Origin of the sequence: Ramlibacter alkalitolerans (assembly GCF_016722765.1) — a bacterium.
Taxonomy (GTDB): domain Bacteria; phylum Pseudomonadota; class Gammaproteobacteria; order Burkholderiales; family Burkholderiaceae_C; genus Ramlibacter; species Ramlibacter alkalitolerans.
Genome location: NZ_JAEQND010000008.1, coordinates 55844 through 271735 on the forward strand (window position 1 = coordinate 55844; position 215892 = coordinate 271735).

Consider the following 215892-nt stretch of genomic DNA (forward strand, 5'->3'; position numbering starts at 1 on the left):
CTTCAGCGCCTGCTTGATGCCGTCGCTCACGCTGGCGTCCTTGGGCAGCGACTTCAGGGCCGCCCGCGCCTCCTTGTCGCTGTAGCCCAGGGCCACCAGCGCCTGCAGGATGTCGGCCTGGTTGTCGTCGACCACCGCGTGGCCGATGGTCCCGAGGTCGGCGCCGATCTTGCCCTTGAGTTCCAGCAGCAGGCGCTCCGCCGTCTTCTTGCCGATGCCGGGGATCTTCACCAGCCGGCTCGCATCCTGCTGGGTGACGGCCTGGCCGATGTCGCCCACGCTCATGCCGCTCAGGACGGCCAGCGCGGTGCGCGGGCCCACGCCCGAAATCCGGATGAGCTGGCGGAAAGCCTCGCGCTCGCCGGCGGAACCGAAGCCGAACAGGATCTGCGCGTCCTCGCGCACGACGAAGTGCGTCAGCAGCGAGACCTTCTCGCCCACGCCGGGCAGGTTGTAAAACGTACTCATGGGGACATCGACTTCGTAGCCGACGCCGTGGCAGTCCACCAGTACCTGCGGCGGGTTCTTCTCGCTCAGCGTCCCCGTCAGTTTGCCTATCATTGCGATCCTTCTGACGGGATTATCACGTTGATTCTCCGACACGCCTTCAGCCCCCTGAACAACAGCCGGCTCGCGCACCTGTGCGGCCCCATGGACGAACACCTCAGGACCATCGAGGAGGCGCTCACCGTCAGCATCACGCACCGCGGCGAGCATTTCCGCGTCGAAGGACCCAAGGCCAAGGCCGACCGCGCACTGAACGTGCTGCAGGCCATGTACGAGATGTCCGGGCGCAGCATCTCCAAGGAAAAGGTGCAGCTGATGCTGGCCGGCGACGTCGCCATGGAGGAGGACGCCGAAGGCGCGCAGGTGCTGCACACGCGCCGCTCCGACCTGAAGGCGCGCACGCCCAACCAGAGCGTGTACCTGGACAACATCGCCAGCCACGACATCACCTTCGGCATCGGCCCCGCCGGCACGGGCAAGACTTACCTGGCCGTGGCCTGCGCGGTCGACGCGCTGGAGCGCGCCGCGGTGCAGCGCATCGTGCTCACGCGGCCGGCGGTGGAGGCGGGCGAGAAGCTCGGCTTCCTGCCCGGGGACCTGACGCAGAAGGTCGATCCCTACCTGCGGCCGCTGTACGACGGCCTGTACGACCTCATGGGCTTCGACCGCGTGACCAAGGCCTTCGAGCGCAACGCGCTGGAGATCGCGCCGCTGGCCTTCATGCGCGGGCGCACCCTGAACAACGCCTTCGTGATCCTCGACGAGGCGCAGAACACGACGCCGGAGCAGATGAAGATGTTCCTCACCCGCATCGGCTTCGGCAGCAAGGCGGTGGTCACGGGCGACATCAGCCAGATCGACCTGCCCAAGGGCTCGCTGTCCGGGCTGGTCGATGCGGAACGCGTGCTCAAGCGCGTCAACGGCATCGCGCACACGCGCTTCACCAGCGCCGACGTGGTGCGGCACCCGCTGGTGGCGCGCATCGTGGACGCCTACGACGCGGCGCGCAAGGGCGACAAGTGACGCTGCAGCTGTCGCTGCAGTTCGGCCGCTTCCCGAACGCGGCCGAACATCGCCGGATCGTCACGCCAGCGCGCGCCCGGCGCTGGGTCGGCATGGCCTTGCAGGGGCCGGCGGAGATCGCCGTGCGCATCGTCGGCGCGGAGGAAGGGCAGGCCCTCAACCGCGAATACCGCGGCAAGGACTATGCGACCAACGTGCTGACCTTCGACTACACGCGCGAGCCGGTGGTGGCGGCGGACCTGGTGCTGTGCGCGCCGGTGGTGGAGCGCGAGGCGAAGGAACAGGGCAAGGCGCTGGAGGCGCACTACGCGCACCTGCTGGTGCATGGCGCCTTGCATGCGCAGGGCTACGACCATGAACGCGGCGAGCGCGAGGCGCTGGAGATGGAGGCGCTGGAGGTGCTGCTGATGGGGGCGCTGGGGTATCCGGATCCGTATTGACGGTTTCGCTCCTGAGGCAAGCTCTTTCGTCATTCCCGCGAAGGCGGGAATCCCGGGCTTCCGGGCCGCGCGCACGCGGTTCTGGATCCCCGCCTGCGCGGGGATGACGGGTTTCCCTTGCGTCATTCCCGCGAAGGCGGGAATCCAGGGCTTCCGGTCCGGCGTGCGGTCCCCGACAGCCGCCCGAACGCTGGGGTTCGCGCTTCGCGGCTCACCGCCAGCCTACGAAAGCGGAAAGCACACCCCGACCCCGTAGGCTGGGGTGAGCCGCGCCAGCGCGCGAACCCCAGCTAACGCACCGCCAACGGAATCGTCACCGGCCCGTCGTTCACCAGGTGCACCTGCATGTCCGCCGCGAACTCCCCCGTCTGCACCACGGGATGCGCGGCCCGCGCCTGCTGCACGAAATGCTCGTAAAGCCGCCGCCCCTCCTCCGGCGCCGCCGCGTTGGTGAAACTGGGCCGGTTCCCTCCGCTCGTGTCGGCGGCCAGCGTGAACTGGCTGACCACCAGCAGCCCACCGCCCACATCCTGCACGCTGCGGTTCATCTTGCCGGCATCGTCGCTGAAGATGCGCAGCTTCAGCAGCTTGGCGAGCAGCTTGTCGGCCTGCACCTGCGTGTCGCCGCGCTCGGCGCACACCAGCACCAGCAGGCCCGGCCCGATCTCGCCGATCGTGCGATCCGCCACCACCACCTTCGCTTCGCGCACCCGTTGAATCAGGGCCAGCATCAGATCAGGTCCTCCTCGTCCTGCGAGTGCGCTTCCACGTCCATGGGCAGCAGCTGGATCGTGCAGCGCAGCCCCGGCACGGCGCTCATGAGCGCCTGTTCCACCGCGCCGCGCACGGCCGCGGCGCGGCCCAGGGTCCAATGGGCCGGCATGTGCATGTGCAGGTCCACGAAGCGGCGGCTGCCCGAGCGCCGCGTCGACACGTGGTCGAAGCGGATGGTGCGGTGCTTGAACTGCAGCAGGGTCTTCTGGATGTCCTCGATCACGTCCTGCTCCAGCGACTGGTCCATCAAGCCCTGCGCGGAGCGCCAGACGAGATGCACGCCCTCGCGCAGGATGTTCAGCGCGACGCCGATCGCGAGCACGGGATCGAGCCACAGCCAGTCGGTGAGCGCCACCAGGCTGATGCCGACGACCACGCCGACCGAGGTCCAGACGTCGGTGAACAGGTGGCGCGCGTCGCCTTCCAGCGCCATCGAGCGGTGCTGGCGCGAGGACTGCAGCATGGCCCACGCCAGCGCCCCATTGAGCGCGGAACTCAGCACCGACAGGGCGAGGCCGATCCCGAGCTGCGCCAGCGGCTGCGGATCCAGCAGGCGCAGCACCGCCGCCCAGAGGATGCCGGCGGCCGCCACCATGATCATCAGGCCCTCGAAGCCGGCGGAGAAGTATTCCGCCTTGTGGTGGCCGTAGGGATGGCCGGCGTCGGCCGGGCGCTGGGCGATCTTCACCATCAGCAGGGCGAACACGGCGCTGGCCAGGTTGACGAGCGACTCCATCGCGTCGGACAGCAGGCCGACGGAGTCCGTCAGCCACCAGGCGAGCGTCTTCAGGGAGATGGTGAGCACGGCGACGGCTATCGACCATCGCAGCAGCACCTGCGGCGCCAGGCGGCCGGCGGAACTGGCAAGAGACATGCCGCGATTGTGCCGGCAGCCCGCATGCCAGAATCCGCGCATGCGCCTGCCCGGCCGCCATCGCGCCGCCCTCGCACTGTGGGTCCTGCTCACCGCGCTCGGTGGCGCGGCGCTGGCGCGCCTGCAACTGGCCCACCTGCAGGACCTGTTCGAGACCGACGCGCGCATCGCGCACCGCTTGCTGAGCCAGCGCGTGGTGCAGCACGAGGCGGTGCTCGCCACCGTGGCACTGCTGCAGCCGCCGGCCGGCGCCGAGGCCGCGGAACAGCGCCTGCCCGCCCTCTACCCGCAGATCCTGTCGGTGCAGCGGCGCGAGCGCGATGCGCAATGGAACGACGCGCTGCTGGCCGCGGCCGAAGCGCGCTCGCGCGTGGCGGGCCGGCCCGCGCTGGCCGACGTGGACTTCGCGCGCGGCCGGTACCGCGTGGTGCTGGCCGCGGCGCCGGCCAGCTTCGCCGCCACCTTCGACCTGCAGAAGGTCGTGCCCTGGAACGAGTGGCCCATGGACCCGCCGACCAGCCCGGTGCGCGTGACCCTGGAACACGGCGGCCAGCAGTTCCTGCTGCAGCCCGGGGCCGAACGCGCCGGGCTGTGGAGCCTGTCGTTCCACAAGCACCTGGCCGCCGAGAGCCAGCCCTTCGACCTGGTGGCCCGACGCGCCGTCGGCTGGGCCGACCTGCCGTGGCGCTGGATCGCCCTGTGGGCGCTCGCCATGGCCGCCGGCGTGGCGGCCTGGCACTGGCTGCGGGCGCAGCGCGCGGAGCGTCGCCGGGCAGAGGAGCTGCTGCGCCTCGGGCAGGTCGCACGCCTGAACACGCTGGGCGAACTGGCGGCCGGCATGGCGCATGAACTCAATCAGCCCCTGGCCGCGCTGCTGGCGAACACGCAGGCCGCGCGCCGCCTGCTGCAGGACGAGCCGCCCGAGCTGGAGACGGCGCGCGGCGCCATGCGGCAGGCCGAGGAGCAGGCGCGCCGCGCCGCCGACGTGCTGGGGCGGCTGCGCCGCGGCGTTGAGCGACCCCCCACGGGTGCCGCGCTGCAGCCGGTGGTGCTGTCGCGGGCGGTGCGCAATGCGCTGTACCTGCTGGAGCCCGAGTTCGCGCGCCGGCAGGTCGCGCCGCGGCTGGAGACGGGCGAGCAGGAGATCGCCGTGAAGGCCGAGCCGGTGGCCCTGGAGCAGATCATCCACAACCTGCTGACCAACGCGCTGCAGGCGCTGGAGCAGGTGCCGCCGGCCGAGCGCAGCCTCTCGGTGCGGGTGGAGCAGGAGTCCGGCCAGGGCGCGCTGACCGTGGGCGACAGCGGCCCGGGCATCGCCCCCGAGGTGTTGCCGCGCATCTTCGAACCCTTCTTCACCACCCGCGAGCACGGCCTCGGGCTGGGCCTGAGCCTGTGCGAGAGCCTCGCCGCCGGCATGGGCGGACGCCTGGGCGTGCAGGCGCGCAGCCCGCGCGGCGCCGCCTTCACCTTGCGGCTGCCGCTGGCCTCCGCATGAACGCACCGCTGTCTCCCCTTGTGCACCTGGTCGACGACGACGATGCCGTGCGCGCCAGCCTGGCGCTGCTGATCTCCACCGTGGGCCTGCGCGTGCAGGGCTGGGGCGACCCGCAGGCCTTCCTGCGCGAGTTCCCGCGCCAGGACATCGGCGCCATCGTGCTGGACGTGCGCATGCCGGGCATGAGCGGGCTCACGCTGCTGGAGACGCTGGCCTCGCAGGGCGTGGACCAGCCGGTGATCATGCTCACCGGCCACGGCACGGTGGAGATGTGTCGGCGCGCCTTCAAGGGCGGCGCGGCCGAATTCCTGGAGAAGCCCGTCGACGACGAGGCGCTGCTCGAGGCGCTGCAGCAGGCCGTGCGCCAGCACGTGCGCTCGCGCGAGCGGGTGGCGGCGGACCGTGCGGCGCGCGAGCGCTATGCGCAGCTCTCCGAGCGCGAGCGCGAAGTGGCGGGCCTGATCGTGGAGGGCCTCACGAACAAGGAGATCGGGCGGGCCCTGGCCCTGTCGCCCCGCACCGTGGAGACGCACCGCGCCAACCTGTTCGCCAAGCTGCAGGCCGAATCGCTGGCGCAGCTGGTGCGCCGCTATGCCGCGCTGATCGCCGAGGACGGCGGCGCTTCGTAGCCCGGGGCCGCTCCGTAGATCTACGGAGTCCAGCGCGTAGCCGGCCGAATGGTGCAGCCGCGGGGGCCTGCCTACAGTTCTCCCCACGGCCTGCCCCGGGCCGCCAACACGAACCGGAGAACTCCATGCGCCTCATCGTTTCCACCCTCGCCGCCTCCCTGGCCCTGGCCGCCACCGCCGCTTCCGCCCAGGCGGTGCGCACCGAGCGCAGCATCACGGCCCAGCTCGCCCAGCAGATCGCCACCGAGGCCGTGAATGCCTGCGCCGCGAACGGCTACGCGGTGGCGGCCACGGTGGTCGACCGCGCCGGCATCGTCCGCGCCGTGCTGCGCGCCGACAACGCCGGCCCGCACACGCTGGCCTCCAGCGAGCGCAAGGCCTGGACCTCGGCCTCCGCCCGCAACGCGACGCAGGCCATGATGCTGGGCGCGCAGTCCAACCCCGCCGGCGCCAACCTGGTGTACCTGCCCGGCTTCCTGCTGCTGGGGGGCGGTGTGCCGATCAAGGCCGGCAACGACACGATCGGTGCGGTGGGCGTCGGCGGCGCGCCGGGTGGCCACCTCGACGAGCAGTGCGCCAACGCCGCCATCGACAAGGTCAAGGCGCAACTGCAGTGAAGCTGCATCACCTGCTCATGGCAGCCGCCTTCGCGGCAGGCGCGTGCGCACAGGCGCAGGTCGGCCCCAGCACGGCGGAAGCGGCCCGCTACCAGGGCCTGCATGCAGCGGCGCATGCGGGCGACGCCGCCCGCGTCGCCAGCCTGGCGGCGGCCCGCGGCGAGCTGAATGCGCGCGACGGCCACGGACGCACGCCGCTGCACGTCGCCACCTTCGCGAAGCAGCGCGGCGCGATCCAGGCGCTGGCCAAGGCCGGCGCCGACCTGGACCTGCTGGAACACGACCGCTACGACGCCGTCACGATCGCCTCGGTGGCGAACGACGAGGAAACGCTGCGCCTGCTGCTCTCCCTCGGGGCCAGTGCGAAACAGGTGACCAGCCGCTACGACGGCACGGCGCTGATCGCGGCGGCCCACCTGGGGCATGCGGGCGTGGTGCGGCAGCTCATTGCCGCCGGCGCCCCGCTGGACCACGTCAACAACCTGCACTGGACGGCCGCGATCGAGTCCGTCGTGCTGGGCGACGGCGGCCCGCGCCACCAGGACACGCTGCGGGCGCTGATCGCCGCCGGCGCCAACCTGCAGCTCGCCGACCGCGAAGGCCGCACGCCGCTGCAGCTGGCCAAGGCGCGCGGGTACGCGGAGATGGTGAAGATGCTGGAGGCGGCCGGGGCGCGCTGATTCAGTTCGGCCGGCCCGGATAGATCATCAGGGCCGGCGCGACCTGGGCGAGCGCAACGAAATCGCGGTCGTTGTGCACCAGCAGCGCGCCATGCTCCAGTGCGATGGCGGCGATCAGGCAGTCGTTCCGCTTTCGGATGGTGAGCCCGGTCGCCCGGGCCGACCTGTGCAACTGCGCCGCAATCTCGTACGTCGAGAGTTCGCGCGGCTCCAGGATGAGCGTGGACCACAGCACCTGCCGCATGCGCTCGTATTCGGATTCCAGCCGGATGCCTTGCAGGACCTCCTGGAAGATGATGCCCGTGGTGGCGATCTCCTCGTGATCGTCGCGCATCTGGACGAAGCGCGTTGCCTCGGTGGAACGGCCCCGGTGCGAGTCGATCCAGACGCTGGAATCGAGCAGCAGCATCACTTCTTCTTGCCGCGCGGGGGCCTGGCATCCGGCAGCGGGGGAGCCACCTTGTAGCCGGCCACGCCTTGTTCGACCCGGTACTTGCCTGGTTCTTCCCCGGGATCCGTCTTCGGGTCGTAGTCGGGCCAGTAGGTGTCTTCCGTGGCGAGGCCCCAGATATCCCGCAGCCGAGGGCGCCTGGCCCGCGCCACCATCTCGCGCAAGGCGCGGTCGACGACTTCCCGCTTGGTGCGGGCACCGGAAACCTGCATCGCCTGGGCGATCAGGTTCTCGTCGATGTCGATGTTGGTCAGCACCCCACGCACTATATAAGGCGTGTACAGCTTGTCAACGCTGCCTATCCGAGCACGACCCGCGCGAACTTGCGCTTGCCCACCTGCACCACGTAGGTGCCGGCCTCCAGCTTCAGCCCCTTGTCGCTCACGGGCGACTGGTCGATGCGGACCCCGCCGCCGTCGATCAGCCGGTTGGCCTCCGAAGTGGAGGGGGCCAGCCCCGCCTGCTTCAGGAGTTGCGCGATTCCCAGCGGCGCGCCGGCGAGTCTCAACTCCGGGATTTCGTCGGGCACCCCGCCCTTGCTCCGGTTGACGAAATCCTGCTCCGCGCCCTCGGCGGCCGCGGCGTCGTGGAAGCGGGCGGTGATCTCCTTGGCCAGCATCACCTTGGCGTCGCGCGGATTGCGCCCGGCTTCGACTTCCCGCCGCAGGGCGGCGATCTGCGCCTCGCTGCGAAATGACAAAAGTGTGTACCAGCGCCACATCAGGGTGTCAGAAATGGACATCACCTTGGCGAACATCGTGTTTGCGTCTTCGGCGATTCCGATGTAGTTGCCCTTGCTCTTGGACATCTTCTCGACGCCGTCCAGGCCTTCCAGCAGCGGCATGGTCAGGATGCACTGCGGCTCCTGGCCGTATTCCCCCTGCAGGTGGCGGCCCATGAGCAGGTTGAACTTCTGGTCGGTGCCCCCGAGTTCCAGGTCGCTTTTCAGCGCCACGGAGTCGTAGCCCTGCATCAACGGATAGAGGAACTCGTGGATGGAGATCGGCGTGCCGGCCTTGAAGCGCTCGTGGAAGTCGTTGCGCTCCATCATGCGCGCCACGGTGTACCTGGCCGCCAGCTGGATCATCCCTCGGGCGCCCAGCGGGTCGCTCCATTCGCTGTTGTAGCGAAGTTCGGTGCGGGCCGGATCGAGGATCTTGTCGGCCTGGGCGCGGTAGGTCTCCGCATTGACCTTGATCTGTTCCGCCGTCAGCGGGGGGCGGGTGGTGTTGCGCCCGGACGGGTCGCCGATCATCGACGTGAAGTCGCCGATCAGGAAGATCACGGTGTGGCCCAGATCTTGCAGCTGGCGCAGCTTGTTCAAGACGACCGTGTGCCCGACATGAATGTCGGGGGCGGTCGGGTCCAGACCCAGCTTGATCCGCAGCGGCACCCCGGTCGCCTCGGAGCGGGCCAGTTTCCGGACCCAGTCGTCCTGCGGGATCAGCTCCTCCGCCCCCCGCAAGGTGACCGCCAAGGCCTCCCGGACCTTTTCCGATACCGGGAATTTTTGTGTAACAGCTTCTTGATTCATAAGGGGTTTTACAGGGGGCGGCGCCGCTGAGGTCGGTATACTGCGGCTCGTTTTGTGTCTGCCGATTCTAGTTGCGGCAGGTTTTATCTCTCCCCGCCATCGGCGCGCACCGCGCAATGGTGAAGGGAATCGCCCGGCAAAGGTGTAGGACGCCTCCTGCACACCGGGACAAGAATTGGGACGAAGACGTTGAAGCAAACTTGGTTGACCGCGGGGGAGCGGATCCTTGCGCGTGCAGGCCACGCGCTGGAGCACCACCCCCGCCAGGTCACGGCGCTCGTGGCCGCCCTGCTCCTGACCGCCGGAGGTGGCGCCTTCGCCGTGGCTTCCCTCGGCCCGGATCCCTCCCTGCTGCCGGTGCGCGAAGTGCTCGAGACCGTGCAGCCCCTGTCGCTGCAGGAACAGGCGGAGGCGCTGGACGCCCACCGCTTCAGCCTCTTCACCAACGAAGCGGTGCGCTCCTCGGACACCGCCGAATCGCTGCTGGCGCGCCTGGGCGTGAACGACCCGGCCGCGGCGGATTTCCTGCGCCAGGACCCGATCGCCCGACCGCAGGTGCTGGGCACCCCCGGCCGGCTGGTCGTCGTCGAGGCCGATGACGGCCGCAGCCTGCTGCGCCTGACGGTGCGCTGGGCCGCCGACGAGGCGAGCTTCAAGCGCCTGGTGGTCGAGCGCCAGCCGTCCGGCAGCTTCGCCAGCCGCATCGAGACCGCGCCGCTGGTCGCCTCCCTGCGCGTGGGCAGCGGCAGCATCCGCAACACGCTGTTCCAGGCGGTCGACGAAGCCGGCATCCCGGATGCCGTCACCAACCAGCTGGTGGACATCTTCTCCGGCGACGTCGACTTCCACCGCCTGCGCGGCGGCGATCGCTTCGCCGTGGTGTACGAGACGCTCGAAGCCGACGGCGAGCCGATGCGCACCGGCCGCGTGGTCTCGGCGCAGTTCGTCAACGCCGGCCGGCAGCTCGAAGCCCTATGGTTCCAGCAGCCGGGGCAGCGCGGCGGCTACTTCGATTTCCAGGGCCACAGCCTGGAGCGCACCTTCCTCGCCTCGCCGATGGAAGTCACCCGCATCACCAGCGGCTTCTCGATGCGCTTCCACCCGATCCACCACACCTGGCGCGCCCACACGGGCGTGGACTACGGCGCGCCCAGCGGCGCCCCGGTGCGCACGATCGGCGACGGCCAGGTGCAGTTCACCGGCGTGCAGAACGGCTACGGCAACGTGATCGAGGTCGACCACGGCAAGGGCAACACCACCCTGTACGCCCACCTGAGCCGCATCGACGTGCGCCGCGGCGACGTCGTCCAGCGCGGCCAGCGCATCGGCGCGGTCGGCTCGACCGGCTGGGCCACCGGGCCGCACCTGCACTTCGAATTCAAGGAACAGGGCGTGCAGCGCGATCCGCTGGAAGTGGCGCGCCGCCATGTCGCCCCGGTGGAACTGACGGCGCAGGCCCGCCCGCAGTTCGACCGCGTGGCCAACGCCATGCGCACGCAACTCGCCGTGGCCGCCTCGGCCAACATGCTGGCCTCGGCGCGCTGAAGCCGGGTCGCCGAGCCGTCGTTCCCGCGAAGGGCGCCCCTGCTTCGTCATTCCCGCGAAGGCGGGAATCCAGGGCGTCCCCCTGAAGCGTCGTCATTCCCGCGAAGGCGGGAATCCAGGGCGCCCTGGGTCCCCGCCTTCGCGGGGATGACGTAGCTGCCCCTGCGTCTTCGCCTGCACCGGATGACGTAGCTGCCCCTGGGTCCCCACCTCCCCGCCGACGACGTAGCATGCAGCCCATGGCGGACCTCTTCATCGGTCTGATGTCCGGCACCTCCATGGACGGGGTGGACGGCGTCGTCGCGGATTTCTCCTCCGGGGGCGTGCGGGTGCTGCAGCACGCGACGAGCGGCTTCGATGCCGGCCTGCGGGCCGAGCTGATGGCGCTCAATGCCTCCGGGCCCGACGAACTGCACCGCGCCTGGCTGGCCGGCAATGCGCTGATGCGGGTGTACGCCGAAGTGGTAGCCAAGCTCCTCGCCGGGGCCGCGCTCCAGCCTGAGGCCATCGACGCCATCGGCGCCCACGGCCAGACGGTGCGCCATCGCCCCGGGATGTTCGACGGCACCGGCTACACGATCCAGCTCGCGCAACCCGCGTTGCTGGCGGAACTGGCCGGCATCCGCGTCGTGGCCGACTTCCGCAGCCGCGACGTCGCGGCGGGCGGCCAGGGTGCGCCGCTGGCGCCCTTCTTCCACCAGGCGGTGTTCTCGCGGCCCGGCACGACGGTGGGCGTCCTGAACATCGGTGGCATCTCCAACGTGACGCTGCTGCGCGCCGAGGGCAGCATGCAGGGCTTCGACTGCGGGCCGGGCAACGCCCTGATGGACGCCTGGTGCCTGCAGCACACCGGCCGGCCCTACGACGACGACGGCCGCTGGGCCGCCAGCGGGCGCGTGCTGCCGGACCTGCTCGCCGCCCTGCTGGCCGAGCCCTACTTCGCCCAATCGCCGCCCAAGAGCACCGGCCGCGACCTGTTCAACCGGCCCTGGCTGGATGCGCACCTGAAGAACTTCGCCGCCGCCGCACCGCAGGACGTGCAGGCGACGCTCACGGAGCTGACCGCGCGCGCCTGCGCCGGCGATATCCAACGGCACGCCGCGGGCCTGCAGCGCCTGATCGTCTGCGGCGGCGGCGCCCTCAACGGCGAGCTGATGCGGCGCCTGGCTGGCCTGCTGCCGCTGGCCCAGGTCGTCTCCAGCGCGCAGGAAGGCCTGCCGCCGCTGCAGGTGGAAGCGGCCGCCTTCGCCTGGCTGGCGATGAAGTGCGTGCAGGGGGAAAAACTGGACCTGGAAAGCACCACGGGCGCCAGAGGCGCCCGTGTGCTGGGTGGAATCTATTCCGCGTAGGCTGGCGGTGACGCGCGAAGCGCCGGAACCCCAGCGCTGCTGCGTCTATCGCTCTCCCGCTCCCGCCTCAGTGCTCGCCCGGCGAGAAGCTCGAGCCGCAGCCGCAGGTGCTCTGCGCGTTCGGGTTCTTGATCACGAACTGCGCGCCCTGCAGGTCTTCCTTGTAGTCGATCTCGGCGCCCACGAGGTACTGGTAGCTCATGGCGTCGATCAGCAGCGAGACGCCGTTCTTCTGCATCACGGTATCGTCGTCGTTGGCGATCTCGTCGAACGTGAAGCCGTACTGGAAGCCCGAGCAGCCACCGCCCTGCACGAACACGCGCAGCTTGAGCTCCGGGTTGCCTTCCTCGGCGATCAGTTCGGCAACCTTGTTCGCCGCGCTGTCGGTGAAGATCAGCGGGGCGGGCATTTCGTGCGTGACTTGTTCGGCGACTGCGCTCATGGGCTCTCTTTCGACGGTATCGACCCCAATGGTAAGCCGGCCGCAGCTCGGCCGTCCATCAGGCGTTCTTTGTCGCCAGCTTCAGTAAGGGCTTTTCATCCTCGGTGGAGGCCTCCCCTGCCATCAGCGGCTTCAGGGAACCACAGATGGTGGCACCCTGGTGCATCTCAAGGGCGACATAGGAGACGTCGCCGTCGATCTTCGCCCGCGGCTGCAGTTCCAGCAGTTCGCGCGCATGCACCGGGCCGCGCACGGTGCCGTTGATGATCACGTGGTCGGCGACGATGCCGCCCTGCACGACCGCGGCTTCGGAGATCACCAGCAGGCTGCCGTCTTCGGAGGTGGCGTGGATGTCGCCGAAGACCTCGCCGTCGACGCGCAGGCCTTCGTTGAACTTCATGTTGCCATCGATGTGCGTGCCCTGGGCGATCAGGCTCTTGATGGGCGGCTGGGCTTTCTTACCGAACATATGCTTGCTCCTCAACGACGTACGACTTACAGGGACACATTCTGGACGGCCCGGCTCACGGAGCCTTCCACCACCCGGGCCGAGACATTCTTCACGACGGCATCGGGGGGCAGGTCGACCATGCCCTCCAGCCGCCGGTACTGGCGGAACTGCAGCGGTTGCGGCCCGCTCGGCAAGGCCATCAGCCAGGGCTTGCCGTCCAGCGTGCCGGAGAAGCTCACTTCCAGCTTGCCGCGGAATTCGGGAGCGTTCTTGACGGGCTGGATCACCAGCACCTGCCACTTGAGCTGCGTGCCCGAGAGCACCTCGGCCTGCAGGCCGCGGATGGCAACGGCCCCGGTGCCGCTGGCGGGCATCAGCTTCTCGAAGAAGCCCAGGTCCTCGCGCAGGGTGCGGTTCTGCGCCTCCAGGGTGCGGATCTGCGTCGCCAGCCGTTCCTGCGCCGCGCGTTCGACCACGATCGCGCTGCCCGAGGTGTTGATGATCGACTGCACGCGATCGCGTTCCTGGCGCAGGCCCACGACCTCCTCGCGCAGCCGCACGAGTTCTTCCTTCGCCTGGCGGTCGACGCCGGCGATGTCCTTGCCCAGTTCGAAGGCCCAGAGGCCGATGGCACCGCAGAAACCCAGCACGATGGCGGCACCCGCACAGCGCAGGGGCCAGGGCATCGCGCTGCGCACCTTCATGCGGGGTGCGCTGATGGTCAGCCTACGGCGAAGCAGCTTGAAACGCATATGGATGAGGATGCTGCCCAAACGCGGCAGCCGCAGCAAGTCTCCACTTGTGCAGCTTTGTGTCGGACGAGAGCTTGTTCCTGTGTTCGTTGACCGGTCGCACCGGCGTGTCTCGGCACCACAACGCGAACCGCGCGGGCAAGAAAAAGCCCGGCGAACCGGGCTTTTTCGGGTTGCAGCTGGCCGCGGGCGGATCAGCGCTTGGAGAACTGCTTGCGGCGGCGGGCGGAGTGCAGGCCGACCTTCTTGCGTTCCACTTCGCGGGCGTCGCGCGTGACGAAACCGGCAGCGGAGAGCTGGGGCTTGAGCGCGGCGTCGTAGTCGATCAGGGCGCGGGTGATGCCGTGGCGCACGGCGCCCGCCTGGCCGGATTCACCGCCGCCGTGGACGTTGACCTGGATGTCGAAGGTTTCGACATTGCCGGTCAGCACCAGCGGCTGCTTGGCGATCATGATCGAGGTTTCGCGGCCGAAGAATTCCTGGATGTCGCGGCCATTGACCGTGATCGTGCCGGAGCCCTTCTTCAGGAACACGCGGGCGACGCTGCTCTTGCGCCGGCCGGTGCCGTTGTTCCATTCACCAATCATTCAGTGGCTCCTCAGATTTCCAGCGGCTTGGGCTGCTGGGCGCTGTGCGGGTGCTCGGCGCCGCCGTACACCTTCAGCTTCTTGATCATGGCGTAGCCCAGCGGGCCCTTGGGCAGCATGCCCTTGACGGCCTTCTCGAGCGCGCGGCCGGGGTGCTTGGCCTGCATTTCCTTGAAGGTCTGCTGGCGGATGCCGCCCGGAAAGCCGGTGTGGCGGTAGTAGACCTTGTCGGTCTCCTTGGTGCCGGTGACACGCAGCTTGGATGCGTTGATGACGACGATGAAGTCGCCGGTGTCGACGTGAGGCGTGTAGATGGCCTTGTGCTTGCCGCGCAGTCGGAGGGCAGCTTCGCTGGCTACCCGTCCGAGCACCTTGTCGGTGGCGTCAATCACAAACCACTCGTGCTTCACGTCAGCGGGCTTGGCGCTGACAGTGGTGGACATTGAAGTCTTTCGAGCTGGGTCTGGAAAGGTCCTTTTCCACGGTCGGTGTCCCTCTGGCGGGGACCTCTTAGGTGGGGTGTGCCAGGCGTTGCCTGGCGGCTTCCGCCGCGGGACCTGAAATCGCTGCGGAACCCGGCATTATACGAAGTTTCGCGGCCACGCCCAAGCCGTCATTCCCGCGCAGGCCGGAATCCAGGGCTTTTTTGCGCGCGCAAGGCGCGCTTTCCCCGGACGCCCTGGGTTCCCGCCTGCGCGGGAACGACGGCAAAGGTACCATCCTCCGCATGTTCAGCTACCGCCACGGCTTCCATGCCGGCAACCACGCCGACGTCCTCAAGCACATGGTGCTGATCGCGACCGTGAAGCACCTGACCGCCAAGCCGTCGGCGATCACGGTGGTCGACACCCATGCCGGCGCCGGCCTCTACCGCCTGGACAGCGACTACGCCGACACCTCCGGCGAGGCGCAGGACGGCATCCTCAAGCTGGTGGCGAGCCCGCTGGCCGCCGAGCCGCCGCCGCTGGTGGCGGACTACCTGGCGCTGATCGCCAGCTTCAACGCTGCCGGCAAGACCAAGGTCTACCCCGGCTCGCCCTTCGTGACGCAGGCGTTGCTGCGCCAGGATGCCAAGGACAAGCTCTGGCTGTTCGAGCTGCATCCCACGGACAGCAAGGCGCTGGCGGCCCACATCGAGCAGCTGCACGCCGGCCGCCAGGTGGGGCTCAAGCGCGACGACGGCTTCGAGGCCTTGCGGGCGCTGCTGCCGCCGCCTTCGCGCCGCGGGCTGGTGCTGATCGACCCGAGCTACGAGCTGAAGCACGACTACGTGCGCGTCGCGGCGACCCTGCAGGAAAGCCTGAAGAAATTCGCCACCGGCACCTACATGATCTGGTATCCCGTGATCCCGCGGCCCGAGGCGCACGAACTGCCGCGCCGCCTCAAGACGCTGGCGAACCAGGCGGGCAAGCCCTGGCTCCATGCCGTGCTGAACATCGGCCAGTCGCCCGAGCGCGCGAAGACGCACACGCCCGGCGAGGCGGAGCCCCGGCCCGGCCTCACCGCCAGCGGCGTCTTCCTGGTGAACCCGCCGCACACGCTCAAGGCCGCCCTGCAGCAGGCGCTGCCTGCGCTGGTCGAAGTGCTCGGACGCGGCAAGGGCCAGTCGCAGCTGGTGGAATCAGCCGGCTAGCGGCGCCGGCCGAGCACCATCGTCCAGTACGTGCCCCATTGGCTTTTCGCGCTGCCCACGCAGGCCACGCCGACTTCCTGGTAGCGCGGGTTCATCATGTTCTCGCAGTGCGAGGGGCTCTCGATCCAGCCCTGGACGGCGCTCGCGACCGTCGGGTCGCCGCCGGCGAGGTTCTCGCCCGCCGCCGAGAACTTGTAGCGCGAGGCCCGCACCCGTTCGGTGATCGTGCGGCCTTCGGGGCTGCGGTGGTCGAAGTAGTTGCGCCGCGCCATGTCGCGCGAATGGCCGAAGGCCACGGTCTGCAAGGTCGCGTCCCACCGCAGGGGCGGCGCCGGCGGCATCGAGCGCCAGCCGCAACGCTGGCCATGCGCGCGGGCCGCATTGATGCGCCGCAGCGCCTCCTGCACCTGCACGCTGCAGCTGGTGTGGAAGGCCGCATCGGCGGCCGATGCGCAAGTCAGGGCGAGCAAGCCGCAGGCCACCCAGGGCCGGGGAACAAAGTGAAGCATGGCGCGAGATTGCCACGGATGAGCTAGGCTCCCGCGGCGAAATCGCAACCGCCTATTTCCGCCCCAGCACCATCGTCCAGTAAGTGCCCCACTCGCTTCCGGCTTGCACGGCGCAGGCGACGGCGACGTCCTGGAACTCCGCGGTCATGATGTTTTCGCAATGGCCGGGGCTCTGGAACCAGGCCTGCATCGCCTCGGGCATGCTGTGCACGCCGGCGGCGATGTTCTCGCCCATCATCCTGAACTTGTAGTGCGCGGCGGAGGCGCGGGTCTTCACGTCGGCGCCGTCGGGGCTGCGGTGCTCGAAGTAGTTGCGCCTGGCCATGTCCACCGAATGCCGCTCGGCGGCCGAATACAGCGACGAATCCCACTTCAGGGGCGCGACGGGCCCCATCGCACGGCGTCCGCAGCGGAAGCCGGAAGCGCGGGCGGCGTTGATCCGCTGGAGCACGTCTTCGACGACGACCCGCGAGCAGGCCTGCATGGCGGGGCCGGCACCGAGCACGCCGGTGGCTGCACCGGCGCCGAGCGCCGACGTATCGGGGGCCTGCTGCACGGCCAGCGGCGCCGGCTGGATCACGCGTTCGCCGCAGGCGGCAAGCAGGAAGGGGGCGATGAGGAAGGGGGCGATGGCTTTCACACGGAAGAGCTTAGCGGCGGCCCGGCAGCAGCGAACCGAAGGTGTCACAAACCCGCGCATTCGATACATTCGCGGCCCAGCCGTTCACTCTTGCGCAACCCACAATCGCGCGCATGCAACAGCTGCAGGAACCATTGCCGGAACTCGGCGAGCTGCTGGGAGGGCGATGGCAGCTGCAGGCGCTCGGCGCCAGCGCCTTTTGCGACACCTGGGAAGCGCGCCAGGGCCGCGACCTGCTGTTCCTGAAAAGCGCCGCCGAAGCCGGCGCCGACATGCTGCGTGCCGAGGCCGACGGCCTGCGCGCACTGGCGGCGACCCGCACGGTCCGCGTCCCCACCGTCCACGCCGTGCTGGAACGCCCCGGCGGCGGCGTGATCCTGGCGCTCGAATGGCTGCAGTTCGTGCGGCCCGACGCGGAGTTCGGCTTCCGCTTCGGCCAGGCGCTGGCGGCCCTGCACGCGCAAGCGCCGCCGCTGCGGCCGCCCGGCTTCGGCTGGACGCGCGACAACTACATCGGCGCGACGCCGCAGCGCAACACGCCCAGGCATCCGCCCACGGCAGCCGGGTGGATCGCGTTCTTCGGCCAGGCGCGACTGCGCGCCATGCGCGAGCGGCTGCGCCATGCGGCGAGCGACCTGCGCCTGGCGATCGACGCCGTGATCGATGCCTTGCCGCAACTCCTGGCCGAGGGCCCGCCGCCCCGCGCTGCGCTGGTCCACGGCGACCTGTGGCAAGGCAACTGGGGCATGCTGGCCGACGGCACGCCCGTCATCTTCGATCCGGCCGTGTCGTGCTCGGACGCGCAGGCGGAGCTCGCGATGATGGAGCTGTTCGGCAGCCCGCCGCGCGGCTTCCGCGAAGCATATGCGCGTGCCGGCGGCACCTGGCCGGACCTGCGGCGCACGCAGCTCTATCAGCTCTATCACCTGCTGAACCACGCCGTGCTGTTCGGCGGCAGCTACGTGCAGCAGGCCCTGCGCACCGCACGCGCGCTGGCCTGAAGCTTCAGCGCACCGTTCCGATCTGCCCCGCCACCGCCAGCGTCGCCGCCGCCTGGTTCATCGTGTAGAAGTGCAGGCCCGGCGCGCCGCCGCGGATCAGGCGCTCGCACAGGTCAGCGACCACGTCGACGCCGAAGGCGCGGATCGAGGCGCTGTCGTCGCCGAAGCTTTGCAGCCGCAGGCGGATCCAGCGCGGGACCTCGGCGCCGCAGCTGTCGGAAAAGCGCAGCAGCTGGCTGGAATTGATGATCGGCATGATGCCCGGCACCACCGGCACGCGGACACCGGCCTTGTGCGCTTCCTCGACGAAGCGGAAGTAGGCGTCGCTGTTGTAGAAGTACTGCGTGATCGCGGAATCCGCGCCGGCCTTCACCTTGGTGGCGAAGGCCTGCAGGTCGGCCTGCGGCGACTTCGCCTGCGGGTGTACCTCGGGATAGCAGGCGACCTCGATGCGGAAGTCCTTGCCGCATTCGGTGCGGATGTATTCCACCAGCTCGCTGGCGTAGTGGAACTCGCCGCCGATGCCGTAGCCGCTGGGCAGGTCGCCGCGCAGCGCCACCAGGCGCTTGACGCCCATCGCCTTGAGCTGTGCGAGCTGGTCGCACACCTTGGCGCGCGTCGCGCCTATGCAGGAGAAGTGGCTGGCGGCCTCCACGCCCTCGGCGAGGATCTCGCCGACGGTGGTGAAGGTGCCCGCGTGGGTGGAGCCGCCCGCGCCGTAGGTGACCGAGCAGAACTCGGGCTGCAGCGCGTAGAGCTCCTGGCGCGCGGCGCGCAGCTTCTCGGCGCCTTCCGGCGTCTTGGGGGGAAAGAATTCGAGGCTGATCGGAAGCATCAGGTGCTCCTGGTTCGGGCATGCAGGAAGAATTCGCGATTGCCATCGCCGCCGGCAATGGGGCTGTCGTACCAGCCGGTCACGGCCAGGCCGAGCCTGGCGCAGCATTCGCGCAGGCGCGCTTCGACCACCGGGTACAGCGACGCATCGCGCACCACGCCGCCCTTGCCGATCTGCTGCGGCTGCAGCTCGAACTGCGGCTTGGCGAGCATCAGTAGGTGGCCCCCGGGCCGGGCCAGCGGCGCCAGCGCCGGCAGCACCAGGGTGAGCGAGATGAAGGACAGGTCGCCGGTGACGAGGTCGTAGTGGCCGCCGATCTGCTCGTCGCGCAGGTCGCGGGCGTTGACCTTCTCGATCGCCACCACGCGCGGGTCCTGGCGCAGCTTGGGATGGAGCTGGCCGTGGCCGACGTCGACGCCGGTGACCGCCGCGGCGCCGTGCTGCAGCAGGCAGTCGGTGAAGCCGCCGGTGGACTGGCCGACGTCCAGGCAGGTCCAGCCCGTGACGTCGAGGCCGGCGGCGCGCAGCGCGCCTTCCAGCTTCAGGCCGCCACGCGAGACGTAGCGCGCTTCCGCCGTGTCCAGCAGTTCGACCTGCGCCTGCGCGGGGACCTCGTCGCCGTTCTTGGCCACGGCGATCCAGCGGGCGCCGTCGAACCACCGCACGCCGGCAGCGATGAGTCGCTGCGCCTGCGAGCGGGAAGCGGCCAGGCCGCGATCGACGAGGAGTTGGTCGGCACGCATGATGTTCAACAACCGGTGCGAACGCCGTCATTCCCGCGCGGGCGGGAATCCAGGGCTTTGGAGACTCGCCGCGCGCGGCGAGCATCGGGAGCCCTGGGTCCCCGCCTTCGCGGGGATGACGAAGGTCTCAATAGCGGTACGTATCCGCCTTGTACGGCCCGTTCTTGCTCACGCCGATGTACGCGGCCTGCGCGTCCGTCAGTTCCGTGAGCTGCGCGCCCAGCTTCGACAGCTGCAGCCGCGCCACCTTCTCGTCCAGGTGCTTGGGCAGCACGTAGACCTTGCCCACCTCGTATTCGGAGGACTTGGTGAACAGCTCGATCTGCGCCAGCGTCTGGTTGGCGAAGGAGGAGGACATCACGTAGCTGGGATGGCCGGTGCCGCAGCCCAGGTTCACCAGCCGGCCCTTCGCGAGCAGGATGATGCGCTTGCCGCCTTCGAAGATTACGTGGTCGACCTGCGGCTTGATCTCGTCCCACTGGCACTTCTTCTCCAGCGAAGCGACGTCGATCTCGTTGTCGAAGTGGCCGATGTTGCAGACGATCGCCTGGTCCTTCATCTTCGCCATGTGGGCGTAGGTGATGACGTCGCGATTGCCGGTGCAGGTGACGAAGATGTCCGCCTTGTCCGCAGCGTAGTCCAGCGTCACCACGCGGTAGCCTTCCATGGCGGCCTGCAGCGCGTTGATCGGGTCGATCTCGGTGACCCACACCTGCGCCGACAGCGCGCGCAGTGCCTGGGCCGAACCCTTGCCCACGTCGCCGTAGCCGGCGACCAGGGCGACCTTGCCGGCGATCATCACGTCGGTGGCCCGCTTGATGCCGTCGACGAGCGATTCGCGGCAGCCGTACAGGTTGTCGAACTTGCTCTTGGTGACCGAGTCGTTGACGTTGATGGCGCGGAACTTCAGCTTGCCGTTGGCGGCCATGTCCTGCAGGCGGTGCACGCCGGTCGTGGTCTCCTCGGTCACGCCGATGATCTGGGCCGACTTGCGGCTGTACCAGCTCGGGTCTTCCTTCAGCTTGGCGCGGATGGCGTTGTGCAGGATGCGCTCTTCCTCGGAGGAGTGCGTGTCGATCAGCGACATGTCCTTCTCGCAGCGCTGGCCCAGGTGCATCAGCAGCGTGGCGTCGCCGCCGTCGTCCAGGATCATGTTGGGGCCTTCGCCCTCGCTGCCCTTGGCGCCGAAGTCGAAGATGCGGTGCGTGTAGTCCCAGTACTCTTCCAGCGACTCGCCCTTCTTGGCGAAAACGGGCGTGCCGCTGGCGGCGATGGCTGCGGCGGCGTGGTCCTGGGTGGAGAAGATGTTGCAGGAGGCCCAGCGCACCTGGGCGCCCAGGGCCTGCAGCGTCTCGATCAGGACGGCCGTCTGGATCGTCATGTGCAGCGAGCCGGTGATGCGCGCGCCCTTCAGCGGCTGGGCCTGGGCGAATTCCTGGCGGATGGCCATCAGGCCCGGCATCTCGGTTTCGGCGATGCGGATTTCCTTGCGGCCCCAGTCGGCCAGCGACAGGTCGGTGATCGCGCAGTCGGCAGGCGCGGCGGTCTTGAGAACGGCGTTCATGGTGGCTCCGGAACGAAGTGGTGGGGAGCCCACCTTCCGGAATGGATGCACTCACCGCACGGAAGGTGGGTGAGCGTCGTTGCGATGAATCCGAGCCTCGCGTCCATGGCGGACGCTGCAACGCTCCTCGGGTTGGGTGGATTTTATCGGAAACCGTCCGATTCGCCCACGGCAGCCGAACCAAGGGGTAAAAACCGCACATGGCCACCTCCGGACCGCCCTCCCCGCCCATCGAACCGATGCTGGCCAAGATCGCCGACGCCTTGCCGACGGAGGAGGGCTTCCTGTTCGAGCCCAAATGGGATGGCTTCCGTGCCCTCGTGTTCCGCGGCGCCGAGCAGACCTACCTGCAAAGCCGCGACCTGCGGCCCCTCAACCGCTATTTCCCCGAGCTGGAGAAGGCCCTGCACGAGGCGCTGCCCAAGGGCTGCGTGCTCGATGGCGAGATCGTCGTGGCGAACGCGGGCGGCCTGGACTTCGATGCGCTGCAGATGCGCCTGCATCCGGCCGCCTCGCGCGTGGCGAAGCTGGCCAAGGAGACGCCATCGAGCTTCGTCGCCTTCGACCTGCTGGCGGCCGGTGGCAAATCGACCATGGAGCTGCCGCAGTCGGAACGGCGCGCGCGCCTGGAGCGCCTGCTGGGCAAGACGCGGCCGCCGCTGCACCTGACGCCGGTGACGCGCGACCGCGCGCAGGCCGAGGAATGGCTGGAGAAGTTCGAGGGAGCGGGCCTGGACGGCGTGATCGCCAAGCTCGAATCCGCGCCCTACCGGCCGGGCAAGCGGGCGATGCTGAAGATCAAGCACGTGCGCAGCGCGGACTGCGTGGTGGCCGGCTTCCGCTGGTACAAGGACCGCAACGACGCGGTCGGTTCGCTGCTGCTGGGGCTGTACGACGACGGCGGCACGCTGCAGCATGTGGGCGTGACCTCCTCGTTCACCATGGCGCGGCGCGAGGAGCTGCTCAGGGAGCTGGAGCCGCTGCGCACCGATGCGATCCAGGACCATCCCTGGCGCGAGTGGGCCGGCGCGGTGGTAGGCGATGCGCAGCGCATGCCCGGCGCGCAGAGCCGCTGGAGCGGCGGCAAGGACCTGAGCTGGGAGCCGGTGCGGCCGGAGCGCGTGTGCGAGGTCAAGTACGACCACCTGCAGGGCAACCGCTTCCGCCACGCCGCCGTGTTCCTGCGATGGCGGCCGGACAAGCCGGCCGAGGATTGCCGGTACGACCAGCTGGAGGTGACGACGCCGTTCGAGCTGGCGAAGGTGTTCGGGGCGAAGGAGGCGGTGTAGCGACCGAACCACCGTCAACCCCGCGCAGGCGGGGGCCCAGGGAGCGCGCGCAGCGCGCTGCATCGGGAGCCCTGGATTCCCGCCTTCGCGGGAATGACGGGAGGGCGTACCGTCACTACGCCTTCGGCTTCGCCTCCTTCGGCCGCAGCCGCGCCGGCACATGCTCCAGGTTGATCCGCACCCGGTACCACAGCGACGAACTCCCGCGCATGCGGTCCACCAGCACGTCCGCGGGTTCGAGGTGCGCGGCGGCCTTCGGGTGTTTCGCCTTCCACTCCTCCGCCGCGGCGAAGGCCTCCGCCTCCCGGTCCGCCCGTGCCACTTCGATCAGCGGCTTCTTCGCCCGCGCCGTCGAAGGCGGCGCCCGCCGCGGCTCGCCGGCCGCCTTGGCGTAGTGCGGCGGCCAGGGCGCGTCGCCCTGCCCTTCGGCCTCCTGCCGCCGCGACAACTCCAGCAGCGGCTCCAGCGAGCAGCGCCATTGCTCGATTTCCGCATGCGGATCGCCGATCTCCTGGAAGCGCTTGGGCATGGTCCGCAGCGTGAAATCCGCCGGGTCGCAGTCGTCCAGTTCCTTCCAGCTCACCGGCGCCGACACCCGGCCATCGGGCTTGGGCCGCACCGAGTAGGCCGAGGTCACGGTGCGGTCCTTCGCGTTCTGGTTGTAGTCGACGAACACGCCGCGCCGCTCCTCCTTCCACCACTTGCTGGTGGCGATGGCGGGCGCCCGCCGCTCGACCTCCCGCGCCAGTGCCAGCGCGGCGCGCCGCACCTCGTCGAAGGTCCACTTCGGTTCGATCCGCACCAGCACGTGGATGCCCCGCGATCCGGAGGTCTTGGGCCAGCCCTTGAGGCCCAGGTCCGTGAGCACGGCGTGCACCACCCGCGCCACTTCCCGGATCTGCGGCCACTCCACGCCGGGCACCGGATCGAGGTCGACCCGAAGCTCATCGGGGTGATCCAGGTCCTCGGCCCGCACGGGATGCGGATGCAGTTCCAGGCAGTCCAGGTTGGCCATCCAGGCCAGGTCCGCCGGATGCCGCGGCACGACCTCCTCGGCGCTGCGGCCGGAGGGAAAGCGGATCTCGGCCACCTCCAGCCAGTCGGGGCGCTTGGCCGGCGCCCGCTTCTGGAAGAAGAACTCCTCGCCGATGCCGTTCGGATAGCGCACCAGCACGCAGGGCCGCCCGCCGGCGCCGCGCAGCGCCCCCTCGGCGACCGCCAGGTAATAGTTCACGAGGTCGAGCTTCGTGATCCCGGCTTGCGGGATCAGCAGCTTGCCGCTGTGGGTGATCACCAGCTCGCGGCCGTCAATCTCCAGCAGCGTCTCGTCCTTTGGCTGGGCCATGGGACGCAAGGTACACCGGCATGGGAAAATGGCGGGTCAGACACGGCCGTGTGCCGCGCGCGCCGTTTCCCTTCCCGGAGTTCCTTTCCTTGTCCGCCTCCCCCCTCAGCGCCGAAGTCCGGCGCCGCCGCACCTTCGCCATCATCTCGCACCCCGACGCCGGCAAGACCACGCTGACGGAAAAGCTGCTGCTGTTCTCCGGCGCGATCCAGATCGCCGGCGCCGTGAAGGGCCGCAAGGCCTCGCGCCACGCCACCTCCGACTGGATGGAGATCGAGAAGCAGCGCGGCATCTCGGTGGCCTCGTCGGTGATGCAGATGCTGTACCGCGACCACGTGGTCAACCTGCTCGACACACCCGGCCACAAGGACTTCTCGGAAGACACCTACCGCGTGCTGACCGCCGTCGACGCGGCGCTGATGGTGATCGACGCCGCCAACGGCGTGGAAGCGCAGACCAAGCGGCTGATCGAGGTCTGCCGCCAGCGCGACACGCCGATCATCACCTTCGTCAACAAGATGGACCGCGAGGTGCGCGAGCCGCTCGACATCCTCGACGAGGTGGAGCGCGAGCTGGGCATGCCCTGCGTGCCCATGACCTGGCCCGTCGGCAAGGGCAAGTCCTTCGGCGGCATCATGAACCTGCGCCGCCAGGCGATGACCGTGTTCGAGTCGGGCAGCGAGCGCCGCCCGCAGGACTTCGACACCGTCCCGCTGTCCGACACCGGCGAGCTGCAGCGCCGCTTCGGCGCCGAGTACGACCAGGCCGCCGAGAGCATGGAGCTGGCCGCCGGCGCCTCGCCCGAATGGGACCACGCCGCCTTCCTGGCGGCGAAGCAGACGCCGGTCTTCTTCGGCTCGGCCGTCAACAACTTCGGCGTCATGGAAGTGCTGGACGCGCTGGTGGACCTGGCGCCCGCGCCCCAGCCGCGCACCAGCAATGCGGTCGTCAACCGGCAGCCGCAGGAGCGCGTGGTGCAGCCGGACGACACGGCGTTTTCGGGCGTGGTCTTCAAGGTGCAGGCCAACATGGATCCTTCGCACCGCGACCGCATCGCCTTCGTCCGCATGGCCTCGGGCAAGTACACGCCCGGCATGAAGCTCAAGGTGCAGCGCACCGGCAAGGAACTGCGCCCCACCTCGGTCGTGACCTTCCTGTCGCAGCGGCGCGAGGCGGTCGACGAAGCGTATGCCGGCGACATCATCGGCTTCACCACCCATGGCGGCGTGCAGCTCGGGGACACGATCACCGACGGCTCCGTGAACCTGCAGTACACCGGCCTGCCCTTCTTCGCGCCGGAGCTGTTCCAGGTGGTGATCCTGAAGAACCCGCTGCGCACCAAGCAGCTCCAGCAGGGCCTGGCCCAGCTCGGCGAGGAAGGCGCGATCCAGGTGTTCCGTCCGCATGTCGGCGGGCCGATGCTGCTGGGCGCGGTCGGCCAGCTGCAGTTCGAGGTGGTGCAGCACCGCCTGGGCACCGAATACGACTGCGACGTGCGGCTGGAAGGCTGCCCGTACACGGGCGCGCGCTGGATCACGGCGGACACGCCGGCCGAACTCAAGGCATTCACCGATGCTTACCCGCAGCGGCTGGCGCTCGATGCGGCCGACGCGCTCGCCTTCCTGTGCACCTCGCCGTACGACGTGCGGCTGGCACAGGAGCGCTTCCCCAAGATCCACTTCCACCTGCTGCGCGAGCACGCCGGCCTGGCCTTGCAGAAGGCGGGCTGAGCGCCGATGGCGCCAGGGCGCGCCGCTGCCGTGGCAATAATGCGGGCTCGAAGTCGCTCCGCGTCCACCATGAAGAAGTTGTCCTCGTCCCGTTCGCTCGCCGCGCTCGCCGGCTGCGCGCTGCTGTTGCTGGCCGCCTGCGGCGGCGGCGGCGACGACGCGCCGGCGGCCGCCGCCACCGGCAACGGGATCCGTCCGACCACCGCCCTCGGTTCCTCAGTCCAGTACGAGGGCATCTGCGACCTCGAGACGCAGAAGAAGTTCACGCGCGCCTATCTCGACGAGGTGTACCTCTGGTACGACGAGATCGTCGACGTGGATGCGAGCCGCTTCCGCAACATCCCCGATTACTTCGACGCCCTGCTGGTGCGCACGCCCGATGCGAACGGCGTCGCCAAGGACCGGTTCAGCGCCGTGCTGCCGGTGGCGCGGGTGCCGGCTTCGCCGCCGTCCGTTGCCGCTGCTTCGCTGGCGCTGGACCCGGGCCTGCTCGCCAACCACACCGACGCGGTGCCCGTGACCAAGGTCGTCACCAGCCCGGGCGGGCGGCGGGCCGGCTACATCCAGTTCAACGACCATGAACAAGGTGCGCAGGATGACCTGATCGCCGCCTTCCGCCAGATCCAGGCCGGCAACGTGCAGGACCTGGTGCTGGACCTGCGTTTCAATACCGGCGGCTTCCTCTACGTCGCCCAGGCCGCAGCCTCGATGATCGCGGGCCCCTCCGCCGAGGGCAAGGTGTTCGAGCGACTGCAGTACAACGACAAGCGCGACCAGGAATCCGCCAGCGACACCTTCTTCTTCTCCAGCCGGGTGCAGACCGCCGAGACGCAGAACCCGGTGGGCACGCCGCTGCCGCAACTCGACCTGCCGCGCGTCTTCGTCCTGACCTCGGAGCGCACCTGCTCGGCGAGCGAATCGATCATCAACAGCCTGCGCGGCATCGACGTGCAGGTGATCCGCGTCGGCGCCACCACCTGCGGCAAGCCCTACGGCTTCCGGCAGAAGAACAACTGCGGCCTCGCGTACTTCCCGATCGAGTTCAAGGGCACCAATGCCAAGGGCTTCGGCGACTACACCACGGGCATCGCGCCGACCTGCGCGGTGCAGGATGATGCGACCGTGCTGGCCGAGGACCCGCAGGCCGACCCGCTGTTCCGGGGCGCGCTGCGCTTCATCGACACCGGCGCCTGCCCCGCGGGCACCGCGACCGGCGTGCAGAGCAGCGCCAGCCCCATCGTCACGCCGCCGGCGGAGCCCGCGCGCCCCGCCTGGGCCGGGCGCCTGCTGCTGCCGCGGGCCGCGCGTTGACGGCGCGCGCGTCCATGCTGCCCCTGCGCGCGTGGCCGGCGGCCGCACGCCGGGCCATCGCCGGCGTGCTGACCGACATCGACGACACGCTCACCACCGAAGGCGCGATCACGCCGGATGCCCTGCAGGCCCTGCACGCCCTGGCCGCGCGCGGCCTGCCGACCATCGCCATCACGGGCCGGCCGGTGGGCTGGAGCGAGCCGTTCGCGCTGGCGTGGCCGGTGGCCGGCATCGTCGCCGAGAACGGCGCCGTCACGCTCACGCGCGGCCCCGACGGCACGCTGCGCAAGCTGTACCTGCAGGACGAAGACCTGCGGCGCGCCAACCACGCCCGCATGCAGCAGGTGGCCGGACGCATCCTGCGCGAAGTGCCCGGCGCCACGCTCTCGCGCGACAGCGGCGGGCGCGAGACCGACATCGCGATCGACCACAGCGAATTCGCGCACCTGCCGCCCGAGGCGATCGCGCAGGTGGCGGCGATCATGCGCTCCGAGGGCATGAATGCGACGGTGAGCTCGATCCACGTCAACGGCTGGTATGGCGCGCACCACAAGCTCTCCGGCGCGCGCTGGGCGCTGCGCGAGCTGCTGGCGCGCGAACTCGACGCCGAGCGCGAGCGCTGGGTGTACGTCGGCGACTCGACCAACGACGTCCTGATGTTCGAGCATTTCCCGCACAGCGTGGGGGTGGCCAACATCCGGCGATTCGAACCCGAGCTCGCTTTCAAGCCGGCGTACGTGACCGCCGGCGAGCGCGGCGCGGGCTTCGCGGAGGTGGCGCAGGCGCTGCTCGCGCCCTAGGAGCCTGGGCGCCGGTAATTGTCCCGGCATTGACGCCGCGCAAGGGATTGCGCGGACATTCCGCGTGCAATCCATCGTCGGTGCCGCTGCGCCCAGGGGCGCCACTTCTCCCGCATGACCTTTCCTACCGCTTCCATCGCCAGGCGCCTGGTGATGGGCCTCCTGATCATCAACGCCTTCGTGTACCTGCTGGCGGGTGCCTCCCTGCTCCACAGCCGGCGGCAGCAGGAAGTCAGCGGCCGCACCACCACGCAGAACCTCGCGCGTTCGGTCGCGAGCACGGTCTCGGGCATCCTCGACAAGCTCGATGTCGCGCTCACCGCGACGTCCGAGAAGGTCGCGCCGCAACTGGCCAGCGGCGGCATCGTCGATGCAGAGCTGACGGGCTACCTGCGGCGGCAGAAGGCGCTGCTGCGCGACTTCGAGGAACTGTGGGTGGCGGACGCCGCGGGTGACCTGCGCTGGGGAACCAGGCTGCCGGAAGGCACCACGGTCAACATCGCGGACCGCGAGTACTTCCAGGCGGTGCGGGACGCCCGCGCCGGCGAGCTGGTGATCTCCGAGCCCGTGATGGGCCGCGTGACCCATGCCTGGTCCCTGATGTTCGCCATGCGCATCGACCGGCCGGACGGCTCCTTCGGCGGCGCCGTGGTCGTTTCGATGCGCGCCGTCGATTACTTCCACGCCCTGTTCCGGTCCATGGATCTCGGCGAGCACGGCATCGTCGCCCTGCGCGACGAGCGCATGACCTTGCTGGCCCGCCACTCGCCCAGTGCCCTGCAGGGCCCCCAGCTGGGCGCGCGGGGCATCTCCGCCGAAGGCGACGCGGTGCTCGCCCGCAACCCGGCCTCCGGCACCTTCGAGGCGCGCTCGCCGGTCGACGGCGTCGTGCGGACCATCAGCTACGAGAAGCTCGCCCGGTATCCGGTGTACGTGTTCGTCGGGCTCGAAAGCACGGAGTTGCTGGCACCGTGGCTCAGCGAACTCGGGACGGCCGCGGGGCTGCTGCTCTTCTTCACGCTCACGACCGGGCTCTACACGCGCTCCAACTACGCGCGGGCGCGGGCGCAACTCGCGGCGCGCGAGGCCGAGGATCGCGCCGTGCGCCTGGAACGCGCCCGGCTGCAGCAGATCCTGGACTCCTCGCCGGTCGGCATCTCGTTCTCGGTCGCGGGCCGGCTGCAGTTCGCCAACGCGAAGGCGGTGGAGATGTTCGGCAGCCGCCTGGGGAGCGAGACGTCCGACTTCTACGTCGACCCGGCCGAACGGCAGGCCATCGAGCAGCACCTGCAGGACGGCAAGGCCCTCACGCGCGAACTCCGGATGTTCACCAGCGCCCGCCAGGAGCGTGACGTGCTGGCCACCTACGTCCCCACCGTGATCGACGGCCAGGCCGGCGCCCTGGCGTGGCTGATCGACATCACCGACCGCAAGCAGACCGAGGAACGGATCCGCCGGATCAACTTCCGCAGCGACACCGCCCTGGGCCTCACCCGCAGCGGCTACTGGGAGATCCCGCTGGACGGCTCGGGCTGGTACTTCAGCTCGGCGCGCGCCTGCGAGATCTTCGGCGACCCGCCGAATCCGGAGTACCGCTACCGGCTCGATGACTGGACCGCGCACATCGCGGCGGCGGACCCGCAGGTCGCGCGCGAAACGGCAGCCGCGCTGGACGACGTGCTGGCCGGCCGCAGGGAGGCCGTCGACGCGCTCTACCCGTACCGCCGCCCCATCGACGGCCGCGTGGTCTGGATCCAGTCCCACGGCACCGTGGCGCGCGACGCCAGCGGCAAGCCGGTCACCCTGTACGGCGCGGCGCAGGACATCAGCGAGGCCGTCCGCGTGCGCAACGAACTCGCGCGCGCCAAGGACGTGGCCACCGCGGCGACGCGCGCCAAGAGCGAGTTCCTGGCCAACATGAGCCACGAGATCCGCACGCCGCTGAACGCGATCCTGGGGCTCGCGCGCCTGGTGCGCCGCGACACGCCGGACGGCAGGCAGGCGCAGAGGCTGCAGCAGATCGACGACGCCGGCCGCCACCTGCTGGACTTGGTCAACGACGTCCTCGACCTCTCCAAGATCGAGGCCCGTCGGCTGCAGCTGGAGAAGATCCCCTTCGATGTCGACGCCGTGGTCCGGCAGGCCGTGGCCGTCGTCGCGCCGCAGGCCGAGGCCAAGGGCCTGCGGCTGGAGACGCGCTGCGCGCGCCTGCCCGCGCGGGTGCAGGGCGACGCCACGCGGCTGCGGCAGGCACTCCTGAACTACCTGAGCAACGCGATCAAGTTCACGCGCGAAGGCCTCGTCAGCCTGCGCGGCACCGTCGAAGCGGAAGGCGCCTTGCACGTGCAGCTGCGCTTCGAGGTGGAGGACAGCGGCGTCGGCATCCCGCCGGACCGGATCGCCTCGCTGTTCCGCCCCTTCGAGCAGGTCGACGTCTCCATCGCGCGCCAGGCCGGAGGGACCGGCCTCGGGCTGGCGATCACCCGCTACCTGGCGGCGATGATGGGCGGCGAGGTCGGCGTCCGCAGCACGCCGGGCCAAGGCAGCGTGTTCTGGCTGACCGTCTGCCTGGAGAAGTGCGGGGACGCCGCCGCGGACCAGGGCAGCAGCCACGGCCGCGCGGACGCCGCCGCAGTCCGCGCACGCCACGCCGGCGCGCGCGTGCTGCTCGCCGAGGATCACCCGATCGGCGCCGAAATCGCCACCGACCTGCTGCAGGATGCCGGCCTCGTCGTGGCCCACGCCCGCCACGGCGCCGAAGCGCTGGCCCTGGCCCGCGCCGGGCACTACGACCTGGTGCTGATGGACATGCAGATGCCGGGCATGGACGGCCTGGCGGCGACGCGTGCGATCCGCGCGCTGGACGGGTGGGCCACGCGGCCGATCGTGGCATTCACCGCTAACGCCTTCGCCGAAGACCGGCAGCGCTGCATGGAAGCGGGCATGAACGCCTTCGTCTGCAAGCCCGTCGACCCCGACGAACTCTATGGCGTGCTGATGCAGTGCCTGGAAGCGCGCGAGCCGGCGGCACGCGATCCGGGCCCGGTCGCGCACGCGCAGTTGCCGGTGGAGCCGCAAGCACAGGATGCATTGCACTTCGCGCAGATCGAGGCCGTGGCCGGCATGGACCCGCAACGCCTGCAGGAATTCCGCGCCCGGCCCGCCAGGTACGTGCGTCTGTTCTGCTCGCTGGTGCAGCAGTACGGCGAGCAAGTGCCGCTCCTGCGCGAGCGGATCGCTGCCGGCGAGCGCGAGCAGGCCCAGCCCATGCTCCATGCGCTCAAGGGGGCGGCGGCGCTGCTGGGGGCCGATGCCCTGATGCGCGCGGCCGCGGACCTGGAGCAGTCCCTCAAGAGCCCGCAGCCCGCGGACCAGCTCGCCGCGCGGATGCAGGCCATGGCCGACGCGCTCGCGCCGCTGCAGCGCGCCGCGCACTTCGGCCCCGCGGCCGCCGGCCCGATCCAGGAGACCCACCGATGCCTTTCGTGACCGGCGACCGCGTGCGCCTGATCCTGGCCGACGACCACACCTTGCTGCGTGCCGGCATGTCCGTGCTGCTGGAGCAGATCGACGGCGTCGAGGTCGTCGCCGAGGCCGGGGACGGCGAGGCGCTGATCCGCCTGGCCGAGGAGCTGGAACCGGACCTCGTCTTCACCGACATCGCGATGCCCGGCATCGACGGCGTGGAGGCGATCCGCCATCTCGCGCGCACGCGGCCCCGGGTGCGTTGCGTGGTGGTGTCGATGCACGAGACGGCCGACATGGTGCGGCGCGCCGCGGAGGCGGGCGCCGCCGGCTACCTGCTGAAGAACGCGTCGATGGAGGAACTCGGTCGCGCGATCGGCGAGGTGTTGACGCGCGGCGCCTATTTCAGTCCGCTGGTCGCCCCGCTGCTGCTGGCCAGGACGCCGCCCTCGGCGACCGAACTGCTGACGGAGCGGCAGTTGCAGATCCTCAGGCTGGTCGCACTCGGGCATTCCTCCAAGGAGATCGGGCACGCGCTGAACCTGAGCCCCAAGACAGTGGACGTGCACCGCGGGCGCATCATGCACCGCCTGCAGGTGCACGACGTGGCGGGACTGACCCGCTACGCGCTGGCCAGCGGCGTGATCGCGGAGTAGGCCTCCGCGCAGCCGGTCTTGCTCTCTAAGCCACGATCGGCTGCAGCGGCGCCTGCGTGGCCCCGGCGCGCCGCGCATGGTGCTCCCAGCACGCCCGCACGTACGCATTCATGATGCGGCCATAGGCCGGGTGCCAGCGCCAGCCCCACTCGGGATGGAACTGGAAGCCCCAGGCGAACACGCCGGGGTCGTGCCAGCGGAACGCTTCGACCAGACCGTCGTCCGCGTGCGCCTCCGCCACCAGGCCCTCGCCCAGCAGCTTCACGCCCTGCGAATGCAGCGAGCTGGCGGGGAAGCGGCCCATCTGCGTGATGCGTTCCAGCTCGCCGCCGGGGCGGCAGGTCACGAAGTGGCGCTCGGCGTACTGCGCGTCTATCGCTTCGTCCGGATCTTCCCAGTGCGTGACGGCGCCGGGCAGGTCGCGCAGCCACTGGTGCAGGCTGCCTCCCAGCGCCACGTTCATGTCGTGCGAGCCGCGGCACAGGCCGATCAGCGGCACCTTGCGCGCGATCGCCAGCCGGATCAGCGGATGCGCGAGTTCGTCGCGCTCGGTGTCGATCTCGAACTCGGGGCGCTGCACTGGCTCGCCGAACAGGCGCGGATCCACGTTGGTGTCGGAGCCGCCCAGCAGGATGCCGTCCACGGTGCCGAGCGCAGCCTCCAGGCGCTCGAGCGGCAGGCGCGGATAGCTCACCGGCTGCAGCCCCATGTTCAACAGCGTGCGCTGGCCGACCTCGTCGATGCAGGTATAGAGCTGCTGGTGTGCGGAGGGCCCGGTGAGGATCCGGTGGCTGGCGACGACCCAGACCACCGGAACGCCCAGCGCCCCCATCAGGCTTCCTCCCGCTGCTTCATGTGGGCGCGGCAGGCGTCGGCGAACGCACGCAGCGTTCGCTCGTAGAAGGGGTGCTGTTCGTGCTGCCACTCGGGGTGCCACTGCACGCCGTAGGCAAAGGTGCGCGCGCCCTGCACGCGCACGCCCTCGACCAGTCCGTCGGGCGCATGCGCCTCGGCGCGCAGGCCTTCGCCGAGGCGGTTGATGCCCTGGCCGTGCAGCGAGTTCACGCGCGCGCTCGGCCCTCCTGCCCATTCCGCGAACTGGCTCCCGGGCTCCAGCAGCACCTCGTGGCGCTCGCCGAACTGCACCTCCAGCGGCTCGTTCTCGGGCTCGCGGTGATCGAGCATGCCGGGCCGGTCATGCAGGCTCTGGTGCAGGCTGCCGCCCAGCGCCACGTTCATCTCCTGCAACCCGCGGCAGACGCCGAAGATCGGCACCGCGCGCTCCAGCGATTCGCGCACCAGGCGCATGGTCAGCTTGTCGCGCCGCGGATCGAGCAGGTCGGTGGACAGCGCCGTCGCGCCGAAGTGCGTGGCCTCCACGTTGGAGGGCGAGCCGGTGAGCAGCACGCCGTCGACCAGCGGCAGCAGGCAGGGCACGTCCTCCACCTCCGCCATCGGGAACAGCACCGGCTGCAGGCCCAGCGCAGTCACGGCCAGCGCGTAGCGGTCGGCCAGCACGCTGTAGCCGCCGGGATCGTTCAGGTCCAGGTGGCGATGGCAGGCGGGCAGCCAGATCAGGGGTTTGTGTCGGGTCGCGGCCATGGCAACGCGGGCAGCAGTTGCCCGCTGCCATGGTGCCAAGGCGCGGCCGTGGCGGCGTGGCGCGCCGCCGACAAGATGCGTCGGACGCAGCCGACGCTGAGCCTACTGGCCCTTGGCCAGGCCCAGCTTCTCGATCAGCTGCTTCTCGCGGCCGAAGGTCTCCTGCGCGAAGCGCGTGTACTGCGCCGAGTCCATGTAGATCGGCAGCATGTCGTAGCGGCCCAGCGCCTGCACGTAGCTGGGATCCTCCATCGCCTTGCGGAAGGCGTCGTGCAGCTTCTTCACCACTTCCGGCGGCGTGCCGCGCGGCGCGCCGATGCCGAAGGGCGAGTTCTGCACGATGTCGAGGCCCAGTTCCTTGAGCGTGGGTGCGTCCGGGAACTTCTCGAGGCGCTTCTCGCCCCAGGTGTTCAGCACCCGCAGCTTGCCGGCCTGCACCAGGGGCGCGAAACCGGTCGAATCGGCGGCCGCCATGATGTGGCCGCCGCCGATGGCCTGCATCAGCTCGGAGCTGCCCTTGTAGGGAATGTGATTCAGCTGGATGCCGAGCTTCTGCGCGATCAGCTCCGTGGTCAGGTGCGGGCTGGTGAGCGTGCCCGTGGAGCCGTAGCTCAGCTTGCCCGGATTGGCCTTGGCGTAGGCGACGAAGTCGTTCCAGTTCTTGATCGGGCTGTCGGCGGGCACCACGATGCCGAAGGCATAGCCGGTCAGGTTGATGACGTAGCTGACGTCCTTGACCGGGTCCCACGCGATCTTGGTGGTGTACGGCAGGCGGAACACGCCCAGCGGAATCTGCGCCAGCGTGTAGCCGTCGGGCGCGGAGCTTTGCAATTGCTGCGCCGGCAACGTGCCCCCGGCGCCGGGCTTGTTCTCGATGATGACGGGCTGGCCCAGCACCTTGCTGGCGTTCTCGGCCAGCTGGCGCATCGTGATGTCGGTCGGACCGCCCGCGGGGAAGGCGATCAGCAGCTTGATGGGCTTGGCCGGAAAAGCGGCCTGGGCATGGGCGCCCAGGCTGGCGGCGGCAAGGCCGCAGGCCGCGAGCTGGACGAGTTGGCGACGGCGCATCGTGTCTCCTGAAAAATGGTGTGCTGGGCGCAAAAGGGTATTGGACCAGAATGCACCATGCTCTCACCAGCGGACGCTGCCGCGTTGGCGACGCTCGCGCGCGACCTCAGAGGCGTGGACCGCGACTGCTACGCGCGCCATGGCCGCGATCCGCTGCAGCCGCTGATCGGGCTCGGCCCGGTGGACGCGCCGCTGTGCTTCGTCGGCCGCGATCCGGGCGCAGCGGAAGTTGCGCAGTGGCGGCCTTTCGTCGGCGGCTCGGGCCAGCAGATCCGGCGCGGCCTCGCCGCGCACCTGTTTGCCGGCCGCGACTACAGCGAGGACCTCGGCCTGCGGGCCGGCGCATCGGTGTTCTGGATGAACACGGTGCCGTACAAGCCGATAGACAACAAGCCGTGGCCGCTGGCCGTGCGCCGCCAGTTCCACGCGCTGCTGCTGCCGCTGCTGGCCCGCCACTGGCGCGGGCGCGACGTCGTCACCTTCGGGACCGAGGCCTTCGGCTGGTTCGGCATCGGGCAATCCGCGCCAGTGCGCGAAGCGATGGATGCTTTCTGGCAGAAGCCTGACAGGTTCGAGGCCAGCCTGCCGCTGCAACTCGCGTGCGACGGCGGCACGCGGGCCTTCACGTTGCATCCGCTGCCGCATCCCTCGCCCGCCAATGCGCAATGGAAAAAGCGATTTCCCGGCTTGCTGCAGTTGCGCCTGCAACAGTTGCTGCCGCACCTTCCTTGATCAGGCTCAGAACAGCGCCGCGCCTCGTCGCGCGGAGGCGACATCTTTACCGCTCGCTCGTTGACGCTGCGCACGCGCGGCCTCGACACTCGAAGGCCTCGGGAAAACCCGAGTGAAAAAACGATTCGACATCCAAGGGACTTTCATGAAACGTATCGCCATCGCGGCCGCTGCCGCCCTGGTCCTGGTCGGCGCCGCCCAGGCGCAACAAGCCCGCAATGCCTCGCCGCTGTACGGCGAACTGGGCTACAGCTTCCTGCAGGTCAAGGAAAGCACCACCGGTTTCGACGCCACGCCGCAAGCGCTGCGCGGCATCGTCGGCTACAACTTCCACCCCTACTTCGCCGGTGAGGCGCTGCTTGCCCTGGGCACCAACTCCGACAGCGACCTGGGCGTGGACGCCAAGGCGAAGTACGCCTTCGGCCTGTTCCTGAAGCCGAAGTACAACTTCAACAACTTCGAAGTGTTCGGCCGCCTCGGCTGGGCCCGCACCAAGGTGAAGTTCAGCGTGCCGGGCTTCAGCGCCAGTGGCACCGACGACGACTTCGCCTACGGCGTCGGCGTGAACTACAGCTTCAACCCGAAGCTGTACGTCGGCGCCGACTGGATGCAGCTCCTGAACAAGGACACGGCCAAGGTGCAAGGCTGGACGATCAGCGTCGGCTACCGCTTCTGACCGGGGCTGAGCTCCAGTGTCGAAGGCCCGCCCCGGCGGGCCTTTTTCGTGGGGGGTCGTCAGTCGCGCGGAGGCCGCACCCGTCATTGCGGCGCGGCACCCGGACCCGTCATTCCCGCGGAGGCGGGAATCCACGGCTTCAGGGAAACTCGCCGCGCGCGGCGAGCATCGGGAGCCCTGGGTTCCCGCCTTCGCGGGAATGACGGGGGGCGCGTTCGTGCCCTCAAACGCGCGCCAGCACCGGCGCCAGCACCTTGCCCGTGTGCGTGCCCTTGGCCACCACTTCCTCCGGCGGAGCCGCAGCCACCACCTGGCCGCCCGCGGAGCCGCCGTCGGGGCCCAGGTCGATGATCCAGTCCGCTTCCGCGATCACGTCGAGGTCGTGCTCGATCACGATCACGCTGTGGCCGCCATCCACCAGCCGATGCAGCACGCGGATCAGCTTTTCCACGTCCGCCATGTGCAGCCCCACGGTGGGCTCGTCCAGCACATAGAGCGTGTGCGGCGCCTTCTGCCCGCGCCGCGTGACGTCGTCGCGCACCTTGGACAGTTCGGTCACCAGCTTGATGCGCTGGGCCTCGCCGCCCGACAGCGTGGGTGATGGCTGTCCCAGCGTGAGGTAGCCCAGGCCCACGTCGCGCAGCAACTGCAGCGGATGGCTGATGTTCTGCATGGCGGAGAAGAACTCCACGGCCTCGTCGACCTCCATGCGCAGCACGTCGCCGATGTTCTTGCCGCGCCAGGTGACCGCCAGCGTCTCGGGGTTGAAGCGGGCGCCGTGGCAGGCTTCGCACGGCACCTTCACGTCCGGCAGGAAGCTCATGGCGATCGTGCGCACGCCCTGGCCTTCGCACAGCGGACAGCGGCCCTCGCCGGTGTTGAAGGAGAAGCGGCCGGGCCCGTAGCCGCGGGCGCGCGCCTCCAGCGTGTCCGCGAACAGCTTGCGGATGGTGTCCCAGAAACCGATGTAGGTCGCCGGGCAGGAGCGCGGCGTCTTGCCGATCGGCGTCTGGTCCACCTCGAGGACGCGGTCGATGGTCCGGTAGCCCGCCAGCGATTTGCAGCCGATCCACTTCGGGTGCTTGCCGGCTTCGTCGGCCTCGCGTCCGGCCTTGGTCGACCGCTGCTGCACCACGGCCTGCACGTTGTGCAGCAGCACGTCGCGCGCCAGCGTGGACTTGCCGGAGCCGGAGACGCCGGTCACGACGACCAGGCGCTTGAGCGGGACGTCGACGTCGACGTCGGCGAGGTTGTGGAGGTCGGCGCCGCGCAGCTTGAGGTAGCGCGTGGTGTTCGGATCCTCGGGCGTGGGCAGCGCCGATGCGATCTGCGCCAGCAGCGAGCGCGGCTTCTTGGCCTTGACCTTCGCCGCGGGCGTCTCGGCCACCGGGATCGCCACGCCCGTGTCCTCGCCGTTCACCAGGCGGCGCGGCTTGACCGGGTGCTTCATCGCATGCAGCAGGTAGCGGCCGGTCAGCGAGTCGGGCGACTGCGTCACTTCGTGCGCCGTGCCTTGTGCGATCACGCTGCCCCCGCGCTTGCCGGCGCCGGGACCGATGTCGATGATGTGGTCGGCGCGCCGGATCGTGTCCTCGTCGTGCTCCACGACCACCAGCGTGTTGCCCTTGTCGCCCAGCTTGTGCAGGGCATCGAGCAGGATCTGGTTGTCGCGCGCGTGCAGGCCGATGGTCGGCTCGTCGAGCACGTAGCACACGCCCTGCAGGTTGGAGCCGAGCTGCGCCGCCAGCCGGATGCGCTGCGCCTCGCCGCCCGAGAGCGTCGGCGCGCCGCGGTCCAGCGTGAGGTAGCCGAGGCCCACCTCCTCCAGGAATTCCAGCCGCGAGCGGATCTCCGGGATCAGGTCGCGCGCGATGCCCTGCTCGCGCACGCTCAGCACGTCGCGCGCCTGCAGGCCTTCGACCCACTGGCGCACGTCGCGCACCGACAGCGCGGCGATGTCGGAGATGGCGGTAACGTCGAAGCGCACGGCGCGCGCCTGCGCGTTGAGGCGCGTGCCCTGGCAGGTGGGGCAGGTTTCGTCCGAGACGTCCTCCACCTCGGCTTCGGCAAAGGTCTGCTCGCGGCCCTTGTCGCCTTCGGCGGTGAGCAGCGTGTCGTCCAGCGCCTTGCGCTGCTCGCGCGTGAGCTTCACGCCGGTGCCCACGCAATCGGGGCACCAGCCGTGCTTGCTGTTGTACGAGAACAGGCGCGGATCGAGCTCCGGGTAGCTGGTGTTGCACACCGGGCAGGCGCGCAGCGTGGAGAAGACCTCCACCCGGCCGATGCCCTCGTGCTTCACCACGCCCTGGCTGAACGCCGTGCGCAGCGCATCGAGCGGCGCCAGCAGGTGCACCACGCCCTTGCCGTGCTCCAGCGCGGTGGCGATCTTCTCGCGCAGCAGGCCCTCGTTGGCGGGCGTCACGTCGAAGTCGCACACCGGCAGCTCGATGGTGTGCTCCTTGAAGCGGTCGATGCGCGGGAATCCGGTGGTCGGCAGGAAGTTGCCGTCGACACGCAGGTGCGTGTAGCCGCGCGGGCGGGCCCAGTCGGCGAGTTCCGTGTACACGCCCTTGCGGTTCACCACCAGCGGCGCCAGCAGGCCCACGTGCTGGCCGCGGTAGCGCTTCAGGATCTGCGCCACGATGCTGTCGGGCGTCTGCGGCCGCACCTCGGCGCCTTCGTTCACGCAGTGCTGCACGCCCAGCTTCACGTACAGGAGGCGCAGGAAGTGCCACACCTCCGTCGTCGTGCCCACCGTGGACTTGCGACCGCCGCGCGAGAGGCGCTGCTCGATCGCCACCGTCGGCGGAATGCCGTACACCGCGTCCACCTCGGGCCGGCCGGCCGGCTGCACGATCGAGCGCGCGTAGGCATTGAGCGATTCGAGGTAGCGCCGCTGCCCCTCGTTGAACAGGATGTCGAAGGCGAGCGTCGACTTGCCCGAGCCGGACACGCCGGTGATCACGCTGAACTTGTTGTGCGGGATGTCGACGCTGAGGCTCTTGAGGTTGTGCTCCTTGGCGTTGACGATCTGGATGGCATCCTTGCGGCGCTCCGCGAAATTGGGGTCAGATTCCAATTTCCTCGACGCGTCGTTCCCCTTGCCGGCAGCCTGGCGGGAAATTGGAATCTGACCCCAATTTCGCTGCCCCGGCTCCGAAACAAGGCCCAGCGTGCCGTCGTACTCACGCAGCGCCTTCGCCGTGTGCGAGCTCGCGTGCTGCTTCACTTCCTCCGGCGGACCTTCCGCCACCAGCAGCCCGCCGCCGTCGCCGCCTTCTGGGCCCAGGTCCACCAGCCAGTCGGCCGCGCGGATCACGTCGAGGTTGTGTTCGATCACGATCAGCGAGTTGCCGTTTTCCAGCAGCTTGCGCAGGGCGCGCATCAGCTTGGCGATGTCGTCGAAGTGCAGCCCCGTGGTCGGCTCGTCGAACAGGAACAGCGTGCCCTTCTTTGCCACGCCCTGGCGCGAGTGCGTGGACGAGCGTGCGGCCTCGGACAGGAAGCCCGCCAGCTTGAGCCGCTGCGACTCGCCGCCCGAGAGCGTCGGCACCGGCTGCCCCAGCTTCACGTACTCCAGCCCCACGTCGACGATCGGCTGCAGCGAGCGCAGCACGTCGCGGTCGTTGGCGAACAGCGCGGCGGCCTCGCTCACCGTCAAGTCCAGCACGTCGGCGACGTTCATCGCGCGCGGCGCGAGGGCGCCGACCGGCTGCCGCTCGATCGTCACTTCCAGGATCTCGGGCCGGTAGCGCTTGCCGTCGCAATCGGGGCAGCGCAGGTACACGTCGGACAGGAACTGCATCTCCACGTGCTCGTAGCCGGAGCCGCCGCAGGTCGGGCAGCGCCCGTCGCCCGAGTTGAAGCTGAACTTCGCCGCCGTGTAGCCGCGCTGCTTCGCCAGCGCAGAGGTGGCGAAGATCTCGCGGATGCAGTCCCAGGCGCCGACATAGCTCACCGGATTGGAGCGCGCCGTCTTGCCGATCGGCGACTGGTCGACGAACACGACGTCGCCCAGGTGGTCCGCGCCCAGCACGCGATCGTGCAGGCCCGGCGTCTCGGTCGCACGGCCGAAGTGCCGCAGCAGCGCCGGCGCGAGGATGTCCTGCACCAGCGTGGACTTGCCCGAGCCGGACACGCCCGTCACCACCACCAGGCGCTGCAGCGGGAACTCCACCGACAGGTTCTTCAGGTTGTGCTCGCGCGCGCCTTCCAGCACCAGCCGCGGCGTGGCGTCGGTGACGGCGCGCTTGAAGCCCATGCCGACGTGCTTGCGGGCGCCGAGATAGGCGCCGGTCAGCGTGTCGGCCTTGCGCAGGTCCTGCACCGTGCCGTCGAACACGATCTCGCCGCCGCGCTCGCCGGGCCCCGGCCCCATGTCGATGATGCGGTCGGCGGCGACCATCACGGCCGGGTCGTGCTCCACCACCACCAGCGTGTTGCCGGCATCGCGCAGGCGCTGCATGGCCTGCGTGATGCGGCCCATGTCGCGCGGGTGCAGGCCGATGCTGGGCTCGTCGAGCACGAACAGCGTGTTGACCAGCGAGGTGCCGAGCGCGGTGGTCAGGTTGATCCGCTGCACCTCGCCGCCGGAGAGCGTGCGGCTCTGGCGATCCAGCGTGAGGTAGCCGATGCCGACGTCCACCAAGTAGCGCAGCCGCGTGTTGATCTCGTCGAACAGCAGCTTGAGCGCCTGCAGCTCGCCGCTGCCGGCATGCGCTTCGGCCTCCGGCTCGACACGATCGAAGAAGCGCCGCAGCTTGTCGATCGGCAGCAGCATCAGGTCGTGCACCGACAGGCCGGGCAGCGCCTCGAGTTGCGCACGCGTCCAGTCGACGCCCACCGGCAGGAAGCGCCGCGCCGGCTCCAGCGCCGCGTCCGCATCGTCCTTGCTGCCCAGGCGCCACAGCAGCGACTCGGTCTTCAGGCGGGCGCCGCCGCAGGCCTCGCAGGGCGTGTAGCTGCGGTACTTGGACAAGAGCACCCGGATGTGCATCTTGTAGGCCTTGCTTTCGAGGTACTGGAAGAAGCGCTTGACGCCGTACCACTGCTTGTTCCAGTTGCCCTCGCGGTAGTTGGGCGCGCCCTGGACCACCCACTGCTTCTGTTCGGGCGTGAGCTTGTACCAGGGCGTGTCGCGCGGGATGCCGGCCGCTTCGGCATGCCGCATCATGTCTTCCTGGCATTCGGACCAGGCCGGCGTCTGGAAGGTCTTGACGGCGCCCGACCGCAGCGTGAGCTTGTCGTTCGGGAACACCAGGCCGTAGTCGACGCCGATCACGCGGCCGAAGCCGCGGCAGGTCTCGCACGCGCCGACGGGCGAGTTGAACGAGAACATCGACGGCACCGGGTCGGTGTAGCGGATGTCCGAGTCGGGGCAGTGCAGGCCGGTGGAGAACTTCCACACGTCCTTGGCGTCGTCGTCGCCCGCGTACACCCACACGCGCCCGCTGCCGCGCTTCAGCGCCACCTCGATCGCTTCGATCGCGCGGGCCTTCTCCACGCCCTGGATGCGGAAGCGGTCCGCCACCACGTCGAGGATCTTGCGCGGGCCGGTGGGCGTCGCCACTTCGCGTTCGGCCTGCACGCGGGTGAAGCCGCTGGCGGCGAGCCACTGCTCGACTTCCTCTGGCGTCGTGCCGCCGGGGAGTTCCACCGGGAAGGTGACGACCAGGCGCGGATCGCCGGCCCGCGTGCGCTCCATCAGCTGCTCGTAGATCGTCTCCGGCGAGTCGTGCCGCACCTGCTGCGCCGTCTTGCGGTCGAACAGCTGCGCCGCCCGCGCGAACAGCAGCTTCAGGTGGTCGTTGAGTTCCGTCATCGTGCCCACGGTGGAGCGCGACGAGCGGACGGGGTTGGTCTGGTCGATGGCGATCGCGGGCGGGACGCCCTCGACGCGATCGACCGCGGGTTTGTCCATGCGCTCCAGGAACTGGCGCGCATAGGCGGAGAAGGTTTCGACGTAGCGGCGCTGGCCTTCGGCGTAGAGGGTGTCGAAGACGAGGCTGGATTTGCCGGAGCCGCTGGGGCCGGTGACGACGGTCAGTTCACCGGTGTGCAGGTCGAGGTCGAGATTCTTGAGGTTGTGTTGTCTGGCGCCGCGGATGCGGATCGATCCCTGGGACATGGAGGCCTTCAGCAAGCAAGGCCGAAGATTGTAGGGAGCGGCTCCGCATGAGGAGGCGCAAGGGTTATGCGCAGATCCCCTACGCAAGTCTCATAACAAAGTCTTACAGACCCTTTACCTCGGATTGACTATCTTGCGCCGTCCTCCACTCTCCGGCGGCGCTCATGGACTCGTGGAAGCAGTGGCTACCCGGCTACGGTGTCGACTGGCACTTGCGTCCCCCCGAGGCGGGCGTCGAAGCCGTGCGCCGGCAATTGCTGGCCGTGCTGGAAGACTGCCATGGCACCGAGAGCGATCGCCTGCGCTGGCGGGTCCACACGGCGGAGCGTGCGCAGGAACTGTGGCTTTTGCGCGACCAGATTTTCCAGATCGTGACGACCCAGCATTGCCTGGCGCAGGCGCAGGAGCGCATCGACGGCCTGCTCTCTGCCTTCGGTACGGTCCTGCCCGCCAGCATGATCAGCCGGGTTTAGGCGGGCCGCGCGGCCCAGCAACGGCCCGCTTCCCGGGGCTCGCAGTCTCCTACTGCCGACAGTGGGTGTTGCAACTTAAATACTGCTAGCGTTTACACTTAGACACACCCGGCACAGTCGCGCTGCCGTGGGAGAAGCAAGTGAAACGCTTGATCGTTGCGGCCATCGCCGCGCTCGCGCCCGTCTGGGCTCTTTCGCAAATCCTCGTCGGCCAGACGGCCGGCTTCACCGGGCTGGCCGCCTCCGGCGTCAAGGAGATCACCGACGGCGCGAAGCTCTGGCTCGATGCCGTCAACGCCAAGGGCGGAGTGAACGGGCAGAAGATCGAGCTCGTCTCGCTGGACGACAAGTTCGATCCGGCCCTGGCCGCGGCCAACGCCCGGCAATTGATCGAGGAGAAGCACGTCGTCGCGCTGTTCCTCAATCGCGGCACGCCGCACACCGAGGCGATCCTCCCGCTGCTGGAACAGCACGCCGTGCCGCTGGTGGCGCCCTCCTCCGGCGCGATGGTGCTGCACCAACCGGTGAAGAAGCACGTCTTCAACGTGCGCGCGCCCTACCAGCGCGAAGCGGAAAAGGCAGTGACGCACCTGCGCGCCCTGGGCATCACGCGCATCGCCGTCGTGCACGCGGACGACAGCTTCGGCGAGGACGGCCTGGAGGGCGCGAGCAAGGGCTTCTACCGCGCGGGCTTCGCGCCCGCCATCGCGATCAAGGTCGACCGCACGCGCCCCGACTACAAGGCCGTCGTGCAGACGGTGGAGAAATCGGGCGTGCAGGCCGTGGTGTGGATCGCCTCCGGCACGGCGGTGGTGGACGGCATCAAGTCGCTGCGCAGCGCGCAGTCGGGCCTGCAGGTCGTGACGCTGTCGAACAACGCGTCCTCCGGCTTCATCCGCGGCCTCGGCGAAGCCGGCGCCGGCGTGATGGTCACGCAGGTGTTCCCGTCGGAGCGCGCGGTGGCCTACGCGATGGTGCGCGATGCGGCGGCGCTCGCGAAGGAGAAGAAGCTGGAACTGAGCCCTGCGATGCTGGAGGGCTACGCGGGCGCGAAGGTGCTGGTCGAAGCGCTGCGCCGCGCCGGCCCGAACCCGACGCGCGCCAAGGTGCAGGCGGCGCTCGAAGGTCTGCAGAAGTTCGACCTTGGCGGCATGGAGATCAGCTACGCGCCGGACGACCACACGGGGATGGAGTATTCGGAACTGTCGATCATCGGGGTGGATGGGAAGTTCAAGAGGTAGGGCAACGCGTCATTGCCGCGAAGGCGGGAATCGAGGGCTTCCGGAGCCCTGATCCGTCCGGGCGCGGCGCAGCTCGTCATTCCCGCGAAGGCGGGAATCCAGGGCTCCCACGGGCCCCGTGTGCCGCCCGCGCGCGGGCGAGGATTCTGGAAGCTCTGGGCCCCCGCCTTCGCGGGGGTGACGGAGAGGCTCGCGACGGTGACGGAGAGGCTCGCGACGGTGACGGAGAGGCTCGCGACGGTGACGGGGAGGCTCGCGACGGTGACGGGGAGGCTCGCGGCAGGGACGGGCAAGCGCGGAGCCGCGCTCACACCCCCAGGATCTCCTCCCAGAGATCCCTCCACTCCGGATTCCTTTCTTCGATCAACCGCACCTTCCACGCCCGGTTCCACTTCTTCAGCCGCTTCTCCCGCGTAATCGCATGTTCCATGTCCCCTTGCAGTTCGTAGTGCACGAGATGCTTCACGCCGTAGTGCAGCGAAAAACCCGCCACCGCCCCTGACCTGTGCTGCCAGGCGCGCTGGACCAGGTTCGAAGTCACACCGATGTACAGCGTGCCGTTGCGGCCGCTGGCGAGGATGTAGACGGCAGGCTGCTTTTCCATGGGGGCAGCGCAATGCGGGAGCGCTGGATTCCCGCCTCCGCGCGAATGACGTAGTGGCGAGCGGCGCGGTGAGGAAATTCCCGGGGCCTGGCGAAGCACCAGGCCGGGGTCAATCCATCGCGTAGATATCCACGTCCTTCGTCTCGCGGATGAACAGCGTGCCGATCACGCAGGTGGCGGCGGCGATCGCGACGGGGTACCAGAGGCCCGCGTACATGTTGCCCGTGTGCGCGACGATCGCGAAGGCCGTGGTCGGCAGCAGGCCGCCGAACCAGCCGTTGCCGATGTGGTACGGCAGGCTCATCGAGGTGTAGCGGATGCGCGTGGGGAACAGTTCCACCAGCATCGCCGCGATCGGGCCGTAGACCATCGCCACCAGGATCACCAGGTACACGAGCAGCGCGATCACCATGGGCACGTTCATCTTCGCCGGATCGGCCGCGGCCGGATAGCCCGCGGCCTCGAGCGCTGCTGCCACCTCGCGCTCGAACGCGGCGATCCTGCGCATGCTGGCGTCGTCGAACTTGCCGCGGCCGACCACGGCCGTCGGCGCCACGATGGACTTCGCGCCTATGGTCACGGTGGCGGGTTTCCCTGCCTCGCCCGTGGCGTTCTCGTAGCTCACGGAGTTCTGCGCCAGGAAGCGCTTGGCGATGTCGCAGGAGCTGGCGAAATCGGTCTCGCGCGCGATGGGGCTGCCCTGGAACGAGCATTGGGCGTCGTCGGCATGCACCACCACCCTGGCGTGCGCCTGCGCGGCGGCGAGGTCCGGGTTGGCCGCCTGCGTGAGCGCCCCGAACAGGGGGAAGTAGCTCAGTGCGGCCAGCAGGCAGCCGGCCATGATGATCGGCTTGCGGCCGATGCGGTCCGACAACCGGCCGAACAGCAGGAAGAAGGGCGTGCCGACCACGAGCGCCGCGGCCATCATGAGGTTGGCCGTCGCGTTGTCCACCTTCAGCGCCTGCGTGAGGAAGAACAGCGCATAGAACTGCCCCGAGTACCAGACCACCGCCTGGCCCGCCGTCAGGCCGACCAGCGCCAGGATCACGACCTTCAGGTTGCGCCATTGACCGAACGATTCCTTCAACGGCGTCTTCGAGCTGCGGCCCTTCGCCTTCATGCGGCGGAAGGCGGGGGATTCGTTCATCGACAGGCGGATCCACACCGAGACGACCAGCAGCAGGACCGACACGAGGAAGGGCACGCGCCAGCCCCAGTCGGCGAAGGCGGCTTCCCCGAGCAGCGTGCGGGTGCCGAGCACCACGATCAGCGACAGCAGCAGGCCCAGCGTCGCGGTCGTCTGGATCCACGCCGTGTACGCGCCGCGCCGGCCTGGTGGCGCATGTTCCGCCACGTAGGTCGCCGCACCGCCGTATTCGCCGCCCAGCGCGAGCCCCTGCAGCAGGCGCATCGCGATCAGCATCACGGGCGCCGCGACACCCACCGAGCCATAGGAAGGCAGGAGGCCGACGATGAAGGTCGACAGCCCCATGATCAGGATCGTGACCAGGAAGGTGTACTTGCGCCCGATCATGTCGCCCAGCCGGCCGAACACCAGCGCTCCGAAGGGCCGCACCAGGAAGCCGGCGGCGAAGGCCAGCAGCGCGAAGATGAACGCCGCACCGGGATCGAGCGCCGAGAAGAACTGCTTGGCGACGATCGAAGCCAGCGCGCCGTACAGGTAGAAGTCGTACCACTCGAACACGGTGCCCAGCGAGGAGGCGAAGATCACGCGCCTGTCCTGCGGCGTCATGGACCCGCTGGCCGGGGCCGGCGTCACGAAGGCCAGTGGAGGGTGTGCGGGGTTGCGTTGCGTCACGCGCCGCATTCTTCGCGCGCGCTCTGACCCCGCTCTGACGCGAAACTGATGCGGCTCTGACCGTTTAGGGTCAAACCCGCAGCGGCGCTTTCACGATGCGAACGGGTAGGAGCCTTGGCTAGGCATTCCCTTTACGCGTCTGGCCGGTGGGCAGGTCCGCGGCCTGCTCCCACGCGCCGCCGGCGAACCAGGCGTTGCCTTCCAGGTACTCGCGCAGCATGGGCAGCGCATCGAAACCCCAGAACACGCGGCCATCGACTTCGCACGTGGGCACGCCGAACAGGCCGCGTGCGATGGCCGCTTCGGTGTTGGCCTTCAGTTCCGCCTTCACGGCCTCGTCGGCGGGGTCGCGCGGCGGCTGCAGCAAGGCACGCAGCTCCGCCAGGCGCTGCGCGTCGGCCGCGTCGGCGCCGCCACGCCAGACGTGGCGGAACACCGTCTCGGCCACGTAGCGGTTCACCAGTCCGTCTTGCCCGCACGCGAGCGCGAGCCGCAGCGCCCCCAGCGGATTGAACGGATGCGCGGCTGGCAGCTGCAGCGGGATGCCGTGCGCGTGCGCGAGCCACAGCACCTGCCGGTAGGTCCAGTCGCGCTTGGGCGCGATCTCCGCCGGCCCGAGCTGGCCGTGGTGCTTGAGCATCGCCGCGAACAGCACGGGGCGGTAGTCCACGCGATAGCTCAGGCCCTTGAGCGCCTCGGGCAGTTTCTCGAACGCGAGGTAGGCATAAGGCGAGATGAAGTCGAAGTGGAAGGTGATGTGCTTCATGGGTCTTCGTGGGCGCGCTGCAGCAGGCGGTCCCAGATCGCGCGCTTCTCCTCCTCGGTGGCGCGGCTCCAGGCCGCGATCTCGTCGAGGGTGCGGTAGCAGCCTTCGCAGGTGCCGCTCGCCGCGTCGATCCGGCACACCGAGATGCAGGGCGAAGGCAAGAAATCGGCCAGGTCCAGGCCGCTTGCCTTTTCCAGCAGGAACTGCTTCGTGCCGGAACTCATCCCGCCGGCGCCTGCGCCACGTCCGCCACCGGTGCGCCAGTGAGCCGCTCCAGGTCGTGCGGGCGCAGCTTGAAGACGCCGTGCGGATGCCCCGCGGCGGCCCAGATCTCCTCGAAGCGAAACAGTTCGCGGTCGATCAGCGTCACCGGCGGCTGCACATGGGCGATCGGCGCCACGCCGCCGATGGAAAAGCCGGTCTTCGCCTTGACGAATTCGGCGTCCGCGCGACCGGTCTTGCCGACGATCGCATCGACCTTCTTCTCGTCGACCCGGCGGTCGCCGGAGGCGATCACCAGCACGGCGACGTCGTCGGCCTTGCGGCGGAAGATGATGCTCTTGGCGATCTGCCCGACGTGGATGCCCAGCGCATCGGCCGCCTGCTGCGCCGTGCGCGCGGCGTCGTCCAGCATCACGGGGGCGTGGGGATGCCCGGCATCCTGCAAGGCGCGCGCGACGCGCTGCACGCCTTCGGGGAGGGATTGGAGTTCAGCGCCACACATGCTTGGAAGAGGAGGAGTCGTCATTCCCGTGAAGGCGGGAATCCAGTGGGGAAAGCGTCATTCCGAACAGTGAATTCAGTGGAGAAAGCGTCATTCCCGCGAAGGCGGGAATCCAGTGCTTCCGCATTCTCCCTGGAAGCCCTGGGCCCCCGCCTGCGCGGGGGTGACGGGTGGGGATGTGCGGGGGTGACGGGTAGATGTGCGGGGGTGACGGGTAGATGTGCGGGGGTGACGGGTGGATGTGCGCAGTGGCGACCGCCTACTGCACCCTCTTGTTCAAGATCGCCGTCGCCGCCCGCGAGTTCGGCTTGCGGCCCAGGAAGTCGCTGATGAACTTGCCGGCGTCCACCAGCTTGTCCAGGTCGATGCCGGTCTCGATCCCGAGTCCGTCGAGCATGAACACGACGTCTTCCGTCGCGACGTTGCCCGTGGCGCCCTTGGCATACGGGCAGCCGCCCAGGCCGGCCACCGAGGCATCGAACTGCCAGATGCCCATCTCGAGGCAGGCCAGCGTGTTCGCCAGCGCCTGCCCGTAGGTATCGTGGAAGTGCCCTGAGAGGTCGTCGATCGCGAAATGCTTCAGCGCGGCTTCCATGGCCCGCTGCACCTTGCGCGGCGTGCCGACGCCTATCGTGTCCGCCACTCCGAGGTGCTGCACGCCGATTTCCTTCATCCGCCGCGCGAACATCTCGACCCGCTCCGGCGCGATCTCGCCTTCGTACGGGCAGCCGACCGCCGTGGACATCGCCCCGCGCACGCGAATGCCCTTGGCGCGCGCGGCTTCCACCACCGGCGCGAAGCGGTCGATGCTTTCCGCGATCGAGCAGTTGATGTTGCGCTGGCTGAAGGCCTCGCTGGCGGCGCCGAAGATCACGATCTCGTCGGGCTTGCCCTGCAGCGAGGCCTCGAAGCCCTTCATGTTCGGCGTCAGCACCGAGTAGCGCACGCCCGGCCGCCGCGCGATGCCCGCCATCACCTCGGCGGCATCGGCCATCTGCGGCACCCATTTCGGCGACACGTAGCTGGTCACCTCGATCTCGCGCAGGCCGGCCTCCTGCAGCCGGTGCACCAGCTCGATCTTCACCGCCGCGGGCACCGGCTCCTTCTCGTTCTGCAGGCCGTCGCGCGGCCCCACGTCGACGAGCTTCACTTTGCTTGGAACTTGCATGGCCTCAGTATCCTCTCTGCAGATCGACCACGCCGGCGATGGGTTCTCCCTGCTCGAAGGCGCGGATCTTGCGCGCGATCTGCGCGATGCTCTCGTCGCGCAGCGTGCGGGCCGAGGTATGCGGCGTGACGGTGATCTTCGGATGCGACCAGAACGGATGCTCCGGCGGCAGCGGTTCCGTGCGGAAGACGTCGAGCGCGGCGCCGGCCAGGTGGCCGCTGTCGACCAGCGCCAGCAGGTCCTCGTCCACGAGGTGCGCGCCGCGCGCCACGTTGATCACGTAGCCCCCGGGCAGCAGCCGCCCCAGCGTCTGCCGGTTCATGATGTTCTCGGTGTCAGGGGTCAGCGGCAGCAGGTTCACCAGCACACGCGTGCCGCCCAGGAAGGCATCGAACTGCTCCGCGCCGGCGAAGCACTGCACGCCCGGAACGTCCTTCGCGTTGCGGCTCCAGCCGCGCACCGGGAATTCGAAGCCGGCCACGGCCTGGGCGACGCGTTGCCCGAGCACGCCCAGCCCCATCACGCCGACCGGGAAATCGGCGCGCGAACGCGGCCGGCGGAAGCTCCAGCGGCCCTGCGCCGCATCCTGCTCGTAACCGTCGAGTTCGCGGAAGTGCCGCACCAGCGCGTGGCAGACGAACTCCGCCATCTGCACGGACATGCCGGCGTCATCCAGGCGCACCAGCACGGCCTCGGGCGGCAGGCGCAGCTTGAGCAGGGCATCGACGCCGGCGCCGGTATTGAAGATGCCCTTCAGCCGGGGCTGCTCGTCGAACAGCTGCTGCGGCGGCGCCCACACCACGGCATGGTCGGCCTGCGGCGCGCCGGGGCGCCACTCTTCCACGATCGCGCCGGGCACGGCGGCGCTGAGCCCCGCGATCCACGGGGCGGGCTTCATCTCGGTACAGCAGACGACGATACGCATGGTGCCTATTGTGCGGGACGTCCCCGTTGACGCTGCTGCGCCAGCGGTCCAAGCTCCGGCGGCTGTTCACGCCCAAGGAGAAACCGATGACCCTGCGTTCCTTCCTGCGCGCGGCCTGGCTCGGCGCCGCCGTGCTCGTCGCCGCGTCCCAGGCGCTCGCCGCCGACTTCCCCGCGCCGAAACAAGGCACCTGGGTGGTCCGCGATTTCCGCTTCCACACCGGCGACGTGCTGCCCGAGCTGAAGATCCATTACCAGACCGTCGGCGAGCCCACCGGCGAGCCGGTGCTCATGCTGCACGGCACGACGGGATCGTCGGCGAGCATGCTCACTCCCGGCTTCGGCGGCGAACTGTACGGCCCCGGGCAGCCGCTCGACGCGGCGAAGTACTTCATCATCCTGCCCGACGCCATCGGCACCGGCGGCTCGACCAAGCCGTCCGACGGGCTGCGCATGAAGTTCCCGAAGTACAACTACGACGACATGGTCGAAGCGCAGTACCGGCTGGTGCGCGAGCACCTGAAGATCCCGCACCTGCGGCTGGTGATCGGCAATTCCATGGGCGGCATGCAGACCTGGATGTGGGCGCAGAAGTATCCGGGCATGATGGACGTCGCCGTGCCCATGGCTTCGCTGCCCACGCCCATGTCGGGCCGCAACTGGACGCTGCGCCGCCTGCTGACGGAATCGATCCGCCGCGATCCGGCGTGGAACAACGGCAACTACACCACGCAGCCGCCCGGCTTCCAGCTGGCCTCGATCTTCTTCGCCACGGCCACCAATGGCGGCAACCATTCGTACATGAAGAACGGGCCGGACCGCGAGAAGGCGGACCAGGCGCTGGAGACGCGGCTCAAGAACTTCAAGGGCGACGCCAACGACCACCTGCTGCAGTGGGAGTCGTCGGCCGACTACAACCCCTCGGTGGGGCTGGAGCGGATCACGGCGACGCTGCTGGCGATCAACGCGGCGGACGACGAGCGCAACCCGATCGAACTGGGCATCCTGGAGCGCGAACTCAAGCGCGTGAAGAACGGCCGCGCGTACATCATCCCGGCAAGCGACCAGACGCTGGGGCATGGGACGACGGGGCAGGCGCGGTTCTGGAAGCAGGAGCTGGACAAGGTGCTGAAGACGGCGCCGCGGCTGGCGCCGATGTGAAGGCTGCGGGCATCGCTGGGGTTCGCGCGCTGGCGCGGCTCACCGCCAGCCTACCGGGACCGCCAACCTACCCGCCCGGCCGGGCCGGCGTAGGCTGGCCGTGACGCGCGAAGCGCCGGAACCCCAGCGCTTCAAGCGCTCAACTTGAGCAGCTCCGCCCCCTCCTGCACCTGGTCCCCCGGCGCATACAGCAGCTCGGCCACCACACCATCGTTCGGTGCCGCGATCGTGTGCTCCATCTTCATCGCTTCCATCACCGCCAGGGCCTGGCCCTTGCGCACCTGCTCGCCCGGCTTGACGGCGAACGAGATCACCTTGCCCGGCATCGGCGCCGTCAGGCGCCCGCCTTCGGCCGCGGCGTCGCCGGCGTGCGCCAGCAGGTCCACCGAGACGATCTGCGCGGCGCCGGCCTCCGTGAACACGTGGTCGGTTTCGCCCTGGGTGTAGATCGCCGCGCGCATGCGGCGCGCGCCGTACTGCAGCTCGATCGCCTCCGCACCGGCGGCCCGGAACGACAGCGGCTCCGCCGCGCCGGCGCCGATCGCCAGCAGCAGGGCCCCATCGTGCAGCGTCGTGAGAGTCGCCTTCTTCTCCTCGGCGCCGAAACCGAAGGTGAAGCGCCGCGTGCCCACGCCGTGCGAACGCCAGCCGTCGCGCTTGCTGAACGGGTCGTCGCCGGACAGCGCCTGTTCGTCGAGCAGGGTGCGCGCCACGGCCGCGGCGGCCGCGAGCTCGAGGCCCACCGGCTGCTGGTTGAACAGCACGGCCGCTTCGCGCGGGATCAGTGCCGTGTCCAGGTCGGCCTGCGCGAAGGAGCGGCTGGTGACCACGTGGCGCAGGAACTGCACGTTCGTGCTCAGCCCCACGATGTGCGTCTCGGCCAGCGCCTCGTCCAGCCGCGCGAGCGCCTCCTCCCGCGTCGCGCCATGCACGATCAGCTTGGCGATCATCGAGTCGTAGTAGGGCGAGATCGCGTCGCCTTCGCGCACGCCGTCGTCGATGCGCACCGGCCCCCGCTCGAAGGCGGCGGCCTGCGGCTTGCGGTAGACGTGCAGCGTGCCGGTCGCGGGCAGGAAATTGTTGTCCGGGCTTTCGGCGCAGATGCGCGCCTCGATCGCGTGGCCGTGGATGCGCAGGTCCTCCTGCTTCAGCGGCAACGGCTCGCCGGCGGCGACGCGCAACTGCCACTCGACGAGGTCCAGCCCGGTGATCGCCTCGGTGACCGGATGCTCCACCTGCAGCCGCGTGTTCATCTCCATGAAGAAGAAGTTCATCTCGCCCTGGCGCTGTTCGACGATGAACTCCACCGTCCCCGCGCCCACGTACTTCACCGCCCCGGCGGCGGCGACGGCCGCCTCGCCCATGCGGCGGCGCATCGCCTCGGTCATGCCTGGCGCGGGCGCTTCCTCCAGCACCTTCTGGTGGCGCCGCTGCACCGAGCAGTCGCGCTCGAACAGGTACACGTAGTTGCCCTGCGTGTCGCCGAAGACCTGGATCTCGATGTGCCGCGGCCGCGTGACGTACTTCTCGACCAGCACCGCCTCGTCGCCGAAGCTGTTGCGCGCCTCCCGCTGGCACGACGCCAGCGCCGCGGCGAACTCCTCCGGCTGCTGCACCGCCCGCATGCCCTTGCCCCCGCCACCGGCGCTGGCCTTGATCAGCACCGGATAGCCGATGCGATCGGCTTCGCGTTTCAGCAGTGCCGGGTCCTGCTCCGCGCCGTGGTAGCCAGGCACCAGCGGCACGCCCGCCCTTTCCATCAGCTGCTTGGACTCGGCCTTCAGGCCCATCGCCTGGATCGCCGACGGCGGCGGGCCGATGAACACCAGCCCCGCCTCGGCACAGGCCGCGGCGAAAGCTTCGTTCTCGCTCAGGAAGCCGTAGCCCGGGTGGATCGCCTGGGCCCCGGTCGCCCGAGCGGCCTCGATGATGCGTTCCCAGCGCAGGTAGCTGTCCCTGGGCGCGCTGCCGCCGATGTGCACGGCCTCGTCGCAGGCCTGCACGTGCTTGGCGTTCGCATCGGCGTCGGAGTAGACGGCCACCGTGCGGATCGCCATGCGGCGCGCCGTCGCCGCCACCCGGCAGGCGATCTCCCCTCGATTCGCAATGAGGATCTTCTTGAACATCAACCCAGCTCCCGCGGCAACGGCCGCCCCTTGAAGAACCCGCTCAGCCCGCGCAGCACCTTGCGCAGGAAGGCGACCAGCACCACCAGCACGATGACGGAGACGATGATGCTGGCCACCAGCACGATCGCGAAGGCCACCGGGTGCGTCGCCGACAGCCACAGCATGAACACGACGAGCCCGTCTTCCGCCAGCGAGACGGCCATGTTGGAGAAAGGCTCGGGCGAGGTGTTGACCGCCGCGCGCGTCGTCATCTTCGTCGCATGGCTGGTGGCCGCCAGGCTGCCGCCCAGGATGGCCGCGATCCAGCCCATGGCCTGGTTGTCGGCGCCCAGTGCCCCTGCCGCCAGCGCGGCGCCGGCGGGAATGCGGATCACCGTGTGGATCGCATCCCACATCGAGTCGATGAAGGGGATCTTGTCGGCGAAGAATTCGGCGAACAGCATGAAGCCGCTCGCCACCAGCACGCCCGGGTGCTGCAGCACGTGCAGGCCCTGCGGCAGCTGCACCCATCCCATCCAGCCCGCCAGCCCGGTGAGGAACACCGCCGCGTACAGGCGGAAGCCGCTGGCCCAGCCGAGCGCGGCCGCCAGCGCCATCAGCTGCGGCGTGTCGGGGGCGAGGTGGCCGAGCCAGTCGAGGTTCATGCGCGCCTAAGGCAGCAACCAGTTCGGCTTGCGCTTGGCCAGGAAGGACTGCACGCCTTCGCGGCCCTCGTCGCTGGCGCGGATGTCGGCGATGCCTTCGACGGTGCGCCGCACCAGGCCGGCCGTGATGTCGTGGCCGGCCACGTCGTGCAACAGCTTCTTGCACGCCTTCACGGCCTCGGGGCCGGCCTGCACCAGCGCGGCCGCGATCTCGGCGACCTTGGCATCGAGCGCGTCGGCCTTCACCACCTCGTGCACGAAGCCGATGCGATGGGCCTCGGCCGCACCGAAGCGCTCCGCGCTCAGGAAGTAGCGGTGCGCGGCGCGCGCGCCCATGGCGCGGATCACGTAGGGGCTGATGGTGGCCGGGATCAGCCCGAGCTTCACTTCGCTCAGGCAGAACCAGGCCGTGTCCACCGCCACCGCCATGTCGCACACGGCCACCAGGCCGACGCCGCCGGCGTACGTGTCGCCGTGCACGCGCGCGATGGTCGGCTTGGGGCAGCGCCACAGCACCTCCAGCATGCGCGCCATGCCGGACGCATCCTCGGTGTTCTCCTCGCGCGAATAGCCGGCGATGCGCTTCATCCAGTTCAGGTCGGCGCCGGCACAGAAGGCGGGGCCGTTGCCGGCCAGCACGATGCAGCGCACCTCGTCGCGCTTGCCGATCTCGAGGAAGACCGCCGTCAGTTCGGCGATGACTTCGTCGTTGAACGCATTGCGCACGTCGGGGCGATGGAGCGTGACGGTGGAGATCCCGCGCTCGTAGCTCAGTTGCAGGTGGTTCATGGGTGTCCTTCACATCCGGAACAGGCCGAACTTCGGCTCGCCGATGGGCGCGTTGAGCGCCGCCGACAGGCCCAGCGCCAGCACGCGCCGCGTGTCCGCCGGGTCGATCACGCCGTCGTCCCACAGGCGCGCACTGGCGTAGTAGGGGTGCGACTGGCGGTTGAACTGGTCGAGGACCGGCTGGCGGAAGGCCGCCTCCTCCTCCGCGCTCCAGCTGCCGCCGCGCGACTCGATGCCGTCGCGCCGCACGGTAGCCAGCACGCTGGCGGCCTGCTCCGCGCCCATCACGCAGGTGCGCGCGGTGGGCCAGGTCCAGAGGAAGCGCGGCGAATAGGCGCGGCCGCACATGCCGTAGTTGCCGGCGCCGTAGCTGCCGCCGATGATCACGGTGAACTTGGGGACCGAGGCGGTGGCGACGGCGGTGACCATCTTCGCCCCGTGGCGCGCGATGCCTTCGTTCTCCACCTTGCGGCCCACCATGAAGCCGGTGATGTTCTGCAGGAACAGGATCGGCGTCCGGCGGTGGCAGCACAGTTCGATGAAGTGCGCGCCCTTCTGCGCCGACTCCGAGAACAGGATGCCGTTGTTGGCGACGATGCCGATCGGCATGCCCTCGATGTGGCCGAAGCCGCACACCAGCGTGCTGCCGAAGCGCGCCTTGAACTCGTGGAACTCCGAGTCGTCGACCAGGCGCGCGATGATCTCGCGCACGTCGAAGGGCTTGCGCGTGTCGGTGGGGATGATCCCGTACAGCTCCCTGGCGTCGTAGCGGGGCGGCACCGGCTGGCGCCGCTCCACCGGCCAGTCCTTCGGCCGGTTCAGCGTCGCCACGGCACGGCGGGCCAGCGCCAGCGCGTGCTCGTCGTTCACGGCCAGGTGGTCGGCCACGCCCGAGAGGCGCGTGTGCACGTCGCCGCCCCCGAGGTCCTCGGCGCTCACCACCTCGCCGGTGGCCGCCTTCACCAGCGGCGGGCCGCCCAGGAAGATCGTGCCCTGCTCCTTGACGATGATGGTCTCGTCGCTCATCGCCGGCACGTAGGCGCCACCGGCCGTGCACGAACCCATCACCACGGCGATCTGCGGGATGCCCTGCGCGCTGAGGTTGGCCTGGTTGTAGAAGATGCGGCCGAAGTGGTCGCGGTCGGGGAACACCTCGTCCTGGTTCGGCAGGTTGGCGCCGCCGGAATCCACCAGGTAGATGCACGGCAGCCCGTTCTGGCCCGCGATCTCCTGCGCGCGCAGGTGCTTCTTCACCGTGAGCGGGTAGTAGGTCCCTCCTTTCACGGTCGCGTCGTTGCAGACGACCACGCACTCCACGCCGCTCACCCGGCCGATGCCGGTGATGATGCCGGCGCTGGGCGCGTCCATGGTGCCGTCCTTGGCCAGGTACATGCCGTGGGCGGCGATCGGCGCAACCTCCAGGAACGGCGTGCCGGGATCGAGCAGCATCTGCACGCGCTCGCGCGGCGGCAGCTTGCCGCGCGCCGAATGCTTCTGCCGCGCGATCTCGCCGCCGCCGGCGGCATGCAGCGCGACTTGCGCATTCAGGTCGTCGACCAGCGCCTGCATGGCGGCGGCATTGGCCTGGAAGTCGGCGGACCGGGGATTCAACTGCGATGCGATGACGGGCATTTGGAAGTTCCTCCCTCCCCGTCTGGGGGAGGGCCGGGGTGGGGGCACTCCGGCGCACGATAGCGCCAATGCCGCGAGCTTAGGGAGCCGGGTCCCGGGCGGCTTGCCGCGAAGGTTGCAAATCCCGCCACTCCGCTAGACTTGCGCCATGTCCGCCGCCGCGCCCCGCCGCCTTCCGGCCGCCGCCACCCCGATGGCCTTTGCCCGAGCCATCACGGCCGCGTACCGGCTGCGTGGCGGCAGCCCGGAGGGGGCCCTGAAGCTGGCACAGATCACGCCAGCCCAGCTGCAGAAATCCGAGGCGCGCATCACCGCCCGCCAGATGGAAGCGCTGTCCGCAGCGGCCATGCAGGAACTCGACGACGAGGGCCTGGCCGCCTTCACCCGCCGCCTGCCCTGGGGCAGCTACGGCATGCTGGCGCGGGCCTCGCTCACCGCGCCGACGCTGGGCGTGGCCCTGAAGCGCTGGTGCCGGCACCACGGCCTGCTGACGGAGGACGTGCGGCTGTCGCTCGGCGTGGCCGGCCCGGTCGCGACGATCGCGATCGAGGAAAGCCGGCCCATTCCGCGCGAGGTGCGCGAGCTGAGCCTGGCCTTCCTGCTGCGCAACGTGCACGGCCTCGCCTGCTGGTACGTCGACTCGCGCATCCCTCTGCAGGAAGCCCGCTTCCCGTTCCCGCAGCCGTCGCATGCGGATGCCTACCGGCACATGTTCCCGGGCACGCTGCAGTTCGCCGCCGCGCAGGCCGCGATCCGCTTCGATGCGCAGTACCTGAAGCTGCCCTTGCGCCGCGACGAGAAGGCGATGGCGCAGATGCTGCAGCGCGCGCTCTCGATCACCGTGCTGCAGTACCGCCGCGACCGCCTGCTGGTGCCGCAGGTGCGGCAGGCCCTCACGGCGTACCCGGAGCGCACGCACAGCGCCGAGGCGCTGGCGCAACTGCTGCACGTCTCCGCCCGCACGCTGCACCGGCAGTTGAAGGAGGAAGGCGCGAGCCTGCAGCAGCTGAAGGACGAAGTGCGGCTGGAGCGCGCGAAGGACCTGCTTTACCGCACCGGCAAGCCGCTCAAGCAGGTGGCGGCGGCGGTCGGCTTCCGCAACGAGAAAAGCTTCGCGCGGGCGTTCCGGCAGTGGGCCGGCGTGGCGCCGGGCGAGTTCCGCGACGCTTCGTAGCGAGCCCGTACGGCCGTTCCCTGAGGACGCCGATACATAGGGCAAGTCCCGCGCGGCACGCTGCGGGGCCGCTGATAGTGTCCGCATCGCCGGCAGTCCTGCGGCGCCGGCGTCCCCCCAATCCGACACGAAGAACTGGAGACGAGATGTCCACGACTGTGCTCGACCCTGGGCTACCCGCGCCATCCGGCGTGGGCCTGCTCGACAAGCAACGCATCATTGCCGGCGCCGGCTTCAACCGCTGGCTGGTGCCACCGGCCGCCCTCGCGATCCACCTGTGCATCGGCATGGCCTACGGCTTCTCGGTGTTCTGGCTGCCGCTGTCGAAATCGCTCGCCACTGCCGCCCCGGGAACGAAGTCCTGCGCCAGCATGGGCATCGGCTTCTTCGGCGAACTCTTCGCCACCAACTGCGACTGGAGCATCGCCACCCTGGGTTGGATGTACACCCTGTTCTTCGTGTTCCTCGGCTGCGCCGCGGCGCTCTGGGGCGGCTGGCTCGAACGCGCCGGCCCCCGCAAGGCGGGCGTCGTGGCTGCGTTCTGCTGGTGTGGCGGCATGCTGTTCTCCGCGCTGGGCATCTACCTGCACCAGTTCTGGATGATGGTGCTCGGCTCCGGCGTGATCGGCGGCGTCGGCCTCGGCCTGGGCTACATCTCGCCGGTGTCGACGCTGATCAAGTGGTTCCCCGACCGCCGCGGCATGGCCACCGGCATGGCCATCATGGGCTTCGGCGGCGGCGCCATGATCGGCTCGCCGCTGGCCGTGGACATGATGAAGGCCTTCTCCACGCCCACCAGCAACGGCGTGCTGCAGACCTTCGTGGTGCTCGCGCTGGTCTACTTCGTGTTCATGATCGGCGGCGCCTTCGGCTACCGCGTGCCGGCGACCGGCTGGCATCCCAAGGGCTGGGTCCCGCCGCAGCCCAAGGCCGGCAAGGCCATGATCACGCACCGGCACGTGCACGTGAAGAAGGTGTGGGGCATCCCGCAGTTCTGGCTGATCTGGGCGCTGCTGACGATGAACGTGAGCGCCGGCATCGGCGTGATCGGCATGGCCTCGCCCATGCTGCAGGAGGTCTTCGGCGGCAGCCTGATCGGCATCCCCCAGCACTTCAGCGAACTCGACAAGTCGCAGCTCGCGGCCATCGCGGCGGTGGCCGGCGGCTTCGCCGCGTTGCTGTCGCTGTTCAACATCGCCGGCCGCTTCTTCTGGGCCAGCATGTCGGACCTGTTCGGCCGCAAGACCACCTATTCGATCTTCTTCGTGCTGGGCATGCTCCTGTATGCGAGCCTGCCGCACTCGGCGGCCGCGGGCAACAAGCTGCTGTTCGTCGGTGCCGTGTGCGTGATCCTGTCGATGTACGGCGGCAGCTTCTCCACCGTGCCCGCGTACCTGGCCGACATCTTCGGCACGCAGTTCGTGGGCGCCATCCACGGGCGGCTGCTCACCGCGTGGTCCACGGCCGGCATCCTGGGTCCCGTGGTCGTGAACTACATGCGCGAATACCAGTTGCACCTCGGCCTGCCGCGCGAGCAGGTCTACAACCAGACCATGTACATCCTGGTGGGCCTGCTGGCGATCGGCCTCCTGTGCAACCTGCTGGTCAAGCCGCTGCCGGACAAGTGGTTCATGTCCGAGGAGGAACTGGCCCGCGAGAAGCAGCTCGCGCACGAGAAGGCGATCCTGGCCGAAAGCGGGTTGCGGGCCACGGGCGCGCGCGAGACGACGCCGACCATGCAGATCTACCTGGCCTGGCTGGTGGTGGGCATCCCGCTCGCGTGGGGCGTGTACCGCACGCTGGTGGCCGCGGCGAAGTTCTTCCACTGAGGGCCACGCGACGCGGCGCGGCACGGCGCGCTACATTCGGGGCCTTCCGTTGCGGGAGACCCCGTGAAGCGCATCGTGCCCTGCCTCGCCCTCGCGTTCAGCCTCGGACTGCCCTGCTTCGCGCAGGTGCCCGTGCAGGGCAGCCCCGACCAGGACCGCATGCTCGCCAGCGCCGACGGGCGGGTGGCGGCCAACAAGCGGCTGGTGTACGACTTCTGGCGCGAGGTGTTCGAGGGCGGCCACCTCGAACTCGCGGACAAGTACATGGCGGAAGGCTACATCCAGCACAACCCCAACGTGCCCAGCGGCCGGGCCGCGTTCGTCAGTTTCTTCGGCCGGATCGCCAGGCCGAAGCCGGTGGAGAACCGCATCGTCGCGCCGCTGGTGGCCATCCTGGGCGAAGGCGACATGGTGGTGCTGGCCTTCGCGCGCGAGAACCCGGACCCAAAGAACCCCGGCCAGAAGTACACGACGACCTGGTTCGACATGTTCCGCATCGAGAACGGGCGCATCGCCGAACACTGGGATCCGGCGCAGAAGCAGTAGCTGGCGCGTCACCCCAGCGCATCGTTCATCCAGCAGGCGTTCAGGGATCAGGCGAGACCGAGCTGCCGCGCTTCGTGCTGCAGCGCGTCGCGGGCCTCGGGATGGGCGACCGCGATCATCCGCTGGACGCGTTGTGACAGCGAGAGCGCGCGCAGGTCGGCGATGCCGTGCTCGGTGACGACGATGCCCGCATCGCTGCGGGCGGTACTGACGGGGCCGTTCAAGCGCGCGACGATGGTATCGAGCTTCCGCCCTGCGCTGCGCGAAGGCAGCGCTACGATGGGCAGCCCGCCGCGCGATGCGCAGGCTCCGCGCAGGAAGTCGGCGGCCCCGCCGACCGCGCCGACGTAGACCCCTGCCGCGACCTCCGCATTCACCTGCCCCGTAACATCGACCTCGATGGCCGAGTTGATCGCCACCAGCCGGTCGATCGAGGCCAGCACCGCCGGCGAATGGGTGTACTCCACTCCGCGGATCTCGATCGCCGGATTGCGGTGGGCGAAGCGGTTCAGCGCCCGCGTCCCCATCAGCACACCGGCGACGCTGATGCGGGCATCCACCGTCTTGCGGGCATTGTTGATCACCCCCGCCTGCATCAGCGCGGCGGCCGCGTCGCCCATCGCACCAGAATGGAAGCCGAGATCGCGGCGGTCCGAGAGCTGCGCCACGATCGCCTCCGGCAGGCTCCCGATCCCGCACTGGAGCGTGGCGCCGTCCTCGATGAGGCTGGCAACGTTGCGCGCCACGCCGGCTTCGTCGGGATGCGCCTTCGCCGCCGGCGCTTCCAGCGGCGGCCGGCTGCTGTGCACGACGTAATCGATGTCGTCCGCCGCGAGCGCGTGAGGGCCGCAGCTGGCCGGCGCCTGTTCGTTGACTTCGGCGATCACCACGCGGGCGCGCCGCAGGGCCGGCACCAGGTAATCGCCTGCGAGCGACAGGCTGTGGCGGCCTTGGGCGTCGGCGGGCGCCACCTGCAGCATCAGGACATCGACCCGCAGGCTGCCGTCGCCCAGCATGCGGCCCAGCTCGGAATAGTGGCAGGGCAGGACGTCGAGGCATCCCGCGCGCGCGAGTGCACGGTTGTTGCCGCCGGCCCCGTACGAGACGAAGGAAACGCAGTCGGCGTGCGCCGGCTGGACGGCGTCCGACCAGGAGATGCCGACGAAAGCCGTGAAGCGGCCGATGGCGGCGCGCTGCGCCATCAGCGCCGTGGTCAGCGTGACCGGCTCGGCCGCGGCCTGCCCCCACATCACCACGTCGCCCGGATGGACGAGGCCTTCCAGGCGCGGGTCGGCGGGATCGAGTTCGGTCACCCGCCGAACGTGACTACCGCGCGGCCACGCACGCCGCCGGCGATCAGCTTGTCGCAGTGCGCCTGCAGCTGCAAGAAGGGAATCGTGTAGCAGATATCGCGAATGTGGCGCGGGTGCAGGTCGCCGCCCGGCATCATGCGCTGCCAGACCTCGCCGCGCTCAGGCACCGGGTGGTTGGCGTTGACGCCCACGAGCGAGACGCTGCGCAGGATGAAAGGGTAGATCGAGGTGGTGAAGGTCTCGCCGGCGGCGTTGCCGAAGGCGCAGACCACGCCCCTCTTCTGCATGGAGCGCAGCAGCTTGTCCAGCGGCGCACCGCCCACCACGTCGATGGCGCCGGCCCACAGCTGTTCCTCCAGCGGCTTGTCGCCCGTGGTGAGGCCATCGCGGCCGATGATCTCGGCTGCCCCCAGCTTCTTCAGGTATTCGTGCTCGGACACCTTGCCGGTGCTCGCCACCACGTGGTAGCCCAGGCCCGCGAGCATGTCGATCGCGAACGAGGAACTGCCGCCGGTGCCGCCGGTGACCACGACCTTGCCCTTGTCGGGGGTGACACCGTGCCGCATCAGCTCGTCGACCGCCACCGCGGAGGTATAGGCGGCCAAGCCCATGCCCACCATGTCGAACGCGTCGCTGCCCTCCGGCACGCGTCCGATCCACGCGCCCGGAACGCGCACGTATTCGCTGTAGGCGCCGTCGCGGCGCATGCCGAAGTCGCGGCCGCCCTGCACGGTCACTCGGTCGCCCGGCCGGAACGCACTGTGCTTCGACTCCACCACTGTCCCGGAGACCTCGACGCCAGGCACGCAGGGAAAGCGCGAGATCACGTTGCCCACGCCGGTGACGGCGCGCGCATCCTTGTAGTTGACCGCGGCGTACTCGGACCGGATCACCACGTCGCCGGGATCGAGATCCGCCAGCGTCTGTTCGACCATGCGGCTGATGCGCCGGCCGTCTTCCTGGTAGAGGCGGATGGCCTTGAACTTCATTGCTTGTCCTTTCTCTGTTGCACGACACCGGTCGCCAGCAACGCGTCGATGTCGCCGGCCGCCACGCCGAACTGCCCGAGGATCTCGCGACTGTGCTCGCCGATCGCGGGTGGACCGCGGCGCACGCGCGACTGCGCGTCGCGGTCTCCGAAGGCCGCGCCGGGCATGCGCACCACGCCGGCGTCGACATTGCGCGTCTCGACGAGCACGCCGTTATGGGCGAGCTGGGGCGAATCCATCACCATGTCGTAGCCGGCGATCGGCGCGCAGATGATGTCGGCCGTCTCGAACCGCTCCTGCCATTCCAGCGTGCCATGCGCGGCGAGGCGGGTCGACAGTTCGGCCGTCAAGGCCTTGCGGTTGGCGACGCGCTGCGGGTTCGTCGCGAAACGCGGGTCCGTGGCCAGCGGCGGATCGCCGAGCACCTCGCACAAGGCCTTCCAGCGGTCCTCGTGGTACGCGGCGATCATGATCCAGCCGTCGCGAGTGGGGTACGCCTCGTTAGGTGCCGAATACGGCGCCGCCGACCCGCTACGCACCGGTTTCTCGCCCGACGCCAGGTACGAAGCCAGCGCCGACTGCTGCAGCATCAGCGCGCTGTTGTACAGGCTCACGTCCAGGTGCTGGCCCTGGCCCGTGAGATCGCGCACCCGCAGCGCCGCGAGCACCGCTCCGAACGCCAAGAAGCCAGTGGTCATGTCGGCCGCCGGCACCTGCACCTTCATGGGCGGGGAGTCCTCCTCGCCGATGTTGCTCATGAGCCCGGAGACCGCTTGCACGATACCGTCGACGCCGGGCTTGTCGCGCCATGGGCCGGTCTGCCCATAGGCCGACACCGAGCAGAACACCAGGCGCGGATGGATCTCGCGCAGCGCAGCGTAGCCGATGCCCAGCCGGTCCATGACGCCCGGGCGGAAGCTTTCGAGCACCACGTCCGCGGCGGCGGCGAGGCGCCGCGCGAGCTTCGGCCCCGCGGGATGCTTCAGGTCGATGGCGATCGAGCGCTTGTTGCGATTGAAGCTCATGGAGACCACCGACTCGCCGTTTTGCCACGGCGGCCCGAGCTTGCGGCCGATGTCGCCGCCCGGCGCCTCGACCTTGATCACGTCGGCGCCGAGGTCACCGAGCAGCATCCCACAGGTCGGCCCGGCGCCCACCTGGGAGAAGTCCAGGACGACCAGGCCCGCCAGAGCGTCGTTGATGCTCACGCCGGCGGGCTCAATCGACCTTGACGCCGCCCATGTCCTTGATGATCCTGTTCCAGCGCGCCGTGTCTCGCTTGATCAGTTCGGACATCTGGTCGGCGTTGAGGTAGCTGATCTCGAAGCCCTGCTGCGCGAGTCGCTCGCGCACGTCCGGTGCCTGCAGCGTTTTGGCAATGTCGGAGGACAGGCGGCCGACGACCTCGCGCGGCGTGCCGGCCGGGGCGAGGATGGAGTACCACAGGGGAACGTCGTAACCGGCCAGCCCCGATTCGGCGATGGTCGGAATCTCGGGCATGGCCTGCGAACGCTTCGGCGTGGTGACGCCGAGGGCCTTCAACTTGCCGGCCTTGATGTGGGGCTCCACGGAGGCCATGGTCGCGATGGCCGCCTGCACCTGGCCTCCCAGGAGGTCGGCGATGGCGGGCCCGGTGCCCTTGTACGGCACGTGCGTCACCTTGATGCCGGCGGCGTGGTTGAAGGCCTCGAAGGCGATGTGCTGAGGCGTGCCGCTGCCCGGCGTGGCGTGATTGAGCTTGCCTGGCTGCGCTTTGGCCAGCGCGATGAATTCGCGGACGTTGTTGGCGGGTACCGAGGGATGCACCACCAGCACCATTGGAACGCTGGCGGCAAGCGCCACCGGCGCGAAGTCCTTCTCGATGTCGAAGGGCAGCTTCTGGAACGCCGGGTTCATGGTCACCTGGTTGGAGGCGATCACGATGGTGTAGCCGTCCGGCGCGCTTTTGGCGGCGAGGTCAGTCCCCAGGTTGCCGCCCGCGCCGCCCCGGTTGTCGACGATCACCGGCTGCCCCAGCAGTTCGGCCAGCCTGGGCTGCATGGCGCGCGCCAGGATGTCATTGCCGCCGCCGGGGGGGAACGGGACGATGAAGCGAATGGGCTTTTCGGGGAATTTCGGCTGCGCGTGCACCACGGGGGCGCCGAAAGCCAGGGAAGCGGCAGCGAGCGCGAGCGCCGCGTGCTGGATCAGGGAACGCATGCTTGTCTCTCTCTCTCGTGTTGGCGGGGGCTGTGCCACGCGCTTGTACGTACAAGCAGACAGCATATCACGGATTCCGCTATACTTGTACGGACAAGCAGACAGGAAAGTAAGAGGACACGACGATGCAGCACCGAGGCGCGATCCCGCATGGCTGATCCCGCCGTGACCGCCGGCAGGACCAAGCAGGGGCTCGTCGCCGACGCGCTTTCCAGCGAGATCCAGCGCGGCAAGTACCGCATCGGCGAGCTCCTGCCCTCCGAGCCGCAGTTGAGCCAGCGCTTCGGCGTCAGCCGCCACACCGTGCGTGCTGCGCTGCGCGCGCTGCAGCAGCTAGGGCTCGTGAGCAGCCAGCAGGGCGTGGGCACATTGGTGCAGGACACGCGTGTGCAGTCCCGCTACAGCCACTCTTTCGACACCGCGGAGGACCTGCTGCAGTACGCCGCCAGCACGCCGGTCCGCGTCCTCGGCCGCGACGAAGTGGAAGTCGACGCCGCGCGCGCCGCCCAGTTCGGCTGCAAGGCGGGCGAGCACTGGTGGCGGCTGTGCACGCTGCGCACCAACCCTTCGGGCCGCACGGTGGTCGGCTATTCGGAGATCTATCTTCCGCTGGCGTTCGGCGCCGTCCTGGATGAGGCGGCCACGAGCCGGGAGCCGGTGTTCGCGCTGGTCGAGCGGCGCTTCCATGAAAGCATCGTCGAAATCCAGCAGGACATCGCTTGCGTGCCGCGCCTGTCGCGCGAGGAATGCGCCCACCTCGAGCTGCCCCCCCGCTCGCCCGGGCTGGAAATCAACCGCCGGTATGTGGGCCGCAACGGCCGCGTGCTGGAAGTGACGCGCTCGGTGCATCCGCCCGAGGTCTTCCGGTATTCCATGCGCGTGCAGCTGCGCCACGGAACCTCCACATGACCCTGCCCTCCTACTCCACGCTCGAAGTGCAGCATCACGGCGACGACGTGCTGCTGCTCGCCTTCAACCGACCCGCCGTGCTCAACGCGCTCAGCACGCAGATGGGCGCCGAGGTGTTCGACCTGTTCACGCGCCTGACCGCAGACGCCGGGGGCGTCCGCGCCGCGGTACTCACCGGCGCCGGCAAGGCCTTCTGCGCCGGCGGCGACCTCAAGGAGCGCGACGCCATGACGCAGGCGCAGTGGCAGGTGCAGCACGAGCTGTTCGAACGCGCCTTCGCCTCGATCATGGAGTGCCCGTTGCCGGTGATCGCCGCGGTCAACGGCCCCGCCTTCGGCGGCGGACTGGAATTCGCCCTCTGCTGCGATTTCATCTATGCGGCTTCAAGCGCGCGCATGGCGCTGCCCGAAGTGAAGGTCGGCATCATGCCGGGCGGCTGCGGCACGCAGAACCTGGCCCGCGCCGTCGGCGAACGTCGCGCCAAGGAGCTCGTGCTCAGCGGCCGCCCTTTCGGCGCCGAGGAAGGCTACGCCTGGGGCTTGATCAACAAGGTTTGCGAGCCCGAGGCGCTGGTCACCGAGGCGATTGCCACCGCGCGGGCGATCGCCGACAACGCCCCGCTGTCGGTGCGGCAGGCGAAAAAATCCATCCACTACGGCCTGCAGATGGACCTGCTGACCGGCTACCGCTTCGAGATCGAGGCCTACAACCGGCTCGTGGATACCGAGGACCGCCGCGAAGGCGTGCGCGCCTTCAACGAAAAACGCAAGCCCCAGTGGCAAGGCCGCTGAGAACACCCGACCAACGAGGACACCGTGCAATTTGCCTACTCCGACACCCAGCTGGAGATCCGTGAGGCCGTGCGCGGCCTGTGCGCACGCTTTCCCGCCGATTACTGGCGGCGCTGCGACGCCCAGCAGGCCTACCCCGACGAATTCGTGCAGGCCATGACAGAGGCCGGCTGGCTGGCCGCCCTCATTCCCGAAGCCTACGGCGGGTCCGGCCTTGGCCTGCTAGATGCGTGCGTGATCCTGCAGGAGATCAATGCGCAGGGTGGCAATGCGGCAGCCTGCCACGCGCAGATGTACACCATGGCGTCCGTGCTGCAACATGGCAGCCAGCGCCAGAAGGAGGCCATCCTGCCGCGGATCGCCGACGGGTCGCTGCGACTCCAGGCCTTCGGCGTGACGGAGCCGACCGCCGGCTCCAACACCTTGCGAATCAAGACCTTTGCGAAGAAGGTGAATGGCGGCTACGTGATCAATGGCCAGAAAATCTGGACTTCGCGCTTCCGCCAGTCCGACTACTACCTGCTGCTCGCGCGCACCACGCCCTACGAGGAAGTGCAGAAGAAGACCGAGGGCCTGAGCCTCTTCCTGGTGGACATCGCCAAAGCGGGCAAGGCGCTGCAGGCGCGCACCATCGACACCATGCTGAATCACCACACCAACGAGGTGTTCATCGAGGACCTCGAGGTCGAGGAGGAGTGGCGCGTGGGCGAAGAAGGCAAGGGCTTCCAGTATCTCCTGAGCTCCCTCAATGCGGAGCGGCTGCTGGTCGCGAGCGAATGCGTGGGTGACGGCAAGTGGTTCATCGACAAGTCGCGCCGCTACGCGACCGAGCGCGTGGTGTTCGACAAGCCGATCGGCGCCAACCAGGGCGTGGCCTTCCCGATCGCGAAGGCCCACATGAACCTGGCCGCGGCCGAACTGATGCGCAACAAGGCCGCCAGCTTCTTCGACGCCGTGAAGCCGTGCGGGCCGGAAGCGAACATGGCCAAGTACCTGTGCAGCGAGGCGTCCTGGGAAGCAGCCGAGGCCGCGATGGTCACCTTCGGCGGTTTCGGAGTGGCGACGGAGTACGACATCGAGCGCAAGTGGAAGGAGACGCGCCTATTCCGCACCGCCCCGATCTCGAACAACCTGGTGCTCGCCTATGTGGCGCAGCACGTGCTCGACATGCCTCGTTCGTACTAGACCCTGATCGGCTGCTGGGGCCGCCCTACGCAGCCCGGAACTCGAAATCCTCGAACCGGGCCGCGAACAGCGCCAGTTCCGCCCGCCAGCGCGCCGGATCCGGCAGGCTGCCGCCGCGGCACTGCTGCAGCGCCCAGCGCCGCACGCCGAGCCCCGCCAGTTCCTCCGCCAGGTCATGCAGTTCATGCAGCGGGAACAGCTCCGGCGACCAGGTCGTGCGGCATTCGTGCGCGACCCCGCTCAGGAGCACGCGCAGGAGCGACTCCAGCACGCGTGCGGCGCCACCACGCGAGGCGGTCACCGTGTCCAGCCGCTGCCACGGCGCCTTGATGTCCAGGCCGATCCAGTCCACCAGCGGCAGCACCTGCGCCAGCCGGTCGGGGTACATGCCGCTGGTGTGCAGGCCCACCTCGAAGCCGAGGGCGCGCACCTCCTGCATCGCAGCCGGCAAGGCCGTCTGCAGCAGCGGCTCGCCGCCGGAGAAAACCACGCCATCCAGCAGGCCGCAGCGGCCGCGCAGGAAATCCAGGACCTCCTCCCAGGCGATCTGCGGCTGCGCGCTCGCATCGAGCAGTTCGGGGTTGTGGCAATAGCTGCAGCGCCAGGGACAGCCCTGGCAGAACACCACGGCCGCCAGCCGGCCGGGAAAGTCGATGCTGGTCCAGCGCTGCAGCCCGCCTACGCGCAGGCGGGCAGCGCCCCGCGCATCAGCCGCGTTCGACAAAGAAGCGCCGCTCCTGGTGCTCGCCCTTCTTGCCGGTGTTGAAGCTCGCCACCGGCCGGTGGTAGCCCATCACGCGGGTCCAGACTTCGCAGGGCTGGCGCTCCTCGTCGGCGAGCGCGACGGCTTCGATGCAGGTGCCGGATTCCGGCTGCAGGATGTCGGTTGCAACGTTCATTCTTGCTCCTTGGTGAGGGTCGACGGGATCAGGCGGCCAGCGCGAGGGCGGCGCGCTTGTGCGCCAGGCGCTCCTCGTCGCATTTCGGGCAGAACTTGTGCTCGCCGGCGAGGTAGCCGTGCGTGGGGCAGATCGAGAAGGTCGGCGTGACCGTGATGTAGGGCAGTCGGAAGCGCGTGAGGGCGCGCTGCACCAGCATCCGGCAGGCCTCGGCGCTCGAGAGCCGCTCGCCCATGTACAGGTGCAGCACCGTGCCGCCGGTGTACTTCGACTGCAGCACTTCCTGGCGCTGCATCGCCTCGAAGGGGTCGTCGGTGAAACCCACCGGCAGCTGCGAGGAGTTGGTGTAGTAGGGATGCGTGTCGGTGCCGGCCTGCAGGATGCCGGGCCAGCGCTTGCGGTCCTCGCGGGCGAAGCGGTAGGTGGTGCCCTCGGCCGGCGTGGCCTCCAGGTTGTACAGGTGGCCCGTTTCCTCCTGGAAGGCGACGATGCGCCCGCGCACGTGATCGAGCAGGCGCAGCGCGAAGGCCTCCCCCCATGCGCTCGTGATGTCGTGCGCGCCGTCGCTGAAGTTGCGGATCATCTCGTTGACGCCGTTCACGCCCAGCGTCGAGAAGTGGTTGCGCAGCGTGCCGAGATAGCGTTTGGTGTACGGGAACAGGCCCTGGTCCATCAGGCGCTGGATCAGCTTGCGCTTGGTCTCCAGGCTTTGCTTGCCCAGATCCAGCAGGCGATCGAGCGCGCGCAGCAGGCCGGCCTCGTCGCCGCGGTGCAGGTAGCCCAGGCGCGCGCAGTTGACGGTGACCACGCCGAGGCTGCCGGTCTGCTCCGCGCTGCCGAACAGGCCGTTGCCGCGCTTGAGCAGTTCACGCACGTCGAGCTGCAGCCGGCAGCACATGGAGCGGACCATGTTCGGCTCGAGCTCCGAGTTGATGAAGTTCTGGAAGTACGGCAGGCCGTAGCGCGCCGTCATCTCGAACAGGCGGGTGGCGTTCTCCGACGCCCAGGGGAAGTCGCGCGTGATGTTGTAGGTCGGGATGGGGAAGGTGAAGACGCGGCCCTTGTCGTCGCCCGCCGTCATCACCTCGATGAAGGCGCGGTTGATCATGTCCATCTCGGCGCCCAGCTCGCCGTAGGTGAAGGGCATCTCCTCGCCGCCGATCACGGGCACCTGCTCGCGCAGGTCGTCCGGGCAGGTCCAGTCGAAGGTGAGGTTGGTGAAGGGCGTCTGCGTGCCCCAGCGCGAAGGCACGTTGAGGTTGTGCACCAGCTCCTGGATGCACTGGCGCACCTGGTCGTACGTCATGGCGTCCTTGCGGACGAAGGGCGCCATGTAGATATCGAAGGAGGAGAAGGCCTGCGCGCCGGCCCACTCGTTCTGCAGCGTGCCGAGGAAGTTGACCACCTGCCCCACCGCGGACGACATGTGCCGCGCGGGGCCCGCCTCCACCTTGCCCGGCACGCCGTTCAGGCCCTCGTGCAGCAGGGTGCGCAACGACCAGCCGGCGCAGTAGCCACTGAGCATGTCGAGGTCGTGGATGTGCAGGTCACCGCTGCGGTGCGCCTCGCCGATCTCCGGCGTGTACACGTGCGACAGCCAGTAGTTGGCGGTGACCTTGCCGGCCACGTTGAGGATCAGGCCGCCGAGGGAGTAGCCCTGGTTGGCGTTGGCGTTCACCCGCCAGTCCGACTTCGACAGGTACTCGCTCATGGAGGCATGCACGTCCACCAGCGTCTGCCGGCCCTTGCGCATCGCCGCGTGCTGCTCGCGGTACACGATGTAGGCGCGGGCGGTCTTCAGGTGGTTGGCGGCGATCAGCGTCTGCTCCACCACGTCCTGGATCTGCTCGATCTGCGGCGCCTGGCCGTGGAAGCGGAACATCAGGACTTTGCGCACCTGCGCCGACAGCAGCGCGGCCTCGTCGGCCTCGAATTCGCCGCTGGCGGCGCCGGCGCGCGCCAGGGCGTTCTCGATCTTGCGGGCGTCGAAGGGGGCGCGTTCGCCGCTGCGCTTGACGACTTCGCGGGGCGCGGGGTGCAGGGCTGTGTTCATGGACCTCCTCTTCGCCTGGGCACTAGATGTAGGGGGCGGAGTATGCCGGGGCACTACATCTAGTGTTTGACGTGACGCAAAAACCGGCGTTCACGGCGGCGATTGCGCCCGCCGGGCGCGTGCGGCATAGTCGCTCGCATGGGCGAGCACCACCCTTCCCACGAACACAGCGAACTCGATGCAACCGAGCTGCGGGTGCGCGCGCTGCAGACGATCCTGACCGAGAAGGGCTACATCGAGCCGGCGGCGCTCGACGCGATCGTCGAGACCTACCAGACCCGCATCGGCCCGCGCAACGGCGCCCGCGTCGTCGCCAAGGCCTGGGCCGACCCCGCGTATCTCGACTGGCTGCTGCGCGACGCCTCCGCCGCGATCGCGTCGCTCGGCTACACCGGCCGCCAGGGCGAGCACATGGTGGCGCTGCCCAACACGGAGCAGGTGCACAACCTGGTGGTGTGCACGCTGTGCAGCTGCTATCCGTGGCCGGTGCTGGGGCTGCCCCCCGTCTGGTACAAGAGTGCGCCCTACCGCTCGCGCGTGGTGCGCGATCCGCGCGGCGTGCTCGCCGAGTTCGGCGTGACCTTGCCGCCCGGGCAGGAAATCCGCGTCTGGGATTCGACCGCGGAAGTGCGCTACCTCGTCATCCCGCTGCGTCCGCCGGGAACCGAGGGCCTCACCGAGGAGGAGCTCGCGGAACTGGTGACGCGCGATTCGATGATAGGCACCGGCCTGCCCAGGACGCCGGAGCCCTAGGCACGAGCATGTCCGCCCCCTACACCAGCTACTCCGACCTCGGCGGCCGCACCGGCTTCGGCCCCATCGAGCCCGAAGACGAGGACGTGCGCTTCCACGCGGACTGGGAGCCGGCCGCGCTCGCCCTCGTGCTGGCGATGGGCGCCACCGGAAGCTGGAACATCGACATGAGCCGCGCGGCGCGCGAGACGCTGCCGCACTACCTGCGCCTGTCGTACTACCAGATCTGGCTGGCCGCGCTGGAAAAGCTGATGCTCGAACGCGGGCAAGTGCACCCCGACGAGCTCGCGGCGGGGCACATGCTGCACCCGCCGGTGCCGCTCGCGCGGGTGCTGCGACGCGAGCAGGTGCCGTCCGTCCTCGCGGCCGGCTCGCCGACCTTGCGGGACGCTGGCCCTCCCGCGCGCTTCGCGCCCGGCGACCGCGTGCGGACCCGGGCCCATGCCGTGCCGCATCACACGCGCCTGCCCGGCTACGCGCGCGGCAAGGTGGGCACGATCGCCAAGGTCCACGGCGCGCACGTGTTCGCCGATGTGCATGCGCAAGGCCTGGGCGAAGACCCGCAGACCCTCTACACGGTCGTGTTCGAGGCCAGCGAACTGTGGGGCGCGGATGCGGCGCCCGGCGTGCGGGTCTCGATCGACGCCTGGGAGACCTACCTGGATCTTGCGTGAGGCGGGCATCGCCTACACTGCCGGGCATCAAAACGATGTCCAGCTCTCCAAGATCGATTCCGCAGGCCGTCCACGAGGCGCTGGCCGCCCTGGAGCGCTACCAGTTGCACCTGCGCCAGGTGGCCGCGGCCCGGATCGACCCGGAGCTCTATCACCAGGTCTCGCTCGACATCCACGAAGTGCGCCGCTGCTGCCACGCCTTGCCGGCGCTCTCGGCCGGCTGGGTGGCGCTGCTGATCGCGCATGCCGAGCTCTCGCAGGCGCTCTGGCGCGCGGGCCAGCCGCAAGGCGCCCCCGGCGCGGAGGAACGGCAGCAACTGCTGGGCCACGTGCTCGCGTGCGTGCGTGCGCTGCAGGCGCAGTGCATGGAACTGGCCGCGCCGCACCGCCAGTAGCGGGGCCGACGGCTAGGCGAGTTGCGCGCGCAGGCGGTCGATCTCCTCCGTCAGCAGGGTCGCCGTGCGCACCATGGCCTCGGCGCCCGGAGCGCCATGCAGGCGCCGCGCCTCCGCGACCTGCTGCTGGCACCGGGCCAGGGTGGCTTCGAGCCGGGCCAGCCCTTCGCGCAGGGCGTGCTCGCCGGCTGCGTGACTGTGTGCGCCTTCGTACATAGGAACACTATAAGGGAGCGCTTGGCGCTATAACGTGGACCCGACCCCTCCCCCCGCAAAAACCAGCGCATGGACACTGTGCATTCCGAACTGCGCGGCAACCGCCTGCTCGCGCTCCTCGACGACGAAACGCTGCGGACGATCGCGCCCCGCCTGGTCCCGGTGCCGCTGCCGCTGCGCGAGGACCTGTACCTCGAACAGGCGCCGATGACGCACGCCTGGTTCCCGACCGCAGGCGTGCTGTCGGTCCTCGGCGCCGCGGCCGCCCAGACCGACGTCGAGGTGGCCACGATCGGCAGCGAAGGCGTGCTCGGGGTCGGTGTGCTGCTGGGCGCCGAGCTGAGCTTCGGCCGGGTCTTCGTGCAGGTCGAAGGCACCGGCTGGCGCATGAGCGCTGGCGACCTGCGCGAGTGCGCCGCCACCCAGCCGGCCTTCAACCGCGTGCTGCACCGCTACGCCAATGCATTGATGGTGCAGATCGCGCAGGGCACCGCCTGCAACCGCGCCCACGCGGTGGAGCAGCGCTGCGCGCGCTGGCTGCTGCAGACGCACGACCGCGTGCGCGGCGACGAATTCGACCTCACGCAGGAATTCCTGGCCCAGATGCTGGGCGAGCGGCGCGCCACGGTGAACCAGGTGGCCGGCTCGCTGCAGCAGCGCGGCCTGATCCGCTACAGCCGCGGCCACATCCACGTGACCGACCGCGAGGGCCTGGAAGCCGCGGCCTGCCGCTGCTACGGTTTCGTGCGCGCCGAGTTCGCCCGCATGTTGTCGGCACCCGCATGAGCCTCAGCCGGCTTCCCGGACTGCCGCGCGACGAGGGCGGCCCCGTGTTCCGCGCTCCCTGGCAGGCGCAGGCGTTCGCGATGACGCTGGCGCTGTACGAGCGCGGCCTGTTCTCCTGGACCGAGTGGGCCCAGGCGCTCGCGCTGCGCATCCAGGCCGCGCCGGCGCAAGCGGGGGAGGACGCCACCGATGCCTACTACCGGCAGTGGCTGGAGGCGCTGGAGCGGATCGTGGCGGACAAGGGGGCGTCCTCCTCGCCGGAACTGCACCGCTACCAGCAAGCCTGGGACCACGCCGCCGACCGCACGCCGCACGGCCAGCCGATCGAGCTGCAGGCCTCGGACTTCCCGGAGCCGTAGCCTTACCGGCCTGCCGATCCGCCGAGACGGCTGCCGTCGAACGCCTTCAGAGGCTGACGCGCTCGCCCGTGGCCATGTACTCGCCGCACTGGCGCCGCACCTCGTCGATCAGGAGCTGGTGGCGCGCATGGTAGGCGACCACCCGGCCGTTCACGCGGCAGGGTGCGGTGAGCGTCCACAGCGCATGCGTGAGTTCGACCCGGGTGATCAGCAGTTCAGTCCAGCTTGCCGACAACAGCGGCAGTGCGCTCGCCTTCATCTGCAACTCGTCGAAGCGGTTCGACAGCGCCCGGTACAGCTCCGGGTCCCAGCGGCCCTGCAGGAGCGTGCGCAGTCCGTCCTCGTACTCGGTGAGCTGCCGCGCGAGTTCGGCCGCAACCGCTGCCTGTTCGGGGGAGTGCGAGATCATGGGCGCGGCTTCCCTGGGGATGAGCTGGCCACTTTACAAGTCGGGAACAGCCGCCCGCAAGCCGCTCCGTCGCTCCAGGGATGAGAAATTTCCTTCACCGGATCTTCCCTGGAACCGGGACGCACCGGTGTCCCACCCTGCGCCGCCGACCGGATCGCGGGGAACAGGCCGGCGAGTTCCTGCAGGACCTGGTCTACGTCGCGGAAATGGATGAAGATGCCGCCGGCCTGCTCCCACAGGTGCCGGTACTTGAGGGTGTCGTCCACCAGCACGTCGCCGTCCGCGCAGTGCTTGCGCTTGTCCACCGCCAGGCAGGTGATGATCTTCGTGCCCGGGAAATGCCGTTCGGCCCAGCGGACCTTCTGCCCCGCGGCCCAATTGCCGCGAGGCAGGCCGGTGAGGATGATCGGATGCAGGTGGCGCACCGCGGCGAACAGCTCGGTGGCGCGGGGCATCAGGGGCAGGTGGAAGAAGAACTCCGGCGCCTGCGCCAGCCGCTCCCACAGGTGCGCCCGCCCGTGCCGTGCCTCGTAGACGGGCAGCGGCACGCCGAGCACGCGTTCCGCACCGTGGTCGAAGTCGGCCAGCACGCCATCGCAGTCCAGGTACAGCTGTCGCTCGCGCATGCCGAAGATTCTGCGCAGCGGCCGCGCTGCCCGGCGTCATCCCGGCCCGGCGCCGGGTGCGCAGGATCGCTGACGCGTGTCAGTCGGCGACCGGTGCCGTCGCCCGTCCTGCGCGCCACCAGGAAAGCGTGCGCGCCAGCGCCGTCGCGCTCCAGGCCAGCAGGCCGAGGATGAGGAACACCGTGTCGAGCGGCGCCAGCAGGCCGGCAGTGATGTGGCTGTCCATGTGGTGGGTGGCGGCGGAATACATGCCCAGCGGGAACACCATGCTCCAGTCCAGTCCCTCGGGACGGAGGGGGTCGCGGCGCAGCACGTAGCGCCACAAGGTGAGCGCCACCAGCAGCGGCAGCCACCACGTCCCCGTGGCCCAGTACAGGAGGGTGAAGCCCTTGAGGAAAGGCAGCAGCTCCGCCAGCCAGGGCGCCTGTGCCGCATCGGCGACGAGCTGGGCCCCGGCCAGCGTGGAGATCGCCATCGCGCCCATGTTGATCCACGACGGCGGCGTGAGGTCCGCCGGCGCGAAGGGCAGGAACACGGCGCGATGGAAGATCAGCGCCATCAGCCACGTGTACAGCATGCCGCCGAACAGCCACATGCACAGTGCGAGCAGGTCGAGCTGCAGCCGCAGGGGCGGCGCGACATGCGCGGACAGCAGGGCCGCATCCACCGCGACGGACTGGCATGCGACCACCGCGAGCAGCCACCCGCCCCCGACCACGCGTTCCACGGGCTGCTTGTCCCGGCTGGTGATGACCGCCGCGAAGACGCCGTAGCTCAGGACCCCCCACGTCGCAAGGGCCAGCGTGGCGAAGAGCCAGGCCAGGGTGAAGCTCACTTCCAGCAGCAGGAAGCCGCCGGCCAGCACGCCGGTGCCCGCCACCGCCGTGAAGAACACGGGCGCGCGCAGCGGGCTTGCCATGTCCTGCGCCACGGCGCGAGGCCAGCGCGCGAGCCGCCACAGCGACAGCCCCGCCAGCAGCAGCCACGCGAGCACGTCGCACTCGAACAGCAGCAGCGACAGCCGCGACCATCCCTGCTGGCGCGCGGCCACGGCGAGGATGCCGGTGGCCATCACGAAGGAAAACGAGGGCTGCAGGTGCAGCCGCGGCGGGCGGAGATGGAAAGCCATCGAGGAGGCTGGGTGACGCAGCATGGCAGGCGCGGAGAACGCCGATGTTAGCCAGCGCAGGTCACGCCCATCCGCGAAACGGGTCGAAACACATTTAACGCACCTCGTGGAATAAGCACCAAGGTGCCCGCATTTCGCGCAAGCAGTACGCCCCCCCGGTCACCACCTGACCTCCCCCGCGCCGGGCCGCGTGCCTAGCATGGACCCATGAAGATCCATTTCCTGCTCGACGAGCAGGTGCACTTGCAGCCATGCCCGACCTTCGTGTCGGCCATGGCGCTGCTGGCGGACCGTGGTTTCACGGTCACCCGCGGCATTCCGGAGGCAGCGCTGCTGTGCCCGGACCGGATGTGCGTGCGGCACGACCTGTACGTGCTGGAATCGCGCAGCGAACTGGCGCTGAGCGTGGCTGCCGTCCTGCATGACCGGGGCGGCCAGTTCCTCAATCCCTACCCGGCCTGCGCCCTGGCGCAGAACCGGATCACCGCCGCCAGCCGGCTGGCGGCTGCCGGCGTGGCGGTGCCGCGCTCCTGGGTGACCGCGGATTTCGCCATGCTGTGCGAGCTCGCCGCGGAGCAGACCGTGATCGTGAAGCCGTACCGCACTTCCGCGGCTTGCCGGCACGTGGTGGCCCACGGCCCCGACGACCTGGTCGGCATTCCGCTGCGCGAGCAGCCGGTGCTGGTGCAGGAGTTCATCGAGCGCTGCGGCCCCGACCTGCAGCTGCAGGTGATCGGCGAGCAGGTCGGCGCGGTCGAACGCGAGGCGCCCACGGCGGCCGCCGTCACCGTCACGCCGGAACTGCGCGAGATCGCGCTGCGCTGCGGGCGCGTGTTCGGCCTGAGCGTCTACAGCATCGACATCGTGCAGGGGCCCGAGGGTCCCGTCGTGGTCGATTTCGACCGCGCACCGTGCCTGGCCGGCGTGCCGCAGGCCGCCGCACTGCTGGCGCGCCACATCGAGAACGTGGTCGGCGGCCATACCCCCTTGCAGCGCCATCCGCCGACGCTGCACGTGGCGCCCGGATGGTCCGGGCTGCTGCAGGGAATGGCAGCGTGAGGTGACGATGTTTTTCCGCGCGGGCTGACGGCCGGCGTGGCGTCGGGGCGGGGGACCGGTGACCCCCTCGCAGCGGCGCCGCCGGCAGCTGGCCGGCGCGGACGGGCCCGCCCCCAAGAATCAATACTCCAGGGCGAAGGCTTCGCGCAGCGCGGCGCAGAAGGCGGGCGTGCCGGTGAGGGTCACGCTGAGCGTCACGCGCGGTTCGCCGGCGGCGCCGGCGTGCAGTTCCAGGCCCGTGCCGCTGCGATAGCGCACGGCCAGCGTGGTGGCCACTTCGCGCACCCCTTGCAGTTCGCAGTCCCACGCGGCGCCTTCGTCGAGCGGGCCGGGCGCGCCGAACTGCGCATGCGCCCAATCGAGCACACGCGCCACTTCGTCCTGCAGCGCGCGCAACTGCGCCGGTGCGGCGGCGGCCATGGCATCGAAGCTGCCGTGGCCGTGTTCGTCGTCGCTGTAGTCGAAGTCAAGGTAGTGGAGCGGGCCGGCCGTCATGCGCGCGATGATAGGGCGGCTGGTGCTGAGGCAAGCGGGATGTAGGCCGGCGTCCCATCGCGCTTCTGCCTTGCTCCTACGCCGGGATAACAGTCCCGTTCAGGATGCGTTCATGCCCGCCGGCCTAATCTCGCTTCCATGGAAAACGCAATCGACAGGAGGTCAGATTCCATGAAAGCCCATCTTCGCAAGAACGCCGCCGCGGCCATGCTGCTGCTGGCTCCCCTCGGTGCCGCCCTCGTGGCGCAACCGGCCGCCGCGCAATATGCACCGCAGTACCGCGTGGCACAGGTCGCGCCCGGCCACGTCACGAACGTGGCCGTGCCGGCGGTGGAATCGTTCGTCGCCGACCTGGATCGCGGCCGGCTCGAGCCGGGGCGCGTGCTGCACTTCCGCCTGCTGGGCACGCCGCGCTCGAACGTGGTGGTGAACATCCAGAACATCGTGAGCGACCTGCCACTGGCGGAGACGCAGCCGGGCGTGTACGTCGGCAGCTACACCATCCGCCGTTCGGACGACGTGAAGATGCTCGATCGCGCCGTGGCCGTCCTGCGGACCGGCGGCAAGCACGCGGTGGCGCGCGTCAACATGGGCTGGCGCGAGCAGCAAGCGTCCGCGCAGCACGGTCGCGACACGACGCCGCCGCGGATCCTGGACATGACGCCGCACAACGGTGAGCGCGTGTCGGACCGCGGCCGCAACACCCGCCTGTCCGCCCGCCTCAGCGACGACGGCAGCGGCGTCGACCCCGCTTCGGTGCGCCTGCGCATCAACGGCCGCGACGTGTCGCGCGACGTGCGCGTCCGTGACGACGAGGTCCACTATCGCGAGGACCTGCCGCGCGGCCGCCACACGGTGGAACTGGCCGTGCGTGACCGGGCCGGCAACGCAACGCGCACGACGTGGACCTTCAACGTGGTCTGACGCCGCCGCGGCGATGAACCAAGGGCCTCCTTCGCGGGAGGCCCTTTTTCATTGGGTCGCGCCTCTTCGGCCCGCCGGGCGACTACGCGCGGCCGGCGGCCACCCTGCTCGAGATGAGCTCCATGAGCGCGTCCATGTCGAGGGGCTTGACGAGGTGGCGGTCGAAGCCGGCCTCGTGCGCACTCTGCACGTCATGCGGCTGTCCCCAGCCCGTCACGGCGACCACGGTGCGGCCGGGGCCGGCGGCGTGCGCGCGGATGCGGCGGCAGGCGTCGTAGCCGTTCAGGCCCGGCATGCCGATGTCCAGCAGCACCAGTTCCGGATCGAAAGCGGCCGCCGCGTCCACCGCGGCCTCGCCGTCGTGCACCGTCTTCACCTCGTGCCCCATCACCTCCAGCAGGGTGGACAGCGTCTCGGCGGCATCGCGGTTGTCGTCGGCGACCAGGATGCGCAGGCAGCCTTCCGCGCAGGCGGGAGCTTGCGCGGCATCCGACGCGTCGTCGGCGACCAGGTTCGCGGCCAGCGGCAGGCAGACGCGGAACATGCTGCCCTTGCCGGCCCCCTCGCTGCTGGCCGTGATCTCGCCGCCGTGCAGCTGCACCAGCCGGCGCGTGAGCGCCAGGCCGATGCCCAGGCCGCCGCGCGAGCGCGCCAGCGCCGGCTCCTCCTGCGAGAACATCTCGAACACGCTCTCCAGCCGGTGCGGCGCGATGCCGATGCCGCTGTCGTGGATGGAGACCACGACCGTGCCGCCGTCGACCACCGCACGCACCTCGATCTGGCCGCCCGGGTCCGTGTACTTGGCCGCGTTGCTCAGGAGGTTGGCGAAGGCTTGCGCCAGCCGCGCCCGGTCGGCGTCGACCACCAGCTTCATCGGCGGCTGCAGCAGCGTCAGCTTGTGGCCGGCACCGTCCACCTGCGGCTGCGTCGTTTCCACCGCATCGGCCAGCACGGTATCGAGCGCCACCGGCTCGCGGCGCAGCTCGATGCGGCCCTGGTTGATGCGGCTGATGTCCATCAGGTCGTCGATCAGGCGGCCCATGGCGGTGACCTGGCGGTCGATCACGTCGCTCGCCCAGTGCACGTCCGTGGTGTCGGGGCCGCGCAGCTTCAGGTAGTGGATGGCGTTGCGCACCGGCGCCAGCGGGTTGCGCAGCTCGTGCGCAAGCGTCGCCAGGAATTCGTCCTTGCGCCGGTTCGCTTCCAGCAGGCGTGCCTGGCTTTGCTGCAGTTCCAGCGTGCGCTCGGTGACGCGCTGGTCGAGCGAGGCATTGAGCTCGCTCAGGCTGCGGTTGGCCTGTTCCAGCTCGCGGCCCTTGCGGTGCAGTTCGGCGAACACCGAGACCTTGGACTTGAGCACCGCCGGATTCACCGGCTTGTGCAGGTAGTCCACCGCCCCCGTGCCGTAGCCCTCGAGGATGTGCTGGTCCTCGTTGTAGTAGGCCGTGAGGAAGATGATCGGGATGCGCGCCGTCTTGCGCCGCACCTTGATCATCTGCGCCAGCTCGAAGCCCGTCATGCCCGGCATGCGCACGTCGAGCACCAGCACCGCGAATTCGTCGGCCATCAGCGCCAGCAGCGCCTCGTCGCCGGAGGTGGCACGCACCAGCCGGTAGCTCGGGTCGTCCAGGATGGATTCCAGCACCGACAGGTTGCGGGGCTCATCGTCGACGATCAGGATGTTGACCATGCCGGTCACGGTGGCAGTCGTTTCCATGCCGGCCTCAGCGGAACAGCCACACGCGCATCAGCGAGAGCAGCTGGTCGGTGTTGACGGGCTTGGAGATGTAGTCGCTCGCGCCCGCTTCCAGGCACTTCTCGCGGTCGCCCTTCATCGCCTTGGCGGTCAGCGCCAGGATCGGCAGGGTGCGGAAGGCGGGATCCTTGCGGATCTCGCGCATGGTCTCGTAGCCGTCCATCTCCGGCATCATGATGTCCATCAGCACCATCTCGAGGCCGGGCGTCTTCTGGAGGATGTCGATCGCCTGGCGGCCGTTGGTGGCGCTGATCACGTCGACCTCGTGGTTCTCCAGCACCGAGGTCAGCGCGAAGATGTTGCGCGCATCGTCGTCGACGATCAGCACCTTGCGCCTGTGCAGCACCTCCGCCGAGTTGTGCAGGCGGTCCAGCATGGCCTGCTTGTCGGCGGGCAGCTGCGTGATCACGCGGTGCAGGAACAGCGCCGTTTCGTCCAGCAGCCGCTCGGGCGACTGCACGTCCTTCAGCACGATGCTCTTGGCCATCGTGTGCAGCCGGTCCTGCTCCTGCTCGCTCAGGTCCTTGCCGGTGAAGACCACCACCGGCACGGCGGACATGGCCTGGTCGCCCTTCATGTGTTCCAGCAGGTCGAATCCGGTCATGTCGGGCAAGCGCAGGTCCAGCACCACGCAGTCGAAGGGCTGGCGGCGCATCGCGGTGAGCGCCGCCTCGCCGCTGCCGGCGGTCGCGATGTCGATGTCGTCGTAGCCGAGCAGTTCGACCACGGCGTCGCGTTCGATCTCGTTGTCCTCCACCACCAGCAGGCGCTTGGTGCGCGGCTGCACGAAATCCTTCAGGCGGTCGAAGGCCGCTTCAAGTCCGGCCGTCGTGGGTTCCTTGAGCAGGTAGTTGAAGGCGCCGTGCGACAGGCCATGCTGGCGTTCTTCCTCCAGCGTGACGATCTGCACCGGGATGTGGCGCAGCGCCGGATCGAGCTTGAGCTGGTTCAGCACGGTCCACCCCAGCATGTCGGGCAGGAAGATGTCCAGCGAGATCGCGGTGGGCAGGTACTGGCGCGCCAGCGACAGGCCGATCGCGCCCTTGTTGGCCACCAGGCCCTTGAAGCCCTTGTCGCGCGCCAGCCCCAGCAGGATGCGGGCGTAGTGCGGATCGTCCTCCACCACCAGCAGTACGGGGTCGCCGGGCTGTATGGTTTCGCGGTCGTCGGGAACGTGCTCCTCGCGGGCCACCGGCAGGGTGATCACGGTCGTCTCGGGTGCCTTGGCCTTGCGCCCGCCGGCCGTCGCGGGGTCGGGGCCGGAATAGTGCAGCGGCAGGTACAGCGTGAAGGTGCTGCCCTGGCCCGGCGACGAGGTGAGCTTGATCTCGCCACCGAGCAGGATCGCGAGTTCGCGCGAGATCGCCAGGCCCAGGCCGGTGCCGCCGTACTTGCGCGACGTGCCGGCATCGGCCTGCTGGAAGGCCTCGAAGATCAGGCGCTGCTTTTCCGGCGGCACGCCGATGCCCGTGTCCTCCACCGCGAAGGCGATCACGTGCTGCGCCTGCGACAGCACCGGGTGGTCGGCGCTCCAGCCGGACTTCGCCAGGCTGGCGCGCACTTCGACGTGGCCGTGCGAAGTGAACTTCACCGCGTTCGACAGCAGGTTCTTCAGGATCTGCTGCAGGCGCTTGGGGTCGCTGTCCATGGTGCGCGGCAGGTCGTCCGCGAACTTGATCAGCAGCGGCAGGTTCTTCTGTTCGGCGACGTGGCGGAAGTTGCGGTCCAGGCTCTCGCGCAGGCCCCAGAACGGGATCTCCTCGATGTCCACCGTGACCGTGCCGGATTCGATCTTGGACAGGTCGAGGATGTCGTTGATCAGGTTCAGCAGGTCGGAGCCGCTGGAGTTGATGTTGCGCGAGAACTCCACCTGCTTGGTCGTGAGGTTGCCGGCCGTGTTCTCGGCCAGCTGCTGCGACAGGATCAGGATCGAGTTCAGCGGCGTGCGCAGCTCGTGCGACATGTTGGCCAGGAACTCGGACTTGTACTTCGAGGTGAGCGCCAGTTCCGAGGCCTTTTCTTCCAGCGCGCGCCGGGCCTGCTCCACTTCCGCGTTCTTGCGTTCCACTTCGACGTTCTGCTCGGCCAGCAGGCGGGCCTTGTTCTGCAGTTCCTCGTTGGTCTGCTGCAGCTCGGTCTGGCGCGCCTGCAGTTCCACCGTGAGCTGCTGCGACTGCTTGAGCAGGCCTTCGGTGCGCATCGTCGCTTCGATGGTGTTGAACACGGCGCCCAGGCCCAGCGCGAGCTGGTCGAGGAAGTTCAGGTTGACCGCCGTGAACGGGTGCAGCGAGGCGAGTTCGATGACCGCCTTGGTCTGGTTCTCGTACGGCACCGGCAGCACCACCACGCTGAGCTTGCTGGAGCGGCCCAGGCTGGACTGCACGGCCACGTATTCGGCCGGCACGTCGGCGAGCAGGATGCGGCGGTTCTGCAGCGCGCACTCGCCGACCAGGCCCTCGCCCAGGCGGATGGTCTCGGGCAGCGGCGCGCCGCCGGCCTGCGCGTAACTGGCCAGCACCACCAGCTCGCCCGAGTTCTCGGCCAGGTTGTTGTGGTAGATGCTGCCCTGGTGCGCATTGACCAGCGGGGCCAGTTCCGACAGCAGCATCTTGCCCACGCTGTTGAGGTCGCGCTGTCCCTGCAGCATGCCGGTGAAGCGCGCCAGGTTGGTCTTGAGCCAGTCCTGCTCGCGGTTGCGTTCCGTGGTCTCCCGCAGGTTGGAGATCATGGTGTTGATGTTGTCCTTCAGCTCGGACACCTCCCCCTTGGCATCCACCTGGATCGAGCGCGTCAGGTCGCCCTTGGTCACGGCCGTCGCCACTTCGGCGATGGCGCGCACCTGGGTCGTGAGGTTGGCCGCCAGCAGGTTCACGTTGCCGGTCAGGTCCTTCCAGGTGCCGGCGGCGCCCGGCACGTTGGCCTGGCCGCCCAGGCGCCCTTCCACGCCGACGTCGCGCGCCACGTTGGTCACCTGGTCGGCGAAGGTGGCCAGCGTGTCGGTCATGTTGTTGATCGTGTCGGCCAGCGCCGCCACCTCGCCCTTGGCCTGCACCGTCAGGCGCTGGCTCAGGTTGCCGTTGGCCACTGCCGTCACCACCTTCACGATGCCGCGCACCTGCTCCGTGAGGTTGGACGCCATGAAGTTCACGTTGTCGGTCAGGTCCTTCCAGGTGCCGCCCACGCCGCTCACCTGCGCCTGGCCACCGAGCTTGCCTTCGGTGCCCACTTCGCGGGCCACGCGCGTCACTTCACCGGCGAAGGAGTTGAGCTGGTCGACCATCGTGTTGATGGTGTTCTTCAGCTCCAGGATCTCGCCCTTCACGTCCACCGTGATCTTGCGGTTCAGGTCGCCGCGCGCCACGGCCGTCGTCACTTCGGCGATGTTGCGCACCTGCGAGGTGAGGTTGGCGCCCATCGTGTTGACCGAGTCGGTCAGGTCCTTCCAGGTGCCGGCCACGCCCGGCACCACGGCCTGCACGCCCAGCCGGCCTTCGGTGCCGACCTCGCGCGCCACGCGCGTGACTTCCGAGGCGAAGCTGCGCAGCTGTTCCACCATCGTGTTGATGGTTTCCTTCAGCTGCAGGATCTCGCCGCGCACGTCCACCGTGATCTTCTTGGACAGGTCGCCGTTGGCCACGGCGATGGTCACTTCGGCAATGTTGCGCACCTGGTTGGTCAGGTTGGACGCCATCGAGTTGACCGAGTCGGTCAGGTCCTTCCAGGTGCCGGCCACGCCGGGCACCTGCGCCTGTCCGCCCAGCTTGCCTTCGGAGCCGACCTCGCGCGCGACCCGCGTCACCTCGGAGGCGAAGGCGGAGAGCTGGTCGACCATCGTGTTGATGGTTTCCTTGAGCTGCAGGATCTCGCCCTTCACGTCCACCGTGATCTTGCGGCCGAGGTCACCTCGCGCGATGGCGGTGGCAACGTCGGCGATGTTGCGCACCTGGCCGGTCAGGTTGTTGGCCATCGAGTTGACGTTGTCGGTCAGGTCCTTCCAGGTCCCGGCCACGCCCGGCACCTGGGCCTGGCCGCCCAGCTTGCCCTCGGTGCCCACCTCGCGCGCCACGCGCGACACTTCGGCCGCGAAGGCGTTGAGCTGGTCCACCATGGTGTTGATGGTTTCCTTCAGCTCCAGGATCTCGCCGCGCACGTCGACGGTGATCTTCTTGGACAGGTCGCCGTTGGCCACGGCGATCGTGACCTCGGCGATGTTGCGCACCTGGTTGGTCAGGTTGGACGCCATCGAGTTGACGTTGTCGGTCAGGTCCTTCCAGGTGCCGGCCACGCCTTCCACCGCGGCCTGGCCACCCAGCTTGCCCTCGGTGCCCACTTCGCGCGCCACGCGCGACACTTCGCCGGCGAAGGAGTTGAGCTGGTCGACCATCGTGTTGATGGTTTCCTTGAGCTGCAGGATCTCGCCGCGCACGTCCACCGTGATCTTCTTGGACAGGTCGCCGCGCGCGATGGCCGTCGCCACGTCGGCGATGTTGCGGACCTGGCCCGTGAGGTTCGAGGCCATGAAGTTCACGTTGTCGGTCAGGTCCTTCCAAGTGCCGGCCACCCCGGGCACCTGCGCCTGGCCACCGAGCTTGCCTTCGGTGCCGACCTCGCGCGCCACGCGGGTCACCTCCGAGGCGAAGCCGTTCAACTGGTCGACCATCGTGTTGATGGTGTTCTTCAGCTCCAGGATCTCGCCCTTCACTTCCACGGTGATCTTGCGCGAGAGGTCGCCGCGGGCCACGGCCGTCGTCACTTCCGCGATGTTGCGCACCTGACCGGTCAGGTTGTTGGCCATCGAGTTGACGTTGTCGGTCAGGTCCTTCCAGGTGCCGGCGACGCCGCGCACGATCGCCTGCCCGCCCAGCTTGCCTTCGGTGCCCACCTCGCGCGCCACCCGCGTCACTTCGGAGGCGAAGCCATTGAGCTGGTCCACCATCGTGTTCAGGGTGTTCTTCAGCTCCAGGATCTCGCCCTTCACGTCCACCGTGATCTTCTTGGAGAGGTCGCCGTTGGCCACCGCCGTCGCCACGTCCGCGATGTTGCGGACCTGCGCGGTGAGGTTGTTGGCCATGGAGTTCACGTTGTCCGTGAGGTCCTTCCAGGTGCCGGCCACGCCCGGCACCTGCGCCTGGCCACCGAGCTTGCCTTCGGTGCCCACTTCGCGGGCCACCCGCGACACCTCGCCGGCGAAGCCATTGAGCTGGTCCACCATCGTGTTGATGGTGTTCTTCAGTTCCAGGATCTCGCCGCGCACGTCCACGGTGATCTTCTTGGAGAGGTCACCGCGCGCCACGGCCGTCGTCACTTCCGCGATGTTGCGCACCTGGTTGGTCAGGTTGGACGCCATCGAGTTGACGTTGTCGGTCAGGTCCTTCCAGGTGCCTGCGACGCCCGGCACCTGCGCCTGGCCACCGAGCTTGCCTTCCGTGCCCACTTCGCGCGCCACGCGCGACACTTCGGAGGCGAAGGCGTTGAGCTGGTCCACCATGGTGTTGATGGTGTTCTTCAGCTCCAGCACCTCGCCGCGCACGTCCACCGTGATCTTCTTGGACAGGTCGCCGTTGGCCACCGCGGTGGTCACCTCGGCGATGTTGCGCACCTGGCCCGTCAGGTTCGAGGCCATGAAGTTCACGTTGTCCGTGAGGTCCTTCCAGGTGCCCGCCACGCCCGGCACCTGCGCCTGGCCCCCGAGCTTGCCTTCGGTACCCACCTCGCGCGCCACCCGCGTCACTTCCGAAGCGAAGCCGTTGAGCTGGTCCACCATCGTGTTGATGGTTTCCTTCAGCGCCAGGATCTCGCCCTTGACCTCCACGGTGATCTTGCGGGAGAGGTCGCCACGGGCGATGGCGGTGGCCACGCCGGCGATGTTGCGCACCTGGCCGGTGAGGTTGGAGGCCATGGAGTTGACCGAGTCGGTCAGGTCCTTCCAGGTGCCTGCGATGCCGGGCACCTGCGCCTGGCCGCCCAGCTTGCCCTCGGTGCCCACCTCGCGCGCAACGCGCGTCACTTCGGAGGCGAAGCCGTTGAGCTGGTCCACCATGGTGTTGATGGTTTCCTTCAGCTCCAGGATCTCGCCCTTCACGTCCACCGTGATCTTGCGCGACAGGTCGCCGCGCGCCACGGCCGTCGTCACGGTCGCGATGTTGCGCACTTGCGAGGTCAGGTTGTTGGCCATGGAGTTGACCGAGTCGGTCAAGTCCTTCCACGTGCCCGCCACGCCAGGCACCACGGCCTGGCCGCCCAGCCGGCCGTCGGTGCCGACCTCGCGCGCCACCCGCGTCACTTCGGAGGCGAAGGAACGCAGCTGGTCCACCATGGTGTTGGTGGCTTCCTTGAGCTGCAGGATCTCGCCGCGCACGTCCACCGTGATCTTCTTGGACAGGTCGCCGTTGGCCACCGCGATCGTCACGTCGGCGATGTTGCGCACCTGCGCCGTGAGGTTGCCGGCCATCTGGTTGACGGAGTCGGTCAGGTCCTTCCACACGCCCGACACGCCCTTCACCTTGGCCTGGCCGCCGAGCTTGCCTTCCGTGCCGACCTCGCGCGCCACCCGCGTCACTTCGGAGGTGAAGACCGAGAGCTGCTCGATCATGGTGTTGACCAGCTTGGCGGAGCGCAGGAATTCGCCCTTGAGCGGCCGGCCGTCCACCTGCAGGTCCATCGGCTGGCCCAGGTCGCCCTTGGCCACCGCGCCGATCGTGCGGGCGATGTCGTTGGTGGGCCGCACCAGGTCGTCGATCAGCGTGTTGAAGGAGTCGACCTGCGTGGCCCAGCTGCCGACCGCGCCCGGCGCGGAGATGCGCTGCGTCAGCCGCCCTTCCTTGCCCACCGTGTTGGACAGGCGGGCCGCCTCGCAGGTGATGCGGTCGGCGTTCGAGATGCTCTGGTTGAAGGCCTCGGCGATGCGCGCATCCACCCCGGACCAGTCCGAGGGGAGCCGGACGCTGAAGTCGCCGCCCGCGAAGGCCATCAGGGCGGAGAGCATCTGCCGCGAGCGGGCCTCGGCCGCGTCTTGGGCCAGGGTCTGGATGGGCGGGATCTTGATGCCGCCGCCCTGCTTGGCGGCTGGGCCGCGGGCGGCTGCGGCCGGCTTGCCGGCCTGTGCTCGCGCTGCGGGTTTGCTGGCTTTCTTCTTCTGGGTCGAGCTGACGGCCTGGTCCATGATTCTCCGCTCTGTTGTTCCGCGGCGCCTGAAAATTCGCCTAAGTTGCCGGGACTGAACGGAAATGTTCAGTCTGGCGGCGGCTAGTGTCCGGATGTTGATCCCTTCGTTTCGTAGGACGACGCCGACGCGCGCCGACAGCGGAGCACGCATGGTCGAGCATTCGTGAATGATTTGCGGCAGTGTGGGGAGCCGCTGACAGGGCGTATCTGCGTTACGGGCGGTTGCCGCCCTTCGTTCAGGCTTCATTCATGGTCAGGCAGCCACACTGGCCCCATGACGACGAAGGCCCATCTCGCCACCGTGAAACTCCTGGCCCAGCTGGTCGGTTCCGTGGTGCTCGCCTGCGTGGTCCTCCTCGCGCTGGCCGCCTTGATCGGCTAGAGAGCCTCCCCGGCACATCCGTGCATGGCGCGGTGCAGGCTCTGCCGCTACAGTGCGCGCAGCACGCTTTCCGCCCAGTGCGGCAACCCCCGAGGAGAACCATCATGGTGAAGGTCAGCGTCCTGTATCCCAACACCGAAGGCGCGCGTTTCGACCACGCGTACTACCGCGACAAGCACATGCCCCTGCTGAAGGAACGCATGGGCAGCGCCTGCCTGTACTACACGGTCGACAAGGGCCTGGCCGGCGGCGCCCCCGGTGCGCCGGCGCCCTTCGTGGGCATGTGCCACATCTACTGCGAATCGGCCGAGTCGTTCCAGCAGGCGTTCGCGCCCCACGCGCAGGAGATCCTGGGCGACATCCGCAACTACACCGACTTGCAGCCGATCCTCCAGGTGAGCGAGGTCGTGGTCGACGCGCCTGCGCGCTAAGCCCGTTCGAAGTCGATGAAACCCTGCTGCGGGTCGACGGCGACGAGCCGCACCCGCAGCGCATCGCCCACGTCCGCGCCCTCGAAGCCGCGCACCAGCCGGCCTTCGAGCAGCGGCCGCGCGATGCGCACGAAGGTCCCCTTCGGCGCCGCGCCGGTCACGATCGCGTCGAAAGCCTCGCCGATGCGCTCGCGCAGCAGCCAGGCGGCCGCCGCCTTGAGCACCTGGCGCTCGACGCGGTTCGCGTTGTCTTCCTGCAAGGTGCAGTGGCGCGCGATCGCGCCCAGGGCCTCGAAGGAATACGGCGGCGCCTCGCGCGCCAGTGCGGCCTTCAGCAGCCGCTGCGTCACCAGGTCGGGATAGCGGCGGTTCGGCGCCGTTGAGTGCGCGTAGTCGCTCACCGCCAGCCCGAAGTGCCCCTCGCCCGCCACGCCCGGCGGCGCCGCTGCGTATTCGCCGGGACCGAGCATCTTCACGATCTTCAGCGACAGGTCGCCGAAGCCTTGCGGGTCGGCCTGCCGGCGCTCGCACAGGAAGCGATCGAGCGCCACCGGGTCCGGTGCATCCGGCAGCGTCACGCCATGCTGTGCCGCCAGCGCCTCGATGCGGTCCCAGCGCCGCGGTGACTGCAGGAAGCGGCGCAGCGAAGGAAAGCCCTGTTCGACCAGGAAGCGCGCGGTCGCCGCGTTGGTGGCGATCATCAGGTCGGCGATCAGGTCCTTGGCCCGGTTCTTCTCGTCGGGCCGCAGGTCCACCAGCCGGCCCTCCTCGAACACCGGCCGCGCCGACACCGTCTTCACGTTGAGCGCGCCGCGCCGCTGCCGCCATTGCCGCAGGCGCTCCGCCACCGCGTCGTGCAGGCGCAGCTGCTCCTGCAACGCGGGCCGCTGCGCGACCTGTGCCGGCGGCGACCCTTCGCCGTCCAGCCACAGCGACACTTCGTCGTACGTGAGCTTCGCCCGGTTCAACACGGCGGCCCGGTAGATCTGCGCCTGCGTCACGCCGCCCGCGGCGTCCACCTGCATGTCGACCACCACGGCGAGCCGCTCCTGGCCTTCATGCAGCGAAGTGCGATCGGTCGACAGCACTTCGGGCAGCATCGGAAACACGCCGGCCGCCGTGTAGACCGAGGTCGTGTTGACGCCCGCGTGGGCATCCACCGCGCCACCGGGCGGCACCATCGCATCGACGTCGGCGACGGCGACGAGCAGCCGTGCCGCGCCCTGCGGCAGCGCCTGCGCGACGCTCAGCTGGTCGAGGTCGCGCGTGTCGTCGTTGTCGATCGAGAACCAGTCGAGCTCGCGCAGGTCGCGGATGTCGCCATCGGCTCCGGGGCCGGTCGCGCGCGCGCTTTCAGCCTCCCGCAGCGCCTGCGGCGCGAAGTCGGGCAGCAGTCCGCGGTCCCGCATCGCGTCCTCGGCGAGCTGGCGAAGGTCAGGCAGGTCCATCGTCAAAGACTATCTCCTCTCGCTACGCAAATTTCCTGGGGGCAGGTCAGAGTCTGGTCAGCCTGTCGGCATCAACATGGCATCCCATGATGCTGGCTGCGGTTGGTCCCTGCAGCGCGGCTGATGGAAACAAGCAAAGACAACACCCATCCTGAAGGGGTGGTGCAGCCCTGCTGTACCACCGTAGGCCCGGCAAGCGCCGGGCCTTTTTTTTGTTCACTCACTTCCCGCGCAACCGATCGAGTGCCTCCTGCAACGCGCTGGCCGTGAGCGGCTTGACGAGGTGGAGGTCGAATCCGGCGGCTGCGGTGCGCTCGCGATCCCCCGGCTGCCCCCAGCCCGTCAGCGCGACGAGCCGCACGCGCTCGCCCGCCGGCAGGCCGCGGATCTGGCGCGCCGCTTCCAGCCCGCCCATCACCGGCATGCCGATGTCCAGGAAGGCGATGTCCGGGCGGAAGTCCTTGACCCGGGCGATCGCCTCGATGCCGTCGCACGCCGTCGCGACCTCGTGGCCCTCGATCTCCAGCAGCATCGCCAGCGTCTCGGCGGCGTCGGCATTGTCGTCGGCGATCAGGATGCGGCAGCCCGCGGCCGGGCGCGCTTCCTCCGCCCCCGCGTCCCCCGCTTGCGCAGGCGCGACCACGCGCGGCAGCCGCACGCAGAAGTGCGAGCCCTGGCCGGGGCCGTCGCTTTCCACGGTCACGCTGCCGCCATGCAGCTTCACCAGGCTGTGCACCAGCGACAAGCCGATGCCCAGCCCGCCTTCCGCATGCCGCTCGTGGTCGTGCACCTGCGAGAACAGCTCGAACACGCGCTGCTGCTGCTCCTTCGGAATGCCGATGCCGGTGTCGCTGATGCGCACCAGGGCCTCCCGCTCCCTGATGTTCAGCTCCAGGCGGATGCGGCCCCCCGGCGGCGTGTACTTGGCCGCGTTGGACAGCAGGTTGGAGAAGACCTGCGCCAGCCGGTCGAGGTCACCCTCCACATGGCATTCCTCCTGCGGCAGTTCGAGCTCGAGGCGGTGCCGCTTGGCATCGATGGCGGCCTGCGTCGCCTCGACGCTGCGCGCCAGCACGTCGCGCAGGGACACCACGTCGCGCTCGATGCGTACCTTGCCGGCGCCGATGCGCGCGATGTCCAGCAGGTCGTCGACCAGCCGCACCAGGTGGTCCAGCTGGCGGTCCATGATGCCGATGGTGCGCAGCGGCGCCTCGGCTTCGCGCGGCAGCGTCAGGCGCAGGATCTGCAGGCCGTTGCGGATCGGCGCCAGCGGATTGCGCAGCTCGTGCGCCAGCGTGGCGAGGAATTCGTCCTTGCGGCGGTCGGCCTGGCGCAAGGCTTCTTCGGCGCACTTGCGTGTCGTGACGTCCAGCACGAACTCCACCACCTCGTCGCCGATCCGGCGCGCCGCGAACAGGCCCCACCAGCGCGAGCCGTCCTTGCGGATGTACTGCTTCTCGTAAGGCGCGGTTTCACCCAGCGCCATCACCTCCTGCACGGCGTTGCGCGAGACGGCGTGGAACTCCGCCGGCGTCAGCTGCTGCCAGGTCAGGTCCAGCGCCTCTTCGCGCGCGTAGCCGGACATCTCCAGGAAACCGTCGTTCGCATCGACGAGGCGGAAGTGCTCGCCCCAGAACAGCACGCCCACCGTCTTGATGCGCCGCACGCTGCCCAGGCGCTCCTCGACCCGGCGCCTGTGCGTGATGTCGCTGAAGCGCACGCCCACCAGCGCCTGGCCGGCCTGGCCGATGCGGAAGGCATGCACGTCGAACCAGCGGCCGAGCGGTTCGGAGCGGTCGCTCATGTGGATCGCCTGGCCGCTGCGCGCGACGCTGCCGAAGACCCGCAGCCAGTGCTCTTCGTCACCGGCCAGCGGCAGCGCCCTCATGTGGCGGCCGATCACGTCGCGCAGGCCGCTCTGGCGCTCGAAACTCGGGTTCGCCCGCAGGAACAGGCCGTCGACCGGCTCGCCGGCCGCATCGAACAGCACCCGGATGATGCAGAAGCCCTCGTCGGTGGCGTCGAACAGGGCCTGGTACTCGCCGCCGGGCATGCACGGCGTCCCCGGATGGGGCGCGGGGGCGCAGCGGTGGATCGGGCTCGGCTTCATGCCTCGGGCACTCCAGGAGCCTGGACGGCTTCTCGATGCCCAACTTGGCACGCCCGGCGGCAGGTGCTTGTAGGTCAGGAGTCCTGCTGCGTGTCTGTCCCGTGGAGGCTGCGGCATCCGCCGGGACCACGGCCGGGCTGGTGGGCCGCATGCCGGCTTGGCCCGCGTTCGGCGCTCCGGGAAGGCGGTCTACGCGATCGCGCAGCCGCCAAACGCGCGCATCACGGGGCGGCGGTGGCGCCGCTGCGCAGGGAGACGCCGTACTCCTGCATCTGGCGCAGCACGGCGCCGCTGGTGCTGGTGAAGCGCTCCAGCCACTGGCCGGCGTCGCTGCCGGCCTCTTCGCGCAGGCGCTCGGCCATCCAGCGCAGGTAGCGCAGGGAGGTCTGGCGTCCCTGCCACCACGACTCGATGTAGTGGCCGGCGGCTTCGGCCGGCATCACGTCCAGGGCCCACTGCATCTGGGCGCGGTACGTGTTGCCGAACAGTCCCACGAAGACGCGGGATTCGGCAATGAAGGCTTCTTCGAGTTCGCGACGGTCTGCCATGCTTTTGGGTGCGGTGGGGTATCCAGGGCCGGGAAGGGCGCCCCACCGAAAGTGCCATGCCGGTGAAGGCATGCAGGATTGGCACTCCCGGCGGGGCTAATTCGCTGTCCTTGGTTTCCTTGTTCTCGACGCTGCCGGTGTGGCCGCGTGACTCAACAGCAAATGCAGGATGTGGGCCAGCCATGCCCCTCAGCACGAAGGTGCCACCCTCTCGCGGCGTGGTCTGCGCGCCCCCTGGCGGCTTGCTCCGAGCGGCGAGCGCCGACCCTCGGCGCGCGGCCGCTGCCCGGCGCCGCGTGGACGACGCCCGATGCGCGGAACTTTGGTGCCGGGGCGTGCTGCGTGTCATCCCCCAAAACTGGGGGCGACAGGCGCCAGAATCCCCAACCGGGACGTGGCCTCTGGCCGGAGTTCGCCTTAACCCTCGTGCGTGTCGCGCAGCGCGGCGAGCGCCGCACGGAGATCGCCGACGACGATCCGGCAAGGCACGGCGAGCATCAGGTTGAGCGGCAGCCCGAACTCCTCCAGCTCCCAGCCCTGTGCGTCCTTGCCGGCCGGCCCCAGCACCTGCGGGTGGCGGCGGCGGATGCGGGCGGCGAAGCTCCCCTCCTCCGGCACGTAGCCGATCACCGGCTTGCCGCGCGCGACGGCGTAGCCCACTTCGAAGCAGGTGCCGCTGTCCGGTTCCGGGCCGCGGAAGAATTCGAGGTTGGCGAGGACCGCGTCGCAGCGCTCGATGTGGGCGATGTTGGCGCGGTAGATGTGCGCTGCCAGGGCCTGCGGCGCGAGGCCTTGCGGAAGGGACGCGTTGAGCGGGAACACGCCCTCGAAGCCATGCTCGGCGCACAGCGCCACGAGCCGGCGGCCGTGCGCCGCGGCGTCCGGGCGGAACACGTCGGGGCCGGCGAGGTAGAGGCGGTGGAGGGTCACGCCGCCATTGTCACGCGCGCCGGGGGCCCCACGCGCCTCACGCGCGCCGGCGGCCGCGGGCCGCTACGAGCCGGAAGAGACGTGCTTCGTCTTGCGGTAGTCGCCGATCTTCGCCTTCAGGTCGCGGTACTCCTCGCAGCTGAAGAAGCACAGCTTGTCGAGCACCTTGAGTTCCTGCTCGGCACGCGCCACATCGCCCATCTGCAGGTAGGCCTCGCCGAGGTATTCGTGCGCGCCGCGGTGCTTCGGGTCGATCTTCAGCGCGCTCTCGTACGCGGCGAGCGACAGGTCCAGCTTGCCGGTGAGGCGGTGCGCGTGACCGAGTTCGGTCCAGGCGTTGGCGTCGTCGGGCTTGCGCTTGATGTAGGAATCCATGCGGACCACGACCTCCTGCCAGTCCTTGCGCCGCACGGCCTCCATGCCGGCCTGGAACTCGGGGTCCTGGTTGCGCGCCGGCGACGCCATTTCGTCGCCGCCGCCACCGCCGGCGGCCGGGGCCGTGAGCGGCCAGGCCAGGGCCGCACTGCAGATCAGGGCCAACACCGGAAGCTTCATCGCAGCACCTCGCGTTGCGGGAGATTTCCGCACGCGCTCAGCTTAGTGCGTCGCGCCGCGCCGCGTGCAGCCCCTACCGGCGACGCGGATTCAGCCGGCGCGCAGCGGCAGCTTGTGCAGGGCCGCGGCCACCGCGGGGTCCGCCGCCCCCAGCTTGCCCGTGCGCGCGACGATGCGGCCCTGGGCATCGAGCACGTCGATGGTGCTCGAATGGTTGTATTCGCCGTTGCCCAGGCGCCGGTACTGGATGCCCAGCACGGCCGCGACCTTGCGGGCCGTCGCTTCGTCGCAGCGGGCGAGCCGCCAGCGGCTGTCGCAGTTGTGCTGCTCGGCGGTCTTCTTCAGCACGGCCTGGGTGTCGCGGGCCGGATCGAAACTCACCATGAGCACGCGCACGGCCTCGCGCTCGCGCGCCGGCAGCGAGCGCAGGTTGGCGTGGATGCTCTCGAAAATCATCGGGCACACCATGTCGCACGAGGTGTAGAACATGCTGGCGAGCACGGGCGTGCCTTGCAGCGACGCGAGCGCGAAGCTCCGGCCGTCCTGGTCCTGCAGTTTCGCGTCGAGGCGGTAGACCGAGTCGCCCGGCGCGGTGGGCGCGTCGGGCAGCGGCTCGTGGCCGGTTCCGTGCGCCCACGCAGGCGCCACCGCCAATGTCGCGAGCGAAAGCAGCGCTTCACGGCGCCGCAGCAGGGAGGTGTTCATGGCGTTCTTTCCAGGTCGCGCACGCAGCGGAAGCCGAGGCTGCCGGTCGTGTCGGCGCCGCCGAGCGAGGACAGCAGCGCGATGCGCATCAGCACGGCGTAGCTGTCGCGGTCGATGATGTTGAGGGCACCCGCGCCGCAGAATTTCAGCTTGTCGGGGTCGCCCTGGGTCCGGCTGTCGCCGGCGATGAAGAGGGCATTGAAGTCGTCGACCCATTCCCAGACGGCGCCGTGCAGGTCGCGCACGCCATAGGCGTTGGCGGCGCCGCCGACGGCCGGCAGGATCGCGGGGGTGGGCTGTTCGTACCAGGAGAGGATCTGCCGCTGCCAGGCGGGGTCGCGCCGGGCGTCGGTGCGCGTCGCGTCGGCGGCGGCGGCGTATTCCCATTCGAGCCAGGTCGGCAGGCGGCCGCCTTCGGCTTCGCAGAAGGCGCCGGCCGCGAACCAGCTCACGTCGGTCACGGGCGAGCTCGCGGGCACCGAAGCGCCCGGTTGCAGCGGCGTGGCCCACTTGGCGAGATAGCGCGCATCGGCCATCACCTTGGCGGCCTTGCCGCGCTGCCACTGCGGATGCGTGGCGACGAAGCGGGCGTACTCCGCGGCGGTGACGGGCGTGGTGCGCATCGCGAAGGGCTGGATGTCCACTGGCGTGGAGACGGTGGGCACCGCGCCCTGCGGCAGCACGCTCTCGAAACGCCCGCCGGGCAGTTTGACGTAGTCGGCCGCCTGGCCCGCCGCGCAGGTGGCGGCGAGGGCGATCACGACGACCAGGCGTTTCATGGCGTGCTCCGCTTCCTTGCGCTCAGTGCTCGGCCTGCTTGGCGGGCGCGGTTCCGGCGCGGGCCTTCTTCACGTCCTCGGTGGAGATGCTGCCGCCCGGGTTGCCCCAGCTGTTCAGGACGTAGGTCAGGATGTTCGCGACCTCGTCGTCATTGAGCTGGTTCATCGGAGGCATCACGGAGTTGTAGTCCTTGCCGTTCACCGTGACCTTGCCCGAGAGGCCGCCCAGCACGATGTTGGCCAGGCGCTTGACCTCGCTGGCGATGAAGTCCGACTTGGCCAGGGGCGGAAACACGCCGGCCAGGCCTTCGCCGTTGGACTGGTGGCACACCGAGCAGGTACCCGCGAACAGCTGCTCGCCGGCCTTGATCTGGTCCTTCACCGTCAGCGTGCCTTCCTCGGCATTCTTGGTCGCGGTGGTCACGGCGGCGAGGTTGGGGCCGGCGCGGTCGCCCAGGTACACGGCGTCGAGTTCCTTGCCGGAGTAGATCTTCTTGTCTTCCTTGCCTTCGATCTTCAGGATCGCCAGCGCGCCCTTGTTGAAGGCGCGGAAGATGGAGTGGTCCACCATCACGTAGCTGCCCGGCACCTGCGCCTTGAAGGTCGCGATGGCGGCGCCGCCGGCGGGGATCAGCGTGGTCTGCACGTTCTTCTGCACGTTGGTGCCGCCTTCGAAGCGGACCTGGTCGAAGATCGCGCCGATCACGTGGAAGCTGGAAACCAGGTTCGGGCCGCCGTTGCCGATGTACAGGCGCACGGTCTCGCCGACCTTGGCGGTGATCGCCTTGTCGCCGGTCAGCGCGCCTTCGGCGCCGTTGAACAGCACGTAGGTGGGCTTCTCGTCGATCGCCTTTTCCATGTCGAAGGGCTGGTGGCCCTTCTCGCGGTACTTGCCCAGGGTGTAGAAGTCGCCCTGCATCACGTAGTACTCGCGGTCGACCTTCGGCAGGCCTTGCGGCGGCTCGACCAGGATCAGGCCGTACATGCCGTTGGCGACGTGCATGCCCACCGGCGCGGTGGCGCAGTGGTAGACGTAGATGCCTTCGTTGAGCGCCTTGAAGGTGAACTGCGATTCATGCCCCGGTGCCGTGAAGCTGGAGGCCGCGCCGCCGCCCGGGCCGGTCACGCCGTGCAGGTCGATGTTGTGCGGCATCTTGCTGTTCGGGTGGTTCTTCAGGTGGAATTCCACCGTGTCGCCCTGGCGCACGCGGATGAAGCTGCCGGGGACGGAGCCGCCGAAGGTCCAGAAGGTGTAGTTCACGCCTTCGGAAATCTGCATGGTCTTCTCGACCACTTCGAGGTCGACGATCACCTTGGCCGGGTAGTTGCGGTTGGTCGGCGGCGGCACGAAGGGCGGGCTGGTCAGCACCGCCTTGATGGGCGCGCCCTTGGGCGGGCCGAAGTCGCCGGTCGCCTTGGGGGCGGCCAGCGAGAGCAGCGGCGCGCACAGCGCCGCCACGAGGGCAAGCGCCTGCGAGGCGCGGAGCAAACCAGCGATCTTGGTTCGGGCGTTCATTCCTGTTCTTCCTCGAAGTCCGATGCTCAAAGGTGCATCTGGGCTGCACCTTATTCCTCGGCTCCGGGAATACCCTTGATGAGCGTCAAACAGGATCGCTGTGTGCGGCGGTCTCGCCCACGGCGTGTCGCGGGCGCAACCCGCGCTGCGCGGCCCGGCACACCGGATGCAAGAAGCTGCCACCTCCCGGTGGCGGCGCCTTGCTCACTCCAGCCCCGAGAGGTACTCCGCCAGCACGTCGATGTCCGCCGGATTCAGCCGCTGCGCCGCCGACGTCATGTTGCCGTCCATGTCGAAACGGGTGCCCGCCTTGAAGCCGTGCAACTGCGTGCGCAGGTACTCGGCCTGCTGGCCGGCCAGCCGCGGGATGTGCTGCTGGCCCTTGAGCGCCGGCCCGTGGCAGACCACGCAGTTGTAGTCCTCGGCCAGCTTGCGGCCGGCGGCGAGCACCTGGTCGGCCGGCTTCTTCGCCGGCGCGGCATGCTGCTGGCCCGCGAAGAACTTGCCCAGGGCACTGATCTCCGCATTGGTCAGCGGCGCGGCGATCGGCGACATCAGCGGATCGGTGCGCCGCTTCTCGCGGAACATGATCAGCTGGGTGGTGATGAACTGCCCCGGCTGCCCCGCCAGCGTGGGGACCGCCGGATTGGCCGAATTGCCGTTCGGCCCGTGGCAGGCGAAGCAGGTCTGGGGATCCACCTCGGCGTGCGCGGCGGCCAGCGCCAGCACGCCGAGGACGGCGGCGAGTGCCGCCTTACTTCGCATAGCTGACGCGATAGATCACCCCGTTGTAGTCGTCGGAGACCAGCAGCGAGCCGTCACGCAGCTGCAGCACGTCGACCGGGCGGCCCCACATCGGCGGGTCGGCCTTCGGGTCTTCCAGGAAGCCTTCGAGGAAGGGCACCATCTTCGCGCCGCCCTTGTTGTCCACCACCACGCGGGTGATGTTGTAGCCCTGCTTGTTGCTGCGGTTCCAGGAGCCGTGCAGCGCGACGAAGATGCTGTCGCGGTATTCCGCCGGGAACATCTTGCCGGTGTAGAACTTCATCCCCAGCGGAGCGACGTGGCCACCGAGCTTGGCGTAGGGCTTGTCGAACTCGGCGCAGGAGCGGCTCGCACCGAACTCCGGATCGGCGAAGTCGCCCTGGTGGCAGAACGGATAGCCGAAGTTCATGCCCTTCTTCGAGACGCGGTGCAGCGTGTCGTTGGGCGTGTCGTCATCCACCCAGTCGCGCGCGTGGTTGGTGAACCATAGCTCCTTGGTCTTGGGATGGAAGTCCATGCCGACCGAATTGCGCACGCCGGAGGCCACGGTCTCGAGCTTGCCGGTGTTCGGGTCCACGCGCATCACCGTGGCCTGCATGTAGTTGGGCATGACGATGTTGCCGGGGGCGCCGATGTTGAAGTACAGCTTGTTGTCCGGTCCCATCGCGAGGTACTTCCAGAAGTGGCCGGGCTGGCTGGTGGGGTCGAGGTTGTCGACCACCACCTTGGCCTGCGGCGCGCTGTCGAGGTGGTCCTCGATGCCGTCGTAGCGCGTGATGCGGTGGCGCTCCGCCACGTACAGCGTGCCCTTGCTGAAGCTCAGGCCGTTGGGCGACTTCAGGCCGCTCAGGACCTTCTTCACTTCGCGCTTGCCGTTGCGGTCCGTGACCGCATAGACGTCCGACAGGTTGCGGTTGCTCACGAACACCGTGCCCTTGTCGCCGAGCGCGAGCGAACGCGCCTCGGGAATGCCGTCGGCCCAGACTTCCACCTTGAAGCCGGGCGGCAGCTTCAGCTTGTTCAGCGGCAGTTCGCTGGCGGGTCGGCCGGTGAGGATGGGAGCGATCGGGTGCAGCGGAGACTTCTCGTCGGCGGCCGATCGGCCTTGTTGCCACGAGGGCGCCGGCTTGCCGTCGGCAGGCGTGGGCTGGGCGTGCAGGGTGCCTGCGGCGACAAGGCCGAGCAGGGCAAGGCAGGCGAGGGGCTTGGGTGCGCGCATGGGGGTCTTTCGCTTGGTATGGTGGATCGGAAGACAGACAGCGATCGAAGCCCCGGGGTTGTGCCATCGGGGCGCAGGCGCGTCAAGAGAACTCGCCCTGTACACACCGCGGCTTACGGCTTGTTCCTATAGTGCCCCATGGCTTATCAACTGCACTACTGGCCCGGCATTCCGGGACGCGGCGAATTCGTGCGGCTGGCGCTCGAAGCCGCGGGCGCGGATTACGTCGACGTGTGCCGCGGCGACGCGCAGCAAGGCCTCGGCCTGCCCGCGATGCTGCATGTCCTGCAGGACGCATCGGTGCCGCGGCCGCCCTTCGCCTGCCCCTTCCTCGTCGACGGCAGGACGGTGATCGGCCAGACCGCCGCGATCCTGCTGTATCTCGCGCCGCGGCTCGGGCTGGTGCCGCAGCGCGAGGCGGATCGCCTGTGGGCGCACCAGGTCCAGCTCACGATCGCGGACCTCGTGCAGGAGGTGCACGAGCTGCATCATCCGATCGCCAGCAGCCTCTACTACGAGGACCAGAAGGCGGAGGCGCTGCGGCGTGCCGCGGACTTCCGGCGCGAGCGGCTGCCGAAGTTCGTGAGCTGGCTGGAGGCCGTGCTGCAGCGCAATCCGGGCAACGATGCGCGCGAGGTGCCGCGCATGGTCGGCGCCCGACTGAGCTACGTCGATCTGTCGGTGTTCCAGCTCGTCGACGGCCTGCGCTACGCGCTCCCCAAGGCGAGCCGGCGCGTGCTGAAGAAGGCGCCGCTGCTCACCGCGCTGCATGCCGGCGTGCCGCGCCAGCGCCGCCTCGCGGCCTATCTCGCGAGCGGGCGCCGCCTGCCGTTCAACGAAGAGGGCATCTTCCGCCACTACCCCGAGCTCGACGCATGAAACGCATCACGCTGCCATGCGGCGAATCCGTGCCGGCGCTCGGCCAGGGCACCTGGAACATCGGCGACGACGCGCGCCTGCGGGCGCAGGAAGTCGCCACCATCCGCCGCGGCCTCGACCTCGGCCTGACGCTGATCGACACGGCGGAGATGTATGGCGACGGCCGCTCGGAGCGGCTGGTCGGCGAGGCCATCGCCGGCCGGCGCGACGAGGTCTTCCTGGTGAGCAAGGTCTATCCGCACAACGCCTCCGCCCGCGCCATGCGCAGGTCCTGCGAGGCGAGCCTGCGGCGGCTGCGCGTGGACACCATCGACCTGTACCTGCTGCACTGGCCCGGCGACGTGCCGCTGGCCGAGACCGTGGAGGCGTTCGAGGCGCTGCGGCGCGAAGGCAGGATCCGGCACTGGGGCGTGAGCAACTTCGATCCGCGCTGGATGGACGACCTGTGGGCCACGGCCGGCGGGGCGGCGGCGCAGGTGAACCAGGTGCTCTACAACCTGGGCTGCCGCGGCATCGAATGGGACCTGCGGCCCTGGCAGCGCGAACGGCGCCTGCCCGTGATGGCGTACTCGCCGTTCGACCAGGCGCGGCTGCTGCGCAAGCGCGAGCTCGCCGCCTTCGCCAGCGAACGGGGCATGCGTCCGGCGCAAGTGGCGCTCGCCTGGCTCCTCGCGCAGGACGGCGTGATCGCGATTCCAAAGACCGGGCAGGCCGAGCGGCTGGAGGAGAACGCCGCCGCCTTGCAGCGGCCGCTCTCGCCGGACGATCTGCAGCAGCTCGATCGCCTGTTCCCGCCGCCGACAGGGCCGACGCCGCTGGCGATGCTGTGAGCCGCGGGCGCGCCGCTACGAAGCCGGCAACCTGAAGTTCAGGACCTGCGTCGCGAGCAGCGTCTCGGCCAGGAAGCACAGCAGCGCCAGCAGGAAGAAGCCGATCCCCAGCAGGAAGCCCGCCACCGCCCAGGAGCTGACCCGCAGCGAGGCCGTCTCGCCCAGGAACAGCAGGATGATGGTCAGGCCGATCAGCACGGCGCAGCCCGTGAGCAGCGCGATGCAGCCGTTCGCGAGCCGCCCCCGCAGGCGCAGCCCCCGCAGTTCCTGGCCGGCGCGGTCGACGAAGGCGGCGTCGCTGGAGGCCAGCGCGCGTTCTTCGAGCTTGCGGCCGTAGTCGATGATGCGCCCGAGGCGTCCGGCGACGGCGCCGATCATCCCGGACACGGCGGTCAGCAGGAACACCGGCGCCACGGCGAGCTGGATGCCGTGCGTGATGGTGGTGCTGTCGAAGGGCGAAGCCATCCGTGGATTATGGCTTCGGCCCGTGCACGCTCTCAGAGGTTCAGGTCGCTCAGCCCGGGATGGTCGTTCGGCCGCCGCCCCAGCGGCCAGCGGAACAGCCGCTCCGACTCGCCGATCGGCAGGTCGTTGATGCTGGCGAAGCGCCGGCGCATCAGCCCGTGGTCGTCGAACTCCCAGTTCTCGTTGCCGTAGCTGCGGAACCAGTGGCCCGAGTCGTCGTGCCACTCGTAGGCGAAGCGCACCGCGATGCGTTCGCCGGCGCAGGCCCACAGCTCCTTGATCAGGCGGTAATCGAGCTCGCGCGCCCATTTGCGCTGCAGGAAGGCGCGGACCTGCTCGCGCCCGACCGGGAATTCGGCGCGGTTGCGCCATTGCGTGTCGGCGGTGTAGACCTGCACCACGCGATCGGGGTCGCGCGTGTTCCAGGCGTCCTCCGCCATGCGCACCTTCTGCGTCGCGCTTTCGGGCGTGAAGGGCGGGACGGGCGGGCGGATCGCTTCCGGCACGGATTGCGGTGGGGACATGCTGGCCTCCGGTGGTCGCCGGATCATGCGCATCCCGACTGCCCCTTGCAAGGACGCAGCCATCGCAGAGGAATACTTTGATCCACAGCAGCGGGCGCCCCGTACGGTTGTCGGCGTACGCACGTGCCCTGCGCGAGGATCTTCCTACGGCGCGTTCCGGCGACGCACCGACGCACACATCCCCCCGCGGCTGGTGACATGGCGCCATTGCCACAGGAGCGCACCATGAACACACCGCTTTCCACCAGCCTGTCCCTCCTCTGCCTTGCCACCCTCGCGGCCTGCAGCACGCCCCGCGTCGCCACCCTGCAGACGCCGGCCACCATCGTCGTCGCGCCGACACCGGCGCCGACCACCGTGCTGGGCGCGACGGCGCCGGTCGTGAAGTTCTCCGCCAGCGAAACGCAGTTCATCGCCGTCGCCGCCGGCGCGGGCATGTACGAAGTCGAGGCCGCACGCGTGGCGCTGACGCGCGCCAGCGACCCGCAGGTGCGCAGCTATGCGCAGATGCTGCTGGACCACCACACGGCGAACAACAGGGAACTGATGACGCTGGTGGGCAGCAAGGGACACCGCGTCGCGCCCGGGCTGCCCACGGAGCTGCAGCAGAAGGTGAGCACCTTGTCAGGCCTGAGCGGCCCGGCCTTCGACCGCGAGTTCGTGCGCATGACGGGCGTGCAGGACCACACGGCCGCCATCGCCGCCTTCGAGCAGGGCCGCCGCACCGTGGCCGACCGCGACCTGCAGGCCTACATCGACAAAACGCTGCCGACCCTGCGCTCGCACCTGCAGCAGGCGCAGGATCTCGCCGGCCGGATGGCCGGCTGAGTCCCTGCGACGTTCAGCGGCGATACGGGTTGTTGGGCGCGCGATCGTAGCGGTTCGGCACGCCGTCGCGGTCGGCGTCGCCCCAGGCGCCGTTGTGGTGCTGGCGGTGGTGCCGGTGCCCTTCGAGGAAGACGGGCTGCGGCTGCACGTAGACCGGCCGCGGCTGCACGTACACCGGCTCCGGCTGGACGTACACCGGCTGCGGCTGCACATAGACGGGCTGCGGCTGCACGTACACCGGCGCCGGTTGCACGTAGGCACCCGGAAGGCCGAGCGACAGGAACACGTCGGTCCTGGCGTGGGCGGCGGTGCCGGCCGCCAGGGCGCCGATGGCAAGGGTGGTGGCCAGCAGGGACTTGGCGGAGATGAGGCGTTTCATGAGGGGCTCCTCGTTGGGATGGGAGCATCGTGCGCCGGCCTGCATGAACCGAAGCTGAACGGATCCCTCATGTTGCGCGCAAGCCGCGTTTGCCGGCGCGCGCCAGCAGGTCGGCGAAGGCCGCCGCCGCCGGCGACAGGCTGCGGCCGCGCCGCTGGACGATGCCGATCGTCCGACCGACGGAGGGCTTTTCCAGCCGGATGCCGACCACCGAGGCCGGCGCCGGCGGCAGCGTGAGCTGCGGCACCACCGCCACCGCCAGCCCGATCTCCACCAGCCCGAGCAGCGTCGAGACGTGGCGCACCTCGCACACCGGGCGCGGCAGCGCCGGCAGCTTGGCCAGCGCCTGGTCGATCAGCAGCCGGTTGCGGCTGGCCTGCGACACCCGTGCATGCGGGTACTGCGCCAGCTCCGCCCAGGCGACCGACTTGCGACGCGCCAGGGGATGCGAGGCGGGGCACGCGAGCACGTAGGGTTCCTTGAGCAGCGGCATGAACTCCACGTCGGCATCCTGCATGCCGATGTAGTTCAGCGCGAAGTCGCATTCGCCCTGCTTGAGGCTGGCCAGCACCTCGTCGGCGCCCTCCTCGATGATGCGGACCATCACGCGCGGATGCTGCTCGCGAAAGGCGCGGATCACCGGCGGCAGGAAGTGGTGGACGGCGGAGAACACGCAGCCCACGGTGACGTCGCCTTCCTCGAGCAGCAAGGCGTCCTGGAGGCCCTGCACGGCGCGGTCGACCTGGGTGACGACTTCGCGCACCTGGGCCAGGAAGCGCCGGCCCAGCAGCGTGAGTTCGACGCTGCGCGTGGTGCGGTCGAACAGGCGCACCCCCAGCGTCTCTTCCAGGTGCGAGATGCGCCGCGACAGGGCCGGCTGCGAAAGGTGCAGCGCCTGGGCGGCGGCGGCAAAGCTCTGGAGCTCGCCGACGGTGACGAAGGCGCGCAGGTCGGCCAGCGACGGCTTCATGCCTTGATGCACCGCATGCAATAAACCTTCCGAAAATTGCAATTTACAGCAGGGCTGGCGGCGGGGAAAGATGCACGACCCATGACCAGCACCCTACCCCTGCGCATCGGCATCCTCGAGGGTGACGACATCGGCCACGAGATCGTCCCCGCCGCCGTGGAGATCGCCCGCGCCGCGGCCGCAACGCACGGCGTCGCCATCGAGTGGAAGCCCCTTGCGATCGGCGCCCGCGCGCTCGAAACGCACGGCCATACCCTGCCGCCGCAGACGCTGGAGGCGCTCGGCACGCTGGACGGCTGGATCCTGGGCCCGATCGGCCACCGGGCCTATCCCCGGCTGCCGAACGCGATCAACCCGCATCCGATCCTGCGCAAGTCCTTCAACCTGTTCGCCAACGTGCGGCCGACGCGCTCGTACCCGGGCATCGGCTGCTTGCACGAGGACGTGGACCTGGTGATCGTGCGCGAGAACAACGAGGGCTTCCAGCCGGACCGCAACATGGTGGCCGGCTCCGGCGAGTTCCGCCCCACCGACGAAGTGACGCTCTCGGTGCGGGTCATCACGCGCACCGGCAGCCGCCGCGTGGCGCGCGCGGCCTTCGAGCTGGCGCGCCAGCGCCGCCGGCACCTGACCTACGTCCACAAGGACACGGTGTTCAAGCTCTCCTGCGGCATGTTCGTCGAGGAATGCCGCAAGCTGGCCGCCGACTACCCGGACGTGCGCGTCGACGACGTCATCGTCGACACCTTCGCGATGCGGCTGGTGCGCGATCCCCAGAGCTTCGACGTGGTGGTCACCACCAACATGTTCGGCGACATCCTGTCCGACGAAGCAGCCGGCCTGGTGGGCGGGCTCGGCATGGCGCCGGGCCTGTGCATCGGCGACGGCGACGTGGCGATGGCGCAGGCGACGCACGGCTCGGCGCCCGACATCGCCGGCCGCGGCATCGCCAACCCCTACGCGATGATCGAGTCCACCCGCATGCTGTTCGAGTGGCTGGGCCACAGCCGCGGCAACGCGGGCGCGGTGCGCATGGCACAGGCGATGTCGGCGGCCACGACGGCGGCCCTGGGCGATGCGCAGGCGCGCACCGGCGACATCCGCGGCCAGGGCGACACGGCGAGCTTCACGCAGGCCGTCGTCCGCGGCCTTCGCTAGACAAGGGACAAGGAGACCCCCCATGCAGTCCTGGTGGATGCAAGTGGGCGCGCAAGGCGCGCAGCTCGAACAGCGCGACGTCGCGGTGCCGCAGCCCGGCCCGCGGCAGTTGCTCGTGCGCGTGCGGGCGGCCGCGCTCAATCGCGGCGAGTTCGTCGCCGGCCACGGCCTGCACGGCGCCCCCGGCAGCTGGAAGGCGATCGGCGGCGAGTGCGCCGGCCAGGTGGCCGCCGTCGGCAGCGAGGTCGACGCCTTCCGCGTCGGTGCGCGCGTGATGGGCCGCTGCGCCGGTGCGTTCGCCGAGTACGCCCTGCTCGATGCGGCCGAGGCGATGGCGGTGCCGGCCAATCTCGGCTGGCAGGAGGCCGCCAGCATCCCCCTGACCTGGCTGGTCGCCTTCGACATGCTCGTGCTGCAGGGCGCGCTGAAGGAGGGCGACTGGCTGCTGGTCAACGGTGTGTCTTCCGGCGTGGGGGTGGCGGCGCTGCAGATGGGAGGGGCGCTCGGCGCGCGGGTGATCGGCACCTCGACTTCGCAGGCCAAGCTGGAGCAGCTCAGGTCGCACGGCCTGGTGCACGGCCTGTGCACGCGCGGCGCCGACTTCGCGCCGCGGGTGATGGAACTCACCGGCCGGCACGGCGCCGACCTGGTGGTGAATGCCGTCGGTGGCTCCGTGTTCGCGGAAGACATCCGCTGCATGGCCTTCGAGGGCCGGCTGGCGATGGTCGGCTACGTCGACGGGGTGCTGTACGCCGACCTCGACCTGGAGGCCCTGCACGCGAAGCGGCTGAAGCTGTTCGGCGTCTCCAACAAGCTGCGCAGCAAGGAGCAGAAGGCGGCGGCCGTGCCGCGCTTCGTCGCCGAGATGCTGCCGCGCTTTGCCAGCGGCGCGCTGCGCCCGCTGCTCGACGAGAGCGTGGAGTTCAGGCAGTTGCCGCAGGCGAAGGCGCGGATGGAAGCCGGCGAGCACGTGGGCAAGATCGTCCTCGACGTTTCCGCAGCGGCGTGAACAGCCCCGTGCCGCCCGCCTGCGGCGCAGGCGGGCGGCACGGGATGGGTTGATCAGGCAGGTGGCGCGCTGCTGTCGCGCCCGGCGGCGCTCGCGGGCGCCGTGACCTTCATTCCGAGCCCGGCCGGCTTTCCTTCGGATCCGATTCGAGCTGCTTGCGGCCTTCGCGGGCCAGGCGCGCCGTTTCCTCCAGCACCTTCTCGTCGGAGGCGGCGGGGATGGGATCGTCCTCGTGCAGCGTGGCGCCGTCCTGCGGGTCCTGGTTGCGCTTGGTGTCGTTGGGCATGGTGGCTCCTTGGGTGAGGCACGGGCATTCTTGGGCCGGCGCGGCGAGCGCAAGCGCGGACCCTGCTGATTGGCCGCGTAGGCTGCGGACTACGCAGCAGGTTCATCGCGGTGCTCTTCGTGCGGCGCGCGGTCGCGCCAGGCCGCGCGCCCTTGGTCAGGTTGCGGTCAGGCGCTTGCAGGCATCGTGCAGGATCGAACAAAAGGAGTTGTCCATGGCCTACGCCGCGCTGCCCGTCCTGCCCAAGATCGGCACGATCCGCGTCTGCCGGCCGGAACAGGGACAACCCGGCGTTTCGCTGGATTCCTCGGCGCTGCTGGTGATGACGGACCTCAAGCGTGTTGCCGCGGCGGTGATCTCCCCGCAAGAGACGATGGACCGCGCGCACGCCTTCATGATGCAGCGCGGCGTGCGCATGCTGCTCGCGCTCGACGACCGGCAGACGCTCGCCGGCATCGTGACCACCAACGACATCCTGGGCGAAAAGCCCGTCGCCGTGGTCGAGGAACGCCGCATGCGCCACGACGAGATCCTGGTCGCCGACGTGATGACGCCGGCCGACCGCCTGGAAGCCTTCGACATGCACACGGTGCAGTCGGCCCAGGTCGGCCAGGTGGTCGCGGCGCTGCAGCGGGCGCGGCGCCACCACGCCATCGTCGTGCAGACCGCCGCCGACGGCACCCGCGAGGTGCGCGGCATCTTCTCGCTGTCCCAGATCGCCCGCCAGCTCGGCATCCCGCTGCAGCTGCCGACCGAGGCGAAGTCCTTTGCGGAGCTCGAGGCCGCGCTCTACTAGCGCGCATCCGGCCCCCTCCAGCAAGGTCGTCCCGCCCCCCGCCCGGCATCCAGCGCCGGGCTGGTCGGCACCTTCGTGCCTTTGAATCCGGCACTTGCGCCTGTTTACAACTGTACGGGCGCTGTCACACTTTGAATCGTTCACTCTCTTATCACACCGGTGCTGCGCGAGCAGCACCCCTTTCTGCAGCGGAGGCTCCATGCACACGGCAGTCCCTGATTTCGCGCTACCCGCCCCCCGGCGGGGGGCTCTCACCTTGATGGACTGGATCAACGCGCAGGCGGCCGTTCTGGAGGAGGAGCAGAAGCTCAAGGCGCTGGTCGCCCGCCACTGGCGGCACCAGGACGGCCCGGAAGCCCTGGAGCGCCAGCGCATCCGCGTGCAGGTGGCGCAGGACGCCGCCGACGCGATCTACGACAGCGTGATGAAGGACTTGCGCGGTTCCTGAGCCGGCGGCGAGCGCAGGCAGGACACTCGCCGCATGCGCATGCCCGCCCCCCGCCTTCCGCTCCGAAGTCGACTTGCGTCTGCCCTCGTCCTCGCCTGTGCGGCCAGCCTGCTCCAGGCGGCGAGCTTCCCGCTGGAAATCCCCGGCCAGCGCCTGACGGTGGAAGTCTCGGACGAACTCGAAGCCTCGCCTGTTCCAGGCACCCCCGACCTCACCGCCTACCTCGCCTTCCCTTCCGGCCAGCCGCTGGCCGCCCCCTCCTGGCTCTCGCAGACGGACAGCGTGCGCATCGTGCTGCGGCCGCTGGCGCCCGGCATGCCGACGCGGGTCGAAGCGCTGCTGGATCGCGCCCTGCCGACGGAGTCCGACCATGCTTCCGGGCGGCCCTGGTTCGTGCGCAGGACGGACGACGGCATGGCGGTGTACCGGCAGGCGACGCAGGAAACCTGGATCTTCCGGGGCCGCGACGGCGCGCGCGTAGGCGTCCACGTGCCGACCACGCCGATCCAGCGCACGCATCTGGCTTCGCGCCGCTACGGCGACAGCCTGGAAGTGATCTACCAGTACGGTCGCGAACACGCCGACCTGCGGGCGATGGACGCCTTCGTGCTCGCGCAACTGCGCAAGCACGTGCGTTCGGTGGTGCGCGAAACCCGTTAGGAGCCTGCGGAAGCACCCGCCGCTCAGGCAGCGACGAACACGATCTCCGCGCCGTAGGCCTCGGGCAGGGGAACCGACACGCGCCCTTCCTCCGCCGCGCAAGCCACGCCGGCGGCGACCAGCACCTCCTGCAGGGCTTGCAGGCTGCGCGTGCGCAGCGTGAGCGCAGCGCGTTGTCCGGGCGCTGCGATCGCGATGCGGGTGCCGGCCGCGTCGAAGCCGCCGTCGTCGCCCGCAGCGTCCACGTCGAACACGGTGCGCAGCACGGCGCCGAGCCGGCGCGGATCGCGCGTGGCAAAGCGGACCTCGCTCACCGAGGTCGCGGTGTTGGCATGGCGCTGCCAGGCCGGCTGCCACACCAGCTCCGGCGTATGGTGGCGGCACAGGAACACGCGCACGTCCGGCGCCGGCGCGCGCACTTCCGTGTTGGTGAACGCGGCCACTCCGTGCACGCCGGGCATCTCCACCGGCCGTTCGAGCCGGCGCGAAGGCAGGAAGGCCTCCGGGGGCGCGCGGCGCACGTGCTCCGCGCGGTCCGCCGCGGCGATGCCGGACAGGCCCAGCGGCAGCGACTGGACTTCCGGCCGCACCGTGGCGGGCGTTCCCGGCTCGAAGCCGATCAACTCGAGGTACTGCTGCTCCAGGATCGCCAGCCGGTTCACCGAGCCGCTGCTGTGACGCCCCAGCGGCGTGAGCGTGAAGCCGATGCGCTCGAAGAAGCTCGCGAGTTCGCCGAGCGCCTGCCCGGCATGGAAGATCACGTGGTCGACGGGCACCGCGCCGCGGGCGCCCGGAAAAGCATTCGCCGCCATCGCGCGAATGTACCCGGCTACAGGCGTGGCAGGCTGCTGCGGCAGGAGGCGACGTAGCGGCACAGGCGGCCGTAGCGGCGCAAGGCGATGTTGCGCAGCTGGCAGGAGATCAGTCGCTTCACCCGCGGATCCAGGCACGGGCTTCGGTCGCCCGCATAGTCTTCGAGCGCCTGTTCCGCCGTCCTCCAGGCTGCCAGCAGAAGCTCGAAACGTTGGTCCCGCATGTCTGCATCATGGCGGCAGGCCGGCCTGCGCTTCGCTGACGAGAGTCAAGATTGCTGCATGCGGGCCGCCGCTGCGCGATGCCGCTTCAGCCTTTCGGCCGAGTGGCGCGCTGCCGCCGCAACGCGCGCTGGTGCGCGCGGCGGCGCGACCAGGCATCCAGCGCGCCATGCAGGGGCCGCGGCAGCAGGTGGATCGCCCGCGCGGTCAGGCCGACCAGGAAGGTGTGGATGACGGCCATGCGCGATCGCACCGGAAAAGTCTCAGCGCGGCTTGCTGTCGGTGTGTTGCCGCAGGGCGACCAGGTCGGCCATCAGGCGCGGGTCCTGCAGGGCCATGGCCCACAGCTTGCGGTCTTCCTCGCGGCGGCGGCGGGCTTCCGCCCAGGCGACGAAGGTGAACTCGATCTGCCGTCCGGCCGCGACGACCATCGAGCCGGCGACGGAGAGCACCGAGACCAGCGCGCCCAGGGCCGTGACGCGGCCGATCGGGGCACGTGCGCGCGGATGGCGGGCGACGGCTTGCGGGGTGAGGGAGGGGTGGAAGGGAACGACGCGTGCCATGGTATGGCCTCCTTTTGCCTTGCATCGGCGCTGGCGGGCGGGGTGCTGCCCGCAGCGCGGGGGGGTGTCAGCCAGTGGTTGACGACATGCAAGGATGATCCGTCGGCGCCCCGGGAGCCCGGCTGATGTAGGTCAGTCCGGGAGCCGAAAGCCGCCTTACGGGGCGGAGAGACCGGTACTTTTCAGCACCGCCTGCGTTTCCTCGCTCGCCAGCAGGATCAGCAGCGACAGCGCCGCCGGCGAGTTCGCGGCGGAGGGCGAGACGGCGCCCACGTAGACGGTGCCCTCCTGCCGCCCGGCCCCTGCGCGGGCCAGCGCGATGATGGAGCCGTCGGACACCGCGCCGTCCTTGCCCAGCGCCTCGAGCAGCGACTGGGGCAGCACGGCGAGGTCGAAGTCCTCGCCGGCACGGATGCGATCGGCCAGCGCGCCTTCGGCCTCGTTCAGCACCGCCAGCTTGTGGCCGGTGCGCTTCTCGTACACCGGCGCGATGGCGCTCACCACCGGCTGGAAGGCGCCGGCCACGAGCACCTTGACCTCGTCGGCGGCCGCGGCCAGGGCGAAGGTCCAGCCGGCGGCCAGCACGGCGGCGCAGCGGACGAAGGAGTGGACGGTGTTCACGAGCGCCATTGTGCGGCAGCCGCTCACAGTGCCCTCCACTCCCCGATGCAGTGGCGCGCCAGCGCCGTGACCCAGAAGGGTTCGGACGGGTCGAAGGCCAGGCCGAAGCGCGGGCTCACGAGGAAGCCGGCGCGCTCGAAGGCTTCGGGATCCTGGGCGCGGATGAAGGCGGCCAGGGTGGCGAAGGGCACGGCCACGTTCCCCAGCATCACCACCTCGGCCTGCAGGGTGATTTCCTCCAGCCGCCCGCAATCCTGGAAGCGGTAGACGACGTCGCCGTAGTCCATCTCGTCGAGCCCGACGTCGTTGCGGCCCGCGCGCCAGGGCGGGCCGCGCCGGCGCAGCAGGTCGCCGGCGAGCGCCGTGAACGGCGTCTCGTCGACCTGCACGTAGGGGTCCAGTCTCATGCTGCCCGCGAGCCCCGCACGCGCACGCAAATCGAGACCTGGGTTCCCTTCGAAAGGCACTTTCGTTCCTTCGCAGCCCCGGCGACAAAGCGCACCATTCATTCACCCTCAGCACTCATCGAGTCCCTCCTCTTCCTCCTCCTACTGAGGGTCATCCAGCGGCCGCCTCGCGCGGCCGCTTTTTTTTTCATCGCGCCGGTTCGGGCGCCGCGCCCTCGTGGCCGATGATCGCCCGGGTGGCGTAGTACCGCGCCACCGCGTCGACCTCCTCCGGCCGCATCTGGCGCGCGATGTTGCGCATGGCACCCAGCGTGTCGTTGCGGCGCGCGCCTTCGGCGAACTGCTGCATCTGCGCCGCCAGGTAGGCCTGCGACATGCCGTCCAGCCAGGGGCTGCCCGGCTTCTTGTCGATGCCGCCGTGGCAGGTGGCGCAGGGCGCGATGTTGCGCATCGGGTCGCCCACGCTCACCAGCTTCGGCACCTCCGTCGGCGGCCCGGCCGGCGAGGGCCGCGGCAGTTGCGCATAGAACGCGGCCAGGTCGCGGATGTCCTGCTCCGACAGGCCGGCCGCCAGGCCCTGCATCAGCGCGTGGCGGCGCTGGCCGTTCTTGTAGTCGGTCAGCTGCTTGTACGTGACCTCGGCGTACTGGCCGGCGAGGTTGGGCACGTCGGAGGAGCTCACGCCGCGCGCGCCGTGGCACATGGTGCAGCGCAGCGCCAGCGTGCCGCCATGGCCGACGTCGCCGCCGGCGGCCAGCGTGGAGGTGAAGACCGATGCGACGCGGCTGGCCTGGGCGTCGTCGCGCGGCACCGCGGCCGACCAGTTGCGCGGCACGCCGGCGGCGCGGCAGATCGCGTCCCACAGACCGCCCTGCACGAAGTCGGGCTTGACCCGCGGCAGCCAGAAGAAGGCGACCAGCACCGCCACCACGGCCAGCGCCGCCAGCGCCAGCAGCGAGCGCCGCACGCCGGCCGAAGCGAAGGTGCCGCCGCCGTGCGCGCTCATCGCGGGCCTCCGATCAGCACCACCGGCACCGAGGTCTGCGGCAGCAGCGCGAGCTGCACGATCGGATAGCCGTAGTTGACGACCGTCAGGCCCACCATCAGGGCGATCCACAGCGCAAAGCCGTTGAGCGCCGCCGGCACCGGCCCGGCGTGCACCGGCAGGCTGAAGGTGTAGGGCGCGGGTTGCGCCGCACCGCGCCGGCGCGCTGTCGCGAGGATCCAGATGAACAGCAATCCGCCGGCCACCAGCAGCAGCCCGCCGATCGAGGAGATCGTGACCGTGATCGCCTGCGGGTGCAGCTCGGGATGGCTGTAGTCGAAGTACGCCATGCGCCGCGGCATCCCGAGCAGGCCGGTGAAATGCCAGGGCAGCGTGGTGACCATCATGCCGACGAACCAGAGCGTGAGCTGCCAGTTCATCAGCCGCGTCGACAGCGGCGCGCAGCCCGTGAGGTGCGGCCACAGGTCGTAGGCCACCACGAAGTACATGATCACGATGGCGCCGGCGAAGATCAGGTGGAAGTGGCCCGTGACCCACTGCGTGTTGTGGATGGTTTCGTTGAGCTGGTAACTCATGTTCACGATGCCGCCGGCGCCCCCGAATCCGAGCATGACGAAGGCGTACGCGACGGCCAGCATGTACGGATTGCCCCAGGGCAGCGCCTTCACCCAGCCGAACGCACCGCGCCCGCCGCGCAGCCGGGCGGCGATCTCCACCGAGGCGCAGATGGTGAACACCGTCAGCAGCGTCGGCACCGACACCATCGCCGTGAACACCGCATGCAGGAACTTGAAGCCGGCGCCGACCTGCGGGTCCGCGAACAGGTGGTGGATGCCGATCGGCATCGAGAACACCAGGAACAGTGCGAAGGCCACGCGTCCCATCGTGTCGCTGTACAGGCGGCCGCCGATGGCGCGCGGGATGATCGTGTAGAAGGCGATGTAGGCCGGCATCAGCCAGAAATAGACGATCGCGTGCAGCGTCCACGAGAACAGCACGCGGGCCAGGCCTGCGTCGATGGTGTCCTTCCAGCCGAAGGCCGCGGGCAGGATCAGCAGCAGGATCTCGGAGGCGGCGCCGACCGAAGTCCAGGCCCACAGATAGGCGCCGGTCGCATTGCCGAACATCGCCAGCGGCACCACGGCGCCGGGGTGGTCCTTCTTCCAGCGGTGCAGGTTCCAGGACGTGAGGCCGACCCAGATCCAGGAGCCGACCACCACCAGCACCACGCCGAGGTAGTAGAAGACGTTGCCCACCATGGGCGGATAGAAGGTGTAGAGCACCGACGCCAGGCCCAGCGCCACCGGCGTGGCCGCCATCACGGTGCCGGCGACCACCAGCCAGAAGCCGGCCCAGGCCCAGCGCACGCCCAGCAGCGGGCGCCCCAGCGCCAGCTCGGTGATCGCGTAGCCGAAGCCCATCGCAACCAGCGTGGGCAGCACGTAGGCCATCACGGTGCCGTGCGCCGTGACGGAGCGGTAGTACAGCTCCGGGTTGGAGATCCAGCCGGCCAGCGGGCTGCGCACCGCCATCTGCCATTCCCCGAGCAGCAGCGCCGCGGCGAAGCCGATGAAGGCGACCCAGAAATGGGCCAGCACCAGGCGCCTAGCGAGGAACACAGCTCACCATCCTTCCGGCCTGCGCCTGCTGCAGGAACGCGTTGCGGTCCACCACCTGCACCCGCGCCCACATGCCCTCGTGCCCGGTGCCGCAGTACTCGTGGCAGGGCATCAGCATCTCGCCGGTCTTGCGGAACGCGGTCGTGAAGGTGGAGACGAAGCCCGGGATCAGCATCACGTTGGCATTGGTGCGGCCCACCACGAAGCCATGCACCACGTCGCTGGCGGTGGCGCGGAAGGTGACGGGCGTGTCCGCCGGCACCACGATGCACTGCGGCGTGAACGAGTACTGCTGCGCGACCAGGCGCACCGTGACCTGACCCTGCGCGTCCACCGTGGTGCCGAGGTTCGCCTCGATGAACTCGCCGCGCTGGTGCAGGGTGCGCGGATCGATGGTCTCCACCCGCGACGGCGGCATGGCGGCCCAGTGCAGGCCGGTGAAGACCATCATCGCGATCAGCAGCGCGATGATGCCGCCGACGATCACGGCCCAGCGCCGCTCGTGGCGCTCGGCCGATTCCGCCGCCGGGGAATGCGAGATGGCGCTCATTGGACGGCGCCCCTCGGCAGGTAGGCGAGGAAGTAGAAGAGGAAGTAGATCAGCACGACCAGAAAGGTCGCCACGCCGGCGACGGCCCAGGTGCCGCGCGGCCCGTCGCGCACGATCTCATCGACGGCCCGGTCTTCTTCGCTGCTCTCGTCGGTCTGCATGTTCACTCCAGCGGCACCGAGCGCAGTGCGTTGGCCTGCGCCGCGGTGACCGGCGTTCCGCCGTTGCCCCAGGCGACGCGGATGTAGGTGACCACCGCGGCGACCTCCTCGTCGTTCAGCAAGTGGGCGAAGGGCGGCATGCCATAGGGCCGCGGGTTCTTGCGCGTGGCCGGCGCATAGCCTCCGTTGAGGACCATGCGGATCGGGTTGACCGGCGAGGTCATCTCGATCGACGGATTGTTGGCCAGCGGCGGGAAGCCCGGGGGGAAGCCCTTGCCCTCGTCGCCGTGGCACATCGCGCAGGAGGCCGCGTAGATCCTGCGCCCGGTCTCCATCGTGGCCGGCGCCACCAGTTGCGCCTGCGGCTCGGGCCGCTTCTCGCCCTTGGGCGGCAGCGACTTGAGGTACACGGCCATCGCGCGCACGTCGTCGTCGTCCAGGTACTGCAGGCTGTTGTAGGTCACTTCGGCCATCGGGCCGTAGACGGCGCCGCGGTGCGACACCCCGGCCTGCAGCAGGTCGGAGATCTCGTCGAGCGACCAGTCGCCCAGGCCGGCTTCGCGGTTGGACGTGAGCGAAGGCGCGTACCAGTTCTGGTTGGGGATCATGCCGCCGCTGAAGGCTTCGGCCTCGCGCGAGCCGCCGAGCGCGCTCACCGCCGTGTGGCACATCGAGCAGTGGCCCAGTCCCTGCACCAGGTAGGCGCCGCGGTTCCACTCCTTGCTCTGCTTCGGATCCGGCTGGTATTCGCCTTCCTTGAAGTAGAGCGTGCGCCAGCCGAGCAGCAGTTCGCGCTGGTTGAAGGGAAAGCGCAGTTCGTGCGGCCGGTTCGGCTGCTTCACAGGCGGCACCGACATCAGGTAGGCGTAGATCGCGTCCGAGTCGGCCCGGGTGACGCGGGTGTAGTTCGCGAACGGCATCACGGGGTACAGCAGCGTGCCGTCGCGCGAGCGGCCCTCGTGCATCATCCGGTAGAACTCGTCGGGGGTCCAGCGGCCGATGCCGGTCTCGTCGTCGGGCGTGATGTTGGGGACGAACATGTTCCCGAACGGCGTCGGCATCGGCCGGCCGCCGGCGAAGATGGCGCTGCCCGGTGCCGTGTGGCAGGCCACGCAGTCGCCCGCGCGCGCCAGGTACTCGCCGCGCGAGATCACGTCGTTGGCCGCACCCTTGACCGCGGCACCGTGCGACACGGAGGCCCAGGGCTTGAGCTGCCACAGCACCCAGCCCACCCCGAGCAGCGCCAGCAGCAGCACCACGGCGACGAGCGCTCCGACGCCGCGCTTCATCGCTGGCTCCCGCAGGTCAGCGGCATGCGCTGGGTGTTGCGCGCGTCCGGTGCCGCCTCACGCGGTGCGGCGAGGCTGCCGAGATAGCCCGCCAGCGCCTGGATGTCGGTCTCCTCCAGGCGGGTGGCGATGCGGTGCATGCAGTCGGGCGCCGCGGCACGGCGCTCGCCGGCGCGCCAGCGCGTGAGCTGCGCCGCGATGTAGTTGGTCCGCAAGCCGACCAGCCCCGGGATCCCCGGCTCCATCCCCGTGAGGTTCGGCCCGTGGCAGGCCATGCACGCCGGGATCTGCCGGTTGGTGTCCCCGTTCTGCACCAGCGTGCGCCCGTGGTCCAGGAGCGTCGCGGGCAACGCGGAGGCCTGCGCTGCCGGGAACGGCGGCCGCAGCTTGGCGAAGTACTCCGCGATCTCGCGCAGGTAGTCGTCGGACAGGTAGGCGACCAGGTAATTCATCGGCGCGTAGCGCCGGCTGCCGTCGCGGAAGGCGCGCAGCTGATTGAGCAGGTAGCCGGCCGGCTTGCCCGCGATGCGGGGGAAGTAGTCGCTGCTGGTGCCCTGCCCCTGCTGCCCGTGGCAGGTGACGCAGCCCTGCACGCGCGCTTCCATCGAGTCGAGGTCCTTGAACTTCGGCACCGTCGCAGGATCGGCCTGGGCCAGCACGCTGGCGGTGAGGACGGTGAGGAGGACGGCGGCGGCGGACCCGCGCAACAGGCTTCTTGTTCTTCGAGGCATGGCAGGAGCGCGGATCATCCGCCTGCCGCCGGGCCCCTGCGTGTAGGAATCGTCTGGCGATCCTGTCGGCGCCGGCGCGCGCCGGGCTCGATCGTCGTCACGAGAGCTCGCCGGCGACAGCACCCAGGCCACGACCACCCACCGTGAAGTGGCTTATCGTTCCAGCCTGCCTGCACTGCGAACCATGACCCTCGAAACCATCTTCGGCCCGACCGGCAACGTCACCTGGGCGCAGGAATGCGCCCGCGCCGCCCTCATCTTCTTCTACGGACTGGTGCTGGTGCGCATTGCCGGCCGGCGGGTCTTCGGCCACTGGACGGCGGTCGACATCATCGTCGCGATCGTCACCGGCTCCACCCTGAGCCGCGCGCTGACCGGCAACGCCGACCTGTTCGGCACGCTGGCAGCCACGACGCTGCTGATGGCGCTGCACTGGGCGACCGCGCATGTCTCGGCCCGCTCCGCCTTCTTCTCGCGGCTGGTGGAGGGCCCGCCGGTGCAGTTGTCCGAACACGGCCTCGTCGATCCGGCGACGCTGCGCCGGCACGCGATCAGCCCGGCGACGCTCGAACAGGCGCTGCGCGGCGCCGGCGTGGAGACGGTGACCGGCGCGCGCCTGATCGTGCTGGAACCGAGCGGGAAGATCTCCGTCCTGAAGAAGACCTGATGCCCCTGCGCATGCGCATCACCCGCCGCCAGCTCCTGCTCGCCGGCGCCGCCTTCGCCGGCCCCGCCAGCGCGGGCGCACCGGGGCCGATGCCACGCGACGCGCGGGTTCCGGGCGGCGTCGCCCGTCTCGCGCTCGGGGCCGCGCCCGAGCGGCCGCAGGCGCAGCAGGGAGACCAGCCGCTGCTGGTCGTCGGCACGCCGTCGGCCTGGGAGGCGATCGTCGGCCTCCCGCTGGCCACCTTGCCAGGGCCGGCCCGGATCGAGGTGCAGGCGGGCGGCGCCAGCCGCAGCATCGACTACGTCGTGCGGGCCAAGAGCTATCCGCAGCAGCGGCTGCGGGTGGCGCCGGGGCAGGTGGACCTCTCGCCGGCCGACCAGGCGCGCCACGAGCGCGAGCGCGCGCACCTGCAGGCCGTCATGGCAACGTATTCGGCACCGGCGGCCGGCGCGGCCTCGCTGCCGATGCGCGCTCCGGTGCCGGGGCGCCGATCCTCCTCCTTCGGGCTGCGGCGCGTCTTCAACGGCCAGCCGCGGGCGCCGCATGCCGGCATGGACATCGCGGCCGGCCTGGGCACGCCGGTGGCGGCGCCGCTCGCCGGCCGCGTGATCGACACCGGCGACTACTTCTTCAACGGCGGCACGGTGTGGCTGGACCATGGCGGCGGACTGCTCACCCTCTGCTGCCACCTGAGCGCGATCGACGTGCAGGCGGGCGACGTGCTGGGCGTCGGCAAGCGCCTCGGCGCGGTGGGCGCCACCGGCCGCGCGACCGGTCCGCACCTGCACTGGGGCGTGCTGCTCAATCGTTCCATGGTCGACCCGGCTTTGTTCCTGGCGGCCTGAAGGTGCGTTGCCAAGCGGCGGCTTCCCGGGCACGATAGTCCGCCCGTCCGGACCCGCACGCCATGTCCTTCCTCTGGCCCCAGTACCTGTGGCTGATGCTCGCGCTGCCGCTGCTGGTGGCCGGCTACGTGTGGCTGCTGCGGCGGCGGGTGAAGGCGGCCGTTCGCTACAGCAGCGTGGCCGTGGTCCGCAAGGCGGCGGCGCGCAACTGGCGGCGGCACATCCCGCCGGCCCTGCTCCTGCTGGCGCTCGGCGGGATGGTCTTCGCGTCGGCGCGGCCCACGGCCCGGGTGCCGCTGCCCTGGGCCCGCTCGACGGTCATGCTGGCCATGGACATCTCGCTCAGCATGCGCGTGAGCGACGTCAAGCCCACGCGCATGGCGGCGGCGCAGGACGCCGCCAAGCTGTTCCTGCACGAGCTGCCGAAGAACATCGAGGTCGGCCTCGTCACCTTTGCCGGCAGCAGCCAGGTGGCGCAGGCGTCCACGCTGGACCGCGAGGCGCTGGTCTCGGCCATCGACGCGATCCAGATGCAATACGGCACCGCCGTCGGCAACGCCATCGTGCTGTGCCTGGCGGAGCTGTTTCCCGACCAGGGCATCGACCTGGGCGAGATGACCTTCCCCAGCAAGCAGCGCGGCCGCAGCCTGGACGACAAGCCGAAGCCGCCCCCGGCCAGGCAGGTCGCCCCGGTGGCGCCGGGCTCCTACGATTCGGCGGCGATCATCCTGCTGAGCGACGGCCGCCGCACCACCGGGGTCGAGACGCTCGAAGCCGCGAAGATGGCGGCCGACCGCGGCGTGCGTGTCCACGTCATCGGCCTGGGCACCGTCGACGGCGCGGCGGCCAGCGCCGAGGGCCTGCCCATCTACATGCAGCTGGACGAACCGACGCTGCGCGAGGTGGCGCGCCTCACCGGCGGCGAGTACCACCACGCAGCGACCGCCGAGACGCTGCGCAGCGTGTACGAGAACCTCGGCTCGCACGTGCAGGTGCTCACGCGCGAAACCGAGCTCACGGCGCTGGTCGCCCTGGTGGCGGCGCTGGTCGCGGTGGCGGCCGCGGGGCTGTCCGTGCTGTGGGCGCGGATCGCCTGATCAGCGCTTGAACTTGCCGTCGGCGCCGATGATCGACAGGTCGGCGAAATCGAGGCCGGTGTGGTCGTCCGGCCCGAAGTTCAGTTCGAGGCCGCCGATGTCGTACTTGTGGATGTTCTCCAGCGCAGCGACCACCTTGGCGCGCGTCGGGTTCGGGCCGGCGCGGCGCAGGCCTTCCACCAGCACCTTGGCCGCGACGTAGCCCTCCAGCATCTGCGGGCTCAGCTCCAGGTTCTTTTCCCGCGCCAGTTCGGCCGCTTCCTTGACGAAGACGTACGCGTACGAGCGCACCGAAGGGAAGACCTGCGTGACGATCACGCCATGGGCGTCCTTGCCCAGGCTCTGGATGAAGCCGCCGGAGGCGTTGTTCGACAAGGTCACCACCTGCGCGGCCGACTTGGCCGCGCGCAGCGCCTTCACGCCTTCCGCGACGCCCTTGCCGGAGGCGATCCACAGCACGGCCTGTGCGTCCTTGGACGTGATCGCCGGGATGATCGACGGGGTGTCCGGCTTGCCGCGATCGGCCTTGACCACCGCCACCGGCTCGATCCCGGCCTTGGCGAAGCCCTTGTTGGCGCCCTCGAGCCCGTCGAGGCCGAAGGAATCGTCGGCATGCACGACGGCGATGCGCGTGATGCCCAGGGTGTGCAGGTGCGACACCGCCTTCTCCGCCTCGCGCTGGTAGGTGGAGCGGACGTTGAAGACCGTCTTGCGCACCGGGTGGTGCAGCAGCATCGCGCCCGTCGACGGCGCCACCAGCGCGACGCCGTTGGCCTCCAGCACCGGAAGGAGCGCCTCGGTGTGCGGGGTGCCGCGATTGAGGAACATCGCGAGCACGTTCTTCTCCTCGACCAGCACCTTGGCATTCGCCGCCGCGAGCGGCGGCTCGAACTTGTCGTCCAGGGAGAGCAGCTCGATCCTCTGGCCGTGCACGCCACCGCTGGCGTTGACCTTGTCGATCCACAGCTTGGCGCCGGAAGTGGTCTCCTTCACCCCCGCGGCGACCGGGCCGCTGAAACCGGCCGTCTGGCCGATGAGGAGCTGCGAGCACGCCCACAGCGGCGCCAGCGCGGCGAGCGCCGCGACCACGAACTTCTTCATCCCATTCCCTCCAACGACTCCTGCCGGACCACGCCGCGACTGTAAGCAGAGCTCAGCCTCGGCGACAGCGGGCCAACCCGCCCGGTTGAACCCAATGTCCGTTGTTTTGCCACGCCTGGCGACGTGCGGCCTTGATTGTGCCCCAACGATTCTCTTATTATGGGAATAATTCAAGAGGACGAGGGATATGGTCGACACAGTTGGCGCCGATGCCTGGCAGCGCGCGCACGCCTTGCTCCTGGCCAAGGAGCGGCACCTGGAGCAGGTGAAGGTTCGCCATGCCCAGGGCGTGGCCACCCGGGCCGAACTGGCCGCCCTGCAGGCGGAGACGGAGCAACTGCGCGAAGCAGCCAACGAGCTGTTCAACGCGGTCTTCCGCTTCTACGAAGCGTGAGGATGCCGGGCGCGGCTATCCTCGCAGGCCTGATGCGCTGCGAAGACATTGCCTCCCACCCCGACTTCCGGCCGCTGTCGAGCCTGGCCGGCGTCGCGGTGGAACTGCGCTACGCCGGCGTCAACAACTTCGTCGGCCGCAACCTGTACGGATCGCTCGATTGCGCCTGGCTGCACCACCTGGCGGCGGCGGGCCTGGAGCGTGCCACGGCCATGCTGGCGCGCGAGGCGCCGGGCCATCACCTGCTGATCCTCGACGCGCTGCGGCCGCACCGGGTTCAATTGGAGCTGTGGGATTTCCTGGAAGGGACCGACCTGCGCCAATACGTCGCCGACCCGGCGCGCGGCTCCATCCACTCCTTCGGCCTGGCCATCGACGCGACGCTGGTCGACGCCGCCGGCGAGGAACTCGACATGGGCAGCGGCTACGACGAGATGATCGAGCTGTCGCATCCGGTGCTCGAAGCCAGGCACCTGGCGAGCGGTGCGCTCACGCCGGAGCAGCACCGCAACCGCGAGCTCCTGCGGCGGGTGCTGCTGGCGAGCGGCTTCAACGGCATCAGCAACGAGTGGTGGCACTTCGACATGCTGGACCGCAGCCACGTGCGGCAGCACTTCACGCGCATCGACTGAGGCGCGGCCCAGCCGGCGGGGCTCAGGCGCGCGAGGCCTTCTCGAGATCGTGCAGGCCGGCGAGCAGGCGCTGCAGCTTGCCGTCGAAACCGTCGGACTGCTGCCACTGCCTGACCTTCGCCAGCAGTTCCTCCACGCTGGCCTCCTTCAGCGCGCCGATCTCGTCGGCCATCGCCAGCAGGTCCTCGACGGCCTGCGGGCCGCACTCCGCGCTGAATTCGGCCTGGTGCTGCCGCACGTGCGGCGCGAGGATCTCCAGCATGCGCCCGAGCTGGCTGCCGTAGCTGTAGCGGCCGGTGATGCGCTGCTCCGCCTGGACGTCGCGCGAGCCTGCGTAGTTCACGTTCACCAGGCCCACCTGGCCCACCGCCTCGCCCCAGGCCCGGATCCACTGCGAGACGTCACCGGACAGCGGCGCCTTCATCAGCGCCGTCGCCGAATCGAGCCAGGCGCGCTGGAAGGCGGCGAGACCGAACGGATCGGCCAGCGGAGGCACCGCCGTCTCGCTCTCGCCGTTCTGTCCCCGCGTTGCCGCTATCGCTTTCTGCATGGCACCTCTTTCCAACTTTCAGTACGGCAACGATGGCGCCAAAGTGCCGTGCCGGCGCGTCCCTCGGTGCCTGCGTTGTAAGCGCCTGTGACACCTTCTTCAACAGCTCGGCATCGCCCGCTAGACTGCACGCACATGGACCAACGTTTGCACTGCTCCTGAAGGTGAAGACGCCATGCTTGGGGCCCGCCGCCGTGCGGGCCCGATTTCTTTGGGGCGGGGAGAAGGCAGCCGCTACAAGCGTCAGAGGCAGGCGAGGATGACCGCCGCGACGGTGGAAGTGAGGCACAGCACGCCGATCGCCACCGAGCCGAGCCGGCACAGTGCGATCCATTCCTCGCGCTGCGGCGAGCGAGCCGAGAAATCTCCCCAGAGGTGGATGCCCGCCCGGGCGCCTGCCTCGCCGAGCGTTCGTTCGACCACCTGCATGACTGCGTTCATTGTCTGTGCGGCTCCGGGAGCCTTGGATTCACCGTGCAGCCACTGTCGCTTCGGCCGCAGGATCGCGCAAGTCCCCCCCTGTCAACATTGACAGTCCAGGTTCGCCGTCGGGCAGCGGCCTTGCGCCGCCCCCCAAGCGCCCCACATGCGGGGGATGACGCCCCTTTCCGTGCTCGACCTCTCCCCCATCGCCGAAGGCGGCGACGCCCGCCAGTCCTTCCGCAACACCGTCGACCTGGCCCGGCAGGCGGAGCAGCTCGGCTACCGGCGCTTCTGGCTGGCGGAGCATCACGGCATGCCGGGCATCGCGAGCGCGGCCACGGCGGTCCTGATCGGGCATGTGGCGGGCCACACCAGCACCATCCGCGTCGGCGCGGGCGGCATCATGCTGCCGAACCACTCGCCGCTGGTGATCGCGGAGCAGTTCGGCACGCTCGCCTCGCTCTATCCGGACCGCATCGACCTGGGGCTGGGCCGCGCGCCGGGGTCCGACCAGGCCACGGCGCGCGCCCTGCGCCGCAACCTGAGCGCCTCGGCCGACGAGTTCCCGCGCGACGTCGTGGAACTGATGGATTTCCTCTCCGACACGCCGCGCCAGTCGGTGCAGGCCGTGCCGGGCCGCGGCACGCGCGTGCCGGTCTGGATCCTCGGCTCCAGCCTGTTCGGCGCCCAGCTCGCCGCCATGCTCGGACTGCCCTATGCGTTCGCTTCGCACTTCGCGCCGGCGCAGATGATGGACGCCATCACGCTGTACCGCGCGAACTTCCAGCCCTCGGAGCAACTGGCCAGGCCGTACGTGATGCTCGGATTCAACGTCTTCGCCGCCGACTCGCAGGAAGAAGCGGCGCTGCTCGCCAGCTCGATGCAGCAGGCCTTCGTCAAGCTGCGCAGCGGCCGCCCCGGCAGGCTGCCGCCGCCCGTGCCCGGCTATCCCGGCACGCTGGGCCCGCAGGAACGCGCGATGCTGGACCAGGTCCTGTCCTGCACCGCGATCGGCGACGGCGACAGCGTGCGCGCGCAGATGGAGGCGTTCGCGCAGCGCACCGGCGCCGACGAACTGATGATCACCTCGCAGATCTTCGACCCGCAGGCCAGGCTGCGTTCCTACGCGCTCGCCGGGGCCGCGCTGCGGGCGTGAAGCGCGCGCGGGCGCGGCTCCGTATACTGCCTCGCCTATGAACGAGCCCTCCTCGTACACGCCTCCGGCCGTCTGGGCCTGGAACAAGGAAAGCGGCGGCAAGTTCGCCAGCATCAACCGCCCGGTGTCGGGTGCCACGCACGACAGGGAACTGCCGGTGGGGCGCCATCCGCTGCAGCTGTATTCGCTGGGCACGCCCAACGGCGTGAAGGTCACGGTGATGCTGGAGGAGCTGCTGGCCCTCGGGCACGCGGGCGCCGAATACGACGCCTGGCTGATCCCGATCCAGGAAGGCGCGCAGTTCGGCAGCGGCTTCGTCGCCGTCAACCCCAACTCCAAGATTCCGGCGCTGCTCGATCGCAGCGGGACCACGCCCGTGCGCGTGTTCGAGTCCGGCGCGATCCTGCTGCACCTGGCCGAGAAGTTCGGCGCCTTCCTGCCGCAAGGCGGTGCGCAGCGCGCCGAATGCCTTTCGTGGCTGTTCTGGCAGATGGGCAGCGCGCCCTTCCTCGGCGGCGGCTTCGGGCACTTCTATGCCTACGCGCCGACGAAGATCGAATACGCGATCGACCGCTATGCGATGGAGGTCAAGCGGCAGCTCGATGTGCTCGATCGCCGGCTGGCCGAGCACCGCTACATCGCGGGCGACGAATACACCGTTGCCGACATGGCGATCTGGCCCTGGTATGGCGCGCTGGCGAAGGGCCAGTTGTACAGCGCCGGCGAGTTCCTGCAGGTGCAGGGGTACCGCAACGTGCTGCGCTGGACGGACGAGATCGCCCAGCGTCCCGCCGCCCGGCGCGGCCGCATGGTCAACCGCACCTGGGGCGAGCCGGCGAGCCAGTTGCACGAGCGGCACGAGGCCAGCGACTTCGACACGAAGACCCAGGACAAGCTGGCGCCCGGCGCCTGACGCACAGGCTGTACCCATGCTCACGCTCTACGACTGTTCCACCGCCCCGAGCCCGCGCCGCGCCCGCATCCTGCTGGCCGAAAAAGGCGTGCCCTTCGAGACCGTCGCCATCGACCTGCGCAAGGGCGAGCAATTCGGCGCCGACTTCCGCGCGGTGAATCCGCAATGCACGGTGCCGGCGCTGCGCACCGAGGAAGGCCCGGTGCTCACCGACAACGCCGCGATCGCCGCCTACCTCGAGGCGCGCCAGCCCGAACCGGCGCTGCTCGGTCGCACGCCGATCGAGAAGGCGGAGGTCGCGAGCTGGCACTGGCGCGCCGAGTTCGAGGGCCTCATGGCGGTGGCCGAAGCGCTGCGCAATGCGTCGCCCGCGATGGTGAACCGGGCGCTGCCCGGCCCCAATGACTACCCGCAGATCCCCGAGCTCGCCCAGCGCGGGCTGGCCCGGGCGCAGCAGTTCTTCGCCGCGCTCGACGAGCGCCTGCAGGACCGCGACTTCATTGCGTCCGGCGCCTTCAGCCTCGCGGACATCACGGCGGTGGTGGCCGTGGACTTCGCGCGGGTGGTGAAGCTCAAGCCGGCGGAGCAGTTCGCCAACCTGCGGCGCTGGCGCGAGCGGCTGGCGCAGCGGCCCTCGATCGGAGCCTGAGCTCCATGGCAGCGGGTCGCAAGCGAGCCTACTTGCGGCCCCGGGCGGGACGCTCGTACTTGCGCCAGTACTGGAACTCCTCCTCGTGCACCTCGAGGTCCAGTTCGCTGATGCGCGCCTGCAGCCGCTCCTGCACGTCGAACACGGCGCGGTTGTAGATCGCCGGCCCGATCTCTTCGAGCAGGAAGCCGAGGAGGCCCATGGCGGCGACGTTGCCGATCGGCTCCTCCATGTTCTCGCGGAAATAGCGCTCGATGGAAGCGATGGCCTGCGCCGTCGCCTCCTTGCTCAGTGAGATGGTCATGGGCTGGTCGTGGTGCGGACGGCGTGGCGCTGCGTCGTCCGCTGGCTGGGGAGCATGGGCGGGGTCGATGGCATGGTGCGCCTCCGGGGGTGGTGGGCCGATGGTCTGCCGATCAGGTCGTCGCCACCGGCGTTTCCTGCGGATTGTTCGGCGGCCCCGGGCCCTCCGTCCGGTCCGGGAAGTAACGCTCGGCAAGCATGGCCGCGCAAATGTGCTGCCCGAAGAAGCGCAACTTCTCGCCGCGGGCCAGCGCCTTCAGCGCCAGCTCCGCCCGCAGCGCATCCCGCTTGCTCGGGTACTCGCGGGCGGCCAAAATGCGCAGCGGAGGCCGGGCGCGCGTGAACCGCGCGCCGCGCCCGAACAGGTGCTGCAGGAACCGCCGTTCGACATCACGCGCGATGCCGGCGTAGTACACGCCGCCTTCGCATTCGAGCAGGTAGAGCCAGTACGGTGGCGCGGCGGGCGCCGCAAGGTCCGTGGGTTCGGGCATGCGGCATTGTGCCCAGGGCCGGGGAGTCAGCGTCCGAGCAGCCGCTGCAGCCAGCTGCGCCGCTCGGTCACGAGCAGCCAGTAGCCGTCTCCCAGGCCGTAGCGCCCGGCGCCGGGTTCCTGCGTGATGCGCGCCAGCACCGCATTGATGTCGCGGTACGGGTAGCTGTCCGGCATCTTCCGGCGCAATTCGCGCAGGTTCTTCGCCACCGCATGGCCTTGCGGCACGCCGTCCATGAACTGCACCAGGCACAAGACCATGGCGTGACTCCTCCGCCTCTCGTCGAGCGCGCGAGTCTAGTCCCGCGATACCTTGGACAGGCTTACACGGGGCATCATGCGTTTGCGCGATGCCTGTGCACGGCGCTGCCTATGGACGTCGAACACGTCCAGCCGCTGCCGCGGTGATCCGCGCCTCGGCGTCCTCGCAGACCTCACGCACGATCGCCGCGGCCGGCGCGATGGCGTGGATCAGGCCGGCGGCCTCGCCGAACCAGACGCCGGTGTTGTCGGCGTCGCCCGCTTCCCCGGCCGCGCGGTAAGGCACGGCCTCCGTCGCCGCCACGCGCGCAAGCTCCTCCTCGCGGCCATGCCAGCGCTCCGTGAATGCATTGCGGCGCACGCGCGCCGTGAACGGCTCGGGCCAGGGCAGTTGCCGCACCACGTCCGGCACGCGGGTGCGCAAGGTGCCGTCGCCGCCGGTCTGCAGGATCGCCTGCTGGTGCCCGGCCGGCACCAGCGCTTCCCGCGCCGCCCAGAAGCGCGTGCCCATGAGGACGCCGTCGGCGCCCAGCATCAGCGCCGCCGCGAGGCCGCGGCCATCGGCGATGCCGCCGGCCGCCAGCAGCAGGACATCGGGTGCATGGCGCGCCAGGTGATCGGCGACCTCGGGCACCAGCGTCAGCGTGCCGCGCGAGGCGCCATGGCCGCCCGCTTCGCTGCCCTGGGCGACGACGATGTCGGCGCCGGCTTCCACGGCGTCCTGCACATGGCGCAGCGTCTGGCACTGGCAGATCAGGCGCGCGCCGGCCGCACGGATGGCGGGCGCGAACGGCCGCGGATCGCCGAACGAGAGCATCACCGCAGCGGGCCGGTGCCCCAGCACGCCTTCCAGCAGGGAGGGCGTGCGCGCCAGCGACCAGGTGATGAAGCCCACGCCGACCCGCTCACCGGCCGCCGCGGCGAACTGCGCAGCCAGCCATTCGGCGTCGCCGTAGCCGCCGCCGATCAGGCCCAGCCCACCCGCACGCGTCACCGCGGCGGCGAGTGCGCCGCCGGCCGCGAAGGCCATGGGCGCGGAAACGACGGGACGGGCAATCTGCAGGGTTTCGGTCAGGCGGGTGGTCAGTACGGGCATGGCGCTTCGCTCGTGCAGGGAGGAAGCGCCAGTCTAGGCCGGGGCCTACTCGGCGTCTTCCGCCGGCAGCGCGGACTCGGGGCTGTTCTGGCCGACCCAGCCTTCGCCGGGCCGCCACACCCCCGTCGCCTGCAGGCGCTGCACGCAGCGTCCTCCGGGGCCCACCTGCTGCCGCTGCTGCGCCTGCGAGCACACGCGCAACAGCCATTCGCGTCGCTCCCGTCGCACCTCGCGCTCGTGATGGTTCATCTCCGCCCCTTTCTTGCTGGTCCTGAATTTGATCCCTGCGGCGTCCGGGCGTTGGCGGTCAACGCCCCCGGCGCCCGTAGGTACGAAACCGGACACATGGAAGGAAATGACGGCGGGTGCTGCAAGCGCGGCGTGCTGCATGATGCAGGGATGAGGAACCAGACCGCGCATCGCATCCGCGGCGCCGCCACGCTGGCGCGTCCCGGCTGGGTCTGGGCGGCGGCGGTGGTGATGAACGCGCCGGCGGTGGGCGCCGCGGCGCTGCTGGGATGGTTCGCCTGGACCGCGGATGCGCCCGGCCTCACGGCCGTGGCGGGCATCCTGTTCGGCCTGGTGCTGTTCTGGGCGATCCTGGTGACGCAGGACTCGTGGCGGGTGCTGCGCCGGTTCAACCGGCGCTACGGCAGCCCGGATGCCTCAGGAGCGTGACCCGGCCGGCGCGCCCTGCGCCAGCTGCGACGCCTTCGTGACGTCGTAGGCACCGAACTGCTGCTGCGGCGTGCGCGTTTCCGGCAGCACGTAGACATAGGCGCCGTACTTCACGACCGTGGGGCGCAGCACGCTGTTGTAGAACTGCGGCGGCACGTTGACGCAGCCGTTGGAGATGCGGTTGTCGTCCACCTCCGGCGTGGCCATGCGCTCGGCGCGGCGTTCCTCTTCCTTCACCTTGCGCATCCGGTGCATCGAGACCGCCGCGTTGTAGTCGATCCAGATGATGTCGTCGTTGTGGTTGTTCTTCGCCGGGATGGCGAGGAAGCGGCCGGCCGGCGTGGTCTTCTCTTCTTCCTTGATCTGCGACAGCGGCTTGTTGCCGATGCCCGGCGCGCTGTCGTCGCCCACTGCCTTGCCCAGCAGGACGGGCGCATCGCTCTTGAGCTTGCCCTTGGGGTCGAAGACGTAGAGCCGCGCGTTCTTCTTGTCGATCACGACGAAGGCCTTCTTCTTGTTGTTGTGGGTGTAGGAGACCCAGTTCGCCACGTGCACGACGTCCGGCGCCGCCTCACGCGAGCCGAAGTCGGCCAGCGGGCCCGGCTTGAGGTCCGCCGGGTCCTTCTTCTTCGCGGCGGTCTTGCCGGATTTCTTCGTCTTCGCCGCCGCCTTGCTGCTGCCCTTGCTGGCAGCGGCCTTGGGCTTGGCGGCCTTCTTGCCGGACGCACTGCTGGCCGAAGCGTGCGCCTTGGTCGCGGCCAGGGTCGGCGGGGCGTGCAGGGCCGAGGCGACCAGCAAGGCGGCGCCCAGCACCACGGGCAGGAAGGCCGGTTTTCGATGCGGTTCTGGCAGGCTGTGCATGTCGGTTCGAATACGTTGCTGTGACTGCCTGCAGGGTAGGGCAACGCCGCCGAGCACCGGGTGCGCCGATGGCGGCAGGCCCTGTAGGAAGGGCACGGGCCGGCGGCGCTCGCGCCACAATGCTGCGACCATGCATCGCCGCCTTGCCCTTTGCAGCCTCGCCTGCTGGCCGCTTGCGCCCGTCCTCGCGCAGGACGAAGCCGCACGTCCGCGCCAGAAGATTTCGGCGGCGACGCTGTACGACGCCCTGTCGGCGCGCTTCCCCGTCCGCTTCACCGTGGGCGGCTTGCTGCAGGCGCAGATCAGCGCGCCGCGCCTGCTGCTGCTGCCGGCGCGCAACCAGCTCGGTGCGGCCCTGCGGGCGGAGTTCACCGGCCTGCAGCTCGCGCAGGCGCAGGCCGGCGAGATGGACCTGGTGTTCGCGCTGCGCTACGAAGCATCCGACCGCACGCTGCGCGCGCGCGACCCGCAGATCCTGGAGCTGCGCTGGCCCGGCCTGCCGCCGGAGACGGCGCAGGCGCTGCAAGGCGTGATGCCGGCGATCGGCGGCCAGCTCGGAGACGTGGTGCTGCACCGCTTCACCGCCCGCGAACTCGCGCTGCCCGAAACGATGGGTTTCGCGCCGCAGGAGATCCGGGTCCTCGATGATGGCCTGCTGGTCCTGTTCGGTCCGAAGCCGCCGAGCCGCTGAGGCCACCATGGCGCACCCTTCGACTGCCTTCCTGCGCGCGGCCTGCTGGCTTGCCGCGCTCTGGCTCCTCGCCACCACCGGCGCGGCATGGGCTGCCGCGCCGCACATGGAGCTGGAGGTGGAGCTCGATCCGCCGACGCGGCGGCTGCACGCGATCGCCCGGCTCACCAGCGAGCGCGTGCCCGAGCTCGCGCTGCATCCACGGCTGGCCATCGCGCGGGCCACGGTCGATGGCGTCGCGATCGATCCCGCGCAATTGCGCCGCACCGCGGCCGGCGAGCATCGCTACGCTTTCGAGTACGCCGGCACCTTGCCGCCCCTGCCGGCGCGCCAGGCGCAGTCGGCCAACCCGGCTTCCTTCTATGCGGCGCCGGAAGGCAGCTACCTCGCGCCGGAGGCCCGCTGGTACCCCGACCCGGGCGTGCCCTTCACCTACGCCTTGAAGCTCACGCTGCCGGCCGGCCAGAAGGGCCTGGTGCCGGGTCGCCAGCTGCGCGCCTCGGAGAACGCGGGCCGGTGGAGCGCCGAGTACGGCTTCGAGCATCCGGCCGAAGGCATCTGGCTGATGGCAGGCCCCTACCAGGTGGCGCAGCAGGCCGTGACGCTCGAGGGTGGCGGCGTCGTCACCGTGCGCACCTGGTTCCCGCCGGAGCTGGCCGAACTGGCGCCGGGCTACCTGCAGGACAGCGCCCGCTACCTGCAGCGTTACAGCCGTGCGATCGGCGCCTACCCCTTCGGCGACTTCAGCGTCGTCTCCAGTCCCCTCTCGCACGGCCTGGGCATCCCGAGCCTGACCTACCTCGGGCGCGACGTGCTGCGGCTGCCCTTCATCCGCGCCACCTCGCTCGGACACGAGGTGCTGCACAACTGGTGGGGCAACGGCGTGGTGCCGGACTGGGCCCGCGGCAACTGGTCGGAGGGGCTCACCACCTTCGGCGCCGACTACGCGTTCCGCGAGGACCAGGGTGCGGACGCGGCGCGCGGCATGCGGCTGGAATGGCTGCGCGACCTGCTCGCCGTGGCGCCCGCCAGCGAAACGGCCGTGGCCGGCTTCACCTCGCGCTCGCATGGCATCTCCTCGGTGATCGGCTATGCCAAGCCCGCCATGGTCTTCGTGATGCTGCGCGACGCGATCGGCCCGGCCGCCTTCGAGCAGGGACTGCGCGCCTTCTGGCAGCAGCAGCGCTTTCGCACCGCCGGCTGGAAGGAGCTGGCGCAGGCCTTCTCGCAGGCCAGCGGCCGCGACCTGGCGCCCTTCTTCGCCCAGTGGACGCAACGCGCCGACTCGCCCACGCTGTCGCTCGCCGCGGCCGGCCAAGGCCGCTTCAAGGTGCTGCAGCAGGGCGAGCCCTTCGACCTGCTGGTGCCGCTGCGGGTGCAGCTCGCTTCCGGCGCCACGCGCGACGTGAGCGTGCCGGTGCGCGAACGCGAGACGGTGGTCGACCTGGCGGCCCGCGGCATCGCCGACGCCGTGGCAGTCACGCTCGATCCGGACCTGCGCCTGTGGCGCCGGCTCGATCCCGCCACGGTGCCGCCCATCCTGCGCGAGACCTTCATCGCGCCGCAGGCGCAACTGCACGTGGCGGCCAGCGGCAAGGAGTGGAGTGCCGCGGCAACGCTCCTGGCGGAGCGTGCGCTCGATGCGCAGCCGGTGCTGGTGGGCGCCGAAGCGCTGGCCAGCGGCAGGGAGCCGGCGCTGGTGGCCGGCGACGGTGCCGGGATCGCGCAGGTGCTGGCGCAACTGGGACTGGGCAGCGTGCCCGAGCTTCTTTCCCGACCGGGCAGCGCGCGGGCCTGGGCGGCGCGCGCCGCCAACGGCAAGCCCCTGGTGTTCCTGCAGGCCGAATCGCCCGCGGCCCTGGCCGCGATGCAGCGCTCGCTGCCGCACTACGGGCGCCAGAGCTGGCTGGTGTTCCAGGAAGCACGGGTGACGGCGCAAGGCGCCTGGCCGGCGGCGGTGCCGCCGCTGGCGCTGCGGTGAGCGCGACTCAGCTGGTCGCGCCGGTCAGCACGCCCGCCAGCTCGCGCGCCGATTTCGCCGTCGCCCCCTTGCCGGTGATCGCCACCGCCGGTGCATGCCGCAGCATGCGCTCGAACACGGCGCGCACTTCGTCCTGCGTGACGTCTTCGATCAAGGCGATCGTTTCCTCGGGCGTGCCGATGGCGCCGCGCACGAACAGGTCTTCGACCGCGCGCTCCATCGCGGCATAGGTGCGCTCGGAAGAGCGCACGCGCGAGACGGCGAGCTGGTTCTTCGCCCGCTCCAGGTGCACCGGGTCGATGGCGCCGGCGTGGCCGCGCAGCAGCTCGCCGGTGGCCGCCATGAGCTGCTGCAGCTTGTCGGGCGTGGTGATCGCGTGGACGATGAAGTTGAACCAGGCGTCGCCGCTTTCCGACGTGGAGTGCGCCGTGTACGCCAGCCCCATGCGTTCGCGCACCGTGTCGGTCAGCGGTGCCGACATGCCGCCGCCGAACAGGATGGTGGCCAGCGAGGCGGCGACGCGCCAGCGCTGCTGCGCCATCGCTTCTCCCGCCGGCGGCGCCACCGGATACGCCACGTTGAGGAACACCTGCGACACGCGGCTGAAGCGCTGCCCCACCGCGCTGCCGACGTACTTCGGCGCCACCACCGCAGCGGGCGCGCTCGCCTCGCCGGTGCGGGGCATGCCGGCGAACAGGCGTTCGGCCAGCGCGAAGAAGGCGTCGAGCTCGAAGTTGCCGGCGGCCGCGACGACCGTGTTCCCGGCGTGGTAGTGCGACTGCACGTGCTGCACGAGGTCGTCGCGCGTGAAGCGTTCGATGTTCTCCACCGTGCCGATCACCGGCATGCCCATCGGATGGCTGCCCCAGATCGCCCGGTCCAGCAGTTCGCTGGAGGTTTCCTGCGGGTCCTCGGCGTATTCGATCGCCTCCTGCCGGATCACGTCGAGCTCGCGCCGGAGTTCGACCTCGGGGAAGGTGCTGTTCAGGACGATGTCCGCGATCATTTCGAGGAACTGCGGCACGTGGCGGGCCAGGCCGCTCATGAAGTAGCCGGTCGTGTCCTTGCTCGTGAAGGCGTTGACGTCGGCACCGAGCCGTTCCGCATCGAGGTTGATGGCCTGCACCGAGCGCGTCGCCGTGCCCTTGAAGGCCATGTGCTCCAGCACGTGGCTGATGCCGTTGCAGGACAGCGATTCGTCGCGCGAGCCGACGCGCAGGAACACGCCCACGCTGGCGCTCTGCACGTGCGGGACGGGAACGGCCAGCAGGCGCACGCCGTTGGCGAGCGTGTGCAGCACGGGGGCGCCGGCGGCAGCGTCGCCGGGCTGGGGATGGAGTTGGGGATGCTGGGACAAGACAGGACGATTGTGCTGGAAAGACACGGCTCAGCGGGCCGGTGCGCGCTGGCCTTCGAAGTAGGGCAGCAGCGCTTTCGCCGCCTCGATGCGCAGGGGCAGCTCGATGGCGCGGTCGTTCATCACCGCCAGCAGGAAGCCGCGCGGATCCTGCGCTTGCGCGGCGGCTGCCGTCGCGGCCGCGGCCGCAGGTTCGGCCAGCGCGCGCTCCAGGTCGGCCAGGCTCATGCATTGCAGGCGCGACAGCAGTTCGGCCTGCGCGTCGCTGCCGGGCGGCAGGTCCAGCCAGGGCTCGTCGACGAACAGGGCCGCGAGGTCCGGCGCAACGAAGGCCGACCAGCGATCCTCGCCCTGCTCCGCCGGCGGCATGCCGGTGATCTCCGGCGCCGCCGCCGCAGCGGGACTGGTGCGCAGGCGGTCGTGCGGCACGTCGGCCAGGTAGCGCCTGCGCAAAGTCTCGAGGAAGGCCAGCGCGTGCTGCACGGGCACCGGCTGCGCGACCGAGAACCAGAGCTGGTAGCCGCTGCCGGAGACGGCGATGCCGGGTGCGGGCAGTTGCAGGTCCACCTGCACGCCGTGCCACACGCGCGCGAGCTGCTCCCAGGCGGCGGCACCGGCAAGTTCGAGGACCAGGGCGCGCACGGCACCTTCGGCCGGTGCGGGATAGAGACGTTGAAGCTCGGCTTGGAGTCGGTTCATGGATTTCCACTCTACCCTGCGCCTGCGGGAGCACGAAAGGACTACGACACGACCGGGCACAATCGCTGCTTTTCAAGCAGTAGCCGGAGACAACGATGCGCTTCCCGTCCCGCCGTGCGGTCCTCGCCGCGGCCGCCCTCCTCACCCTTCCCTTCGCCGCCACGCTGGGCCATGCGCAGGCCTGGCCCGACAACAAGCCGATCAGGATCGTGGTGGGCTTCGCCCCCGGCGGCTTCACCGACGTGCTGGCGCGCCTGATCGGGCAGAAGCTCTCCGAGCGCCTGGGCACACCAGTGGTAGTGGAGAACAAGCCCGGCGCCGCCGGCACGCTGGGTGCCGACCTCGTCGCCAAGAGCAAGCCCGATGGCTACACGCTGCTGCTGGCGCACAGCAACTCGAACTCGGTGGCGCCGGCGCTGTATCCCAAGCTGCCGTACAACATCATCTCGGACTTCACGCCGATCATCCCGGTGGCCAACACGCCGCTGCTGCTGACGGTGCATCCCAGCGTGCCGGCGAAGAACGTGCAGGAGTTCATCGCGCTGGCGAAGAGCAAGCCGGGCGGCCTGCGCTTCGCGTCCTCGGGTGGCGGCAGTGCGCAGCACCTGGCGGCCGAGCGCTTCCAGCTCGCCACCGGCACACAGATGACGCACATCCCCTACAAGGGCAGCGGCCAGGCCATCGTGGACCTGCTCTCGGGCCAGGTCGAACTGAACTTCGAGAGCCCGCCCAACGTGATGGCGCACGCCAAGGCCGGCAAGCTGCGCCTGCTGGCCATCACCAGCACCAAGCGCTCGCCCCTGCTGCCCGACGTGCCGACGATGGCCGAAGCCGGCGTGAAGAACGCCGAGATGCTGCAATGGTTCGCGGTGATGGGCCCGGCGAAGATGCCGGCCGACATCACGAAGCGCCTGAACACCGAGATCGCCGCCATCCTCAAGTCGCCCGACGTCGCCGGCAAGATCCACGAACAGGGCGGCGAGATCATGGGCAGCACGCCCGAGGAATTCGCGAAGTTCATCGCCAGCGACAGCGCCGCCTTCGCCAAGCTGGTCAAGGACGCGAACATCAAGCTGGATTGATCCCGCCGATGACGCTGAAGACCTCCGACCTCTGCGACGCCTGCGACGAAGCCCTGCCCTGCGCCCTGCCCTTTCGCGGCTGGGGCCAGCGGCGCGCCTTCGCGGGCGACATCCGCACGCTGCGCGTGCATGAAGACATCGCCCTGATGCGCGACATGGTGAACCAGCCCGGGCACGGGCAGGTGCTCGTGATCGACGGCGGCGGCTCGATGGCGCGCGCGATCTTCGGCGACGTGATGGCCGGCGTCGCCAGCCGCAACGGCTGGGCCGGCGTCGTGATCCACGGCGCCCTGCGCGACGGCCACGAGATCGACGGCATGGACATCGGCGTCAAGGCCCTGGGCACCGTGCCCAAGCGCGGCGAGCGCACCGGCGCCGGCGAGCGCGACGTGGCGGTCAGCTTCGGCGGCGTGACCTTCATCCCGGGCCGACGGCTGGTGGCCGACGACGACGGCGTGATCGTGCTGCCCGAAGGCGTGACCGAAGCCGACATCCGCATCGACGACGTGGTGGCGGCCACCGCCGCCTACGCCGCGGGACCGTCGAAGTGATGGCGCGCACGCTGTACCGGCGCATCGTGGATGCGCACACCGTGCGCGCGCTCGGCGACGGCGGCCAGATCCTGCTGTACGTGGACCGCCAGGTCCTCAACGAGTACACCAGCCCGCAGGCGTTCGCGGCGCTGCATGCGGCGAACCGCACGGTGTGGCGGCCGGCGTCCACCATCGCGGTGGTGGACCACGTCAATCCGACCACCCCCGAGCGCAACGCGAAGACGATGGTGATCGCCGACGCCGAGCGCTCGCTGCAGGTGAAGATGCTGGCCGGGAACTGCGCGCGCCACGGCATCGCCCTGTACGACATGCTCGATGCGCGCCAAGGCATCGAGCACATCGTCGCCAGCGAGCAGGGCCTGGTGCTGCCCGGCATGGTGATGGCCGCCGGCGACAGCCACACGACCACGCATGGAGCGATGGGCGCCCTGGGCTTCGGCATCGGCAGCAGCGAGATCGAGCACCTGCTGGCCACGCAGACGCTGGTCTACACGGTGCAGAAGGCCATGAACGTCGACGTGCGCGGGCGGCTGGGTTTCGGCGTCACGGCCAAGGACCTGGTGCTGGAACTGATTCGCCGCATCGGGGCGGACGGCGCCACCGGCCACGTCATCGAATACACCGGGGAGGCGATCCGCGCGCTCGGCGTCGGGGGCCGGCTGACCTTGTGCAACATGAGCGTGGAGGCAGCGGCGCGCGGCGCCATCGTCGCGCCCGACGACACGCTGTTCCAGTACCTGCACGGCCGCGCGCGCGTGCCGCAGGGCGCGCTGTGGGAGCAGGCGCTCGCGGCCTGGCGCGAACTGCGCAGCGACGAGGGCGCCGTGTTCGATCGCAGCGTCAGCCTGGATGCGTCCGCCATCGAGCCCATGGTGACCTGGGGGACCAGCCCGGACCAGGGCGCGACCATCGCCTCCGCCGTGCCGGACCCGGCCCAGGAAAGCGATGCGGTGAAGAAGCGCAGCGCGCTGCGCGCGCTGGAGTACATGGGCCTGCAGCCGGGTCAGCCGCTGGCCGGGTTGCCGATCAGCCACGCCTTCATCGGCTCGTGCACCAACAGCCGCATCGACGACCTGCGCGACGCCGCGCGCGTGCTGCGCGGCCGGCGCGTGGCGCCGGGCGTGCGCGCCCTGGCGGTGCCGGGCTCGACGCAGGTGCGTGCGCAGGCGGAGGCCGAGGGCATCGCGCAGGTGTTCCGCGAGGCCGGGTTCGAATGGCGCCAGGCCGGCTGCTCGATGTGCGTGGCCATGAACGACGACCACCTCGATGCAGGCGACCGCTGCGCCTCCAGCACCAACCGCAACTTCGAAGGACGGCAGGGCCCCGGCGCGCGCACCCACCTCATGAGCCCGGCCATGGTGGCCGCAGCGGCCGTGACGGGCGCGCTGACCGACGTGCGCAAGCTGCTGCCCTCCGACACCGTCATCGCCGCCCCTCCCGCCGTCATCCCCGCGAAGGCGGGGATCCAGGAGCATTGACATGGAGCCATTCCTGTCCCTCACCGGCGTCGCCGCCGCGCTGCCGATGGCGAACCTGGACACCGACCAGATCATGCCCAAGCAGTACCTGCGCGGCGTCGACCGCCATACGGGGCTGGCCGAGGGCTTCCTGCACGACCTGCGCTTCGCGGCGCCAGGGGTTCCACGTCCGGAGTTCGTCTTGAATCGCTCGCCATGGACGCAGGCGAAGATCCTGGTGACCGGCCCCAACTACGGCTGCGGCTCGAGCCGCGAGCACGCGGTGTGGGGCATGCGCCAGCTCGGGCTGGCGTGCGTGATCGGCAGCAGCTTCGGCGGGATCTTCGCCGACAACTGCACCCGCAACGGCGTCCCCGCGATCAGCTTGCCGCTGGCGGAAGTCGAGCGCCTGATGGCGCTGGCGAACGATCCGGCGCGCTGCGAGATGACGGTCGACCTGGAGCAGCAGCGGATCGTGACGCCCGGCGACGGCGGCAGCCTGCCCTTCGCCTTCGATCCGCTGAAGAAGCACATGCTGCTCAAGGGCCTCGATGCGGTCGGGCTGACGATGGAGCACGCGCAGGACATCCGCGCCTTCGAGCAGGACTACCTGCGCACCCGGCCCTGGCTCGCCTGATCGGCCGATCAGGGCAGCAGCAGGAACGCGGCGGCGCCGTGGCCGGGCTGATCGAACCCGAGGCCGAAGTCGACCACCGTCACGATGGCGGCGGCCAAGGCAAGGAGGGTGGCGGCGATGTAGCGGCTCATGGGATGTCCCCTGTACTGGCGGCGGGAGGCGAGGTCCATGGCAGCACTGTAGGAATGAGGTCGCCGGCCAGATGTGCGTTTACGCACCGGCGTGGCCACCAGCCGGCGCGCAATGAGAACAGCGTCACGCTTGCGGGATGAAAAAAGGCCGGCGCATCCGCGCCGGCCCCGTCGATCCCCGCCGCACGCCGTCAGTTGTGGTCCTTCTTGGCCTTCCTGACGTGCTTCTTCTTGTCGTTCTTCGCCACCTTGGTGGCCTTGCCATGGTCCTGCGAGCCGGTCATGCCGGCGTGCGTATCGGCCCCGCCCCCCGCGTTCGCGGAGGTTCCGACGCCCGTGCCCGTGCCGGTCGCGCCCATAGTGGTGCTGCCCGTCATGGGCGCGTTGCCCGGCGTCGTGGCCGTGCCACTGGTGGTCACGCCGGCACCGGTGCTGGTGGAAGCGCCACCCGCGGTATTGCCGGGGCCTGCACCCATGCTGCTGGTCGCGCTGCTGTCCGCCGCGCTGCCGCTGCCGGCGCCCGCGCCCTGCGCCAGGGCCACGCCACCGAATGCCAGCGCGGCCGCGGCCGCCAGCGCGGAAAGGGTTCGAGAGCTCGCTTTCATTGGAAGATCCTTCCTGTGTCTCTTGCTGTGTGGGTCTTTGCGCCGGCGCATGCCAGCACGGATGAACAGTGGGGTCGGCCGCGGAGCCTTTCAGGTCGTCGCAGCCCCGATGCGCATGTAGGAAGATCCGAAGCTGCGCTACGCAAAGGCCGGGCGCTCCATACTTGCGCCATGCTCACCGCCACCGAGGCATACCAGCAGGCCGCGCCGGGCGACAGCGTGATCGGCTGGAAGCTGGACCGCGCAGAGCGCGATCGACTGCTCGCGCAGTTTCCGCCGCGCTATGCCCGGCCGATCGCGGACCACGTCACCTTGCGCTCGCGCGTGAGCGAGCAGGCGGGACTTCCACCCACCACGGTCGGCGTGATCGTCGGCCGCAGCGACGACGGCACCGGCGTCGAGGCCATGGTGGTCCAGGTCGACGGCAGCGTGCAGCGCCCCGACGGCGGCACGTACCACATCACCTGGTCGCTGCAGGAAGGTCGCGAGGCGAAGGAGAGCAACGACGCCATCGCCGGGCACGGTTGGCGCGTGGTGGAGCCGCCCGTGCCGGTCCGGCTGCGGGCAGCGAGCTTTCCGCGCTCGTGAGCGCGACTCAGGTGTCGTGCTTGCCGCTGCGGTGGATGGCGGCGTCGGCGCGGTGCAGCACGCGCCGCGTGGCGGCGCCGAGCTTGTGCATGGCCTGCTTGAAGTCGCCGGCCAGCTGGTGCGCGGTCTGCCGGGCGGAAGAACCTGCCGCGCCGTTGTCGTGCGTGTCGGCCGCGAAGGCGGCGCCGCCGCAAGCCAGTGCCGCGGCAAGGAGGATGGCGGGAGCTTTCATGGGCATTCCTTCATTCAGTGCCTACCCCTTTCGAACGCCGCAGGCCCGGGTGACGCTGTCGGACGTCCTCCCGAAATGAAGCGGCTGGAAAAAAGCCAGAGGCGCCGGCCGCTGGCTGGAAAGGAGCTTGCAGCAAGAGGAGGTCAGTTGCGGTCCGCGCGCGCAGGGCGCGTGGGCGGGCTGCCCGAGTCCGAGGGAGTCATGCCTGCGCTGCTGCCGCTGTCCGCACCGCCGGCCGGCGGCATCGCGCCCGCGCCCGTGGTGGATCCCATCGTCGAAGAGCCGCTCGAGGCGTCCGCCCCGGCGCCGAGCGTGGTTCCTGCCGCATTCGATCCCGTGCCGGCCGTGCTGGAGCCCGCGCCGGCCGCGCCTGTATTCGCACTCGCGCCCGCACCCAGCGTGCCCGTACCCGCACGCATTCCGGCGCTACCCGCGCCGGTGGAGCCCGCAGCCGCACCGGTACCCGCACCCGGACCGCCGCCCGCCGACGCCGCGCCCGAAGTGGCGGCGCCGCCCGCGCCTGCCGCACCGCCGGACTGTGCAATGGCCATGCTGCCGAGGCCGAGGACCGCCGCAGCGGCCAGGGTGGTCACCGTGTACTTCATTGCTTTCATCGCATTTCCTTCCGATCGGTTGTCGCCCGCCGCGATCGCTCGCGACGGCACTGCCATCTTGGGAAGGCCTTCGCCATGCCACGTGCGCGTCCTTCGTGGCGCGCCGTCGGCCGGCACCCGCCAGGCGCGTAGGAAAATCCGAAGCCGAGCCAGGCAGACGGCGCTCGCGCGGGCCTCCTGGCTTATGCTGCACGCCCATGAGCCTCAGGTTCGACGTCGAGCATCGGGACGGCTATTCCGTTGTCCGTGTCGAGGGCGCGCCGTCGCTCGGCCAGTTCCTGTCCTTCCTCCACCTCATCGCCGTGGAGACCACGAGCTGGAACTCGCGGCGCGCGCTGTTCGACTTGCGCGGCGTCCAGACCCTGACCAGCTTCACCGAGCACTACGCCATCGGCGAAGAAGCTGCGCGGCAGCTTTCGCACCTGCACCGCGTCGCCTCGCTGGTGGAGCCGGGCCGCATCACGCGTGCGAGCGAGAAGACGGCGCAGCGCTCGGGCATGAACCTCGTCGTGTTCACCGACGAGGCCGCTGCCATCGCCTGGCTGACCGCCTGAGCAGCGGCTTCAGGCGGCCAGCGCGGCGCGCTGCACGCGGTCCCACGTCAGCGGCATCTCGCGCACGCGCACGCCCACCGCATCGAACACGGCGTTGCCGATCGCTGCGGCCAGCGGCCCATGCGTCGGTTCGCCGGCGCCCAGGGATTTCTCCTGCGGCCGGTCCAGCAGTGCGATCTCGACGGCGGGCACTTCGGAGAAGCGCAGGATGGGATAGGCGCCCCAGCGGTCGCTGGTCACGCGCGTGCGGTCGAACTGCACCGCTTCCTTGAGCACCCAGCTCACGGTCTGGATCGCGCCGCCTTCGAGCTGGTTCTTCACGCCGTCGGCATGGACCACGCGGCCGACGTCGACCGCCAGCCAGACCCGGCGCACGCGGATGTCCTGCTGCACCTCGACCTGCGCGACGGCCGCGCACCAGGCGCCGTTGTTCTTGTAGCGCGCGAAGCCCAGGCCCCAGCCCTCGCCTTCGGTCTTGGCGCGCTGGCGCCAGTGGGCCATCGCCGCGACCTGCTCCAGCACGGCGCGGCTGCGCGGATCCTGCAGGTGGCGCAGGCGGAAATCGAGCGGGTCGGCGCCCAGTTCCGCCGCGATCTCGTCGAGGAAGCATTCGGCCGCGAACACGTTGCAGTGGGCGCCCAGCGAGCGCAGCGAGGACGTGCGCAGCGGCATGGTCAGCAGCCGGTGGTTGACGATGCGGTGCGTCGCGAAGCCGTACTCCGGAATGGAATTGCGCTCGGCGCCGGCGCCGGTGGCGACCGGCACGTTGATCGAGACCTGGGGCGGGAAGGCTTGCTGCAGCAGCGGCGCCGCATGGAACACCGGCACCGGCATCCGGCCCGGCCGCATGCTGTGCCCGTTGGACCAGATCTCGTGCTCCCAGGCGACGATGCGGCCTTGCGCATCGACACCGGCGCGCAGGTCGACGGCCATGACGGCACCGAAGGGTGAGCAGCACAGTTCGTCCTCGCGGGTCCAGCGGACCTGCACCGCGCGGCCGGGCACGGCGCGCGCGATCAACGCCGCGTCGACGGCAGCGTCGTCGGCGCCGTTGTGCCCGTAGCAGCCGGCGCCCGGCACGTGGCTGACGGTGATCGCCTGCGCCGGAATGCGCAGCAGCAGTGCCAGGTCCCGCTGCATCGGATACACGCCCTGCGCGTGCGTCCAGACCTCGACGTTGCCATTCGCGTCCCAGCGCGCCAGGCCACAGGAAGGGCCGATCGATGCGTGCGCCAGGTAGGGACGCGCGTAGCTCGCCTGGAAGGTCCGCACGGGCGTCGGCGCCGGGTCCGCCGGCTTCTTCTCGTCGACCACGCTGGTTTCCACCGGCTGCGAGCGCAGGAAGGCCGGCAGGGCATCCATGTCCGGCAGGCTTTCGCGTTCGCTCCAGCGCGCCACCGCCTTGAGCTTGCGCAGGGCACGGTCCGCTTCGTGGTCGCCCTGCGCGATCACGCCGAGGAAGCTGCCGTCGCGCACCACCCGCACGACGCCGGGCAGCGCCTCGACGGCAGCGAGGTCCACGTCCAGCAGGCTGGCCGCCGGCGACGGAGGATGGGCGACGCGCGCGTACAGCATGCCGGGCAGCACGAGGTCGTGCAGGAAGGCCGGGCGGCCCAGCACCTTGTCGGGCAGGTCCAGGCGCGCGGGGGCCTCCGGCGCGTCCTGCGTCGGCGGCTTCGCCCGCGCACGGCCGCTGGCCTCGCGATCGAGCAGCGCCGGGTCCGCCAGTTCCCAGTAGCTGGTGCGCAGCGAGGGCACGCCGCGCACCGCGATCTCGCCGTCGCGCACCTGCAGGTCGTCGACCGCGACCTCCAGCCGCTGTGCCGCCGCGTGCAGGTAGATCTCGCGCGCCTCCGCGCAGACCTGCCGCAGCGCGCTGCCGGAGTCCTGCACCGACAGGCTGCCCGACGTGAAGCCTTCGTTGGGGGCGCCGGCGGTGCTGGCGCGCACCATCTCGATCCGGCCGGGCGCGACGTCGAGCTCCTGCGCCACGATGGCCGCCAGCGCGGTCGTGATGCCCTGGCCCAGTTCGACCTTGCCGCTGCGCACCTCGACCCGGCCCTCGCGAAGGATCGCCAACCACTGGGAGAGGCGCGGGTTGGCTTTCAGGCTGGTGGGCAGTTCGCCGGGGGGAGTGCCTTCGTGCGGCGCGCTCATGCCGTCGCTCCCGCCTGCGCCGCGCGCAGCACCGCGCGCACGATGCGGTTGTGCGCACCACAGCGGCACAGGTGCCTGTCCAGCGCCGCGCGCACCTCGGCCTCGCTGGGTTGCGGCACGCGCGCCAGCAGTTCGGTCGCGCTGACGAGGATGCCGGACAGGCAATAGCCGCACTGCCCGGCCTGCTCCTGCAGCAGGGCCTGCTGCAGCGCGCTCGGGCGGCCGTTCTCGGCCAGTCCTTCGACGGTGACGATCGCGCGACCCTGCACGGCAGCGACGGGCGTGTCGCAGGCCGGGACCGACACGCCATCGAGCAGCACGTGGCAGGCACCGCACTCGCCCGCGCCGCAGCCGAAGCGCGTGCCGACCAGGCCGAGGGCGTTGCGCAGCACGTCGAGAAGCGGCGTGTTTTCCTCCGCCTGCACGCTGCGGTCGCTGCCGTTGATGCGCAGGTGGAACGTCGTGGTCTGCATCGGCCAGGTCTCCTTTTTCCCGGACTCTACGTTCTTTCTTCCTCCCCCTCCGGAGGAGGGCCGGGGTGGGGGCACTCCCTCAGGGGGGAAGGGAAATCCGGGACGCGCGTATACTCGTCCTCGCTCCGGGGTGCGAGCGGCCGCAGGCCGCCTTCGCTGAGATGGCAACACCAAACCCGTGAACTTGAACCGGTTCGTACCGGCGTAAGAAGAGCTTGTCGGGCCAGGCCCTCCCTCAAGGGCCGCAAGCGTCCCGCCATCCCTCCGGAGCACTGCTCGTTCGCGAAAGGGATGGCCGCATGCAACTTCTCCTCCGTTATCTCCCCCGCACCGGCACGCGCCGATGAAGATCGGCATCGCCGGCGCCGGCCTGCTCGGGCGCCTGCTCGCGCAGCAGCTGGCGCGCGCCGGCCACGAGGTGCACGTGTTCGATCCGGCCGCGGACGCGCAGGCCCGCGGGGCGGCGGGGTGGACGGCGGCCGGCATGCTGAGCCCGGTGGCGGAGCTGGAATGCGCGGACGAGGACGTGTTCGCGCTGGGGGTGCGCTCGATCGAACTGTGGCCGCGGATCCTGGCGCAGCTCGAGGTCCCGGTGGAGTTCAGCCGCGAGGGGAGCCTGCTGGTGGCGCATCGGGGGGATGAGGGCGCTGCGCGCCGGGTGCTGGAGGTGCTCGAGGACAGGATGGGAGCTCTGGGTTCCCGCCTTCGCGGGAATGACGGAGGGGGCCGCGGGAATGACGGAGGGGGGCGCGGGAATGACGCTGAACCCATCCAGAGGCTCGAGGCCGGGCAGGTGCGCGAGCTCGAGCCCTCCGTCCGCGGGCCGGCGCATGCGTGGTTCATTCCGGGCGAAGGCCGCATCCACACCGTGCAGGCGATGCACGCGCTGGCCGCCGGCGCGCGCGACGTGCAGTGGCACTGGGGCCGCGCCATCGCTGCCGTGCATGCCGGCGAACTGCAGGCCGGCGAGGGCACGCAGCGTTTCGACCATGTGTTCGACGTGCGCGGCACCGGCGCGCGGCCGCAGTTGCCGGTGCGCGGCGTGCGCGGCGAGATCTTCTTCCTGCAGGCCCGCGGCCTGGAGCTGAAGCGGCCGGTGCGCCTGCTGCATCCGCGCCATCGCGTCTACCTGGTGCCGCGCGCGCCGGACCTGGTGGTGGTCGGCGCCAGCGAGATCGAGAGCGAGGACCGCTCGCCGGTCTCGCTGCGCAGCACCGTCGAACTGCTGGCCGCCGCCCACAGCGTGGTGCCCGAACTCGCCGAGGCGCGCATCGTGCACAGCGAAACCAACCTGCGCCCCGCCCTCCCCGACAACCTGCCGGTGCTGCACTCGCAGCCCGGCCTCACCCGCATCAACGGCCTGTTCCGCCACGGCTGGCTCATCGCGCCGGCCCTGGTGGAACGGGCCGTTGGCGCGATGACGAATGACGAATGACGTTATGAGCTGCCTGATCACTGTCAATGGCGAAGCGCGCAGCGTGGACGAGGCTTCGACGCTGGCCGACCTGGTCGCCGCGCTCGGCCAACCGCCCAACGCGCTGGCCACCGCCGTCAACGGCGAATTCGTGCCCCGTTCGGAGCGTGCCACCGTGCGCCTGCGCGAAGGCGACGCCGTCTTCACTTTCCAACCCATCACCGGAGGATGAACACCATGGGACTTCGCATCGCAGACACGGAACTGGCCAGCCGCTTCTTCCTGGGCACGGCCGGCTACCCTTCGCCGCAGGTGCTGCGCGAGGCCATCGTCGCCTCCGGCACGCAGGTCGTCACGCTGAGCCTCAAGCGCCAGCTCGCCAACGCCGGCACGCCCAACGACTTCTACAAGCTGATCCGCGAAAGCGGCGCCCGCCTGCTGCCCAACACCGCGGGCTGCCGCACGGCCAAGGAAGCGATCGCGATGTCGAGGATGGCACGCGAGATGTTCGAGACGAACTGGATCAAGCTGGAGGTGATCGGCGACGAGTACACGCTGCAGCCCGATCCCTTCGAGCTGGTGGAGGCGGCCCGCACGCTGGTGCGCGACGGCTTCGAGGTGCTGCCCTATTGCACCGACGACCTGGTGAGCTGCCAGCGCCTGCTGGACGCCGGCTGCAGGATCCTGATGCCCTGGGGCGCGCCGATCGGCTCCGGCCAGGGCCTGCTCAATCCCAGCGCGCTGCGCACCCTGCGGGCCCGCCTGCCGGACGTGACGCTGGTGGTCGACGCCGGCATCGGCTCGCCGCGCGATGCGGTGCAGGCGATGGAACTGGGCTACGACGCCGTGCTGGTCAACACCGCCGTGTCGCAGGCGAAGGACCCGGTGAAGATGGCGCAGGCCTTCCGCCTCGGCGTCGAGTCGGGCCGGCTCGCCTACGAGGCGGGGGTCATGGCGAGGCAAGACATGGCGGTGCCGAGCACGCCGGTCACCGGCCAACCCTTCACCCTCTGACGCCGTGAAGATCGCCACCTTCAACGTCAACGGCGTGAAGGGGCGGCTGCCCCGGCTGCTGGAATGGCTGCAGGAGGCGCAGCCGGACGTCGCCTGCCTGCAGGAGATCAAGACGGCCGACGCGACCTTTCCCATCAAGCCCTTCGAGGACGCCGGCTACGGCGTGCTGGTGCACGGGCAGCGGGCGCACCACGGGGTGGCGATCCTGGCGCGCGGCGAGACGCCGGTCGAAGTGCGGCGCGGCCTCCCCGGCGAGCCCGAGGACGTGGCGGCGCGCTGGCTGGAGGCGAAGGTGCGCGGGCTGCATGTGGTCTCCGTGTACCTGCCGAACGGCAACCCGGTGCCCAGCCCGAACTTCGACTACAAGCAGCGCTGGATGGAGCGCCTCGTGGCCTATGGCGAGGACTTGCTGGCGGCGGGCGCACCGACGGTGCTGGCCGGCGACTTCAACGTGGTGCCGACCAACGCCGACATCTACAACGCGGGCAGCTGGCGCTTCGACGCCGTGCTGCAACCCGAGACGCGCGAGAAGTGGGAGCGCTTCGTGGCGCAGGGCTGGGTCGATGCCACCCGGCACCTGCATCCGAAGGAGCGGATCTACACCTTCTGGGTCAACGAGGCGGCGTTCCACCGCAATGCGGGCTTCCGCATGGATTTCCTCATGCTATCGCCGGCGCTGGTGCCGGCGCTGCAGGCGACGGGCGTGGATGCGGCCCATCGCGGGCGGGAGAAGCCGAGCGACCATGCGCCGGTGTGGATCGAGGTCGACGAAGCGGCGGTTGCACGGAGCAGCGCCTCGTAGGCTGGCGGTGAGCCGCGAAGCGCGAACCCCAGCGCTTGCCATCGCCGCCTGAGCGCTGGGGTTCCGGCGCTTCGCGCGTCACCGCCAGCCTACGGAAGTCACCACCAGCCTACGAAAGTCACCCCCAAGCCAGCGCGCGCTACTCCTCGTCCACGATCGAATTCGCCAGCACCCCGATCTTCTCGATCTCGATCTCGATGCGGTCGCCCGCCTTCATGAACACCGGCGGATTGCGCGCATAGCCGACGCCGGACGGCGTGCCCATCGCGATCACGTCGCCGGGCTCCAGCGTCATCACCTCCGTCAGCAGGCACAGGGTCTCGACGACGGGCGACAGCATGTTCGAGGTGTTCGAACTCTGCATCACCTGGCCGTTCAGGCGCGACTCGATCTTCAGGCCGGTCGCGCCCGGCGGCAGTTCCGACGCGGGCACGACCCACGGCCCCAGCGGCCCGGTGCGATCGAAGTTCTTGCCGATGGTCCATTGCGTCGTCTTGCGCTGGTAGTCGCGCAGGCTGCCGTCGTTGAAGCAGGTGTAGCCGGCGACCACGTCGAGCGCGTTCTGCGCATCCAGGTGCCGCCCCGGCTTGCCGATGATCACGGCCAGTTCGGCCTCGAAGTCGAAGCGGTCGGACACGCGCGGGCGCAGCAGCGCCTCGCCGTGCGCGGCCAGCGAGCTCGGCACGCGCAGGAAGAAGCTCGGGTACTCCGGCTTCTTGTGGCCGCCTTCGGCCGCGTGGTCGGCATAGTTCAGGCCCAGGCAGACGATCTTGCCGGGCCGCGGAAGCGCCGGCAGCAGCTTCGCGTCGGACAGGCGAACGACGTTCGCCGGCGTGGCCCTTGCCTGCGCGGCCGCCTGCGCGAGCTGTGCGGCCGGTTGCTGCAGCCAGCCGACCAGGCCCTGGCCGGAGGGCGGCGCCGGCAGGACGACGACGTCCTGCTGTTCGACGCAGCCGACGGCTGGCCCACCGGCGTGCGAGAGGGTGACGAGTTTCATGCTTGCTTTTCCTGGTTGGAGGCCTGCTGCCGCAGGTGCGCCTCGGTGGCGTCGCGCGCGAGCGCCTGCACGCCGACCACGCGGCCGTCGGGCGCCTTCAGCACGGCGAAGGTGAAATCGACATAGAGCTTGCGCCCGTCCTTGTGGTTGGAGCGGGTGCGCAGCACGCGCGTGCCGGTGCGCAGGGTGCCGGTCTCCACCGCGCGGGCGAAGCCGGCATCGTGGGCCGGGCGGAAGCGCTCCGGGATCATCAGGTTCAGGCTCTGGCCCTCGGCGTCCGCGCGGGTGTAGCCGAAGAGGCGCTCGGCCGCCGCGTTCCAGAGGCGGATCACACCCGTCGTATCGGCGATCACCAGCGCGTCGGGCAGGCCTTCGAGGGCGCAACGCAGCAGGGCGGCATCGGCCAGGGTGGTCTCGCTCCAGGAGGTCATGGCGGGGCAGTCTGCCACACTCGAATGTCATTCCCGTGCGGGCGGGAATCCAGGAAGCCCTGGATCCCCGCCTGCGCGGGGATGACGATCTCGCCGCGGTTGCCGTATGGTGCGGCATGGACGAAGACATCGAAGCCCTGCGCCAGGAAGTGCGGCACCTGATCGCGATGCACACCGCCTCCTACGTGGTCATCACCTCGCTGGTGGCCACGCACCCGAACCCGGCGCAGCTGCAGCTGCACCTGGTCTCGGCCCTGGAGGGCGTGCTCGGCTCGGAGCGGCTGGCCCGCTGGGGCGAGGACCAGAAGCACATCGTGCGCAAGGTGGTGGAGACCTTCCAGAACGTGCAGCCGGCGGCCCCCATCGACCCGCTGGCGGCAGCGATGGGCGAGCACGACCCGCGCAAGCGCTAGGCTAGCCTAGTCCTTGTAGAAGGCCTCGACTGCGCCCTTGAGCTTGATCAGCAGCGGCCGGCCCTTGCGGTCCAGCGTCTTGCCTGCCGGCACGCGGATCCAGCCCTCGCTGATGCAGTACTCCTCGACATCGTGGCGTTCCTTGCCGTTGAAGCGGATGCCGATGTCGTGCTCGCAGGCGGCGGCGTCGTGGTGCGGGCTGCGCGGGTCGACGGACAGGTGATCGGGAAGCTCGGGACGGGGGGTTTCGCTCATGGGGCGGTATTCTGGACGATCCGCCGCGGCTTGTTCCCGCCATTCCGCGGCGGCCGTTTCCCCGCTAACCTTCCCACCTCCTCACCACTGCAGGAGCTGCCGTGTCCCTTCGCCCCCTCCCAGGTCGTCGCGTCGCGCTGGCGCTCTTCGCCGGCGCGCTGCTCGCAGGCTGCGCCCCCTTGCCGGTCACCGATGCCGGCAAGATGGGCCGCATCCGGAACGTCGTGGTGATCTACGCGGAGAACCACAGCTTCGACAACATGTACGGGCTGTTCCCGGGTGCCAACGGCATCAGCCGCGCGACGCCCGAGCAGACGACGCAGCTCGATCACGACGGCCGCCCCCTGCCGGAACTGGTGGTCTTCGGGCCCGACGGCAAGCCCGATCCGCGTTTCCCGCGCATGCCGAACCGGCCGTTCCGCATCGACGCGCCACCGGTGAACAAGCCCCCCACCGAGAGCCTGCTCAGCCCGGTGCACGCCTTCTTCCACAACATCGAGCAGATCAACGGCGGGCGCAACAACATGTTCGCTGCGATGTCGAACACCGGCGGCTACACCATGGGGTACTACGACGGCAGCGTGATGCAGGTGTGGAAGTGGGCGCAGGAATACACCCTGGCCGACAACTTCTTCATGGGGGCGTTCGGCGGGTCCTACCTCAATCACCACTGGCTGGTGTGCGCCTGCACGCCGCGCTTCCCCAACGCGCCGGCGAGCATGCAGGTGCGGCTCGATGCCCAGGGCCGGCTGGAGAAGCAGCCCGGCTCCCCCCCCGCCCGCGAAGGCGCGGTGCAGGTGTTCAGCGACGGCGGCGTGCCGCTGACGGCCGACGGCTGGGCCGTCAACACCCTGCAGCCGCCCTGGCAACCGAGCGGCATCCCGCCGGCGGCCAACGGGCCGGCCACCCATGCCGACGCGGCCGGCACCAGCACCTTCCGCCCGCCGCTGCCGCCGCAGACCGCACGCACGATCGGCGACGCGCTCTCGGACAAGGGCGTGGAGTGGGCCTGGTATGCGGGCGGCTGGAACGCCGCCGTGGCCGACGGCATGCAGCCGCCGGGAACGCGCCGCAGCGTGATCTACAGCCGCGCGAGCGGCATGAACTTCCAGCCGCACCACCAGCCCCTCAACTACTACTTGCGCTATGCGCCCGGCACGCCGCAGCGGGCGCGCCACCTCAAGGACGGCGACGACTTCCTGCATGCCATAGCCAGCGGCACGCTGCCGCCGGTGAGCTTCTACAAGCCGGTGGGCGTCAACACGCAGCACCCCGCCTACACCGACATCATGACGGGCGACGCGCACATCGCCGGCGTGCTCGAGAAGCTGCGCGCCAGCCCGCAGTGGAAGGACATGCTCGTCATCGTGACCTACGACGAGAACGGCGGCTTCTGGGACCACGTGCCGCCGCCGGCCGGCGACCGCTTCGGGCCCGGTTCGCGCATCCCGACGATCCTGGTCGGCCCCACCGTCAAGCGCGGCTTCATCGACTCGACGCCCTACGACACGACCTCGATCCTGAAGTTCATCACCGAACGCTTCGGCCTGCAGCCGCTGCCGGGCATCCGCCCGAACATGGGCAACCTGGCGAACGCTCTGAAGTGAAGCCTACGAGACGAAGCGCACGTCGGGAATCCAGTTGCGCTGGCGCCGTGCCAGCCGGTCCTCGACGGCCTCGCCCTCGAAGCTCACCTCGCCCTGCTGCAGCAGCCCAGGGGCGACGTTCTCGAAGGCGTGGACGCTCACCACGGCGTAGGTGCGGCCGCCGATCTCGCTCGTGACCACCGGCACCACGCCGCACTCGCGGCAGACGTGGAACACGGCCGTGCGGGTGCCGAAGGCATAGCGGCGCACGGCGCCCGCGTCCGCCACGCGGACCTGCAGCGCGCCGGTCGGGCACGAGGTCCACACGCCGCCGTGCTTGCGGCAGAACGAGCAGGTGCAGGCGCGCGCCGGGATGTGCGCCGGCTCGGGCTCCCAGCGCAGGGAAAAGGAGATGTTGCCGCAGTGGCACTGGCCGGCGATCAGCATGGGGGTCTCCTGCAGGACGGGCGAGAGCTTGGCGGGTCAGCGGGCGCCGCGCGGGACCTCGTAGCGCAGCTCGGCGAAGCCGGGGCCGATCGCGTGGGCCGACACCAGGCGCAGGGCGGGCGAGGTGATGCGGCGCGGCAGCAGCGGCTTGCCCGCGCCCAGCGTGACCGAGCCGACCTGCACGATCACCTCGTCCAGCAGGCCCGCGTCGTGGAACTGCCCCACCAGGCCGCCGCCACCGACCAGCCAGAGGTTGCGCTCGCCGGCCGCCGCGCGCATCTCCTCGTGCACCGGCCGCACGTCGCCCCGCACGAAGCGGATCGAGGCGCCGGGCACCGGCGGCAGGGCGCGGGTGCTGAACACCCACGCAGGCTGCGTGTAGGGCCAGGTGCCGGGCGTTGCGGAGCCGGGGCGGATCACGTGCCGCAGCATCCACTCGTAGGTGGCGGAGCCCATGGCCAGGGCGCCCACCTCGCGGATGAAGGCCGGATAGCCCGTGTCGTTGATGTCGCCGAGCGGGAACAGCCAGTCGAGCGAATCGTCCTCGGTGGCGATGAAGCCGTCGAGGCTGGCGGCGGTGTAGTACTGCGTGCGCATGGACAGGGCCTCCCCGGTTCAGAGCCAGCGGCGCACGCGTGCGGCATACGCCGTCCACGACGCGCCGAAGCGCGCGCCCAGCGCCCTTTCCTCGGGCGCGATCTGGAATCGGTTCATGTACAGCACGAAGGCGACGGGGCCCAGGAAGGGCCACGCCGCGGACAGGTCCACCGCCCACGCCGTGAGCAGCAGCGCCATGCCCACGTACATCGGGTTGCGCGTGACGCGGTAGACGCCGCCGGTGACGAGCGCCGACGCGTTTTCCGGGTGCAGGGGATTGACCGTGGTGCGCTGGCGTACGAAGGCCAGCAGCCCGAGGGCATCGAAGGTCACGCCGCCGGCGACCAGCAGCAGCGCCAGGCCTTCGCGCAGCCAGGTGGCCAGGTGGAACACCGGCGGCAGCTTCGCCAGCAGCCACATGGCCAGCGCGAGCAGCAGGCCGACGATGGGGGGCGGGACGCGGTGCTCCAGGTTCGGCATCGCGCGGATGCTAGCACCCGCGTCCCGGCGCGGATCAGCCCGCCCTGCGCGCCGGCTGCGGCTTGTGCTGCTGCGCGATCGTGCGCACTTCGCGCCGCGCCCGCGCTTCTTCTTCCAGCTGCCGCTGGTAGCGGCTGCGCAGCGCCTCGGCTGCCTTCGGGTCGAAGCGGCCGTTGACGTAGTTGGCCGCGTTCTCGAAATCCTCGAAGTACTTCGATTGCTCCCACATGTTCAGTGTTACCTCCATGCGCCGCAGCTTAGGGGCAGCACGCGCAGGCGGGCAATCGGGGCGCGCCGCCAGCACGCTACTTCGTCGGGTCGGTGTTGGTCCCGAACGACTGCGCGTTACATCGACAGCGAGCACGCTTACGCGCCGTCACAGACCAGGCGCTCCTGTGCGGTGGGACGCCCAAAAGAAAAGGAGCGCCGCTGGCGCTCCCGATGGCAGGCGGCAAGCCCGCGAGTTCTGTTTCTTCTGGTGAGCCGTTCTTAGCGCACGCGGCCGCGGCGGAACAGGTTCACGATGGCCAGCAGGATGACGGCGCCGATCAGCGACACCACGATCGAGCCGATGCTGATGCCCTGGTTGATGGTGCCCACGCCCACCAGCGGGGAGATCAGCCAGCCGCCCAGGAAGGCGCCGACGATACCCACCACGATGTTCAGCAGGATGCCCTGCTGGCCATCGGTGCGCATGATCATGCTAGCCAGCCAGCCGACGATACCGCCAATGATCAACCAAATCAGAAAACCCATATTGCACTCCTTGAGCCGCGAACGGCGAGTTGTTGAAGGTCGGCCCGCGGCCCGCCCTCGGGCCACGTCCACCTGCCCATGGAGGGCCGGTGCTGCTCACTATGGGCACGCCCACCAAGCGCAGGCGTAGGAGTTGTAAATCGAATCGGTGGGGGCCGGGCGCGACGGCGCGTCGGACAAAGCGCACTGTCGCGGACCCTGTCGACGTGCCTCGGCCGGGCCGTAGTGCTCGACGTAGTCCACTGCAAGGCTGACTACACTGGGCCCGCATGCCCTGGCACGCCCGGCTCCAGCTCGATTACCGCCGCGAAGGCGAACGCACGGTGGCGCGCTTCGCGCACGACGGGCCGCTGCGCATCCTGCAGAGCATCTACCCCGAGGGCGCCGCGGTCTGCCACAACGTGCTCGTGCATCCGCCCGGCGGGCTGGTGGGCGGTGACACGCTGCAGGTCGAGGTGAACGCCGCCGCCGGAACGCACGGCCTCGTCACCACGCCCGGCGCCTCGCGCTTCTACCGCAGCGAGGGCGAGTCCGCCGTGCAGGACGTGCGCGTGTGCCTGGCGGCGGGCGCGCGGCTCGAATGGCTGCCGCTGGAGGCGCTCTACTACAGCGGCTGCCGGGCGGAGAACCGCCTGCACCTGGAGCTCGCCCCCGGCGCGCAGCTGCTCGGATGGGACGTCGCTGCACTCGGCCTGCCGCAGGCGGGGCAGCCCTTCGTTCGCGGCAGCGTGCTGCAGCACCTGGAACTGCAGGGCGCCTGGCTGGAGCGCGGACGCATCGCGGCCGACGACCGGCGGCTCCTCGACGGCCCGCTGGGCCTGGCGGGACACCGCTGCATCGCGAGCCTGTTCCTCGCCGCGGGCGAGGAGCTGCCGCGCCCTCAGCGCGAGGAACTGCTGGAGCGCGCGCGCGCCGTCCTCCAGGAGCACCCCTTGGCTGCCACTGCCGGCGCGACGGCGCCGGGCCCGCGGGTGCTCGTGGTGCGCGTGCTCGCGCCGATGGTGGAGCCGGCGCTGCAGCTGCTCAAGGCGGTGCGTCGCGCCTGGCGGCCCCTGCTGTGGCAGCGCGACGCGGCGGATCCGCGCGGCTGGGGCGCGTGAGCCGGGATGCGCCTTGTCAGCCCCGGCCTGCAAGGTCGGGTCCTACCCGGCCATGGGGCACGCGCTCCCGGCGCCGGAGCATCTCTCCGGCAGCGCGCGGGGGGGCCTGCATCCACACTGCCTTCATTGAACCGATTCGAAGGAGTCCAGAACATGAAAGCGACGGATGCACGCTCCCGCAAGAGCCTGATCTCGTTCGGCGTCACCGCGCTGCTGGCGCTGGGCGCCGCGACGACGCAGATCGCGACCGCCGCCGGCACGACCGGCATCGACAACAGTGGCAGCTTCCAGAGCGAAGTGCAGGCCTGCCTGAGCGGCCACACGCAGCAATCGCAGGCGGACTGCCTGAAGGAAGCGCGCAACGCGCAGGCCGACAAGCGCCGCGGCGTCCTCGACACGCAGGGCGACCTGCAGGCCAACGCGATGACGCGTTGCGACGTGTTCCAGCTCGGCGAAGACAAGGCCGCCTGCCAGGCGCGCACGATGGGCATGGGCAACATCGAAGGCAGCGTCGCCGCGGGTGGCTTGCTGCGCGAATCCGAAACCGTGGTGCTGCCGCAGGGCCAACATACCGTGACGGTCCAGCCGCAGACTTCCGAGCCGATCGTGCTGGTGCCCTCCACCAGCACGCTGGGCAACCGCGGCCAGTAAGGCGATCGAGCCACCGGCAGCCCCGGGCGCGGGCTGCCGTCCTACAGCACGGCCCGCCGCAAGGTCTAACCTTGGGCGGGTCAGCCATTTGGGGAGCGCAGATGAACGAGAACGATCGCAAGGGCCCGGCGGCGGATGGCCGGGACGGCCACGCGAAACACGGCTACCGCAACGAAGTGAGCTGGGAAGGCGGCAAGGGCCGCCAGCCGTACACCAACCAGGGTGACGAGGAACAGCGCACCGATGCGGCGCACGAGACCGAAGCAGGCAACCGTGGTGCGGCCTCGGGCCGCAACCTGGAAGACTTCGAGGCGCTCAGGCGCAAGCCCGAGCCGCCGGAAAGCGAAGCGCCTCGCCAGGACGTGACCGGCGAGGGCGGTGTCAGCTGAGGAAATCGGCTCGCGTTCAGATCACGTGGAACAGCATCAGCAGGACCACGACGCCGAGCGGCACGCCGAGAAGCCAGAGGATGACGGGCATGGAACTCTCCTTGGGTTGTTTGCTGCCTGCAGGTTAAGGAATGGCGCGGGCGCGCTGTGCCGGGCAGGTGCGGGAAAGCCGGTAGGAGCCTGCCGGCCCCGCGGGTACTGGATCGCGACGGTCGGCGCGCGCCCTCTCCTGCATCGTTCCTGCAAGTGTGTGACCGGGATTTACCTCGCCGACACAGGACACCGACCTCGTCCGACAACCGCCGCGCAGCGGCCGCGGCTCAATGGGGCCCACCGCAGCCAACCCGGGCACGAAGACATGTCTTCCCTGCTTTCCCAGCTCTCCCCCAGCATCACGAACATGATCCGGCTGGATCACACCCACGTGCTCACGGCCTTCCACCAGTACGAGATCGGCTCGTCGGAGCGGCAGAAGCGCGGCCTGGCGGACAACGTGTGCCTGGCCATCGAGATCCACGCCCAGCTGGAGGAAGAGATCTTCTATCCGGCCATGCGGCTGGTGTACGACAGCGAGATCCTGCGCAAGAGCACACCCGAGCATGACGAGATGCGCGGCCTGATCGCGCGCCTGCGCAACATGCCGGTCAACGATCCGGCCTTCGACGACACCTTCTTCGACCTGATGCGGCACGTGATGCACCACGTGGCCGACGAGGAAACGATGGTGCTGCCGGCGGCCGAGCGCCTGATCCCGGAGCAGCTGTCGGAGCTGGGCGCGCGGATGACGAAGCGGCGCGTCGAACTGGCCGGGCCGCGCGCGCCGGAGCTGGCGAGCAGCATGGCCAAGTCCATGAGCGCCGGCACGATCATGGGCCTGGGCAGCATGATGCTGGCCGGCGCCTACCTGCTGACCCGCGGGAAGTACGGCGACCGGCTGGCGTCGGCGCGGGCGCGGTTCTCGCGGGCGGTGTGATCGGGGCTGGCCGCCCCTCCGACCGCCGCGCCCACCCTCCCCCGCAACACCTCCAGGAACCCCGCCGCCGCCGGCGACAGCTCCCGCTGCCTGCGCATCACCAGGTGGATCGGCGGCACCTGCAGGGGCAGTTCCACCGGCACCACCTGCAGCACGCCCAGCCGCGCGTAATGCGCGGCCAGCGAGGCCGGCATGATCGCCAGCATGTCGCTGGCCTCCAGCAGGACCGTCGTCGCCACGGTGGAGGCCGTCTCCGTGACGTCCAGCCGCACATGCAGCCCCGCCTCGCCCAGCGCCGCTTCGAAGCGGCTGCGCTGCGGCGCGCCGGGCGGCTGCAGCACCCACGGCCAGCGCACCAGGTCCGCCAGCACCACCTCGCCCTGCTGCAGCAGCGCATGCCCCGAGCGCACCACCACCACCTGCCGTTCGGCCAGCAGGTGCTCGATTGCGAGCTCGTCCTCGTGGTGGCGCTCCGTCGGCCGGCCCAGCACCAGGTCCACCTCGCCGCGTTCCAGCAGGGCGAGCATCACGTCGCTGGTCTCCACCAGCACCGAGACCGCGACGCGCGGATGGCGCGTCTTGTATTCGGCCAGCACGGGGCCCAGCAGCTGCGGCAGGGCCCCGGGCACGCTGCCCAGCCGCAGCCGCCCGTGCAGGCCGGAGCGCAGCGCCGCCATCTGCTCGCGCGCGAAGCGGAAGTCCACCAGCGCCTGGCGCGCGAAGCGCACCAGCACTTCGCCGCTCGGGGTGGGCTCCATGCCGCGCGCCAGGCGCGTGAACAGCGGCACGCCCACCGTGTCTTCCGCCTGCTGCAGCAGCCGGGTGGCCGCCGGCTGGCTCATGCCCAGGGCCGCTGCCGCCCGACCCAGGTTGTGCTCGCGCCCGAGCGCCTCCAGCAGCAGCAATTGGCGCGTGCGCAGCCGCATCAGGATGGCGGCGTCCGAGAGGGTCTTGGGCAGGGCTGGCATATCCGGATCGGCATGGATTATTCAGGGAAATTGATTTGCCGGGAATGGCTGCAGCTCTTAGGCTCCAACCCGGGCGCGGTCGGAGCCGCGCCGGCAGGAGACAAGACATGCCCTTCCCGAACCGCCGCCGCGCCGGCTTGGCGCTGGCAGCCCTGGCCCTCGCGGCCCTCACCGGCACCGCCGCGCAGGCGCAAGGCTGGCCCGACAAGCCCTTGCGGATCATGGTGGGCGCTTCGCCCGGCGGCGGCACGGACATCCTGGCCCGCATGCTGGCCGAGAAGTTCGCGGCCGATTTCCGCCAGTCGGTGGTGGTGGAGAACCGCCCCGGCGCCTCCAACACCATCGCCGCCGACGTCACCGCGCACGCGCCCGCCGACGGCAGCACCTTGCTGCTGGCCACCAACACCGGACAGGCCATCGCCCCGCACCTGCTCAAGCTGAAGTTCGATCCGCTCAAGGACCTGCAGCCGATCGGCCTGGTCGCGGTGATGCCCAACGTGCTGGTCGTGTCGTCCTCGTCGCCATACCGCAGCGTCAAGGAGCTGGTCGCGGCGATGAGCGCCAGCCCGGGCGCGCTGAAGTACGCATCCTCGGGGGTGGGCAGCACGCAGCACATCGCCGGCGAGGCCTTCGCGCTCGCCACCGGCACCAAGGCCATCCACGTGCCGTACAAGGGCAGCTCGCAGGCGCACATCGACATCATCGGCGGCGAGGTGACGATGATGTTCGACTCGACGTCCTCGGCGATGGGCCAGATCCGCAGCGGCAAGTTCCGGGCGCTGGCCGTGATGTCCGAGCGGCGGGCGGCCGAACTGCCCGACGTGCCCACGATGGCGGAAGCCGGCGTGAAGGGCGCGGACGTGCAGACCTGGTACGGCCTCTATGTCACGGCCGGCACGCCCCGGCCCGCGGTCGATGCGTTGAACGCGGAGCTCGCGAAGGTGCTCAAGCTCGCCGACGTGCAGGCCCGCATCCGCGGCCTCGGCGGCGAGGTCGGCACCCTGGGCGGCGAAGCCTTCGCCGACATGAACCGGCAGGAATACGAGCGCTTCCGCAAGCTGGTGCGCGAGGCCAACATCAAGGCGGACGGACTGTGACGGCGCGGCGCCAACCCCGCCTGGCGCTGCTGCTCGGCGACCCGGCCGGCGTCGGCCCGGAGATGGGCGTGCGGCTGCTGGCCCGGGCGGAGAACGCGCAGGCCTGCGAAGTGCTGCTGGTCGCGCCGCCCTCCGTGCTGGCCAGCGGCGAGAGCATCGTGGGAACGAAGATCCCGGTGCACGCGGCGGCCACGCGCGAAGACCTGCGCTTCGAAGCGGGTCGCGTGACGCAGCTGGCCTTGCGCGAGCCGGAAGGCGGGCTGCCGCCGATCGGCCAGTGCAGCGAGGCCGCGGGCGAGGTCGCGCTGGAGGCGCTGGCGACGGCCACCGCGCTGGCGCGCGAAGGCTTCGTCGACGGCATCGTGTTCGCGCCGCTGAACAAGCATGCGCTGCGGCTGGCCGGCATGCAGGAGGAAGACGAGCTGCGCTTCATGCAGGGGCTGTTCGGCGTGCGCAACTTCACCTGCGAATTCAACATCACGGACGGCCTGTGGACCTCGCGCGTGACTTCGCACGTGCCGCTGCGCGAGGTGGCGGACCTGATCACGGCGCAGGCGGTGGCGGACGCGGTGCACATCCTCGACGCCGCCCTGAAGCGCGCCAGCGTCGCGCGGCCGCGCATCGCGGTCTCCGGCCTCAATCCGCACGCCGGCGACGGCGGCTCGATCGGGCGCGAGGAACTGGAGGTGATCGCGCCCACCGTCGAACGCCTCAAGCGCGACGGCCTGGAAGCGAGCGGCCCCTGGTCGCCCGACACGGTGTTCATCGCGGCGCGCCGCGGCGACTTCGACGCGGTGGTCTCGATGTACCACGACCAGGGCCAGATCGCGATGAAGCTGATGGGATTCGAGCGCGGCGTCACGCTGCACGGCGGCCTGCCCGTGCCGGTGGCGACCTCGGCGAGCGGTAGCGCGTTCGACATCGCAGGCAAGGGGGTCGCGCGGGTCGACGGCCTGCAGCATGCGTTCGACCTGTGCCTGCAGATGGCCGGCCAACGGTAGGCAGGCGGTGACGCGCGACCGAGGCGGCAGCCTCGGTGGCGCCGGAACCCCAGCGCTTCCGGCGCATCGCTGGGGTTCGCGCAGCTCACCGCCAGCCTACGTCCAGCGCGCCCCGACAAAAAAAGGCGCCGCGAGTGCGGCGCTGGAGGAAGGCCCGCGGCAGCGGGCCGGGAGACACGATCATTCGCCGACGATCGGCAGCGAAGCCAGTTGCGGGCCATAGGTCCGCGGCATGTCGCGGTGCGCCAGGAAGCGCGAGCCGCTGTCTTCGCCGTTCAGCGCCGACACCTCGTCGCGCGAGGCCATGAATGCGGCCTTCACTTCGGCGCGCGTCAGCGTGCTGCGGAAGCCCGTGAGCTGGTTGTAGCCGTCCGCGAAGGTGTCGACGCCGCTCGTGCGGTGCTGCTGCAGTTCGGCCTGGACCTGCTCGCGCGTCATCGCGGACTTGAAGGGGTGGGTGTCGACCATCGGGGTCTCGGCGAAGGCGCTGGCGGCGGCGACGGAAGCGATGGCGAACGTGAGAGCGATCTTGCGGTTCATGGCGGTTCCTCTGGGTGTGAGCTGGTTCCGGGAATCGGCTTCACCTGTCTTTGCAGTGCGTCACCGATGGACGAACTTTAGGGATCGCCGCGCCGCGTGCATGTGCGATTCCGCACCCGCGAACGCAGGTCGCCTCATCGAAATGCGCATGCCGTCGCAGGCCTGGCTTGGAGGCGTCGAGCGCTGGAGGGGCGGGCGCCAGGCAGGCAGGAACAGGCCCGGGCCTTGCAATACACTGCCGCGCATCATGGAACTCACGCCCCGCGAGAAGGACAAGTTGCTGCTCTTCACCGCTGCCCTGCTGGCGGAGCGGCGGCGCGCGCGTGGCCTGAAGCTCAATTACCCCGAGGCGGTGGCGCTGATCTCCGCCGCCGTGATGGAAGGCGCGCGCGACGGCAAGTCCGTGCCCCAGCTCATGAGCGAGGGGCGCACCCTCCTCGCCCGCGCCGACGTGATGGACGGCGTCGCCGAGATGATCCCCGACATCCAGGTCGAAGCCACGTTTCCGGACGGCACCAAGCTCGTGACCGTGCACCAGCCGATCGTCTGACCATGATCCCCGGCGAACTGATCACCGACGGCGGCGATCTCACCCTCAACCCAGGGCGCCGCACCTTGACGCTCGTGGTGCAGAACAGCGCCGACCGGCCGATCCAGGTCGGCTCGCACTACCACTTCGCCGAGACCAATGGGGCGCTGCAGTTCGACCGCGCGGCGGCGCGCGGCATGCGCCTGAACATCGCCTCCGGCACGGCGGTGCGCTTCGAGCCGGGCCAGCAGCGCACGGTGGAACTGGTGGAGTACGCAGGCCACCGCCTGGTGGTCGGCTTTCGCGGGCTCACGCAAGGGAAGGTCTGACATGGCGACGATTCCGCGCCGCGCCTACGCGGAGATGTTCGGCCCCACCACCGGCGACCGCGTGCGGCTGGCCGACACCGAACTGGTGATCGAGGTGGAGGACGACTTCACCCTGCGCGCCGGCGGCTACGGCGAGGAGGTGAAGTTCGGCGGCGGCAAGACCATCCGCGACGGCATGGCGCAGTCGCAGCGCACGCGCGCCGAGGGCGCGATGGACACGGTGCTGACCAACGCGCTGATCCTCGACCACTGGGGCATCGTGAAGGCCGACATCGGGCTGAAGGACAGCCGCATCGCCGGCATCGGCAAGGCCGGCAACCCCGACACGCAGCCTGGCGTCGACATCGTGATCGGCCCCGGCACCGAGATCATCAGCTGCGAAGGCGCGATCGTCACGGCCGGCGGCATCGACTGCCACATCCACTTCATCTGCCCGCAGCAGATCGAGGAGGCGCTCGCCTCCGGCGTCACCACCATGTTCGGCGGCGGCACCGGCCCGGCCACCGGCACCTTCGCCACCACCTGCACCCCCGGGCCCTGGAACCTGCAGCGCATGCTGCAGGCCGCCGATGCCTTCCCGATGAACCTGGGCTTCATGGGCAAGGGCAACGCGAGCCTGCCGCAGGCCCTGCGCGAACAGGTGGAAGCCGGCGCCATCGGCCTGAAGCTGCACGAGGACTGGGGCACCACGCCGGCGGCGATCGGCAACTGCCTCGACGTGGCCGACGAGATGGAAGTGCAGGTCGCGATCCATTCGGACACGCTCAACGAGTCCGGCTTCGTCGAGGACACCATCGCGGCGACGAAGGGCCGCGGCATCTGCGCCTTCCACACCGAGGGCGCGGGCGGCGGCCACGCGCCCGACATCCTGCGCGTCGTCGGCGAGCCCAACTTCCTGCCCTCGTCGACCAATCCGACCATGCCCTATACCGTCAACACGCTCGACGAGCACGTCGACATGCTGATGGTGTGCCACCACCTCGACCCGGCCATCCCGGAAGACCTCGCCTTCGCCGAGAGCCGCATCCGCAAGGAAACCATCGCCGCCGAGGACATCCTGCACGACCTCGGCGCGATCAGCATGTTCTCCAGCGACTCGCAGGCGATGGGGCGCGTGGGCGAGGTGATCCTGCGCTGCTGGCAGACCGCGCACAAGATGAAGCAGCAGCGCGGCAAGCTGCCCGGCGACAGCCTGCGCCACGACAACTTCCGCGTGCGCCGCTATGTCGCCAAGTACACGATCAACCCCGCCATCGCGCACGGCATCGCGCACGCAGTGGGCAGCGTGGAGACCGGCAAGTGGGCCGACCTGGTGGTGTGGAAGCCGGCCTTCTTCGGCGTCAAGCCGGCGCTGGTCCTCAAGGGCGGCTTCATCGCCCTGGCGGCCATGGGTGACGCCAATGCCTCGATCCCGACGCCGCAGCCGGTGCACTACCGGCCGATGTTCGGCAGCTTCGGCGGCGCGCTGCAGGCCGGCTCGATCACCTTCGTGTCGCAGGCCGGCCTCGCGGCGGGGGTGAAGGAACGCTTCGGCCTGGGCAAGCCGGTGATGGCCGTCCAGGACATCCGGCGCGTGCGCAAGAATCACCTGGTGCACAACGACTACGTACCCAGGATGGAAATCGATCCGCAGACCTATGCCGTGCGCGCCGACGGCCAGCTCCTGACCTGCGACCCCGCCACCGTGCTGCCGATGGCGCAGCGCTACTTCCTGTTCTGATGCGGCGGCGCCTGCTGGCGGCCGCGCTGCTGGCGGCCGGTTCGGCCTGCGCCCAGGACTGCGCCGGCACCTGGGACGGCACGCTGGGCGGCACGCCCCTGATGCTGCAGTTCAACTGGGACCGGCTGGGCTCCTACTATCTCGGCACCGCGATGTCCGGCGCCGTGCTGCGCCCGCGCCAGGTCGACCCGCAGGCCTGGGACGAGTACGACCCTCAGGGGCACCACACCGCGACGCTGCGCCTGGCCTGCAGCGACGCGGCGGCACGCGGCGAGCGCACCGGCGCGCAGGGCGAGCGCGCGGCGCTGCAGGCGCGACGCGCCGAAGACAACAGCTACAACGCCCGGCGGCTCGCGGCCGTCGAACTGGTGGCCCAGCGCGCGCTGCCGGAGAACGGGCGGGTGCTGGAAGTGGTGGCCGTCCCCGGCTTCGCGCAGCTGTCCACGGTGCGCATCCGGCAGCCGCGCGGCGGCGAGGCGGCGGTGAACGCGCGCCTGCGCAGCGCGCTGCTGCAGCAGCTGGACAACCACCTGCAATGCCAGGCGCTGCTGCGCGCCCAGGGGCGCTTCGATCGTCCCGGCGGCGACCGCCTCACGCTGCAGCGGCTGGAATGGCACGGCAGCATCCTGTCGCTGCAGTTCTGGCTGCATGGCGAGTGCGGCGGCCCGGAGCCGTATGCGGGCGCGCAGCAGTTCACCTTCGACACCGCCAGTGGCGAGGAACTGCCCTTGCCGCGATGGCTGCTGCCCGATTACTTCCAGGGCGTGGCGGCCGGCACGCCGCTGCACGCGGCCGTCGTGCTGCCGCAGATCCTGCGCGGCCGCAAGGCGCTGGAGGACCTGCCCGAGGCCAAGCGCGCCTGCGCAGAGTTCGAACTGGCCGAGAAGGCGGTCCCGCTGGCGGTCGAAGAGCGCGGCATGGTCTTCGGCTTCCACTACAGCACGGCGCTGGCTTCGTGCGGCCTCGCCTTCGTGGCACCCTGGCCGCAGCTGCAGGAGTTCCTCTCCGACGACGGCCGGCGCTGGCGCGAGGCGATGCGAACTGCCCCGCAGCGCTAGACTGGCGCATGCTGCAAGTCACCAAGATCCTCCCCCAGGGTCACGGCCTGGCCAAGGCGCTGCTGAACCGCGCGCCCACGGTGGACCTCGACTGGGATGTGCGCCAGAAGAGCCGCTTCGAATGCACCGATTCGCAGGGCCGCCAGCTCGGGGTGTTCCTGCAGCGTGGCGTCGTGGTGCGGGGCGGCGACGTGCTGCTGGCGGAGGACGGCTCCATGGTGCGCGTGATCGCCCGGCCGCAGCCGGTGATGGTGATCCGCCAGGGCGAGCGCGGCAGCGCCTTCGACCTGGTGCGCGCCGCCTACCACCTGGGCAACCGCCACGTCACGATCGAACTGCAGCCCGACCACCTGAAGATCGAGCCCGACCACGTGCTGGCCGAAATGCTGCGGGGGATGCGGCTGGTGGTGACGGACACCTTCGGACCCTTCGAGCCCGAGGCCGGCGCATACGGCCACGCCGCCCACCTGCACGAGGACCATCACCACGGCCACCGCCACGACAGCGACACGCACCACGACCACGACCACGACCACGAGCACGACAGCCAGCTGCACGACCACGAACACGACAGCCACCGCCATGGCGAGCACGGAAAGTCCCGCGCCTGCTGATGCCGCGCTGCTGCAACTGATCTGGCTGGCCTCGCCGGCGTTGCCGGTCGGCGGATTCTCCTATTCCGAAGTGATGGAAGCCGCGGTGGAGGCCGCGCTGGTGCACGACGAGGCGAGCGCGGGCGGCTGGCTGCTCGAGCAGCTGCACCTGAGCCTGGCGCGCGGGGACCTTGCCGTGGTGGCGAGCGCGGTCGCGGCGGCGCGTGCGGGCGATGCCCCGCGCCTGCAGGCCCTGGACGACTGGGTGCGGCAAACCCGCGAGACCAGCGAGTTGCGCCAGCAGGTCGAGCAGATGGGGAGGTCGATGGGGGAGTGGCAGCGCTCGCTGGCAGGCCCGGGTGGGCGCGCCGATGTAGGCCGGGGTGAGCGCTCCGCCGTAGGCTGGGGTGAGCGCGCCAGCGAACCCCAGCGATCCAGCGAAGCGCAGCGCGCTGGGGTTCCCTTCGGTCACCACCAGCCTACGAAGACCGACTACACCTACCCCGTGGCCTTCGCGCTCGCCGCCTCCACCAGCAGCGCCGCGATCCGCCACATCGCCCTCGCCTTCGCCTTCGCCTGGTCCGAGAACATGGTGCAGGCCGCCGTCAAGTCGGTGCCGCTCGGGCAGTCCGCCGGCCAGCGCATCCTGGGGCGGCTCGCGGCGGCGCTCCCGCAGGCCGTCGAGCACGCGCTCGCGCTGGGCGATAACGAGCGCCAGGCCTTCGCGCCCATGCTGGCCATCCTCTCCTCGCACCACGAGACGCAGTACTCCCGCCTGTTCCGCTCATGACCTTCCCCCCGCACCACATCCCCGGCCGCACCCGCAGGCTCCCGCCCCTGCGGGTGGGCATCGGCGGGCCGGTCGGCTCCGGCAAGACGACCCTGCTGGAGATGCTCTGCAAGGCGATGCGCGACCGCTACGACCTGGTCGCCATCACCAACGACATCTACACCAAGGAAGACCAGCGCCTGCTCACCGCCAGCGGCGCGCTGCCGGCGGAGCGCATCCTCGGCGTGGAAACCGGCGGCTGTCCCCACACCGCCATCCGCGAGGACGCGTCGATCAACCTCGAAGCCATCGACCGCATGCTGGCCGTCTTCCCCGACGCCGACATCGTGTTCGTCGAATCGGGCGGCGACAACCTGGCGGCCACCTTCAGCCCCGAGCTTTCGGACCTGACGCTCTACGTGATCGACGTGGCCGCCGGCGAGAAGATCCCGCGCAAGGGCGGCCCCGGCATCACGAAGAGCGACCTGTTCGTCATCAACAAGACGGACCTCGCCCCGCACGTGGGCGCCGACCTGTCCGTGATGGAGGCGGACACCAAGCGGATGCGGCGCGACAAACCCTACGTGCTGACCAACCTCAAGACCCAGGCCGGCCTGCAGGAGGTCGTGCGCTTCATCGAGACCCGCGGAATGCTGAGCCAGACGTAGTCGTCGGACGGGGCGCGGATGAGGCATCGTCCTACAGCCGACCTGGTAACGCTCACTTACTTTCGCCTTCTATGGACTTGCTGCATGAAGCGCCCGGCGGCTTCGACGGGATCGCGAACGCTTTTGCGATGGCCAGGCTCCTGCCCACCAGCCACCGCATGGATGTGAAGATCGGGCTCATGCACCAGGGGGTGCTGTTCGCGGTCGGGCGCCTCGATGGCTATCGCCAGGTGAATTTCTTCGCCGACCACGTGCGCGCGCAAGGCTGGCACGAACACCTCCTGGGCGGCGATGCCGACATGCACGGCTGCGACATGCTGTTCGCCCATCCGGCCGACGCCGCTGCGCCCGAGGAAGACCCTTCGTTCATCCGGCGCGCGCCGGTCGAACTCTGGCCCGCCGCCACGGAGTCCAGCCATGCCGATCCTTGACCAGGACGAGCACGACCCGACCCTGCCGCCGCCCGGCAGGCGCTGGGGCGCAGGCGCGCAGAGCGTGCTGCCCTACCTGACCCGCTCGCTGCAGACGCGGCCCTTCAGTGCGCCGGAACAGGTGCGCGAGCAGAAACCCGGCGCCGACGCGCGCAGCAGCGACAGTCCCTCCGCGCCAGCGGCGTGAGACGCGATTCCAGGCGGCCGGCGGGCCGCCTTTTTCTGGGCGCAGGACAGGCGAGGGGCGACGCGCCCTCAGCCCGCGCCCGGGCGGTGCTTGGCGCCGGAATGGCTGGCGCGGCGGTCTTCCCACTCGCGCAGTTCCTTCATGATGCTTTCCGAGCCGTGGCCGGTGTGGCCTTCGGATTGCGGCTGCTGCTGCTGCTGGCCGGTCCCGCTGCTGGCGGATGCGCGGTCGCCGTCCGGCGTGTCCTGTTGTTCTTGTTGCGACATGGGCACGAGATCTGTTCGATGTGCGAGCATGGTCGCCGCCGGTCGAGCCATCCCATGTAGGACGTTTTAAGCATCCGGTATGGGACGCGACAGGCATGGCCCGTGCGGCTCAGGCAGCCGGCAGATCCATGCGGAAGGTGGTGCCCTCCTCGGCGCTGGAGCTGGCGGTGACCTCGCCCCCGTGCGCCTGCACGATCGCGCGCACGATGTACAGGCCCAGCCCGACGCCCTTGGCGCCAGGGGCGTTGCCGCGCACCATCGGCTCGAACAGGCGGGGCAGCAGCTCCGGCGGGATCGGGGTGCCGCCGTTGTGCACGCTGACGCGGAAGCCGCCGTCCACGCTTTCGGTGCGCACCGTGATCGCTTGCCGCTTGTCGCCGTGGTTGGCGGCATTGGCCACCAGGTTGCCGATCGCCTGCACGATGCGGTCGGCGTCGGCGTTGCAGCGGCCCGCGCCGATGCGCTCGTGCCGCAGCACGCAGTCCGGGAAGCCGACCGCGAGCTCCGCCACCGCATCCGCCACCGCCTGGTGCAGGTCGGTCTCCGGCGCCTTGCGCACGCCGAGGCCGCCGCCCACCCGCACCTGGGTGAAGTCCAGCAGGTCGCCGACGAGGTGCTGCACCCGCTGCACCGCGCGCTTGATGCGCGCGATGGCGGCCCTCTGCTGCTCCGCACCGACGCTGCGCTCCAGCAGCACGGTGCTCATCTGGATCACCGACAGCGGATTGCGGATGTCGTGGCTCACGATGCCCACCAGCTGCTCGGCGAAGGTGGCGCGGTCCAGGGCTTCGGCCTGCACGACCGCCAGGGCGTGCTGGTCGCTGGCGTGCTGCGCGGCCAGTTGCTCCGCGCGCTCGCGCTGCAGCAGCAGTTCACGTTCGTACTTGTGCCGGTCCTCGGCCACGAACACCGCCACGTGCAGCAGGATGCCGCCCTGCCACGGGCGTTCCACGGCATTCACCATCACCGGCAGCACCGGGCCTTCGCCCCAGCGCATCTCCAGCTTGACCTCGGCCACGGAGGCCTGCATGCGCAGCAGCGGCTGCAGATGGGTCTGCCAGAAGATCCGCCCGCCCAGCGTGAGCAGGTCCTGGAACCGCGTCTTGCCCGCCAGGTCGGCCTTGCTGCAGCGCAGCCACGCACAGAGCGTGGCGTTCACGTCGAGGACGCTGCCGTCCGCCTGCGCGAGCAGCAGTCCGCACGGTGCGGCCTCGTAGAGCTGGTCGTGACCCGGCCGCTGGGCCTCTTGCATGCCTAGAGTCCGGCGATGAACTGCTCCATCGCGGCCGTGCTGGCGCTGGGCGCGCTCAGGTGCGGGCAATGGCCCACGTTCTCGATCACGCGCAGGGTGCAGTTCGGGATGGTCCTGCGCATGTACTCGCCGACGGACCGCGGCGCGATGATGTCGTCGCTGCACTGCAGGACCAGCGTGGGCGCCTGCAGCCGGGGCAGCTCGGCGCGGAAGTCGGACAGGAAGGTGGCGCGGGCGAACTGGCGCGCGATCTCCGGGTCCGTGCGGCAGAAGCTGTTGGTCAGCTCGACCCCCAGTTCGGGCTGCCCAGGCGCGCCCATGATCGCCGGCGCCATGTTGCTGGACCAGCCGAGGTAGTTGGCCTCCATGGTCTGCAGCAGCGAATCGATGTCGGCGCGCGTGAAGCCGCCGACATAGTCGCCGTCGTTGATGTAGCAGGGCGAGGGGCCGACCATCACCTGCGCCAGGAACTGGTCGGGCGAGCGCAGGTTCGCCAGCAGGCCGATCATCGCGCTGACCGAGTGGCCGACGCAGATGGCCGGCGCCGCAGTGACCGCGGCGAGCACCTCGCACAGGTCCGACGCATAGCCGTGCAGGGTGGCGTACTTGCCCGGATCGTAGGCCGAGAGGTCGGACTTCCCGCTGCCTACGAGGTCCAGCAGGATGCAGGTGTGCGTCTCGGCGAAGTGCGGCGCCATCAGGCGCCACATGTTCTGGTCGCAGCCGAAGCCGTGGACGAACACCATCGGCGGCCCGCTGCCGTGGACATGGACGTTGTTGCGCTGCAGGATGGAAGTCAAGCCGTCTCCTCCTGCGCCACGCGCCCCGGGAAGGCCTGCAGGTAGGCCCGCAACTCGCCGAACTGGGCCTTGGAAATCACGCCGTCGGCACCGAGGCGGATGCACCGCTGGCGCACCACCGGCGTGACGAAGTCGCTGAACACGAGCACGTGCCCGGCCCCTTGCTTGTTGCAGCGTGCCAGCAGCGTGAAGCCGGAGCCCTCGCCGAGCAGCAGGTCGAGGATCGCCAGGTCCCAGCCACCCTGGTGCTGGTCGAGCCACTCCGTGGCGCTGGTTTCGCTGGACGCGCTGCCGACGAGTTCGAAGCCACCCACGGATTCGAGCAGGTCCGACAGCAGGACCTGCATGGGCTTCTGGTCCTCGACGAGAAAGACGCGTACTGACATCGACACCTCCGCGCGCGCGGTCCGGGCGACCGCATTGAAAGACCGGAGCGGGGGATTCTGTCTGACGCTCCTGCCGAGGGGTGTAGGACAGGTTTGACGTTGTCCTGGTGCCGGCGTGCTGCTCACGAGCCCACCGCGCGCAGCTTCTTGACCAGATCCCCCATCCGGTAGGGTTTGGGCAGGAACTGGAAGCCCTCCAGGCTGCCCTCGTCGCGGTTGAGCGCGGGGGTCGCATAGCCGGAGGCGAGGATGACCTTGATGTGGGGCACGATCTCCTGCGCCTTGTGCCCGAGCTGGATGCCGCTCATGCCCGGCATGACCACGTCGCTCAGGAGCAGCCGGATGTCGGGCGTGCGGCGCAGCACTTCGACCGCATCCTCGCCGGAGTTGGCCGAAAACACCTCGAAGCCCAGGGTGCGGAACAGCTCCGAGGTGACCTCCAGCACATCCGGCTGGTCGTCGACGATCAGGACCTTGTCCGTGGCCGGTTCGGCGACGGGCTCATCGGCCTGCGCCAGCGCCGGAAAGTACAGCGAAATGGTCGTGCCCTCGCCCACGGTGGACCGGATCTCGAGGTCGCCGCCGGATTGCTGCACCATGCCGTAGACCTGGCTGAGGCCGAGTCCGGTGCCCTTGCCGAGCTCCTTGGTCGTGAAGAAGGGCTCGACGGCGCGGCCCACCACCTCGGGCAGCATGCCGCTGCCGGTGTCCTGCACCGAGACCACGACGTACGGTCCGGCCGCCAGCGTGCCGACCTGGCGGTCCCCGATCTGCACCTCGCGCGTCGCCACCGTGATCTTGCCGCCGTCCGGCGTCGCGTCGCGCGAGTTGACCACCAGGTTCAGCAGCGCGGTCTCGAACTGCGCGGCATCGACCATCACGTGCGGCAGCCTGGGCGCGAGCACCAGCTCGAAGCGGATCGTGTTGCGGCTGCCACGGCGCAGCACGGCTTCGAACGTGGTGATCACCCGGTTGAGGTCGCGCGCCTGCGGCTGGATCGGCTGCTGGCGCGCGAAGGACAGCAGCTGCTGCGTGAGCGTGGCGCCGCGCTGCGCGGCCTGCTCCATGGCGGTGATGATCCGCGCCTCGGCGGGGTCGCGGGACCGGTCGCGCAGCAGCGACAGGCCGTTGGTCATCACGTTCAGCAGGTTGTTGAAGTCATGGGCCACCCCGCCGGTCAGCTTGCCGATCGCCTCCAGCTTCTGCGACTGGAACAGCGCCTCGCGCGCCTGCTCGAGCGCGATCGCGGCGTCGCGCCGCTCGGTGATGTCGCGCGTGATCTTGGCGAAACCGACCAGGCCACCCATGTCGTTGCGGATCGGGTCGATCACGACGTGGGCCCAGAAGCGGCTGCCGTCCTTGCGCACCCGCCAGCCTTCGGCCTCGAAGCGGCCGTGCTCCGCGGCCTGCTGCAGCGCGCGCCCGGGCAGGCCGCCCTCGCGGTCCTCCTCGGTGTAGAAGCGCGAGAAGTGGGTGCCGATCACTTCGTCGTGCTCGTACCCCTTGATGCGGCGCGCGCCCGGGTTCCAGTTGGTGATCTCGCCGGTGGGCGACAGCATGTAGATCGCATAGTCCGTCACGCCCTGCACCAGCAGGCGGAAGCGCTGCTCGCTTTCGTGGAGCGCTTCCTGCGCCGCCTTCTTGTCGGTGATGTCGCGGGTGATCTTGGCGAAGCCCACCAGCTCGCCCTGGGCATCGCGGATCGCGTCGAGCACGACGCTGGCCCAGAAGCGCGAGCCGTCCTTGCGCATGCGCCAGCCCTCGGCCTCGAACTTGCCCGTGGTGCGCGCGATCTCCAGCGCCCGCTCCGGCACGCCGGCGGCGCGGTCTTCCTCGCTGTAGAAGCGGGAGAAGTGCTCGCCGATGATCTCTTCGGGGGTGTAGCCCTTGAAGCGCTGCGCGCCGGCGTTCCAGCTCACCACGTTGCCCTCGGGCGAGAGCATGTAGATGGCGTAGTCCGTCACGGCGGAAATGAACATTCGCAGCCGCTCGATCTCCGTTTCCGGTGGGGTGGTCAGTTTCTTGGAGCTGGGGGTCGTCACGGTCCGTCCCGCTGCCGGGGCCCGGCGCAGAGCGCCCATTCAACCCCGCTGCCCTACCGCAGACTGTAGGACGCTGACGACAATCGGACGAGGCAGGAGCCTGCGGCACGCCTCGGTGCGCGCGCCAAGCCTGGGCGCCGGCACGGCATTTCCCCCATCCCGCACCCGGCAGGGGTTCGTTGAACGAAAAGGCTGCGATACCAGCCGCTACGTTCAAGTCCAGAACGCCCTGCTCGCGAAGAATTCGAGCCTCACCAACCCCTCTGGAGCCCTCGAATGACTTCCTCCGCTACCCGCACCCAAGCCGCCTCGTCCAACCAGCAGCCCTGGGCCTCGTGCACGTGCATGGGCACGTGCCCGGCTTCCGGCCAGCAAGCCAGCCGTGCGACCTGCGACTGCGCCGTGTGCGAATGCGCGCACTGCAACTGCGCGAGCTGCGACTGCGGTAGCTGCGACGGCGCCGGCTGCGCCTGCGTCTAGGCCAGGTGCCGATTCGCGTCGCCAGCCTTTCGGACGCCGGAGCGCGCGCAGACGGCTGTGTCCTTCCCGTCAGCGCTGGCCGAAGAGCACGGTCCCGGCCGTGCGGCTGCTGTTGGTGCCTGCCAATACCAGCTGCCGCGTGGTCGTCCCCTGGAGGATGTAGGTGATGGCGATGCCGGTCGCCCTGCCTCCAGGCTCCGCACAAGGGGCGGGGCCGGAGTTCACCACCACGTCGAACACGTTCTTGCCCGAGGCACGAGGAGTGATGGTGCCGGAAACGGTGCATCCGCTGCTGACGCCCGAGAACGCGCCCGAGGCAGTGATGGTCACCGGCACGGCGCTGCCGTCCAGGCGAGTGAGCGCCCAGCTTCCGACGATGCTGTTCGGGTTCGCGGGTGCGTCGTAGTCGAATTCGCTGGCGCTCAGGGCGCCTGCGGTGAAGCTGATGGATTGCCCGAGCTCGTTGACCGTTCCCGTGACCACTGACCTGGGCGTGTACGAGGCAGTCACCGTGACGGGGGCCGCGGGACTCATCCCGAAGTCCTTCGCGTCGGAGGAACTGAAACTCCCGTTGTTCGAGGTACCGGCGCCCTGCAGGAATCCGCCGACCAGGAACATCGTGCCGACATCCTGGCCATAGAGGACGACGAAATCGTTGTTCTCCAGCACGAGCATCCGGATGTCCGTGCTGACGTTGTCCAGAGTTGCCGTTCCTCGGTACACGCCCTCTGCCCGCGCAGCCGGTTGCCCCGTTCCGCCGGTGCTGCCGCCCGTAGGGGCACCTTCGTCGCCCCCGCCCCCGCCGCCGCAGGCAACCAGCATCAGGGAAGAGAGAAATGCGCACACAGCCTTCGTTCTACGTTTCATTGGAGCTCCGCAAAGTTGCAGGCGCAGTTCTATCCAGCCGACGCACCGCGAGGTTTGCGACACCGCAACGTTGCATCGCCCGCGGCCGCCACACTCCTCAAAGTGAGGTAGGCCTTGCGCGCCTGTCCGACGCCGGAGCACCGCACGGTCGCCGAGGCCATTCGCCACGTGGCGTGCAGCCGGAGGCTCGCCCTGGAGGGCAATGGCAAGACTGTCGTGGCATCCAAGCGCGTACTCCACTTGAGCGAGGCTCCGGCCAAAAGCACGTGTCCCTTGCGCCAGGGCAGGGCCTGCGCTCCTGCGCTGTGTAGCCTTCACGACGCGTGACCAGCTCCTTCGGGGCACGTTGCGCGCCGTGCCAACGCGGCTCGTTGGCGTTGCGAAAGGAATGGAACGATGAGAAGAATCGTTGCGTGCGCTGTCGTTCTCGCCATGCTCGCCGGCTGCGCCAACGCGCCATACCGCGGCTCCGGCTCGACGTGGGAGCCGGTCGTGGACGTGAGGCCGCACCAGCAGGCGCAGTACTCCACGGACCTGTTCGAGTGCCAGCAGCATGCCAACAAGGTCATGAGCGCTGGCCAAGCCGCCGTGGCAGGCGCCATTGGCGGTGCCATCGTCGGCGCGCTTCTGGGAGCTGCCGCAGGCGGCAACGGCCGCTTCAACGGCCGCATGGCGAGTGTCGGCGGGGTGGCCGGCGGCCTGGGGAGCGCGGCGGAGGCAGAAGGCGGTCAGCGGGGGATCATCAGCCGGTGCCTGTCGGGTCGAGGCTACAGCGTCCTGAATTGAGCAGACACCCAGTCACCCAAGGGCCCCTGGCGGAAGCGGTGAGATTCGAACTCACGAACGGTTGCCCGTTGCCGGTTTTCAAGACCGGTGCAATCGACCACTCTGCCACGCTTCCTGAACGGGCGATTCTATGTCGCGTCCGGTGCTCGGCCGCCTTCGGCGAGCCACCACACCGGCAGCTGCGTGCAGTCGGCGCCGTCGAGCCCGCGCGCTGCCGCCCGCTCGAAGCTGGCGAGCGTGGCGGCGGTGAGCGGAAGCTGGCGCCCATGCGCCCCGCCTTCCTCGAGCATGGCCGCCAGGTCCTTGCGCAGGGTGGCGAGGTCCACCGTGACGGTGCCACTGGCCTGGCCGGCCAGCGCCTGCGCGATCATGGCTCCGCGCACCTTGAGCATGTTGGGGCCGCCCGAAGAGTCGGCGAGGATCTCGATCGCGCGCTTCGGGTCCAGCCCCAGCGGCTGCATCAGCGAGAGCGCCTCGCCCAGCGTCTGCCAGTACACCATCAGGGGCAGGTTCACGGCCAACTTCATGGTGGCGCCGGCGCCGTGGCCGCCGACGTGTTCGATGCGCTTGCACAACTGCTGCAGCACGGGCTGCGCGCGCGCGAGGTCCGTCTCCGAGCCGCCGACGAAGGCGATCAGCTTGCCTTCGCTGGCCGGGCCCACGCTGCCGCCGACCGGGCATTCCAGGTAGGCCGCGCCGGCGTGCGCGGCGCGGCGCGCCATCTCCTGCTGCGTCGCCGGCGGCACGGTGCTCATGTCGATGAACAGCGCGTCGCCGGCGCGGGCGGAGAACAGGCCCCGGTCGCCGTCGTACACGGCGGCCAGGGCTGCGCCGTCGGTCAGCATCGAGATGACGATCTCGCTCGCCTGCGCCAGCTCGCGCGGCGTGTCGGCCCAGCGCAGGCCCTCCTGCAGGAGCGGTTCGGCCCGGGCGCGGGTGCGGTTCCAGACTCGCAGTTCGTGGCCGCACGAGGCGAGGCGGCGCGCGATGGCGCTGCCCATCCTGCCGGTACCGGCGATGCCGATGCGCATGGTGTCTCCTGTTGCGAGCGGGGCATGCTAGCCCGTGCCCGTGCGAGTGCGGCTCGGGAGAAATCAGGAGGGCGATAGCGCTGGGGTTTCGCTTCGCTCCACCGCCAGCCTACGAGATGCCGTCGCAGCACGGGTAGGCTGGGGCGGCGCAGCCGCCGCAGGTGAGCCGCGCGAACCCCAGCGTTCCCCGGCGCCGCGCGTCAGGGCAGGAACAGCGACTGCAGGTCCGACAGGAAATCGAAGCCGCGCTCCGTCGGCTTCACGCTGGCCAGGTCGCGCTCGACCAGGCCCCTGGCCTGCGCCTCGCGCAGCGGCTGCTCGATCACCGACAGCGGCAGGCCGGTGCGGTCGCTGAAGTCCTGCAACGCGAAGCCCTCCTTGAGCCGCAAGGCATTGAGCATGAACTCGAACGGCAGCTCGGTGCGGGCGACGTCCTCGTCCTGCGCGATGGCGGCGCCTGCGAGCGCGCCGTCCATGTACAGCCGGGGCTCGCGCTTGCGCACCTGCCGCACCACGTGGTGCGGGAAACTGAGCTTGCTGTGCGCGCCGGCACCGATGCCCAGGTAGTCGCCGAAACTCCAGTAATTGAAGTTGTGCCAGCAGCGATGGCCGGGCTTCGCATACGCCGAGACCTCGTAGCGCTCCATGCCGGCGGCTGTGGTCATCTCCGTGATGCGATCGAGCATCGCGTAGGCCAGGTCGTCGGGCGGCGTGACCGGCGGGAACTTGGCGAAGTAGGTGTTCGGCTCGATCGTGAGGTGATAGATCGACAGGTGCGGCGGCAGCAGCGCCAGCGCCTGCGTCACGTCGGCCTCCAGCTGCTCCAGGGTCTGGCCGGGCAGCGCGTACATCAGGTCGAGGTTGAAAGTCTCGAAGGTGGCGGCGGCTTCCTCCAGCGCGGCGACGGCCTGGCGGCTGTCGTGCACGCGGCCCAGCGCCCGCAGCTTGTCGTCGTCGAAGCTTTGCACGCCGACCGACAGGCGCGTCACCCCGGCGGCGCGGAAGGCCTTGAAGCGGTCCTTCTCGAAGGTGCCGGGGTTGGCCTCCAGCGTGATCTCGCAATCGGCTACCAGGTTCAGGCGTGCCCGCACCTCGGAGATCAGGCGCGCGATGCCCTCGGGCGAGAACAGGCTGGGCGTGCCGCCGCCGATGAAGATGCTGTGCACCTGCCGGCCCCAGATCAGCGGCAGCGCGGCTTCGAGGTCGGCCCGCAGCGCATCGAGGTAGCGTTGCTCCGGCATCTCCGACGGCCGCATCTCGTGCGAGTTGAAGTCGCAGTAGGGGCACTTGTGCAGGCACCACGGCAGGTGCACGTACAGCGACAGCGGCGGCAGCGCCGGCAACTGCAGCGTGCCGGGGCGCATGTGGTGCGCGAGGTCTCTCACAGCCATCGTTCGCGGATCAGATCCACCATCTGGCGCGCCGCCTTGCCGCGGTGGCTGTTGGCGTTCTTCACTTCCGGCGGCAGTTCGGCGAAGGTCTTGCCGAAGGCGGCGATGAACATGACCGGATCGAAGCCGAAGCCGTGGCTGCCGGTCGGCTGCCGGGCGATCTCGCCGACCGCGCGGCCGACGGCGATCAGCGGCTCCGGGTCCTGCGGCGTGCGCACGGCCACCAGGGTGCTGACCAGGGCGGCGCGCCGGTTGGCGACCTCGCGCATCTGTTCGAGCAGCGCCTTCACGTTGTTCTCGTCGCCCTTGGGATAACCGAACTGCGTCGCGTAGTAGGCGGTGTCGACGCCCGGCAGCCCGTCGAACGCATCCACGCACAGGCCGGCGTCGTCGGCGATGGCTGGCAGTCCCGTGTGCTGCGCCGCGTTGCGCGCCTTGGCCAGTGCGTTCTCGACGAAGGTGCGGTGCGGCTCCTCGGCCTCGGGCACGCCCAACTCGCCCTGGCGCACGAGCGCGATGCCGAGCGGGGCGAACATCGCCTGCAGTTCGGCGAGCTTGCCCTGGTTGTTGGAGGCCAGGACGATGCGCTCGATCTTCATTTGCCGAGCGCCTCCGCCTGCAGGCCGACCAGCTCGCCGATGCCCTTCTCGGCCAGCCGCAGCAGTTCGTCCATCTCGGCGCGGGTGAAGGCGGCGCCTTCGGCAGTGCCCTGCACTTCGACGTAGTGCCCGGCGCCCGTCATCACCACGTTCATGTCGGTGTCGCAGGCGACGTCCTCCACGTATTCGAGGTCCAGCAAGGGCGTGCCTTCGACGATGCCGACCGAGATCGCGGCGACGGGACCGACGATCGGCGATTGCGCCAGCGCGCCGGCGGCGACCAGCTTGTTCACCGCGTCCTGCGCGGCGACGAAGGCGCCGGTGATGGCGGCCGTGCGCGTGCCGCCGTCGGCCTGCAGCACGTCGCAGTCGAGCGTGATCGTGCGTTCGCCGAGCTTCTTCAGGTCGAACACCGCGCGCAGCGAGCGCCCGATCAGGCGCTGGATCTCCTGCGTGCGGCCGCTCTGCTTGCCGCGGGCTGCTTCGCGGTCGCCGCGGGTATGGGTGGCGCGCGGCAGCATGCCGTATTCGGCCGTCACCCAGCCCTCGCCGCTGCCGCGCTTGTGCGGCGGCACGCGGTCCTCGACGGAGGCGGTGCAGAGCACGCGCGTGTTGCCGAACTCGATCAGCACCGAGCCCTCCGCGTGGATGGTGAAGCCGCGCGTGATGCGCACAGGACGAAGCTGGTCGGGGGCGCGGCCGCCGGGGCGTTGGAAGGTCATGGGGAGAGGAGCGGGGAAAGGCGGAATTGTGCACCGCGGGACGTGCCGGCGCTGCACGCCCCTTCTTCGTCATTCCCGCGGAGGCGGGAATCCAGGGCATCGGGAGAAGCGCGCTGCGCGCGCTTTCTGGGCCCCCGCCTGCGCGGGGGTGACGAGAAGGTAGGCGGCCGTCTACGCCTTCTTCGCCGCCGAGCGCCGGATCGCCTCGTTGATCTCGGCGATCGAGCGTTCGATGGCCGCGTCGTCCAGGTCGTCGACCAGCGTGTCCAGCACGCCTGCCTGGATCGTCGAGGCGAACACGCCGTCGCTGATGCTGTCGGTCGAGATGCCGCGGGTGGATTCGAAGCTGTCCGGGGTTTCCCACTCCAGCGCGATCACCGTCACGTTGTCCGAGTGCTCGCCGCCGTTGCGCAGGGCGCTCTCCACCAGGTCCGGCACCGCTTCGGCCACCGGCTTGGCGCTGAGCTCGCGCACGATTTCCTTGTCTTCCAGGCTGCCCCACAGGCCGTCGGAGCACAGCAGGAGTTTGTCGCCCTCCTGCAGCTGCACCGGGCCGGTGACGTCGAAGACCGGCTTGGTCGGCGAACCGAGGCAGGTGAACAGGATGTTGCGGTTGATCCGGTCCATGCGGATCACGCCGGCGTTCTGCTGTTCGAGATAGGAGTGGTCGCGGGTGCGCGTGAGCAGCTCGCCGCCGCGCACGACGTACAGGCGCGAATCGCCGCAATGCACCCACGTCGCGTGCGTGCCCTGCACGACCGCGGCGACCAGCGTGGTGCGCGGCGTGTCGAGCATGCCCTTCTCGCTGGCGTAGCGGATGATCTGGTGGTGCGCCGCCATGAGCGAGATCGACAGGAACTCGGCCACGTCCTTCACAACCGGGCGGGCCTCCTTCTGGTACAGCGCCGAGATGGTCTGCAGCGCGAGCTGGGCGGCGACTTCCCCTTCCGGGTGACCACCCATGCCGTCGGCCAGCAGGAACAGGCCCGACTCGCGCGTGTAGCAGTAGCCCATGCGGTCTTCGTTCTTTTCGCGGCCGCCCTTGCGGCTGACCTGGAAGACCGAGAATTTCACTTGGTTTTGGCTCCGATGCCGGTGCGTTTCTTGGTGTCGCTGACCATGTTGTCAAACTGAAGTCGCATCTTCTCACCGACGGAGAGCTTCGTGTAGCGCCGCTCGCCTTCCCGGCTGAGCTCCTTCTGGAGCGCGAACACCGACTGCGGGCGCGACAGCGGATCGAGCGACATGCACCATTCCACCACCTCGATCAGGTTGTCGGAATACACGCCGCGCAGCCGTGACAGCGCAAGCGACAGGCGGTCTTTCTCGAGTCGCTGCGGCGCATCGTTGGGCGGATAGCCCTGCATGCAGGCATAGATGCAGGCGCCGATCGCGTAGATGTCGGTCCACGGCCCCATCGAGGAATCGCGCCGGTACATCTCGGGCGCCGCGAAACCGGGGGTGTACATGGGCCGGATGAAGTTGCCTTCCTTCGACAGCACTTCACGCGCGGCGCCGAAATCGATCATCACCGCACGGTTGTCGTCGGTGATGAAGATGTTGGCGGGCTTGATGTCCAGGTGCAACATCTTGTGCTGGTGCACGATGCGCAAGCCGCGCAGGATCTCGTCGAACAGCGAGCGGATCGTCGATTCGCGGAACACCTTCTGCTTCTTCAGCTCGCGCGCGGTGATGATGAAATCCTGCAGGGTCGCGCCCTCCAGGTAGTTCATCACCATGTAGACCGTCTCGTTCTCGCGGAAGAAATTCAGCACGCTCACCACCGAGGAGTGGGAGATCTGCGCCAGCGAACGGCCTTCTTCGAAGAAGCTCTTGAGACCCAGGCGATAGAGCGACAGCTTCTCCGGCGCCACCTGCGGCAGCAGTTCGCCCGGGGGGCGCGTGGCCAGCGAGGAAGGCAGGTATTCCTTGATCGCGACCTGCTGGCCCTCGTTGTCGACGGCCAGGTACACGACTCCGAAACCGCCTGCCGAAAGCTTGCGCACCACGCGATACCCACCGATCACGGTATCCGGCGGCAAGGGCGCAGGTTTGAGCTTTGACATAATTTGAAGATTGTTGGGGCCTGCCGCGGGCCCGGTCTATCCTCGAAATCCCCGCAACGAACTTCAAAGACTCCTCTGCATGCCAGTTTACAGCATGACCGGCTACGCCTCGGCGCAGCACAGCCCCGCGGCCACGCCGGCCGGCGAAGGCAACAGGCCCCCCGCGGGGATGCGCCTGGGGCTCGAGATCCGCTCGGTCAACAGCCGCTTCCTCGACCTGTCGTTCCGTCTTTCCGAGGAACTGCGCGCGCACGAACCGGCGCTGCGGGAATTGATCACGGGCCGCATCAAGCGCGGCAAGGTCGAAGTGCGCGCGGGGCTCGAAGGCAGCGGTGCCGAAGTCGTGCGCGAACCCACGGTGCGCATGCTGCAGCGCCTGGGTTCCGTGCAGGACACGGTGCGCGGCTGGCTGCCGGATGCGCCGGCGCTGTCCGTCGCCGAGATCCTGCGCCTGGCGTCGACCGAGGACGGCGGCAGCGTCGACTGGTCCGAGCCGCTGCAGCAGCTCGCCCGCCAGGTGCTGGGCGACCTGCTCGCGGCGCGTGAACGCGAAGGCGCACGCCTGGCCACCATGCTCCAGGGGCACCTGCAGCAGTTGCGAAGCCTCGCCGAGCAGGCGCGCCCGCTGGTGCCGCAACTGGTGGAGCAGCAGCGCCAGCGCTTCCTCGAACGCTGGAAGGAAGCGATGGCGCTCTCCGAGGGCGCGGCCACGCCGGAGGCCGCGCAGGACCGGGCGCTGACCGAAGCGACCGCCTTTGCCATCCGCATCGACGTCGCCGAGGAACTCACGCGGCTGGCCGCACACCTCGAGGAGATCGAGCGCCTGGTGAACAAGGGCGGCGAGATCGGCAAGCGCCTGGACTTCCTGATCCAGGAACTGCACCGCGAGGCCAACACGCTGGGTTCCAAATCCGCCGCCATGGAGCTCACCCGGATCTCGGTGGACATGAAGGTGCTGATCGAGCAGATGCGCGAGCAGGTCCAGAACCTCGAGTAGGTCTGCGTGCGGGACCTCCGGCGGGCCGCACCATTTAACATCGCGCATGGACTACCCCGGCAACCTCTTCGTCGTTGCAGCCCCCAGCGGGGCCGGCAAATCCAGCCTGGTCAAGGCCCTGCTCGAACTCGACTCGCACGTCCAGCCTTCGGTGTCGCACACCACGCGCGGCCCGCGCGGGCAGGAAAAGCACGGGCGGGAATATTTCTTCGTCTCTGACGCCGAATTCGACCAGATGGTCCTCGGCGACGGCTTCGTGGAATGGGCGCACGTGCATGGCCGGCGCTACGGCACCTCCAAGCGGATGATCGAGGACCGCATCGCCCACGGCCAGGACGTGATCCTGGAGATCGACTGGCAGGGCGCCCTGCAGATCAAGCGCATCTTCACCAACGCGGTGCTGGTCTTCATCCTGCCTCCCAGTTGGGACGAGTTGCGCTCGCGGCTGGAACGGCGGGGCGAGGACGCCCCCGAGGTGATCGAAACCCGACTGGCGAATGCGGCCACCGAGATGGCGCAGGCGAAGGAATTCGATTTCGTTATAATCAACGAGTTATTTGAGCGCGCGCTTTTCGACCTGAAAGCGATCGTGCATTCCCAGCGGTTGAAATACGTGTCCCAGCGCCGCGCCCGCGCCGAGACCTTCACCGCCTTGGGGCTCACCTGAACACCCCGGAGAGATTCATGGCCCGCATCACCGTCGAAGACTGCCTCGAGAAGATCCCCAACCGCTTCCAGCTGGTGCTGGCCGCGACCTACCGCGCCCGCATGCTGAGCCAGGGCCACGCGCCCAAGATCGAGAGCAAGAACAAGCCCGGCGTGACCGCCCTGCGCGAGATCGCCGAAGGCAAGATCGGCCTGGAGATGCTCAAGAAGGTCCCGGGCTGAGCTCCCCCGTCGTCCCCGCGCAGGCGGGGACATCAGAGAACAGCCCGCGAACGCGGGCTGTTTGCTTTGCAAGCCCTGGATTCCCGCCTCCGCGGGAATGACGTAACCTCCCCTGAGCCCGCCGGGTTCGGCGCCTTGCTACATTAGGGCCATGAGCGCGGTGCTCCCGTCGACCACGGGCAAACGGCCCAGCAGTCCGATCCTCCCCTCCCCAGCCGCGGCAAATGCTGCAGCGGCCAGCTTTGCCGCTCTCACGGCACGGCTCGACTACCTCGACCCGGTCGAAGTCGACCTGGTCCGCAAGGCGTACCGGTACGCCGACGAAGCCCACCTGGGCCAGATGCGCGCCAGCGGCGAGCCCTACATCACCCACCCGATCGCCGTGGCGGCGCAGTGCGCCGAATGGAAGCTCGACGCCCAGGCCCTCATGGCGGCGCTGCTGCACGACGCCATGGAGGACTGCGGCGTCACCAAACCGCAGCTGATCGAGCGCTTCGGGGTGGCCGTCGCCGACCTGGTCGACGGGCTCACCAAACTGGACAAGCTGCAGTTCAACACCCGCGAAGAGACCCAGGCCGAATCCTTCCGCAAGATGCTGCTGGCCATGGCGCGCGACGTGCGCGTCATCCTGGTCAAGCTGGCCGACCGCACGCACAACATGCGCACGCTGGAAGACGTGCCGCGCGAGAAGTGGAACCGCATCGCCGGCGAGACGCTGGACATCTATGCGCCCATCGCCCACCGGCTGGGCCTGAACAACACCTACCGGGAACTGCAGGAGCTCTCGTTCCGCTACCTGCGCCCGTGGCGCTACGCCGTGCTGTCGAAGGCGGTTGCGCGCGCCCGCAGCCGCCGCCGCGACCTGATCCAGAAGGTGCACCGCGACGTCGAGAACGCCTTCGCCGCCGGCGGCCTCGAAGTGCGCATCGCCGGGCGCGAGAAGACGCTCTACTCCATCTACAAGAAGATGGACGAGAAGCACCTGTCGTTCGCCCAGGTCACGGACATCTACGGCTTTCGCATCGTCGTGCCGACGGTGACGGACTGCTATACCGCCCTGGGCGTGCTGCACCAGTTGTACAAGCCGGTGCCCGGCCGCTTTAAGGACCACATCGCGATCCCCAAGATCAACGGCTACCAGTCGCTGCACACCACGCTGGTCGGCCCGTCGGGCGTCAACGTCGAATTCCAGCTGCGCACCGAGGCCATGCATCTGGTGGCTGAATCGGGCGTGGCGGCGCACTGGCTGTACAAGGCCAGCGTGCCGCAGGAAGAGAACACCGAGCGCCTGGGCACGAAGTGGCTGCAGTCGCTGCTGGACATCCAGAACGAAACCCGCGACGCCGCGGAGTTCTGGGACCACGTCAAGATCGACCTGTTCCCCGATGCGGTCTACGTCTTCACGCCCAAGAGCCAGATCCTGGCCCTGCCGCGCGGCGCCACGGTGGTCGACTTCGCGTACGCCATCCACTCCGACGTCGGCGACCACACGGTGGCCGCCCGCATCAACGGCGCCCAGGTGCCGCTGCGCACCGAGCTGAAGAACGGCGACGTGGTCGAAGTCGTGACGGCGCCGGTGTCGACGCCCAACCCGGCGTGGCTGGGCTTCGTGCGCACCGGCCGGGCCCGCTCCAAGATCCGGCACCACCTCAAGACGCTCGCGCAGGCCGAGTCGCAGCAGCTGGGCGAAAAACTGCTGGCGCAGGCGCTGCGGGCCGAGGGCATGGAGAAGCTGCCGCCGGACGACGAGACCTATCACGCCATCTGGGAAAAGCTGCTGCGCTTCACCGGGAACAAGAGCCGGGCCGAGCTGCTGACCGACCTGGGCCTGGGCAAGCGCATTGCCGGCATCGTGGCCAAGCGGCTGATGACCTTGCTGGCCGAACTGGGCGAGAAGCCCGATGCGCTCCTGATCAGCCGCGAGCGCTTCACCGCCCACGAGAACGTCTCGCAGGGCGGGCTCACGCTCGATGGCAGCGAGAACGCCTCGGTGCAGTTCGCCAGTTGCTGCCGGCCCGTGCCCGGCGATCCGATCCTCGGCTACCTCGGGCGCGGCGAAGGCCTGGTGGTCCACGCCACCGACTGCGCGATCGCCAAGCGGCTGCAGCACAAGGACGCCGAACGCTTCATCGGTGTCGAATGGGCCGACGAGCCGGTGCGCTCCTTCGAGACCGGCATCCTCGTCACGGTGGCCAACGGCAAGGGGGCGCTGGCCCGCGTCGCGGCGGCCCTGGCCAATGCGGAAGCCGACATCACGCACGTCGACATGGACGACGAGAGGGCGCAGGACGCCACCGACCTGCGCTTCGTGGTCTCGGTGCGCGACCGCGCGCACCTCGACTCGGTGCTGCGCAACCTCAAGCGCACGCCCTCGGTGATGAACGCCCAGCGCATCCGCCCGGGGGGCGGGGACCCGCGGGTGGTCTAGGGATCCGTCTTTCCCGCGCAGTCGTCCCGTCATTCCCGCGGAGGCGTCGTCAGATCATTGCCGCGAAGGCGTCATCCCGTCATTCCCGCGAAGGCGGGAATCCAGGGCTCCCGATGCTCGCCGCGCGCGGCGAGTTTCCCGAACGCCCTGGATCCCCGCCTCCGCGGGGATGACGAAAACAAGCAAGCGCCGGGATGACCAAAACCCTCAATGCCTCGCCGGCGCCGGATACGCCACCCGCACGATCTCGATCTCCTTCGCGCCTGCCGGCGTCACCAGCTTCACCACGTCGCCTTCCCGCGCCTTGAGCAAGGCCCGGGCGATCGGCGAGATCCAGCTCACCTGGCCTTGCGCGCTGTCGGCCTCGTCGATGCCGAGGATGGTCACGGTGCGCTCCACGCCCGTGTCCTCCTCCGCATAGGTCACCGTGGCGCCGAAGAACACCTGGTCGTGGCCGTGGTGCAGCGACGGATCGGTGACCTCCGCGATCTCCAGCCGCTTGGTCAGGAAGCGGATGCGGCGGTCGATCTCGCGCAGCCGCTTCTTGCCATACAGGTAATCGCCGTTCTCCGAACGGTCGCCGTTGCTGGCCGCCCAGTGGACCACGTCGACCACTTTGGGCCGCTCCTCGTCGATCAGCTGCAGCAGCTCGCCACGCAGGCGCGCATACCCCTGCGGGGTGATGTAGTTCTTGCCGCCGGCCGGCAGCGGAGGCAGGCCGCCGCCCTCCTCGTCGTCGTCGGCGTCGGATTCGCGCGTGAACGCCTTGCTCATGGCCCGAGGATAGCCCGCAGCGCGGTCCCGGCGAAAAATCAAGGGGCGTATTTCGCAGGAATGGCGCCCAACTTTTGCGCCTCCGTGTTCAGGATGCGGTGAGCCGGCGCTTCCTAGAATGGGCGCTCACCACGACAACTGCCTTGAGCCCTCCTTCCGCCATCTTCGCTTCCGACGTTCCTGCCGTCGCGCTGCCGCGGCGCCGGCCGCTCGTGGCCGTGTTGCCGTTCACGCCCGCGGACGACGATCCGTCGCTGCGCCTGCTGGGCAACGACATCGCGGACCTGCTGCGCGAGCGCCTCGCGCAGGACCCGGCCGTCCAGGCCATCCTGATCAGTTCCGATTTCCTGGCCAAGGCACCGCCGCATGCCGTGGAGCTGATCTGCCGCGAACTGCGCATCGGCTACCTGATCTCGGGCCACTGCCATGCCACGGAGCCACGCGCCTCCCTGTACGTGGAACTGACCGACACCCGCGACTGGCATATCCGCTGGGCCCGCTTCTTCCGCGGCACCGCCCACACGCTGCTCGCCGACAGCGGCGCCGAGATGGGCCAGATGGTGGCCCACCTGCGGCGCGAACTGATCGAGCAGCCCCGGCGTTAGGGGGCTCCCCTCCGGTAAACGCGGGAAAGTCCGGGCCGTTTTCACCCCAATGGGTGATGTCTCGCTCTCCAGGTCATCCATAGCATGGATGCTCAGAGAGGAAAAAAGACCCCATGGCCAGCTATTTCGTCGCCTACCACGCGCCACCGATCGCCGAAGTCGCGGTGCATGACCGCGCCCGCTGCCCGCCGCACTGCTTCCTGGGCGGCGCCACGACGGAGTACCTGGGGGAATTCCTCGATACCGGCCAGGCGCTGGCCGTGGCGCGCCTGCGCTACGCCCACGCACGCGGCTGCCCGTCGTGCGAGCCGGTCCGCGTGCGCGCGTCGGCGCCGCCGTCGCTGGCACTGCCGACCGCACGCGCGTAACGCGCCTGCGGCCGCACCGCCGGCCGTCGGCGGGGAAGCGTCAACCCCGTCCTACGTCAACAGTTCGAAGGCCGCTCCGATACTGGACGCGGCATGCACTTCACCCCCGTCGATCTCCTGCTGGCCGCCATCCTGCTGTTCGGTGCCTGGCTGGGCTGGGTGCGCGGCTTCCTGTTCTCGGCGCTCGACCTGCTCACCCTGGTGGTCAGCCTCGCTGCCGCCTTCTTCGGCTACCGCGCCGCCAGTGGCTGGATAGGCGCCGTCGCTCCGGCGCTGGGCATCTGGATCGCGCCCCTGGGCTTCGTCGCCCTGTTCCTGCTGGTGCATGTGGTGCTCGGCAGCGTGGTGCTGCGGCTGCTCCTGCGCCTGCCGCGGACGGTGCACGCCAATGCGGCCAACCGCGTGCTCGGCCTCCTGCCCGGGTTGGCGAACGGAGCGATGTACGCCATCGTGGCGTCCGTGCTGCTGTTGGCCCTGCCGCTGGGAGCGCGGGTGGCCACCTGGGTGCACGAAAGCGCGCTCGCACCGCGGCTGGCCCGTCCCGCCGAGTGGGTCGAGGTGCAGCTCGCGCCGATCTTCGACCCCGCCCTGCAGCGCACGCTCGAAGCCGTGATCGTCGATCCTGGGTCGCGCGAGCGCATCGCGCTGCAGTTCCGGGTGAAGGACGGGCAGCCCCGCCCCGACCTCGAAGAACGGATGCTGGAGCTGGTGAACGCAGAGCGGCGCGCCCACGGGCTCAAGCCGGTGCGGCCCGATCCCATCCTGTCGGAGCTGGCCCGCGCGCACAGCCGCGACATGCTGGCCCGGGGCTACTTCGCGCACGTCACGCCCGAGGGCAACGACCTCAGCGAGCGCATGCAGCAGGCCCGCATCGGCTACCTGTCGGCCGGCGAGAACCTCGCCCTGGCGCCGACGCTCTCGACCGCGCACACCGGCCTGATGCACTCGCCCGGCCACCGCGCCAACATCCTGCGACCGCAGTTCGGCCGCCTGGGCATCGGCATCCTCGACAGCGGCGGGCACGGCCTGATGGTCACGCAGGACTTCCGGAACTGAACATGAAGGACACCGAGGCTTTCACCCCGACCCCGGCCGATCCGAAGGAAGCGGCGGAGTCGGCCGGCCTCGTCTACGTGAGCGACGAGGAGCGCGGCATCCGGCGCGAGCGCAAGAGGGAAGGCTTCACCTACTTCAAGCCCGATGGAGAGCCCCTGCGGGACGAAGCCGCGCTGGAGCGGATACGCAAGCTGGCCATCCCGCCGGCGTACACCGACGTCTGGATCTGCCCGAAGGCCAACGGCCACCTGCAGGCCACCGGCCGCGACGCGCGCGGCCGCAAGCAGTACCGCTACCACCCGCAGTTCCGCGAGGCGCGCGAATCCACCAAGTACGAGCACATGTTCGAATTCGCCCGCGCCCTGCCGGCGATCCGCGGGCAGCTCGCGCAGCACATGGCGCTGCGCGGCCTGCCGCGCGAGAAGGTGCTGGCCACGGTGGTGCACCTGCTGGAAACCACGCTGATCCGCGTCGGCAACGACGACTACGCGCGCGAGAACAAGAGCTACGGGCTGACCACCCTGCGCAACCCGCATGTGAAGGTCGAAGGCGCGGAGCTGCGCTTCCAGTTCAAGGGCAAGAGCGGCAAGACCTGGCGCCTGCAGGTGAAGGACCGGCGGATCGCGCGGATCGTGCGCGCCTGCCAGGACCTGCCGGGGCAGCGCCTGTTCCAGTACCGCGACGAAGCGGGCGAGGTCCGCGAGGTGACCTCGGCCGACGTCAATGCCTACCTCAGGGAGATCACCGGGAGCGACATCACGGCCAAGGACTTCCGTACTTGGGCCGGCACCGTGATGGCGGCGCTCGCGCTGCAGGAGTTCGAGGCCTTCGACACCCAGGCCACGCAGAAGAAGAACATCCGGCAGGCGATCGAGCGGGTGTCGGCGCGGCTCGGGAACACGCCGACCATCTGCCGCAAGTGCTACGTGCATCCCGAGGTGCTCAATGCGTACGTGGAAGGCAACCTGCTGCTGGAGATCAAGGGCGAGGTGGAGAAGGAACTGCGCGAGGACCTCGCCACCTTGAAGCCCGAGGAAGCGGCGGTGCTCGCCATGCTGGAAGGGCGGCTGAAGCGCTCGCTGGAAGGCTCGTTGAAGGAGAGCCTGGCGGCGGTGGAGGCGAAGGAGAAGAAGGAGAAAAAGCCGTCGTCCCCGCGCAGGCGGGGACCCAGGGAGCGCGCGTAGCGCGCGGGGCACCTGGATTCCCGCCTTCGCGGGAATGACGCGAGGGGGCGCGGGAATGACGCCAGGGGGCGCGGGAATGACGCGAGGAGGCGCGGGAAGGAAGGGAGGGGCACGGGAAGGAAGGGAGGGCGCACGGCAATGACGCGGCGCCGCCTGCGGGCGGGAGGTCACGGGAATGACACGATTGACACCCGGCGCGCCGCGGGCGCAACGTACGCGCCTTGCCGCGAAAGGAGCGCCTTCCATGCCTCGCTTCGTCGTCCTCGTGCGCCTGCTGCTCGTGGCCCTCGCCCTCGCCGGCGGTGGCGCCTTCGCCCAGTCGTATCCGAACAAGCCGATCCGCCTCGTGGTGCCCTTCCCGCCGGGCGGCTCGGCCGACGTGGTGGCGCGCTCGGTCGCGCAGGCCATGAGCCAGGGCCTGGGCCAGTCGGTGGTGGTGGAGAACAAGGCCGGTGCCGACGGCATCATCGCCAGCGAGGCCGTGATGAAGTCGCCGCCCGACGGCTACACGCTGCTGCTGGCCACCAACACGGCGTTCAACGCCGCGCCCATCCTGCACAAGGTGGTGCCTTACAACCCCGTCACGGACTTCACGCCGGTCGGCAAGGTGGGCAACTTCGGCTTCTTCGTGTTCGTGCACGACACGGTGCCGGCACGCAACCTCGCGCAACTCATCGAGCATGCGCGCGCCAACCCGGGCAAGCTCACCTACGGCTCGGGCAACAGCACCAGCATCATCGCCACCGCGCGGCTGGCGCAGCAGGCGAAGGTGAACCTCGTGCACGTGCCCTACAAGGGCGATGCACCCATGACGCTCGACCTGCTGGCCGGCCGCGTGCACATGGCGATCGCCACCGGCACGCTGCTGCCGCACGTCAAGGAGGGCAAGCTGCGCGTGCTGGCCACGCTGCTGCCGCAGCGCGCGGGCTCCCTGCCGGAGGTGCCGACGCTGCCGGAGTCGGGCGCCGAGCAGATCCCGCTGACGCCCTGGGCCGGCATCTTCGGTCCGGCGAAGATGCCCAGGGAGATCGTGGACCGGCTGGCGCGCGAACTCACCCGCGCGCTCGCGCAGCCGGACGTGCGCGCGCAGCTCGAGGGGGTGGCGTTCCAGCCGCAGGGTTCGACGGCGGAGGAACTGGCGGTGATGCTGCGCGAGCAGATCGAGATCTGGGCCCGGGCGGGGAAGGATGCGGGGATCGCGCCGCAATGACCTGTCTTCCTCCCTCCCCCTCCGGGGGAGGGAAAAAGCAAGCTACGCGTGCACCGCCGCGCCCGACCACGAGGACGCGCCTTCCTTCTTCTCCGCCGCGGCCCCCGGCTGCTGCTGCTGTTGCTGCGCCGCCAGCGCGTGGCGGCACTTCACCAGGATGCGCAGCACCTCGGCCACGCTCCAGGCCTGGGCCACGCAGCCGCGCGGCGTGAAGGGCGGCTCGGCGTCGAAGATCTCGCTGATCGAGCCGATGCAGGCCTCGCCCAGGTGGGCCGCGAAGCCGTCGATCAGGTGCTCGATGCCGCGGTTGTCGTCCGGGTACACCTTGAGCCAGGCGTCGGCGAAGGGGCCGGCCAGCCAGCCCCACACCGTTCCCTGGTGGTAGGCCGCATCGCGCGCCCGCAGGTCGCCGTCGTAGTTGGGCTTGTAGTCGGGATGGCCCGGCGCCAGCGAACGCAGGCCCACCGGCGTGACCAGCAGGCGCTGCGCGACATCGAGCACGCTGCGCCAGCGTTGCGGATCGAGCACGGGATGGGGCAGCGCGATCGAGAACACCTGGTTGGGGCGGATCGCCGGGTCGTCGCCGCCTTCGCCGTCGATCACGTCGTACAGGCAGCCGGTCTGCGGGTTCCAGAAACGCTGGTTGAAGCTGTCGTAGGTGCGCTGCGCATGCTGCGCCATCGTCTGCGCGTGCGCCTCGTCGCCTTCCTCGCGCAGCCAGCGCTCCATCAGGCGCAGCGCGTTGTAGAACAGCGCGTTCAGCTCCACCGCCTTGCCGCGCCGCGGCGTCACCACCCAGCCTTCCACCTTGGCGTCCATCCACGTGAGCTGGTAGCCCTCGGCACCCTGCTTCAGGAGGCCGTCGCGGTGGTCGACGCCGATGTTGAAGCGCGTGCCGCGCAGGTGGTGCTCGATGATCGAGCAGAAGGTGGGAATCGCGTGGCGCAGCGTCAGGCGGTCGCCCGTGACCTGCACGTACCGGTCCATCGCGTGGAAGAACCACAGTGTGGCGTCCGCCGTGTGGTACAGGCCCTCGTTCTGCCCCTCCGGGAACATGTTGGGGATCAGGCCGTCCTTCACGTAGTGCAGGAAGGTGCGCAGGATGTAGCCGGCCTCCGCGTGGCGGCCGGTGGTGAGCGTCAGGCCCTCCAGGCTGATCATGGTGTCGCGGCCCCAGTCCGTGAACCAGTGGTAGCCCGCGATCACGGTGCGGGCCTGGTCGCCTTCGGCCTGCGCGCGTGCCGCGTCGGCCTGGCGGCTGAAGGGCGCGATGATGAACTGGTCGGCCGCCAGCACCAGTTCCGCCGCGCGGCCGGTGCGCGCCGCCGGGTCCGCCTGCTCGATCAGCTTCTCGCGCCGCGCGTGTTCGGCCCGCAGGGCCTGCTGCGGGTTGAGCGCGTGGATCGTGTCCCAGCTCTCGGTGGAGGCGATCAGCGTGCATTCCTCGCCGGGCGCCAGTTCGGCCCGGAAGCGCCCGGGCGTCCACACGCGTCCGCGGGCCGCATAGCCGCGCGCCGCTTCGAGCCGGTAGAAGAACTCCTCGAAGTTGCCGCCCTCCAGCACCAGCTGCGCATCGCGACCGAGCAGCGTCATGCGCAGCGGCGGCAGTTGCGGGTTGCTTTCGGAGTGGACCTCGAAGCGGTTGCTCAGCACGTGCAGCCGGCACGGCTCGTCGTACGAATCCTCCACGGGATTCTCGTGGCCGCGGAAATGAAGGCGCGGGCGCAGGATCAGCCGCACGCCGTGGCCACCGGCGACCATGCGGTAGTTCAGGTGCACCGTGTTCTGGCCGTACGGCAGCAGGATGCGCTTCTCGATCACGGCGTCGCCGACGTGGTAGGTCCACACCGGCAGGCCCATCTCGAGGCGGAACTCGGTCAGGATGTCGGGCAGCTCGTACGGCCGCTCGGGCCGCTCCTCGCCGGCCACGCGGATCGTGCGGCGATCCGGCAGCCGCACCCATTCACCGAGGTGGCTGAGCATCACGGTCCGGCCGATCGGCGTCGGCAGTGCGGCGATCAGCAGGCCGTGGTAGCGGCGCGTCGCGACGCCTGCGACCGAGCCCGAGGCGTAGCCGCCCAGGCCGTTGGTCACCAGCCATTCGCGCGTCAGCAGGCGTTCGGGGGGCTCACTGTTGCCCCCCCAGGGCATCTTGTTCAGGATGGCTTCGGCCATCGGTTTCCTCCAGGCGAATGGAATTCACTTCGGCCGGCCGCGCGGCGCTCACGGGTGCGAGGACCGCGAGCGCATGCGCCGGCAGCCGCCAGCTGTGCTCGCCGTCCGGTTCGATCATCCCGTTGCCGCCCCAGCGCGGGTCCTCGCTGTGCCACAGCAGCTTCCAGCGCATGCCGTCCGGGGGCGCGAGCAGCGGCTCGGGCATGGGATAGAGCGGCAGCGTGGGACCCAGGTTCACCAGGACCAGGCGGTCGTCCCCCGCGTCGTCGAGGAAGCGCAGCAGGAAAGCTTCGGGCCCGAGCACCGCGCCGTGCATGCGCGTCGCGTCGGCACGGGCAAACACCGGATCCTCGCGCCGCAAGCGCAGCAGGTCGCGGTGCATGTCCAGCACCGGGGCGTTGCGTTCGCGTTCCACGTGGTCCAGCTTGCATCGTCGGAAGGTCTCCTCGTCGGCGGGCGAGGAAAGGAGCTTGCCACCTTCCTCGCTGGCGATGTTGGGAAACTGGGTCAGGAACTCACGCCGGCCCTTGCGGATCAGCCCGTCGAGTTCCTCCTCGTGCCGCGCGAAGTAGAGGAAGGGCGCGCTGGCCGCGAACTCCTGGCCCTGGAACAGCAGCGGCGTGCACGGCGTGAGCAGCATCAGCGCCGTGAGCGCGCGCAGGCGCCCGGGGCTGGTGAGCTGGTGGATGCGCTGGCCGCGGGCGCTGTTGGCCACCTGGTCGTGGTTCTGCAGGAACTGGATGAAGGCGGTGGCCGGCAGGTCGAGCGAGGGATGGCCGCGCCGCTTCTTCTGCCATGCGTACCACTGGCCCTGGTACAGGAAGCCCCATTTGAGCGAGGAGATCAGTTCCTGCGGCGTGCCGCGCGTTTCCGTGAAGTAGGCCTCGCAGGCGCCCGTCGCGGCGACCGTGGCACTGTGGTGGAAATCGTCGTTCCACATCGCGTCGAGGCCGTATCCGCCGCGCTGCGCGGGCCGCGCGAATTCGGCGTGCTGCGGCTCGTTCTCGGCGCTCAGGTAGATGCTGCGGCCGCCCGCCGCCGCGCGCGCGCGACGGGCGATCTCCACCACGATGTGCGTTTCGCTGGCGTCGAACAGGCACTGCGTCGCGTCGAGCCGCAGGCCGTCGAAGTGGAACTCGCGGATCCAGTACTCCGCGTTGCAGGCGAAGAACTCGCGCACCGGGCCGCTGTGCTCGCCGTCGAAGTTGATCGCCTCGCCCCATTCGTTCTGGTAGCGCTTGCTGATGTAGTGCGGCGAGAAGCGCGTGACGTAGTTTCCGCTGGGGCCGAAGTGGTTGTAGACCACGTCGAGGATCACGCCGAGGCCCAGTGCGTGGGCACGGTCGATGAAGTGGCGCAGTTCGTCGGGCGTGCCGTACAGGCGGGTGGGGGCGAACAGGTTGACGCCGTCGTAGCCCCAGCCGAAAGGTCCGTTGAACTCGTTGACCGGCATCACCTCGAGGATCGTGATGCCCAGGTCCTTCAGGTAGGGCAGGTGCTGCTCCGCGGCGGCATAGGTGCCCTCGGGCGTGAAGGTGCCGATGTGCATCTCGTACAGCACCTGGCCCTTCACGCCGACGCCGCGCCAGCCGGCGTCCTGCCAGGGGTAGCTGTCCGGCGCCACGACCTCGGACGGGCCATGCGGCCCCTCGGGTTGCCAGCGCGAGGCCGGGTCGGGGAAGGCCTCTCCGCCGTCGAGGCGGAAGCGGTAGCGCAGGCCCGGCTTCGCCTGTTCGACCAGGCCCGAGAAGTAGCCGTTGCCCTCGTGGCGCAGGGCGCTCGCCGCAGGCGCGTCGCGGCCTTCGAACACGACCTCCAGTTCGCGCGCCGCCGGCGCCCAGACGCGGAAATGGGTGCCGCTGGCAGGCCGGTATTCGGCCCCGACGGGAAGGCGTCTCTCTGTTGTCGTCACTTTTCAGCCGCTGCTTCGTGGGTCGGCTGAAATTGTGCAGTGCGCAAGCGCTGCCATGGGTGAGCGGCTGTGTCCGCTTCCGGCGGCAGTGCATGCAGGACGGGTCGCGCAGCCCCGGTCGCGCGGCCGCGGTGGCGGGCTACTGCAGCCGGATCTCGCCGTCGAAGTGCACCTGCAGCTTCAGGCCGGGGATCTCCAGCGTCATGCGGGCCGGGAAGGTCTCGGTGCCGGCGATCGCCTGGTCCTGCAAGGCGCGCGCGACGGCCTGTTCCATTTCACGTTGCGAGCTCACGCCGACCATCTTCAGGAACTTGCGCAGGCTGATGTTGAAGGCTTCGTCGTCCATGGCGGGTCTCTCCAAGGCAGGTTCCCGGATCATGGCGCATTTCCCCCGCCGCGGCAGCCAGGGCGCCGTTGATGCAAACTCGGCGGCATGCAGTATTCCGCGCTCGACTATCCGCTGCCCACACCGGCCGCGGGCCAATCCACGCCGGTCGCACCGGGCGTGCACTGGATCCGCCTGCCGATGCCCTACCGGCTCAACCACATCAACGTCTGGGCGCTGGAGGATGGCGACGGCTGGACGCTGGTCGACACCGGCGTGCGGACCGAGGAGACCGCGCTCGCCTGGCAGCACCTGCTGGCCAGCGCGCCCTTCGATCGCCCGCTGCAGCGGATCGTCGTCACGCACATGCACCCGGACCACATCGGCATGGCCGGCTGGCTGTCGCGCAAGTCGGGCGCGCGGCTGTGGATCTCGCGGCTGGAGTACCTCGCCTGCCGCGTGCTGGTGTCGGACACCAGCCGCGACGCGCCGCCCGACGCGGTGCGCTTCTTCCGCGAAGCCGGCTGGAGCGCCGATGCGGTCGACGAATACCGCGCGCGCTTCGGCAACTTCGGCAAGAACATCCACGCCCTGCCGGACAGCTTCCGCCGCATCGTGGACGGCGAAACCATCCGCATCGGTGCGCACGACTGGCACGTGGTGGCCGGCAAGGGCCACTCGCCCGAGCACTCGTGCCTGTACAGCCCGGAGCTGAAGCTGCTGATCTCCGGCGACCAGGTGCTGCCGCGGATCTCGTCCAACGTGTCGGTGCATCCGATCGAGCCCGACGCCAACCCGATGGCCGACTGGTTTCATTCGCTGGACGTGCTGGAGCGGCGCGTGCCCGACGACGTGCTGGTGCTGCCGGCGCACAACGAGTGCTTCCACGGGCTGCATGCGCGCATCGCGCAACTGCGCGACGGCCAGGCCGCGGCGTTCGACCGGCTGCGCGCGGCGCTGCGCGAACCCCGGCGCGTGCCGGAGACCTTCGAAGCCCTGTTCAAGCGCCCGATCCGCGAAGCCGACGGCCACCAGTTCAGCCTGGCGACCGGCGAGGCGATCGCCTGCCTGAACTTCCTGCTGCACGCCGGCGAGGCGCGCAAGGAGGTGCGGGAGGGGGTGGCGTGGTATTCGCTGGTGTGAAGACGCGTGCTGGCTTGAACGCGGCGCGGGGGTGAATGCGTCGCCGGCGTGAAACGCGTCGCGGCGTGAACGCGTAGGCTGGCGGTGAGCCGCGTAGCGCGAACCCCAGCGATGCGCGAAAGCGCTGGGGTTCCGGCGCTTCCGCGCGTCACCGCCAGCCTACGTCCCGGCGCACGGCCAGAGATTCAGCGCGCGACAGGCATTCAGCGCCCAGCCAACAGCGACACCAGCTCCGGCACGAACGCCTGCGGCGTCGACTTCGCCAGCGCGCCTTCCAGCGTCGCCAGCACCGCCGCCGCGACTTCCTTCGCCGCGCCCGCATCGGTCGCCATCGCGTTGTAGTAGTCCAGGTCCTTGCGCGCATTGGCGATGGTGAAGCGCAGGCCGCCCGGATCGCCCGAGAGCAGGTAGGGCTTGATGCGCTCCAGCGCGATGCCGCCGCCCCCGCCCTTGGCGAGCACGTCCACGAAGGCATCGGCCGCCACGCCGTTGCGCTGTGCGCAGGCCGCCGCTTCGGCGATCAGGGTCACCATACCCAGCGAGACGTAGTTGTGCAGCAGCTTCATGCCGTGCCCCGCGCCCACCGGGCCCACGTGCGTGATGTTCTCGGCGAAGCAGCGCAGCACCGGCCGGCACTCCTCCAGCAGTGGCGCGTCGCCGCCCACGAGCAGGTTCAGGCGCCCCTCGGCGGCCTCCTTGGGCGTGCGCGTCATGGGCGCATCGAGGAAGCGGGCGCCGGCCTGCTGCACCGCCTGCGCGACGCGCAGCGTCGACGACGGGATGGCGGTCGAACAGTCGATCACGATGCTGCGGGGGCGCAAGCCTTCCAGCAGCCCGCCCGGACCCAGCACCACGGCCTCGACCTGCGGCGAGCCGGTGAGCACGGTGATCACCACGTCCGAGGCCGCCGCCAGTTCCTTCGTGCTCGTGAACCCCTGCGCACCGCCGGCCTTCAGGGCGTCCAGCGGCTGGTTGCCGGGGTGCTCGAACAGCGCCAGCGCGTAGCCGTTCTTCTGCAGGTTGCTTGCGATGCCGTGGCCCATCAGGCCGATGCCCACCATGCCGATCTTCTTCATGCACTCGTCTCCTGGGCGCGCATCGTAACGCGACCCGGGGGCGAGCCGTCGATGGATCACGGGACGAGGGCGCAGTCGCGGCCGATGGATCAGGCGCGCAGGCCTTGCGCCACCGCGGCGACGTGGGTGTCGGCGCTGCGGCGCACGCGGTTGATGTCTTCGAGCGAGGTGAAGAGGAAGGTGCCCTGGTGCAGGTCGACCCCTGCGTACCACTGGCAATAGGCGGTGTCGCCGCCTACGGCACGCACCACCATCGGCGGCCCGCCGGCCTTCAGGCGCACGACGTCCCCTGCTTCGAACTGCAACGGCTTCTGCACCGCAGGATTCTCGTCGGCTTCATCCCGCGGCGACGCGGGTCAAGGCAGCGCCGGCGCGTAGGACGGCGCTGACGCATGACGGGGAAACGGGCCGTCGACGCCTACTTTCGTTCGCGTGGCCGACCGAGCGCGCATCCCTGGCCGGTTAGCATCCGCGCGTGATGGACCTCCTGGCGCACCGCGCCTACCTGCGCTTCTGGTGCGCCCGCGTGTGCGGCACCGCCGGCAACCAGATGCTGATGCTGGCGGTCGGCTGGCACCTGTACGACCTGACCCATTCGGCGTGGGACCTGGGCCTGGTCGGCCTGCTGCAGTTCGCGCCCGCCGTCCTGGTCACCCTGCCGGCCGGCCACGTGGCCGACCGCCTGCACCGCGCGCGGCTGGCGGCCGCCTGCATGCTGGCGCAGGCGGTGGTGGCCGCGCTGCTGTGGAGTTCGGCGCTGGGGGGATTCGCCTCGCGCGAGCTGCTGCTCCTGGCCGCCGTCATGCTCGGTGCGGCGCGCCCGTTCCAGATGGCCGCACAGCAGGCGCTGCTGCCGGCGCTGGTGCCTGCGGGGCTGCTGGCGCGCGCCACCGCCTTCAGTTCCAGCGGCACCCAGGCGGCGATCATCACCGGGCCGGCGGTCGCCGGACTGCTGTTCGCCGGCGGCGTGGACGTGGTGTACGCGAGCTGCTTCGCCCTGCTGCTGGCGGCGGCGCTGTCCTGCGCCGCGGTGCGCTACGAGCACCTGCCGCCGCCGCGCGAGCCGGTCTCGCTGCAGACGCTGCTGGCCGGTGCGTACTGGATCCGCCGCCATCCGGTCGTGTTCGGTGCCGTGTCGCTGGACCTGTTCGCCGTGCTGCTGGGGGGTGCCACCGCGCTGCTGCCGATCTTCGCGCGCGACATCCTGGCGGTCGGCCCGCAGGGGCTGGGCATCCTGCGCTCGGCGCCGGCGCTCGGTGCGCTGCCCATGGGGCTGGCGCTTTCGCGCTGGCCGCCGCACGAGATGCCCGGGCGCAAGCTGCTGGTCGCGGTGGCGGTGTTCGGCGCGTGCATGCTGGTGTTCGGCCTGTCCACCTCGTTCTGGCTGTCGGCGCTGGCGCTGGCGATCTCGGGCGCGGCCGACATGGTGAGCGTGGTGGTGCGGCAGACGCTGGTGCAGCTGGAAACCCCGCCGGACATGCGCGGGCGCGTGGCCGCGGTCAATTCGCTGTTCATCGGCGCCAGCAACCAATTGGGAGAATTCGAGTCGGGCGCGACGGCGGCGCTGATCGGCCCGGTGGGCTCGGTGGTGGCCGGCGGCGTCGGCACCATCCTGGTCGCCTGGGCCTGGGGCCGGTCCTTTCCCGCGCTGGCCCTGCGCCCGACGCTGACCGAAATCCCCACCGCGGGCAGGGCCGGGACGCCCCGCTAAGCTGCGCCATCCTCGCCGAAGGAGCCGCCATGCCGCCTCGCCTGACCCCGCAGGATTTCGACCAGGAAGTGCTGATCCTCTTCGACGCCTACGTGCACGGCGACCTCGACCGCCGCGGCTTCCTGGAACAGGCGCAGCGCTTCGCCCGGGCCGGCGTCACGGCCGCGGGCCTGCTGGCGGCGCTCAGCCCCGACTTCGCCGCCGGCCAGCAGGTTCGGCCGGACGACGCCCGGCTGAAGACCGAGCGGGTGACCATCCCCTCGCCTTCCGGCAACGGCACGATCCGCGGCTACCTGGCACGTCCGGCGGCGGCGGGCACGAAACGCCTGCCGTCCATCCTCGTGATCCACGAGAACCGCGGCCTGAACCCGCACATCGAGGACATCACGCGCCGGCTGGCGCTCGACGGCTTCATGGCGCTGGCGCCGGACGCGCTCACGCCGGTGGGCGGCTACCCGGGCGACGAGGACAAGGCCCGCGCCGCCTTCGCCACGCTGGACCAGCCGAAGACGCGCGAGGACTTCCTCGCCGCGGCCGCCTGGCTGCGCGCCCGCAGCGACGGCAGCGGCCGCATGGGGGCAGTCGGCTTCTGCTACGGCGGCGGCATCGTGCACTGGCTCGCCACGCGCCTGCCGGACCTGGCTGCGGCCGTGCCCTTCTACGGCAACACGCCGCCGCCGGAAGATGCCGCCAAGGTGCGCGCACCGCTGCTGGTGCACCTGGCCGGGACCGACGAGCGCATCAACGCGGCCTGGCCCGCCTACGAGGCCGCGCTCAAGGCCGCGGGCGCCCGGTACGCCGTCCACCAGTACGCCGGCACGCAGCACGGATTCAACAACGACACCACGCCGCGCTACGACCCGGCGGCCGCGAAGCTGGCCTGGGAGCGCACGATCGCCTTCTTCCGCAGCCATCTCGGGACCGCCTGACCTCGCGCACGGCGGGCACCGGCGCGCTGACAGCATGTGCAAGCCTGCTGGGCTACCATCGCTGCAGAGTGAATGTCGAAGATAGCTACCGCGAGCTGGGGCTCACGCCCGATTCCACCGACGCCGAGGTGAAGGCCGCCTGGCGCCGCATGGCCGCGCGCTGGCACCCGGACCGCAACGGCAGCCCGCATGCGCTGCGCAAGATCCAGCGCATCAACCGCGCGCTGGAGGAGATCCGGCGCTTCCGCGCCAGCGGCTTCGGCCCGGTGACGGAAAGCGGCTTCCCCTTCGATGCCGGCGCGGCGCCCCAGGCGCGGTCGGCGCCGGAGCGCACGCTGCAGCACACCGTGCGGCTCACGCTGGAAGAGGCGCTCGCCGGCTGCATCAAGGACCTGGAAGGCGAAGTGGTCGAGGACTGCATCGCCTGCGGCGCGAGCGGCTGGCACAAGCATGCGACCGAGTGCAGCGAATGCGCCGGCACCGGCCAGGTGCGCCAGGCGCTGTGGTTCTCCTGGGTGTCGCCGCTGGTGCAGTGCAAGGCCTGCGAGGGCAGCGGCGCGGTGCGCCACGCCTGCGCACTGTGCGGGGGCAGCGGCAAGGCCGCGGCGCGCAGGTACCGCTGCCGCGCCCGCATCCCGGCAGGCGTGCGCGCGGGCGACCTGCTGCACGTGTCGGCGCGGCTGCAGGGGCCCCAGGCGAGCGAGAAGGTGGCGCTGCAAGTGCGGGTGGAACTGCTGCCGCACGCGTTCTTCACGCTCGACGCCGACGGCACGGTCCGTTGCGAACTGCCGGTGGACGGCTTCGCCTGGGTGGCCAACCGCTGGATCGAAGTGCCGACGCCCGCGGGGCTGCAGCAGATGCGCCTCAAGCGCGGCTACCACACCTACCGCATCAAGGGCCAGGGCTTCCCGGGCGAGGAAGGCGAACTGGCCGATTGCATCGTCACCGTGGTGCCGCTCTTTCCCGAGGAATTCAGCAAGGCGCAGGAAGCGCAGATCGACAAGCTGATCGCCGGCAACACGCGGGCCGCCGGCACCAGCGCGCACCGCCGCGCGGCGGCCTGGCAGCAGGCGGTCAAGGACTGGCAGGCGCACCATCCGACGGCCGCCCCCGAAGCGAAGGCAAATCCATGAAATGCTGCGTCGTCGGCGCCGGTGCCATCGGCGGCCACCTGGCGGTGAAACTGTGCCGCGCCGGGCACGAGGTCGCCGTGATCGCGCGCGGCCCGCAACTCGCCGCGATCCGGGCCGCGGGGCTGGTGCTGGAACAGGGCGGGCAGGCGCTGCACGCCGACGTCCGCGCCGCGGAAGGATCCGGGGAACTCGGCGTCCAGGACGTGGTGTTCGTCACCACGAAGGCGACCGCGCTGGCTTCCGTCGTGCCGCTGCTGCCGCCGCTGGTGGGCAGCGCCACACGCGTGGTGTTCATCCAGAACGGCATCACCTGGTGGTATCCGCTCGGCCTGCCGGCAGCCCACCCGCGGCCGGCGCAGGTTCCGGTGTTCGCGCTGGCCGAGCGCTTCCTCGCCTTCCTGCGCCCCGAGCAGGTGCTCGCCGGCGTGATCTACAGCGCCAACGAGGTGCTGCGCCCCGGCGTGATCCGCAACAATTCGCCGGTGGGCACCAACGTGGTGGAACTCGGTGCGCCGGACGACGGCGACAGCGCGCCGCTGCGCGCGCTGCGCAGCGCGCTGGAAGCAGCCGGTATCGCCGCGCCGCCGATCGCGCAGATCCGCGCCTCGCTGTGGCGCAAGCTGGTGCTCAATGCCAGCTCCTCGTCGTTGTGCGTGGCGGTGGAAAACCCGGCGGCCATCGCCACCGACGCCCGCGTGCAGGAAACGATGCTGCGCATGCTGCACGAGTGCCTGGCGATCGCCGCCGCGCACGGCTACGACGTCGGGCCGGGCTTCGACTTCGAGCGCTGGACGCAGCGCCGCACGGCCCACAAGCCCTCGATGCTGCAGGACTTCGAGGCGCGCCGGCCGATGGAGATCGGCGAGATCGTGCTGGCGCCGCTGGCCTTCGCGCGCGCCGCCGGCCTGGCCACGCCGACGCTGGATGCCGTCGGCGCGATCGCCGCCCGGCGCGCGATCGACCAGGGCCTCTACACGCCGGCCTGAGCGGCTTTGCGCGCCGGTACCAGCGCTACGCGTAGCTGTAGAACCCGCGGCCCGTCTTGCGCCCCAGGCGGCCGGCGGCCACCATTTCCTTGAGCAGCGGCGCCGGGCGGTACTTCGGATCGTTGAAGCCTTCGTAGAAGACGTTCATCACCGACAGCATGGTGTCCAGGCCGATCAGGTCGGCCAGCGCCAGCGGTCCGATCGGCTGGTTGCAGCCCAGGCGCATGCCGGTGTCGATGTCTTCCGCGCTGGCCAGCCCTTCCTGCAGGGCGAAGATCGCCTCGTTGATCATCGGGCAGAGGATGCGGTTGACCACGAAGCCGGGGCTGTTCTTCGCCACGATCGGCGTCTTGCCCACCAGCTTCGCGAAGGCCTGCGCCTGCGCCAGCGTCTCGCCGGCCGTCTGCATGCCGCGGATCAGTTCCAGCAGCTGCATGACCGGCACCGGATTGAAGAAGTGCAGGCCGATGAAGCGCTCGGGCCGCGAGATCACGGCGGCCAGCTGGCTGATCGAGATCGAGGAGGTGTTGGTGGCGATGATCGCCTCCTTGCGCACCAGGGCGTCGATCTGGCGCAGGATGCGCAGCTTCAGGTCGAGGTTCTCGGTGGCCGCCTCGATCACGATGTCCGCCGGCGCGATGGCCGCATAGTCGGTCGTGCCCTCGATGCGACCGAGAATGGCGCTGCGCTCGTCGGCGCTGATCTTCTCCTTGCTCACCAGGCGCGCGAGGCTCTTGCCGACCGTGTCGACGCCGCGCTGCACGGCGGCCTGGTCGACGTCGACCATCGTCACGCGCAGGCCGGCCTGCGCGCACACCTGGGCCACGCCGTTGCCCATGGTGCCGGCGCCTATCACTGCGATGTGGGGGTTGCTCATTGGCTTGTTCCTTCCGTGGGTGCAGCGTGGATCGTAGCAAGCGCGGCTAGGATGCCTGTTGATGCCAGACATTGAACCCCGCTCCGCGCGGCTGCCGTCCTGGGCCTGGGCCCTGGGCTACCTGGCGGCCTACGTGCTGCTGGATTGGGCCAGCTACTTCCGGCCGGTGCCCGGGTTCAACATCACGCCATGGAATCCGCAGCAGGCCGTCGCCATCGCGCTCCTGATCCGCGCGCCACGCAAGGCGTGGCTGGTGTTCGCCGGCTTGCTGCTGGCGGAGCTGGTGGTGCGCGGCCTGCCCGCCGAGAGCCTCACGATGCTGGCCGCCGCCGCGGCGCTGACGCTCACGTTCTCCGCCATCGCGCAGGCGCTGCGCCGCACGCTGGACCTCGATTTCCCGCTGGCCCGCCACCGCGAGCTGCTGTGGCTGGCCGTGTCGGTCACGGCAGGTTCGCTGGCCAGCGCGGTGCTCTACGTGCTGATCCACTCCGGCAGCCTGTCGGCCGCAGCGCTCGCCCGCGATGCGGTGATCCGCTACTGGGTCGGCGACGCGGCGGCGGTGCTGGTGCTGCTGCCCGTGCTGCTGCTGACCCTGGCACCGGCGCGGCGCGACGGGCTGCTGGGGGTGCTGCGCAGCCCCGCATGGTGGGCCGGCGCGGCGCTGACCTGCACGGCCCTGTGGGTGGTCTTCGGCCGCGGCGAACAGGACTACTTCAAGTTCTTCTACCTGCTGGTGCCGCCGGTGGTCTGGGCCGCCGTGCGCTTCGGCGTGCAGGGCGCGGTGCTGTCCACCCTGTTCACGCAGGCCGGCCTGCTGGCGGCGGCGCAGCTCGCGCTGCGGCACGACCTCACCCTGTTCGAGCTGCAGGTGCTGATGGCCGCGACCGCGATGACGGGCCTGCTGCTCGGGGTGGCGGTGGACGAACGCGCGCGCGCCGAGGCCGACCTGCGCGCCAGCCTGCGTTTTTCGGCGGCGGGCCAGATGGCGGCGGCGCTGGCCCACGAACTGAGCCAGCCGCTCACCGCCCTGAGCAACTACGCGGATGCATGCCAGGCGCTGGCGGACCAGCCGACGCCGCTGGACGGCGAGCGCCGCGCGCAGCTCACGCAGGTGCTGGGCAAGCTGGTGGCGGAGGCCCGCCGCACGGGCGCCGTCACGCGCCGGCTGCGCGACTTCTTCCGCTCCGGCGCCACTTCGCTGCAGCCGACGTCGATCCCGGCGCTGGCGCACGAGACGCTGGAAGCGCACCAGGAGTTCGCCCAGCGCCTGGGCGTGCAGTTGCAGGCCGACACCGACGGCGGGCTGCCGGCGCTGCGCGTGGATGCGATCCAGATCGCGGTGGTGCTGCGCAACCTGCTGGCCAACGCCATCGAGGCAGCCGCGCAGGCCGGCGCCGGCGGCAGCGTGCTGCTGCGCGTGGCGCCCAGCGAAGGCGGCGTGCGGGTCGACGTGATCGACAGCGGCCCGGGGGTGGAGCCGCAGCGCCTGCGCGCGCTGTTCGACGCTCCGGCCTCCGGCAAGCAGGGCGGACTGGGCGTGGGCCTGAGCATCTGCCGCAGCATCGTGGAAAGCCACGGTGGCAAACTCTGGGCCGGGGCCGGCCCGGGCGGCCGCTTCTGCTTCACCCTGCCGCGCAATGAGTTCGACCCCGCCCCCGCCGTCCCTGCCGTGTGACACCGTCTACGTGGTGGACGACGACGCGTCGGTGCGCGATTCGCTGTCGCTGATGCTGAGCCTGCGGGGCTTCGCCACGGCGACCTTCGGCAACGCGGAGGACTTCCTGGCCACCGCGCGGCCGGAGTGGCGCGGCTGCGTGCTGGCCGACATCCGCATGCCGGGGATGTCGGGGCTGGACCTGCTGGACGAAGTGCGGCGGCGCTTTCCCGGCCTGGCCGTCGTGGTGGTCACCGCGCACGGCGACGTCGCCGCGGCGCGCCGCGCCTTCCTCGGCGATGCCGCGGATTTCGTCGAGAAGCCCTTCGACAGCGGCCACATCCTGGCCGCCATCGCCAACGCCAGCGCCAGGCTGGCCGCGCAGGCCGGGCGCCAGCCGCGCGTGCCGCGGGGCCGGCTGCCCGGCGAAGTGCTCACCGAGCGCGAACGGCAGGTGCTCGAACTCCTGATGCAGGGGCTGCACAACCGGCAGATCGCCAGCCAGCTCGGGATCAGCCCGCGCACGGTGGAAGTGCACAAGGCGCGCGTGATGGAAAAGCTCGGCGTCTCCAGCATGGTGGAACTGGTGCGCCTGCACGACGGCCCCGCCGGCTGACACGTACGGGCAGTCCGTACGCGTTGCCCTGATCCCCCGGAGGCGCCCCGGCGGTAGCCTGCAGGGTCAATGACTGCCGCCGTCCAGTGGATCGCGGGCGCGCTGTTCGCGCTCGCGATCCTGCATACCTTTTCCAGCAAGTACTTCCAGCGCCTCGCGCACACACAGCCCGCCCATGCCGGTTTCTGGCACCTGCTGGGCGAGGTGGAAGTGGTGTTCGGCTTCTGGGCCATCGTGCTGGTGGCCCTGATGATCGCCCTGCAGGGCCGCGTCGCCGCCACCCAGTACGTCGATTCGCGCGACTACACCGAGCCCATGTTCGTGTTCGCGATCATGGTGGTGGCCGGCAGCAAGGCGGTGCTGCAGGTGGCCCGCGCGATCGCGGCGCTGCTCGCGCGGGCGGTGCCGGCCCGGGGCGCGATCGGCCTGTACCTCGTCACGCTGGTGATCGTGCCGCTGATGGGATCCCTCATCACCGAGCCGGCGGCGATGACGCTGGCCGCCCTGATGCTGCGCGAGCAGGTGTACAGCAAGCAGGTGTCCACGCGCCTCAAGTACGTGACGCTGGGCGTGCTGTTCGTGAACATCTCCATCGGCGGCACGCTCACGCCCTTCGCCGCGCCGCCGGTGCTGATGGTGGCCGGCAAGTGGGGCTGGGGCTTCCTCGACATGTTCACCCTGTTCGGCTGGAAGTCCGCCGTGGCCGTGTCGGTGAACGCCGCCAGCGTGGCGTTCTTCTTCCGCCGCGAGCTGGCCGGCATCGCGCCCTCGTCCACTCGGGGCCCGGCGCCGCTGTCCGCCGGCATCCTCGCGATCCACATCGCCTTCCTGGCGGGCATCGTCGTCTTCTCGCATCACCCGGCGGTCTTCATGGGCCTGCTGCTGCTGTTCCTCGGCTTCGCCACCGCCTACCCGCAGTTCCAGGACCGGCTGATGCTGCGCGAAGGGCTGCTGGTCGCGTTCTTCCTGGCGGGGCTGGTGGTGCTGGGCGGGCACCAGCAATGGTGGCTGTCGCCGCTGCTGCAGGGGATGGACGAGACCGCCGTGTACTACGGCGCAACCGCCCTGACCGCGGTGACCGACAACGCGGCGCTCACCTACCTGGCTTCGCTGGTCGACGGCCTGAGCGAGGAGTTCAAGTACTCGGTGGTCGCCGGCGCCGTGACGGGCGGCGGCCTCACGGTCATCGCGAATGCGCCGAACCCGGCGGGCTTCGCGATCCTGCGTTCGCACTTCCAGGACGAGGCGATCCATCCGCTGGGACTGTTCCTGGCCGCACTGCCGGCCACGCTGGTTGCCGTGGCGGCGTTCCGGCTGCTGTAGGAGATTGCAATGTCCGAATGGCTCGACGAACTGGCCAACTGGTGGGCCGCGCTGCCGCCCGAATGGATGTTCCTGATGCTGCTGCCGCTGGCGGTGGGCGCCGCCGGCCTGCTGGTGGACTGGGGCGATCGCGGCCGCGGCCGGCAGCGCCAACCCGCGCCCAAGCCGCTCGCGCCGCTGCGTCGACGGCACCGCCACCGCGGCGCGCCCTGAGCTTCAGCGCCGCAAAGGTGCGAGCAGGTGCGCGAGGCCGTTGTGGTCGATCTCGTGCATGAGGGCCAGCAGGCGCCCCAGTTCGCCCGGCGGAAAGCCTTCGCGCGCGAACCAGTTCAGGTAGTTCCCCGGCAGGTCCGCGATCAGCCGGCCCTTGTACTTGCCGTAGGGCATCTCGACTTCGACCAGCCGCGTCAACGGATCCGCCATGGCGCGATTGTGCCCGCCACCATAATCCGGCCCTTGAAGGAGGGGCGATGGACCGGCTGCAGTCGATGCGGGTGTTCCAGCAGGTGGTGGAGGAAGGCGGCTTCGCGGCGGCGGCGCGCAAGCTGGGCCTGGCCACCGCCGTCGTCTCCCGGCTGGTGAGCGACCTGGAGCACCACCTGGGCGTGCGCCTGCTGCAGCGGACCACCCGCAGCCTGTCGCTGACGCAGGCCGGCGAAACCTACCTGGAGCGGCTGCGCGTGATCCTCGGCGAGGTCGACGCGGCCGAGGCGATGGTGCAGGACCAGAGCCGCGAGATGAGCGGCACCGTGCGGGTCCTGGCGCCTCCCATCGTCGCGGTGCACCTGCTGGCGCCCGCGGTCGTCGGCTTCCAGCGCGCGCACCCGAACGTGCACATCGACCTGCACGTGGAGGATTCTCCCGATCCGGCGGTGCACGAATACGACCTGGCCGTCCTGAGCGGGGCGACCACCATCGATCCCGGCTTCATCGCCCGCACCGTGATCCACAGCCACTCGGTGTTCTGCGCCTCGCCGGGCTACCTGCGCGAGTGCGGCGAACCCGCGGCGCCGGAGGACCTGCTGCGCCATCGCGTGCTGCGCCTGCGGCTGCCGGGCGCCAAGCTCGGTCCCCTGCGGCTGATGGACCCCGGCCACGCGGACCACGCGCTGGAAGTGGACGTGGTGTCGGCCTTCACCGCCAACCACGGCGACACGCTGCTGCGCGCCACGCTGGAAGGCGGCGGCATCAGCAGCCAGCCGGTCGACGTCGTCGAGGCGCTGCTGAAGGAAGGGCGGCTGCAGCGCGTGCTGGCTCCCTGGATCACGGCGCGACTGAGCCTGCTGGCGGCCATGCCCAGTCGCAAGTTCATGCCCTCGCGCACGCGCGCCTTCCTGGAGTTCTTGGTGGCGCATGCGCGGCAGACGGTGGCGGGGCTGGACATCGACGTGCCGCAGCCGTGATCCGTCGTCCTCGCGCAGGCGTGGACACGGTCGGGTCGTTGTTGCTGTTTCAGCAAAGGCCCGATGCGCAGCGGGCGACATTCCGGCTCCGGCCGACTGACCTGCATCAATCGGCGTGCATAGGGGGGATTCCAGAATTCCCGTATCCCGCCGTCGGGTACCCGTTCCCAGCATCATTGCGGACCTTGTGCGTAAACGCACATCGCATGGCCGGGCAGGTTCCCTACAGTGCGGGCTGCGCTGGCGGCACCCACCCGCCTCCCCGAACCGATCATTCCACCCTTCGAACCTGAGAGACAAACGCATGACCCTCCGCAGCACCGTCGCCATCGCCATCGCCGCCGCCGGCCTGGCCCTTTCCACCGTCACCTTCGCCGACGGCCCGACCGCCCCGAACGCGGGCGCCGCCGCCCCGGCCGGCACGTACAAGGTGGACCCGGCCCACTCCGGCGCCTTCTTCGAGATCGGCCACATGGGCGGCATCAGCCGCTTCATGGGTCGCTTCAACGACATCGCCGGCGACCTGGTGGTGGACGCGCCCGAGAAGAGCAAGATCAACGTCACGATCAAGACCGACAGCGTGGACACCAACCACGACGGCCTGAACAAGCACCTGAAGAGCCCCGACTTCTTCAACGCCGTGCAGTTCCCCAACCTGACCTTCACCTCCACCGCCATCAAGCTGGATAACAAGGGCGAAGGCACCGTGGCCGGCAACCTCACGCTGCACGGCGTGACCAAGCCCGTGACCCTGAAGCTCAAGCACATCGGCGCCGGCAAGGGCATGAAGGGCGAGCAGCGCGTGGGCTACGTCGCCACCGGCTCGATCAAGCGCACCGATTTCGGCATGAACTACGCCGTCCCGGGCGCCGCCACCGACGAAGTCGACCTGCGCATCGGCATCGAAGCGATCAAGCAGTAATCCGAAGTCCCGGCCGGCCCCCGCGGGGCCGGCCCTCTCCCAACCGAAGGAGTCGTCATGCCCGAGAGTTCCCTCGTGCTGCAGTTGCTGTGGCAGAGCGCGCTCGTCCCCGCGATCGTGGCCCTGGCCCTGCTGGCTGCCAGCCGCGCCCTGCGCCTGAACGCGGTGGTGGCCGTGGCCGCCGCCTTCGTCGCTTCCTATTTCGCGACGCTGCACGCGCAGTGGTCGCTGGTGCCCCACGTGGCGCTGGACTGGCTGCCCTGGATCGCCGTCGGCGCTGCCGCGGCGGCCGTGGGCGTCGAGCGCACCACCGGCGCGACCCGCCTGGCGCTGCGCCTGGTCGTCGGCCTCGTGACGGGCGGCATCGTGGCCTGGGGCGCGCTCGCCAGCCTGGGCCTCGGCCATGCCGTCCTGGCCGTCGCCGTGGCGGCGGTGCTGGTCACGCTGGTCTGGAGCGCCTTCGCGGCGGTGCCCGAGGGCGGCGCCCGCAGCCCGCTGTTGCTGGCCGTCGTGGCCGGCGGCACCGGCCTGTCGCTGATGCTCGATTCCAGCCAGCAGATCGGGCAACTCAGTGGCGCGCTGGCCGTCGCCCTGGCGGCCTGCATGCTGGTCAACCTGCCGAGGACGCGCGTGCCCTTCCCGCCCGCCGCCGCCGGTGCCGTGACGGTGCTGCTGGGCGCGCTGATCCTGAACGCCCACCTGTATGCCGGCTTCTCGCTGGGTTACGTGGCGCTGCTGGTGATCGCGCTGCTGGCCGACAGGCTGCTGGCCGCCGGTGTGCGCCTGCGGGGCCGCGACCTGCATCCGGGCTCGTGGATCCCCTCGGCGGTGCTGACGGTGATCCCCGTGATCGCGACGCTCGCGATGGTCCTCATCGCCGCGCAGGAGCACGGCGGGTACTGAGAAGACTGCGCTTCGAAGAAGTAAAGCCGCCGGCGCGCGCCGGCGGCTTTTTCATTTGTGGACGTGACCCTCGTGCCCCGCTTGCGCGTCATGGCCATGGTCCGCCACCTGGGCATCGAACCACCTGTGGATCGCGCGCACGAGTGCGCGGTCCGCGCTGGTGAAGGCCAGCTCCGCGCCCGCAGGCACTTCCCGGTAGGCGACGCGCACCGCACCGGGCGGGGCGGCCTGCAATTCGTGCAGGCCCGGCATGTCGTGGCCGTGGATGTGCGCGGGGCCGGAGAAATCCCGCCGCCTGAACTGCCCCTGGATCTCCTGGAGGTGCTCGCGAACCAGCCGCACCTGCTCGCGATCCTTGCTGCGCCGGGCCACCACCTTCTGGACGCCGCCGGTCTTCGTCTTCGTGAACACGTGCAGCGTCGCCGCCAGGTCGAAGGGCATCACGTCCTTGCCGCGTCCGGAGACCTCCGCCTGCCGTTCGGCCATGTGCCGCGCGTGGTCGGCGTGCTGGTGCGCGCCGTGGTCGGTGCCGGATTGGGCGCAGGCGCTGCCGGCGGCGAGGGCTGCCGCCAGGGCGAAGCTCGCGGCGGGCACGGTGAAGGTGGGTTTCATGGCTGGATGGTAGCCGCCCAGCGGGCCAGGATCGCGTCGCGCGCCTGCGGGTTGCAAAGGTGCTCCGGCAGCGCGCCGCGGAACATCGCGCGCAGCTGCGCCAGCACGCCCTCGCCCATGCGGCGGGTGCTTTCGCGCGTCATGCCGGCCAGGTGCGGCGACAGCAGCACGTTGGGCAGCGCGCGCAAGGGCGAGTCCGCCGGCAGGGGCTGGGTCGCGAACACGTCGAGCGCGGCACCGGCGAGGCGGCCCGAGCGCAAGGCTTCGGTGAGCGCAGGCTCGTCCACCACCGGGCCGCGCGCCACGTTCACCAGCCGCGCGCCCGGCTTGAGCTGCGCGAATTCGGCCGCGCCGATGAGGCCGCGCGTCTGCTCCGTGAGCGGGCAGGCCAGCACCACGTAATCCGCTTCGGGGAGCGCCTGCTGCAGGGACACGTAGCGGACCAGCTCCGTGTCCTGCGCGGGCGTCCGACGCACGCCCAGCACGCGCATGCCGAAGCCGGCGGCGCAGATGCGGGCCAGCGCGTGCCCGATGCTGCCCATGCCGACGACGGCCAGCGTCTTGCCGCCCAGGTCCGTCGCGCCGTCGGAGAGCTGGCGCGCCGCGCCCCAGCCTTGCGCGCGCAGCGTGTGGTCGATGCGCGGCAGGTGGCGCGCCAGGTTCAGCATCTGGCCGACGGCGTATTCGGCCACGGTCAGCGCATTCACGCCGGGTACGTTGGCCACCGCGACGCCGTGGCGGCTGGCCTGCGCCAGCGGAATCATGTCGAGGCCGGCGCCATGGCGCACCGCCGCGCGCATGCGGGGGGCGTACTCGAAGATGTCCTCCGGCAGCGGCGCGCGCACGACGAGGTAGTCGGCGTCGCGCACTTCCCGCCGCAGCGTTTCGGCATCGAGTGCGCTTGCGATGCGCACCTCGGCGTGCCGGGCGAGTTCGGCGCTGACAGCGGGATCGATCGGATTGGTGAGGAGGACGTGCGGCAGGGGCATGGCGGCGTCATTGTCGCTGCCCGACGGCCGCAGGCAGGCTCCTGCGTCACCGCTTCACGCGCGTCACGCCCGAGCCGGCGCTGCGGCCCGCTTAAGCCGAAAGTTTCGTGACTTCTTCACACCGTCGGCGCGAACCGGGGCGGCGTGTGGGACTCCAACCTGACATGAAAGTGCAGCCGTCCTACTCCGCGCCTCCCGGCCACCGCTCGGGCAAGGGCTCCAACAGCGTGCTGAGGTACCTGCTGCGGGACCTGGCACAAAAGCCGATGGTCGCCGCGGGCAAGCCCGCCGCCTCCGGGGCAGCGCCGCGCATGGCCCATCCGTTTCGGTGACAAGGCGTCACGGCGCGGGGCTGTCCCTCACACCTTCTTTCCTTTGATCAAGGTGCGCCGTGTGTGGCGCACCTACCATGGGCCGCATGAGACGGCGCGAGCCTCCGCGCCCCGCCTGGCCCGAACCGGATGAAGGCGCTCGGGCCCCCGGTCCCTGCTACGCTGCGGAGACCTTCCTGCTCCCCGGGGCCACGCCCGGCGATGACGACGCCCAGGTCCGCTCCGTCATCCTCGCGGTCCCGGATGGCGCCGGCCAACTGCGGCGCGTGGGCATCTGCAATTCCGCGGGAATCATGTACCGGGAAGTGGCCCTGCACGGCCCCGTGCAGTTGCTGTACCTTTGTGCCGGTCTGAATGCGCTCGGCTTCCGGCAACGCTTGCCGGAAGCCCACGGCATCTCGAAGTACTGGATGCAGTTCGCGCGGGACCCGGAAAGAAAGACGGCCGCTCGCAGCGGCCGTTGAATGGATACCTTCAGATTAACGCCTAATCAGTATCCACCCTGCGCGCCGCGGGCGCCAGCCTTTTCCGTAGGCAACTGACGAGCGGCGCGCCTCGCCCGGAAGGAGGATGCCGGTCCCCCGGGGCGCGCGCATCCTGTCCGTTTGACCCCGATCCCACCCCGATCCAGCGAGCCCCGCGGCGACATGCCCCGGAGCAGCCTGGTGCCGCGACGTCCCCGCCACGAGGACGACGACAAGCTGCTGGCCATCATCGCCAGCCTGCCCCCGGCCGCCGCCGGCGCGCGGCATTCCGTCGCCGGCATCTGCAACCACAACGACCAGGTCTACCGCCGCGTGCAACTGTTCAGCGCGCTCGAACTGTTCCTGTTCATCGCGCGGCTGAATGCGCTGGGCTTCGCCCAGGAATCCGGCGCCCGGGCCGGCAAGTACGCGTACGACGTCGTGTTCCGAAAGGCGCCCAAGCGCCCGCCCTCCATCGACTCGGTGGAGTGAACAGAACAGCTTGCGCCCAGTGGACGCAAGCGCTCCGTCCCCGCACCCCAGGCCACCTTGGTCCGGCGATCACGCCGCCGGCTAAACGCCGCGCCATTTCCCGGGATGTACAGGCGACCACGACGAAACGCTCTGGGCCGAGCCTCGGCCTCTTGTTCTTCAGAAAGGAAGCGCGATGGGTGTCATCAGCCGAATCGAAGGTCCCGTGTTCATCGACGGGCAGCAAAGCGTCGGCCTGGCGAGAGAAGCGGCCAAGGATGCGGAGGAGGGTTGGTCGGTCACCCGCAGGCCGTACCGCGAGCCGATCTCCAACGAGATGTTCCGCGATACCGCCTCGGACTGGAGTCCGTCGACGTGCCTGCTGGCGGGCAATCGGGTCCTGCTGGCGGACGGCTCGAGCAAGGCCATCGAAACCATCCGCGCCGGCGAGACGGTGATGACGATGTCCGGGCCGAAGCTGGTCGAAAAGACGGAGGCCACCACCCTCGGCCTCACCCGCCGCGTCCTGGAAATCCGCGGCCTCGGCGATGAGGCTCTCTTCCTTTCCAGCGATCACCCCTTGTGGGTCAGTCGGCGGGACAAGGAAGGGAGGCGCAAGGAGTGGTGGGGCACCTACAACATCCACCATGTCCTCTACGAAATGCACAACGGCACCGGCCTCGAATTCCAGGAGCTGCCTTTCATCCTGAACTTCGACCTGCCGGAGCAGGTCGCCCACGCCTCGGGATGGCTGCACGTGCGTCCGATCTTCCACGACCTGCCGCCTTCCACGGAGCTGTTCCACCTGGTCGTGCAGGACGGCTTCAGCTACGTGGCCGAAGGCTTTCCTGTCCTGAGCCACTGCCGCGACCAGCAGGGGCCCGCGTCTCCCTGGGCCGGCCTCGAGGGGCGGTCGTCGGCCAGCGAGACGGTGAGGCAACTGATCCCCTGCATCGGCTGACCATGTTCGGGACCGTCCCCGGGGGGCCTGTCCTCCCGGGTCTGCCTTCTCGCAACCCGCAGGTCCCGCCGCTTGCCAGGCCCGTGCTCTCGGGTACGGCGTTTGCCCGGGCTGGTCGACTGCACGTCAGGGCACAGGGGAGCGAACTGGTGGTCCGTGCCCCCAGCCGCTTCATCCAGGGAATCCTCGAATGGTGCGACGGGTCGCGTGACCTCGAGGCGCTCGCCTGCACCGCCGAAAGCCGATGGGGCAAGTCGCGCTTCCCCAGCTTCGTGGAGGCCATGCTGGAAGCAGGCGTGCTGCTGGACGAGGTCGCAGCCAGGGCGCGGGCCTCCTCCATCGCGTGGGCGGGGGCCGGGGTCCCGCTGCACCGCGAGCAGCTGGAAGACCTGGCGCGCGCACTCGCCCTGCCGCACCTTCCTCCGGGAAGCGGCAGCAAGGAAGCAGGCGACCTGGAGATGCTGCTGATCGTCCGGGAGCCCGGAGCCTGCTTCGCGGCAACGCTGTATGGAATCGCGACCACGGGCGACAGCTGCGCGGGCCTCAACCGGCTCGCTGGTGTCGACGCTTCGGCCCATCGCGCTTTTTGCGATCCGCTCCTGTTCGAGCAATGCAGTGCGGTGCTGGTTCTCGCGGCTGCCGGAGGCGCCGCGCAGCGCGCCGTGGACGGCTCGCTGCGCGCCGCACTTCTGCGAGCCGGTGGGATGGCTGACCGGGCGCAGCGTTGGGCAGCAGGCCGCGGCTTCAGCTACGTCCCCGACGTCGCCTTCGAAGACAAGCTGGCAGGCATCTGCCGACTGCAGCTTGCCCGCCCCGTCCATGTCGGCGCCTTCGTCACTGGCCAGCCGCAAGGCGAGGCAGCTGGGGCCGTCTCCGTGTCGTGGCAGGACAGCGAAGCACACGCCGGTCTGTCGATCGCAAAAGCCACCTCGGCGAACGCCCCGGGCGTCGTTGCCTGGGGCCGCGCCTACGATCCCCGGACGGCCTTGTCGAAATCCGTCAGCGAACTGGCGGAGCGCCTGGCGACACGGCAGGCCCTGCCTTGCATCGAGGCCACCGCGGCCGAACTGGCGCGCCCTGTGCTGCCGACCGCGTTCGCGCGCTACAGCGAGCGTCAATACGCGGATCGGTCGCTCGGGGTATCGCCCTTCGTCGCCGCGGAAAGGATCCGCTGGGTGGAGGGCAGGGAGTGGCCTTCCGGCGATGCCGTCTGGCTGCCCGCAGACTGCGTGTCTGCCGCCATTGCGGCGTCGGCGGCCTCAGGCAAGCGCCTCATGCGGGTCGGCTCCTCCGGTTGCGCCGCCGACGCGGACATCGAGATCGCGCTGCAGCGCGCGCTGCACGAAGTCATCGAGCGCGATGCCTTCGCCAGGCACTGGCTGGCGCAATCCGGCGGCAGAGCGGTGGATCCTGCGTCGCTGCCTGCGCAGCTCGCCACCCGCATGGCCACGCTCGCCTCACTGGGTTGCGAGACGTCCGTCGCGTGCACGACGCTCGGCCTGGGCCCGACCATCCTGGTCCTCATTCGCAACGATCGCCTGGGCTTCGCCTGCCTGGGTGGTGCCTCGGATTCCTCCGCAACGCGTGCGACGGAACGCGCCTTCATCGAGGCGGAGTTCGCCGCGCTGGCGCGCTGCCATGGGGCGCGCACGACCCCGGTCCGTCCCCGCGACGTCTGCCTGCCGGAGCACCACGCCAGTGTCTTTGCCCAGCGCGCGTTCTTCCGCCGTGCCGACGTGCTGGTGGCGCAGGGGCAGCGCCCCATCCGCCTCGACCAGCTGGATTGGCCCGTGTCCGTGCAAGAGCGCCTGCAAGGTGCAGGACGGCACGTGGCGGCCTACTGGGTCGAGTTGCCTTCGACGGCCAGCCCAGCGCAACTGGACGGCCGCCCCGTGCGAACGGTGCGGGCCCTGATCGCGGGTTGCGTCCCGCTCGCCTTCGGCTACGGAGCGTTGCCGGAGCGGATGGTCACGCACGAGGTCACCCAGCGCGCGCGCTTCCCACACCCACTGCCATAGGCGCCCGATCCCATGCCGTACATCAACGCGTTCGTGACGCACTTCCGCGCACTGCAGGCCTGGGCGAGCCGGAACAATGCCGCCCTCGACCTGGACGTCTCCACGTTCCAGCTGGAAGTCAGATGCAGGCACCGCTACTACAGCCTCCATCCCCAGTTCGTGGGCGGCATGCAGCAGCGGATCGTGAACACACCGGTGATCACCCCGGAGACTTCAGGTTTCATCGGATGGCTGCCTTACCGGCCGCTCTCGTATGACGTGTCCACCGACAAGTTGCTGTTCAAGGACATGATTGCCGAAAACGGACTGCGCACCCCGGCCCGATGGCCGCTCTCCGACAGCCAGGCGCCCCCGGACCAGGACTTCATCCTGAAGCGTTCCAGCGGCTCGTTCGGCTATGACATCTCCGGCCCGTTCAAGGCAGGCATGACGCCCGCCAACCGCGCCCAGGGTGCGGACGCGGGCCGCGGAACGCTGTTTGCCGAGCAGTTCGTTCCGGGGCGAGCCCTCAAGCTCTGGTGCTGGGGGCACAAGCCCTTCTTCGCGCATCTGCGGCAGCCCGCCACGGTAACGGGCGATGGACGCAGCAGCGTGCAAGACCTGATCGAGGCCCGGCTTGCCAAGGTGGGCGTGGCCCTGTCCCAGTATCCCGAAGTCCAGGCGATGAAGAACTTCCTTGCCTACCAGGGCCTCACCTTCGACTCCATCCTGCAGGAGGGCGCGGCCTGTTCGCTCGATTTCAGGTACGGGCGCGAGCACGTCACCCGCAACGCCCTCGCATCCGACAACGATTTCCCGACCTTGCCCGAGACCGTGCAACGCAGCATCGAACTCGCCTCGGCGGCCATGGCGCGCTTTCTGAAGAACCTGTTCGCGCTACCGGTCCTGTACTCCATGGACGCCGTGGTCGATGAAGCCGGCGAGTGCTGGTGGCTCGAGGTGAACTCGAACCCCGTGCTCCCCCCGGACGGCTATGAAGTGATGTTCGCGGACTTGTTTGGGGCGTGAGTGGACAAGGCGGGGCACTCCAGAGGCTGTCACCGCTGCGCGCAAGGCCGGTTTGATCTCCGGTTGACCTTCGAGCTCGGCAAAGAAAAACGGGCTAGCCCCTTGTGAGAGCTAACCCGTTGATTCATTTGGCGCGGCTGGCAGGATTCGAACCCACGACCCCTTGGTTCGTAGCCAAGTACTCTATCCAACTGAGCTACAGCCGCGAAGCCATAGAGTATAGCACCGTTTTCCGGACGATCTCGGCCGTTCCCTTCAGATCGCGGCGCTACCCCGCAGACGCGCGATCGCCCCGGCGTCGCGACCGAGCTCGTGCAGGACCGCATCCGTGTGCTGCCCCACCGCCGGGATCGCGTCCATGCGGTGCTCGAAGCTGCTGTGCACGCCCGGCGGCAGCAGCGCCGCCAGCGGACCCGCGGGCGAGTCGACCTGCACGATGCGGCCGCGGGCGCGCAGTTGCGGGTGGTCCCACAGCTCGCCGACGGCATTGACGCGCGCGTTGGCGATCTGCGCCTCGTCGAGGCGTTCCATCACCTGCTGCGCGTCGAGTGCCGCGAAGGCGTCGAGGATGATGGCCTTGAGCGCCTCCCGGTGCCGGTTGCGCTGCGAGTTGCTGTCGAAGCGCGGATCGGCCGCGAGCGCCGGCTGCCGCAGCACCCTGTCGCAGAAAGCCTTCCATTCGCGCTCGTTCTGCAGGCCCAGCATGACGGTCTTGCCGTCGCCGGCCGCGAAGGGCCCGTAGGGATAGATGGTCGCGTGGGCGGCGCCACTGCGTGGCGGCGGCGGGGCGCCGTCGTAGGCGTAGTACATCGGAAATCCCATCCACTCGCCCAGGGCCTCCAGCATCGAGATCTCCACGTGCGAGCCCTGGCCCGTCTGCTGGCGCTGCAGCAGCGCGGCGAGGACGCCCGTGTACGCATACATGCCGGCGGCGATGTCGGCGATCGAGATGCCGGCCTTGCACGGCTCCTCCGCCGTGCCGGTCACCGAGAGGAAGCCGGCCTCGCTCTGGATCAGGAGGTCGTAGGCCTTGCGGTCGCGGTACGGGCCGTCGTTGCCGTAGCCGGAGATGTCGCACACGACCAGGCGCGGGCAGCGCGCCGAAAGCTGCGCGTAGCCCAGGCCCATGCGCTCGGCGGCGCCGGGGGCCAGGTTCTGCACCAGCACGTCGGCCCGCGCGAGCAGGTCCTGCAGGACCTGCATGGCCTCGGGCTGCTTGAGATCGAGGGTCAGGCTTTCCTTGGAGCGGTTCACCCAGACGAAGTGCGAGGACAGGCCCTGCGCACGGTCGTCGTAGGCGCGCGCGAAGTCGCCGCTGCCGGGCCGCTCCACCTTGATCACGCGCGCGCCGAGGTCCGCCAGCTGGCGCGTGCAGAAGGGCGCGGCGATCGCGTGCTCCAGCGAGACGACGGTGATTCCGTCGAGCGGCCGTGCGGCACTCATGCGAACTGCGCCTCCGCCTGCATGGTGAGCCAGCCTTCGTGGTCCTGCGCCCAGAGTTGCGCGCCCTTGCCGTCGGCGGAGGGCTTGCCGTTGACGCGGAAGGGATGCAGGTCGAAGGTGGGGCGCACGGCACGGAAGCTGAAGCTGCGCAAGCGGTGGTCCGGTCGCTGGCGCCGCGCCAGGTCCACCAGCAGCGTGGCGATCAGCGGCCCGTGGACGATCAGGCCCGGATACCCCTCCACCTCCGTCACGTAGCTGCGGTCGTAGTGGATGCGATGGCCGTTGAAGGTGAGGGCCGAATAGCGGAACAGCAGCACCGGATCGGGCACGATCTCGCGCGACCAGGGCGCGTCCGCGGGCGCCGGCTGCGGTGGCGGCACCGGGTCGCCGGGCTGCGCCAGCGGCCGGTAGACGATGTCGTGTTCCTCGCTCAGTGCCAGGCCCTGCGCGTTGCGCACCTCATGGCGCACCAGCACGAACACCAGGTCGCCGCTGCGGCCGGCCTTGTGCGTCACCGAGGCGATCGTCGAAGTGCGCTCGATGCGCTCGCCCACGCGCAGCGGCGCGTGCCACGTGAGGCGGCCCCCGGCCCACATGCGGCGCGGCAGCGGCACCGGCGGCAGGAAGCCGCCGCGACGCGCATGGCCGTCGGCGCCGATCTCGCTCTGGCGATGCCCCGGCAGGAAGTACAGCCAGTGCCATAGCGGCGGCAACTCGGTGCCGGCCTGCGGCAGCGGATCGTCGCGGTCGAGGGTGGCCGAGAGATTGCGCACGGGCGCGGCAGTGACGTCGTCGTGCAGCGTTTCGCTGCGGCCTTCCCAGGCGCGCAGTTCGGCCAGCCGTTCGGGGGTGAAGGCGGAGTCGGGCATGGGCGGATTAGACCAGCCTTGCCGTGCGACCTGCATGCCCGGGCGCGCCACCCTGCCGATGACCCCATGCCCCGCACCGGCGCGCCGATGCCTGCAGAATAGCCCCCGGCCGGGGCCGCTTCACCCCCGGCACGAGGAGTGACGCTTGATTTCGGCATCCCGCAGCCGCTGGTACTTCGGCTGGAACATCGTGGCCGCAGCCGCCCTGCTGACCCTGCTCTCCACGGGCATGCGGCTGGGCATCGGCCCCTTCTTCCTGCCGATCGCGCACGACCTCGGTTTCAGCCGCAGCCTGCTGTCGACCATCATCGCGATCGGAATGCTGTGCTACGGCCTGGCGATGCCGGTCGGCGGCCACCTGATCGCGCGCTACGGCACCCGCAACGTGCTGCTGCTCGGGGCGCTGATCGTGGCCGGTTCCGTGCTGTGGACGGTGCTCACGCGCGACCCGCTCGCCTTCCTGCTGGCGTTCGGCGTCGGCTTCTCGGTGGGCCTGGCGTTCGTCAGCCCGGTGTCGCTCACGCCGGTGATCAGCCACTGGTTCACCCGCCGGCGGGGCATGGCGCTGTTCTTCCTCTCCACGGGTTCCATGGCCGGCATGGCGGTGATGACGCCGGTGACGACGTGGGCCATCGAGTCCTTCGGCTGGCGCGCCACGCTGGTCGGCTTCGCGGCGGTGTTCACGGCCCTCACGCTGCCGGCCGCTCTGTTCGTGATCCGCGACAGCGCGCCGGAACACACCGACCTGCTGCCCGAGGAAGCGGCGGCGCAACGGGCCCGCGCCAGCACCGCGCCGCAGAGCCTCAGCCTGCGCGAGGCGATGCGCACGGCGCCGTTCTGGAAGATCTTCTTCGGCCTGTTCTGCTGCGGCTTCAGCATGAACCTGCTGGGCACGCACGGCATGCCGATGCTGATGGACCACGGCTTCGACGCCTTCACCAGCTCGATGGGCATCGGCCTGATCGGCGTCGTCGCGATCGGCGGCACGGTGGTCCTGGGGCGCCTGGCCGATCGGCTGCCACGGCGCAACATCCTGTCGGTCATCTACCTGGTGCGCGGCCTCGGCTTCTTCGCGCTGGTGCTGGTGGGCACGCACTGGGAGCTGTACGTCACGGCGACCATCGGCGGCCTGGTGTGGGCCGGCAGCATCGCGCTGTCGTCGGCGATCCTGTCGGATGTCTACGGCGTGCGGCTGGTCGGCGTGCTGTATGGCATGGCGTACCTGGGGCACCAGATCGGCGCGACGATCAGCTCGTGGCTGGGGGGCTGGGCGTACGAGCGCTTCGGCACGCACTGGGTGGCGTTCGGGGCGGCCGGGGCGCTGCTGGTCGCGGCGGCGGTGGTGGCCCTGCAGTTGCCGCGCAGGGGGTTCACGTTGATGGCGCCGGCGCGGGCGTAGGCCGGTGGTGAGCCGCGAAGCGCGCGACCGAGCGGTGCGACGCAGCGCGTAGTCCGGGCGTTGCCCGGCAACCCCAGCGATGGCGCGAAGCGCCCGATCCTGAATGCTGGGGTTCCGGCGCTGGCGCGCGTCACCCCCAGCCTACGAATCGGCGCTCAATCCACCCACTGCACCGCCTGCCCAAGGTCCGCGCGCGACGTGCGGAACGCATTCGCCGGATGCGCCGGATCCTCGTAGCCGAAGGCGATGCCGCACACCACCTTGCGGCCCTCGGCGAGACCCAGGCGCTCGCGCCAGAAGCCGGCCACCGCCGCCTGTGCCGCCTGCGCGATGCTGGCCACGCCCAGCGAGTACGCTGCCAGCATGAAGTTGTGGACATAGGCGCCGCAGTCGATCGCGGCATACGTGCCCAGGGCCGCCGGGCTGGTCACGATCGCAAGCTGCGGCGCGCCGAACAGGCGGTAGTTCTCCAGCCACTGGCGTTCGGAGGCGGCCTTGTCGCCGCGCTGCACGCCGGTCGCTGAATACAGCTGCAGGCCGCACTCGCGCCGGCGGTCCAGGTAGACGCCTTCATACGCCGCCGGGAAATCGAAATCGGGCTGCGGCGCATGCGCGCGCGCGTACGCCACCAGCTCCTCGCGGACAGCATCGGTCGCCTGCGGCGACAGCACGTGCACCTGCCAGGGCTGCGCGTTGCACCAGGACGCGGTGCGCTGCGCCAGCGCCAGGATGCG

General features: G+C 69.9%; 235 protein-coding genes, 2 tRNA genes and 1 riboswitch (2 of these 238 only partly in view). Of the genes, 110 read left to right on the forward strand and 127 right to left on the reverse strand.

The genetic code is table 11. The features are described from left to right. On the reverse strand, window positions 1-561 hold the 5' portion of the coding sequence (gene ruvA, locus JI746_RS14955) for a Holliday junction branch migration protein RuvA (protein WP_201690545.1). It extends 15 nt beyond the left edge of the window; 561 of the gene's 576 nt are visible here — the first part of the coding sequence; its start codon is at window positions 559-561; its stop codon lies off the left edge, out of view. Window positions 562-588: 27 nt separating this feature from the next. On the opposite strand from ruvA, the gene JI746_RS14960 reads away from it, so the two are divergent. Together JI746_RS14960 and ybeY are read left to right on the forward strand one after the other, a co-directional pair. Further along, window positions 589-1530 carry a PhoH family protein gene (locus tag JI746_RS14960; RefSeq protein WP_201690546.1) on the forward strand — a complete coding sequence of 314 codons (942 nt, stop codon included), beginning with the start codon at window positions 589-591 and terminating at the stop codon, window positions 1528-1530. Beyond that, window positions 1527-1970, forward strand: coding sequence for an rRNA maturation RNase YbeY (gene ybeY / locus JI746_RS14965; protein WP_408004104.1), 444 nt, complete (start codon window positions 1527-1529; stop codon window positions 1968-1970). The genes JI746_RS14960 and ybeY overlap by 4 nt, the downstream gene beginning before the upstream one ends. A gap of 290 nt (window positions 1971-2260) precedes the next feature. Here ybeY and dtd read toward each other — a convergent pair whose 3' ends face one another. Together dtd and JI746_RS14975 are read right to left on the reverse strand one after the other, a co-directional pair. Then, window positions 2261-2701, reverse strand: a complete 441-nt coding sequence (gene dtd, locus JI746_RS14970; protein WP_201690547.1) for a D-aminoacyl-tRNA deacylase — start codon at window positions 2699-2701, stop codon at window positions 2261-2263. Next, complete coding sequence (locus JI746_RS14975) at window positions 2701-3618, reverse strand: cation diffusion facilitator family transporter (protein ID WP_201690548.1); 918 nt, start codon at window positions 3616-3618, stop codon at window positions 2701-2703. The genes dtd and JI746_RS14975 overlap by 1 nt, the downstream gene beginning before the upstream one ends. Before the next feature lie 40 nt (window positions 3619-3658). Here JI746_RS14975 and JI746_RS14980 point away from each other — a divergent pair, with 40 nt between their 5' ends. The 4 genes from JI746_RS14980 to JI746_RS14995 all read left to right on the forward strand — a co-directional run bounded on the left by JI746_RS14980 (window position 3659) and on the right by JI746_RS14995 (window position 7039). Next, on the forward strand, window positions 3659-5113 hold the full coding sequence (locus JI746_RS14980; protein ID WP_201690549.1) for a sensor histidine kinase: 1455 nt from the start codon (window positions 3659-3661) through the stop codon (window positions 5111-5113). Next, window positions 5110-5742 (forward strand): response regulator transcription factor, encoded by a 633-nt coding sequence (locus JI746_RS14985; protein ID WP_201690550.1) that lies wholly within the window; start codon window positions 5110-5112, stop codon window positions 5740-5742. The genes JI746_RS14980 and JI746_RS14985 overlap by 4 nt, the downstream gene beginning before the upstream one ends. Window positions 5743-5867: 125 nt before the next feature. Continuing rightward, on the forward strand, window positions 5868-6359 hold the full coding sequence (locus JI746_RS14990) for a GlcG/HbpS family heme-binding protein (protein ID WP_201690552.1): 492 nt from the start codon (window positions 5868-5870) through the stop codon (window positions 6357-6359). Between the two features lie 17 nt (window positions 6360-6376). Next, window positions 6377-7039, forward strand: a complete 663-nt coding sequence (locus tag JI746_RS14995; protein WP_201690994.1) for an ankyrin repeat domain-containing protein — start codon at window positions 6377-6379, stop codon at window positions 7037-7039. A gap of 1 nt (window position 7040) precedes the next feature. Here the strand turns inward: JI746_RS14995 and vapC are convergent, their stop codons facing one another. From vapC to tyrS, 3 genes are read right to left on the reverse strand one after another with little or no spacing between them, the layout of a single operon-like run. Beyond that, window positions 7041-7448, reverse strand: coding sequence for a type II toxin-antitoxin system VapC family toxin (gene vapC, locus JI746_RS15000; protein ID WP_201690554.1), 408 nt, complete (start codon window positions 7446-7448; stop codon window positions 7041-7043). Beyond that, window positions 7448-7747 carry a type II toxin-antitoxin system VapB family antitoxin gene (locus JI746_RS15005; protein WP_201690555.1) on the reverse strand — a complete coding sequence of 100 codons (300 nt, stop codon included), beginning with the start codon at window positions 7745-7747 and terminating at the stop codon, window positions 7448-7450. The genes vapC and JI746_RS15005 overlap by 1 nt, the downstream gene beginning before the upstream one ends. A 41-nt stretch (window positions 7748-7788) precedes the next feature. After that, on the reverse strand, window positions 7789-9024 hold the full coding sequence (tyrS, locus tag JI746_RS15010) for a tyrosine--tRNA ligase (protein WP_201690556.1): 1236 nt from the start codon (window positions 9022-9024) through the stop codon (window positions 7789-7791). A gap of 189 nt (window positions 9025-9213) precedes the next feature. On the opposite strand from tyrS, the gene JI746_RS15015 reads away from it, so the two are divergent. Together JI746_RS15015 and JI746_RS15020 are read left to right on the forward strand one after the other, a co-directional pair. Further along, window positions 9214-10569 (forward strand): M23 family metallopeptidase, encoded by a 1356-nt coding sequence (locus JI746_RS15015; RefSeq protein WP_201690557.1) that lies wholly within the window; start codon window positions 9214-9216, stop codon window positions 10567-10569. A 239-nt stretch (window positions 10570-10808) separates the two neighbouring features. Beyond that, entirely contained in the window at window positions 10809-11918 is a 1110-nt protein-coding gene (locus JI746_RS15020) for an anhydro-N-acetylmuramic acid kinase (RefSeq protein ID WP_201690558.1), read from the forward strand. Window positions 11919-11985: 67 nt separating this feature from the next. Here the strand turns inward: JI746_RS15020 and erpA are convergent, their stop codons facing one another. The 5 genes from erpA to rplM all read right to left on the reverse strand — a co-directional run bounded on the left by erpA (window position 11986) and on the right by rplM (window position 14593). Beyond that, window positions 11986-12360 (reverse strand): iron-sulfur cluster insertion protein ErpA, encoded by a 375-nt coding sequence (gene erpA / locus JI746_RS15025; RefSeq protein ID WP_201690559.1) that lies wholly within the window; start codon window positions 12358-12360, stop codon window positions 11986-11988. A 58-nt stretch (window positions 12361-12418) separates the two neighbouring features. Beyond that, window positions 12419-12829, reverse strand: a complete 411-nt coding sequence (locus JI746_RS15030) for a bactofilin family protein (RefSeq protein WP_201690560.1) — start codon at window positions 12827-12829, stop codon at window positions 12419-12421. A gap of 26 nt (window positions 12830-12855) precedes the next feature. Next, window positions 12856-13563 carry a DUF6776 family protein gene (locus tag JI746_RS15035; protein ID WP_201690561.1) on the reverse strand — a complete coding sequence of 236 codons (708 nt, stop codon included), beginning with the start codon at window positions 13561-13563 and terminating at the stop codon, window positions 12856-12858. Window positions 13564-13757: 194 nt separating this feature from the next. Further along, on the reverse strand, window positions 13758-14150 hold the full coding sequence (gene rpsI, locus JI746_RS15040; protein WP_201690563.1) for a 30S ribosomal protein S9: 393 nt from the start codon (window positions 14148-14150) through the stop codon (window positions 13758-13760). An 11-nt stretch (window positions 14151-14161) separates the two neighbouring features. After that, complete coding sequence (gene rplM / locus JI746_RS15045) at window positions 14162-14593, reverse strand: 50S ribosomal protein L13 (protein WP_201690565.1); 432 nt, start codon at window positions 14591-14593, stop codon at window positions 14162-14164. Window positions 14594-14877: 284 nt separating this feature from the next. Between rplM and JI746_RS15050 the strand changes: the two genes are divergently transcribed. Continuing rightward, window positions 14878-15783 (forward strand): 23S rRNA (adenine(2030)-N(6))-methyltransferase RlmJ, encoded by a 906-nt coding sequence (locus JI746_RS15050; protein ID WP_201690567.1) that lies wholly within the window; start codon window positions 14878-14880, stop codon window positions 15781-15783. On the opposite strand, the gene JI746_RS15055 is transcribed toward JI746_RS15050, so the two are convergent. After that, a complete protein-coding gene (locus JI746_RS15055; protein ID WP_236599866.1) occupies window positions 15780-16253 on the reverse strand; it encodes a CAP domain-containing protein in 474 nt (157 codons plus the stop codon). The genes JI746_RS15050 and JI746_RS15055 overlap by 4 nt on opposite strands. 91 nt (window positions 16254-16344) lie before the next feature. Beyond that, window positions 16345-16932: a CAP domain-containing protein gene (locus JI746_RS27685; protein WP_201690571.1), complete on the reverse strand. Its 588-nt coding sequence runs from the start codon at window positions 16930-16932 to the stop codon at window positions 16345-16347. A gap of 113 nt (window positions 16933-17045) precedes the next feature. Between JI746_RS27685 and JI746_RS15065 the strand changes: the two genes are divergently transcribed. Beyond that, window positions 17046-17933 carry a fructosamine kinase family protein gene (locus JI746_RS15065; RefSeq protein WP_201690573.1) on the forward strand — a complete coding sequence of 296 codons (888 nt, stop codon included), beginning with the start codon at window positions 17046-17048 and terminating at the stop codon, window positions 17931-17933. 4 nt (window positions 17934-17937) lie between these two features. Here the strand turns inward: JI746_RS15065 and metF are convergent, their stop codons facing one another. The 3 genes from metF to ahcY all read right to left on the reverse strand — a co-directional run bounded on the left by metF (window position 17938) and on the right by ahcY (window position 21075). Next, window positions 17938-18768 (reverse strand): methylenetetrahydrofolate reductase [NAD(P)H], encoded by an 831-nt coding sequence (metF, locus tag JI746_RS15070; RefSeq protein WP_201690575.1) that lies wholly within the window; start codon window positions 18766-18768, stop codon window positions 17938-17940. After that, window positions 18768-19511, reverse strand: coding sequence for a TlyA family RNA methyltransferase (locus JI746_RS15075; protein ID WP_201690577.1), 744 nt, complete (start codon window positions 19509-19511; stop codon window positions 18768-18770). The genes metF and JI746_RS15075 overlap by 1 nt, the downstream gene beginning before the upstream one ends. Window positions 19512-19638: 127 nt before the next feature. After that, entirely contained in the window at window positions 19639-21075 is a 1437-nt protein-coding gene (gene ahcY, locus JI746_RS15080) for an adenosylhomocysteinase (protein WP_201690579.1), read from the reverse strand. A 64-nt stretch (window positions 21076-21139) separates the two neighbouring features. Then, a riboswitch (S-adenosyl-L-homocysteine riboswitch) is annotated at window positions 21140-21210 on the reverse strand. 65 nt (window positions 21211-21275) lie between these two features. On the opposite strand from ahcY, the gene JI746_RS15085 reads away from it, so the two are divergent. Further along, the gene (locus JI746_RS15085; protein ID WP_201690581.1) at window positions 21276-22364 is read left to right on the forward strand and encodes an ATP-dependent DNA ligase; all 1089 of its coding nucleotides are present in this window, start codon (window positions 21276-21278) and stop codon (window positions 22362-22364) included. Between the two features lie 115 nt (window positions 22365-22479). Here the strand turns inward: JI746_RS15085 and ligD are convergent, their stop codons facing one another. Then, complete coding sequence (ligD, locus tag JI746_RS15090; RefSeq protein WP_201690583.1) at window positions 22480-23709, reverse strand: non-homologous end-joining DNA ligase; 1230 nt, start codon at window positions 23707-23709, stop codon at window positions 22480-22482. 89 nt (window positions 23710-23798) lie between these two features. Here ligD and JI746_RS15095 point away from each other — a divergent pair, with 89 nt between their 5' ends. The 5 genes from JI746_RS15095 (at window position 23799) to JI746_RS15115 (ending at window position 31671) form a co-directional block, all read left to right on the forward strand. Next, window positions 23799-25439, forward strand: coding sequence for a peptide chain release factor 3 (locus tag JI746_RS15095; RefSeq protein ID WP_201690585.1), 1641 nt, complete (start codon window positions 23799-23801; stop codon window positions 25437-25439). Window positions 25440-25508: 69 nt separating this feature from the next. Then, window positions 25509-26750 (forward strand): S41 family peptidase, encoded by a 1242-nt coding sequence (locus tag JI746_RS15100; protein ID WP_201690587.1) that lies wholly within the window; start codon window positions 25509-25511, stop codon window positions 26748-26750. A gap of 14 nt (window positions 26751-26764) precedes the next feature. After that, a complete protein-coding gene (locus JI746_RS15105; protein WP_201690589.1) occupies window positions 26765-27550 on the forward strand; it encodes an HAD-IIB family hydrolase in 786 nt (261 codons plus the stop codon). 114 nt (window positions 27551-27664) lie between these two features. Then, window positions 27665-31039, forward strand: coding sequence for a response regulator (locus JI746_RS15110; protein WP_201690591.1), 3375 nt, complete (start codon window positions 27665-27667; stop codon window positions 31037-31039). Next, entirely contained in the window at window positions 31027-31671 is a 645-nt protein-coding gene (locus JI746_RS15115; protein WP_201690593.1) for a response regulator, read from the forward strand. Before JI746_RS15110 ends, JI746_RS15115 begins: the two co-directional genes overlap by 13 nt. A 25-nt stretch (window positions 31672-31696) precedes the next feature. Here JI746_RS15115 and JI746_RS15120 read toward each other — a convergent pair whose 3' ends face one another. The 3 genes from JI746_RS15120 to JI746_RS15130 form a co-directional block, all read right to left on the reverse strand. Beyond that, the gene (locus JI746_RS15120; protein WP_201690595.1) at window positions 31697-32503 is read right to left on the reverse strand and encodes a gamma-glutamyl-gamma-aminobutyrate hydrolase family protein; all 807 of its coding nucleotides are present in this window, start codon (window positions 32501-32503) and stop codon (window positions 31697-31699) included. Beyond that, window positions 32503-33273, reverse strand: coding sequence for a gamma-glutamyl-gamma-aminobutyrate hydrolase family protein (locus JI746_RS15125; protein WP_201690597.1), 771 nt, complete (start codon window positions 33271-33273; stop codon window positions 32503-32505). Before JI746_RS15125 ends, JI746_RS15120 begins: the two co-directional genes overlap by 1 nt. A gap of 102 nt (window positions 33274-33375) precedes the next feature. Beyond that, on the reverse strand, window positions 33376-34341 hold the full coding sequence (locus JI746_RS15130; protein WP_201690599.1) for a Bug family tripartite tricarboxylate transporter substrate binding protein: 966 nt from the start codon (window positions 34339-34341) through the stop codon (window positions 33376-33378). Window positions 34342-34398: 57 nt separating this feature from the next. On the opposite strand from JI746_RS15130, the gene JI746_RS15135 reads away from it, so the two are divergent. Together JI746_RS15135 and JI746_RS15140 are read left to right on the forward strand one after the other, a co-directional pair. Then, window positions 34399-35073 (forward strand): uracil-DNA glycosylase family protein, encoded by a 675-nt coding sequence (locus JI746_RS15135; protein WP_201690601.1) that lies wholly within the window; start codon window positions 34399-34401, stop codon window positions 35071-35073. Between the two features lie 145 nt (window positions 35074-35218). Further along, a complete protein-coding gene (locus JI746_RS15140; protein WP_201690603.1) occupies window positions 35219-35749 on the forward strand; it encodes a porin family protein in 531 nt (176 codons plus the stop codon). Window positions 35750-35972: 223 nt separating this feature from the next. On the opposite strand, the gene uvrA is transcribed toward JI746_RS15140, so the two are convergent. Beyond that, complete coding sequence (gene uvrA / locus JI746_RS15145; protein WP_201690605.1) at window positions 35973-41876, reverse strand: excinuclease ABC subunit UvrA; 5904 nt, start codon at window positions 41874-41876, stop codon at window positions 35973-35975. Between the two features lie 164 nt (window positions 41877-42040). On the opposite strand from uvrA, the gene JI746_RS15150 reads away from it, so the two are divergent. Next, window positions 42041-42349 (forward strand): hypothetical protein, encoded by a 309-nt coding sequence (locus tag JI746_RS15150; protein ID WP_201690606.1) that lies wholly within the window; start codon window positions 42041-42043, stop codon window positions 42347-42349. Between the two features lie 140 nt (window positions 42350-42489). Then, window positions 42490-43590 (forward strand): ABC transporter substrate-binding protein, encoded by a 1101-nt coding sequence (locus tag JI746_RS15155; RefSeq protein WP_201690608.1) that lies wholly within the window; start codon window positions 42490-42492, stop codon window positions 43588-43590. A 307-nt stretch (window positions 43591-43897) separates the two neighbouring features. Here the strand turns inward: JI746_RS15155 and JI746_RS15160 are convergent, their stop codons facing one another. The 7 genes from JI746_RS15160 to JI746_RS15190 form a co-directional block, all read right to left on the reverse strand. Further along, a complete protein-coding gene (locus tag JI746_RS15160) occupies window positions 43898-44194 on the reverse strand; it encodes a GIY-YIG nuclease family protein (protein ID WP_201690610.1) in 297 nt (98 codons plus the stop codon). 109 nt (window positions 44195-44303) lie between these two features. After that, complete coding sequence (locus JI746_RS15165; protein ID WP_236599886.1) at window positions 44304-45947, reverse strand: MFS transporter; 1644 nt, start codon at window positions 45945-45947, stop codon at window positions 44304-44306. Window positions 45948-46131: 184 nt separating this feature from the next. Further along, complete coding sequence (locus JI746_RS15170) at window positions 46132-46779, reverse strand: 2-hydroxychromene-2-carboxylate isomerase (RefSeq protein ID WP_201690614.1); 648 nt, start codon at window positions 46777-46779, stop codon at window positions 46132-46134. After that, on the reverse strand, window positions 46776-47003 hold the full coding sequence (locus tag JI746_RS15175) for a DUF1289 domain-containing protein (RefSeq protein ID WP_201690616.1): 228 nt from the start codon (window positions 47001-47003) through the stop codon (window positions 46776-46778). The genes JI746_RS15170 and JI746_RS15175 overlap by 4 nt, the downstream gene beginning before the upstream one ends. After that, a complete protein-coding gene (locus JI746_RS15180) occupies window positions 47000-47503 on the reverse strand; it encodes a YbaK/EbsC family protein (protein WP_201690618.1) in 504 nt (167 codons plus the stop codon). The genes JI746_RS15175 and JI746_RS15180 overlap by 4 nt, the downstream gene beginning before the upstream one ends. A 259-nt stretch (window positions 47504-47762) precedes the next feature. Beyond that, window positions 47763-48671: a hydroxymethylglutaryl-CoA lyase gene (locus JI746_RS15185; protein WP_201690620.1), complete on the reverse strand. Its 909-nt coding sequence runs from the start codon at window positions 48669-48671 to the stop codon at window positions 47763-47765. 4 nt (window positions 48672-48675) lie between these two features. Next, window positions 48676-49596 (reverse strand): 2-hydroxyacid dehydrogenase, encoded by a 921-nt coding sequence (locus JI746_RS15190; RefSeq protein ID WP_201690622.1) that lies wholly within the window; start codon window positions 49594-49596, stop codon window positions 48676-48678. 86 nt (window positions 49597-49682) lie between these two features. Between JI746_RS15190 and JI746_RS15195 the strand changes: the two genes are divergently transcribed. Further along, the gene (locus JI746_RS15195) at window positions 49683-50756 is read left to right on the forward strand and encodes an alpha/beta fold hydrolase (protein ID WP_201690623.1); all 1074 of its coding nucleotides are present in this window, start codon (window positions 49683-49685) and stop codon (window positions 50754-50756) included. Between the two features lie 131 nt (window positions 50757-50887). Here JI746_RS15195 and JI746_RS15200 read toward each other — a convergent pair whose 3' ends face one another. Genes JI746_RS15200 through JI746_RS15215 form a run of 4 tightly spaced genes read right to left on the reverse strand, consistent with a single transcriptional unit; the run spans window position 50888 to window position 55950 of the window. Then, window positions 50888-52882 carry an acetyl-CoA carboxylase biotin carboxylase subunit gene (locus JI746_RS15200; protein ID WP_201690624.1) on the reverse strand — a complete coding sequence of 665 codons (1995 nt, stop codon included), beginning with the start codon at window positions 52880-52882 and terminating at the stop codon, window positions 50888-50890. Beyond that, entirely contained in the window at window positions 52882-53529 is a 648-nt protein-coding gene (locus JI746_RS15205; RefSeq protein WP_201690625.1) for a DUF4126 domain-containing protein, read from the reverse strand. Before JI746_RS15205 ends, JI746_RS15200 begins: the two co-directional genes overlap by 1 nt. Window positions 53530-53535: 6 nt before the next feature. Further along, window positions 53536-54318, reverse strand: coding sequence for an enoyl-CoA hydratase/isomerase family protein (locus tag JI746_RS15210; RefSeq protein WP_201690626.1), 783 nt, complete (start codon window positions 54316-54318; stop codon window positions 53536-53538). Between the two features lie 9 nt (window positions 54319-54327). Continuing rightward, complete coding sequence (locus JI746_RS15215) at window positions 54328-55950, reverse strand: carboxyl transferase domain-containing protein (protein WP_201690627.1); 1623 nt, start codon at window positions 55948-55950, stop codon at window positions 54328-54330. A 148-nt stretch (window positions 55951-56098) separates the two neighbouring features. On the opposite strand from JI746_RS15215, the gene JI746_RS15220 reads away from it, so the two are divergent. From JI746_RS15220 to JI746_RS15230, 3 genes are all read left to right on the forward strand, one after another. After that, window positions 56099-57124, forward strand: coding sequence for an AraC family transcriptional regulator (locus tag JI746_RS15220; RefSeq protein ID WP_201690628.1), 1026 nt, complete (start codon window positions 56099-56101; stop codon window positions 57122-57124). Window positions 57125-57270: 146 nt separating this feature from the next. After that, window positions 57271-58953, forward strand: a complete 1683-nt coding sequence (locus JI746_RS15225) for an OFA family MFS transporter (RefSeq protein ID WP_201690629.1) — start codon at window positions 57271-57273, stop codon at window positions 58951-58953. Between the two features lie 63 nt (window positions 58954-59016). After that, window positions 59017-59499 (forward strand): nuclear transport factor 2 family protein, encoded by a 483-nt coding sequence (locus JI746_RS15230; protein ID WP_330893009.1) that lies wholly within the window; start codon window positions 59017-59019, stop codon window positions 59497-59499. Between the two features lie 47 nt (window positions 59500-59546). On the opposite strand, the gene JI746_RS15235 is transcribed toward JI746_RS15230, so the two are convergent. From JI746_RS15235 to JI746_RS15250, 4 genes are read right to left on the reverse strand one after another with little or no spacing between them, the layout of a single operon-like run. Continuing rightward, on the reverse strand, window positions 59547-60812 hold the full coding sequence (locus JI746_RS15235; RefSeq protein ID WP_330893010.1) for an acetyl-CoA hydrolase/transferase family protein: 1266 nt from the start codon (window positions 60810-60812) through the stop codon (window positions 59547-59549). Beyond that, a complete protein-coding gene (locus JI746_RS15240) occupies window positions 60809-61801 on the reverse strand; it encodes an acrylyl-CoA reductase family protein (protein WP_201690631.1) in 993 nt (330 codons plus the stop codon). The genes JI746_RS15235 and JI746_RS15240 overlap by 4 nt, the downstream gene beginning before the upstream one ends. Next, entirely contained in the window at window positions 61798-63009 is a 1212-nt protein-coding gene (locus JI746_RS15245; RefSeq protein ID WP_330893011.1) for a CaiB/BaiF CoA transferase family protein, read from the reverse strand. The genes JI746_RS15240 and JI746_RS15245 overlap by 4 nt, the downstream gene beginning before the upstream one ends. Window positions 63010-63019: 10 nt before the next feature. Beyond that, the gene (locus JI746_RS15250; RefSeq protein ID WP_201690633.1) at window positions 63020-64000 is read right to left on the reverse strand and encodes a tripartite tricarboxylate transporter substrate binding protein; all 981 of its coding nucleotides are present in this window, start codon (window positions 63998-64000) and stop codon (window positions 63020-63022) included. A 150-nt stretch (window positions 64001-64150) separates the two neighbouring features. On the opposite strand from JI746_RS15250, the gene JI746_RS15255 reads away from it, so the two are divergent. The 3 genes from JI746_RS15255 to JI746_RS15265 are packed head-to-tail and all read left to right on the forward strand — an operon-like array spanning window position 64151 to window position 66885. Next, on the forward strand, window positions 64151-64909 hold the full coding sequence (locus tag JI746_RS15255; RefSeq protein WP_201690634.1) for a GntR family transcriptional regulator: 759 nt from the start codon (window positions 64151-64153) through the stop codon (window positions 64907-64909). Then, window positions 64906-65700 carry an enoyl-CoA hydratase/isomerase family protein gene (locus JI746_RS15260; RefSeq protein WP_201690635.1) on the forward strand — a complete coding sequence of 265 codons (795 nt, stop codon included), beginning with the start codon at window positions 64906-64908 and terminating at the stop codon, window positions 65698-65700. Before JI746_RS15255 ends, JI746_RS15260 begins: the two co-directional genes overlap by 4 nt. A 24-nt stretch (window positions 65701-65724) precedes the next feature. Continuing rightward, window positions 65725-66885, forward strand: a complete 1161-nt coding sequence (locus tag JI746_RS15265; protein WP_201690636.1) for an acyl-CoA dehydrogenase family protein — start codon at window positions 65725-65727, stop codon at window positions 66883-66885. 25 nt (window positions 66886-66910) lie between these two features. Here JI746_RS15265 and JI746_RS15270 read toward each other — a convergent pair whose 3' ends face one another. Genes JI746_RS15270 through JI746_RS15280 form a run of 3 tightly spaced genes read right to left on the reverse strand, consistent with a single transcriptional unit; the run spans window position 66911 to window position 69837 of the window. Continuing rightward, complete coding sequence (locus JI746_RS15270; RefSeq protein WP_236599867.1) at window positions 66911-67609, reverse strand: anaerobic ribonucleoside-triphosphate reductase activating protein; 699 nt, start codon at window positions 67607-67609, stop codon at window positions 66911-66913. After that, entirely contained in the window at window positions 67593-67784 is a 192-nt protein-coding gene (nrdD, locus tag JI746_RS15275) for an anaerobic ribonucleoside-triphosphate reductase (RefSeq protein ID WP_201690637.1), read from the reverse strand. The genes JI746_RS15270 and nrdD overlap by 17 nt, the downstream gene beginning before the upstream one ends. Before the next feature lie 28 nt (window positions 67785-67812). Further along, window positions 67813-69837: a ribonucleoside triphosphate reductase gene (locus tag JI746_RS15280; RefSeq protein ID WP_201690638.1), complete on the reverse strand. Its 2025-nt coding sequence runs from the start codon at window positions 69835-69837 to the stop codon at window positions 67813-67815. 138 nt (window positions 69838-69975) lie between these two features. Here JI746_RS15280 and nthA point away from each other — a divergent pair, with 138 nt between their 5' ends. Genes nthA through JI746_RS15295 form a run of 3 tightly spaced genes read left to right on the forward strand, consistent with a single transcriptional unit; the run spans window position 69976 to window position 71659 of the window. Then, window positions 69976-70590, forward strand: coding sequence for a nitrile hydratase subunit alpha (gene nthA, locus JI746_RS15285; RefSeq protein ID WP_201690639.1), 615 nt, complete (start codon window positions 69976-69978; stop codon window positions 70588-70590). Between the two features lie 8 nt (window positions 70591-70598). Next, window positions 70599-71264 carry a nitrile hydratase subunit beta gene (gene nthB, locus JI746_RS15290; RefSeq protein ID WP_201690640.1) on the forward strand — a complete coding sequence of 222 codons (666 nt, stop codon included), beginning with the start codon at window positions 70599-70601 and terminating at the stop codon, window positions 71262-71264. A 35-nt stretch (window positions 71265-71299) separates the two neighbouring features. Continuing rightward, window positions 71300-71659, forward strand: a complete 360-nt coding sequence (locus tag JI746_RS15295; RefSeq protein WP_201690641.1) for a hypothetical protein — start codon at window positions 71300-71302, stop codon at window positions 71657-71659. Between the two features lie 12 nt (window positions 71660-71671). Here JI746_RS15295 and JI746_RS15300 read toward each other — a convergent pair whose 3' ends face one another. After that, window positions 71672-71875, reverse strand: coding sequence for a hypothetical protein (locus JI746_RS15300; RefSeq protein ID WP_201690643.1), 204 nt, complete (start codon window positions 71873-71875; stop codon window positions 71672-71674). Window positions 71876-71944: 69 nt separating this feature from the next. Between JI746_RS15300 and JI746_RS15305 the strand changes: the two genes are divergently transcribed. Together JI746_RS15305 and JI746_RS15310 are read left to right on the forward strand one after the other, a co-directional pair. Next, complete coding sequence (locus JI746_RS15305; RefSeq protein ID WP_201690645.1) at window positions 71945-72661, forward strand: Crp/Fnr family transcriptional regulator; 717 nt, start codon at window positions 71945-71947, stop codon at window positions 72659-72661. Beyond that, window positions 72658-73020 (forward strand): nitrile hydratase accessory protein, encoded by a 363-nt coding sequence (locus JI746_RS15310; RefSeq protein ID WP_201690647.1) that lies wholly within the window; start codon window positions 72658-72660, stop codon window positions 73018-73020. Before JI746_RS15305 ends, JI746_RS15310 begins: the two co-directional genes overlap by 4 nt. Window positions 73021-73066: 46 nt before the next feature. Here JI746_RS15310 and JI746_RS15315 read toward each other — a convergent pair whose 3' ends face one another. The 3 genes from JI746_RS15315 to JI746_RS15325 form a co-directional block, all read right to left on the reverse strand. After that, window positions 73067-73429 (reverse strand): hypothetical protein, encoded by a 363-nt coding sequence (locus JI746_RS15315; protein ID WP_201690649.1) that lies wholly within the window; start codon window positions 73427-73429, stop codon window positions 73067-73069. Next, entirely contained in the window at window positions 73426-74055 is a 630-nt protein-coding gene (locus JI746_RS15320) for a 5' nucleotidase, NT5C type (RefSeq protein ID WP_201690650.1), read from the reverse strand. The genes JI746_RS15315 and JI746_RS15320 overlap by 4 nt, the downstream gene beginning before the upstream one ends. Window positions 74056-74134: 79 nt before the next feature. Beyond that, a complete protein-coding gene (locus JI746_RS15325) occupies window positions 74135-75184 on the reverse strand; it encodes a tellurite resistance/C4-dicarboxylate transporter family protein (RefSeq protein WP_201690651.1) in 1050 nt (349 codons plus the stop codon). A 207-nt stretch (window positions 75185-75391) separates the two neighbouring features. On the opposite strand from JI746_RS15325, the gene JI746_RS15330 reads away from it, so the two are divergent. Beyond that, entirely contained in the window at window positions 75392-76243 is an 852-nt protein-coding gene (locus JI746_RS15330) for an ATP-grasp domain-containing protein (protein WP_201690652.1), read from the forward strand. 120 nt (window positions 76244-76363) lie between these two features. Here the strand turns inward: JI746_RS15330 and JI746_RS15335 are convergent, their stop codons facing one another. Continuing rightward, a complete protein-coding gene (locus JI746_RS15335; RefSeq protein ID WP_201690653.1) occupies window positions 76364-76738 on the reverse strand; it encodes a hypothetical protein in 375 nt (124 codons plus the stop codon). 171 nt (window positions 76739-76909) lie between these two features. On the opposite strand from JI746_RS15335, the gene JI746_RS15340 reads away from it, so the two are divergent. Then, window positions 76910-77662 (forward strand): Ig-like domain-containing protein, encoded by a 753-nt coding sequence (locus JI746_RS15340; RefSeq protein ID WP_201690654.1) that lies wholly within the window; start codon window positions 76910-76912, stop codon window positions 77660-77662. An 82-nt stretch (window positions 77663-77744) separates the two neighbouring features. Here the strand turns inward: JI746_RS15340 and JI746_RS15345 are convergent, their stop codons facing one another. Both JI746_RS15345 and JI746_RS15350 read right to left on the reverse strand, forming a co-directional pair. After that, window positions 77745-79379 (reverse strand): response regulator, encoded by a 1635-nt coding sequence (locus JI746_RS15345; protein ID WP_201690655.1) that lies wholly within the window; start codon window positions 79377-79379, stop codon window positions 77745-77747. Between the two features lie 7 nt (window positions 79380-79386). Then, complete coding sequence (locus JI746_RS15350) at window positions 79387-86580, reverse strand: HAMP domain-containing protein (RefSeq protein ID WP_201690657.1); 7194 nt, start codon at window positions 86578-86580, stop codon at window positions 79387-79389. 488 nt (window positions 86581-87068) lie between these two features. Between JI746_RS15350 and JI746_RS15355 the strand changes: the two genes are divergently transcribed. Next, window positions 87069-87395, forward strand: a complete 327-nt coding sequence (locus tag JI746_RS15355) for an EthD family reductase (RefSeq protein WP_201690659.1) — start codon at window positions 87069-87071, stop codon at window positions 87393-87395. Here the strand turns inward: JI746_RS15355 and JI746_RS15360 are convergent. The 10 genes from JI746_RS15360 to JI746_RS15405 form a co-directional block, all read right to left on the reverse strand. Continuing rightward, the gene (locus tag JI746_RS15360) at window positions 87392-88843 is read right to left on the reverse strand and encodes an RNB domain-containing ribonuclease (RefSeq protein WP_201690661.1); all 1452 of its coding nucleotides are present in this window, start codon (window positions 88841-88843) and stop codon (window positions 87392-87394) included. The genes JI746_RS15355 and JI746_RS15360 overlap by 4 nt on opposite strands. Window positions 88844-89063: 220 nt before the next feature. Continuing rightward, window positions 89064-90953 (reverse strand): hybrid sensor histidine kinase/response regulator, encoded by a 1890-nt coding sequence (locus tag JI746_RS15365; protein WP_201690663.1) that lies wholly within the window; start codon window positions 90951-90953, stop codon window positions 89064-89066. Between the two features lie 221 nt (window positions 90954-91174). Then, window positions 91175-91501 (reverse strand): hypothetical protein, encoded by a 327-nt coding sequence (locus JI746_RS15370; RefSeq protein WP_201690665.1) that lies wholly within the window; start codon window positions 91499-91501, stop codon window positions 91175-91177. Between the two features lie 417 nt (window positions 91502-91918). Further along, window positions 91919-92431, reverse strand: a complete 513-nt coding sequence (locus JI746_RS15375) for a nucleoside 2-deoxyribosyltransferase (RefSeq protein WP_201690666.1) — start codon at window positions 92429-92431, stop codon at window positions 91919-91921. 63 nt (window positions 92432-92494) lie between these two features. Continuing rightward, complete coding sequence (locus tag JI746_RS15380; RefSeq protein ID WP_201690668.1) at window positions 92495-92986, reverse strand: tetratricopeptide repeat protein; 492 nt, start codon at window positions 92984-92986, stop codon at window positions 92495-92497. A 90-nt stretch (window positions 92987-93076) separates the two neighbouring features. After that, complete coding sequence (locus JI746_RS15385; protein WP_201690670.1) at window positions 93077-93691, reverse strand: SCO family protein; 615 nt, start codon at window positions 93689-93691, stop codon at window positions 93077-93079. Continuing rightward, window positions 93688-94470: a formylglycine-generating enzyme family protein gene (locus JI746_RS15390; protein WP_201690671.1), complete on the reverse strand. Its 783-nt coding sequence runs from the start codon at window positions 94468-94470 to the stop codon at window positions 93688-93690. Before JI746_RS15390 ends, JI746_RS15385 begins: the two co-directional genes overlap by 4 nt. Before the next feature lie 22 nt (window positions 94471-94492). Further along, complete coding sequence (gene nirK / locus JI746_RS15395; RefSeq protein WP_201690673.1) at window positions 94493-95986, reverse strand: copper-containing nitrite reductase; 1494 nt, start codon at window positions 95984-95986, stop codon at window positions 94493-94495. Window positions 95987-96190: 204 nt separating this feature from the next. Next, complete coding sequence (locus JI746_RS15400) at window positions 96191-96751, reverse strand: c-type cytochrome (RefSeq protein ID WP_201690675.1); 561 nt, start codon at window positions 96749-96751, stop codon at window positions 96191-96193. Beyond that, window positions 96741-97970, reverse strand: a complete 1230-nt coding sequence (locus JI746_RS15405; protein ID WP_201690677.1) for a PQQ-dependent sugar dehydrogenase — start codon at window positions 97968-97970, stop codon at window positions 96741-96743. The genes JI746_RS15400 and JI746_RS15405 overlap by 11 nt, the downstream gene beginning before the upstream one ends. A 138-nt stretch (window positions 97971-98108) precedes the next feature. Between JI746_RS15405 and JI746_RS15410 the strand changes: the two genes are divergently transcribed. Both JI746_RS15410 and JI746_RS15415 read left to right on the forward strand, forming a co-directional pair. Next, window positions 98109-98849: a glutathione S-transferase gene (locus JI746_RS15410; RefSeq protein WP_201690679.1), complete on the forward strand. Its 741-nt coding sequence runs from the start codon at window positions 98109-98111 to the stop codon at window positions 98847-98849. Then, the gene (locus JI746_RS15415) at window positions 98846-99679 is read left to right on the forward strand and encodes an aldo/keto reductase (RefSeq protein WP_201690681.1); all 834 of its coding nucleotides are present in this window, start codon (window positions 98846-98848) and stop codon (window positions 99677-99679) included. Before JI746_RS15410 ends, JI746_RS15415 begins: the two co-directional genes overlap by 4 nt. A 15-nt stretch (window positions 99680-99694) precedes the next feature. Here JI746_RS15415 and JI746_RS15420 read toward each other — a convergent pair whose 3' ends face one another. Next, window positions 99695-100144: a DUF2721 domain-containing protein gene (locus JI746_RS15420; RefSeq protein ID WP_201690683.1), complete on the reverse strand. Its 450-nt coding sequence runs from the start codon at window positions 100142-100144 to the stop codon at window positions 99695-99697. 32 nt (window positions 100145-100176) lie between these two features. Then, entirely contained in the window at window positions 100177-100668 is a 492-nt protein-coding gene (locus JI746_RS15425; protein WP_201690684.1) for a nuclear transport factor 2 family protein, read from the reverse strand. Between the two features lie 225 nt (window positions 100669-100893). Here JI746_RS15425 and JI746_RS15430 point away from each other — a divergent pair, with 225 nt between their 5' ends. Beyond that, window positions 100894-101496 carry a DUF4142 domain-containing protein gene (locus JI746_RS15430; protein ID WP_201690685.1) on the forward strand — a complete coding sequence of 201 codons (603 nt, stop codon included), beginning with the start codon at window positions 100894-100896 and terminating at the stop codon, window positions 101494-101496. Between the two features lie 13 nt (window positions 101497-101509). Here JI746_RS15430 and JI746_RS15435 read toward each other — a convergent pair whose 3' ends face one another. Both JI746_RS15435 and JI746_RS15440 read right to left on the reverse strand, forming a co-directional pair. Beyond that, window positions 101510-101875 carry a hypothetical protein gene (locus JI746_RS15435; protein ID WP_201690686.1) on the reverse strand — a complete coding sequence of 122 codons (366 nt, stop codon included), beginning with the start codon at window positions 101873-101875 and terminating at the stop codon, window positions 101510-101512. Window positions 101876-101942: 67 nt separating this feature from the next. Continuing rightward, complete coding sequence (locus JI746_RS15440; protein ID WP_201690687.1) at window positions 101943-102845, reverse strand: LysR family transcriptional regulator; 903 nt, start codon at window positions 102843-102845, stop codon at window positions 101943-101945. An 81-nt stretch (window positions 102846-102926) separates the two neighbouring features. Between JI746_RS15440 and JI746_RS15445 the strand changes: the two genes are divergently transcribed. After that, window positions 102927-104003: an isocitrate/isopropylmalate dehydrogenase family protein gene (locus JI746_RS15445; RefSeq protein WP_201690688.1), complete on the forward strand. Its 1077-nt coding sequence runs from the start codon at window positions 102927-102929 to the stop codon at window positions 104001-104003. 22 nt (window positions 104004-104025) lie between these two features. Then, entirely contained in the window at window positions 104026-105012 is a 987-nt protein-coding gene (locus JI746_RS15450; RefSeq protein ID WP_201690689.1) for a zinc-binding dehydrogenase, read from the forward strand. 109 nt (window positions 105013-105121) lie between these two features. Here JI746_RS15450 and JI746_RS15455 read toward each other — a convergent pair whose 3' ends face one another. Continuing rightward, entirely contained in the window at window positions 105122-105298 is a 177-nt protein-coding gene (locus tag JI746_RS15455) for a hypothetical protein (RefSeq protein ID WP_201690690.1), read from the reverse strand. Window positions 105299-105512: 214 nt separating this feature from the next. Between JI746_RS15455 and JI746_RS15460 the strand changes: the two genes are divergently transcribed. From JI746_RS15460 to JI746_RS15470, 3 genes are all read left to right on the forward strand, one after another. Further along, a complete protein-coding gene (locus JI746_RS15460; protein ID WP_201690693.1) occupies window positions 105513-106094 on the forward strand; it encodes a CBS domain-containing protein in 582 nt (193 codons plus the stop codon). 259 nt (window positions 106095-106353) lie between these two features. Further along, window positions 106354-106542: a hypothetical protein gene (locus JI746_RS15465; protein ID WP_201690694.1), complete on the forward strand. Its 189-nt coding sequence runs from the start codon at window positions 106354-106356 to the stop codon at window positions 106540-106542. A 33-nt stretch (window positions 106543-106575) separates the two neighbouring features. Further along, on the forward strand, window positions 106576-107202 hold the full coding sequence (locus JI746_RS15470; protein WP_201690695.1) for a hypothetical protein: 627 nt from the start codon (window positions 106576-106578) through the stop codon (window positions 107200-107202). A 23-nt stretch (window positions 107203-107225) separates the two neighbouring features. Here the strand turns inward: JI746_RS15470 and JI746_RS15475 are convergent, their stop codons facing one another. From JI746_RS15475 to JI746_RS15530, 12 genes are all read right to left on the reverse strand, one after another. After that, on the reverse strand, window positions 107226-108014 hold the full coding sequence (locus tag JI746_RS15475) for a VOC family protein (RefSeq protein WP_201690696.1): 789 nt from the start codon (window positions 108012-108014) through the stop codon (window positions 107226-107228). Window positions 108015-108031: 17 nt separating this feature from the next. Beyond that, entirely contained in the window at window positions 108032-108238 is a 207-nt protein-coding gene (locus tag JI746_RS15480; protein WP_201690698.1) for a hypothetical protein, read from the reverse strand. A gap of 86 nt (window positions 108239-108324) precedes the next feature. Then, window positions 108325-108477 carry a hypothetical protein gene (locus JI746_RS15485; RefSeq protein ID WP_201690699.1) on the reverse strand — a complete coding sequence of 51 codons (153 nt, stop codon included), beginning with the start codon at window positions 108475-108477 and terminating at the stop codon, window positions 108325-108327. Window positions 108478-108499: 22 nt separating this feature from the next. Then, window positions 108500-108799 carry a hypothetical protein gene (locus JI746_RS15490; protein WP_201690700.1) on the reverse strand — a complete coding sequence of 100 codons (300 nt, stop codon included), beginning with the start codon at window positions 108797-108799 and terminating at the stop codon, window positions 108500-108502. A 156-nt stretch (window positions 108800-108955) separates the two neighbouring features. Then, complete coding sequence (locus JI746_RS15495; protein ID WP_201690701.1) at window positions 108956-109420, reverse strand: substrate-binding domain-containing protein; 465 nt, start codon at window positions 109418-109420, stop codon at window positions 108956-108958. 23 nt (window positions 109421-109443) lie between these two features. Beyond that, window positions 109444-109827 (reverse strand): hypothetical protein, encoded by a 384-nt coding sequence (locus JI746_RS15500; RefSeq protein ID WP_201690702.1) that lies wholly within the window; start codon window positions 109825-109827, stop codon window positions 109444-109446. 187 nt (window positions 109828-110014) lie between these two features. Beyond that, a complete protein-coding gene (locus JI746_RS15505; RefSeq protein WP_201690703.1) occupies window positions 110015-110833 on the reverse strand; it encodes a c-type cytochrome in 819 nt (272 codons plus the stop codon). Further along, window positions 110830-112452 (reverse strand): cbb3-type cytochrome c oxidase subunit I, encoded by a 1623-nt coding sequence (locus tag JI746_RS15510; RefSeq protein ID WP_201690704.1) that lies wholly within the window; start codon window positions 112450-112452, stop codon window positions 110830-110832. Before JI746_RS15510 ends, JI746_RS15505 begins: the two co-directional genes overlap by 4 nt. After that, the gene (locus JI746_RS15515; RefSeq protein ID WP_201690706.1) at window positions 112439-113002 is read right to left on the reverse strand and encodes a cupredoxin domain-containing protein; all 564 of its coding nucleotides are present in this window, start codon (window positions 113000-113002) and stop codon (window positions 112439-112441) included. The genes JI746_RS15510 and JI746_RS15515 overlap by 14 nt, the downstream gene beginning before the upstream one ends. Next, window positions 112999-113163, reverse strand: coding sequence for a hypothetical protein (locus tag JI746_RS15520; protein ID WP_201690708.1), 165 nt, complete (start codon window positions 113161-113163; stop codon window positions 112999-113001). The genes JI746_RS15515 and JI746_RS15520 overlap by 4 nt, the downstream gene beginning before the upstream one ends. Before the next feature lie 2 nt (window positions 113164-113165). Further along, window positions 113166-114452 (reverse strand): c-type cytochrome, encoded by a 1287-nt coding sequence (locus JI746_RS15525; protein ID WP_201690709.1) that lies wholly within the window; start codon window positions 114450-114452, stop codon window positions 113166-113168. Next, window positions 114449-115183, reverse strand: coding sequence for a c-type cytochrome (locus JI746_RS15530; protein WP_201690711.1), 735 nt, complete (start codon window positions 115181-115183; stop codon window positions 114449-114451). The genes JI746_RS15525 and JI746_RS15530 overlap by 4 nt, the downstream gene beginning before the upstream one ends. Window positions 115184-115367: 184 nt before the next feature. Here JI746_RS15530 and JI746_RS15535 point away from each other — a divergent pair, with 184 nt between their 5' ends. The 3 genes from JI746_RS15535 to JI746_RS15545 all read left to right on the forward strand — a co-directional run bounded on the left by JI746_RS15535 (window position 115368) and on the right by JI746_RS15545 (window position 117792). Then, entirely contained in the window at window positions 115368-115850 is a 483-nt protein-coding gene (locus JI746_RS15535; protein ID WP_201690712.1) for a DUF421 domain-containing protein, read from the forward strand. Beyond that, complete coding sequence (locus JI746_RS15540; protein WP_201690713.1) at window positions 115850-116695, forward strand: peptidoglycan DD-metalloendopeptidase family protein; 846 nt, start codon at window positions 115850-115852, stop codon at window positions 116693-116695. Before JI746_RS15535 ends, JI746_RS15540 begins: the two co-directional genes overlap by 1 nt. Window positions 116696-116757: 62 nt before the next feature. Beyond that, entirely contained in the window at window positions 116758-117792 is a 1035-nt protein-coding gene (locus JI746_RS15545) for a VWA domain-containing protein (protein ID WP_201690714.1), read from the forward strand. On the opposite strand, the gene JI746_RS15550 is transcribed toward JI746_RS15545, so the two are convergent. Continuing rightward, complete coding sequence (locus JI746_RS15550) at window positions 117793-118893, reverse strand: ABC transporter substrate-binding protein (RefSeq protein WP_201690715.1); 1101 nt, start codon at window positions 118891-118893, stop codon at window positions 117793-117795. 187 nt (window positions 118894-119080) lie between these two features. On the opposite strand from JI746_RS15550, the gene JI746_RS15555 reads away from it, so the two are divergent. Both JI746_RS15555 and JI746_RS15560 read left to right on the forward strand, forming a co-directional pair. Further along, on the forward strand, window positions 119081-119287 hold the full coding sequence (locus JI746_RS15555; protein ID WP_201690716.1) for a hypothetical protein: 207 nt from the start codon (window positions 119081-119083) through the stop codon (window positions 119285-119287). Between the two features lie 32 nt (window positions 119288-119319). After that, entirely contained in the window at window positions 119320-119919 is a 600-nt protein-coding gene (locus tag JI746_RS15560; RefSeq protein WP_236599869.1) for a M15 family metallopeptidase, read from the forward strand. A gap of 22 nt (window positions 119920-119941) precedes the next feature. On the opposite strand, the gene JI746_RS15565 is transcribed toward JI746_RS15560, so the two are convergent. Continuing rightward, window positions 119942-120469, reverse strand: a complete 528-nt coding sequence (locus JI746_RS15565; protein ID WP_201690718.1) for a hypothetical protein — start codon at window positions 120467-120469, stop codon at window positions 119942-119944. Window positions 120470-120712: 243 nt separating this feature from the next. Beyond that, complete coding sequence (locus JI746_RS15570) at window positions 120713-120910, reverse strand: hypothetical protein (RefSeq protein WP_201690720.1); 198 nt, start codon at window positions 120908-120910, stop codon at window positions 120713-120715. 154 nt (window positions 120911-121064) lie between these two features. Here JI746_RS15570 and JI746_RS15575 point away from each other — a divergent pair, with 154 nt between their 5' ends. Genes JI746_RS15575 through JI746_RS15585 form a run of 3 tightly spaced genes read left to right on the forward strand, consistent with a single transcriptional unit; the run spans window position 121065 to window position 123610 of the window. Further along, window positions 121065-122048, forward strand: coding sequence for an LLM class flavin-dependent oxidoreductase (locus JI746_RS15575; RefSeq protein WP_201690721.1), 984 nt, complete (start codon window positions 121065-121067; stop codon window positions 122046-122048). 37 nt (window positions 122049-122085) lie between these two features. After that, the gene (gene yghU / locus JI746_RS15580) at window positions 122086-122961 is read left to right on the forward strand and encodes a glutathione-dependent disulfide-bond oxidoreductase (protein WP_201690723.1); all 876 of its coding nucleotides are present in this window, start codon (window positions 122086-122088) and stop codon (window positions 122959-122961) included. A 16-nt stretch (window positions 122962-122977) separates the two neighbouring features. Further along, entirely contained in the window at window positions 122978-123610 is a 633-nt protein-coding gene (locus JI746_RS15585; RefSeq protein ID WP_201690725.1) for a glutathione S-transferase family protein, read from the forward strand. Between the two features lie 28 nt (window positions 123611-123638). On the opposite strand, the gene JI746_RS15590 is transcribed toward JI746_RS15585, so the two are convergent. The 5 genes from JI746_RS15590 to JI746_RS15610 form a co-directional block, all read right to left on the reverse strand. Further along, window positions 123639-123914 (reverse strand): DUF2164 domain-containing protein, encoded by a 276-nt coding sequence (locus tag JI746_RS15590; RefSeq protein ID WP_201690727.1) that lies wholly within the window; start codon window positions 123912-123914, stop codon window positions 123639-123641. A 112-nt stretch (window positions 123915-124026) separates the two neighbouring features. Beyond that, a complete protein-coding gene (locus JI746_RS15595; protein ID WP_201690729.1) occupies window positions 124027-124404 on the reverse strand; it encodes a GIY-YIG nuclease family protein in 378 nt (125 codons plus the stop codon). Between the two features lie 26 nt (window positions 124405-124430). Next, entirely contained in the window at window positions 124431-124664 is a 234-nt protein-coding gene (locus JI746_RS15600; RefSeq protein ID WP_201690730.1) for a hypothetical protein, read from the reverse strand. Window positions 124665-124773: 109 nt separating this feature from the next. After that, window positions 124774-125760 carry an NAD(P)H-dependent flavin oxidoreductase gene (locus JI746_RS15605; protein ID WP_201690732.1) on the reverse strand — a complete coding sequence of 329 codons (987 nt, stop codon included), beginning with the start codon at window positions 125758-125760 and terminating at the stop codon, window positions 124774-124776. Window positions 125761-125805: 45 nt separating this feature from the next. Beyond that, a complete protein-coding gene (locus JI746_RS15610; protein WP_201690734.1) occupies window positions 125806-126009 on the reverse strand; it encodes a hypothetical protein in 204 nt (67 codons plus the stop codon). Window positions 126010-126159: 150 nt separating this feature from the next. On the opposite strand from JI746_RS15610, the gene JI746_RS15615 reads away from it, so the two are divergent. Then, a complete protein-coding gene (locus tag JI746_RS15615) occupies window positions 126160-126438 on the forward strand; it encodes a hypothetical protein (protein ID WP_201690736.1) in 279 nt (92 codons plus the stop codon). Here JI746_RS15615 and JI746_RS15620 read toward each other — a convergent pair. Beyond that, on the reverse strand, window positions 126427-127299 hold the full coding sequence (locus JI746_RS15620; RefSeq protein ID WP_201690738.1) for a L,D-transpeptidase: 873 nt from the start codon (window positions 127297-127299) through the stop codon (window positions 126427-126429). The genes JI746_RS15615 and JI746_RS15620 overlap by 12 nt on opposite strands. Before the next feature lie 130 nt (window positions 127300-127429). Between JI746_RS15620 and JI746_RS15625 the strand changes: the two genes are divergently transcribed. Together JI746_RS15625 and JI746_RS15630 are read left to right on the forward strand one after the other, a co-directional pair. Continuing rightward, window positions 127430-127990: a DUF1439 domain-containing protein gene (locus JI746_RS15625; protein ID WP_201690740.1), complete on the forward strand. Its 561-nt coding sequence runs from the start codon at window positions 127430-127432 to the stop codon at window positions 127988-127990. A 7-nt stretch (window positions 127991-127997) separates the two neighbouring features. Beyond that, window positions 127998-129971 carry a M1 family metallopeptidase gene (locus JI746_RS15630; protein ID WP_201690742.1) on the forward strand — a complete coding sequence of 658 codons (1974 nt, stop codon included), beginning with the start codon at window positions 127998-128000 and terminating at the stop codon, window positions 129969-129971. Window positions 129972-129978: 7 nt separating this feature from the next. Here the strand turns inward: JI746_RS15630 and JI746_RS15635 are convergent, their stop codons facing one another. Together JI746_RS15635 and JI746_RS15640 are read right to left on the reverse strand one after the other, a co-directional pair. Next, entirely contained in the window at window positions 129979-131328 is a 1350-nt protein-coding gene (locus tag JI746_RS15635) for a M16 family metallopeptidase (RefSeq protein WP_408004105.1), read from the reverse strand. 30 nt (window positions 131329-131358) lie between these two features. After that, on the reverse strand, window positions 131359-132027 hold the full coding sequence (locus JI746_RS15640; RefSeq protein WP_201690744.1) for a hypothetical protein: 669 nt from the start codon (window positions 132025-132027) through the stop codon (window positions 131359-131361). Window positions 132028-132122: 95 nt separating this feature from the next. On the opposite strand from JI746_RS15640, the gene JI746_RS15645 reads away from it, so the two are divergent. From JI746_RS15645 to leuD, 4 genes are read left to right on the forward strand one after another with little or no spacing between them, the layout of a single operon-like run. Then, on the forward strand, window positions 132123-133109 hold the full coding sequence (locus JI746_RS15645) for a Bug family tripartite tricarboxylate transporter substrate binding protein (RefSeq protein WP_201690746.1): 987 nt from the start codon (window positions 132123-132125) through the stop codon (window positions 133107-133109). An 8-nt stretch (window positions 133110-133117) separates the two neighbouring features. After that, window positions 133118-133660 (forward strand): ribonuclease E activity regulator RraA, encoded by a 543-nt coding sequence (rraA, locus tag JI746_RS15650; protein ID WP_201690748.1) that lies wholly within the window; start codon window positions 133118-133120, stop codon window positions 133658-133660. Then, a complete protein-coding gene (gene leuC / locus JI746_RS15655; protein ID WP_236599870.1) occupies window positions 133660-135141 on the forward strand; it encodes a 3-isopropylmalate dehydratase large subunit in 1482 nt (493 codons plus the stop codon). The genes rraA and leuC overlap by 1 nt, the downstream gene beginning before the upstream one ends. A gap of 1 nt (window position 135142) precedes the next feature. Then, window positions 135143-135757 carry a 3-isopropylmalate dehydratase small subunit gene (gene leuD, locus JI746_RS15660; protein ID WP_201690752.1) on the forward strand — a complete coding sequence of 205 codons (615 nt, stop codon included), beginning with the start codon at window positions 135143-135145 and terminating at the stop codon, window positions 135755-135757. 8 nt (window positions 135758-135765) lie between these two features. On the opposite strand, the gene JI746_RS15665 is transcribed toward leuD, so the two are convergent. Both JI746_RS15665 and JI746_RS15670 read right to left on the reverse strand, forming a co-directional pair. Then, window positions 135766-135927 (reverse strand): hypothetical protein, encoded by a 162-nt coding sequence (locus JI746_RS15665; protein ID WP_201690753.1) that lies wholly within the window; start codon window positions 135925-135927, stop codon window positions 135766-135768. A gap of 152 nt (window positions 135928-136079) precedes the next feature. Then, window positions 136080-136493, reverse strand: a complete 414-nt coding sequence (locus JI746_RS15670; protein ID WP_201690754.1) for a hypothetical protein — start codon at window positions 136491-136493, stop codon at window positions 136080-136082. A 171-nt stretch (window positions 136494-136664) separates the two neighbouring features. On the opposite strand from JI746_RS15670, the gene JI746_RS15675 reads away from it, so the two are divergent. Beyond that, complete coding sequence (locus JI746_RS15675) at window positions 136665-137081, forward strand: hypothetical protein (protein WP_201690755.1); 417 nt, start codon at window positions 136665-136667, stop codon at window positions 137079-137081. A gap of 7 nt (window positions 137082-137088) precedes the next feature. On the opposite strand, the gene JI746_RS15680 is transcribed toward JI746_RS15675, so the two are convergent. Further along, window positions 137089-137313, reverse strand: coding sequence for a hypothetical protein (locus tag JI746_RS15680; RefSeq protein WP_201690756.1), 225 nt, complete (start codon window positions 137311-137313; stop codon window positions 137089-137091). A 143-nt stretch (window positions 137314-137456) separates the two neighbouring features. Next, entirely contained in the window at window positions 137457-137927 is a 471-nt protein-coding gene (locus tag JI746_RS15685) for a hypothetical protein (protein WP_236599871.1), read from the reverse strand. 197 nt (window positions 137928-138124) lie between these two features. Between JI746_RS15685 and JI746_RS15690 the strand changes: the two genes are divergently transcribed. Beyond that, entirely contained in the window at window positions 138125-138481 is a 357-nt protein-coding gene (locus tag JI746_RS15690) for an STAS/SEC14 domain-containing protein (protein WP_201690758.1), read from the forward strand. 9 nt (window positions 138482-138490) lie between these two features. Here the strand turns inward: JI746_RS15690 and JI746_RS15695 are convergent, their stop codons facing one another. After that, window positions 138491-140638 (reverse strand): xanthine dehydrogenase family protein molybdopterin-binding subunit, encoded by a 2148-nt coding sequence (locus JI746_RS15695; RefSeq protein ID WP_201690759.1) that lies wholly within the window; start codon window positions 140636-140638, stop codon window positions 138491-138493. Beyond that, the gene (locus JI746_RS15700) at window positions 140635-141111 is read right to left on the reverse strand and encodes a (2Fe-2S)-binding protein (RefSeq protein WP_201690760.1); all 477 of its coding nucleotides are present in this window, start codon (window positions 141109-141111) and stop codon (window positions 140635-140637) included. The genes JI746_RS15695 and JI746_RS15700 overlap by 4 nt, the downstream gene beginning before the upstream one ends. A gap of 343 nt (window positions 141112-141454) precedes the next feature. Between JI746_RS15700 and JI746_RS15705 the strand changes: the two genes are divergently transcribed. Genes JI746_RS15705 through xth form a run of 4 tightly spaced genes read left to right on the forward strand, consistent with a single transcriptional unit; the run spans window position 141455 to window position 144341 of the window. Beyond that, a complete protein-coding gene (locus tag JI746_RS15705; RefSeq protein WP_201690762.1) occupies window positions 141455-142546 on the forward strand; it encodes an FAD-dependent oxidoreductase in 1092 nt (363 codons plus the stop codon). Further along, a complete protein-coding gene (thiS, locus tag JI746_RS15710) occupies window positions 142536-142757 on the forward strand; it encodes a sulfur carrier protein ThiS (protein WP_201690763.1) in 222 nt (73 codons plus the stop codon). The genes JI746_RS15705 and thiS overlap by 11 nt, the downstream gene beginning before the upstream one ends. 5 nt (window positions 142758-142762) lie before the next feature. Further along, a complete protein-coding gene (locus tag JI746_RS15715) occupies window positions 142763-143539 on the forward strand; it encodes a thiazole synthase (protein WP_201690764.1) in 777 nt (258 codons plus the stop codon). A 4-nt stretch (window positions 143540-143543) separates the two neighbouring features. Next, the gene (xth, locus tag JI746_RS15720) at window positions 143544-144341 is read left to right on the forward strand and encodes an exodeoxyribonuclease III (RefSeq protein ID WP_201690765.1); all 798 of its coding nucleotides are present in this window, start codon (window positions 143544-143546) and stop codon (window positions 144339-144341) included. A gap of 139 nt (window positions 144342-144480) precedes the next feature. Here the strand turns inward: xth and JI746_RS15725 are convergent, their stop codons facing one another. Together JI746_RS15725 and JI746_RS15730 are read right to left on the reverse strand one after the other, a co-directional pair. After that, complete coding sequence (locus JI746_RS15725) at window positions 144481-145338, reverse strand: fumarylacetoacetate hydrolase family protein (RefSeq protein WP_201690766.1); 858 nt, start codon at window positions 145336-145338, stop codon at window positions 144481-144483. Next, window positions 145335-145769, reverse strand: coding sequence for a PAS domain S-box protein (locus JI746_RS15730; RefSeq protein ID WP_201690767.1), 435 nt, complete (start codon window positions 145767-145769; stop codon window positions 145335-145337). Before JI746_RS15730 ends, JI746_RS15725 begins: the two co-directional genes overlap by 4 nt. Window positions 145770-145885: 116 nt before the next feature. Here JI746_RS15730 and JI746_RS15735 point away from each other — a divergent pair, with 116 nt between their 5' ends. Further along, a complete protein-coding gene (locus JI746_RS15735) occupies window positions 145886-146182 on the forward strand; it encodes a hypothetical protein (RefSeq protein WP_201690768.1) in 297 nt (98 codons plus the stop codon). Between the two features lie 6 nt (window positions 146183-146188). Here the strand turns inward: JI746_RS15735 and JI746_RS15740 are convergent, their stop codons facing one another. Beyond that, window positions 146189-146437 (reverse strand): DUF3297 family protein, encoded by a 249-nt coding sequence (locus JI746_RS15740; protein ID WP_201690770.1) that lies wholly within the window; start codon window positions 146435-146437, stop codon window positions 146189-146191. 101 nt (window positions 146438-146538) lie between these two features. Here JI746_RS15740 and acpA point away from each other — a divergent pair, with 101 nt between their 5' ends. Continuing rightward, complete coding sequence (gene acpA / locus JI746_RS15745) at window positions 146539-148044, forward strand: acid phosphatase (RefSeq protein ID WP_330893012.1); 1506 nt, start codon at window positions 146539-146541, stop codon at window positions 148042-148044. Between the two features lie 3 nt (window positions 148045-148047). Here the strand turns inward: acpA and JI746_RS15750 are convergent, their stop codons facing one another. From JI746_RS15750 to JI746_RS15770, 5 genes are all read right to left on the reverse strand, one after another. Then, entirely contained in the window at window positions 148048-148470 is a 423-nt protein-coding gene (locus tag JI746_RS15750; RefSeq protein ID WP_201690771.1) for a GFA family protein, read from the reverse strand. 36 nt (window positions 148471-148506) lie between these two features. Beyond that, the gene (locus tag JI746_RS15755) at window positions 148507-149067 is read right to left on the reverse strand and encodes a dihydrofolate reductase family protein (RefSeq protein WP_201690772.1); all 561 of its coding nucleotides are present in this window, start codon (window positions 149065-149067) and stop codon (window positions 148507-148509) included. Between the two features lie 18 nt (window positions 149068-149085). Continuing rightward, window positions 149086-149547, reverse strand: a complete 462-nt coding sequence (locus tag JI746_RS15760) for a methyltransferase family protein (RefSeq protein WP_201690773.1) — start codon at window positions 149545-149547, stop codon at window positions 149086-149088. Window positions 149548-149581: 34 nt separating this feature from the next. Further along, window positions 149582-149794 (reverse strand): hypothetical protein, encoded by a 213-nt coding sequence (locus JI746_RS15765; RefSeq protein WP_236599872.1) that lies wholly within the window; start codon window positions 149792-149794, stop codon window positions 149582-149584. Between the two features lie 242 nt (window positions 149795-150036). Then, window positions 150037-150303: a GlsB/YeaQ/YmgE family stress response membrane protein gene (locus JI746_RS15770; RefSeq protein ID WP_201690774.1), complete on the reverse strand. Its 267-nt coding sequence runs from the start codon at window positions 150301-150303 to the stop codon at window positions 150037-150039. A gap of 269 nt (window positions 150304-150572) precedes the next feature. Between JI746_RS15770 and JI746_RS15775 the strand changes: the two genes are divergently transcribed. The 4 genes from JI746_RS15775 (at window position 150573) to JI746_RS15790 (ending at window position 153416) form a co-directional block, all read left to right on the forward strand. Then, window positions 150573-151403, forward strand: coding sequence for an urease accessory protein UreD (locus tag JI746_RS15775; RefSeq protein WP_201690775.1), 831 nt, complete (start codon window positions 150573-150575; stop codon window positions 151401-151403). A gap of 153 nt (window positions 151404-151556) precedes the next feature. Continuing rightward, on the forward strand, window positions 151557-152054 hold the full coding sequence (locus JI746_RS15780; RefSeq protein ID WP_201690776.1) for a hypothetical protein: 498 nt from the start codon (window positions 151557-151559) through the stop codon (window positions 152052-152054). Window positions 152055-152155: 101 nt separating this feature from the next. Then, the gene (locus tag JI746_RS15785; RefSeq protein WP_201690777.1) at window positions 152156-152443 is read left to right on the forward strand and encodes a hypothetical protein; all 288 of its coding nucleotides are present in this window, start codon (window positions 152156-152158) and stop codon (window positions 152441-152443) included. 400 nt (window positions 152444-152843) lie between these two features. Beyond that, the gene (locus JI746_RS15790) at window positions 152844-153416 is read left to right on the forward strand and encodes a hemerythrin domain-containing protein (RefSeq protein WP_236599873.1); all 573 of its coding nucleotides are present in this window, start codon (window positions 152844-152846) and stop codon (window positions 153414-153416) included. On the opposite strand, the gene JI746_RS15795 is transcribed toward JI746_RS15790, so the two are convergent. After that, window positions 153344-154384, reverse strand: a complete 1041-nt coding sequence (locus JI746_RS15795; protein WP_201690780.1) for a LysR family transcriptional regulator — start codon at window positions 154382-154384, stop codon at window positions 153344-153346. The genes JI746_RS15790 and JI746_RS15795 overlap by 73 nt on opposite strands. 107 nt (window positions 154385-154491) lie before the next feature. Between JI746_RS15795 and JI746_RS15800 the strand changes: the two genes are divergently transcribed. Next, window positions 154492-155481 carry a Bug family tripartite tricarboxylate transporter substrate binding protein gene (locus JI746_RS15800; protein WP_201690781.1) on the forward strand — a complete coding sequence of 330 codons (990 nt, stop codon included), beginning with the start codon at window positions 154492-154494 and terminating at the stop codon, window positions 155479-155481. Then, on the forward strand, window positions 155478-156482 hold the full coding sequence (locus tag JI746_RS15805; RefSeq protein ID WP_330893014.1) for a 4-hydroxythreonine-4-phosphate dehydrogenase PdxA: 1005 nt from the start codon (window positions 155478-155480) through the stop codon (window positions 156480-156482). The genes JI746_RS15800 and JI746_RS15805 overlap by 4 nt, the downstream gene beginning before the upstream one ends. A gap of 180 nt (window positions 156483-156662) precedes the next feature. On the opposite strand, the gene JI746_RS15810 is transcribed toward JI746_RS15805, so the two are convergent. Continuing rightward, window positions 156663-157022 carry a DUF4148 domain-containing protein gene (locus JI746_RS15810; protein ID WP_201690782.1) on the reverse strand — a complete coding sequence of 120 codons (360 nt, stop codon included), beginning with the start codon at window positions 157020-157022 and terminating at the stop codon, window positions 156663-156665. A 247-nt stretch (window positions 157023-157269) separates the two neighbouring features. Between JI746_RS15810 and JI746_RS15815 the strand changes: the two genes are divergently transcribed. The 9 genes from JI746_RS15815 to JI746_RS15855 all read left to right on the forward strand — a co-directional run bounded on the left by JI746_RS15815 (window position 157270) and on the right by JI746_RS15855 (window position 163306). Further along, window positions 157270-157572, forward strand: coding sequence for an urease subunit gamma (locus JI746_RS15815; protein ID WP_201690783.1), 303 nt, complete (start codon window positions 157270-157272; stop codon window positions 157570-157572). Window positions 157573-157574: 2 nt separating this feature from the next. Beyond that, window positions 157575-157880 carry an urease subunit beta gene (locus JI746_RS15820; RefSeq protein ID WP_201690784.1) on the forward strand — a complete coding sequence of 102 codons (306 nt, stop codon included), beginning with the start codon at window positions 157575-157577 and terminating at the stop codon, window positions 157878-157880. 1 nt (window position 157881) lies between these two features. Beyond that, window positions 157882-159600 carry an urease subunit alpha gene (gene ureC, locus JI746_RS15825; protein ID WP_201690785.1) on the forward strand — a complete coding sequence of 573 codons (1719 nt, stop codon included), beginning with the start codon at window positions 157882-157884 and terminating at the stop codon, window positions 159598-159600. Beyond that, complete coding sequence (locus tag JI746_RS15830; protein WP_201690786.1) at window positions 159600-160658, forward strand: hypothetical protein; 1059 nt, start codon at window positions 159600-159602, stop codon at window positions 160656-160658. Before ureC ends, JI746_RS15830 begins: the two co-directional genes overlap by 1 nt. 8 nt (window positions 160659-160666) lie before the next feature. Next, on the forward strand, window positions 160667-161272 hold the full coding sequence (gene ureE, locus JI746_RS15835; RefSeq protein WP_201690788.1) for an urease accessory protein UreE: 606 nt from the start codon (window positions 160667-160669) through the stop codon (window positions 161270-161272). Further along, a complete protein-coding gene (locus JI746_RS15840; protein ID WP_201690790.1) occupies window positions 161241-162041 on the forward strand; it encodes an urease accessory protein UreF in 801 nt (266 codons plus the stop codon). Before ureE ends, JI746_RS15840 begins: the two co-directional genes overlap by 32 nt. Then, on the forward strand, window positions 162038-162688 hold the full coding sequence (gene ureG / locus JI746_RS15845; protein ID WP_201690791.1) for an urease accessory protein UreG: 651 nt from the start codon (window positions 162038-162040) through the stop codon (window positions 162686-162688). The genes JI746_RS15840 and ureG overlap by 4 nt, the downstream gene beginning before the upstream one ends. 71 nt (window positions 162689-162759) lie before the next feature. After that, window positions 162760-163119 carry a hypothetical protein gene (locus JI746_RS15850; RefSeq protein ID WP_201690792.1) on the forward strand — a complete coding sequence of 120 codons (360 nt, stop codon included), beginning with the start codon at window positions 162760-162762 and terminating at the stop codon, window positions 163117-163119. Then, entirely contained in the window at window positions 163106-163306 is a 201-nt protein-coding gene (locus JI746_RS15855; RefSeq protein WP_201690793.1) for a hypothetical protein, read from the forward strand. Before JI746_RS15850 ends, JI746_RS15855 begins: the two co-directional genes overlap by 14 nt. A 68-nt stretch (window positions 163307-163374) precedes the next feature. Here JI746_RS15855 and JI746_RS15860 read toward each other — a convergent pair whose 3' ends face one another. The 6 genes from JI746_RS15860 to JI746_RS15885 form a co-directional block, all read right to left on the reverse strand. After that, entirely contained in the window at window positions 163375-163572 is a 198-nt protein-coding gene (locus JI746_RS15860) for a hypothetical protein (RefSeq protein ID WP_201690794.1), read from the reverse strand. A gap of 109 nt (window positions 163573-163681) precedes the next feature. Beyond that, the gene (locus JI746_RS15865; RefSeq protein WP_201690795.1) at window positions 163682-164824 is read right to left on the reverse strand and encodes a PAS domain-containing sensor histidine kinase; all 1143 of its coding nucleotides are present in this window, start codon (window positions 164822-164824) and stop codon (window positions 163682-163684) included. Window positions 164825-164826: 2 nt separating this feature from the next. Next, complete coding sequence (locus JI746_RS15870; protein ID WP_201691004.1) at window positions 164827-165570, reverse strand: alpha/beta fold hydrolase; 744 nt, start codon at window positions 165568-165570, stop codon at window positions 164827-164829. Between the two features lie 50 nt (window positions 165571-165620). After that, window positions 165621-166010, reverse strand: a complete 390-nt coding sequence (locus JI746_RS15875; RefSeq protein WP_201690796.1) for a response regulator — start codon at window positions 166008-166010, stop codon at window positions 165621-165623. Between the two features lie 122 nt (window positions 166011-166132). After that, window positions 166133-167989 (reverse strand): hybrid sensor histidine kinase/response regulator, encoded by a 1857-nt coding sequence (locus JI746_RS15880; protein ID WP_201691005.1) that lies wholly within the window; start codon window positions 167987-167989, stop codon window positions 166133-166135. 612 nt (window positions 167990-168601) lie between these two features. Further along, the gene (locus JI746_RS15885; RefSeq protein ID WP_201690797.1) at window positions 168602-169207 is read right to left on the reverse strand and encodes a hypothetical protein; all 606 of its coding nucleotides are present in this window, start codon (window positions 169205-169207) and stop codon (window positions 168602-168604) included. A gap of 588 nt (window positions 169208-169795) precedes the next feature. Here JI746_RS15885 and JI746_RS15890 point away from each other — a divergent pair. Further along, complete coding sequence (locus JI746_RS15890; RefSeq protein ID WP_201690799.1) at window positions 169796-170185, forward strand: glycine zipper family protein; 390 nt, start codon at window positions 169796-169798, stop codon at window positions 170183-170185. A 27-nt stretch (window positions 170186-170212) separates the two neighbouring features. Here JI746_RS15890 and JI746_RS15895 read toward each other — a convergent pair. From JI746_RS15895 to JI746_RS15925, 7 genes are all read right to left on the reverse strand, one after another. After that, window positions 170213-170300: transfer RNA gene (locus tag JI746_RS15895), tRNA-Ser, on the reverse strand. Between the two features lie 13 nt (window positions 170301-170313). Continuing rightward, on the reverse strand, window positions 170314-171216 hold the full coding sequence (locus JI746_RS15900; RefSeq protein ID WP_201690801.1) for an NAD(P)-dependent oxidoreductase: 903 nt from the start codon (window positions 171214-171216) through the stop codon (window positions 170314-170316). A 200-nt stretch (window positions 171217-171416) separates the two neighbouring features. After that, a complete protein-coding gene (hemW, locus tag JI746_RS15905) occupies window positions 171417-172607 on the reverse strand; it encodes a radical SAM family heme chaperone HemW (RefSeq protein ID WP_201690803.1) in 1191 nt (396 codons plus the stop codon). Then, complete coding sequence (gene rdgB, locus JI746_RS15910) at window positions 172598-173206, reverse strand: RdgB/HAM1 family non-canonical purine NTP pyrophosphatase (RefSeq protein ID WP_201690805.1); 609 nt, start codon at window positions 173204-173206, stop codon at window positions 172598-172600. The genes hemW and rdgB overlap by 10 nt, the downstream gene beginning before the upstream one ends. Next, complete coding sequence (rph, locus tag JI746_RS15915; RefSeq protein WP_201690807.1) at window positions 173203-173928, reverse strand: ribonuclease PH; 726 nt, start codon at window positions 173926-173928, stop codon at window positions 173203-173205. The genes rdgB and rph overlap by 4 nt, the downstream gene beginning before the upstream one ends. Before the next feature lie 171 nt (window positions 173929-174099). Continuing rightward, window positions 174100-175002 carry a PP2C family protein-serine/threonine phosphatase gene (locus JI746_RS15920; RefSeq protein WP_201690809.1) on the reverse strand — a complete coding sequence of 301 codons (903 nt, stop codon included), beginning with the start codon at window positions 175000-175002 and terminating at the stop codon, window positions 174100-174102. Continuing rightward, window positions 174999-175994 (reverse strand): serine/threonine protein kinase, encoded by a 996-nt coding sequence (locus JI746_RS15925; protein WP_201690811.1) that lies wholly within the window; start codon window positions 175992-175994, stop codon window positions 174999-175001. The genes JI746_RS15920 and JI746_RS15925 overlap by 4 nt, the downstream gene beginning before the upstream one ends. A 79-nt stretch (window positions 175995-176073) precedes the next feature. Between JI746_RS15925 and JI746_RS15930 the strand changes: the two genes are divergently transcribed. From JI746_RS15930 to JI746_RS15945, 4 genes are all read left to right on the forward strand, one after another. Continuing rightward, entirely contained in the window at window positions 176074-176991 is a 918-nt protein-coding gene (locus JI746_RS15930) for a YicC/YloC family endoribonuclease (RefSeq protein ID WP_201690813.1), read from the forward strand. A gap of 46 nt (window positions 176992-177037) precedes the next feature. Continuing rightward, window positions 177038-177658 carry a guanylate kinase gene (gene gmk / locus JI746_RS15935; RefSeq protein ID WP_201690815.1) on the forward strand — a complete coding sequence of 207 codons (621 nt, stop codon included), beginning with the start codon at window positions 177038-177040 and terminating at the stop codon, window positions 177656-177658. Between the two features lie 17 nt (window positions 177659-177675). After that, window positions 177676-177879, forward strand: a complete 204-nt coding sequence (gene rpoZ / locus JI746_RS15940; protein ID WP_077592946.1) for a DNA-directed RNA polymerase subunit omega — start codon at window positions 177676-177678, stop codon at window positions 177877-177879. A 151-nt stretch (window positions 177880-178030) separates the two neighbouring features. Beyond that, a complete protein-coding gene (locus JI746_RS15945) occupies window positions 178031-180307 on the forward strand; it encodes a RelA/SpoT family protein (RefSeq protein ID WP_201690816.1) in 2277 nt (758 codons plus the stop codon). 207 nt (window positions 180308-180514) lie between these two features. On the opposite strand, the gene greB is transcribed toward JI746_RS15945, so the two are convergent. Then, on the reverse strand, window positions 180515-181081 hold the full coding sequence (gene greB, locus JI746_RS15950) for a transcription elongation factor GreB (RefSeq protein ID WP_201690817.1): 567 nt from the start codon (window positions 181079-181081) through the stop codon (window positions 180515-180517). A gap of 143 nt (window positions 181082-181224) precedes the next feature. Here greB and JI746_RS15955 point away from each other — a divergent pair, with 143 nt between their 5' ends. The 5 genes from JI746_RS15955 to JI746_RS15975 all read left to right on the forward strand — a co-directional run bounded on the left by JI746_RS15955 (window position 181225) and on the right by JI746_RS15975 (window position 185504). Beyond that, window positions 181225-181686 (forward strand): hypothetical protein, encoded by a 462-nt coding sequence (locus JI746_RS15955; RefSeq protein ID WP_201690818.1) that lies wholly within the window; start codon window positions 181225-181227, stop codon window positions 181684-181686. 113 nt (window positions 181687-181799) lie between these two features. Continuing rightward, the gene (locus JI746_RS15960) at window positions 181800-182054 is read left to right on the forward strand and encodes a hypothetical protein (RefSeq protein WP_201690819.1); all 255 of its coding nucleotides are present in this window, start codon (window positions 181800-181802) and stop codon (window positions 182052-182054) included. Between the two features lie 93 nt (window positions 182055-182147). After that, on the forward strand, window positions 182148-183110 hold the full coding sequence (locus tag JI746_RS15965) for a CvpA family protein (protein WP_201690820.1): 963 nt from the start codon (window positions 182148-182150) through the stop codon (window positions 183108-183110). Window positions 183111-183112: 2 nt separating this feature from the next. Beyond that, window positions 183113-184294, forward strand: coding sequence for a DNA topoisomerase IB (locus JI746_RS15970; protein WP_201690821.1), 1182 nt, complete (start codon window positions 183113-183115; stop codon window positions 184292-184294). A gap of 244 nt (window positions 184295-184538) precedes the next feature. Next, window positions 184539-185504, forward strand: a complete 966-nt coding sequence (locus JI746_RS15975) for a Bug family tripartite tricarboxylate transporter substrate binding protein (RefSeq protein ID WP_201690822.1) — start codon at window positions 184539-184541, stop codon at window positions 185502-185504. A 42-nt stretch (window positions 185505-185546) separates the two neighbouring features. Here JI746_RS15975 and JI746_RS15980 read toward each other — a convergent pair whose 3' ends face one another. From JI746_RS15980 to JI746_RS15990, 3 genes are all read right to left on the reverse strand, one after another. Beyond that, window positions 185547-187679 (reverse strand): amylo-alpha-1,6-glucosidase, encoded by a 2133-nt coding sequence (locus JI746_RS15980; RefSeq protein ID WP_201690823.1) that lies wholly within the window; start codon window positions 187677-187679, stop codon window positions 185547-185549. Beyond that, complete coding sequence (gene treZ, locus JI746_RS15985; RefSeq protein WP_201690825.1) at window positions 187633-189591, reverse strand: malto-oligosyltrehalose trehalohydrolase; 1959 nt, start codon at window positions 189589-189591, stop codon at window positions 187633-187635. The genes JI746_RS15980 and treZ overlap by 47 nt, the downstream gene beginning before the upstream one ends. 139 nt (window positions 189592-189730) lie before the next feature. Then, a complete protein-coding gene (locus JI746_RS15990; protein ID WP_201690827.1) occupies window positions 189731-189937 on the reverse strand; it encodes a DUF6494 family protein in 207 nt (68 codons plus the stop codon). A gap of 87 nt (window positions 189938-190024) precedes the next feature. Here JI746_RS15990 and JI746_RS15995 point away from each other — a divergent pair, with 87 nt between their 5' ends. Next, a complete protein-coding gene (locus JI746_RS15995; RefSeq protein ID WP_201690829.1) occupies window positions 190025-191059 on the forward strand; it encodes an MBL fold metallo-hydrolase in 1035 nt (344 codons plus the stop codon). 203 nt (window positions 191060-191262) lie between these two features. Here the strand turns inward: JI746_RS15995 and JI746_RS16000 are convergent, their stop codons facing one another. Continuing rightward, window positions 191263-192135, reverse strand: coding sequence for an NAD(P)-dependent oxidoreductase (locus JI746_RS16000; RefSeq protein ID WP_201690831.1), 873 nt, complete (start codon window positions 192133-192135; stop codon window positions 191263-191265). Between the two features lie 89 nt (window positions 192136-192224). Beyond that, on the reverse strand, window positions 192225-192452 hold the full coding sequence (locus JI746_RS16005) for a YodC family protein (RefSeq protein WP_201690833.1): 228 nt from the start codon (window positions 192450-192452) through the stop codon (window positions 192225-192227). 161 nt (window positions 192453-192613) lie between these two features. Between JI746_RS16005 and JI746_RS16010 the strand changes: the two genes are divergently transcribed. The 4 genes from JI746_RS16010 (at window position 192614) to JI746_RS16025 (ending at window position 196894) form a co-directional block, all read left to right on the forward strand. After that, window positions 192614-193846 carry an MFS transporter gene (locus JI746_RS16010; protein ID WP_201691007.1) on the forward strand — a complete coding sequence of 411 codons (1233 nt, stop codon included), beginning with the start codon at window positions 192614-192616 and terminating at the stop codon, window positions 193844-193846. A gap of 29 nt (window positions 193847-193875) precedes the next feature. Further along, the gene (locus JI746_RS16015; RefSeq protein ID WP_201690835.1) at window positions 193876-194775 is read left to right on the forward strand and encodes a dienelactone hydrolase family protein; all 900 of its coding nucleotides are present in this window, start codon (window positions 193876-193878) and stop codon (window positions 194773-194775) included. Between the two features lie 68 nt (window positions 194776-194843). Further along, complete coding sequence (locus JI746_RS16020) at window positions 194844-195908, forward strand: DnaJ domain-containing protein (protein WP_201690837.1); 1065 nt, start codon at window positions 194844-194846, stop codon at window positions 195906-195908. Continuing rightward, entirely contained in the window at window positions 195905-196894 is a 990-nt protein-coding gene (locus tag JI746_RS16025) for a ketopantoate reductase family protein (protein ID WP_201690838.1), read from the forward strand. Before JI746_RS16020 ends, JI746_RS16025 begins: the two co-directional genes overlap by 4 nt. Window positions 196895-196919: 25 nt before the next feature. On the opposite strand, the gene JI746_RS16030 is transcribed toward JI746_RS16025, so the two are convergent. After that, complete coding sequence (locus JI746_RS16030; protein ID WP_201690840.1) at window positions 196920-197771, reverse strand: 3-hydroxybutyryl-CoA dehydrogenase; 852 nt, start codon at window positions 197769-197771, stop codon at window positions 196920-196922. Window positions 197772-197832: 61 nt separating this feature from the next. Here JI746_RS16030 and JI746_RS16035 point away from each other — a divergent pair, with 61 nt between their 5' ends. The 4 genes from JI746_RS16035 (at window position 197833) to JI746_RS16050 (ending at window position 201577) form a co-directional block, all read left to right on the forward strand. Continuing rightward, window positions 197833-199446, forward strand: a complete 1614-nt coding sequence (locus JI746_RS16035) for a sensor histidine kinase (RefSeq protein WP_201690842.1) — start codon at window positions 197833-197835, stop codon at window positions 199444-199446. After that, window positions 199409-200041 carry a response regulator transcription factor gene (locus tag JI746_RS16040; RefSeq protein WP_236599874.1) on the forward strand — a complete coding sequence of 211 codons (633 nt, stop codon included), beginning with the start codon at window positions 199409-199411 and terminating at the stop codon, window positions 200039-200041. The genes JI746_RS16035 and JI746_RS16040 overlap by 38 nt, the downstream gene beginning before the upstream one ends. A 69-nt stretch (window positions 200042-200110) precedes the next feature. After that, window positions 200111-201364 (forward strand): putative Na+/H+ antiporter, encoded by a 1254-nt coding sequence (locus JI746_RS16045; protein WP_201690843.1) that lies wholly within the window; start codon window positions 200111-200113, stop codon window positions 201362-201364. Window positions 201365-201373: 9 nt separating this feature from the next. Further along, window positions 201374-201577, forward strand: a complete 204-nt coding sequence (locus JI746_RS16050; RefSeq protein WP_201690844.1) for a hypothetical protein — start codon at window positions 201374-201376, stop codon at window positions 201575-201577. Window positions 201578-201580: 3 nt separating this feature from the next. Here the strand turns inward: JI746_RS16050 and JI746_RS16055 are convergent, their stop codons facing one another. Beyond that, window positions 201581-201787, reverse strand: coding sequence for a DUF3820 family protein (locus tag JI746_RS16055; RefSeq protein ID WP_201690845.1), 207 nt, complete (start codon window positions 201785-201787; stop codon window positions 201581-201583). A 47-nt stretch (window positions 201788-201834) separates the two neighbouring features. Between JI746_RS16055 and JI746_RS16060 the strand changes: the two genes are divergently transcribed. The 3 genes from JI746_RS16060 (at window position 201835) to JI746_RS16070 (ending at window position 204592) form a co-directional block, all read left to right on the forward strand. Further along, complete coding sequence (locus tag JI746_RS16060) at window positions 201835-202767, forward strand: LysR family transcriptional regulator (RefSeq protein WP_201690846.1); 933 nt, start codon at window positions 201835-201837, stop codon at window positions 202765-202767. Between the two features lie 304 nt (window positions 202768-203071). Continuing rightward, the gene (locus JI746_RS16065) at window positions 203072-203689 is read left to right on the forward strand and encodes a YceI family protein (protein ID WP_201690847.1); all 618 of its coding nucleotides are present in this window, start codon (window positions 203072-203074) and stop codon (window positions 203687-203689) included. 57 nt (window positions 203690-203746) lie between these two features. Next, window positions 203747-204592: a hypothetical protein gene (locus JI746_RS16070; protein WP_201690848.1), complete on the forward strand. Its 846-nt coding sequence runs from the start codon at window positions 203747-203749 to the stop codon at window positions 204590-204592. A 51-nt stretch (window positions 204593-204643) separates the two neighbouring features. On the opposite strand, the gene JI746_RS16075 is transcribed toward JI746_RS16070, so the two are convergent. Continuing rightward, window positions 204644-205204: an aspartate carbamoyltransferase gene (locus tag JI746_RS16075; protein WP_201690849.1), complete on the reverse strand. Its 561-nt coding sequence runs from the start codon at window positions 205202-205204 to the stop codon at window positions 204644-204646. Continuing rightward, on the reverse strand, window positions 205201-206193 hold the full coding sequence (locus JI746_RS16080; RefSeq protein WP_201690850.1) for an NAD(P)-dependent oxidoreductase: 993 nt from the start codon (window positions 206191-206193) through the stop codon (window positions 205201-205203). The genes JI746_RS16075 and JI746_RS16080 overlap by 4 nt, the downstream gene beginning before the upstream one ends. 164 nt (window positions 206194-206357) lie before the next feature. On the opposite strand from JI746_RS16080, the gene JI746_RS16085 reads away from it, so the two are divergent. The 6 genes from JI746_RS16085 (at window position 206358) to JI746_RS16110 (ending at window position 211447) form a co-directional block, all read left to right on the forward strand. Continuing rightward, window positions 206358-206525 carry a hypothetical protein gene (locus tag JI746_RS16085; RefSeq protein ID WP_201690852.1) on the forward strand — a complete coding sequence of 56 codons (168 nt, stop codon included), beginning with the start codon at window positions 206358-206360 and terminating at the stop codon, window positions 206523-206525. An 86-nt stretch (window positions 206526-206611) separates the two neighbouring features. Further along, the gene (locus JI746_RS16090; protein ID WP_201690854.1) at window positions 206612-206989 is read left to right on the forward strand and encodes a hypothetical protein; all 378 of its coding nucleotides are present in this window, start codon (window positions 206612-206614) and stop codon (window positions 206987-206989) included. Between the two features lie 201 nt (window positions 206990-207190). Next, entirely contained in the window at window positions 207191-207481 is a 291-nt protein-coding gene (locus JI746_RS16095) for a hypothetical protein (protein WP_201690856.1), read from the forward strand. Between the two features lie 175 nt (window positions 207482-207656). Then, a complete protein-coding gene (locus JI746_RS16100) occupies window positions 207657-208421 on the forward strand; it encodes a hypothetical protein (RefSeq protein ID WP_201690857.1) in 765 nt (254 codons plus the stop codon). Between the two features lie 149 nt (window positions 208422-208570). Then, window positions 208571-210439: a YcaO-like family protein gene (locus JI746_RS16105; RefSeq protein WP_201690859.1), complete on the forward strand. Its 1869-nt coding sequence runs from the start codon at window positions 208571-208573 to the stop codon at window positions 210437-210439. Window positions 210440-210451: 12 nt separating this feature from the next. Beyond that, window positions 210452-211447 carry a hypothetical protein gene (locus tag JI746_RS16110; RefSeq protein ID WP_201690860.1) on the forward strand — a complete coding sequence of 332 codons (996 nt, stop codon included), beginning with the start codon at window positions 210452-210454 and terminating at the stop codon, window positions 211445-211447. Between the two features lie 129 nt (window positions 211448-211576). On the opposite strand, the gene JI746_RS16115 is transcribed toward JI746_RS16110, so the two are convergent. The 3 genes from JI746_RS16115 to JI746_RS16125 all read right to left on the reverse strand — a co-directional run bounded on the left by JI746_RS16115 (window position 211577) and on the right by JI746_RS16125 (window position 213759). Next, window positions 211577-211653: transfer RNA gene (locus JI746_RS16115), tRNA-Arg, on the reverse strand. Between the two features lie 49 nt (window positions 211654-211702). Next, complete coding sequence (locus JI746_RS16120) at window positions 211703-212890, reverse strand: CaiB/BaiF CoA transferase family protein (RefSeq protein WP_201690861.1); 1188 nt, start codon at window positions 212888-212890, stop codon at window positions 211703-211705. Further along, the gene (locus JI746_RS16125; protein ID WP_201690862.1) at window positions 212887-213759 is read right to left on the reverse strand and encodes an FAS1-like dehydratase domain-containing protein; all 873 of its coding nucleotides are present in this window, start codon (window positions 213757-213759) and stop codon (window positions 212887-212889) included. Before JI746_RS16125 ends, JI746_RS16120 begins: the two co-directional genes overlap by 4 nt. Window positions 213760-213904: 145 nt before the next feature. Between JI746_RS16125 and JI746_RS16130 the strand changes: the two genes are divergently transcribed. After that, on the forward strand, window positions 213905-215158 hold the full coding sequence (locus JI746_RS16130; protein WP_236599875.1) for an MFS transporter: 1254 nt from the start codon (window positions 213905-213907) through the stop codon (window positions 215156-215158). Window positions 215159-215313: 155 nt separating this feature from the next. Here JI746_RS16130 and JI746_RS16135 read toward each other — a convergent pair whose 3' ends face one another. Then, window positions 215314-215892: the 3' portion of a nitroreductase gene (locus tag JI746_RS16135; RefSeq protein ID WP_201690863.1), read on the reverse strand. It continues 108 nt past the right edge of the window; the window shows 579 of its 687 coding nt (coding positions 109-687); its start codon lies off the right edge, out of view; its stop codon occupies window positions 215314-215316.

What these genes read in the sequence shown, in the direction of transcription:
- dtd (WP_201690547.1), bottom strand. Translation starts at nt 2,701, where the DNA reads ATGCTGGCCCTGATTCAACGGGTGCGCGAAGCGAAGGTGGTGGTGGCG.
- JI746_RS14975 (WP_201690548.1), bottom strand. Translation starts at nt 3,618, where the DNA reads ATGTCTCTTGCCAGTTCCGCCGGCCGCCTGGCGCCGCAGGTGCTGCTG.
- JI746_RS14980 (WP_201690549.1), top strand. Translation starts at nt 3,659, where the DNA reads ATGCGCCTGCCCGGCCGCCATCGCGCCGCCCTCGCACTGTGGGTCCTG.
- JI746_RS14985 (WP_201690550.1), top strand. Translation starts at nt 5,110, where the DNA reads ATGAACGCACCGCTGTCTCCCCTTGTGCACCTGGTCGACGACGACGAT.
- JI746_RS14990 (WP_201690552.1), top strand. Translation starts at nt 5,868, where the DNA reads ATGCGCCTCATCGTTTCCACCCTCGCCGCCTCCCTGGCCCTGGCCGCC.
- JI746_RS14995 (WP_201690994.1), top strand. Translation starts at nt 6,377, where the DNA reads ATGGCAGCCGCCTTCGCGGCAGGCGCGTGCGCACAGGCGCAGGTCGGC.
- vapC (WP_201690554.1), bottom strand. Translation starts at nt 7,448, where the DNA reads ATGCTGCTGCTCGATTCCAGCGTCTGGATCGACTCGCACCGGGGCCGT.
- tyrS (WP_201690556.1), bottom strand. Translation starts at nt 9,024, where the DNA reads ATGAATCAAGAAGCTGTTACACAAAAATTCCCGGTATCGGAAAAGGTC.
- JI746_RS15020 (WP_201690558.1), top strand. Translation starts at nt 10,809, where the DNA reads ATGGCGGACCTCTTCATCGGTCTGATGTCCGGCACCTCCATGGACGGG.
- erpA (WP_201690559.1), bottom strand. Translation starts at nt 12,360, where the DNA reads ATGAGCGCAGTCGCCGAACAAGTCACGCACGAAATGCCCGCCCCGCTG.
- JI746_RS15030 (WP_201690560.1), bottom strand. Translation starts at nt 12,829, where the DNA reads ATGTTCGGTAAGAAAGCCCAGCCGCCCATCAAGAGCCTGATCGCCCAG.
- JI746_RS15035 (WP_201690561.1), bottom strand. Translation starts at nt 13,563, where the DNA reads ATGCGTTTCAAGCTGCTTCGCCGTAGGCTGACCATCAGCGCACCCCGC.
- rpsI (WP_201690563.1), bottom strand. Translation starts at nt 14,150, where the DNA reads ATGATTGGTGAATGGAACAACGGCACCGGCCGGCGCAAGAGCAGCGTC.
- rplM (WP_201690565.1), bottom strand. Translation starts at nt 14,593, where the DNA reads ATGTCCACCACTGTCAGCGCCAAGCCCGCTGACGTGAAGCACGAGTGG.
- JI746_RS15050 (WP_201690567.1), top strand. Translation starts at nt 14,878, where the DNA reads ATGTTCAGCTACCGCCACGGCTTCCATGCCGGCAACCACGCCGACGTC.
- JI746_RS15065 (WP_201690573.1), top strand. Translation starts at nt 17,046, where the DNA reads ATGCAACAGCTGCAGGAACCATTGCCGGAACTCGGCGAGCTGCTGGGA.
- metF (WP_201690575.1), bottom strand. Translation starts at nt 18,768, where the DNA reads ATGCTTCCGATCAGCCTCGAATTCTTTCCCCCCAAGACGCCGGAAGGC.
- JI746_RS15075 (WP_201690577.1), bottom strand. Translation starts at nt 19,511, where the DNA reads ATGCGTGCCGACCAACTCCTCGTCGATCGCGGCCTGGCCGCTTCCCGC.
- ahcY (WP_201690579.1), bottom strand. Translation starts at nt 21,075, where the DNA reads ATGAACGCCGTTCTCAAGACCGCCGCGCCTGCCGACTGCGCGATCACC.
- JI746_RS15085 (WP_201690581.1), top strand. Translation starts at nt 21,276, where the DNA reads ATGGCCACCTCCGGACCGCCCTCCCCGCCCATCGAACCGATGCTGGCC.
- ligD (WP_201690583.1), bottom strand. Translation starts at nt 23,709, where the DNA reads ATGGCCCAGCCAAAGGACGAGACGCTGCTGGAGATTGACGGCCGCGAG.
- JI746_RS15100 (WP_201690587.1), top strand. Translation starts at nt 25,509, where the DNA reads ATGAAGAAGTTGTCCTCGTCCCGTTCGCTCGCCGCGCTCGCCGGCTGC.
- JI746_RS15105 (WP_201690589.1), top strand. Translation starts at nt 26,765, where the DNA reads ATGCTGCCCCTGCGCGCGTGGCCGGCGGCCGCACGCCGGGCCATCGCC.
- JI746_RS15110 (WP_201690591.1), top strand. Translation starts at nt 27,665, where the DNA reads ATGACCTTTCCTACCGCTTCCATCGCCAGGCGCCTGGTGATGGGCCTC.
- JI746_RS15115 (WP_201690593.1), top strand. Translation starts at nt 31,027, where the DNA reads ATGCCTTTCGTGACCGGCGACCGCGTGCGCCTGATCCTGGCCGACGAC.
- JI746_RS15120 (WP_201690595.1), bottom strand. Translation starts at nt 32,503, where the DNA reads ATGGGGGCGCTGGGCGTTCCGGTGGTCTGGGTCGTCGCCAGCCACCGG.
- JI746_RS15125 (WP_201690597.1), bottom strand. Translation starts at nt 33,273, where the DNA reads ATGGCCGCGACCCGACACAAACCCCTGATCTGGCTGCCCGCCTGCCAT.
- JI746_RS15130 (WP_201690599.1), bottom strand. Translation starts at nt 34,341, where the DNA reads ATGCGCCGTCGCCAACTCGTCCAGCTCGCGGCCTGCGGCCTTGCCGCC.
- JI746_RS15135 (WP_201690601.1), top strand. Translation starts at nt 34,399, where the DNA reads ATGCTCTCACCAGCGGACGCTGCCGCGTTGGCGACGCTCGCGCGCGAC.
- JI746_RS15140 (WP_201690603.1), top strand. Translation starts at nt 35,219, where the DNA reads ATGAAACGTATCGCCATCGCGGCCGCTGCCGCCCTGGTCCTGGTCGGC.
- uvrA (WP_201690605.1), bottom strand. Translation starts at nt 41,876, where the DNA reads ATGTCCCAGGGATCGATCCGCATCCGCGGCGCCAGACAACACAACCTC.
- JI746_RS15150 (WP_201690606.1), top strand. Translation starts at nt 42,041, where the DNA reads ATGGACTCGTGGAAGCAGTGGCTACCCGGCTACGGTGTCGACTGGCAC.
- JI746_RS15160 (WP_201690610.1), bottom strand. Translation starts at nt 44,194, where the DNA reads ATGGAAAAGCAGCCTGCCGTCTACATCCTCGCCAGCGGCCGCAACGGC.
- JI746_RS15165 (WP_236599886.1), bottom strand. Translation starts at nt 45,947, where the DNA reads ATGACGCCGCAGGACAGGCGCGTGATCTTCGCCTCCTCGCTGGGCACC.
- JI746_RS15170 (WP_201690614.1), bottom strand. Translation starts at nt 46,779, where the DNA reads ATGAAGCACATCACCTTCCACTTCGACTTCATCTCGCCTTATGCCTAC.
- JI746_RS15175 (WP_201690616.1), bottom strand. Translation starts at nt 47,003, where the DNA reads ATGAGTTCCGGCACGAAGCAGTTCCTGCTGGAAAAGGCAAGCGGCCTG.
- JI746_RS15180 (WP_201690618.1), bottom strand. Translation starts at nt 47,503, where the DNA reads ATGTGTGGCGCTGAACTCCAATCCCTCCCCGAAGGCGTGCAGCGCGTC.
- JI746_RS15185 (WP_201690620.1), bottom strand. Translation starts at nt 48,671, where the DNA reads ATGCAAGTTCCAAGCAAAGTGAAGCTCGTCGACGTGGGGCCGCGCGAC.
- JI746_RS15190 (WP_201690622.1), bottom strand. Translation starts at nt 49,596, where the DNA reads ATGCGTATCGTCGTCTGCTGTACCGAGATGAAGCCCGCCCCGTGGATC.
- JI746_RS15195 (WP_201690623.1), top strand. Translation starts at nt 49,683, where the DNA reads ATGACCCTGCGTTCCTTCCTGCGCGCGGCCTGGCTCGGCGCCGCCGTG.
- JI746_RS15200 (WP_201690624.1), bottom strand. Translation starts at nt 52,882, where the DNA reads ATGTTCAAGAAGATCCTCATTGCGAATCGAGGGGAGATCGCCTGCCGG.
- JI746_RS15205 (WP_201690625.1), bottom strand. Translation starts at nt 53,529, where the DNA reads ATGAACCTCGACTGGCTCGGCCACCTCGCCCCCGACACGCCGCAGCTG.
- JI746_RS15210 (WP_201690626.1), bottom strand. Translation starts at nt 54,318, where the DNA reads ATGAACCACCTGCAACTGAGCTACGAGCGCGGGATCTCCACCGTCACG.
- JI746_RS15215 (WP_201690627.1), bottom strand. Translation starts at nt 55,950, where the DNA reads ATGCCCGTCATCGCATCGCAGTTGAATCCCCGGTCCGCCGACTTCCAG.
- JI746_RS15220 (WP_201690628.1), top strand. Translation starts at nt 56,099, where the DNA reads ATGTCCGCCGCCGCGCCCCGCCGCCTTCCGGCCGCCGCCACCCCGATG.
- JI746_RS15225 (WP_201690629.1), top strand. Translation starts at nt 57,271, where the DNA reads ATGTCCACGACTGTGCTCGACCCTGGGCTACCCGCGCCATCCGGCGTG.
- JI746_RS15240 (WP_201690631.1), bottom strand. Translation starts at nt 61,801, where the DNA reads ATGAAGTTCAAGGCCATCCGCCTCTACCAGGAAGACGGCCGGCGCATC.
- JI746_RS15250 (WP_201690633.1), bottom strand. Translation starts at nt 64,000, where the DNA reads ATGCGTTCCCTGATCCAGCACGCGGCGCTCGCGCTCGCTGCCGCTTCC.
- JI746_RS15255 (WP_201690634.1), top strand. Translation starts at nt 64,151, where the DNA reads ATGGCTGATCCCGCCGTGACCGCCGGCAGGACCAAGCAGGGGCTCGTC.
- JI746_RS15260 (WP_201690635.1), top strand. Translation starts at nt 64,906, where the DNA reads ATGACCCTGCCCTCCTACTCCACGCTCGAAGTGCAGCATCACGGCGAC.
- nrdD (WP_201690637.1), bottom strand. Translation starts at nt 67,784, where the DNA reads ATGAACGTTGCAACCGACATCCTGCAGCCGGAATCCGGCACCTGCATC.
- JI746_RS15280 (WP_201690638.1), bottom strand. Translation starts at nt 69,837, where the DNA reads ATGAACACAGCCCTGCACCCCGCGCCCCGCGAAGTCGTCAAGCGCAGC.
- nthA (WP_201690639.1), top strand. Translation starts at nt 69,976, where the DNA reads ATGGGCGAGCACCACCCTTCCCACGAACACAGCGAACTCGATGCAACC.
- nthB (WP_201690640.1), top strand. Translation starts at nt 70,599, where the DNA reads ATGTCCGCCCCCTACACCAGCTACTCCGACCTCGGCGGCCGCACCGGC.
- JI746_RS15295 (WP_201690641.1), top strand. Translation starts at nt 71,300, where the DNA reads ATGTCCAGCTCTCCAAGATCGATTCCGCAGGCCGTCCACGAGGCGCTG.
- JI746_RS15300 (WP_201690643.1), bottom strand. Translation starts at nt 71,875, where the DNA reads ATGTACGAAGGCGCACACAGTCACGCAGCCGGCGAGCACGCCCTGCGC.
- JI746_RS15305 (WP_201690645.1), top strand. Translation starts at nt 71,945, where the DNA reads ATGGACACTGTGCATTCCGAACTGCGCGGCAACCGCCTGCTCGCGCTC.
- JI746_RS15310 (WP_201690647.1), top strand. Translation starts at nt 72,658, where the DNA reads ATGAGCCTCAGCCGGCTTCCCGGACTGCCGCGCGACGAGGGCGGCCCC.
- JI746_RS15315 (WP_201690649.1), bottom strand. Translation starts at nt 73,429, where the DNA reads ATGATCTCGCACTCCCCCGAACAGGCAGCGGTTGCGGCCGAACTCGCG.
- JI746_RS15320 (WP_201690650.1), bottom strand. Translation starts at nt 74,055, where the DNA reads ATGCGCGAGCGACAGCTGTACCTGGACTGCGATGGCGTGCTGGCCGAC.
- JI746_RS15325 (WP_201690651.1), bottom strand. Translation starts at nt 75,184, where the DNA reads ATGGCTTTCCATCTCCGCCCGCCGCGGCTGCACCTGCAGCCCTCGTTT.
- JI746_RS15330 (WP_201690652.1), top strand. Translation starts at nt 75,392, where the DNA reads ATGAAGATCCATTTCCTGCTCGACGAGCAGGTGCACTTGCAGCCATGC.
- JI746_RS15335 (WP_201690653.1), bottom strand. Translation starts at nt 76,738, where the DNA reads ATGACGGCCGGCCCGCTCCACTACCTTGACTTCGACTACAGCGACGAC.
- JI746_RS15340 (WP_201690654.1), top strand. Translation starts at nt 76,910, where the DNA reads ATGAAAGCCCATCTTCGCAAGAACGCCGCCGCGGCCATGCTGCTGCTG.
- JI746_RS15345 (WP_201690655.1), bottom strand. Translation starts at nt 79,379, where the DNA reads ATGGAAACGACTGCCACCGTGACCGGCATGGTCAACATCCTGATCGTC.
- JI746_RS15350 (WP_201690657.1), bottom strand. Translation starts at nt 86,580, where the DNA reads ATGGACCAGGCCGTCAGCTCGACCCAGAAGAAGAAAGCCAGCAAACCC.
- JI746_RS15355 (WP_201690659.1), top strand. Translation starts at nt 87,069, where the DNA reads ATGGTGAAGGTCAGCGTCCTGTATCCCAACACCGAAGGCGCGCGTTTC.
- JI746_RS15360 (WP_201690661.1), bottom strand. Translation starts at nt 88,843, where the DNA reads ATGGACCTGCCTGACCTTCGCCAGCTCGCCGAGGACGCGATGCGGGAC.
- JI746_RS15365 (WP_201690663.1), bottom strand. Translation starts at nt 90,953, where the DNA reads ATGAAGCCGAGCCCGATCCACCGCTGCGCCCCCGCGCCCCATCCGGGG.
- JI746_RS15370 (WP_201690665.1), bottom strand. Translation starts at nt 91,501, where the DNA reads ATGGCAGACCGTCGCGAACTCGAAGAAGCCTTCATTGCCGAATCCCGC.
- JI746_RS15380 (WP_201690668.1), bottom strand. Translation starts at nt 92,986, where the DNA reads ATGAAGCTTCCGGTGTTGGCCCTGATCTGCAGTGCGGCCCTGGCCTGG.
- JI746_RS15385 (WP_201690670.1), bottom strand. Translation starts at nt 93,691, where the DNA reads ATGAACACCTCCCTGCTGCGGCGCCGTGAAGCGCTGCTTTCGCTCGCG.
- JI746_RS15390 (WP_201690671.1), bottom strand. Translation starts at nt 94,470, where the DNA reads ATGAAACGCCTGGTCGTCGTGATCGCCCTCGCCGCCACCTGCGCGGCG.
- nirK (WP_201690673.1), bottom strand. Translation starts at nt 95,986, where the DNA reads ATGAACGCCCGAACCAAGATCGCTGGTTTGCTCCGCGCCTCGCAGGCG.
- JI746_RS15400 (WP_201690675.1), bottom strand. Translation starts at nt 96,751, where the DNA reads ATGCGAAGTAAGGCGGCACTCGCCGCCGTCCTCGGCGTGCTGGCGCTG.
- JI746_RS15405 (WP_201690677.1), bottom strand. Translation starts at nt 97,970, where the DNA reads ATGCGCGCACCCAAGCCCCTCGCCTGCCTTGCCCTGCTCGGCCTTGTC.
- JI746_RS15410 (WP_201690679.1), top strand. Translation starts at nt 98,109, where the DNA reads ATGGCTTATCAACTGCACTACTGGCCCGGCATTCCGGGACGCGGCGAA.
- JI746_RS15415 (WP_201690681.1), top strand. Translation starts at nt 98,846, where the DNA reads ATGAAACGCATCACGCTGCCATGCGGCGAATCCGTGCCGGCGCTCGGC.
- JI746_RS15420 (WP_201690683.1), bottom strand. Translation starts at nt 100,144, where the DNA reads ATGGCTTCGCCCTTCGACAGCACCACCATCACGCACGGCATCCAGCTC.
- JI746_RS15425 (WP_201690684.1), bottom strand. Translation starts at nt 100,668, where the DNA reads ATGTCCCCACCGCAATCCGTGCCGGAAGCGATCCGCCCGCCCGTCCCG.
- JI746_RS15430 (WP_201690685.1), top strand. Translation starts at nt 100,894, where the DNA reads ATGAACACACCGCTTTCCACCAGCCTGTCCCTCCTCTGCCTTGCCACC.
- JI746_RS15435 (WP_201690686.1), bottom strand. Translation starts at nt 101,875, where the DNA reads ATGAAACGCCTCATCTCCGCCAAGTCCCTGCTGGCCACCACCCTTGCC.
- JI746_RS15440 (WP_201690687.1), bottom strand. Translation starts at nt 102,845, where the DNA reads ATGAAGCCGTCGCTGGCCGACCTGCGCGCCTTCGTCACCGTCGGCGAG.
- JI746_RS15445 (WP_201690688.1), top strand. Translation starts at nt 102,927, where the DNA reads ATGACCAGCACCCTACCCCTGCGCATCGGCATCCTCGAGGGTGACGAC.
- JI746_RS15450 (WP_201690689.1), top strand. Translation starts at nt 104,026, where the DNA reads ATGCAGTCCTGGTGGATGCAAGTGGGCGCGCAAGGCGCGCAGCTCGAA.
- JI746_RS15455 (WP_201690690.1), bottom strand. Translation starts at nt 105,298, where the DNA reads ATGCCCAACGACACCAAGCGCAACCAGGACCCGCAGGACGGCGCCACG.
- JI746_RS15460 (WP_201690693.1), top strand. Translation starts at nt 105,513, where the DNA reads ATGGCCTACGCCGCGCTGCCCGTCCTGCCCAAGATCGGCACGATCCGC.
- JI746_RS15465 (WP_201690694.1), top strand. Translation starts at nt 106,354, where the DNA reads ATGGACTGGATCAACGCGCAGGCGGCCGTTCTGGAGGAGGAGCAGAAG.
- JI746_RS15470 (WP_201690695.1), top strand. Translation starts at nt 106,576, where the DNA reads ATGCGCATGCCCGCCCCCCGCCTTCCGCTCCGAAGTCGACTTGCGTCT.
- JI746_RS15475 (WP_201690696.1), bottom strand. Translation starts at nt 108,014, where the DNA reads ATGGCGGCGAATGCTTTTCCGGGCGCCCGCGGCGCGGTGCCCGTCGAC.
- JI746_RS15480 (WP_201690698.1), bottom strand. Translation starts at nt 108,238, where the DNA reads ATGCGGGACCAACGTTTCGAGCTTCTGCTGGCAGCCTGGAGGACGGCG.
- JI746_RS15485 (WP_201690699.1), bottom strand. Translation starts at nt 108,477, where the DNA reads ATGGCCGTCATCCACACCTTCCTGGTCGGCCTGACCGCGCGGGCGATC.
- JI746_RS15490 (WP_201690700.1), bottom strand. Translation starts at nt 108,799, where the DNA reads ATGGCACGCGTCGTTCCCTTCCACCCCTCCCTCACCCCGCAAGCCGTC.
- JI746_RS15500 (WP_201690702.1), bottom strand. Translation starts at nt 109,827, where the DNA reads ATGAGACTGGACCCCTACGTGCAGGTCGACGAGACGCCGTTCACGGCG.
- JI746_RS15505 (WP_201690703.1), bottom strand. Translation starts at nt 110,833, where the DNA reads ATGAGCGCGCACGGCGGCGGCACCTTCGCTTCGGCCGGCGTGCGGCGC.
- JI746_RS15515 (WP_201690706.1), bottom strand. Translation starts at nt 113,002, where the DNA reads ATGAGCGCCATCTCGCATTCCCCGGCGGCGGAATCGGCCGAGCGCCAC.
- JI746_RS15520 (WP_201690708.1), bottom strand. Translation starts at nt 113,163, where the DNA reads ATGCAGACCGACGAGAGCAGCGAAGAAGACCGGGCCGTCGATGAGATC.
- JI746_RS15525 (WP_201690709.1), bottom strand. Translation starts at nt 114,452, where the DNA reads ATGAAGCGCGGCGTCGGAGCGCTCGTCGCCGTGGTGCTGCTGCTGGCG.
- JI746_RS15530 (WP_201690711.1), bottom strand. Translation starts at nt 115,183, where the DNA reads ATGCCTCGAAGAACAAGAAGCCTGTTGCGCGGGTCCGCCGCCGCCGTC.
- JI746_RS15535 (WP_201690712.1), top strand. Translation starts at nt 115,368, where the DNA reads ATGACCCTCGAAACCATCTTCGGCCCGACCGGCAACGTCACCTGGGCG.
- JI746_RS15540 (WP_201690713.1), top strand. Translation starts at nt 115,850, where the DNA reads ATGCCCCTGCGCATGCGCATCACCCGCCGCCAGCTCCTGCTCGCCGGC.
- JI746_RS15545 (WP_201690714.1), top strand. Translation starts at nt 116,758, where the DNA reads ATGTCCTTCCTCTGGCCCCAGTACCTGTGGCTGATGCTCGCGCTGCCG.
- JI746_RS15550 (WP_201690715.1), bottom strand. Translation starts at nt 118,893, where the DNA reads ATGAAGAAGTTCGTGGTCGCGGCGCTCGCCGCGCTGGCGCCGCTGTGG.
- JI746_RS15555 (WP_201690716.1), top strand. Translation starts at nt 119,081, where the DNA reads ATGGTCGACACAGTTGGCGCCGATGCCTGGCAGCGCGCGCACGCCTTG.
- JI746_RS15560 (WP_236599869.1), top strand. Translation starts at nt 119,320, where the DNA reads ATGCGCTGCGAAGACATTGCCTCCCACCCCGACTTCCGGCCGCTGTCG.
- JI746_RS15565 (WP_201690718.1), bottom strand. Translation starts at nt 120,469, where the DNA reads ATGCAGAAAGCGATAGCGGCAACGCGGGGACAGAACGGCGAGAGCGAG.
- JI746_RS15570 (WP_201690720.1), bottom strand. Translation starts at nt 120,910, where the DNA reads ATGAACGCAGTCATGCAGGTGGTCGAACGAACGCTCGGCGAGGCAGGC.
- JI746_RS15575 (WP_201690721.1), top strand. Translation starts at nt 121,065, where the DNA reads ATGACGCCCCTTTCCGTGCTCGACCTCTCCCCCATCGCCGAAGGCGGC.
- yghU (WP_201690723.1), top strand. Translation starts at nt 122,086, where the DNA reads ATGAACGAGCCCTCCTCGTACACGCCTCCGGCCGTCTGGGCCTGGAAC.
- JI746_RS15585 (WP_201690725.1), top strand. Translation starts at nt 122,978, where the DNA reads ATGCTCACGCTCTACGACTGTTCCACCGCCCCGAGCCCGCGCCGCGCC.
- JI746_RS15590 (WP_201690727.1), bottom strand. Translation starts at nt 123,914, where the DNA reads ATGACCATCTCACTGAGCAAGGAGGCGACGGCGCAGGCCATCGCTTCC.
- JI746_RS15595 (WP_201690729.1), bottom strand. Translation starts at nt 124,404, where the DNA reads ATGCCCGAACCCACGGACCTTGCGGCGCCCGCCGCGCCACCGTACTGG.
- JI746_RS15600 (WP_201690730.1), bottom strand. Translation starts at nt 124,664, where the DNA reads ATGGTCTTGTGCCTGGTGCAGTTCATGGACGGCGTGCCGCAAGGCCAT.
- JI746_RS15605 (WP_201690732.1), bottom strand. Translation starts at nt 125,760, where the DNA reads ATGCCCGTACTGACCACCCGCCTGACCGAAACCCTGCAGATTGCCCGT.
- JI746_RS15610 (WP_201690734.1), bottom strand. Translation starts at nt 126,009, where the DNA reads ATGAACCATCACGAGCGCGAGGTGCGACGGGAGCGACGCGAATGGCTG.
- JI746_RS15615 (WP_201690736.1), top strand. Translation starts at nt 126,160, where the DNA reads ATGAGGAACCAGACCGCGCATCGCATCCGCGGCGCCGCCACGCTGGCG.
- JI746_RS15620 (WP_201690738.1), bottom strand. Translation starts at nt 127,299, where the DNA reads ATGCACAGCCTGCCAGAACCGCATCGAAAACCGGCCTTCCTGCCCGTG.
- JI746_RS15625 (WP_201690740.1), top strand. Translation starts at nt 127,430, where the DNA reads ATGCATCGCCGCCTTGCCCTTTGCAGCCTCGCCTGCTGGCCGCTTGCG.
- JI746_RS15630 (WP_201690742.1), top strand. Translation starts at nt 127,998, where the DNA reads ATGGCGCACCCTTCGACTGCCTTCCTGCGCGCGGCCTGCTGGCTTGCC.
- JI746_RS15640 (WP_201690744.1), bottom strand. Translation starts at nt 132,027, where the DNA reads ATGAACCGACTCCAAGCCGAGCTTCAACGTCTCTATCCCGCACCGGCC.
- JI746_RS15645 (WP_201690746.1), top strand. Translation starts at nt 132,123, where the DNA reads ATGCGCTTCCCGTCCCGCCGTGCGGTCCTCGCCGCGGCCGCCCTCCTC.
- rraA (WP_201690748.1), top strand. Translation starts at nt 133,118, where the DNA reads ATGACGCTGAAGACCTCCGACCTCTGCGACGCCTGCGACGAAGCCCTG.
- leuC (WP_236599870.1), top strand. Translation starts at nt 133,660, where the DNA reads ATGGCGCGCACGCTGTACCGGCGCATCGTGGATGCGCACACCGTGCGC.
- leuD (WP_201690752.1), top strand. Translation starts at nt 135,143, where the DNA reads ATGGAGCCATTCCTGTCCCTCACCGGCGTCGCCGCCGCGCTGCCGATG.
- JI746_RS15665 (WP_201690753.1), bottom strand. Translation starts at nt 135,927, where the DNA reads ATGGACCTCGCCTCCCGCCGCCAGTACAGGGGACATCCCATGAGCCGC.
- JI746_RS15670 (WP_201690754.1), bottom strand. Translation starts at nt 136,493, where the DNA reads ATGAAAGCGAGCTCTCGAACCCTTTCCGCGCTGGCGGCCGCGGCCGCG.
- JI746_RS15675 (WP_201690755.1), top strand. Translation starts at nt 136,665, where the DNA reads ATGCTCACCGCCACCGAGGCATACCAGCAGGCCGCGCCGGGCGACAGC.
- JI746_RS15680 (WP_201690756.1), bottom strand. Translation starts at nt 137,313, where the DNA reads ATGAAAGCTCCCGCCATCCTCCTTGCCGCGGCACTGGCTTGCGGCGGC.
- JI746_RS15685 (WP_236599871.1), bottom strand. Translation starts at nt 137,927, where the DNA reads ATGAAAGCAATGAAGTACACGGTGACCACCCTGGCCGCTGCGGCGGTC.
- JI746_RS15690 (WP_201690758.1), top strand. Translation starts at nt 138,125, where the DNA reads ATGAGCCTCAGGTTCGACGTCGAGCATCGGGACGGCTATTCCGTTGTC.
- JI746_RS15695 (WP_201690759.1), bottom strand. Translation starts at nt 140,638, where the DNA reads ATGAGCGCGCCGCACGAAGGCACTCCCCCCGGCGAACTGCCCACCAGC.
- JI746_RS15700 (WP_201690760.1), bottom strand. Translation starts at nt 141,111, where the DNA reads ATGCAGACCACGACGTTCCACCTGCGCATCAACGGCAGCGACCGCAGC.
- JI746_RS15705 (WP_201690762.1), top strand. Translation starts at nt 141,455, where the DNA reads ATGAAGATCGGCATCGCCGGCGCCGGCCTGCTCGGGCGCCTGCTCGCG.
- thiS (WP_201690763.1), top strand. Translation starts at nt 142,536, where the DNA reads ATGACGAATGACGTTATGAGCTGCCTGATCACTGTCAATGGCGAAGCG.
- JI746_RS15715 (WP_201690764.1), top strand. Translation starts at nt 142,763, where the DNA reads ATGGGACTTCGCATCGCAGACACGGAACTGGCCAGCCGCTTCTTCCTG.
- JI746_RS15725 (WP_201690766.1), bottom strand. Translation starts at nt 145,338, where the DNA reads ATGAAACTCGTCACCCTCTCGCACGCCGGTGGGCCAGCCGTCGGCTGC.
- JI746_RS15730 (WP_201690767.1), bottom strand. Translation starts at nt 145,769, where the DNA reads ATGACCTCCTGGAGCGAGACCACCCTGGCCGATGCCGCCCTGCTGCGT.
- JI746_RS15735 (WP_201690768.1), top strand. Translation starts at nt 145,886, where the DNA reads ATGGACGAAGACATCGAAGCCCTGCGCCAGGAAGTGCGGCACCTGATC.
- JI746_RS15740 (WP_201690770.1), bottom strand. Translation starts at nt 146,437, where the DNA reads ATGAGCGAAACCCCCCGTCCCGAGCTTCCCGATCACCTGTCCGTCGAC.
- JI746_RS15750 (WP_201690771.1), bottom strand. Translation starts at nt 148,470, where the DNA reads ATGCTGATCGCCGGCCAGTGCCACTGCGGCAACATCTCCTTTTCCCTG.
- JI746_RS15755 (WP_201690772.1), bottom strand. Translation starts at nt 149,067, where the DNA reads ATGCGCACGCAGTACTACACCGCCGCCAGCCTCGACGGCTTCATCGCC.
- JI746_RS15760 (WP_201690773.1), bottom strand. Translation starts at nt 149,547, where the DNA reads ATGCCGAACCTGGAGCACCGCGTCCCGCCCCCCATCGTCGGCCTGCTG.
- JI746_RS15765 (WP_236599872.1), bottom strand. Translation starts at nt 149,794, where the DNA reads ATGGAGGTAACACTGAACATGTGGGAGCAATCGAAGTACTTCGAGGAT.
- JI746_RS15770 (WP_201690774.1), bottom strand. Translation starts at nt 150,303, where the DNA reads ATGGGTTTTCTGATTTGGTTGATCATTGGCGGTATCGTCGGCTGGCTG.
- JI746_RS15775 (WP_201690775.1), top strand. Translation starts at nt 150,573, where the DNA reads ATGCCCTGGCACGCCCGGCTCCAGCTCGATTACCGCCGCGAAGGCGAA.
- JI746_RS15780 (WP_201690776.1), top strand. Translation starts at nt 151,557, where the DNA reads ATGAAAGCGACGGATGCACGCTCCCGCAAGAGCCTGATCTCGTTCGGC.
- JI746_RS15785 (WP_201690777.1), top strand. Translation starts at nt 152,156, where the DNA reads ATGAACGAGAACGATCGCAAGGGCCCGGCGGCGGATGGCCGGGACGGC.
- JI746_RS15790 (WP_236599873.1), top strand. Translation starts at nt 152,844, where the DNA reads ATGATCCGGCTGGATCACACCCACGTGCTCACGGCCTTCCACCAGTAC.
- JI746_RS15795 (WP_201690780.1), bottom strand. Translation starts at nt 154,384, where the DNA reads ATGCCAGCCCTGCCCAAGACCCTCTCGGACGCCGCCATCCTGATGCGG.
- JI746_RS15800 (WP_201690781.1), top strand. Translation starts at nt 154,492, where the DNA reads ATGCCCTTCCCGAACCGCCGCCGCGCCGGCTTGGCGCTGGCAGCCCTG.
- JI746_RS15810 (WP_201690782.1), bottom strand. Translation starts at nt 157,022, where the DNA reads ATGAACCGCAAGATCGCTCTCACGTTCGCCATCGCTTCCGTCGCCGCC.
- JI746_RS15815 (WP_201690783.1), top strand. Translation starts at nt 157,270, where the DNA reads ATGGAACTCACGCCCCGCGAGAAGGACAAGTTGCTGCTCTTCACCGCT.
- JI746_RS15820 (WP_201690784.1), top strand. Translation starts at nt 157,575, where the DNA reads ATGATCCCCGGCGAACTGATCACCGACGGCGGCGATCTCACCCTCAAC.
- ureC (WP_201690785.1), top strand. Translation starts at nt 157,882, where the DNA reads ATGGCGACGATTCCGCGCCGCGCCTACGCGGAGATGTTCGGCCCCACC.
- JI746_RS15830 (WP_201690786.1), top strand. Translation starts at nt 159,600, where the DNA reads ATGCGGCGGCGCCTGCTGGCGGCCGCGCTGCTGGCGGCCGGTTCGGCC.
- ureE (WP_201690788.1), top strand. Translation starts at nt 160,667, where the DNA reads ATGCTGCAAGTCACCAAGATCCTCCCCCAGGGTCACGGCCTGGCCAAG.
- JI746_RS15840 (WP_201690790.1), top strand. Translation starts at nt 161,241, where the DNA reads ATGGCGAGCACGGAAAGTCCCGCGCCTGCTGATGCCGCGCTGCTGCAA.
- ureG (WP_201690791.1), top strand. Translation starts at nt 162,038, where the DNA reads ATGACCTTCCCCCCGCACCACATCCCCGGCCGCACCCGCAGGCTCCCG.
- JI746_RS15850 (WP_201690792.1), top strand. Translation starts at nt 162,760, where the DNA reads ATGGACTTGCTGCATGAAGCGCCCGGCGGCTTCGACGGGATCGCGAAC.
- JI746_RS15855 (WP_201690793.1), top strand. Translation starts at nt 163,106, where the DNA reads ATGCCGATCCTTGACCAGGACGAGCACGACCCGACCCTGCCGCCGCCC.
- JI746_RS15860 (WP_201690794.1), bottom strand. Translation starts at nt 163,572, where the DNA reads ATGTCGCAACAAGAACAACAGGACACGCCGGACGGCGACCGCGCATCC.
- JI746_RS15865 (WP_201690795.1), bottom strand. Translation starts at nt 164,824, where the DNA reads ATGCAAGAGGCCCAGCGGCCGGGTCACGACCAGCTCTACGAGGCCGCA.
- JI746_RS15870 (WP_201691004.1), bottom strand. Translation starts at nt 165,570, where the DNA reads ATGGTGTTCGTCCACGGCTTCGGCTGCGACCAGAACATGTGGCGCCTG.
- JI746_RS15875 (WP_201690796.1), bottom strand. Translation starts at nt 166,010, where the DNA reads ATGTCAGTACGCGTCTTTCTCGTCGAGGACCAGAAGCCCATGCAGGTC.
- JI746_RS15880 (WP_201691005.1), bottom strand. Translation starts at nt 167,989, where the DNA reads ATGTTCATTTCCGCCGTGACGGACTACGCCATCTACATGCTCTCGCCC.
- JI746_RS15885 (WP_201690797.1), bottom strand. Translation starts at nt 169,207, where the DNA reads ATGCTCGTGCTGGAGAACAACGATTTCGTCGTCCTCTATGGCCAGGAT.
- JI746_RS15890 (WP_201690799.1), top strand. Translation starts at nt 169,796, where the DNA reads ATGAGAAGAATCGTTGCGTGCGCTGTCGTTCTCGCCATGCTCGCCGGC.
- JI746_RS15900 (WP_201690801.1), bottom strand. Translation starts at nt 171,216, where the DNA reads ATGCGCATCGGCATCGCCGGTACCGGCAGGATGGGCAGCGCCATCGCG.
- hemW (WP_201690803.1), bottom strand. Translation starts at nt 172,607, where the DNA reads ATGGCTGTGAGAGACCTCGCGCACCACATGCGCCCCGGCACGCTGCAG.
- rdgB (WP_201690805.1), bottom strand. Translation starts at nt 173,206, where the DNA reads ATGAAGATCGAGCGCATCGTCCTGGCCTCCAACAACCAGGGCAAGCTC.
- rph (WP_201690807.1), bottom strand. Translation starts at nt 173,928, where the DNA reads ATGACCTTCCAACGCCCCGGCGGCCGCGCCCCCGACCAGCTTCGTCCT.
- JI746_RS15925 (WP_201690811.1), bottom strand. Translation starts at nt 175,994, where the DNA reads ATGTCAAAGCTCAAACCTGCGCCCTTGCCGCCGGATACCGTGATCGGT.
- JI746_RS15930 (WP_201690813.1), top strand. Translation starts at nt 176,074, where the DNA reads ATGCCAGTTTACAGCATGACCGGCTACGCCTCGGCGCAGCACAGCCCC.
- gmk (WP_201690815.1), top strand. Translation starts at nt 177,038, where the DNA reads ATGGACTACCCCGGCAACCTCTTCGTCGTTGCAGCCCCCAGCGGGGCC.
- rpoZ (WP_077592946.1), top strand. Translation starts at nt 177,676, where the DNA reads ATGGCCCGCATCACCGTCGAAGACTGCCTCGAGAAGATCCCCAACCGC.
- JI746_RS15945 (WP_201690816.1), top strand. Translation starts at nt 178,031, where the DNA reads ATGAGCGCGGTGCTCCCGTCGACCACGGGCAAACGGCCCAGCAGTCCG.
- greB (WP_201690817.1), bottom strand. Translation starts at nt 181,081, where the DNA reads ATGAGCAAGGCGTTCACGCGCGAATCCGACGCCGACGACGACGAGGAG.
- JI746_RS15960 (WP_201690819.1), top strand. Translation starts at nt 181,800, where the DNA reads ATGGCCAGCTATTTCGTCGCCTACCACGCGCCACCGATCGCCGAAGTC.
- JI746_RS15965 (WP_201690820.1), top strand. Translation starts at nt 182,148, where the DNA reads ATGCACTTCACCCCCGTCGATCTCCTGCTGGCCGCCATCCTGCTGTTC.
- JI746_RS15970 (WP_201690821.1), top strand. Translation starts at nt 183,113, where the DNA reads ATGAAGGACACCGAGGCTTTCACCCCGACCCCGGCCGATCCGAAGGAA.
- JI746_RS15975 (WP_201690822.1), top strand. Translation starts at nt 184,539, where the DNA reads ATGCCTCGCTTCGTCGTCCTCGTGCGCCTGCTGCTCGTGGCCCTCGCC.
- JI746_RS15980 (WP_201690823.1), bottom strand. Translation starts at nt 187,679, where the DNA reads ATGGCCGAAGCCATCCTGAACAAGATGCCCTGGGGGGGCAACAGTGAG.
- JI746_RS15990 (WP_201690827.1), bottom strand. Translation starts at nt 189,937, where the DNA reads ATGGACGACGAAGCCTTCAACATCAGCCTGCGCAAGTTCCTGAAGATG.
- JI746_RS15995 (WP_201690829.1), top strand. Translation starts at nt 190,025, where the DNA reads ATGCAGTATTCCGCGCTCGACTATCCGCTGCCCACACCGGCCGCGGGC.
- JI746_RS16000 (WP_201690831.1), bottom strand. Translation starts at nt 192,135, where the DNA reads ATGAAGAAGATCGGCATGGTGGGCATCGGCCTGATGGGCCACGGCATC.
- JI746_RS16010 (WP_201691007.1), top strand. Translation starts at nt 192,614, where the DNA reads ATGGACCTCCTGGCGCACCGCGCCTACCTGCGCTTCTGGTGCGCCCGC.
- JI746_RS16015 (WP_201690835.1), top strand. Translation starts at nt 193,876, where the DNA reads ATGCCGCCTCGCCTGACCCCGCAGGATTTCGACCAGGAAGTGCTGATC.
- JI746_RS16025 (WP_201690838.1), top strand. Translation starts at nt 195,905, where the DNA reads ATGAAATGCTGCGTCGTCGGCGCCGGTGCCATCGGCGGCCACCTGGCG.
- JI746_RS16030 (WP_201690840.1), bottom strand. Translation starts at nt 197,771, where the DNA reads ATGAGCAACCCCCACATCGCAGTGATAGGCGCCGGCACCATGGGCAAC.
- JI746_RS16035 (WP_201690842.1), top strand. Translation starts at nt 197,833, where the DNA reads ATGCCAGACATTGAACCCCGCTCCGCGCGGCTGCCGTCCTGGGCCTGG.
- JI746_RS16040 (WP_236599874.1), top strand. Translation starts at nt 199,409, where the DNA reads ATGAGTTCGACCCCGCCCCCGCCGTCCCTGCCGTGTGACACCGTCTAC.
- JI746_RS16045 (WP_201690843.1), top strand. Translation starts at nt 200,111, where the DNA reads ATGACTGCCGCCGTCCAGTGGATCGCGGGCGCGCTGTTCGCGCTCGCG.
- JI746_RS16050 (WP_201690844.1), top strand. Translation starts at nt 201,374, where the DNA reads ATGTCCGAATGGCTCGACGAACTGGCCAACTGGTGGGCCGCGCTGCCG.
- JI746_RS16055 (WP_201690845.1), bottom strand. Translation starts at nt 201,787, where the DNA reads ATGGCGGATCCGTTGACGCGGCTGGTCGAAGTCGAGATGCCCTACGGC.
- JI746_RS16060 (WP_201690846.1), top strand. Translation starts at nt 201,835, where the DNA reads ATGGACCGGCTGCAGTCGATGCGGGTGTTCCAGCAGGTGGTGGAGGAA.
- JI746_RS16065 (WP_201690847.1), top strand. Translation starts at nt 203,072, where the DNA reads ATGACCCTCCGCAGCACCGTCGCCATCGCCATCGCCGCCGCCGGCCTG.
- JI746_RS16070 (WP_201690848.1), top strand. Translation starts at nt 203,747, where the DNA reads ATGCCCGAGAGTTCCCTCGTGCTGCAGTTGCTGTGGCAGAGCGCGCTC.
- JI746_RS16075 (WP_201690849.1), bottom strand. Translation starts at nt 205,204, where the DNA reads ATGAAACCCACCTTCACCGTGCCCGCCGCGAGCTTCGCCCTGGCGGCA.
- JI746_RS16080 (WP_201690850.1), bottom strand. Translation starts at nt 206,193, where the DNA reads ATGCCCCTGCCGCACGTCCTCCTCACCAATCCGATCGATCCCGCTGTC.
- JI746_RS16085 (WP_201690852.1), top strand. Translation starts at nt 206,358, where the DNA reads ATGAAAGTGCAGCCGTCCTACTCCGCGCCTCCCGGCCACCGCTCGGGC.
- JI746_RS16090 (WP_201690854.1), top strand. Translation starts at nt 206,612, where the DNA reads ATGAGACGGCGCGAGCCTCCGCGCCCCGCCTGGCCCGAACCGGATGAA.
- JI746_RS16100 (WP_201690857.1), top strand. Translation starts at nt 207,657, where the DNA reads ATGGGTGTCATCAGCCGAATCGAAGGTCCCGTGTTCATCGACGGGCAG.
- JI746_RS16110 (WP_201690860.1), top strand. Translation starts at nt 210,452, where the DNA reads ATGCCGTACATCAACGCGTTCGTGACGCACTTCCGCGCACTGCAGGCC.
- JI746_RS16120 (WP_201690861.1), bottom strand. Translation starts at nt 212,890, where the DNA reads ATGAGTGCCGCACGGCCGCTCGACGGAATCACCGTCGTCTCGCTGGAG.
- JI746_RS16125 (WP_201690862.1), bottom strand. Translation starts at nt 213,759, where the DNA reads ATGCCCGACTCCGCCTTCACCCCCGAACGGCTGGCCGAACTGCGCGCC.